Annotated in this window: 193 protein-coding genes (1 of these 193 running past the window's edge); 92 read left to right on the top strand and 101 right to left on the bottom strand. The window is 70.6% G+C overall.

All coding sequences use genetic code 11. The features are described 5' to 3' along the window. From ACIG36_RS27700 to ACIG36_RS27690, 3 genes are all read right to left on the bottom strand, one after another. The coding region (locus ACIG36_RS27700; RefSeq protein WP_158786612.1) for a biotin carboxylase N-terminal domain-containing protein at positions 1–101 on the bottom strand (101 nt) is incomplete at its 3' end. 293 nt (positions 102–394) lie between these two features. Further along, positions 395–1153, bottom strand: a complete 759-nt coding sequence (locus tag ACIG36_RS27695) for an IclR family transcriptional regulator (protein WP_399933352.1) — start codon at positions 1151–1153, stop codon at positions 395–397. 70 nt (positions 1154–1223) lie between these two features. Beyond that, positions 1224–1385 carry a hypothetical protein gene (locus tag ACIG36_RS27690; RefSeq protein WP_399933349.1) on the bottom strand — a complete coding sequence of 54 codons (162 nt, stop codon included), beginning with the start codon at positions 1383–1385 and terminating at the stop codon, positions 1224–1226. Between ACIG36_RS27690 and ACIG36_RS27685 the strand changes: the two genes are divergently transcribed. After that, positions 1384–1887 carry a hypothetical protein gene (locus ACIG36_RS27685; protein ID WP_399933346.1) on the top strand — a complete coding sequence of 168 codons (504 nt, stop codon included), beginning with the start codon at positions 1384–1386 and terminating at the stop codon, positions 1885–1887. The two genes, ACIG36_RS27690 and ACIG36_RS27685, sit on opposite strands and share 2 nt — an antisense overlap. Positions 1888–1942: 55 nt before the next feature. Here the strand turns inward: ACIG36_RS27685 and ACIG36_RS27680 are convergent, their stop codons facing one another. The 5 genes from ACIG36_RS27680 to ACIG36_RS27660 all read right to left on the bottom strand — a co-directional run bounded on the left by ACIG36_RS27680 (position 1943) and on the right by ACIG36_RS27660 (position 6183). Next, entirely contained in the window at positions 1943–2545 is a 603-nt protein-coding gene (locus ACIG36_RS27680; RefSeq protein ID WP_399933343.1) for a Maf family protein, read from the bottom strand. 18 nt (positions 2546–2563) lie between these two features. Next, positions 2564–4015: a peptidoglycan D,D-transpeptidase FtsI family protein gene (locus tag ACIG36_RS27675; protein WP_399933339.1), complete on the bottom strand. Its 1452-nt coding sequence runs from the start codon at positions 4013–4015 to the stop codon at positions 2564–2566. A gap of 123 nt (positions 4016–4138) precedes the next feature. Next, positions 4139–4267, bottom strand: coding sequence for a morphogenic membrane protein MmpB (gene mmpB / locus ACIG36_RS27670; protein ID WP_399933337.1), 129 nt, complete (start codon positions 4265–4267; stop codon positions 4139–4141). An 81-nt stretch (positions 4268–4348) separates the two neighbouring features. Further along, positions 4349–4555: an acyl-CoA carboxylase epsilon subunit gene (locus ACIG36_RS27665; protein ID WP_399933333.1), complete on the bottom strand. Its 207-nt coding sequence runs from the start codon at positions 4553–4555 to the stop codon at positions 4349–4351. 29 nt (positions 4556–4584) lie between these two features. Continuing rightward, the gene (locus tag ACIG36_RS27660; RefSeq protein WP_399933330.1) at positions 4585–6183 is read right to left on the bottom strand and encodes an acyl-CoA carboxylase subunit beta; all 1599 of its coding nucleotides are present in this window, start codon (positions 6181–6183) and stop codon (positions 4585–4587) included. A gap of 179 nt (positions 6184–6362) precedes the next feature. Here ACIG36_RS27660 and ACIG36_RS27655 point away from each other — a divergent pair, with 179 nt between their 5' ends. The 5 genes from ACIG36_RS27655 (at position 6363) to hutH (ending at position 12527) form a co-directional block, all read left to right on the top strand. After that, positions 6363–7214 carry a biotin--[acetyl-CoA-carboxylase] ligase gene (locus ACIG36_RS27655; protein WP_399933327.1) on the top strand — a complete coding sequence of 284 codons (852 nt, stop codon included), beginning with the start codon at positions 6363–6365 and terminating at the stop codon, positions 7212–7214. Between the two features lie 197 nt (positions 7215–7411). Then, positions 7412–8590, top strand: coding sequence for an adenylate/guanylate cyclase domain-containing protein (locus tag ACIG36_RS27650; RefSeq protein ID WP_399933324.1), 1179 nt, complete (start codon positions 7412–7414; stop codon positions 8588–8590). A 125-nt stretch (positions 8591–8715) separates the two neighbouring features. Then, a complete protein-coding gene (locus tag ACIG36_RS27645; protein ID WP_399933322.1) occupies positions 8716–9522 on the top strand; it encodes an enoyl-CoA hydratase/isomerase family protein in 807 nt (268 codons plus the stop codon). A gap of 240 nt (positions 9523–9762) precedes the next feature. Next, the gene (locus ACIG36_RS27640; RefSeq protein WP_399933389.1) at positions 9763–10866 is read left to right on the top strand and encodes a diguanylate cyclase domain-containing protein; all 1104 of its coding nucleotides are present in this window, start codon (positions 9763–9765) and stop codon (positions 10864–10866) included. A 116-nt stretch (positions 10867–10982) separates the two neighbouring features. Then, positions 10983–12527: a histidine ammonia-lyase gene (gene hutH, locus ACIG36_RS27635; protein WP_399933319.1), complete on the top strand. Its 1545-nt coding sequence runs from the start codon at positions 10983–10985 to the stop codon at positions 12525–12527. An 18-nt stretch (positions 12528–12545) separates the two neighbouring features. Here hutH and ACIG36_RS27630 read toward each other — a convergent pair whose 3' ends face one another. Continuing rightward, positions 12546–12806 (bottom strand): hypothetical protein, encoded by a 261-nt coding sequence (locus ACIG36_RS27630; protein WP_399933316.1) that lies wholly within the window; start codon positions 12804–12806, stop codon positions 12546–12548. A 328-nt stretch (positions 12807–13134) separates the two neighbouring features. On the opposite strand from ACIG36_RS27630, the gene ACIG36_RS27625 reads away from it, so the two are divergent. Continuing rightward, complete coding sequence (locus tag ACIG36_RS27625; RefSeq protein WP_399933314.1) at positions 13135–14406, top strand: Ig-like domain-containing protein; 1272 nt, start codon at positions 13135–13137, stop codon at positions 14404–14406. An 87-nt stretch (positions 14407–14493) separates the two neighbouring features. Here ACIG36_RS27625 and ACIG36_RS27620 read toward each other — a convergent pair whose 3' ends face one another. Further along, the gene (locus ACIG36_RS27620) at positions 14494–14841 is read right to left on the bottom strand and encodes a DUF6247 family protein (RefSeq protein ID WP_399933311.1); all 348 of its coding nucleotides are present in this window, start codon (positions 14839–14841) and stop codon (positions 14494–14496) included. A 219-nt stretch (positions 14842–15060) separates the two neighbouring features. Here ACIG36_RS27620 and ACIG36_RS27615 point away from each other — a divergent pair, with 219 nt between their 5' ends. Then, positions 15061–16278 (top strand): DUF2786 domain-containing protein, encoded by a 1218-nt coding sequence (locus ACIG36_RS27615; RefSeq protein WP_399933308.1) that lies wholly within the window; start codon positions 15061–15063, stop codon positions 16276–16278. On the opposite strand, the gene ACIG36_RS27610 is transcribed toward ACIG36_RS27615, so the two are convergent. After that, the gene (locus tag ACIG36_RS27610) at positions 16196–17098 is read right to left on the bottom strand and encodes a helix-turn-helix domain-containing protein (RefSeq protein WP_399933305.1); all 903 of its coding nucleotides are present in this window, start codon (positions 17096–17098) and stop codon (positions 16196–16198) included. The genes ACIG36_RS27615 and ACIG36_RS27610 overlap by 83 nt on opposite strands. A 55-nt stretch (positions 17099–17153) precedes the next feature. Between ACIG36_RS27610 and ACIG36_RS27605 the strand changes: the two genes are divergently transcribed. Both ACIG36_RS27605 and ACIG36_RS27600 read left to right on the top strand, forming a co-directional pair. After that, positions 17154–17723, top strand: coding sequence for a class I SAM-dependent methyltransferase (locus tag ACIG36_RS27605; RefSeq protein WP_399933302.1), 570 nt, complete (start codon positions 17154–17156; stop codon positions 17721–17723). A gap of 40 nt (positions 17724–17763) precedes the next feature. After that, positions 17764–18066: a hypothetical protein gene (locus tag ACIG36_RS27600; protein ID WP_399933299.1), complete on the top strand. Its 303-nt coding sequence runs from the start codon at positions 17764–17766 to the stop codon at positions 18064–18066. 36 nt (positions 18067–18102) lie between these two features. Here ACIG36_RS27600 and ACIG36_RS27595 read toward each other — a convergent pair whose 3' ends face one another. After that, positions 18103–18525, bottom strand: coding sequence for an acyl-CoA thioesterase (locus ACIG36_RS27595; RefSeq protein ID WP_399933296.1), 423 nt, complete (start codon positions 18523–18525; stop codon positions 18103–18105). Positions 18526–18601: 76 nt separating this feature from the next. Between ACIG36_RS27595 and ACIG36_RS27590 the strand changes: the two genes are divergently transcribed. After that, positions 18602–19114, top strand: a complete 513-nt coding sequence (locus ACIG36_RS27590; protein ID WP_399933295.1) for a hypothetical protein — start codon at positions 18602–18604, stop codon at positions 19112–19114. Positions 19115–19129: 15 nt separating this feature from the next. Here ACIG36_RS27590 and ACIG36_RS27585 read toward each other — a convergent pair whose 3' ends face one another. From ACIG36_RS27585 to ACIG36_RS27565, 5 genes are all read right to left on the bottom strand, one after another. After that, a complete protein-coding gene (locus ACIG36_RS27585; RefSeq protein WP_399933293.1) occupies positions 19130–20440 on the bottom strand; it encodes a nucleotidyl transferase AbiEii/AbiGii toxin family protein in 1311 nt (436 codons plus the stop codon). Then, positions 20437–21099, bottom strand: a complete 663-nt coding sequence (locus ACIG36_RS27580; protein ID WP_399933290.1) for a hypothetical protein — start codon at positions 21097–21099, stop codon at positions 20437–20439. Before ACIG36_RS27580 ends, ACIG36_RS27585 begins: the two co-directional genes overlap by 4 nt. Then, positions 21096–21560 (bottom strand): hypothetical protein, encoded by a 465-nt coding sequence (locus ACIG36_RS27575; RefSeq protein ID WP_399933288.1) that lies wholly within the window; start codon positions 21558–21560, stop codon positions 21096–21098. The genes ACIG36_RS27580 and ACIG36_RS27575 overlap by 4 nt, the downstream gene beginning before the upstream one ends. Positions 21561–21761: 201 nt before the next feature. Then, positions 21762–22478 carry a peptide-methionine (S)-S-oxide reductase MsrA gene (gene msrA, locus ACIG36_RS27570; protein WP_399933285.1) on the bottom strand — a complete coding sequence of 239 codons (717 nt, stop codon included), beginning with the start codon at positions 22476–22478 and terminating at the stop codon, positions 21762–21764. Between the two features lie 51 nt (positions 22479–22529). After that, positions 22530–23621 (bottom strand): hypothetical protein, encoded by a 1092-nt coding sequence (locus tag ACIG36_RS27565; protein WP_399933282.1) that lies wholly within the window; start codon positions 23619–23621, stop codon positions 22530–22532. Between the two features lie 146 nt (positions 23622–23767). Between ACIG36_RS27565 and ACIG36_RS27560 the strand changes: the two genes are divergently transcribed. Next, the gene (locus ACIG36_RS27560) at positions 23768–24913 is read left to right on the top strand and encodes a cystathionine gamma-synthase (protein WP_399933280.1); all 1146 of its coding nucleotides are present in this window, start codon (positions 23768–23770) and stop codon (positions 24911–24913) included. Positions 24914–24953: 40 nt separating this feature from the next. Here ACIG36_RS27560 and ACIG36_RS27555 read toward each other — a convergent pair whose 3' ends face one another. Genes ACIG36_RS27555 through ACIG36_RS27545 form a run of 3 tightly spaced genes read right to left on the bottom strand, consistent with a single transcriptional unit; the run spans position 24954 to position 26198 of the window. After that, the gene (locus ACIG36_RS27555) at positions 24954–25205 is read right to left on the bottom strand and encodes a hypothetical protein (protein WP_399933277.1); all 252 of its coding nucleotides are present in this window, start codon (positions 25203–25205) and stop codon (positions 24954–24956) included. Then, a complete protein-coding gene (locus ACIG36_RS27550) occupies positions 25202–25663 on the bottom strand; it encodes a sigma factor-like helix-turn-helix DNA-binding protein (RefSeq protein ID WP_399933274.1) in 462 nt (153 codons plus the stop codon). Before ACIG36_RS27550 ends, ACIG36_RS27555 begins: the two co-directional genes overlap by 4 nt. 31 nt (positions 25664–25694) lie before the next feature. Then, the gene (locus ACIG36_RS27545) at positions 25695–26198 is read right to left on the bottom strand and encodes a MarR family winged helix-turn-helix transcriptional regulator (protein WP_399933271.1); all 504 of its coding nucleotides are present in this window, start codon (positions 26196–26198) and stop codon (positions 25695–25697) included. 247 nt (positions 26199–26445) lie between these two features. Here ACIG36_RS27545 and ilvA point away from each other — a divergent pair, with 247 nt between their 5' ends. From ilvA to ACIG36_RS27530, 3 genes are all read left to right on the top strand, one after another. Then, complete coding sequence (gene ilvA, locus ACIG36_RS27540) at positions 26446–27660, top strand: threonine ammonia-lyase (protein WP_399933268.1); 1215 nt, start codon at positions 26446–26448, stop codon at positions 27658–27660. Positions 27661–27867: 207 nt separating this feature from the next. Beyond that, on the top strand, positions 27868–28848 hold the full coding sequence (locus ACIG36_RS27535) for an ATP-binding cassette domain-containing protein (protein WP_399933265.1): 981 nt from the start codon (positions 27868–27870) through the stop codon (positions 28846–28848). After that, positions 28845–29708, top strand: a complete 864-nt coding sequence (locus tag ACIG36_RS27530; protein WP_399933262.1) for an ABC transporter permease — start codon at positions 28845–28847, stop codon at positions 29706–29708. The genes ACIG36_RS27535 and ACIG36_RS27530 overlap by 4 nt, the downstream gene beginning before the upstream one ends. 92 nt (positions 29709–29800) lie before the next feature. Here the strand turns inward: ACIG36_RS27530 and greA are convergent, their stop codons facing one another. Continuing rightward, on the bottom strand, positions 29801–30298 hold the full coding sequence (greA, locus tag ACIG36_RS27525) for a transcription elongation factor GreA (protein ID WP_399933259.1): 498 nt from the start codon (positions 30296–30298) through the stop codon (positions 29801–29803). Between the two features lie 265 nt (positions 30299–30563). Then, positions 30564–30974: a DUF4307 domain-containing protein gene (locus ACIG36_RS27520; RefSeq protein ID WP_399933257.1), complete on the bottom strand. Its 411-nt coding sequence runs from the start codon at positions 30972–30974 to the stop codon at positions 30564–30566. Between the two features lie 161 nt (positions 30975–31135). Between ACIG36_RS27520 and mca the strand changes: the two genes are divergently transcribed. The 3 genes from mca (at position 31136) to ACIG36_RS27505 (ending at position 34462) form a co-directional block, all read left to right on the top strand. Then, positions 31136–32005: a mycothiol conjugate amidase Mca gene (gene mca / locus ACIG36_RS27515; protein WP_399933255.1), complete on the top strand. Its 870-nt coding sequence runs from the start codon at positions 31136–31138 to the stop codon at positions 32003–32005. A gap of 4 nt (positions 32006–32009) precedes the next feature. After that, positions 32010–32246 carry a hypothetical protein gene (locus ACIG36_RS27510; RefSeq protein WP_399933252.1) on the top strand — a complete coding sequence of 79 codons (237 nt, stop codon included), beginning with the start codon at positions 32010–32012 and terminating at the stop codon, positions 32244–32246. Positions 32247–32434: 188 nt separating this feature from the next. After that, complete coding sequence (locus ACIG36_RS27505; protein ID WP_399933249.1) at positions 32435–34462, top strand: thioredoxin domain-containing protein; 2028 nt, start codon at positions 32435–32437, stop codon at positions 34460–34462. Positions 34463–34522: 60 nt separating this feature from the next. Here ACIG36_RS27505 and ACIG36_RS27500 read toward each other — a convergent pair whose 3' ends face one another. Both ACIG36_RS27500 and ACIG36_RS27495 read right to left on the bottom strand, forming a co-directional pair. After that, positions 34523–35149: a TetR/AcrR family transcriptional regulator gene (locus ACIG36_RS27500; protein ID WP_399933247.1), complete on the bottom strand. Its 627-nt coding sequence runs from the start codon at positions 35147–35149 to the stop codon at positions 34523–34525. Positions 35150–35516: 367 nt separating this feature from the next. Next, positions 35517–36254 (bottom strand): hemolysin III family protein, encoded by a 738-nt coding sequence (locus tag ACIG36_RS27495; protein WP_399933244.1) that lies wholly within the window; start codon positions 36252–36254, stop codon positions 35517–35519. 265 nt (positions 36255–36519) lie between these two features. Here ACIG36_RS27495 and ACIG36_RS27490 point away from each other — a divergent pair, with 265 nt between their 5' ends. Then, positions 36520–38379: a phosphoenolpyruvate carboxykinase (GTP) gene (locus tag ACIG36_RS27490; protein WP_399933241.1), complete on the top strand. Its 1860-nt coding sequence runs from the start codon at positions 36520–36522 to the stop codon at positions 38377–38379. A gap of 57 nt (positions 38380–38436) precedes the next feature. Here the strand turns inward: ACIG36_RS27490 and ACIG36_RS27485 are convergent, their stop codons facing one another. The 4 genes from ACIG36_RS27485 to ACIG36_RS27470 all read right to left on the bottom strand — a co-directional run bounded on the left by ACIG36_RS27485 (position 38437) and on the right by ACIG36_RS27470 (position 43069). Then, entirely contained in the window at positions 38437–38832 is a 396-nt protein-coding gene (locus ACIG36_RS27485) for a hypothetical protein (protein ID WP_399933239.1), read from the bottom strand. Between the two features lie 48 nt (positions 38833–38880). Then, positions 38881–40092, bottom strand: coding sequence for a pyridoxal phosphate-dependent aminotransferase (locus tag ACIG36_RS27480; RefSeq protein WP_399933236.1), 1212 nt, complete (start codon positions 40090–40092; stop codon positions 38881–38883). A gap of 76 nt (positions 40093–40168) precedes the next feature. After that, entirely contained in the window at positions 40169–41773 is a 1605-nt protein-coding gene (locus ACIG36_RS27475; protein WP_399933233.1) for an amidohydrolase family protein, read from the bottom strand. 12 nt (positions 41774–41785) lie between these two features. Then, positions 41786–43069, bottom strand: a complete 1284-nt coding sequence (locus tag ACIG36_RS27470) for an amino acid deaminase (protein WP_399933230.1) — start codon at positions 43067–43069, stop codon at positions 41786–41788. A 160-nt stretch (positions 43070–43229) separates the two neighbouring features. Here ACIG36_RS27470 and ACIG36_RS27465 point away from each other — a divergent pair, with 160 nt between their 5' ends. The 3 genes from ACIG36_RS27465 to ACIG36_RS27455 are packed head-to-tail and all read left to right on the top strand — an operon-like array spanning position 43230 to position 45465. Further along, on the top strand, positions 43230–44303 hold the full coding sequence (locus tag ACIG36_RS27465) for a sugar kinase (protein ID WP_399933227.1): 1074 nt from the start codon (positions 43230–43232) through the stop codon (positions 44301–44303). After that, positions 44300–45064: an IclR family transcriptional regulator gene (locus ACIG36_RS27460; protein ID WP_399933224.1), complete on the top strand. Its 765-nt coding sequence runs from the start codon at positions 44300–44302 to the stop codon at positions 45062–45064. Before ACIG36_RS27465 ends, ACIG36_RS27460 begins: the two co-directional genes overlap by 4 nt. Next, entirely contained in the window at positions 45061–45465 is a 405-nt protein-coding gene (locus tag ACIG36_RS27455; protein WP_399933221.1) for a RidA family protein, read from the top strand. Before ACIG36_RS27460 ends, ACIG36_RS27455 begins: the two co-directional genes overlap by 4 nt. 100 nt (positions 45466–45565) lie before the next feature. Here the strand turns inward: ACIG36_RS27455 and ACIG36_RS27450 are convergent, their stop codons facing one another. After that, a complete protein-coding gene (locus ACIG36_RS27450) occupies positions 45566–46903 on the bottom strand; it encodes a M14 family metallopeptidase (RefSeq protein ID WP_399933218.1) in 1338 nt (445 codons plus the stop codon). A gap of 222 nt (positions 46904–47125) precedes the next feature. Here ACIG36_RS27450 and ACIG36_RS27445 point away from each other — a divergent pair, with 222 nt between their 5' ends. From ACIG36_RS27445 to ACIG36_RS27380, 14 genes are all read left to right on the top strand, one after another. Further along, positions 47126–48010, top strand: coding sequence for a trypsin-like serine peptidase (locus tag ACIG36_RS27445; protein ID WP_399933215.1), 885 nt, complete (start codon positions 47126–47128; stop codon positions 48008–48010). 223 nt (positions 48011–48233) lie between these two features. Further along, positions 48234–49115 (top strand): hypothetical protein, encoded by an 882-nt coding sequence (locus tag ACIG36_RS27440; protein ID WP_399933212.1) that lies wholly within the window; start codon positions 48234–48236, stop codon positions 49113–49115. 114 nt (positions 49116–49229) lie between these two features. Further along, positions 49230–49949 (top strand): Flp pilus assembly protein CpaB, encoded by a 720-nt coding sequence (gene cpaB / locus ACIG36_RS27435; protein WP_399933209.1) that lies wholly within the window; start codon positions 49230–49232, stop codon positions 49947–49949. Positions 49950–50021: 72 nt separating this feature from the next. Then, the gene (locus tag ACIG36_RS27430; RefSeq protein WP_399933205.1) at positions 50022–51686 is read left to right on the top strand and encodes a P-loop NTPase; all 1665 of its coding nucleotides are present in this window, start codon (positions 50022–50024) and stop codon (positions 51684–51686) included. Positions 51687–51689: 3 nt separating this feature from the next. Beyond that, complete coding sequence (locus tag ACIG36_RS27425; protein ID WP_399933203.1) at positions 51690–52244, top strand: TadE/TadG family type IV pilus assembly protein; 555 nt, start codon at positions 51690–51692, stop codon at positions 52242–52244. After that, the gene (locus tag ACIG36_RS27420; RefSeq protein ID WP_399933200.1) at positions 52241–53593 is read left to right on the top strand and encodes a CpaF family protein; all 1353 of its coding nucleotides are present in this window, start codon (positions 52241–52243) and stop codon (positions 53591–53593) included. Before ACIG36_RS27425 ends, ACIG36_RS27420 begins: the two co-directional genes overlap by 4 nt. Before the next feature lie 7 nt (positions 53594–53600). Further along, positions 53601–54539 carry a type II secretion system F family protein gene (locus tag ACIG36_RS27415; protein WP_399933197.1) on the top strand — a complete coding sequence of 313 codons (939 nt, stop codon included), beginning with the start codon at positions 53601–53603 and terminating at the stop codon, positions 54537–54539. 87 nt (positions 54540–54626) lie between these two features. Beyond that, entirely contained in the window at positions 54627–55514 is an 888-nt protein-coding gene (locus tag ACIG36_RS27410) for a DUF5936 domain-containing protein (protein WP_399933194.1), read from the top strand. 214 nt (positions 55515–55728) lie between these two features. Next, positions 55729–55902 carry a Flp family type IVb pilin gene (locus ACIG36_RS27405; RefSeq protein ID WP_399933191.1) on the top strand — a complete coding sequence of 58 codons (174 nt, stop codon included), beginning with the start codon at positions 55729–55731 and terminating at the stop codon, positions 55900–55902. After that, a complete protein-coding gene (locus ACIG36_RS27400) occupies positions 55899–56549 on the top strand; it encodes a pilus assembly protein TadG-related protein (protein ID WP_399933189.1) in 651 nt (216 codons plus the stop codon). The genes ACIG36_RS27405 and ACIG36_RS27400 overlap by 4 nt, the downstream gene beginning before the upstream one ends. Positions 56550–56616: 67 nt before the next feature. Continuing rightward, the gene (locus ACIG36_RS27395) at positions 56617–57180 is read left to right on the top strand and encodes a hypothetical protein (RefSeq protein ID WP_399933186.1); all 564 of its coding nucleotides are present in this window, start codon (positions 56617–56619) and stop codon (positions 57178–57180) included. A 7-nt stretch (positions 57181–57187) separates the two neighbouring features. Further along, on the top strand, positions 57188–57793 hold the full coding sequence (locus ACIG36_RS27390) for an OmpA family protein (RefSeq protein ID WP_399933183.1): 606 nt from the start codon (positions 57188–57190) through the stop codon (positions 57791–57793). 107 nt (positions 57794–57900) lie between these two features. Continuing rightward, positions 57901–59142 (top strand): hypothetical protein, encoded by a 1242-nt coding sequence (locus ACIG36_RS27385; protein WP_399933180.1) that lies wholly within the window; start codon positions 57901–57903, stop codon positions 59140–59142. A gap of 144 nt (positions 59143–59286) precedes the next feature. Continuing rightward, positions 59287–59982 carry a hypothetical protein gene (locus ACIG36_RS27380; protein WP_399933177.1) on the top strand — a complete coding sequence of 232 codons (696 nt, stop codon included), beginning with the start codon at positions 59287–59289 and terminating at the stop codon, positions 59980–59982. A 17-nt stretch (positions 59983–59999) separates the two neighbouring features. Here ACIG36_RS27380 and ACIG36_RS27375 read toward each other — a convergent pair whose 3' ends face one another. Continuing rightward, positions 60000–60386 (bottom strand): DUF192 domain-containing protein, encoded by a 387-nt coding sequence (locus ACIG36_RS27375; RefSeq protein ID WP_399933173.1) that lies wholly within the window; start codon positions 60384–60386, stop codon positions 60000–60002. 58 nt (positions 60387–60444) lie between these two features. Here ACIG36_RS27375 and ACIG36_RS27370 point away from each other — a divergent pair, with 58 nt between their 5' ends. Further along, positions 60445–61170 carry a prepilin peptidase gene (locus tag ACIG36_RS27370; RefSeq protein ID WP_399933170.1) on the top strand — a complete coding sequence of 242 codons (726 nt, stop codon included), beginning with the start codon at positions 60445–60447 and terminating at the stop codon, positions 61168–61170. Between the two features lie 520 nt (positions 61171–61690). Here ACIG36_RS27370 and mgrA read toward each other — a convergent pair. Next, positions 61691–62734 (bottom strand): L-glyceraldehyde 3-phosphate reductase, encoded by a 1044-nt coding sequence (mgrA, locus tag ACIG36_RS27365; RefSeq protein ID WP_399933167.1) that lies wholly within the window; start codon positions 62732–62734, stop codon positions 61691–61693. A gap of 111 nt (positions 62735–62845) precedes the next feature. Here mgrA and ACIG36_RS27360 point away from each other — a divergent pair, with 111 nt between their 5' ends. From ACIG36_RS27360 to ACIG36_RS27345, 4 genes are all read left to right on the top strand, one after another. Then, complete coding sequence (locus ACIG36_RS27360; protein ID WP_399933164.1) at positions 62846–63607, top strand: isoprenyl transferase; 762 nt, start codon at positions 62846–62848, stop codon at positions 63605–63607. A gap of 383 nt (positions 63608–63990) precedes the next feature. Further along, positions 63991–65313, top strand: coding sequence for a PhoH family protein (locus ACIG36_RS27355; protein ID WP_399933161.1), 1323 nt, complete (start codon positions 63991–63993; stop codon positions 65311–65313). A gap of 391 nt (positions 65314–65704) precedes the next feature. After that, positions 65705–66445, top strand: coding sequence for a transglycosylase SLT domain-containing protein (locus ACIG36_RS27350; RefSeq protein WP_399933159.1), 741 nt, complete (start codon positions 65705–65707; stop codon positions 66443–66445). Positions 66446–66571: 126 nt separating this feature from the next. Next, the gene (locus ACIG36_RS27345; protein ID WP_399933156.1) at positions 66572–67945 is read left to right on the top strand and encodes an AI-2E family transporter; all 1374 of its coding nucleotides are present in this window, start codon (positions 66572–66574) and stop codon (positions 67943–67945) included. Positions 67946–68025: 80 nt separating this feature from the next. Here the strand turns inward: ACIG36_RS27345 and ACIG36_RS27340 are convergent, their stop codons facing one another. Together ACIG36_RS27340 and ACIG36_RS27335 are read right to left on the bottom strand one after the other, a co-directional pair. Further along, a complete protein-coding gene (locus ACIG36_RS27340) occupies positions 68026–68559 on the bottom strand; it encodes an alkyl hydroperoxide reductase (protein ID WP_399933153.1) in 534 nt (177 codons plus the stop codon). An 11-nt stretch (positions 68560–68570) separates the two neighbouring features. After that, complete coding sequence (locus ACIG36_RS27335; RefSeq protein WP_399933150.1) at positions 68571–69125, bottom strand: peroxiredoxin; 555 nt, start codon at positions 69123–69125, stop codon at positions 68571–68573. Between the two features lie 134 nt (positions 69126–69259). Here ACIG36_RS27335 and ACIG36_RS27330 point away from each other — a divergent pair, with 134 nt between their 5' ends. Next, a complete protein-coding gene (locus ACIG36_RS27330; RefSeq protein ID WP_399933147.1) occupies positions 69260–70213 on the top strand; it encodes a LysR substrate-binding domain-containing protein in 954 nt (317 codons plus the stop codon). A gap of 70 nt (positions 70214–70283) precedes the next feature. On the opposite strand, the gene ACIG36_RS27325 is transcribed toward ACIG36_RS27330, so the two are convergent. The 5 genes from ACIG36_RS27325 to ACIG36_RS27305 form a co-directional block, all read right to left on the bottom strand. Continuing rightward, a complete protein-coding gene (locus ACIG36_RS27325) occupies positions 70284–72605 on the bottom strand; it encodes an FtsX-like permease family protein (protein WP_399933145.1) in 2322 nt (773 codons plus the stop codon). Then, a complete protein-coding gene (locus ACIG36_RS27320) occupies positions 72602–73288 on the bottom strand; it encodes an ABC transporter ATP-binding protein (protein ID WP_399933142.1) in 687 nt (228 codons plus the stop codon). Before ACIG36_RS27320 ends, ACIG36_RS27325 begins: the two co-directional genes overlap by 4 nt. After that, the gene (locus ACIG36_RS27315; RefSeq protein ID WP_399933139.1) at positions 73285–73812 is read right to left on the bottom strand and encodes a PadR family transcriptional regulator; all 528 of its coding nucleotides are present in this window, start codon (positions 73810–73812) and stop codon (positions 73285–73287) included. The genes ACIG36_RS27320 and ACIG36_RS27315 overlap by 4 nt, the downstream gene beginning before the upstream one ends. A 62-nt stretch (positions 73813–73874) precedes the next feature. Beyond that, positions 73875–74153: a hypothetical protein gene (locus tag ACIG36_RS27310; RefSeq protein WP_399933136.1), complete on the bottom strand. Its 279-nt coding sequence runs from the start codon at positions 74151–74153 to the stop codon at positions 73875–73877. Next, positions 74150–75085, bottom strand: a complete 936-nt coding sequence (locus ACIG36_RS27305; protein WP_399933134.1) for an SPFH domain-containing protein — start codon at positions 75083–75085, stop codon at positions 74150–74152. The genes ACIG36_RS27310 and ACIG36_RS27305 overlap by 4 nt, the downstream gene beginning before the upstream one ends. A 240-nt stretch (positions 75086–75325) precedes the next feature. Between ACIG36_RS27305 and ACIG36_RS27300 the strand changes: the two genes are divergently transcribed. Continuing rightward, positions 75326–77611, top strand: coding sequence for a transglycosylase domain-containing protein (locus ACIG36_RS27300; protein ID WP_399933131.1), 2286 nt, complete (start codon positions 75326–75328; stop codon positions 77609–77611). 84 nt (positions 77612–77695) lie between these two features. Here the strand turns inward: ACIG36_RS27300 and ACIG36_RS27295 are convergent, their stop codons facing one another. The 4 genes from ACIG36_RS27295 to ACIG36_RS27280 all read right to left on the bottom strand — a co-directional run bounded on the left by ACIG36_RS27295 (position 77696) and on the right by ACIG36_RS27280 (position 82770). Beyond that, a complete protein-coding gene (locus ACIG36_RS27295; RefSeq protein WP_399933128.1) occupies positions 77696–79702 on the bottom strand; it encodes a SpoIIE family protein phosphatase in 2007 nt (668 codons plus the stop codon). 57 nt (positions 79703–79759) lie between these two features. Further along, positions 79760–80470, bottom strand: coding sequence for a class I SAM-dependent DNA methyltransferase (locus ACIG36_RS27290; protein WP_399933125.1), 711 nt, complete (start codon positions 80468–80470; stop codon positions 79760–79762). Between the two features lie 93 nt (positions 80471–80563). Beyond that, positions 80564–81262, bottom strand: a complete 699-nt coding sequence (locus tag ACIG36_RS27285) for a DUF402 domain-containing protein (protein WP_399933122.1) — start codon at positions 81260–81262, stop codon at positions 80564–80566. A 113-nt stretch (positions 81263–81375) separates the two neighbouring features. Next, the gene (locus tag ACIG36_RS27280) at positions 81376–82770 is read right to left on the bottom strand and encodes a class II fumarate hydratase (RefSeq protein WP_399933119.1); all 1395 of its coding nucleotides are present in this window, start codon (positions 82768–82770) and stop codon (positions 81376–81378) included. A 107-nt stretch (positions 82771–82877) separates the two neighbouring features. Here ACIG36_RS27280 and ACIG36_RS27275 point away from each other — a divergent pair, with 107 nt between their 5' ends. Continuing rightward, positions 82878–84404 carry a ricin-type beta-trefoil lectin domain protein gene (locus tag ACIG36_RS27275; protein ID WP_399933116.1) on the top strand — a complete coding sequence of 509 codons (1527 nt, stop codon included), beginning with the start codon at positions 82878–82880 and terminating at the stop codon, positions 84402–84404. A gap of 146 nt (positions 84405–84550) precedes the next feature. Here ACIG36_RS27275 and ACIG36_RS27270 read toward each other — a convergent pair whose 3' ends face one another. After that, positions 84551–86233 (bottom strand): fumarate hydratase, encoded by a 1683-nt coding sequence (locus tag ACIG36_RS27270; RefSeq protein WP_399933114.1) that lies wholly within the window; start codon positions 86231–86233, stop codon positions 84551–84553. 459 nt (positions 86234–86692) lie between these two features. Between ACIG36_RS27270 and ACIG36_RS27265 the strand changes: the two genes are divergently transcribed. Next, a complete protein-coding gene (locus tag ACIG36_RS27265) occupies positions 86693–87049 on the top strand; it encodes a WhiB family transcriptional regulator (RefSeq protein ID WP_399933111.1) in 357 nt (118 codons plus the stop codon). An 84-nt stretch (positions 87050–87133) separates the two neighbouring features. Here ACIG36_RS27265 and glpX read toward each other — a convergent pair whose 3' ends face one another. After that, positions 87134–88165: a class II fructose-bisphosphatase gene (gene glpX, locus ACIG36_RS27260; RefSeq protein ID WP_399933108.1), complete on the bottom strand. Its 1032-nt coding sequence runs from the start codon at positions 88163–88165 to the stop codon at positions 87134–87136. A gap of 201 nt (positions 88166–88366) precedes the next feature. Between glpX and ACIG36_RS27255 the strand changes: the two genes are divergently transcribed. Beyond that, a complete protein-coding gene (locus ACIG36_RS27255) occupies positions 88367–88903 on the top strand; it encodes a DUF4245 domain-containing protein (RefSeq protein WP_399933105.1) in 537 nt (178 codons plus the stop codon). 63 nt (positions 88904–88966) lie between these two features. Here ACIG36_RS27255 and ACIG36_RS27250 read toward each other — a convergent pair whose 3' ends face one another. The 4 genes from ACIG36_RS27250 to ACIG36_RS27235 all read right to left on the bottom strand — a co-directional run bounded on the left by ACIG36_RS27250 (position 88967) and on the right by ACIG36_RS27235 (position 92634). Continuing rightward, positions 88967–89557, bottom strand: coding sequence for a malonic semialdehyde reductase (locus ACIG36_RS27250; RefSeq protein ID WP_399933102.1), 591 nt, complete (start codon positions 89555–89557; stop codon positions 88967–88969). Positions 89558–89663: 106 nt separating this feature from the next. Continuing rightward, the gene (locus ACIG36_RS27245; RefSeq protein ID WP_399933099.1) at positions 89664–89900 is read right to left on the bottom strand and encodes an exodeoxyribonuclease VII small subunit; all 237 of its coding nucleotides are present in this window, start codon (positions 89898–89900) and stop codon (positions 89664–89666) included. Between the two features lie 10 nt (positions 89901–89910). Further along, a complete protein-coding gene (gene xseA / locus ACIG36_RS27240) occupies positions 89911–91164 on the bottom strand; it encodes an exodeoxyribonuclease VII large subunit (protein WP_399933096.1) in 1254 nt (417 codons plus the stop codon). A 66-nt stretch (positions 91165–91230) separates the two neighbouring features. Beyond that, the gene (locus ACIG36_RS27235; RefSeq protein ID WP_399933093.1) at positions 91231–92634 is read right to left on the bottom strand and encodes an APC family permease; all 1404 of its coding nucleotides are present in this window, start codon (positions 92632–92634) and stop codon (positions 91231–91233) included. A gap of 76 nt (positions 92635–92710) precedes the next feature. Between ACIG36_RS27235 and ACIG36_RS27230 the strand changes: the two genes are divergently transcribed. After that, positions 92711–93691 (top strand): 4-hydroxy-3-methylbut-2-enyl diphosphate reductase, encoded by a 981-nt coding sequence (locus tag ACIG36_RS27230; protein WP_399933090.1) that lies wholly within the window; start codon positions 92711–92713, stop codon positions 93689–93691. 30 nt (positions 93692–93721) lie between these two features. Further along, positions 93722–94480 carry a polyphosphate--glucose phosphotransferase gene (gene ppgK / locus ACIG36_RS27225; protein WP_399933088.1) on the top strand — a complete coding sequence of 253 codons (759 nt, stop codon included), beginning with the start codon at positions 93722–93724 and terminating at the stop codon, positions 94478–94480. On the opposite strand, the gene ACIG36_RS27220 is transcribed toward ppgK, so the two are convergent. Continuing rightward, the gene (locus ACIG36_RS27220; RefSeq protein ID WP_399933085.1) at positions 94383–94982 is read right to left on the bottom strand and encodes a DUF6542 domain-containing protein; all 600 of its coding nucleotides are present in this window, start codon (positions 94980–94982) and stop codon (positions 94383–94385) included. The genes ppgK and ACIG36_RS27220 overlap by 98 nt on opposite strands. Positions 94983–95169: 187 nt before the next feature. Here ACIG36_RS27220 and ychF point away from each other — a divergent pair, with 187 nt between their 5' ends. Both ychF and ACIG36_RS27210 read left to right on the top strand, forming a co-directional pair. Then, complete coding sequence (ychF, locus tag ACIG36_RS27215) at positions 95170–96258, top strand: redox-regulated ATPase YchF (protein WP_399933082.1); 1089 nt, start codon at positions 95170–95172, stop codon at positions 96256–96258. A gap of 931 nt (positions 96259–97189) precedes the next feature. Further along, complete coding sequence (locus ACIG36_RS27210) at positions 97190–98446, top strand: hypothetical protein (RefSeq protein WP_399933080.1); 1257 nt, start codon at positions 97190–97192, stop codon at positions 98444–98446. A 262-nt stretch (positions 98447–98708) separates the two neighbouring features. On the opposite strand, the gene hemC (ACIG36_RS27205) is transcribed toward ACIG36_RS27210, so the two are convergent. Further along, complete coding sequence (gene hemC, locus ACIG36_RS27205) at positions 98709–99614, bottom strand: hydroxymethylbilane synthase (RefSeq protein WP_399933077.1); 906 nt, start codon at positions 99612–99614, stop codon at positions 98709–98711. Positions 99615–99712: 98 nt separating this feature from the next. Here hemC (ACIG36_RS27205) and hemC (ACIG36_RS27200) point away from each other — a divergent pair, with 98 nt between their 5' ends. Then, positions 99713–100645 (top strand): hydroxymethylbilane synthase, encoded by a 933-nt coding sequence (gene hemC, locus ACIG36_RS27200; protein ID WP_399933073.1) that lies wholly within the window; start codon positions 99713–99715, stop codon positions 100643–100645. On the opposite strand, the gene ACIG36_RS27195 is transcribed toward hemC (ACIG36_RS27200), so the two are convergent. The 24 genes from ACIG36_RS27195 to ACIG36_RS27080 all read right to left on the bottom strand — a co-directional run bounded on the left by ACIG36_RS27195 (position 100632) and on the right by ACIG36_RS27080 (position 113703). Beyond that, entirely contained in the window at positions 100632–101561 is a 930-nt protein-coding gene (locus ACIG36_RS27195; RefSeq protein WP_399933071.1) for a hypothetical protein, read from the bottom strand. The two genes, hemC (ACIG36_RS27200) and ACIG36_RS27195, sit on opposite strands and share 14 nt — an antisense overlap. A gap of 136 nt (positions 101562–101697) precedes the next feature. After that, entirely contained in the window at positions 101698–101865 is a 168-nt protein-coding gene (locus tag ACIG36_RS27190) for a hypothetical protein (protein ID WP_399933068.1), read from the bottom strand. A 232-nt stretch (positions 101866–102097) separates the two neighbouring features. Continuing rightward, on the bottom strand, positions 102098–102718 hold the full coding sequence (locus ACIG36_RS27185) for a hypothetical protein (RefSeq protein ID WP_399933065.1): 621 nt from the start codon (positions 102716–102718) through the stop codon (positions 102098–102100). Continuing rightward, positions 102711–103268 carry a DUF6415 family natural product biosynthesis protein gene (locus ACIG36_RS27180; RefSeq protein ID WP_399933062.1) on the bottom strand — a complete coding sequence of 186 codons (558 nt, stop codon included), beginning with the start codon at positions 103266–103268 and terminating at the stop codon, positions 102711–102713. The genes ACIG36_RS27185 and ACIG36_RS27180 overlap by 8 nt, the downstream gene beginning before the upstream one ends. Continuing rightward, positions 103268–103636, bottom strand: a complete 369-nt coding sequence (locus ACIG36_RS27175; RefSeq protein WP_399933386.1) for an ATP-binding protein — start codon at positions 103634–103636, stop codon at positions 103268–103270. Before ACIG36_RS27175 ends, ACIG36_RS27180 begins: the two co-directional genes overlap by 1 nt. Before the next feature lie 56 nt (positions 103637–103692). Then, complete coding sequence (locus tag ACIG36_RS27170) at positions 103693–104130, bottom strand: hypothetical protein (protein WP_399933060.1); 438 nt, start codon at positions 104128–104130, stop codon at positions 103693–103695. Between the two features lie 167 nt (positions 104131–104297). Further along, a complete protein-coding gene (locus ACIG36_RS27165; protein WP_399933058.1) occupies positions 104298–105542 on the bottom strand; it encodes a helix-turn-helix domain-containing protein in 1245 nt (414 codons plus the stop codon). 148 nt (positions 105543–105690) lie between these two features. After that, positions 105691–105972, bottom strand: a complete 282-nt coding sequence (locus tag ACIG36_RS27160) for a hypothetical protein (protein ID WP_399933055.1) — start codon at positions 105970–105972, stop codon at positions 105691–105693. A gap of 98 nt (positions 105973–106070) precedes the next feature. After that, positions 106071–106391, bottom strand: a complete 321-nt coding sequence (locus ACIG36_RS27155; RefSeq protein WP_399933052.1) for a hypothetical protein — start codon at positions 106389–106391, stop codon at positions 106071–106073. Continuing rightward, positions 106388–107581: a hypothetical protein gene (locus ACIG36_RS27150; protein ID WP_399933049.1), complete on the bottom strand. Its 1194-nt coding sequence runs from the start codon at positions 107579–107581 to the stop codon at positions 106388–106390. Before ACIG36_RS27150 ends, ACIG36_RS27155 begins: the two co-directional genes overlap by 4 nt. A 7-nt stretch (positions 107582–107588) precedes the next feature. Beyond that, entirely contained in the window at positions 107589–107792 is a 204-nt protein-coding gene (locus ACIG36_RS27145) for a hypothetical protein (RefSeq protein ID WP_399933046.1), read from the bottom strand. Continuing rightward, positions 107789–108121, bottom strand: a complete 333-nt coding sequence (locus ACIG36_RS27140; RefSeq protein ID WP_399933043.1) for a hypothetical protein — start codon at positions 108119–108121, stop codon at positions 107789–107791. Before ACIG36_RS27140 ends, ACIG36_RS27145 begins: the two co-directional genes overlap by 4 nt. Further along, positions 108118–108585 carry a toprim domain-containing protein gene (locus ACIG36_RS27135; RefSeq protein WP_399933040.1) on the bottom strand — a complete coding sequence of 156 codons (468 nt, stop codon included), beginning with the start codon at positions 108583–108585 and terminating at the stop codon, positions 108118–108120. Before ACIG36_RS27135 ends, ACIG36_RS27140 begins: the two co-directional genes overlap by 4 nt. A gap of 31 nt (positions 108586–108616) precedes the next feature. Next, a complete protein-coding gene (locus ACIG36_RS27130; protein ID WP_399933037.1) occupies positions 108617–109060 on the bottom strand; it encodes a CHC2 zinc finger domain-containing protein in 444 nt (147 codons plus the stop codon). Then, positions 109057–109200, bottom strand: coding sequence for a hypothetical protein (locus tag ACIG36_RS27125; protein ID WP_399933035.1), 144 nt, complete (start codon positions 109198–109200; stop codon positions 109057–109059). The genes ACIG36_RS27130 and ACIG36_RS27125 overlap by 4 nt, the downstream gene beginning before the upstream one ends. Continuing rightward, positions 109197–109343 (bottom strand): hypothetical protein, encoded by a 147-nt coding sequence (locus ACIG36_RS27120; protein WP_399933033.1) that lies wholly within the window; start codon positions 109341–109343, stop codon positions 109197–109199. Before ACIG36_RS27120 ends, ACIG36_RS27125 begins: the two co-directional genes overlap by 4 nt. Then, on the bottom strand, positions 109340–109714 hold the full coding sequence (locus tag ACIG36_RS27115) for a hypothetical protein (RefSeq protein ID WP_399933030.1): 375 nt from the start codon (positions 109712–109714) through the stop codon (positions 109340–109342). Before ACIG36_RS27115 ends, ACIG36_RS27120 begins: the two co-directional genes overlap by 4 nt. A gap of 60 nt (positions 109715–109774) precedes the next feature. After that, the gene (locus ACIG36_RS27110; RefSeq protein ID WP_399933027.1) at positions 109775–110620 is read right to left on the bottom strand and encodes an AAA family ATPase; all 846 of its coding nucleotides are present in this window, start codon (positions 110618–110620) and stop codon (positions 109775–109777) included. A 92-nt stretch (positions 110621–110712) separates the two neighbouring features. Then, entirely contained in the window at positions 110713–111150 is a 438-nt protein-coding gene (locus ACIG36_RS27105; RefSeq protein WP_399933025.1) for a hypothetical protein, read from the bottom strand. A 22-nt stretch (positions 111151–111172) separates the two neighbouring features. Continuing rightward, positions 111173–111313, bottom strand: coding sequence for a hypothetical protein (locus ACIG36_RS27100; RefSeq protein ID WP_399933022.1), 141 nt, complete (start codon positions 111311–111313; stop codon positions 111173–111175). Further along, positions 111310–111795 carry a hypothetical protein gene (locus ACIG36_RS27095; RefSeq protein ID WP_399933020.1) on the bottom strand — a complete coding sequence of 162 codons (486 nt, stop codon included), beginning with the start codon at positions 111793–111795 and terminating at the stop codon, positions 111310–111312. Before ACIG36_RS27095 ends, ACIG36_RS27100 begins: the two co-directional genes overlap by 4 nt. Before the next feature lie 28 nt (positions 111796–111823). Continuing rightward, positions 111824–112759, bottom strand: a complete 936-nt coding sequence (locus ACIG36_RS27090; protein ID WP_399933017.1) for a hypothetical protein — start codon at positions 112757–112759, stop codon at positions 111824–111826. After that, positions 112759–113019 carry a hypothetical protein gene (locus ACIG36_RS27085; RefSeq protein ID WP_399933014.1) on the bottom strand — a complete coding sequence of 87 codons (261 nt, stop codon included), beginning with the start codon at positions 113017–113019 and terminating at the stop codon, positions 112759–112761. Before ACIG36_RS27085 ends, ACIG36_RS27090 begins: the two co-directional genes overlap by 1 nt. 231 nt (positions 113020–113250) lie before the next feature. Further along, positions 113251–113703 carry a hypothetical protein gene (locus tag ACIG36_RS27080; RefSeq protein ID WP_399933011.1) on the bottom strand — a complete coding sequence of 151 codons (453 nt, stop codon included), beginning with the start codon at positions 113701–113703 and terminating at the stop codon, positions 113251–113253. A gap of 284 nt (positions 113704–113987) precedes the next feature. Between ACIG36_RS27080 and ACIG36_RS27075 the strand changes: the two genes are divergently transcribed. Genes ACIG36_RS27075 through ACIG36_RS27065 form a run of 3 tightly spaced genes read left to right on the top strand, consistent with a single transcriptional unit; the run spans position 113988 to position 116179 of the window. Then, the gene (locus tag ACIG36_RS27075; RefSeq protein WP_399933009.1) at positions 113988–114857 is read left to right on the top strand and encodes a hypothetical protein; all 870 of its coding nucleotides are present in this window, start codon (positions 113988–113990) and stop codon (positions 114855–114857) included. Positions 114858–114905: 48 nt separating this feature from the next. Beyond that, a complete protein-coding gene (locus tag ACIG36_RS27070) occupies positions 114906–115604 on the top strand; it encodes a hypothetical protein (RefSeq protein ID WP_399933006.1) in 699 nt (232 codons plus the stop codon). Then, the gene (locus ACIG36_RS27065; RefSeq protein ID WP_399933003.1) at positions 115601–116179 is read left to right on the top strand and encodes a hypothetical protein; all 579 of its coding nucleotides are present in this window, start codon (positions 115601–115603) and stop codon (positions 116177–116179) included. The genes ACIG36_RS27070 and ACIG36_RS27065 overlap by 4 nt, the downstream gene beginning before the upstream one ends. Positions 116180–116229: 50 nt before the next feature. Here the strand turns inward: ACIG36_RS27065 and ACIG36_RS27060 are convergent, their stop codons facing one another. Both ACIG36_RS27060 and ACIG36_RS27055 read right to left on the bottom strand, forming a co-directional pair. Then, positions 116230–116457: a hypothetical protein gene (locus ACIG36_RS27060; protein WP_399933001.1), complete on the bottom strand. Its 228-nt coding sequence runs from the start codon at positions 116455–116457 to the stop codon at positions 116230–116232. Next, a complete protein-coding gene (locus ACIG36_RS27055) occupies positions 116454–117233 on the bottom strand; it encodes a CHAP domain-containing protein (protein ID WP_399932999.1) in 780 nt (259 codons plus the stop codon). Before ACIG36_RS27055 ends, ACIG36_RS27060 begins: the two co-directional genes overlap by 4 nt. 98 nt (positions 117234–117331) lie before the next feature. On the opposite strand from ACIG36_RS27055, the gene ACIG36_RS27050 reads away from it, so the two are divergent. Further along, positions 117332–117640 carry a hypothetical protein gene (locus ACIG36_RS27050; protein WP_399932996.1) on the top strand — a complete coding sequence of 103 codons (309 nt, stop codon included), beginning with the start codon at positions 117332–117334 and terminating at the stop codon, positions 117638–117640. Positions 117641–117644: 4 nt separating this feature from the next. Here the strand turns inward: ACIG36_RS27050 and ACIG36_RS27045 are convergent, their stop codons facing one another. The 20 genes from ACIG36_RS27045 to ACIG36_RS26950 form a co-directional block, all read right to left on the bottom strand. Further along, a complete protein-coding gene (locus tag ACIG36_RS27045) occupies positions 117645–118898 on the bottom strand; it encodes a tail fiber domain-containing protein (protein WP_399932993.1) in 1254 nt (417 codons plus the stop codon). Between the two features lie 17 nt (positions 118899–118915). After that, complete coding sequence (locus ACIG36_RS27040; protein ID WP_399932990.1) at positions 118916–119146, bottom strand: hypothetical protein; 231 nt, start codon at positions 119144–119146, stop codon at positions 118916–118918. Positions 119147–119159: 13 nt separating this feature from the next. After that, entirely contained in the window at positions 119160–120251 is a 1092-nt protein-coding gene (locus ACIG36_RS27035) for a hypothetical protein (RefSeq protein ID WP_399932987.1), read from the bottom strand. Further along, positions 120251–120556: a hypothetical protein gene (locus ACIG36_RS27030; RefSeq protein WP_399932984.1), complete on the bottom strand. Its 306-nt coding sequence runs from the start codon at positions 120554–120556 to the stop codon at positions 120251–120253. Before ACIG36_RS27030 ends, ACIG36_RS27035 begins: the two co-directional genes overlap by 1 nt. A 3-nt stretch (positions 120557–120559) precedes the next feature. Further along, positions 120560–121738 (bottom strand): siphovirus ReqiPepy6 Gp37-like family protein, encoded by a 1179-nt coding sequence (locus ACIG36_RS27025; RefSeq protein ID WP_399932981.1) that lies wholly within the window; start codon positions 121736–121738, stop codon positions 120560–120562. A gap of 27 nt (positions 121739–121765) precedes the next feature. Then, the gene (locus ACIG36_RS27020; protein WP_399932978.1) at positions 121766–122419 is read right to left on the bottom strand and encodes a phage distal tail protein; all 654 of its coding nucleotides are present in this window, start codon (positions 122417–122419) and stop codon (positions 121766–121768) included. A 196-nt stretch (positions 122420–122615) separates the two neighbouring features. After that, positions 122616–126602, bottom strand: coding sequence for a hypothetical protein (locus ACIG36_RS27015; RefSeq protein ID WP_399932975.1), 3987 nt, complete (start codon positions 126600–126602; stop codon positions 122616–122618). Between the two features lie 374 nt (positions 126603–126976). Further along, positions 126977–127315 carry a phage tail assembly protein gene (locus ACIG36_RS27010; RefSeq protein WP_399932972.1) on the bottom strand — a complete coding sequence of 113 codons (339 nt, stop codon included), beginning with the start codon at positions 127313–127315 and terminating at the stop codon, positions 126977–126979. 106 nt (positions 127316–127421) lie between these two features. Continuing rightward, entirely contained in the window at positions 127422–128162 is a 741-nt protein-coding gene (locus ACIG36_RS27005) for a hypothetical protein (protein WP_399932969.1), read from the bottom strand. Between the two features lie 12 nt (positions 128163–128174). Beyond that, complete coding sequence (locus ACIG36_RS27000) at positions 128175–128684, bottom strand: hypothetical protein (RefSeq protein ID WP_399932966.1); 510 nt, start codon at positions 128682–128684, stop codon at positions 128175–128177. Continuing rightward, positions 128684–129067 (bottom strand): hypothetical protein, encoded by a 384-nt coding sequence (locus ACIG36_RS26995; protein ID WP_399932964.1) that lies wholly within the window; start codon positions 129065–129067, stop codon positions 128684–128686. The genes ACIG36_RS27000 and ACIG36_RS26995 overlap by 1 nt, the downstream gene beginning before the upstream one ends. Further along, complete coding sequence (locus ACIG36_RS26990) at positions 129067–129405, bottom strand: phage head-tail adapter protein (protein WP_399932961.1); 339 nt, start codon at positions 129403–129405, stop codon at positions 129067–129069. The genes ACIG36_RS26995 and ACIG36_RS26990 overlap by 1 nt, the downstream gene beginning before the upstream one ends. Continuing rightward, positions 129399–129857 carry a hypothetical protein gene (locus tag ACIG36_RS26985; RefSeq protein ID WP_399932958.1) on the bottom strand — a complete coding sequence of 153 codons (459 nt, stop codon included), beginning with the start codon at positions 129855–129857 and terminating at the stop codon, positions 129399–129401. The genes ACIG36_RS26990 and ACIG36_RS26985 overlap by 7 nt, the downstream gene beginning before the upstream one ends. Before the next feature lie 76 nt (positions 129858–129933). Beyond that, a complete protein-coding gene (locus ACIG36_RS26980) occupies positions 129934–131016 on the bottom strand; it encodes a hypothetical protein (protein ID WP_399932955.1) in 1083 nt (360 codons plus the stop codon). A gap of 71 nt (positions 131017–131087) precedes the next feature. Continuing rightward, positions 131088–131582 carry a hypothetical protein gene (locus ACIG36_RS26975; RefSeq protein WP_399932952.1) on the bottom strand — a complete coding sequence of 165 codons (495 nt, stop codon included), beginning with the start codon at positions 131580–131582 and terminating at the stop codon, positions 131088–131090. Between the two features lie 3 nt (positions 131583–131585). After that, positions 131586–132707, bottom strand: a complete 1122-nt coding sequence (locus ACIG36_RS26970; protein ID WP_399932949.1) for a hypothetical protein — start codon at positions 132705–132707, stop codon at positions 131586–131588. Continuing rightward, positions 132704–134128 carry a phage portal protein gene (locus ACIG36_RS26965; protein ID WP_399932946.1) on the bottom strand — a complete coding sequence of 475 codons (1425 nt, stop codon included), beginning with the start codon at positions 134126–134128 and terminating at the stop codon, positions 132704–132706. Before ACIG36_RS26965 ends, ACIG36_RS26970 begins: the two co-directional genes overlap by 4 nt. Before the next feature lie 35 nt (positions 134129–134163). Then, positions 134164–135165 carry a terminase gene (locus ACIG36_RS26960; RefSeq protein ID WP_399932943.1) on the bottom strand — a complete coding sequence of 334 codons (1002 nt, stop codon included), beginning with the start codon at positions 135163–135165 and terminating at the stop codon, positions 134164–134166. A 10-nt stretch (positions 135166–135175) separates the two neighbouring features. Then, positions 135176–135514, bottom strand: coding sequence for a hypothetical protein (locus ACIG36_RS26955; RefSeq protein ID WP_399932940.1), 339 nt, complete (start codon positions 135512–135514; stop codon positions 135176–135178). Between the two features lie 349 nt (positions 135515–135863). Then, on the bottom strand, positions 135864–136292 hold the full coding sequence (locus ACIG36_RS26950; protein ID WP_399932938.1) for a hypothetical protein: 429 nt from the start codon (positions 136290–136292) through the stop codon (positions 135864–135866). A gap of 742 nt (positions 136293–137034) precedes the next feature. Between ACIG36_RS26950 and ACIG36_RS26945 the strand changes: the two genes are divergently transcribed. From ACIG36_RS26945 to ACIG36_RS26795, 31 genes are all read left to right on the top strand, one after another. Beyond that, positions 137035–137340, top strand: a complete 306-nt coding sequence (locus ACIG36_RS26945; protein WP_399932936.1) for a hypothetical protein — start codon at positions 137035–137037, stop codon at positions 137338–137340. A 1322-nt stretch (positions 137341–138662) separates the two neighbouring features. Continuing rightward, entirely contained in the window at positions 138663–139016 is a 354-nt protein-coding gene (locus ACIG36_RS26940) for a hypothetical protein (protein ID WP_399932934.1), read from the top strand. 84 nt (positions 139017–139100) lie between these two features. Further along, a complete protein-coding gene (locus ACIG36_RS26935; RefSeq protein WP_399932931.1) occupies positions 139101–139907 on the top strand; it encodes a hypothetical protein in 807 nt (268 codons plus the stop codon). A 78-nt stretch (positions 139908–139985) separates the two neighbouring features. Beyond that, positions 139986–140297, top strand: a complete 312-nt coding sequence (locus tag ACIG36_RS26930) for a hypothetical protein (protein WP_399932928.1) — start codon at positions 139986–139988, stop codon at positions 140295–140297. A 26-nt stretch (positions 140298–140323) separates the two neighbouring features. Beyond that, positions 140324–140758, top strand: coding sequence for a hypothetical protein (locus ACIG36_RS26925; protein ID WP_399932925.1), 435 nt, complete (start codon positions 140324–140326; stop codon positions 140756–140758). An 18-nt stretch (positions 140759–140776) separates the two neighbouring features. Next, complete coding sequence (locus ACIG36_RS26920) at positions 140777–141097, top strand: hypothetical protein (RefSeq protein WP_399932922.1); 321 nt, start codon at positions 140777–140779, stop codon at positions 141095–141097. Positions 141098–141133: 36 nt separating this feature from the next. Continuing rightward, on the top strand, positions 141134–141481 hold the full coding sequence (locus ACIG36_RS26915; protein WP_399932919.1) for a hypothetical protein: 348 nt from the start codon (positions 141134–141136) through the stop codon (positions 141479–141481). 59 nt (positions 141482–141540) lie between these two features. Continuing rightward, positions 141541–142083, top strand: a complete 543-nt coding sequence (locus ACIG36_RS26910; protein WP_399932916.1) for an antirestriction protein ArdA — start codon at positions 141541–141543, stop codon at positions 142081–142083. Then, entirely contained in the window at positions 142077–142403 is a 327-nt protein-coding gene (locus tag ACIG36_RS26905; RefSeq protein WP_399932913.1) for a hypothetical protein, read from the top strand. The genes ACIG36_RS26910 and ACIG36_RS26905 overlap by 7 nt, the downstream gene beginning before the upstream one ends. Before the next feature lie 5 nt (positions 142404–142408). Beyond that, positions 142409–142699 carry a hypothetical protein gene (locus ACIG36_RS26900; RefSeq protein WP_399932910.1) on the top strand — a complete coding sequence of 97 codons (291 nt, stop codon included), beginning with the start codon at positions 142409–142411 and terminating at the stop codon, positions 142697–142699. A 72-nt stretch (positions 142700–142771) separates the two neighbouring features. Then, complete coding sequence (locus ACIG36_RS26895; RefSeq protein ID WP_399932908.1) at positions 142772–143098, top strand: hypothetical protein; 327 nt, start codon at positions 142772–142774, stop codon at positions 143096–143098. Then, on the top strand, positions 143095–143295 hold the full coding sequence (locus ACIG36_RS26890; protein ID WP_399932905.1) for a hypothetical protein: 201 nt from the start codon (positions 143095–143097) through the stop codon (positions 143293–143295). Before ACIG36_RS26895 ends, ACIG36_RS26890 begins: the two co-directional genes overlap by 4 nt. After that, the gene (locus ACIG36_RS26885) at positions 143295–144545 is read left to right on the top strand and encodes a hypothetical protein (RefSeq protein WP_399932903.1); all 1251 of its coding nucleotides are present in this window, start codon (positions 143295–143297) and stop codon (positions 144543–144545) included. The genes ACIG36_RS26890 and ACIG36_RS26885 overlap by 1 nt, the downstream gene beginning before the upstream one ends. 16 nt (positions 144546–144561) lie before the next feature. Further along, positions 144562–144975, top strand: coding sequence for a hypothetical protein (locus ACIG36_RS26880; RefSeq protein ID WP_399932900.1), 414 nt, complete (start codon positions 144562–144564; stop codon positions 144973–144975). Between the two features lie 17 nt (positions 144976–144992). Continuing rightward, positions 144993–145571: a hypothetical protein gene (locus ACIG36_RS26875; RefSeq protein ID WP_399932898.1), complete on the top strand. Its 579-nt coding sequence runs from the start codon at positions 144993–144995 to the stop codon at positions 145569–145571. A 213-nt stretch (positions 145572–145784) separates the two neighbouring features. Further along, a complete protein-coding gene (locus ACIG36_RS26870) occupies positions 145785–146108 on the top strand; it encodes a hypothetical protein (protein WP_399932895.1) in 324 nt (107 codons plus the stop codon). Between the two features lie 134 nt (positions 146109–146242). Then, positions 146243–146479 carry a hypothetical protein gene (locus tag ACIG36_RS26865; RefSeq protein WP_399932893.1) on the top strand — a complete coding sequence of 79 codons (237 nt, stop codon included), beginning with the start codon at positions 146243–146245 and terminating at the stop codon, positions 146477–146479. Between the two features lie 26 nt (positions 146480–146505). After that, positions 146506–147342, top strand: coding sequence for a hypothetical protein (locus ACIG36_RS26860; RefSeq protein WP_399932890.1), 837 nt, complete (start codon positions 146506–146508; stop codon positions 147340–147342). Between the two features lie 43 nt (positions 147343–147385). Continuing rightward, positions 147386–147700, top strand: coding sequence for a hypothetical protein (locus ACIG36_RS26855; protein WP_399932887.1), 315 nt, complete (start codon positions 147386–147388; stop codon positions 147698–147700). After that, the gene (locus tag ACIG36_RS26850; protein WP_399932885.1) at positions 147697–147936 is read left to right on the top strand and encodes a hypothetical protein; all 240 of its coding nucleotides are present in this window, start codon (positions 147697–147699) and stop codon (positions 147934–147936) included. Before ACIG36_RS26855 ends, ACIG36_RS26850 begins: the two co-directional genes overlap by 4 nt. Next, positions 147933–148364 (top strand): hypothetical protein, encoded by a 432-nt coding sequence (locus ACIG36_RS26845; RefSeq protein ID WP_399932883.1) that lies wholly within the window; start codon positions 147933–147935, stop codon positions 148362–148364. The genes ACIG36_RS26850 and ACIG36_RS26845 overlap by 4 nt, the downstream gene beginning before the upstream one ends. 20 nt (positions 148365–148384) lie before the next feature. Beyond that, a complete protein-coding gene (locus tag ACIG36_RS26840) occupies positions 148385–148615 on the top strand; it encodes a hypothetical protein (RefSeq protein ID WP_399932880.1) in 231 nt (76 codons plus the stop codon). Beyond that, entirely contained in the window at positions 148612–148875 is a 264-nt protein-coding gene (locus ACIG36_RS26835; protein ID WP_399932877.1) for a hypothetical protein, read from the top strand. Before ACIG36_RS26840 ends, ACIG36_RS26835 begins: the two co-directional genes overlap by 4 nt. Continuing rightward, positions 148872–149054 (top strand): helix-turn-helix domain-containing protein, encoded by a 183-nt coding sequence (locus ACIG36_RS26830; RefSeq protein WP_399932874.1) that lies wholly within the window; start codon positions 148872–148874, stop codon positions 149052–149054. The genes ACIG36_RS26835 and ACIG36_RS26830 overlap by 4 nt, the downstream gene beginning before the upstream one ends. 41 nt (positions 149055–149095) lie before the next feature. Beyond that, a complete protein-coding gene (locus ACIG36_RS26825; RefSeq protein ID WP_399932872.1) occupies positions 149096–150376 on the top strand; it encodes a tyrosine-type recombinase/integrase in 1281 nt (426 codons plus the stop codon). A gap of 355 nt (positions 150377–150731) precedes the next feature. After that, a complete protein-coding gene (locus tag ACIG36_RS26820; RefSeq protein ID WP_399933383.1) occupies positions 150732–151484 on the top strand; it encodes a GntR family transcriptional regulator in 753 nt (250 codons plus the stop codon). A gap of 227 nt (positions 151485–151711) precedes the next feature. Beyond that, positions 151712–153352, top strand: coding sequence for an APC family permease (locus ACIG36_RS26815; protein WP_399932869.1), 1641 nt, complete (start codon positions 151712–151714; stop codon positions 153350–153352). A 153-nt stretch (positions 153353–153505) separates the two neighbouring features. Next, positions 153506–153685: an SPOR domain-containing protein gene (locus tag ACIG36_RS26810; protein WP_399932866.1), complete on the top strand. Its 180-nt coding sequence runs from the start codon at positions 153506–153508 to the stop codon at positions 153683–153685. Between the two features lie 174 nt (positions 153686–153859). Continuing rightward, the gene (locus tag ACIG36_RS26805; protein WP_399932863.1) at positions 153860–154276 is read left to right on the top strand and encodes a (deoxy)nucleoside triphosphate pyrophosphohydrolase; all 417 of its coding nucleotides are present in this window, start codon (positions 153860–153862) and stop codon (positions 154274–154276) included. Between the two features lie 234 nt (positions 154277–154510). After that, a complete protein-coding gene (locus tag ACIG36_RS26800; protein ID WP_399932861.1) occupies positions 154511–154930 on the top strand; it encodes an ATP-binding protein in 420 nt (139 codons plus the stop codon). Between the two features lie 188 nt (positions 154931–155118). Next, complete coding sequence (locus tag ACIG36_RS26795; protein WP_399932858.1) at positions 155119–157632, top strand: SpoIIE family protein phosphatase; 2514 nt, start codon at positions 155119–155121, stop codon at positions 157630–157632. 49 nt (positions 157633–157681) lie between these two features. Here the strand turns inward: ACIG36_RS26795 and ACIG36_RS26790 are convergent, their stop codons facing one another. From ACIG36_RS26790 to ACIG36_RS26770, 5 genes are read right to left on the bottom strand one after another with little or no spacing between them, the layout of a single operon-like run. Further along, on the bottom strand, positions 157682–159433 hold the full coding sequence (locus ACIG36_RS26790; protein WP_399932855.1) for a TPM domain-containing protein: 1752 nt from the start codon (positions 159431–159433) through the stop codon (positions 157682–157684). A 54-nt stretch (positions 159434–159487) separates the two neighbouring features. Next, the gene (locus ACIG36_RS26785) at positions 159488–160267 is read right to left on the bottom strand and encodes a succinate dehydrogenase/fumarate reductase iron-sulfur subunit (protein WP_399932852.1); all 780 of its coding nucleotides are present in this window, start codon (positions 160265–160267) and stop codon (positions 159488–159490) included. Further along, positions 160264–162216: a fumarate reductase/succinate dehydrogenase flavoprotein subunit gene (locus ACIG36_RS26780; protein ID WP_399932849.1), complete on the bottom strand. Its 1953-nt coding sequence runs from the start codon at positions 162214–162216 to the stop codon at positions 160264–160266. Before ACIG36_RS26780 ends, ACIG36_RS26785 begins: the two co-directional genes overlap by 4 nt. Before the next feature lie 13 nt (positions 162217–162229). Further along, on the bottom strand, positions 162230–163072 hold the full coding sequence (locus ACIG36_RS26775; protein WP_399932846.1) for a hypothetical protein: 843 nt from the start codon (positions 163070–163072) through the stop codon (positions 162230–162232). Between the two features lie 52 nt (positions 163073–163124). After that, complete coding sequence (locus tag ACIG36_RS26770; protein ID WP_399932844.1) at positions 163125–163418, bottom strand: hypothetical protein; 294 nt, start codon at positions 163416–163418, stop codon at positions 163125–163127. A 279-nt stretch (positions 163419–163697) separates the two neighbouring features. On the opposite strand from ACIG36_RS26770, the gene ACIG36_RS26765 reads away from it, so the two are divergent. From ACIG36_RS26765 to ACIG36_RS26740, 6 genes are all read left to right on the top strand, one after another. After that, positions 163698–165728 carry an ABC transporter family substrate-binding protein gene (locus ACIG36_RS26765; protein ID WP_399932841.1) on the top strand — a complete coding sequence of 677 codons (2031 nt, stop codon included), beginning with the start codon at positions 163698–163700 and terminating at the stop codon, positions 165726–165728. 271 nt (positions 165729–165999) lie between these two features. Beyond that, positions 166000–167904, top strand: a complete 1905-nt coding sequence (gene typA / locus ACIG36_RS26760) for a translational GTPase TypA (RefSeq protein ID WP_399932838.1) — start codon at positions 166000–166002, stop codon at positions 167902–167904. 432 nt (positions 167905–168336) lie between these two features. Continuing rightward, on the top strand, positions 168337–169968 hold the full coding sequence (locus tag ACIG36_RS26755) for an ABC transporter substrate-binding protein (RefSeq protein ID WP_399932836.1): 1632 nt from the start codon (positions 168337–168339) through the stop codon (positions 169966–169968). 98 nt (positions 169969–170066) lie between these two features. Continuing rightward, positions 170067–170993 carry an ABC transporter permease gene (locus ACIG36_RS26750; RefSeq protein WP_399932833.1) on the top strand — a complete coding sequence of 309 codons (927 nt, stop codon included), beginning with the start codon at positions 170067–170069 and terminating at the stop codon, positions 170991–170993. Then, the gene (locus ACIG36_RS26745) at positions 170986–171924 is read left to right on the top strand and encodes an ABC transporter permease (RefSeq protein WP_399932830.1); all 939 of its coding nucleotides are present in this window, start codon (positions 170986–170988) and stop codon (positions 171922–171924) included. The genes ACIG36_RS26750 and ACIG36_RS26745 overlap by 8 nt, the downstream gene beginning before the upstream one ends. Positions 171925–171935: 11 nt before the next feature. Further along, positions 171936–172918, top strand: partial view of an ABC transporter ATP-binding protein gene (locus ACIG36_RS26740; RefSeq protein ID WP_399932827.1) — the 5' portion only. It continues 76 nt past the right edge of the window; only the first 983 of its 1059 coding nucleotides appear in the window; it begins with the start codon at positions 171936–171938; its stop codon lies beyond the right edge, outside the window.

Genomic DNA, 172918 nt, shown 5'->3' with positions numbered 1-172918 from the left:
GGATCAGCGTAGACCGCCACACTGGCGATCCCCGCGTCCCGGCACGCACGAGCGACACGGACAGCGATTTCGCCACGGTTGGCGATAAGCACCTTGCGCACGATGGCTCCCTCCTTGAAACAAGGTGAGTTTAGGTACTGGCGACACTCTGTGCCGACCCGACTTCCGGGGTGACCTTGCCCACACGGAGCGTGAAGGGGGAGCCGTTCGCGGGCCGAAGTCCCCAGGTCCTCCACGGTACGCCGGGGAATCCGGAGCGCCGGTCGCCTGAAGTTGTGGTCAAGATCTCGGCGGGCCACCGCGAGTGGCGGTGCCGATTCTTTGTGGAGTCCCTACGAACGGGTGACACAAAGTTTGCGTGCCGTCCCGGGCTGTGAGGCCCCTTTCCAAGGGTTTACCCGCCGGTAGCGCGCGTGATGTCGTGCGTCCCCCGGAACTTGGCCGCCCGCTCCGCCACCTGACGGATCGCCTCGGTCACCTGCCGCCCGCGCCGGTGGAACTCCTCGAGCGGCAGCGCCGCCGAGACGGCCGTCGGCGCGCCCGGCGCGGGCACCGGCACCGCTATGCAGGCCACGCCGGGGGCGCACTCCTCCACCTCCACGGCCACGCCTTCGCGCCGCACCGTGTGCAACTGCGCGTCCAGTCGTTCGGGCGAGGTGATCGTCCGCGGGGTGACGGCCCGCATTCCGGACGCCGCCAGGTGCCGCAGCCGCACCGCCCGGGGCAGGGCGGCCAGCAGGACCTTGCCGTGGGCGGTGGCATGCGGCGTCGTGTCCCGGCCGACGGTGAAGCCGCCGGTGGCCGGGTGGGCCTGGGCGGAGGCGGCGAGGACGGCGATGCCCCCGTCGCGGTAGGTGCTGAAGTAGGTGTCCACACCCGCCGCGCGGCGCCCCTCGAGCAGGAGCTCCTGCACCTCGTCGGTCATGCGCATCTGCCGCTGGAAGGCGTGGTGCAGGGACGGCACCCGGTAGCCGAGGAGGTAGCCGGAGGAGGTGCGGACCAGGTGGCCGCGTTCGGTGAGGGTGCCCAGCAGTTCGTACACCGTGGACAGCCCGCAGCCCAGCCGGCGGGCGAGGGCCTTGGCAGGTACGGGCCCGTCGGCCGCGGCGACGGCGTCCAGGACGTCCAGGGCGCGGTCCACGGACTGCGGCATGCGGGCGGGCTCCTTCGGGGCTGCACGAACGGGCCTCCCAGATTCGCACAGCCTCCCGGTGGCGGCGGGCTCAGCTCTGGGCGGGCGCCTGCTCGCGGAGCAGGCCGAGCGTCCGGTCGGGCGTCCGGTCGGGCGTCCGGTCGGGCGCGAAGTATGCCTGGGATGCCCGGAATTCCCTCGGGCGGCGGACGGCGACGTGACCGAAATAGCCGTACATCGTTGATGAAGTCATGATCAAGCGCATTGCTGCCGCTGCCGCTCTGGCCGGCGCCGCTCTGTCCATGTCCTCCGCCGCGACCGCCTCCGCCGCGCCGACGCCGGTGGCTCCGCCGCCGTCGTCGAACGCCGGTCCCGTCCACGTCACCGCCCCGGAGCAGGGTGCCCCCGCGAAGGAGGGCGCCCAGGCGAAGCAGGTGCCGGCGAAGCACGCCGCGGGGAAGCAGGCCGCAGGGAAGCATGCCGCGGGGAAGCAGGCTCCGGGGAAGCATGCCGCGGCGAAGGGCGCCCCGGCGAAGCAGGCTCCGGCGAAGGACGCCTCGGCGGAGGCCGACCGGGGCAAGGGCGGCAAGGTCAAGAGCGGCCACGACCAGCTCCAGCCGCCCGCCGGCATCCCGGCGCACCCGGACACCGCCCCGCCGCAGGACCAGAGCCTGCACCCCGGACTCATCAAGGGCCTCGGCAAGCTCGAGCAGCTGAAGGAAGTCGGCCAGGCCACGAAGGCGCTGCCGCTCTAGCCCCGGCGCCGTCCCGGCCCCGAGGCTTGCAGCGCGGGCCCCATGCCCACGGGCCTTACGCCCAGAGGTCGGTGATGCCGGTGCCGAGCTCGGCGAGCAGTTCGCGGAGCAGCGGGAGCGACAGGCCGATGACGTTGCCCGGGTCGCCGTCGATGCCCTCGATGAACGGCGCCGACCGGCCGTCGAGGGTGAAGGCGCCCGCGACATGCAGCGGTTCGCCGGAGGCCACGTAGGCGGCGATCTCGGCGTCGCTGGGCTCCCCGAAGCGGACCGTCGTGGAGGCGGTCGCCGAGGCCCGGCGGCCGGTGGCGGTGTCGATGACGCAGTGCCCGGTGCGCAGGACGCCGGCGCGGCCGCGCATGGACTTCCAGCGCGCCGTGGCCTCCTCGGCGTCGGCCGGCTTGCCGAGCGCCTGGCCGTCCAGTTCCAGCACCGAGTCGCAGCCCACGACCAGGGCCCCGGCCGCCGCGTCCTGTCCGGCCACGGCCGCCGCCTTCGCCTCGGCGAGCACCAGCGCCAGCTCGGCGGGCGTCGCGGCGTCGAGGGCGTCCTCGTCCACTCCGCTGACGATCACTTCGGGGGCCAGACCGGCCTGGCGCAGCAGGCCGAGGCGAGCAGGGGACTGGGAGGCCAGCACGAGACGGCGAGGGGTGGTCATGCGGGCCAGCCTACGTTCTCACTTGCCGAGGACGGCCCGCATGACCTTCTTGGCGATGGGGCCGGCCAGCTTGCCGCCGGAGATCTCGTCGTCCGGCACGTTCTCGTCGGGGTCGACCATGACGGCGACGGCGACGGGGGAGCCGTCGTCGGTCTTGGCGTAGGAGATGAACCAGGCCAGGTTCTTCTGGTCCTTGCCGCGCTCGGCGGTGCCGGTCTTGCCGCCGACGGTGACGCCGTCGATGAGGGCGGCCTTGCCGGTGCCCTTGGTCGCGGTGTCCTCCATCATCCGCTGGATCTTCTTGGCCACCTCCGGCGAGACGGCCTGCGACATCTGCTCCGGCTTGTGCTTCTCGATCGTCGACAGGTCCGGGCCGCGCAGTTCCTCGACCATGTAGGGCTTCATCAGCTTGCCGTCGTTGGCGATGGCCGCGGTCATCATCGCGACCTGCAGCGGGGTGGCGGTCAGGCTGCCCTGGCCGATGCCGGCCATGGCGGTCTGCGAGGTGTTGATGTTGTCGGGGAAGGTGCTCCTGCTGGCCCGGACAGGGGTGAAGTACTCCTGGTTGAAGCCGAACTTCTCCGCCGTCTTCCGCATCTTCTCCTTGCCCAGGTCGGAGCTGACCTTGCCGTAGACGGTGTTGCAGGAGTTCTGCATGGCGACGTTGAGCGAGGCGTTCTTGCAGGGGGCGTTGGGGTTCTGGTTGGGCAGCGTGGTCACCGTGCCGGGCATGGTCCACGGGTCCGGGGAGTCGGTGGCGGCGTTGACGTCCGTGTAGAGGCCGTTCTCCAGTGCGGCCGCCGCGGTCACGATCTTGAACGTGGAGCCGGGCGGGTAGGTCTCCCGCAACGCCCGGTTGTTCATCGGCTTGTCCTTGTCCTTCTGCAGCGCGTCCCAGGCCTGCTGGTCCTTCTTGCCGTTCCCGGCGAAGACGGACGGGTCGTACGAGGGAGTGGAGGCCAGGGCGAGGATCTTGCCGGTGCGCGGGTCGAGGGCGACGACGGCGCCCTTCCTGTCGCCGAGCCCCTCGTAGGCGGCCTTCTGGGCCTTGGGGTCGATGGTCGTCACCACGTCGCCGCCGCGCGGCTTCTCGCCCGCGAGCATGTCGGCGGTGCGCTGCAGGAACAGGCGGTTGTCGGTGCCGCTGAGCAGCTTGTTGTTGACGCCCTCGAGGTAGGAGCTGCCGTAGCTCTGCGAGGAGTAGCCGGTGATCGGGGCGTACATCTTTCCGTCGGTGAAGGTGCGCTTGTACTTCAGGTCGCCGTCCGTCACCACCGAGCCGGTGACCGGCCGGCCGCCGACGATGATGTTGCCGCGCGGCTGGGAGAAGCTCGCGATGGTCACGCGGCGGTTCTTCTCGTGGTTCGACAGCTCGTCGCTGCGGACGAACTGCACCCACGTCGCCCGCAGCAGCAGTGAGAGCACGAGCAGGCCGGTGAAGATCGCTATGTGGCGTACGGGCTTGTTCATGGTGGTACGGACTCCCCGGTTCGCGGCATATCGCAGGGCAAGACGCGAATCGGACGAATGCGGTTGCGGTCGGGGCAAACCTATGAGGCAGCTGTGACCTCAGTTGCTGTCTCGGCTGCCACCTCAGCTGAGTCCCAGCAGGAAGAACAGCACCACGACCCCCACAGCCAGCACAAAGCCCGCCCGCCGGAGCATGGCCTGCGCCTCGCGCAGTTCCTCGGGCGGTTCGTCGGAGGGGTCTGACCAGAGCATGACCTCCATGCTCCGGCCGGAAGGCCTGTGGCGCCTGAGTACGCGTACTCAGGCGCCACAGGCGATCGGCGGCCGCCGGGCTCAGGCGGGCCAGTACGTCGTGCGCCAGGCGCGCGGCCCCGGGTGCGGGACGCGGTGCGCCGCCGCCAGACGGGCCGGGTTCGACCACTCCGAGCGGGCCGGCGCGGCGGGCGGGGCGGCCGCGCCCGCCGCCGCGCGCGCCTGGACCACCGCCAGGGCGGCGGCCAGCTCCTCCGGGGTCGGATTGCCCCGTACGACCTTGATCACGTCAGCGTCCCTTCCTCGGTGACCGTTGCCTACAGGGGAATGTTGCCGTGCTTCTTGGGCGGCAACACCTCGCGCTTCTCGCGCAGGGTGCGCAGCCCGCGCACGATGTGGCCGCGGGTCTCCGACGGCATGATCACCGCGTCCACGTAGCCGCGCTCGGCCGCCGCGTACGGGTTGAGCAGCGCGTCCTCGTAGTCCGCGATCAGCTGCGCGCGCAGCTCCTCCCGCTCCTCGTCCGACGTCGCCGCCGCGAGGGAACGCCGGTGCAGGATGTTGACGGCGCCCTGCGCGCCCATGACCGCGATCTGGGCCGTGGGCCAGGCGAGGTTGAGGTCGGCGCCCAGGTGCTTGGAGCCCATGACGTCGTACGCACCGCCGAACGCCTTACGGGTGATCACCGTGATCAGCGGGACCGTCGCTTCCGCGTAGGCGTAGATCAGCTTGGCGCCGCGCCGGATGATGCCGTTGTACTCCTGGTCGGTGCCCGGCAGGAAGCCGGGGACGTCCACGAAGGTGAGCACCGGGACGTTGAAGGCGTCGCAGGTGCGCACGAAGCGGGCGGCCTTCTCGCTGGCGTTGATGTCCAGGCAGCCGGCGAACTGCAGCGGCTGGTTGGCGACGATGCCCACCGGGCGGCCCTCGACCCGGCCGAAGCCGGTGATGATGTTCGGCGCGAACAGCGCCTGCGTCTCCAGGAACTCGCCCTCGTCCAGCACGTGCTCGATCACGGTGTGCATGTCGTAGGGCTGGTTCGCCGAGTCCGGGATCAGCACGTCCAGCTCGCGGTCGGCGTCCGAGACGTCCAGGTCGGCCTCCTCGGGGAAGGCCGGCGGCTCGGAGAGGTTGTTGGACGGCAGATACGACAGCAGCGCCTTGACGAAGTCGATGGCGTCCTTCTCGTCGCCCGCCATGTGGTGCGCCACGCCCGAGGTGGTGTTGTGCGTCCGTGCGCCGCCCAGCTCCTCGAAGCCGACGTCCTCGCCGGTGACCGTCTTGATGACGTCCGGGCCGGTGATGAACATGTGCGACGTCCGGTCCACCATCACCGTGAAGTCGGTGATCGCCGGCGAGTACACCGCGCCGCCCGCGCAGGGGCCCACGATCAGGGAGATCTGCGGGATGACGCCGGAGCCGTGGACGTTGCGACGGAAGATCTCGGCGAACAGTCCGAGGGCCACCACGCCCTCCTGGATGCGGGCGCCGCCACCGTCGTTGATGCCGATGACCGGGCAGCCGGTCTTCAGCGCGAAGTCCATCACCTTGACGATCTTCTCGCCGTAGACCTCGCCGAGCGAGCCGCCGAAGATGGTGAAGTCCTGCGAGTAGACGCACACCGTGCGGCCGTCGACCGTGCCGTAGCCCGTGACCACACCGTCCCCGTACGGGCGGTTGGCGTCGATGCCGAAGTTCGTCGAGCGGTGCCGGGCGAATTCGTCCAGTTCGACGAACGAGCCCTCGTCCAGCAGCAGATCGATCCGCTCGCGCGCCGTCAGCTTGCCCTTGGCGTGCTGCTTCTCCACCGCCCGCGCGGAACCGGCGTGCGTCGCCTCCTCGATCCGGCGCTGCAGATCCGCGAGCTTGCCCGCGGTGGTGTGGATGTCGAATCCATTGGCTTCTGGCTCGGACACGGGATGCGGCTCCTGCTCGTCCAGAGGGGTGGGATCGGCCGTGCTCAAGGTGCCCGGAAGAGGTGCTGCCGGGTGCTACCGGTTCGTAGGGTAGCCGCGCGCATGCGGTGCGGCAGTGCGTCGTTGGCCACACCGTGGCCGTCCGGTTTCCCCCGCCCTCGCCTCCTATGGTGGGCCTTATGACGCCCTCCGACGCCTCTGGCAACCGCTGGTCCGACCTGGACCGGCCCCCGCTGAACGCCGCCGCCCTGCGGCGCGGGCTGGTCCGCCCCGGCGGCCTGTGGACCTCCTTCGAGGTGGTCCAGCGCACCGGCTCCACCAACACCGACCTCGTCGCCGCCGGTGGCGAGGAGGGCGCGGTCCTCGTCGCCGAGGAGCAGTCCGCGGGCCGCGGCCGGCTCGACCGCACCTGGTCGGCGCCGCCGCGCTCCGGGCTCTTCTTCTCCGTCCGCCTCACCCCCGGCCCCGGCGTGCCCGTCGAACGCTGGGGCTGGCTGCCGCTGCTCGCCGGCGTCGCCACCGCCACCGCGCTCTCCCGCGCCGCCGGCGTCGACACCGCCCTGAAGTGGCCCAACGACCTGCTGGTGACCATCGGCGGATTCGAGCGCAAGACCGGCGGCATCCTCGCCGAGCGGGCCGGCGACAGCGTCGTCGTGGGCATCGGGCTGAACGTCTCGCTGCGCGTCGACGAGCTTCCGGTGCCCGCCGCCGGTTCGCTCGCGCTGGCCGGCGCCAAGGTGCTCGACCGCGACCCGCTGCTGCGGGCCGTGCTGCGCTCGCTGGAGGAGTGGTACGGGCAGTGGCGGGCCGTCGGCGGCGACCCGGCCGCGTGCCGGCTGCAGGAGGCGTACGCGGCGGGCTGCGCCACGCTGGGCCGGTCGGTACGGGCCGAACTGCCCGGCGGGCGCGAGCTGGTCGGGGAGGCCGTCGCCGTGGACGGCGACGGGAGGCTGGTGCTGGCGACCGCCGACGGGGTGCAGGAGCCGGTGGGAGCGGGTGACGTCGTCCATCTGCGGCCCGCGGGGGCGTGACGGGTCGGGTCATCCGGGGGCGCGAACGGCACGTAGCAGTACATGGAGACGTAAAGAAGTGCCGCAAAGGTCGTAAAGAGTGAGTGCCACGCCGTCGGGAGAGTGAGCTACGGCACACCTGACGTATCGTTGTGCCCGGAACCTAGGCGAGCAGCGATCGGCAGGGCAGTGCGCACGGATCGGACAGGGGGCGGGCGGTGACCGCCGACGATGGGGGCACCTCCCGTGCCGTCAGGGCTACGGGGGAGGACGGCGCCGCGTCCGGGGCAGCCGCGTCCGGGGCAGCCGGGTCCGGAGCCGCCGCGGAGGACTTCGACCCGGAGGACTTCGGTGACGAGGGCGGAGACCCCCTCGCGCTCCGCCTCGAGGCGCTGATCCTGGGCGCCGAGCGGCGCTACACCCCGTTCCAGGCCGCCCGTGCGGCCGGAGTCTCCATGGACCTGGCCGCCCGCTTCTGGCGCGCCATGGGCTTCGCCGACATCGGCCAGGCCAGGGCGCTGACCGAGGCGGACGTCCTGGCGCTGCGGCGGCTGGCGGGCCTGGTGGAGGCGGGGCTGCTGAGCGAGCCCATGGCCGTACAGGTCGCCCGGTCCACCGGGCAGACCACGGCGCGGCTCGCCGACTGGCAGATCGACTCCTTCCTGGAGGGCCTGACCGAGCCTCAGGAGGGCATGACCCGCACGGAGATCACCTATCCGCTGGTCGAGCTGCTGCTGCCGGAGCTGGAGGAGTTCCTCGTCTACGTCTGGCGGCGGCAGCTGGCCGCCGCCACCGGACGTGTCGTACAGGCCGCCGACGACGCCGAGATGGTCGACCGGCGTCTGGCCGTCGGCTTCGCGGACCTCGTCGGTTTCACCCGGCTGACGCGCCGTCTGGAGGAGGAGGAGCTCGGCGAGCTGGTCGAGGCCTTCGAGACCACGGCGGCCGACCTGGTGGCCGCCCACGGCGGCCGGCTGATCAAGACGCTGGGCGACGAGGTGCTGTTCGCCGCCGACGACGCCGGCACGGCCGCCGAGATCGGGCTGCGGCTGATCGAGACGCTCACCCACGACGAGACGATGCCGGAGCTGCGGGTCGGGATCGCGTTCGGGACGGTCACGACGCGCATGGGCGACGTCTTCGGTACGACCGTCAATCTCGCGAGCCGGCTGACGTCGATAGCGCCGAAGGACGCCGTCCTCGTCGACGGCGCCCTCGCCGAGGAGCTCGCGCGCAGCGGCGACGCCCCCAAGTCCGAGGCGGAGGTCGCGGCGGCCGAACAGGCGGGCGAGGAGCACGGCACGTACCGGTTCGCCCTGCAGCCGATGTGGCAGCGGCCGGTGCGCGGGCTGGGCGTCGTCGAGCCCTGGCTGCTGACGCGGCGGGACGGGCGCTGAGGCGCCGGCCGGGGGCGGCCGGCCCGTGAGCCCGGCCCCTTTCGGCTGGGCCGCGCGGCTGCGATGATCGCCGGCAGGTTCACGATCGTTCACATCGATCGTCTCGACATCGCCGGAGGTCGTTCATGAGCACGGATGAGCAGCGGTTCGGGGAGTGGGTCGCCGTCCGGCGGCACGAGGACGGCCATGTCGCCGAGCTCGTGCTGGACCGGCCCAAGGCCATGAACGCCGTCTCCACCGAGATGGGGCGGCGCATCGCCGAGGCGACCGCCGCCCTGGCCGCGGACCGCGACGTACGCGTCGTCGTGCTCACCTCCACCCACGAGCGCGCCTTCTGCGTCGGCGCGGACCTCAAGGAGCGCAACTCCTTCACCGACGCCGACCTCGGGCGGCAGCGTCCGCACGCCCGCGCCGCCTATGCGGGCGTGCTCGAACTGCCCGTGCCGGCCATCGCCGCCGTGCACGGCTTCGCGCTGGGCGGCGGGTTCGAACTGGCGCTGTCGTGCGATGTGATCGTCGCGGACGCCACGGCCGTGGTGGGGCTGCCCGAGGTGTCCGTCGGGGTCATCCCCGGCGGTGGCGGCACGCAGTTGCTGCCGCGCCGGGTGGGGGCCGCGCGGGCCGCCGAGCTGATCTTCAGCGCGCGGCGGGTCGAGGCCGCCGAGGCCGGGGAGTTGGGGCTGGTCGACATGGTGGTCGAGGCCGGGCGCGACCGTGAGGAGGCCCTCGCCCTTGCCGCGCGGATGGCCGCCAACTCGCCGGTCGGGCTGCGCGCCGCCAAGCGGGCGCTGCGGCTGGGGCACGGGCTGGACCTGCGGGCCGGTCTGGAGGTCGAGGACGCGGCGTGGCGGTCCGTGGCCTTCTCCGGCGACCGGGCGGAGGGCGTGGCGGCCTTCAACGAGAAGCGGAAGCCGGACTGGCCGGGGGAGTGACGGGGCGGGGCGCCTGCCCGGCGTTTCGCCTGGTGTTGCGCCTCGCTTTCGCCCCCGCCTTTGTTCCGCGTTTGTTCCGATAAGGCGGAATGAGCCCGACGTTCTTACGCTGGAGTGCAGGATCTGCGCACGGTGGCTGAATGTGAGGCTCGGGTGGTGGCTGACGGGGTCGGCGAGGCCGGCGGGGCCGGCGGGGAGCGGGACGACCGGCTGCGCGCCGTCGTGGAGCTGGCGCAGGCCATGGCCGCCGCTCAGGGGCCCCTCGAGGCGGTGGAGGCCGCCGCGGAGGGTGCGCGGCGCGCGCTGGGCGGCACCTTCGCCGCCGTCTCGGTCTGGGAGCGGGAGCGGGGGCGCCTGCGGGTGCTGGTGAACGCCGGCGAGCTGGCGGCGGGGGAGGAGCGCTTTCCCGTCGACGAGTCCTATCCCGTGCACGACTACCCCGAGATCACCGAGTTCCTGCACGAGGCGTGGGTGGGCGGGGAGCCGCATGCCTGGGTCGAGGCCGTCGGGGAGGGTGGCGGTGCTGCCGACGGTGCCTACTGCCACCAGCGCGTCGCCGATCTCCGGCGGCGGGGACGGGGGTGTTGTGTCGTGGCGCCCGTCGTGCTGCACGGGCGGGCCTGGGGGGAGTTGTATGTGGCCCGGCCCGTGGGGGCTCCCGTTTTCGGGCCCACCGACGCCGACTTCGCGACTGTGCTGGCCGCCGTCACTGCCTCCGGGATCGCGCAGACCGAACGGCTCGAGGAGGTGCGGCGGCTCGCCTTCACCGATCCGCTCACCGGGCTCGCCAACCGGCGCGCGGTCGACGCCCGGCTCGACGAGGCCGTGGAGCGGCACATGTCGGAGGGCGTCGTCGTCAGCCTCGTCGTCTGCGACCTGAACGGGCTCAAGACCGTCAACGACACGCTCGGGCACGCCGTGGGGGACCGGCTGCTGGAACGTTTCGGGTCGGTGCTGTCGCTGTGCGGGGCGAAGCTGCCGGGCGCCCTGGCGGCGCGGCTGGGGGGCGACGAGTTCTGTCTGCTGACGGTGGGTCCGACGGCGGACGAGGTGGTGCGGGTCGCCGGCGAACTGTGTCGGCGGGCCGCGGAGTTGGAGCTGGGGGAGGGGGTCGCCTGCGGGATCGCCTCGACGGGGGATCCGATCGGGGAGGTGCGGTCGGCGCGGCGGCTGTTCCGGCTGGCGGACGCGGCGCAGTACCGGGCGAAGGGGGCGCGGTCCTCGAAGCCGGTCGTCGCGGGACGGGACGGGGGGCTGGAGGATCCGGTGGTGCGGATGGCGGACCGGCCGCCGGTGCCGGCCGCGGGGGCGGAGCGCCGGCGGTTCCGGGGGCGGCGGTCGTAGGGCGGGGCCGGGACGGGCTCTTCCGGGATCGCGCCCGGGACGCGTGCGGGCTGCGTTCGCGTTGTAACAAAGTGGGGTAGTGACAGCTCGCGATTCAGTCCCTAGGGTGCCTGAATATGGATATGCACACTGTGGTGGTGGGGACGTCCGGAACGACCGCGGAAGACGTGATCGCCGTCGCGCGCGGTGGTGCGCGGGTCGTCGTCTCCGAGGAAGCGCTGGCCGCCGTCGCCGCCGCGCGGCAGGTCATCGATGATCTGGCCGCGAAGCCCGACCCCGTCTACGGCGTCTCGACGGGCTTCGGTGCCCTCGCCGTGCGTCACATCAGCCCCGACCTGCGGGCGCAGCTGCAGCGCAACATCGTCCGGTCGCACGCCGCGGGCATGGGGCCGCGCGTGGAGCGCGAGGTCGTGCGGGCGCTGATGTTCCTGCGCCTGAAGACGCTGGCCTCCGGGCACACGGGCGTGCGGCCGCTCGTCGTGGAGACCATGGCCGCCATCCTCAACGCGGGGATCACGCCCGTCGTGCACGAGTACGGCTCGCTGGGGTGCTCGGGCGATCTCGCGCCGCTGTCGCACTGTGCGCTCACGCTGATGGGAGAGGGCGACGCCGAGGGGCCCGACGGGGTGGTGCGTCCGGCCGCGCAGCTGCTCGCCGAGCACCGGATCGAGCCCGTCGAGCTGCGGGAGAAGGAGGGGCTCGCCCTTCTCAACGGTACCGACGGCATGCTCGGCATGCTGGTCATGGCCTGTGCCGATCTTTCGCGGCTGATCACCTCCGCCGACATCACCGCCGCCCTGTCGCTCGAGGCGCTGCTGGGGTCCGAGAAGGTCCTCGCGCCCGAGCTGCACGCCATCCGGCCGCATCCGGGTCAGGGGTCCAGCGCCGCCAATATGCTGGCCGTCCTGTCGGGTTCGGGGCTCACCGGGCACCACCAGGACGACGCGCCGCGGGTGCAGGACGCGTACTCGGTCCGGTGCGCGCCGCAGGTCGCGGGCGCCGGGCGGGACACCCTCGCGCACGCCCGTCTGGTCGCCGACCGGGAGCTGGCCGCCGCCGTCGACAATCCGGTCGTCCTGGCCGACGGCCGGGTCGAGTCCAACGGCAACTTCCACGGGGCTCCCGTCGCCTATGTGCTGGACTTCCTCGCCATCGCCGCCGCCGACCTCGCGTCCATCGCCGAGCGGCGCACCGACCGGCTGCTCGACAAGAACCGCTCGCACGGCCTGCCGCCGTTCCTGGCCGGGGACGCGGGCGTCGACTCGGGGTTGATGATCGCCCAGTACACGCAGGCCGCGCTGGTCAGCGAGATGAAGCGGCTCGCCGTGCCGGCGTCCGTGGACTCCATCCCGTCCTCCGCGATGCAGGAGGACCACGTCTCCATGGGCTGGTCGGCCGCCCGCAAGCTGCGGACGGCCGTGGAGGCGCTGGGGCGGGTCATCGCGGTGGAGCTGGTGGCCGCCACGCGGGCCATCGAGCTGCGCGAGGGGCTGGAGCCCGGTCCGGCCGCGAAGGCCGTCGTCGCCGCCGTGCGGGCGGCGGGCGTCGAGGGGCCGGGCGAGGACCGCTTCCTCGCTCCGGACCTGGCGGCCGCCGAGGCCTTCGTGCGGAGCGGGGAGCTGGTCGCCGCGGTCGAGCCGGTCACCGGGCCGCTGGCCTGATTCCCCGGCCTGATTCCCTTACTCAGCCGCTGTGCGCGACCTGCGCACAGCGGCTGTGACCATTGCGCCACCGGCAGCTACGAACGCGATGCCGCCGAAGAAGTACGGGGTGGTGTCGACGCTGCCGCTGTCCGCGAGGGCCAGTTCCGTGCCGGCGGTCCTCGGCTGCTGCTTCGCCGTGCGGTGTTCGGGCGTCGCGTTGGCGCTCGGTACGAACCACATCGCACTCAGCAGCGTGCCGGCGGCGACGGCGGTGAGCAGCGGGCGGCGTGCGGTCACGGGATGAATCCCCCTTGCGGCGATGGAGATTGGGGGTCGTGGAGCTTCGGTGAGTCCCGACTGACACGATGTTAGTGATACCGGTGGCCCGGGGGGAAGTCGCGGGTGGCGTGCGGTCGTCGGCGCTGCTTGATGGAGCGTCGGTCTGTTGTCAAGACCCCGGTTGCGGAGGTTGTGTCCGGAGGGGCTTTACTGGGGTGGTCTTCCCCACAATCTCCCGAGGTGTGGAACGGACTGGAGGGTGCGGGCGTTCCCTTAAGTAGTAGCCGGGATGCGTGCAGCCCTATGAGCTCACGGTCGGCTCGGGGGATTCCGGGGTCCATGAGCAATGGAGAAGCGTGTGATGACGTACGGCAAGCGCCGCAAGGGCCTGGTGGCCGCGGCCGCTGTGCTCGGCGGTGTACTGACTCTGTCCGCCTGCGGTGGCGACGACGACGCCAAGAGCGGCGGCGACAGCAAGGGCAAGTCCCAGGGTCAGGTCGACGCCGCGGCGGCCAAGGACGCGTCCGAGGCGCACATCAAGATCACGCCCAAGGGCGGCGCCACCAACGCCGGCATCACCCCCGACGCCGTCAACGTCACCGTCAGTGACGGTGAGCTCACCAGCGTCAAGATGACGACGGAAAAGGGCACCCCCGTCGAGGGTTCAATATCTTCGGACAAGAAGACCTGGAAGCCGAACAAGCAGCTCGAGCGTTCGACCAAGTACAAGGTCGTGGCCGAGGCGAAGGACGCCAAGGGCCGCAAGGCCACCGAGAACTCCTCCTTCTCCACGGTCTCGCCCGACAACAGCTTCATCGGCTCCTTCACGCCGGAGGACGGCTCGACCGTCGGCGGCGGCATGCCGGTGTCGATCAACTTCGACAAGCCGATCAAGGACCGCAAGGCCGTCCAGTCCCACCTGGAGGTCACCTCCAGCAGCGGCCAGAAGGTCGTCGGTCACTGGTTCAACGACCAGCGCCTGGACTTCCGTCCGCAGGAGTACTGGAAGGCCGGCTCGGACGTCACGCTGAAGATGGACCTCGACGGCGTCGAGGGCGCCCCGGGCATCAAGGGCGTCCAGAAGAAGACGATCAAGTTCAAGGTGGGCCGGGTCCAGGTCTCGACGGTCGACGTCAAGACCCACCAGATGACAGTCGTGCGGGACGGCAAGACCATCAAGACCATCCCGATCTCGGCCGGCAGCCCGAAGAGCCCGACGTACAACGGCAAGATGGTGATCTCCGAGAAGTTCGTGGAGACCCGGATGGACGGCTCGACGGTCGGCTTCACCAAGAACGACGGCAAGGGCGAGTACGACATCAAGGACGTGCCGCACGCCATGCGCCTGTCCACGTCCGGCACGTTCATCCACGGCAACTACTGGGGCAGCGGCATCTTCGGTGTCGCCAACACCAGCCACGGCTGCATCGGCCTGGAGGACAAGCAGGGCGCGGACGACCCGAACACGGCGGGCGCCTGGTTCTACTCCAACTCGATGCTCGGTGACGTCGTCGAGGTCAAGAACTCCGACGACAAGACCATCGCCGCGGACAACGGCCTCAACGGCTGGAACATGGACTGGTCGAAGTGGGTCGCGGGCAGCGCCACCGGCTCGTGATGTCCTGAGCGGATCGGCGAAGGCCCCCACGGCGGAAACCGCCGTGGGGGCCTTCGCCGATCGGAAACGAGTCCCAGGTCCATTCGGTCACAGCCCGGCCTCTGCCTCCGCTGCTTCCCGGATCCGCCGGATCTCGTCGACCGCCTCGGTCGGGTCCTCGGTGCCCTCATCCACGATGCGCTCGAGTTCGCGCAGGCGGGCGGCGCGCTGGGGATGACGCTCGACCGCCACGAACGTCGCCCACGAGTGAACGAAGGCGCGCAGCGGGGCAAGACTCTGAGTCCGCTGCGCGTTCGTCGTCGCCTCGAAGAGGTGCCGGGTGAGCGCGGGGACTCTGCTCGGGGCGATCTGGGCCACGGCGGCGCGCAAGGCGTCGGGCGTGAGCTCCGGCATGGGGATCAACGGCCCGTACGGGCCGTCGGGCTGCGCACTCACGGTGACCTCCGGTGAGCGTGGGTCGGCTGTACGCAACGGTACCTCCGGCTCGGCCGGGCCGAGGGCGGGAGGCCGATATCGATATCGGGTTGCCGGAGCCACTCCTGCCGTTGTGTTCCGGGCCGGATGCGGACGCAGCAGCGGGTGGCGCGGGGTGTTCGACAGGCGTACGGGAAAATGGAGGCTTCCACTCCTGCCGACGGAAGAGAGCACCGAGCCGTGCAGAACACCGAGCCGCCCCTGGAGACCGTCTCCGCCGCCCTGCGCGGCCTGCGGGCGGTGCGCGGGGACGCGCTCGAGGACGCCCTCTACGCCGCCGCCTCCCTCGTGGCCGCCGCCCCCGCCGGGTGGGAGGCCGTCAGCGGCGCCGTGGTGCGGGTCGGCTCGGGGGTCGTGCGGCGGTGCTGGGAGTACGGATGGCAGCCCGCCGACGTCGTCCGGCTGGTGCGGCGGGAGGCGGGGCCGGTCGGGACGCGGTTCGCCATCGACGTCATCGCGGCCGAGGCCCGGCGGTACGCCCCGGAGACGCTGGGCCCGCGCTGGGCGGCGCAGCTGGCCGAGCTCGAGGCGCGGGAGTGGTGGCAGGGCGACGACACGTTCCTGGCGGGCTTCGCGCGGCGCGAGCGGCTGAGCCGGTTCGAGACGGCGGCCGCCGCGCTCGGCGCGCTGCGGGTGCTGGACGGACTGCCCCGGATCGGCGCCGTCGGGCCGCTGCCGGGAACCGCCCACGTACGGCTCGCCCCCGCCGGGGCCCCACCGCCCAAGATGCTCGGACGCATCCGGGCCCTGCTCGCGAAGGCGGAGTCGACCCACTTCCCCGAGGAGGCCGAGGCGCTGTCGGCCAAGGCGCAGGAGCTCATGGCCCGGCACTCCGTCGACGAGGCCCTGCTGGCCGTCGAGGCAGGCGCCTCCGCCGAGGGGCCGGGAGCCTGCCGGATCGGGATCGAGGGCCCGTACGAGTCCGCCAAGGCGCTGCTGCTGGACGCCGTGGCCTCCGCCAACCACTGCCAGGCCGTGTGGTCGGGCGAGTACGGCTTCTCCACCGTCGTCGGTTTCGACGCCGACCTCGAGCTGGTGGAACTCCTCTACACCTCGCTGCTCGTACAGGCCACCGCCGCCATGCGGCGCGCCGCCGACGATCACCACGCCCGCGGCCGCTCGCGCCGCACCCGCGACTTCCGCGAGTCCTTCCTGATCGCCTACGCCGGGCGCATCGGCGACCGGCTCTCGGCGGCGGTGCGGGAGGTGGCTGCCGAGGAGGCGCGGCCCGAGGTGCTGCCGGTGCTGGCCGCGCGGGACGTCGAGGTCGGGGAGACCGCCGGGCGGCTGTTCCCCGAGACCACCTCGCACCGGCTCAAGGGCCGGGACGCGGAGGGGTGGGAGCAGGGCCGTCAGGCCGCGGACGCGGCGCGGCTCTCCCGGCGGAAGGGCGCGTGAAGTACGCGCCCGGCGGCACCCCCACGCCCCTGCGGAACGCCGCCACGAACGCGCTCGGCGAGCCGTAGCCCACGCGCCGGGCCACCGCCGAGACCGTGGCACCCGCCGCCAGCAGCGGCATCGCCGCCTCCAGACGCAGCTGGGTGCGCCACTGCCCGTACGACATGCCGGTGCCGGCCGTGAAGGCGCGCGCCAGCGTGCGGGCGCTCGCGCCCACCTCCGCGCCCCACTGCGCGAGCGTGCGGTCGTCCGCCGGGTCCGCGCGCAACGCCTCGGCCACGCGCCGGGCGCGCGGGTCGCCGGGCAGGGGCGCCCGTACGGTCGTCACGGACACCGGCCTGAGCTGGTCGAGGACGACGTCCTCGGCGCGGCGGCGTGCGTCGGCCGACAGCCCGTCCTGCGAGAGGTAGCCGATGAGCTCGCGCAACAGGCCCGGGACGGGCACCACTTGCGGCGTCTCCCAGGTCAGCGGGCAGCGGTCCGGCCAGAAGTACAGGCTGCGCATCAGCGAGGCGCAGGTGGCCCCCGTGGCGTGCGGGACGCCCGCCGGTATCCACAGCGCCACGGTGGAGGGCAGCACCCAGGTGCGGCCGGCGGCGCGCACGGCCAGGACGCCGCGGGGCGCCCACGCGAGCTGGTGCGCCCCGTGCTCGTGGACGTCGAACCACTCGTCGCCGTCGAGGGCGAAGCTGCCGACGGCGATGGCGCTGCCGTGGGGGGAGACGACGTGGCCGGTGTGCTCGTGGCTGTTCCCCGCGTGGCCGATCCCGTCCTGGCCGTTCCCGTGCTGGCCGTTCCGCGCGTGTCCGTTCTGCGACATGGGTTGACTCCTTGGCCCGTATACGACACCTCTGCCAGGTTCCTAGCCTCGCTGTATGCCGATGAACCTGATTCACCGCCGTCTGTGCAGCTCTCAGCGATGGGCACGGGCGATCGAGGACGAGTTGTTGCCGTGGGCCCTGGAGGGCGTTCGCCTAGGGCCCGAGACGCTGGAGATCGGCCCCGGCTACGGGGCCACCACGCACGTCCTGCTGCGGCAGGTGCGCAGCCTGAGCGTGGTGGAGGTCGACGACGCCTCGGTGGACCTGCTGCGCCGGAGGTTCGGTGACCGCGCGGAGGTCGTCCACGGCGACGGCACCGCCCTGCCGTGGGACGACGGCCGTTTCGACTCCGTCGCCTGCTTCACGATGCTGCACCATGTGCCCTCGCGCTGGCGGCAGGACCAGCTCTTCGCGGAGGCGCGGCGGGTGCTGCGGCCGGGCGGGCTGTTCACCGGCTGCGACGCGCTGAGCAGTTGGGGATTCCGGCTGATCCACCTGGGTGACACGTGCGTGCCCGTGCCGCCGGAGACGCTGGAGGACCGGCTGCGGGCGGCGGGCTTCGGGGAGGTGGAGGTCGAGATCGGGAAGGGGAGTTTCCGTTTCAGGGCGGTATGCCCTGGTTAAGCCTCTGATCATGTTGATGACGTTGATGACCTTGATGTCGATGCTGAGACGTTCTGTGACGGCCGTCGTCGGTGCCCTCGCCCTCGTACTCGCCCTGCCGGGCCCCGCCCCGGCGGCGACGGGCGGCTTCCTCTACACCGCCGGCGGCCGCCCCGACTCCCTGCTGAACCCGGCCGGCGGCAAGTGCGTCGACGTCGCCAAGGGCGCCACCCTGCCGACCAACATGACCGACGCCCCGGCCACGCTGTTCGAGGAGCCGGGGTGCGAGAGTGACGTCCTGACCCTGACGCCGGGACAGACGGGGGGCCGGGTCTCCTTCAGGTCGGTGCGGTTCGCCGGCTGAGGGGGCGGCAGGTTCGCGACAGCGATGTGGCGGCCGTCAGAGGCCGAGGACGTCCATGTCGGCGGCCAGAGCCTCGAAGTGCGTCAGAGGGTCGGCCACCAGGCGGCGCGACTGCAGGTCCAGCAGCCCGCCCACGCTGTTCACCTCGGCCGCGAGCGTCCCGTCGGCCTTCGTCAGCCGCTGCTCGATCCGGAACGTCTTCCCTCCGCTCCACGAGAACGCGCAGCTGACCCGGACCTCGTCGCCCGCCCGCAGCTCCCGGTGGAACCGCATGTTCGTCTCCAGGTTCACCGGGCCCACCCCCTTCTCCAGCATCGCGCTCTGCCGGATCCCGGCGGCCTCCAGAGCCGCCCAGCGGGCGTGCTCGGCGTACTGCATGTAGACGCTGGTGTTCAGGTGACCCTGGGAGTCGGTCTCGTAGCCGCGCACGGTGATGGCCACGGTGAAGGGTTCGCTCATGGCGGTTCCAACCGCCGAGGCCGGTGGACGCATTCCTTCCGGTGGACGCATTCCCTCCGGTGGCTAGGGTCGCTTCATGAGCGCTGTCATAGCCGCCATGGTCACCGCGGTCGTCGGTGTCCTCGGCACCCTCTTCGCTCCGCTGCTGACCCACCGCGTCACCGCCCGGCAGCGTGCGGAGGAAGCCCGTGCCGAGGAGGCGCGACGGCGCTTCGAGGAGCGCCGCGCCGCCTACACGGCCATGAACCGGGCCTCGCGGCAGTTCCACACCCTCCTCAAGGACGCCTTGCACCGGCTGCGCGACGGCGTCTACACCGACCACGACCGCGAACAGCTCGAGGAGGCGCGCCTGGACCACCGCGACCGTTACGCCGAGGCGCAGATGATCGTCCCCGAGGCCGTCCTGGCGGCGTCCCGGCGCGTCAACGAGGTCCTGGCGGGGGCGGACGCCGCCGCCAAGCGCATCGACCGCGGCGTCGCACGCGAGGGAGAGAGCGCGGCCCGTGCGCTGCTCGACCTCAAGGAGGCCGAGCAGCGCCTGGCGGCGATGCGGCGGCTGATGCGGGCGGACCTGGGCATCACGGACTGACGACCTGACGGCTGGTCACTGAACAGTGGCCGCGGCCTCCGCCGCCTCCAGCCGCCGGGCCGTCTCGTGCGCGTTGCCGTGCCATCCGTCCAGGTACGGGTGGCTTTCGCGGCCCCAGCGGGTGTCCCGGAAGGTGACGAGCAGGTCGGCGGCCTCCTGAAGGGTGCACTGCGTACGGCCGAGGAGCTCGCGGGCGACGACGACCGCGCAGACGGACGGCAGGGTGCGGCGCGTGAACCAGGCCTCGACCGCCTCCGCCCCGCCCTCGTCGCGCTCCGCGCGCACCATCGACGTCAGCTCCGCGAAGACGGCGGCCAGCGGCGCGTACACGCCCTCCTCGTCGGGGGCGAAGACAGGGGCGAGGGCGATGGCCAGGCGCGACAGGTAGCCCATGCCGGTGTCCGAGAGCGCGGGGCGGTCCTTGTGGTACTCGTCCCAGTCCGCTTCCGCCGCTTGGACGAGGATGTAGTGCAGGTCGCAGGGCTCGCCCTCGGCCAGCAGGATCCGGTGCAGCAGCTCGTACGGCAGGTTCGTGCCCGGGTCCTCCGCGAGGAGCACCGCGTCGTAGAGGTCCTTGGCCTCGGGGTGGTGGTCCGTGACCAGCCAGAGGAGCTTCCAGGCGAGGGACAGCTCGCGGCTCGCCGTCATCAGGTCCGTGCCGTCGCCGCCCGGGACGGGAGGGTCGGGCAGCTTCTCGTTGAAGACGAAGTCCAGCTGGACGGTGCCCGCCGGTGTGTCGTCGTCCTCCGCCGTCCAGGGCAGCACGAGGCGGCGGCCCGGCACCCGGTCGTACGTCCAGATCTCGTCGCTGACCGCGCCGGCGGCGTCGATCCGGACCGGGCAGCCCGCCTCGCGGGTACGGGCCTCGGCGGCACGGGCGATTCCGTCGAGCATCGTGTCGGTGCGCTCGTCGTCGATCCGCCAGGTGTCGGGCACGACAACGAAGTCCAGGTCGCCGGGCTCACGGGCGGCGTCGCCGTACCAGGTGCGGAGCAGCATGCTGCCGCGCAGCATCAGATGCCCCGCCCACTCGGAGCCGGCGACCGCGGCGAGAACCTGCCACAGGGCCCGGTGCCGGGCCGTGTACCAGGCCTCGCCCTTGCGCGCGTCGGTGAACTGCGGCTCGCTCAGCCGCATGCCGAGCCGGCGGTGATTGACCGCCGGGTCGTACGCCGGGCGCTGCAGCACGCCCTCGCCGGTCACCGGGCGCAGCGTGCGCGGCAGGTCCCGGGCGGCGCGTGTCGCCTCGTCGGGTGGTGTCTGCGGGACGACCATGTCGTCGTCCCAGGGCCCGTAGTCGAACCTCTCCCACGGTGTCGCCGTCATTCCCCCGTACCTTCCTCGTCGATCCAGCCGGCGTCGAGCGCTTCGTCGCTGTCGTGGACGACGAACTCCCGCTCGACGGATGCGATCTCATCGCAGTGCGCCCGTACCGCCGCGACGAGTGCGTCCAGCCGTGCCCCGGCCGTGCGGCGGCCGACCAGCCGGCAGCGCTGGGTGACGAACCGCTCGGCGCGGCCGTCGGCCCGTACGCGGCGGGCGTTGCGGGAGAGGTGTGCGGTGTGGCGGCCGGAGACGTGCGCGAGGGCGGTGGTGTCCGCACCGGGCGGGAGCAGCAGCTTGATGTGGTGCTCGAAGTAGTACCGCCCGCCGAGCGCCACGGCCTCCTCGTCGCTGCCGGGCACGCCCTCGGCCCAGGGCGCCGCCTCGAGCTTCACCCGCACCACGTCGAACCCGACCGCCCGCAGCGCGTCCCCCTCAGCCTCGACCGCCGCGCGCACCTCGTCCACGTCCCCGGAGCGGCGCAGGGTGAGCATCGGCTGGCTGGGCGTACGGCCGCGCTCGAGCAGAATGTGCGTGAACTTCACGCCCCGCCCGGCGGCGTACCGCGCGAGCGCGTCCACGGCGCCCGGGTCGCCGTCGGCACGGACGGTCAGATGGGCCTCGAAGTCGCCGCGGAGGGGTGCTGTGGTGCTGGGTATCACCCGCAGATGATCTCAGGCGGCCGCGACGTGGTCCGTCGCCGGTAGTAGTGCACCGTGACCGCGCCCAGCAGCGGTCCCCACAGCAGCAACGGGGCGTAGACGACGTTGAGCAGCCCCATGCCCCACGCCGAGGCCTCGATGTCGGCATTGAGCGACGTGTGGACGAACATCACGCCGAAGACGGTCGTGGCCAGCGCACCGAACCCCGCCACGACGGTCACCGGCAGGACCGGCACGCGCCGCCCCCGCAGATACGGAATCCAGCGTGGCCAGATCTCGCCCCAGCCCTGTACGAGCCCCAGGGCGAGAACGGCGAAGGCCTCGGCGACCAGGCTGAGCCCGACAAGATAGACGGACCCCCAGCCGGGTGCCCGCAACTGCTCGTACTCGGACGGGCCCAGCCCCACGGGAATCCCCACGGCGATGGCCAGACGCCAGAGCCCCGAGGGGACGTTGGTCAAGGCAGCGCCCACAGCGGCCCGTTCCGCCCACCGCGGCACGTTCGGCAACACATTCACTCGCAGCATGTGATCCACACTGACGGCCGGGACCGCGCCCGCACGTCGCCCCGAGGTCCGGCCGGCCTCCGCCGAACGGCGGAGACGCACGTACGACCAGCGCGTGATCCCTGCCGGACCGCCCGGAAGCTGGATGCGGCAGCGTCAGCGGGACCGTTCGTCCGACGGCTCCGGTGCCGGCGCGAGTCCCGTCGGGCAGGAGGCGCCCCAGTTGGTTTCGAACGGGGCACTCAGCTCGACGCCCGTGCCACCGATGCCGCAGTAGCCCGACGGGTTCTTGTCGAGGTATTGCTGGTGGTACGCCTCTGCGTAGTGGAACGTGCCCGCCGGGAGGATTTCCGTGGTGATGGGGCCGTAGCCCGCGGAGTGCAGGACCTGCTGGTAGGCCTCGCGGGACGACTCCGCTGCCGACTGCTGGTGCGGTGAGTGGGTGTAGACCGCCGAGCGGTACTGGGTGCCGTGGTCGTTGCCCTGGCGGAAGCCCTGGGTGGGGTCGTGGGACTCCCAGAAGAGCTTCAGGAGTGCGGCGTAGGAGATCGCCGACGGGTCGTACACGACGCGGACGGCCTCCGTGTGGCCCGTCAGGCCGCTGCAGACCTCCTCGTACGTGGGGTTCGGGGTGTGGCCGCCCTGGTAGCCGACCAGGGTGGTCCACACGCCCTCCGCCTGCCAGAACTTTCGTTCCGCGCCCCAGAAGCAGCCCAGGCCGAAGTCCGCCACCTCCAGGCCCTCCGGGTAGGGGCCCGCCAGCGGGGTGCCCAGGACCGTGTGGCGTTCCTGCAGGGGGAACTCCGGCTCCGGGCGGCCCGGCAGTGCTTGCTCCGGGGCGGGCAGGTGGATCTCGCGGCGGCCGAAGAGCATGGCGGTCCCTCCAGGGGTTCTGACGGCTTCCGTCGTTACAACGGACCCGTTCTACCCGGCATTCCGGCCCGACTCCCAGCCCGCCACCGCCACCGCCCGGCACGTGGCGTACGCCGCCACCGGATCCGGCTCGTACGTCCACGGGACGGCCCCGATGTGGCCGTCCACCTTGCGGAACTGCTCCAGCGCCTCCCCGTGGCGCTCGGCGCGCACCAGGAACCACGCCAGCAGGTGGCGGACGTGCGGGGCCACCGGGTGGTCGTCCGGCGCGTGCGTCACCGCGTACTGCGCGGCCTCGATCGCGTCGCGGACCACCGTGCTCTGGAAGAGGCTGCGCACCAGCTGCACGTCCGGCAGGTGGTCGTGGACCGCGAAGAGCGGCAGCGCGGGCAGCAGGCTGCCCTGCGGCGCGCCCGCCGCCGCGCCGCGCGCGAAGGCCTCCGCCCGCTCCTGCGAGCCGTGCCACTTCGCGCTCCAGTAGCGCAGCGCCGCCAGATGCGCCCCCATGTGCTGCGGGGCGCGTGCGACGACCGCCTCCCACGCGGACTGGAACTCCGCCTCGCTCACGCCCTGCCCGCGCGCCACGCCGAGCCCGACGATGTCCGGGACCACGTCGTCCGGCGCCAGGCGGGCCGCCTCGGCGCAGACCGTACGGGCCTCCTCGAGGATCATCCGGTAGTCCTGCGAGGACGGGTCGCGCAGCGCCTGCTGGACCAGGAACTCGGCCTGCACCATCGCGCCGCCCGCGTCCTCCGGCGCCACCACCCGCCAGTGCCGCAGCCACATCCCGCCCGTGCCCGGCGCCTCGGCCAGCTCCCGGACCGCCGCCCCGGCCAGCGTCTGCACCCGCTGCCAGCGCAGCTCGGCGGCGGACCCGGCGTCCGTGCCCCGCAGCAGGGCGGAAGCGGGCTTCCAGTCCTGGGTGCGGCGCGCCTCGTCCACGGCCGCCAGCAGCTGCGGGTCCGGGCCGGGCAGTCGTACGTCCAGCTGCCCCGGGGGGACGAAGGCGTGCGCGCCGAACGGGTCCGTGGCTGGCCCGGCACCCGTCACGGCCGCCTGCGCGGCCCGCCTGCGGCGCAGCGCGGGCACCACCACGAGGCCGCACACCAGGGTGACGACGAGCAGGATGAGCAGAAACTCCATGATTGTCCCGAGAGCAGAGAACCGAGCGGAGAACGACGGCCGCTCCAGGGCCGACGAAGGTACAACGTGACAAAACGGCGGATCGTTCATCCGCACGTTACAAGTGAACAGGAGTGTTCGAGCGAACGGGCACTACCCTCGGGTAAATGAGCGACCAGCACAGCTTCGAGACCCTTGCGATTCACGCCGGGCAGGAGGCGGACCCGCTGACGGGTGCCGTCGTTCCGCCCATCTATCAGGTGTCCACCTACAAGCAGGACGGCGTCGGCGGGCTGCGCGGCGGCTACGAGTACAGCCGCAGCGCCAACCCCACCCGCACCGCTCTGGAAGAGAACCTGGCGGCCCTCGAGGGCGGTGTCCGCGGCCTCGCCTTCGCCTCGGGCCTGGCGGCCGAGGACTGCCTGCTGCGCACGCTGCTGGCACCGGGCGACCACGTGGTCATCCCGAACGACGCCTACGGCGGCACGTTCCGCCTCTTCGCCAAGGTCGTCGGCCGCTGGGGCGTGGAGTGGTCCGTCGCCGACACCTCCAGCCCGGACGTGGTGCGGGCGGCCATCCGGCCCGAGACCAAGGCGGTCTGGGTCGAGACGCCCTCCAACCCGCTGCTCGGCATCACCGACATCGCCGCCGTCGCGGGCGTCGCCCACGAGGCCGGCGCCAAGCTGGTCGTCGACAACACCTTCGCCAGCCCCTACCTGCAGCAGCCGCTGGCGCTGGGCGCGGACGTCGTCGTCCACTCCACCACCAAGTACATGGGCGGCCACTCGGACGTCGTCGGCGGCGCCCTGATCACCTCGGACGCGGGCCTGGGCGAGGAACTGGCCTACCACCAGAACGCGATGGGCGCCGTCGCCGGCCCCTTCGACTCCTGGCTGACGCTGCGCGGCATCAAGACGCTCGCCGTGCGCATGGACCGCCACACCGCCAACGCCGAGCGCATCGTGGAGATGCTGGTCGCGCACCCGAAGGTCACGCACGTGTACTACCCGGGCCTGCCCGAGCACCCGCTGCACGAGGTCGCGGCCAAGCAGATGCGCGCCTTCGGCGGCATGGTCTCCTTCCGCGTCGCCGGCGGCGAGGAGGCGGCGGTCGAGGTCTGCAACCGCGCCGAGCTGTTCACGCTGGGCGAGTCGCTGGGCGGCGTCGAGTCGCTGATCGAGCACCCGGGCCGGATGACGCACGCCTCGGTGGCCGGCTCCGCGCTGGAGGTCCCCGCGGACCTGGTGCGGGCCTCGGTCGGCATCGAGTCCGTCGACGACCTGCTGGCCGATCTGACGCGCGCCCTGGGTTAGCCCGCCCCCGGGCCACAGCCCTTACGCCGCTGCGGAGTCCTCACCAGTCCCGCAGCGGCGGGGCCTGGTGCGACGGGCGGGCCACCCAGGGCTCGGCGATCGCTGCCCACACGCAGAACGCCACCACCGCCGCCACCAGCAGCGCCCACCCCACCGCCCGTACGGCCCGGCGGCGCCGCAGCAGCCGCCGGCCGCGCCCGGCGGCCCGCGCGGCCAGGTCCGCCGGGACCGGCGCACGAGGGCCGTCCAGCATGCGGCGGATCGCATCCGCCCCGCGGTCGTGGGCGCTCACCGCGCCCTGCTCCCCCGCAGCCCCGACGGCACGGGAGGCGTCGTCGACGTCGTCGCCACGGCCCGCGCGCACAGGGTCCTCACCCGCTCCACGGACAGCCCCAGGCAGGCCGCGGTCTGCTCCTCGGCGACGCCCTCGTACAGCCGCAGGACCAGCACCAGGCGCTCGCGGGGTGGGAGGCGGCCGAGGATCGCGCCGTCGTGGTGCCGGTAGCGGCGGGCCGAGCGGACGAAGGCGGTGGCCAGGTCGCGGCGGGCGCGGTCGTAGGGGTCCTCGCCGCGCAGTCCGTCCCAGGCGGCGTACGTGCGGGCCAGTGCGCTCGTCAGCAGCCGCTCGGCCTCCCGGGGCTCGCCGGTCAGCAGCAGTGCGGCGTGCAGCAGCCTGCCTCCGGCGCCCCCGACGAATACCTCGAACTCCCGGGCGCGGCGGCGCTCCCTGGCGGCCTGCCGCTCTCGCATCCCTCAAGGACAGGGCAGGTACCGCGCCCGGTCAAGAGGTCGGCGGCACCTGCGGGCCCTGGGTGAAGTGGATCTCGGAGAGCGCGGTGTTGAAACGGGTCAGCAGCGTGCAGAAGATCTCGCGCTCGTTCTCCTCCCAGCCATCGGTCACCAGCGCCATCAGCTCGCGCCGCGAGGCACGCACCTCCTCCAGGCGGGCCTTGCCGCGCGGGGAGAGCTGCAGGACGACGGCACGGCCGTCCTCGGGGTGCGAGGTGCGCTTGACCAGGCCCGTGTCCACCAGCGGCGCCACCTGGCGGGTGACGGTAGAGGAGTCGATCCCCATGCCGGCGGCGAGCGCCTTGACGCCCATCGGGCCTTCCTGGTCGAGGCGGTTGAGCAGCAGGTAGGCGGCGCGGTCCATGGAGTTGTGGACCCGGCCGACGCCACCGAGCCGGGTCTGTTCGGCGCGGCGGGCGAAGACGGCCACCTGGTGCTGGAGGGCGTCGAGAACGCCGGGGGCGAGGTCGGTCGTCATGTCCTGAGGGGTGGGCATGGCCTGGGACTCACTTCTGACGGGAAGCTGGAACGGACTGGGAATTGCTGAGAATGGGGGACAGAGTACGCGGCCTCGCGCCCGTTCGTACCAACGCTCGGCAAACCGGTCGGTATGTTCGGTATGGGGTCGGGCGGTATGCCGGTGCGGGGGCCCGTCGTCCGGCGGCATTACGGTACGAGGTGCCCTCGTCCGCCGCTCCACGGCAGTCCACGCGGGGCGGGCGGCCCGGTCGCATACTGAGCCCATGGCCGCACGACCGGTGTCCCTGGACGACGTCCGGCGCGCCCGGCGGACGCTGGCGGGGGTCGCGCAGCGCACCGCCCTGGAGCGCAGCCGCCATCTGTCCCGGCTGGTCGGCGCGCCCGTCCACCTCAAGTGCGAGAACCTGCAGCGCACCGGCTCGTTCAAGGTGCGCGGCGCCTATGTGCGGATCGCTGGCCTGACGCCGGGGGAGCGGGCGGCGGGGGTGGTCGCGGCGAGCGCCGGCAACCACGGGCAAGGGGTGGCGCTGGCGGCCGCGTTGCTGGGCGTGCGGGCGACGGTGTTCATGCCGCGGGGCGCGCAGCTGCCGAAGGTGGCCGCCACCCGCGACTACGGCGCCGAGGTGCGGCTGCACGGGCAGGAGCTGGACGAGGCGCTGGACGCGGCGGTCGGGTACGCGCGCGAGACGGGGGCGGTCCTCATCCACCCGTTCGACCACCCGGACATCGTCGCCGGGCAGGGCACGGTGGGGCTGGAGATCCTCGAGCAGTGCCCGGACGCGGGCACGGTGGTGGTGGGTGTCGGCGGGGGCGGGCTGGTGGCCGGGATCGCGGTGGCCGTCAAGGCGCTGCGGCCCGATGTGCGGATCGTGGGGGTGCAGGCGGCGGGCGCGGCCGCGTACCCGCCGTCGCTGGCCGCCGGGCATCCGGTGACGCTCGAGGCGCCCGCCACGATGGCCAACGGGATCCGGGTGGGGCGCCCGGGGGACGTGCCGTTCCCGATCGTCGCGGAGCTGGTCGACGAGGTGCGCACGGTCTCCGAGGACGAGCTCTCCAGCGCGCTGCTGCTGTGCCTGGAGCGGGCCAAGCTCGTGGTGGAGCCGGCCGGGGCGAGCCCGGTGGCCGCGCTGCTGGCCGATCCGGCGGCGTTCGGCGAACGCCCGGTGGTGGCCGTGCTCTCCGGCGGCAACGTCGACGCGCTCGTGCTGCAGCGGGTGTTGCGGCACGGGATGGCGGCGGCAGGCCGATACCTGTCGCTGCGGCTGCGGCTGACGGACCGTCCGGGCGCGCTGGCGGCACTGCTGGAGGTGCTGTCCGCGGCCGGCGCCAACGTGGTGGACATCAGCCATGTCCGCACCGGCGCGGGGCTCGGGCTCACCGAGGCGGACGTCGAGGTGCACCTGGAGACGGCGGGGCCGGAGCACTGCGCGGCGGTACGGGCGGCGCTGGCCGGGGCCGGCTATCCCCTGATGCCCTGACGCCGTCCGATCCCCTGATGTCCTGACGCCGCCTGACGAAGCTCGGCCGCCGTCCGGTGAAGACCGGTGGGCTGAAGACCGGTCGGCTGAAGGCCGGTCGGCTCCCGCGGATTTCCGGTGAATATCCGGTGGGAATCATTCACGGGGCGCGACCGCGCTCGTGAACGTAAAATCATGTATTACGTCACCCAAACGGGGAGAACCTCCATGCCAGGCGCTATATATGCCGAAGGCCTGGTCAAGACCTTCGGCGACGTCACGGCTCTGGATGGCGTCGATCTCGACGTCCCGGAAGGAACCGTCCTAGGACTGCTCGGCCCCAATGGCGCCGGCAAGACCACCGCCGTGCGCGTGCTCACCACCCTCATCAAGCCCGATCGCGGCAAGGCCGTCGTGGCGGGCATCGACGTACTGAAGAAACCCAACGAGGTCCGCCACTCCATCGGCCTGTCCGGGCAATTCGCCGCCGTCGACGAATATCTGACGGGCCGTGAGAACCTGCGGATGGTCGGGCAGCTCTACCAGATGTCCGCCCGCGACGCCAAGGCGCGGGCGGGCGAGCTGCTGGAGCGCTTCAACCTCGCCGACGCCGCCGACCGCCCCGCCAAGACCTACTCCGGCGGCATGCGCCGCCGCCTCGACCTCGCCGCCGCCCTGGTCGTCAGCCCGCCGGTGATGTTCATGGACGAGCCCACCACCGGCCTGGACCCGCGCAACCGGCAGGCGTTGTGGGAGGTCATCCAGGAGCTCGTCGCCGGCGGTACCACCCTGCTGCTGACCACCCAGTACCTCGAGGAGGCCGACCACCTCGCGCACGACATCTGCGTCATCGACCACGGCAAGGTCATCGCGCGCGGCACCTCCGACCAGCTCAAGGCGCGCACCGGCGGGGAGCGCGTCGAGCTGGTCGTCCACGAACGCGCGCACATCCCGCTCGCCGTCGAGGTCATGCGCCCGTACGGCACGGGCGAGTTCACCGTCGAGGAGCACACCCGCAAGGTCATCGTCCCGGTCTCCGGCGGCGCCAAGCTGCTCGCCGAGGTCATCCGCGAACTCGACACCCGCGACATCGAGATCGACGACATCGGACTGCGCCGCCCCACCCTGGACGACGTGTTCATCTCGCTCACCGGACACGTCGCCGAGACCGGCGACGAGGGCCGGGAGCAGGAAGGAGCGGTGACATGAGCGCCGCCGGCGGCACCACCCTCTCGCGGCGGCCGATGCCCCGGGCGCGCGGCGGAGCCGTGCAGTCCGTGCGCGACTCGCTCGTCGTCGCCCAGCGCAACCTGATCCGCATGGCCCGGATACCCGAGGTGGTGATCTTCGGGCTGGTCCAGCCGATCATGTTCGTCGTGCTCTTCAGCTACGTCTTCGGCGGCTCGATCGCCGTGGACGGCAGCACGGATCCCGGCACCTACCGGCAGTTCCTGATGGCGGGCATCTTCGCGCAGACCGTCACCTTCGCCACGGCCGGCGCGGGCGCCGGCATCGCGGACGACATGCACAAGGGCCTGATCGACCGGTTCCGCTCGCTGCCCATGGCGCGCGGGGCCGTGCTCACCGGCCGGACGCTCGCCGACCTGGTGCAGACCGCGCTCACGCTCGTGGTGCTGGCCGTCGTCGCCGTGATCGTCGGCTGGCGCATCCACGAGGGCGTCCTCGAGGCGCTGGCCGGCTTCGCCCTGCTGCTCCTGCTCGGCTACGCCTTCTCGTGGATCGGCGCGCTGATCGGCCTGAGCGTCAGAACGCCGGAGGCTGCCACCTCGGGCGGGCTGATCTGGCTCTTCCCGCTCACCTTCATCTCCAACGCCTTCGTGCCGTCGGACAACATGCCCACGGTGCTGCGTCACATCGCGGAGTGGAACCCCTTCAGCGCCACCGTGCAGGCCGCGCGGCGGCTCTTCGGCAACCTGCCGCCGGACTATCCGGTACCGGCGGCGTGGCCCATGCAGCACCCGGTGTGGGCGTCGCTGATCTGGTCCGTGGTGATCATCGTGGTCTTCCGGACGCTGTCGGTGCGCAAGTACCGCTCGGCGACGGCCTGAGCCGGGCGCACGGCAGGAGAGCCGGACGCGCCGGAGCCCCGGACCCGAGGGCGGGTCCGGGGCTCCTCGCGTGCTGAGGGCGGCGGTGCGGCTCAGCCCTGGTAGGGCTTGGCCTCCAGGATGCGCACCATGGCCTTGCGGCCGTTGGGCAGCTCGTACTGGGCGTCCTCGCCGATCTTCTTGCCGTTGACGCCGGAGCCCAGCGGGGACTGGGGGGAGTACGTCTCGATGCCGGAGCTCGCGTACTCGCGGGAGGCCAGCAGGAACTCGAGCGTGTCGTCCGTGTCGCCGTCGAAGGCGATCGTCACGACCATGCCCGGCGCGACGACGCCGGTGGCCGCGGGGGCCTCGCCGACCTTCGCGTTCTCCAGCAGCTGCGTCAGCTGGCGGACCCGGAGCTCCTGCTTGCCCTGCTCCTCCTTGGCCGCGTGGTAACCGCCGTTCTCTCGCAGGTCACCTTCCTCGCGGGCCGCCGCGATCTTCGCCGCGATCTCGGTGCGAGCGGGACCAGACAGGTACTCCAGCTCGGCCTTGAGCTGGTCGTACGCCTCCTGAGTCAGCCAGGTGACGTTGTCGCTGGTCTGGGTCACAGGTGCTCCTCGTCGGTACTGGGGAATGCTGGGGGATGCATCTCGATACAAATGAACGCCCTACTCAGAAGGGTGCACCTTCAAAGGTGGGCGAAACCACGAGCCTAACAATTACGTCCGGAAAGGGGGAAGCAGTAAAGGGGAGAAACCGCGCAAGGGACGCGTCAACGCAGGTCAGAGCCTTGAGTCGACGCAGGTCACAGGCCTGGGCCGGCGCGGTTCGGCGGTGACCGCCGGAGCCGGGCAGGGCCCGGACGGGGCCGGGTCAGCCCTGCGACGAGGTCCGGCAGCCCTTGAGCTCGGTGGCCGCCGCGTGCGCGGTGGTACGGAGCGTGACGAGCTCGGTGAAGTGCGTCTCGTCGCGGTCGAAGGTGAAGTCCCTGCGGCCCACCTCGCCGCCGTCCGAGCCCAGCGAGCGCAGCGTGCAGATGGTGGTGGCGCCCTTCTCCTTGCGGATCTCCAGGACCGCCTGCACCGTGGAGTCGTCGATCGTCTTGGAACGGATCATCTGCGTTTCCGCGTCCGAGGTGGTGATGTAGTGCACAGCCGCCCAGCCGACGAAGGCCAGCAGCGCCGCCCCCAGCACGCCCCCGACGATCTTCAGCTTGCGGTCGGCGCGCTCGTCCGCCGAGCGGCCGTAGCGCCCCTCGGGCAGGGCTCCGGGCTCCGCAGCCATGATCGTTCCTCCTGGTAGGGCCGGTTCCGGGTGGTTCCCTTACCGGTCGGGGGCTTTGTCCCGGGAACCCGGAATGAAAACACGCCCGCTTCGGTCACTATAGGAGGCGCCCCAAGACACCGATGGAGGGGCCCACAAGACCAGTGACTGAGGATCGAGCCTTGACTGAGCAGTTGCGAATGATGGCCGTTCACGCCCACCCCGACGACGAGTCGAGCAAGGGCGCGGCCACGATGGCCAAGTACGTGTCCGAGGGGGTGGACGTGCTGGTCGCCACCTGCACGGGTGGTGAGCGTGGCTCCATCCTCAACCCCAAGCTCCAGGGCGATCCCTACATCGAGGAGCACATCCACGAGGTCCGTGCCAAGGAGATGGCCGAGGCCCGCGACATCCTCGGCGTCAAGCAGAAGTGGCTGGGCTTCGTCGACTCCGGCCTGCCCGAGGGCGACCCGCTGCCCCCGCTGCCGGAGGGCTGCTTCGCCCTGCAGGACGTGGATGAGGCGGCCGGCGCGCTGGTCAGGCTGATCCGTGAGTTCCGGCCGCACGTGATCACCACGTACGACGAGAACGGCGGCTACCCGCACCCCGACCACATCATGACCCACAAGATCTCGATGGTGGCCTTCGAGGCGGCGGGCGACCCCGAGCGCTACCCCGAGGCGGGCGAGCCCTGGCAGCCGCTGAAGCTCTACTACAACCAGGGCTTCAACCGGCCGCGCACCCAGGCCCTGCACGACGCCCTGATCGCGCGCGGCCTGGACTCCCCCTACGCCGAGTGGCTCGAGCGCTGGGACGAGATGGGCCGCGAGCGCACCCTGACCACCTATGTCCCCTGCTCCGACTTCTTCGAGATCCGCGACAAGGCCCTGATCGCCCACGCCACCCAGATCGACCCCGACGGCGGCTGGTTCAAGGTGCCGATGGACATCCAGCGCGAGGTCTGGCCGACCGAGGAGTACGAGCTGGCCAAGTCCCTCGTCGACACTTCCCTCCCCGAGGACGACCTCTTCGCGGGCATCCGCAACAATTGACCCCATGATGAGCGCGACTGCCACCCTCGCCGCCACCCACCTCGTGCCGTTCGCCGCCGAGGAACTGGACAAGAACAAGGTCACGCCCGGCGTGCTCGGCTTCATCGTCTTCGCCGTCATCGGCGGAGCCGTGTGGCTGCTGATGAAGAGCATGAACAAGCACATGAAGCGGGTCGACTTCGAGGAGGCCCCGGAACCGGGCGCCTCCACCGGGGGCGGCAAGGCCGACGCCACCGCCTGACGCCGACGCCCGGCGCCACCGCCTGACCCGGACACCTGGCGCCGAAGCCGACGCCCGGCGGCCGGTGTCCGGCGGCCGCGTGTGCGGGCTCCCGCCGGCCGGTCCGATCGGCCGGGCGGGGGCTCGTGGGCGGCCGTACCCGGCTGCGTAGCGCCGCCGGGGCGGTTCGGTGAGGAAGGATGGGCCGCATGCCCAATCGCCTGGCGCACGAGACGTCCCCGTACCTCCTCCAGCACGCCGACAACCCGGTCGACTGGTGGCCATGGTCCCCCGAGGCCTTCGCCGAGGCCCGGCGCCGCGGCGTGCCCGTGCTGCTCAGCGTGGGGTACTCGAGCTGCCACTGGTGCCATGTGATGGCCCACGAGTCGTTCGAGGACGAGCCGACCGCCGGCTACCTCAACGAGCACTTCGTCTCCGTCAAGGTCGACCGCGAGGAGCGGCCCGACATCGACGCGGTCTACATGGAGGCCGTCCAGGCCGCCACCGGTCAGGGCGGCTGGCCCATGACCGTCTTCCTCACCCCCGACGCCGAGCCCTTCTACTTCGGCACCTACTTCCCGCCCGCCCCGCGGCACGGCATGCCCGGCTTCCGGCAGGTGCTCGAGGGCGTGCGGGCCGCCTGGAACGACCGCCGCGAGGAGGTCGGGCAGGTGGCGCGGCGGATCGTGGGGGACCTGTCCGAGCGGACACTGGCCGTGGACACCTCCGCCCCGCCCGGCCCGCAGGAGCTGCACGCCGCGCTGCTGGGGCTGACCCGTGAGTTCGACGCGGTGCGCGGCGGCTTCGGCGGGGCGCCGAAGTTCCCGCCGTCGATGACGCTCGAGTTCCTGCTGCGCCACCAGGTGCGCACGGGGTCTGAGGCGGCCCTGGAGATGGCGGCCGCGACCTGCGAGGCCATGGCCCGCGGCGGCATCTACGACCAGCTCGGCGGCGGCTTCGCCCGCTACTCGGTGGACGCCACCTGGACCGTGCCCCACTTCGAGAAGATGCTCTACGACAACGCCCTGCTGTGCCGGGCCTACGCCCATCTGTGGCGGGCCACGGGCTCCGGGCTCGCCCGGCGCGTCGCCCTGGAGACGGCGGACTTCATGGTCCGCGAACTGCGCACCGCCCAGGGCGGTTTCGCCTCCGCGCTGGACGCCGACAGCGACGACGGCACCGGCCGGCACGTGGAGGGCGCCTACTACGTGTGGACGCCCCGGCAGCTGCGGGAGGTGCTGGGCGAGGAGGACGCGTCGATCGCCGCGCGGTACTTCGGCGTCACCGAGGAGGGCACCTTCGAGGAGGGGGCCTCCGTGCTCCAGCTGCCCGACACCGACGTGCTCGTCGACGCCGCGAGGATCGCGTCCGTGCGGGAGCGGCTGCTGGCGGCCCGCGACCTGCGGCCCCGCCCCGGACGCGACGACAAGATCGTGGCCGCCTGGAACGGGCTGGCCGTCGCCGCGCTCGCCGAGACCGGCGCCTACTTCGACCGCCCCGACCTCGTCCAGGCCGCCACGGACGCCGCCGACCTGCTCGTACGGACCCACATGGACTGGCACGCGCGGCTGTCGCGCACCTCCCTGGACGGCGTCGCCGGCGGCCACGCGGGCGTGCTGGAGGACTACGCGGACGTCGCCGAGGGCTTCCTCGCGCTGTCGGCGGTCACCGGCGAGGGCGTGTGGGTCGACTTCGCCGGGCTGCTGCTGGACACGGTGCTGGTCCACTTCACCGACGTGGACGGCGCGCTGTTCGACACCGCCGACGACGCCGAGATCCTCATCCGCCGTCCGCAGGACCCCACCGACAACGCCACCCCCTCCGGCTGGACGGCGGCGGCCGGCGCCCTGCTGACGTACGCCGCCTACACCGGCAGCAGCGCCCACCGGGAGGCGGCCGAGAAGGCGCTGGGCGTGGTGCGCACGCTGGGCCCGAGGGCGCCGCGCTTCATCAGCTGGGGGCTCGCGGTGGCCGAGGCGCTGCTCGACGGGCCGCGCGAGGTCGCGGTCGTGGGCCCCGCCGACCACCCCGTCACCCGCCAGCTGCACCACACCGCCCTGCTGTCGACCGCGCCCGGCCTGGCCGTCGCGTTCGGCGAACCGGGGTCGGAGGAGGTGCCGCTGCTGAAGGACCGGCCGCTGCTCGAGGGGCGCCCGGCGGCGTACGTCTGCCGCCGCTTCACATGCGACGCGCCGACGGCGGACCCGAAGGCGCTGGCGCGGCAGCTGGGCGGCTGAGGGAGGCCGACGGGCGGCCGGGGCGGGCAGCGTACCGGGGGCGGTCGGCCGGGGCGGGCCTCAGAGCGTGATGCCGTCGGCCAGGGTGCGCAGGGCGTGGTCGAGCGCCGGGACCAGCAGGTCCTCGGGCTGTCCCTGGTCGACCCAGTACATGAGCACCTCGTTGATCACGGCGAGGACGGCCGCGGCCGCGACGCGCGTCTCCAGGCCGCCGGGCGGGCGGCCGGTGCGCTCGGCCAGGGCGGCGGCCAGCAGGCGGCAGGTCTCGGTCCCGGCCTCCGCCGCCCTGCCGCGCAGCGCGGGCACGTCGTGGATGATCCGGGCGGACTGCTTCAGCTCGGCCGGGTCGCTCTCGAGGGCCTGGCGCACGGCCTCGACGACACCCTGCCGGACGGCCTCCATCGGCGACTCCCCCGCCGGGCGGGCCAGGACGGCCGTGGCCGGCAGCGGGTCGTGCTCGCGCCGGAGGACGAGGTCCTCCTTGGCGGGGAAGTAGCGGAAGACGGTGCTGGGGGAGACGTCGGCGGCCTCGGCGATCCGGTCGACGGGCGTGGCGTCGTATCCGTACTCCTCGAACAGCCGGTAGGCGGCGCGGCGGATCGCCCGGCGGGTCTGGATCTTCTTCCGCTCGCGCAGCCCCAGCGGGGGGCCGGACCGCGGGCCGGAGGACGTCTGTACTGGGGCCATGGACAGCATTCTCCGGCATCGGTCCACGGAGTCGATCTTGTGGTCCCGGCCGTCGGCCCGGCGGTCCGGGGCCGGCGGGGCTTGACGACTCCCTGATTGTCAGTGGGGTGTGTGACCCTGTGTGCGGGGCAGGGGACCGGTCGTAAGGACCGGAAAGGGGAGGGACATGACGATTGCCGCTGTGCTGACCGCCGTGCTCTGTGTCGGCGGGTACGTGCTGCTCGGAGAGCTGGCCGTGGTCGCGGTGGTGCTGGCCGGCGTGGGCGGGCTGACATGGCGGGTGGCCGCGGCCTCCAGGCCACGGCCACCGCGCGGGGCTCGTGCGAGAGCGGCCCTGGCGGGCCGGCGCATCGTGGGTGTGCGCGCCTCAGGCGTGCGAATAGGCCACCAGCGAGATGCCCACGTAGTGCGTGACGAAGGCGGCCAGGGTGAATGAGTGGAACACCTCGTGGAAGCCGAACCACCGGGGGGAGGGATTGGGGCGCTTGATCCCGTAGATCACGCCGCCCGCGGAGTAGAGCAGGCCGCCGACGATCACCAGCACGAGGACGGCGATGCCGCCCTTGCGCAGGAAGTCCGGCAGGAAGAAGACGGCGGCCCAGCCCATCGCGATGTAGCAGGGGGTGTAGAGCCAGCGCGGGGCGCCGACCCAGAAGACGCGGAAGGCGATGCCCGCGGCGGCGGCCGCCCACACGGCCCACAGCAGCAACTGCCCGCGGCCGCCCGGGACCAGCAGCATGGTCAGCGGGGTATAGGTGCCCGCGATGATCAGGAAGATGTTGGCGTGGTCCAGGCGGCGCAGCACGGCCGTCGCGCGCGGGCTCCAGTCGCCGCGGTGGTAGAGCGCGCTGACGCCGAACAGCAGGCAGGCGCTGAGGACGTAGACGGCACAGGCGATGCGGCCGCGGGTGCTGTCGGCCAGGGCGGTCAGGAAGACGCCGGCGATCAGTACGGCGGGGAACATCCCGGCGTGCAGCCAGCCGCGCAGCCGCGGCTTGACCGGTGCGGGGACGTCGGGGCGTGCGGGGGTCGCGGCCCCGGCGGGAGCGGCGGGCGCAGGGGGCGTGGAAGGCGCGACATGCGCTGCGTCGGGCGCGGGAGTCATGCCGGTCATGCTACCTACGGCACCGTAGGTTACGGACAGGTATCACGTGGTGATGCTCACGGGGGTGCCCCCTGGACAGATCGGATGAGTAGTCGGATGATCAAATGAGTGCGGGCGGCACCGGATGAGCGGGTCACGAAGCGTCTGGGTCGCAGCCCCCAAGGGGCATATATGTGCAGAGGCGGACCCCGAGATGAACAACGGGTTCGCTCCACCCTCAAACATCTGACGCCGGGCAAGCGGGCCCCGGCGGAACGGAGCGATCGTGGCGCGCAGTGCTGTGTCTTCTGGGGAAGAACCCCAGACACCCTTGGTCACCGGCACCCCCACCCACCACCAGGGGCTGATCTCCTGGGTCGACGAGATCGCCGCCCTCACCGAGCCGGACCGGGTGGTCTGGTGCGACGGGTCCGAGGCGGAGTACGAGCGCCTGTGCGAGGAGCTCGTCGCCAAGGGCACCTTCCGGAAGCTCGACCCGGTCAAGCGCCCCAACTCCTACTACGCCGCCTCCGACCCCAGCGACGTGGCGCGCGTCGAGGACCGTACGTTCATCTGCTCCGAGAAGGAGGAGGACGCGGGCCCGACCAACCACTGGAAGGCCCCCGCCGAGATGCGGGAGGTCTTCGCCGGCAAGGAGGGCAAGGGCGGCATCTTCCGCGGCTCCATGCGCGGCCGCACCATGTACGTCGTGCCCTTCTGCATGGGCCCGCTCGGCTCGTCGCTCTCCGCGATCGGCGTCGAGATCACCGACTCCGCCTACGTCGCCGTCTCGATGCGCACCATGACCCGCATGGGCCAGGCCGTCCTCGACGAGCTCGGCGGTGACGGCTTCTTCGTCAAGGCCGTCCACACCCTCGGCGCGCCGCTCGCCGAGGGCGAGGCCGACGTGCCCTGGCCGTGCAACTCCACCAAGTACATCTCGCACTTCCCCGAGGACCGCGAGATCTGGTCCTACGGCTCCGGCTACGGCGGCAACGCCCTGCTGGGCAAGAAGTGCTACGCCCTGCGCATCGCCTCGGTCATGGCGCGCGACGAGGGCTGGCTGGCCGAGCACATGCTCATCCTCAAGCTCACCCCGCCGCAGGGCGAGGCCAAGTACGTCGCCGCCGCCTTCCCCTCCGCGTGCGGCAAGACCAACCTCGCCATGCTGGAGCCCACGATCTCCGGCTGGACGGTGGAGACCATCGGCGACGACATCGCCTGGATGCGCTTCGGCGAGGACGGCCGCCTTTACGCCATCAACCCCGAGGCCGGCTTCTTCGGCGTCGCCCCCGGCACCGGCGAGAACACCAACGCCAACGCCATGAAGACCCTCTGGGGCAACTCGGTCTTCACCAACGTCGCCCTCACCGACGACAACGACGTCTGGTGGGAGGGCATGACCGAGGAGAAGCCCGCCCACCTGACCGACTGGCGCGGCAACGACTGGACGCCGGACAGCGGCACCCCCGCCGCCCACCCCAACGCCCGCTTCACGGTGCCCGCCTCGCAGTGCCCGATCATCGCGCCCGAGTGGGAGGACCCCAAGGGCGTGCCGATCTCGGCCATCCTCTTCGGCGGCCGCCGCGCCAGCGCCGTGCCCCTGGTGACGGAGTCCTTCTCCTGGCAGCACGGCGTCTTCCTCGGCGCCAACGTCGCCTCCGAGAAGACCGCCGCCGCCGAGGGCAAGGTCGGCGAGCTGCGCCGCGACCCCTTCGCCATGCTGCCGTTCTGCGGCTACAACATGGGCGACTACATGGGGCATTGGGTGAAGGTGGGCGCCGGCAAGGACCCGTCCAAGCTGCCCCGGATCTACTACGTCAACTGGTTCCGCAAGAACGAGGCGGGCGACTTCGTCTGGCCCGGCTTCGGCGAGAACGGCCGCGTGCTGAAGTGGATCGTCGAGCGCCTCAACGGCACGGCGGACGGCGTGGAGACCCCCATCGGCATCCTGCCGACGAAGGAGTCCCTCGACACGGACGGCCTGCGGCTGGCCGACGCCGACCTCGACCTGCTGCTCAGCGTCGACAAGGACGTCTGGCGCGAGGAGGCGGCGCTGGTGCCCGAGCACCTGAACACCTTCGGCGACCACACCCCGAAGGAGCTGTGGGACGAGTACCGGGCGCTGGTCCAGCGCCTGGGCTGAGCCCGCGCGCGGTCCGGTGAGTGCGCCGGGCGGGCCCTCGGGGCCCGCCCGGCGTCGTCATGCCGCGTCCGGGATGCCCAGCGCCCGCGCGTGCGCGTGCAGGCGTTCCGCCGCCAGGGCCACGCCCGGGGCGTCGCCGCGCTGGGTGGCGACGACCAGGGCCTGGCCGGCGAGGGTGTGGGCCCGCTGGTGCAGGGCCGCGACGCGCTCCGGGGTGGCGGACGCCCTCGTCGGGGCGGCCCGCAGCGGCGCGCCGCCGCCCTGGCGTTCCACCCGTTCGCTGAGCCGCCGGGCGGCGGCGTCCAGCGCGGGGGAGGGGTCCAGCACGCGGAGCTCGTCCGTCACGGTGAGCAGCGCCGTGAGGTGCCCGGCGAAGCGGATGTCCAGCTCCTCCTGGCGGGAGCGGTGTGGGCCGTGTGCGTGGACCGACTTGGTGCGGATCGGTTCGTACATGGATGGCCTCCTGAATACCTCTGAAGGCCATCCTAACTTAGACAGAGTCTAAACTTGGCTGTAGCCCTCGAGGAAGGTGCCGATCCGGGTGACCGCTTCGGCCAGATCCTTGGCGTTCGGCAGCGTGACCAGGCGGAAGTGGTCCGGCTCCGGCCAGTTGAAGCCCGTGCCGTGGACCACCATGATCTTTTCGGCGCGGAGCAGGTCCAGCACCATCTGCCGGTCGTCCTTGATCTTGTAGACCTTGGGGTCCAGGCGCGGGAAGGCGTACAGCGCGCCCTTGGGCTTGACGCACGTGACGCCCGGGATCTGTGTGAGCAGCTCGTGCGCGACGTCGCGCTGCTCCAGCAGCCGGCCGCCCGGGAGCACCAGGTCGTTGATCGACTGCCGGCCGCCGAGGGCCGTGGCCACCGCGTACTGCGCGGGCATGTTGGCGCACAGCCGCATGTTGGCCAGGATCGTCAGGCCCTCGATGTAGCTGTCGGCGTGCGCCTTGGGGCCGCAGACCGCCATCCAGCCGCTGCGGTAGCCGGCCACCCGGTAGGACTTGGACAGGCCGTTGAACGTCAGCGTCAGCAGGTCGGGGGCGATGGCGGCGGTCGGGGTGTGGGTGACGCCGTCGTAGAGGATCTTGTCGTAGATCTCGTCGGAGCAGACGATCAGGTTGTGGCGGCGGGCGATCTCCGTCAGGCCGCGCAGCATCTCGTCGTCGTAGACCGCACCCGTGGGGTTGTTGGGGTTGATGATGACGATGGCCTTGGTGCGGTCGGTGACCTTGCGCTCGATGTCGGCCAGGTCCGGCATCCAGTCCGACTGCTCGTCGCAGCGGTAGTGCACGGCCGTGCCGCCCGCCAGCGAGACGGAGGCGGTCCACAGGGGGTAGTCCGGGGCCGGGACCAGCACCTCGTCGCCGTCGTCGAGCAGCGCCTGCATCGACATCTGGATCAGCTCGGAGACGCCGTTGCCGAGGTAGACGTCCTCGACGGACAACTCGATGCCCTTGGTCTCGTAGTGCTGCACCACCGCGCGCCGGGCGGCGAGCAGCCCCTTGGCGTCGCCGTAGCCGTGCGCGTCGCCGACGTTGCGCAGCATGTCCTCGAGGATCTCCGGCGGGCACTCGAACCCGAAGATCGCGGGGTTGCCGGTGTTCAGCTTGAGGATGCGGTGACCTGCCGCTTCCAGCCGCATGGCCTCCTCGAGCACCGGGCCACGGATTTCGTAGCAGACGTTGGCGAGCTTCGTTGACTGGATCACCTGCATGACGGCCACCATACGGGGACGCCCCACGCCCCGCTCGCCCTTTCCACGCCCGTCGGCGGCGTCCGAGCGGCGCCGGTCAGCGCGTCGGAGCGCGCCGGACGGCGCGGCCCGCCAGGACGTCCGTCCGGCGCCCGTCTTCCATCACAAAGCGTCCGGCAATCAGGACATAAGGAATGCCGGTCGGAAGCGCCCGCGGGGCTTCGAAAGTGGAGCCGGAGGCTACGGATTCCGGATCGAAGAGCACCAGGTCGGCGATGTGTCCGGGCCGCACCAGACCCCGGTCGGGCAGCCGGAGCCGGCGCGCGGGCCGCGACGTGAGATGCGCCACGCACTCCTCGAGCGAGAGCAGTCCCAGCTCGCGCACATACCGGCCGAGGTAGTGCGGAAACGTGCCGTAGGCGCGCGGATGAGGCTTGGCGCCGTGCAGGATGCCGTCGCTCCCGCCCGTGTGCGCGGCATGACGCATGATCGCGCGGACGTTCTCCTCGTGGCCGACGTGCTGCAGGATCGTCGGCCCCAGCCGGTCGGCGATCAGCAGCCGGCGCGCGGTCTCCCACGGCCGCTCGCCCCGCGCGCGGGCGGTGCGGGCCACGGTGCGGCCCACATGCTCCTCGAGACGGGGGTCTGCCACGCCGGAGATCTCCACCGCGTCCCAGTCGACGGGCACCCCGTGACAGCCGTCGGACCCCTCCACCTCCAGCGCGTACCGGATGCGCTCGGCCGTCACGTCGTCCCGCAACCGGGCCAGTACGGCCGCCGGACCGCCCTCGCCCGCCCAGCTCGGCAGCAGGGCGGCGAGCGTGGTGCAGCCGGGGGTGTAGGGGTAGGTGTCGAGGGTGATGTCGGCGCCGGCCGCGAGGGCGGAGTCGAGGAGCGCGAGCAGTTCGGGCGCGCGCCCCTCGTTCACCCGGAAGTTCATGACGGCGTGCGCCAGGTGCAGGGCGCAGCCCGCCCGGCCGGCGACGGCGATCACCTCCTCGTACGCGGCCAGGGCCCCCGCCCCGTACGAGCGGTGATGCGGGCAGTAGTAGCCGCCGTACGCGGCCACCACCCGGCACAGCTCGGTCAGCTCCGCGTCGCTCGCGTACATGCCGGGGGTGTAGGTGAGCCCGGAGGACATCCCCATCGCGCCCTGCCCCAGCCCCTCGGCGACCAGGCGGCGCATGCGGTCCAGCTCGGCGGCGGTGGCGGGCCGGTCGTCCCAGCCGACGGCCAGGGCCCGCACCGTGCCCTGCGGCACGAGGTAGGCGGCGTTGACGGCGATGCCCTGCCGGTCGAGGCGGTCCAGGTACTCGCCGACCGTGCGCCAGTCGAACGTCACGTCCGAGCCGTCACCGTTCCAGCCGGTGATCGCCGTGCGCACCTCGGCGAGCGTGCGGTCGTCGACGGGCGCGTACGACAGGCCGTCCTGGCCGAGCACCTCCAGCGTCACGCCCTGCGCGGCCTTCGCCTCGTGGGCGGGGTCGCGCAGCAGGGCGAGGTCGCTGTGGGCGTGCATGTCGATGAACCCGGGCGCCAGCGCCAAACCGTGCGCGTCGAGCGTCCGGCGCCCCGAGGGCCGGGGCCCCTCGCCCTCGCGCCGGATCTCGGCGATCCGCCCGGCGGCCAGACCGACGTCCGCCCGGTAGGAGGGACCGCCGCTCCCGTCGACCACGCGCGCGTTACGGATGACGAGGTCCATGGGGCCGCCGCCTCAGAAGAACGTGCGGACGTAGTCCGTGACCGTGCCCTCCGCGGTGACCAGGGGGATCAGCGGCCACTTCTCGAAGACGGTGCAGGGATGCGAGACGCCCAGCCCCACCCAGTCCCCGACCTCCAGCCCGGCGCCCTCGGCGACCTCGACGAACGCGTGCTGATCGGCCAGCCCGATCACCGTCAGGCCCTCCGCAGGGCGCGTGGAGCCGTCCCGGGCGGACCGGACGAGCAGCGGCTCGGGCAGGCCCACGTCGTAGGAGACGTCGCGCTTGCCCGCGTTGAGGTAGGCCCGGCCCGGCTCCGGACGGGAGACGACCTGCGCCCACAGCCGCAGGGCGGGCCGCAGTTCGCCCTCCTCCGGGTGGCGGTTGAAGGGGGTCTTGTTCCGGTAGGTGCCGTCGTCGTGCGTGACGTACGCGCCGCTGCGCAGCAGCTTGAGCACCGGCGCCGACAGCGCCGGCAGCTCCGCGAAGACCTCGGCGACCGCGTCGAACCAGGCGCTGCCGCCCGCGCTCACCACGATCTCCTCGACGCCGGCGAAGCGGCCCGCCTTGTCGAAGGCGACCGTCAGCGCGGTGAGCCGGCGCAGCCAGGCCCGTACCAGCTCGCCGTCGGCGCCCGGGATCTCCGCCTCGTAGCCGGCGAAGCCCGCGAGGCGCAGGGTCGAGGTGGCCGCCACGGCGTCGGCGATCAGCTCGCAGTCGGCGTCGTCGCGCACGCCGGTGCGCCCGCCGGCCGCGCCGAGCTCGATGACGACCTCGAGCGGGCGGGCCACGGCGGCCTCGCGCAGGGCGGCGTCCATCAGCTCCACGCCGCGCACGGAGTCGACGTAGGTGACGAGCCGGAAGTCCGGGTCGGCGGCCAGCTCGGCGGCGAGCCAGCGCAGCGCGGCCGGGTCGACGACCTCGTTGGCGAGGAAGATCCGGCGCACGCCGAAGGCCCGGTAGACGCGGACCTGGGCGGGGACGGCGGCGGTGATGCCCCAGGCGCCGTGCTCGAGCTGGCGCTGGAAGAGGCGCGGGGCCATGGTGGTCTTGCCGTGCGGGGCGAAGGCCAGGCCGTGCCCGGCGGACCAGCGCTCCATGACGGCGAGGTTGTGGTCGAGCGCCTCGGCCGACAGGGTGAGCACCGGCGTGGTGAATCCGCCGGTGAACAGGGAACGGCGCTCGGCGGCCAGTTCGCCGACAGTGGTGCCTTCGGCGTCCGGGGGCAGCCCCTTGAAGCGGTGGTCGACCCGCTCCTCGGCGAGGCGGGCGACGGCGTCGTCGGCTATGGCGGCCATGGGGCCTCCCGTCGGATCGTGTTGCAACATCCGCAACGTTCATTGCGTGGGGCGCTCGCCGCTGTCTAACATCCCCGCAGGTAGCGGGTCAACGCCTCAACGGTACGCAACGTACGCAAAGGGCCGCGCTGACCGATCGGACACGACCCAGGGGGGTGCCATGGCCGGCGGGGACGTCGTGGCCGAGCGGGACGTGGTGGACGTCGTGTGCCTCGGCGAGTCCCTGGTCGCCTTCCGGCCCTCGACGGCCGGTCCCCTCGCCGGCGTGCCGTCGTTCACGCGCGGCATCGGCGGCGCCGAGTCGAACACCGCCTGCGCCCTGGCCGCTTGGGGACACCGCGTGCGCTGGATCGGCCGGGTCGGCGCGGACGGATTCGGCACGCACCTCCTGCGGACCATCGCCTCCCACGGCGTCGACACCTCCCTCGCGCAGCGCGACCCGGACCGGCCGACCGGCGTCTACTTCCGCACGGCCGGGGAGCGGGCCCCGACGGACGGCCGCGACGGCGTCCCCACCCCGTACGCCGAAGTCGCCTACTACCGCGCCGGTTCCGCCGCCTCGGCCATGGCACCGGACGTCATCGCCCGCGAGGCCGCCTGGTCGGGCCGCGTCCTGCATCTGAGTGGCATCACCGCCGCGCTCTCGGCCGGCTGCCTGGCGCTGCTGCGGCGGCTGACGGAACACGCCCCCGGCCGGCCGCTCGTCTCCTTCGACGTCAACTACCGGGCACAGCTGTGGCGGAACGCGCCGAAGGGCCCGGACGTCCTGGCCGAGCTGGCCCGCCGCTGCGACCTCGTCCTCGTCGGCGAGGACGAGGCGGAGGCGGCGTGGGGCCTGCGCGGCGCCGACGCCGTACGGGACGCGCTGCCCGAGCCCGCCGTGCTCGTCGTCAAAAGAGGCGCCGAAGGGGCCGTCGCGTACACCGGCGGCGAGGCCGTCGCCGTCCGCGCGCCCGCCGTCGACGTCGTCGCGCCCGTCGGCGCCGGCGACGCGTTCGCCGCCGGGTTCCTCTCCGCGACCCTGCGCGGACTGCCGCCGGCCGCCCGGCTGCGCCACGGGCACCTCGCGGCCGCCGCCGCCCTCACCGTCGCGGGCGACCTCGGGGCGCCGCCCACGCGCGCGTACGCCGACGCGCTGGCGGGACTGGACGCCGGCGCCTGGGGGAGACTGCGACTCGGGCCCGGCTGGACGGAGCCCGCACACGGAGGGGAACACGGGGAACACACCGCATGAGCCAGACCGTCGACCGCGCCCTGAGCATCCTGCCGCTCCTCGCCGAGGGCCCCGCCAACCTCGAACAGGTGGCGAACCGCCTCGGCGTGCACAAGTCCACCGCACTGCGCCTGCTGCGCACCCTGCACCGGCACGGCATCGTCCACCGGCAGCCGGACCAGCGCTACCGGCTGGGCGCCCGCCTCTTCGCCCTCGCCCAGCAGGCCGCCGAGAGCCTGGACGTCCGCGAGATCGCCCATCCCCACCTCGTCGCCCTCAACGAGAAGTGCGGCCACACCGTGCACCTGGCGGTGTACGAGGAGAACGAGGTGGTCTACATCGACAAGGTCGAGAGCCGCTACCCCGTGCGGATGTACTCCCGCATCGGCAAGCCCGTCGCGATCACCGTCGCCGCCGTCGCCAAGCTGCTGCTGGCCGACCTGCCCGAGCCCGAGCGCCGGGCCGTCGCCGAGCGGCTGGACTACCCCGCCTACACCTCCCGCTCGACCCCGGACGCCGCCGCGTTCCTCGAGGAGCTGGCGGCCGTGCGGGAGCGGGGCTGGGCCACCGACTTCGGCGGCCACGAGGAGTCGATCAACTGCGTCGGGGCACCGGTCCGCGGCGTGGACGGGCGGGTGGTCGCCGCCTGTTCGGTCTCCGCGCCGAACGTCGTCGTCACCGCCGACGAACTCCTCGCACTGCTCCCGCTGGTCCGCCGCACGGCGGACGCGATCAGCGCCGAGTACTCCGGAAGCACCCCACCCACGAAGGCGATGTCATGACCGAGAAGACAGCCGTCACCCCGGCCGGCCACACCACCCCGCCCGCCCGGTTCTCCCACGGCGTGCGCAAGGGGAACATCCTGCAGGTCGCCGGCCAGGTCGGCTTCCTCCCGGCGCAGGAGGGCAGGGCGCCGGTCGTGGCCGGGCCGGCCCTGCGCGAGCAGACCCTGCAGACCCTCGCCAATGTCCGGGCGGTGCTCGAGGCGGGCGGCGCGACCTGGGAGGACGTGCTGATGCTGCGCGTCTATCTCACCGACACCGCCCACTTCGCCGAGTTCAACGAGATCTGGGACGACTTCTTCGCCGGTCTGAAGGAGGCACCGGCGGCGCGCACGACCGTCTACGTCGGCCTGCCCGCGGGCCTGCTCGTCGAGATCGACGCGCTGGCCGTGCTGGGCTGACGCCGCGCACACGGGCGCACGCACGGACGCACGCACGGGCGCCGGGCGGGCCACGACCGGCCCGTCCGGCGCCACTGCGAAGGGGTTCACCCGAGGCGGTTCAGGCGCAGTACTGCGCCTCCTTGCCGATGGACCGGTACATGCAGTCCGCGTTCTCCAGCAGCTGCAGCACCGCGTCCCGGTTGCGGGCCGTCTCCCGGTCGATCACCTCGTCCGGCGGGTAGAAGCCGCCGTTGCCCGAGGACGGGTACATCTCGAACGTGTACCCGAAGATCTTCTGGTCGCCCCACAGCCAGTCGTCGATCGTGCCGTCCGTGATGTAGAGGTCGCTGGACTGCTCGGGCGTGTAGCCGTTGCTCGCGGCCATGGACTTGCCGACGGCCGCGAACGCGTCGCGCTCGTCCCGGGTCATGCCGGGCGCGGTGTCGTCGTACGTCCAGCCGAACGGCCAGAGCACCAGCTCGCTGTAGGTGTGGAAGTCGATGGCGGCCGTGATCCGCTGCTTGCCGCCCACGATCCGGCTGCGCACGAAGTCGGCGACGACCTTCACCTCGGGGGCGGACTCGGGCCCGGTGCCCCGGTAGGTCTCGGAGCCCGTACTGCCGGAGGAACCGCCGCAGCAGCCCCACTTGTAGTTCCAGTTGCGGTTGAGGTCGGTGCCGCGGGCGGTGGAGCCGGCGTTGGGCTGGCGGTTCTTGCGCCAGCTGCGGTAGCTGCCGGTGGCGATGTCGTATTCGCCACCGTCGGGGTTGACGTCGGGCACGACCCAGATGACCCGCTCGTCCACCATCTTCGTGACGCGCGCGTCCTTGCCGTACGTGCTGCCGAACTCCTTGATCAGGTAGAGCGCCATCTCCACCGTCAGGTGCTCACGGGCGTGCTGGTGGGCGGTGAAGAGCACCTCGGGCTTGGCCGCGGTCCTGCCCGGCGGCTTCTTCGCGCCGTTGGTGATCTTCACGGCGACGATGTCCCGGCCCTCGTAGGACCGGCCGATGACCTGCTTGCTCATGATGGAGGGGTGCGCGGCGACGTCGGCGTCGACCTCGGCCATCGCCTCCTTGTAGTTGTGGTACTTCGCGTCCGCGGGCGGGAAGTCGAACGGCACGGGCGCTCGGCCGTCGCGGCGGTCGGGCGGGCCGGGCAGCACGCGCAGCGCGTAGCCCATCCGGCGGATGCGCTCGGCCTGCCGGGCGTCGGCCGTGACGACGACGGAGCCGTGGCGCACGGCGTCGACGGACGCTCCGGTCGCGGCGACGGCGGTGCGCTCGGTGGGCGTCCGCGGGCCGGTGACCTCGTACTCGCGGGTGCGCTCGGCGTCGGGGGCGGCCACGCTGTCCGAGGACGCCGGCGTGGCCATGGCCAGAGCGAGCAGGCCGGTGACGACGGCGGTCGCCAGTCTGCCGTTCAGCCGGCGGGGGTGGGGGGTCCGGGGTCGCATGAGACCTCCTGAGGGGTCCGTTCGTGCGACGGATGCGGTGGGTGAGCCTTCCCAGTGTTCGATTGATGACATGCACGGGTCAAGACTCGCCGGATGGGTGAATCCGGCCAACTTCCCCATCACTTCAGAGCGGCTGATTGCCGCGCGGCCCCACCCGCCCCAACAATGCACACGTCAAAGCGTCAAAACTGATGGGCTTTTGATCGGAGAGGACCACCCCCCATGCGACGACCTCTCGTTGGTGCACTCACGACGCTGCTGCTCACCGGAACCGGTGTCGTGGGCGTCGGCGCAGGCTCCGCCACCGCCGCCCCGCAGAGCGAGCCGAAGGCCGCGAAGACCAAGGCCGTCGACTTCGCCGGCACGGTCGCGCTCAGCAACTGTTCCGGCTCGCTCATCCGCCTGCCCGGCTCCGCCGACAACGACCCCGCACTGGTGATGACCAACGGCCACTGCCTGGAGAGCGGCATGCCGGGCGCCGGCGAGGTCATCACCGACCAGCCCTCCGCGCGGACCTTCAGCCTGCTCAACGCGACCGCCGGCAAGGTCGCCACGCTGCGCGCCACCAAGATCTCGTACGCCACGATGACCGACACCGACGTCGCCCTGTACGAGCTCGACACCACCTACGCCAAGGTCAAGCAGCAGTACGGCATCAACGCGCTGAGCCTGTCGGGCGACCGCCCGGCGGCCGGGACACCCATAAAGGTCGTCTCCGGCTACTGGAAGCGGATCTACTCCTGCAACGTCGACGGCTTCGTCCACGAGCTCCGCGAGGGCGACTGGACCTGGAAGGACTCGCTGCGCTACACCCCCTCCTGCAAGACCATAGGCGGCACCTCCGGCTCGCCCGTCGTCGACGTGAACACCGGCAAGGTCGTCGCCGTCAACAACACCGGCAACGAGAGCGGCGAGCGCTGCACCGTCAACAACCCCTGCGAGGTCGACGAGAACGGCACCGTCACCGTCCGCCGCGGCACCAACTACGCCCAGCAGACCTACGGCATCGGCAAGTGCTTCGCCCCCGGCAACAAGCTCGACCTCGGGCTGCCGGGCTGCGCCCTGCCCAAGCCGACCGAGGAGGAGGCGGTGGCGGCGCTCCGCTGACGCACGTCCCCGCTGTACCGGACGGGCCGTACCCCGGCCCGTCCGGCGGCATTTCACCGGTCCGTCAAGGGGTTCCGGGCGGGGCCACCGGCTCGTGGGGCAAACATCGAGGAACGGTTCTCAGCCGCTCCATTCGTGGATAAAGTGCGGAGGCACCAGCACCGGGCAGTATCGATCTGCGACCGCCGGAGCCCCCGCGGCCGGAGTGAACGGGGAAGCCGACGTGCCGATTGCGATAGCGGTCACCAGCTCCGACCTGGTGCTGCCGCCGCCCGGCGGGCCCGTCCCCACCGCCGCCGTGCTCCAGCCGCCCGAGGAACAGCCGCTGGAGACCGCCGTGGCCCAGGCGGCCCACCTGCTCGAGCGGTGCGGCCATCTGGTCGTGCTCTACCCCGACTCCCTGCCGGTCACCTACGTGCGCCGCCTGCACACCGTGCGGTCCGTCCTGGAGAGCGACCGCGTCGCCCTCCTCCCGGTGGGGCTGCCACCGCTCGCGGTGGGCGTACTGGCCCGCCAGTTACGCCAGTTGTCCGTCTCCGACCTCAGCCCCGGCGTGCTCGCCTCCGCCGCCCGGCTGCTCGCCCACTACATCTACGCCGGCGCCGAGCTGGCCTCGGTCGCCCGGCTCGACAGGGTGGACGTGGGGCTCGGCGCGCACGTCGCCTCGCTGCTGCCCGGCGCCCACTTCGGGGTCGTGGTCAACCCGGCCGCCCGCCTGGTCCGCCCGGGTACCGGTGAACTGCCCGACGGCCCCGGCTTCGCCACCCGCATGACGGTCGCCCGCGGCAGGCCCCGCAAGGGCGAGGACTGGGTCACCGACGCCGTGGCCCCGCACTGGCGGGTCCAGGGCGTGCAGGAGATCTTCCCGCTGCCCGCCGAGTCCCGCCGCTGGTGGGGCACCCCCCGGGCCGTCGAGTTCGCCGCCGCCATCCCCGACCCCTCCGTGCTGTACCAGCTCGTGGCCTCCGTACGCCGGGAGGAGTGCCACTGGTGCGGCCTCGAACTCATCGGTGACCGCTGCGGGTTCTGCTCCGCGCCCGTGGCGCGCGGCGACCGCGCCATCGGCCCGCCCCGCACCGCCGGCCGGACGGCGATCGGCCACTGAGCCCGCCGCGCCGCCCTCCGGCACCCGCCCCCGCCGCTCCCGCCGTCCCCGATTCATGAAGCCCCCGACGATCACGAAGCCCCCCGACCGAGGCCCAACGAGGTTCGCCGCCCCATGAATTCACGTCAGCGCCGCGGGATCGTCCTGCTGGCCCTTTCGGCCCTCTGTGCCCTCGGCGCGTTCGCCGGGGTGTTCGCGGTGATCGAGGACGCCGAGTCGAAGGTCGGCCCCGAGGTCACCGCCTACCGGCTGAAGACCGACGTCCCCGCCTACCGGGACCTGGAACCCGGTGAGTTCGAGCAGATCTCCATGCCCCGGCGCTGGCTCCCCGCCACGGCCGTCACCGACCTCTCGGCCGTGCGCGGCAAGATCGCCGTGACGCCGCTGCGCAAGGGGTCCCTGCTGCAGCAGGACATGATCGTCGCCCGGCCCGCGCTGGCCGCGGGCCAGCAGGAGATCGCCATCATGATCGACGCGGCCACGGGCGTCGCCGGCAAGATCATGCCGGGCTCGAAGGTCAACATCTACGCCACCTTCGACGGCAAGGAGCAGGGCGCCAAACCCGTCTCCAAGGTCATCGTCACCGGCGCCCGGGTCATCGACGTCGGCAGGCTGACCCCCCTCAAGCGGGACGGCGACGGCCGCGGCGCCACCACCACCCGGCAGGCCGGCGAGGCGGTGCCGATCACGTTCGCCCTCGACACCAAGGACGCCCAGCGCGTCGCGTACGCCGAGTCGTTCGCCGCCCACGTCCGGCTCGCCCTCGTCGCGCCGGGCGGCGAGGCGGCGGTGGGCGGCGGCGACCGCACGTACACCCTCGACGGCGACAAGTAGCCCGGACGGCGAGAAGCGATCCGGACGGCGACAAGCAGTCCAACGGTTGTTGTGGATGGAGGCAGGCCCACGGTGACGATCAGAATCCTCCCGGCCGTCGGCGACCCGGACGCCGCCCGCGTCATCGCCGGGCTGCTCGACCGGCTCCCCGGCGTCGAGCCGCTGCGGACCGTCGGCGACTCGGCCCGCCTGCTGGACACGCTCGCCGTGCTGGCGGCCGCCTCGGTCGGGGAGCTGCCCGAGGTCGTGCTCGTCCACGAGCGCCTGGGGCCCGTCCCCGCCCTCGAGCTGATCCGCGAGATCGCCCTGCGCTTCCCCGCCACCGGCGTCATCCTGCTCAGCGCCGAGGCCGGGCCCGCGCTGTACGCCGCCGCCATGGACTGCGGCGCGCGCGGCCTGGCCGCGCTGCCGCTGTCGTACGAGGAGCTGGTCGCGCGCGTGCAGGCCGCCGCCCACTGGGCCACCGGCGTCCGCCGCCACCTGGGCGCGCCGGACGACGGCCTCGCGGGCGGTGGCAACGGGCCCGGCGGCAGGCTCGTCGCGGTCGCCGGAGCCAAGGGCGGGGTCGGCACGACCGTCACGGCCGTGCAGCTGGCCCTCGCCGCCCGCGCCGCCGGGCGCAGCGTCGCCCTGGCCGACCTCGACCTGCAGTCCGGAGACGTCGCCTCCTACCTGGACGTGCAGTTCCGCCGGTCGGTCGCCGACCTCGCGGGCATCAGCGACATCTCGCCGCGCGTCCTGCAGGACGCCGTCTTCCCGCACCCCACAGGCCTGGGCCTGCTGCTGGCCCCGGCGGAGGGCGAGCGCGGCGAGGAGGTCGGCGACCTCGCCTCCCGGCAGATCACCGCCGCCCTGCGCGGCCGGTACGACGTCGTGGTCGTCGACTGCGGCAGCCACATCACGGCGGCGGGCGCTGCGGTCATCGAGACGGCCGACGTGGCGTTACTGGTCACGACGCCGGACGTGGTGTCCGTACGGGCAGCCAAGCGCATGGTCCGGCTGTGGGAACGGCTGCAGATCCGCAAGGCCGAGGAGACGACGACCGTGGTCAACCGACACACCCGCAACGCCGAGATCCAGCCGCCCCTCGTCGCCCGCACCACGGGCACGCGCACCGCCCGCACCACGGTCCCGGCCGGCTACAAGGAGCTGCAGAGCGCGGTGGACTCCGGGCGCATGCAGGACCTGGACGCCAGATCGGGCGTGCGGCAGGCGCTGTGGGCGCTGGCGGGCGAGCTCGGGCTGGCCGCGCCGGCGGCCGGCGGCGGGCGGCTGCCGCGGGGCGGCGCGGCCCACGCCCACGCCGGGCGGCGGCGCGCCATAGGGGGTGGCGGCGGGGGCGGTACGGGCCCGGACCAGCTGGCGCCCGTGCCGGTGAGCCGCTTCCGCAGGCGCGGGGGCGGCGACCGGGGGCAGATGGCGGTGGAGTTCGCGGGTGTGCTGCCGCTGATCCTGGTCGCCCTGGCGGTGGTCTGGCAGTGCGTCCTGGTCGGCTACTCCTACTCGCTCGCCGGGCACGCGGCCGACAAGGGCGCGCGGGCGGGGGCGGTGGGCCGCGACTGCACGGCGGCGGCCGTCTCGGACCTGCCGGGCGCGTGGCGCGGCGAGCCGCGCTGCGGCCCGGACGGCGAGGTGTACCGGGCGAGCGTGCGCCTGCGGGTGCCGGTGCTCTTCCCGGGCGCGGTCAACTGGCCGTGGCCGGTGGAGAGTACGGCCGGTGTGGCGCGGGAGGACTGAGGGATGGGCCGCTCAGCCCGTCCGGGCGCCCGCACAGCCCGTCCGGGTACCCGCATAGCCCGTCGGGGCGACCACTCGGCCCGTCCGGCGTTCGATGACCGGGGTCCGGGGCGGAGCCCCGGCTACGGGAAGGGGCGGGGTGGGGGAGCAGACCACCCTCCGCGACCGGCGGACGACGGCTCCGCCTCCGTCGAATTCCTCGGCTTCCTCCCCCTGTTGCTGCTCGTCGCCCTCGGGGCCGTTCACCTCGGCCTCGCCGCGTTCGCCGCGCAGCAGGCCGGTACGGGCGCCCGCGCGGCGGCCCGTACCGCCACGCTGGACGAACCGCAGGCGGCCCCGGCCGTGGCGGGCAGCGCGGCGATGACGGACTGGGTGGCCGCCCGCGCGGCCGTCGACGCCCCCGCGTGCGCGGCCGGCGGCACCGCAGAGGTCACCGCCACCGTGACCGTGGACGTCCCCGCGATCATCCCCGGCACCGGCTTCGCCGTCACCCGGCACGCCACCATGCCCTGCCCGGCGCAGCCGGCGCCGGCGGGCGTCGGCGGTGGTGCGCCATGAGCCTGCGCTCCCGCATCCCCGCCCCGGAGGCACGGGCGGAAGGCCGCGAGTCCGGCCATCTGGTGCCCGTCTACCGCGCCAAGCTGCTCGAGGAGATCGACCTCGCCGAGATGTCCGCCCTGGCCGCCGGCGAGCGCCGCGGCCGCCTCGAGCGGGTACTGGGCCACATCATCAGCCGCGAGGGCCCGGTGCTGTCCACGGCCGAGCGCGACAACCTCATCCGCAGGGTCGTCGACGAGGCACTCGGGCTGGGCGTGCTCGAGCCGCTGCTGGAGGACCCCTCGATCACCGAGATCATGGTCAACGGCCCCGACCAGATCTTCGTCGAACGCGCGGGCAGGGTGGAGCTCGTCCCCGTGCGCTTCGCCTCCGACGAGCAGCTGATGCAGACCATCGAGCGCATCGTCTCGACCGTCAACCGCCGGGTGGACGAGTCGAATCCGATGGTCGACGCCCGCCTGCCGAGCGGCGAGCGCGTCAACGTGATCATTCCGCCGCTGGCGCTGAACGGCGCGACGCTCACCATCCGCCGCTTCCCCCGCGCCTACACCCTGCGCGAGCTGATCGGCACGGGGACGCTGGACGAGCACATGCTGATGCTGCTGGCCGCCCTGGTGCGGGCGAAGTTCAACGTGGTGGTCTCCGGGCCGACGGGCGCGGGCAAGACGACGCTGCTGAACGCCCTGTCCGGGCTGATCCCCGACGGCGAGCGCATCATCACCGTCGAGGACGCCGCCGAGCTGCAGCTGCAGCAGTCGCACGTCATCCGCCTGGAATCGCGGCCCCCCAACGTCGAGGGCAAGGGCCGCATCACCATCCGCGACCTCGTCCGCAACTCCCTGCGCATGCGCCCCGACCGCATCATCGTCGGCGAGGTGCGCGGCGGCGAGACCCTCGACATGCTCCAGGCCATGTCCACCGGCCACGACGGCTCCCTGGCCACCGTGCACGCCAACAGCGCGGAGGACGCGCTGATGCGGCTGCGGACGCTGGCGTCGATGTCGGAGGTGCGGATCCCCTACGAGGCCCTGCGCGACCAGATCGACAGCGCCGTGGACTGTCTGGTGCAGCTCGTGCGGCACGCGGACGGCTCGCGGCGCATCGCGGAGATCGCCCTGCTCGAGTCGGCACCGGACCGCGAGCACAGCGGGTACACGCTCGCCACCGTCGCCCGCTTCGACCCCGAGCCGATGGGCGCGGACCGCGTCGTGCGCGGCGCCTTCCGGCACTTCCCGCTCCCCGGGCGCGCCGCCGAGCGCCTGCGGCTGGCGAACGAGGCCGTGCCGGCCGCGTTCGGCGTCGCGGCGTTCCCCGGCGAGCTCACCACCCGCGAGACCAGGCAGAGGTAGCGGCACCATGGACGACCTGTCACTGCTGACCACCGGCGCCACCCTGCTGTGCGGGGCCCTGGCCGTCGCCGGCGTCCGCGCGTACGTCACCGGAAGGGACCGCCACCAGGCGCTCGTCGACCGGCTCTCCGACGCCCCCGCCCTGCCGCCCGCCGGGCGCACCCGCGCCTTCCGGCGGACCGACCGGTGGCTGCGCGCGACGGCCGCCGGGCGACGCCTGGAGCTGCGGATCGCCTCGACGGGGATCGACGTCACCGTGGGCGAGTTCACGGCCTGCACGGTGGGCGCGGCGGCGGGCCTGTGGCTGGTGGCGGCCGGGGCGCTCGCGCCGTTCTTCGGCCCGCTGGCGGGCGTGGTCGCCCTCTGGTCGGCGTCCGCGTTCCTGGCCTGGCAGCGGCGCAAACGGATCGAGAAGTTCATCAACCAGCTGCCGGAGCTGTCGCGCATCCTGGCCAACGCCACCCAGGCCGGGCTGGCGCTGCGGACGGCCCTGGGCATGGCGGCCGAGGAGATGGAGGCCCCGGCGGGCGAGGAGCTGGCCAAGGTCGCCGACCGGCTCGCGGTGGGCCACTCCATCGAGGAGGCCCTGGACGAGCTGGCCCAGCGGCTGCCGTCACGGGAACTGGTGGTGCTGGTGACCACCCTGGTCCTCTCCAACCGGGCGGGCGGCACGGTCGTCAGCTCGCTGCGCAACCTCACCGCGACGCTGGAGGAGCGCAAGGAGACCCGGCGCGAGGTGCGCACCCAGCTGTCGCAGGTGACGGTCACCGCCTATGTCGTCCCGCTGATGGGCATCGGCACGCTCCTGCTGATGGACCGGATCGCACCCGGTTCCATCGACCGGATGACGAGCGGCTGGCCGGGCCAACTGGCGGTGGTGGCCGCCTTCGGGCTCTACGGACTGGGGTTCTTCCTCATCCGCCGGATGTCGAAGATCGATGTGTGAGCGCGGTTCACGTGCGGCGGCGTGCAGTGACGGCGGCGCCGTGCGGTGAACCGCGGGGACGTGCAGCGACTGTGAGGAGGTGGGCGAGTGGGGCTCGTACTGGCCCTGCTGGCGGGGGCGTCGGCGGTGGGCATCTGCTACGGCGTCGTGCTCTACCGGAGCGAGGCCAGGCTGCCGCCGGACCTCGCGCTGGCGCTGGAGGTCGGCTCGACCCGCACGACGGCCGTCGGCTCGGCGGTCGACCGGCTCGGCATGCGCTACGCGCCGCTGGTGCTGCGCATGATGGGCGCCAAGCGGGTGGCGAAGGTGCGCCGCCGGATCGACCGGGCGGGCAACCCCGGCGGCCTGACCGTCGACCGCTACGCGGCCCGGCGGGCGGTGTACGGGGCACTGGGCTTCGGCGGGGCGCTGGTGATGCTGGCGAAGGGGCAGGGCGTGTGGGCGCTGCTGCTGGTGGGCTTCGGGCTGTTCTGGATCGAGGTCGGCATCTGGGCGGCGGTCCGCGAGCGGCGGGACGCCATCGAGCGGACGCTGCCGGACTTCCTGGACGTACTGGCGGTCGTGGTGAGCGCGGGGCTGGGCTTCCGGCAGGCGCTGGACCGGGTCTCCGAGCGCTACGAGGGGCCGTGGGCGGACGAACTGCGGATCACGCTGCGCCAGATGGACATGGGCGTCAGCCGCCGCCAGGCCTTCGACGAACTGCGCAGGCGCAACGACTCCGAGCAGGTCGCCCAGTTCGTCACGGCGCTGCAGCAGGGCGAGGAGCTGGGCACCCCGATCGTGGACACGCTCATCGACATCGCCACCGACATGCGCCGCACCGACGCCCAGCTGGCCCGGCGCAGGGCGGCGCGGGCGGTGCCCAAGGCCACGATGGTCATCACGACGTTCATGGTGCCGGGCACGATGATCCTGCTGATCGCCGGGTTCTTCCTGGGGTCCGGCATGGATTTCGGCTCCATCGCCGGGGAGTGACGGGCGGGGCGATGTGGGCGAACTGCGTGAAGACGCTTCGCGGACGCAATGGGCTGTGGGACAGTCGTCGGGGAATCGGGGGTGAGACGCGTGGTGTCCCAACTGCCGTGTGAGGGAAGGGAAAAGGGTCGGCATCGCACCACCCATGGAGGGGACCATGATGCGAAAGCGCATTCGGAAAACCGGGAAAGAACGTCGAATGGACGACCGGAGAATGAACGACGGACGCGTGAAGGACGGACGCCTGAACGACCGGGGGCAGACCTCGGTCGAGTACCTGGGCATCATCGCGGTGGTCGTGGCGATCATTCTCGTCCTGACGACCACGGACTTCGGCACGATGATCGCGACGGCCATCACCAACCAGATCCAGCGGATCACTGGTTGAACCGGGACGCCGGGCAGGCGTTCCCCCTGTACATCACGGCGGTGGCGGCCCTGCTCCTCCTCGCACTGGCCTTCTTCGCCGTCGGCCGGGCCGGGGCGGCGAAGAACGGCACCCAGACCGCCGCCGACGCCGCCGCGCTGGCGGCCGCCCAGGACTACCGGGACCAGCTGCGCACCGGATTCCTCACCACCGTCCTGCGAGCGGCCGGCCCCGACGGCAAGGGTGGCGACGGCAAGGGCGGCGACGGCAAGGGTGCGGACTGGGCGGGCTGGCTGGCGGGCCGGGGCGCCGACCGGGAGCGGGCCTGCCGGGCGGCCGCCGCGTACGCCGCGACCAACAGCGCACAGCCGGACGTCACCTGCGAGGAGGGCGAGGCACCCGGTTCGTTCCGGGTGCGTGTCACGTCCGCGCGGACGGTGGGCCCCTCGGTCGTGCCCGGCACCGAGAACCGGCACGCCACCGCCTCGGCCGAGGCGGTCGTCACCCCGCGCTGCGCGCCGCGCGCCGCCGCCCCCGCCGGTGACGCGGCCAAGCCGGCGCCACCCCTCACCCTGACCTGCGACGGCGAGGACGTGACCGTCGATCCCGCGCGCCCCGGCACGCTCGTACCGGCGGCGGAGCTGTTCACCGTACGACTGACGGACTGACGCCCACCACCACCCCCTCTTCCATGGCTTCCATCACTCCACAGGAACGGACGGACGGAACGCACCCATGAGCTCTCGGATCCCCGCCGCAGCGCTCGCGGTCGTCATAACCCTCGCCCTGGTCGGCTGCGGGGGCGAGGACGACGACGGCGAGAAGAGAAAGGAACCGAATTCCGCGAGAAATTCCGCCGCTCCGGGCGGCGGCAGCGTCGCGGACAAGCCCGCACCCCGGCCGACGGCGACGATCGGCGAGCTGAAGGGCGCCGACGGCATCGCGGTGATCCTGCATTCCGCCGTCCGCGACAAGGGCGGATTCCTCACCGTCAACGGCACGGTCGTCAACCGGGGCAACAAGCCCTACACGTCGCTGACGTGGAGGTCGAAGGAGACGCAAATGAAGTCCCAGTCCTCGGTGTCCGGAGCCTCCCTCATCGACCAGGCCGGCAGGAAGCGCTATCTCGTCCTGCGCGACACGGACGGGGAATGCCTGTGCTCGACGGGTCTGGTCAACATCCGGCCCGGTGAGAGCCGCGCCGTCTTCGCCCAGTTCCCGGCGCCCCCCGACGATGTCAAAGCCGTGGACTTCCAGCTGCCGACCATGCCGTCCGTCCGCATCCCGGTCTCCGGGTGAGCGCGCCATGTCGCCGGCCCAGCGGTCCCTGTGCGGCACGGTTCTGGCTGCCGCGGCAGTCCTGGTCGTGGTGGTCCCCGCTCACGCCGACGGTGGACCGGGCGGCTCCGCCCGTACCGCCCCGCCGGTGCGCATCGACGCGAGCGCACCGGGCCTGAAGCTGCGTCCCGGCGCGAAGCTCGCTCCGGGACGCGTCCTCGACATCAAGTCCGTCGTGGAGACGGGCGACGGCGAGGAGCGCCGCGAGGACACCAACGTCGACGTCACCTTCGCCCTGCAGACCGAGGTCCTCTTCGACAAGGACAGCTCCCGGCTCGGCGGCGCGGCGAACGCGCGCATCCGCGTCATCGCCGCGGAGGTCAGGAAGCAGCGCGCCACGGTCCTGCGCATCTTCGGCTTCACCGACAACCTCGGTTCCGCCGACCACGGCGTCGCCCTGTCGAAGGAGCGCGCCAACGCCGTCCAGCGCGAGCTCGCCGAGGAGCTCGGCTCGTCCTCGGTCCGCTACGAGATCCGCGGCTACGGCGAGCAGTACCCGATCGCCGACAACAGCACGGAGGACGGCCGCCGCAAGAACCGCCGGGTCGAGGTGAGCTTCCCGCGCGGCGGCTGAGCACCCGCCGGTCACGCCCGCGCGTCCCGAACGGTCGCGAACTCCTCGTCCACCAGGGCAGGATGGGCCCCGCCCGGAAGGCAGGGGAGTGCTGAGGGAGGCGGGACATGAGGGGCGGGCGGTTCGTCGGGACGGCGGTCGCGTTCGGGGCACTGGCGGCGGCGTCCGGAAGTCCGGCGGTGGCGGCCGACGGGCCGGCCGCGTACCGGACGGCCTCCGGCGCGACGGCGGTACGGGGCTCGGGCAGCAGCGCGGACGGGCCCGTGCTGAAGGCCGGCGGGACGTACACGGACAGCGTCAGGCCCGGCGAGAAGAAGTACTACACCGTGCAGCTGGACGGCCGGTCCAGCGCCTATGTGTCCGCGGTCGCCGTGCCGCATCCGGGCGGATCGATGGGGCTCAAGGACGGCATCGAGGTGGCGCTGCAGGCGGCGGACGGCACCCCGTGCGGAGCCGCGCGGAACAGGTCGTTCCTGTCGGTCGGCGGGGCCTATCCCGTCGCCGACTACGCGGAACGCGTCGTCCGCTCCGGTGGTCCCTGCGCGAGCGCCGGGACGTACCGGTTCGTCGTGCAGCGCGGGGACGCGACAGGCGGTGACGGCGCCGCCGTGCCGGTGGAGCTGAAGTACGTGGCCGAGGAGCCGCGGAAGAACGAGGCCGGCGGGCTGCCCGCCCCCGGTGCCTGGAGCTCGCGCGCGCCGTCGGGCCCTCCCCAGGGGGAGGGCGAGAACGTCACGGGCGGCACGGGCTTCAACGACGCCGCCGAACTGCGCCCGGGAGTGTGGAAGGACGAGCTCGAGCCGGGCGGGACCCGCTTCTACCGGGTCTCGGTCGACGCCGGTGAACAGCTCTTCGCCGATGCCGAGTTCGGGGCCTCGGCGACCGCCGGCCCGTATGTGGTGCGCGGGGTGCGGCTGGGGCTGAGCAATACCGCTCGCGGGTACGTCATGAACCGGACCGGCGGCTACCAGGGCAGGCCCGCCACCGTCTCCCTGGCCACGCCGCCGGCCGCGTACGGCGACGGCGGCGGCGAGGCGGCGCGGGGCATGCGCTTCGCGGGCTGGTACTACCTGCAGGTCAGCGTCAGCCCCAAGGTGCGCCGGGGCGAGCGGGGGAACGGTGTGCCCGTCACCCTCAAGGTCGATGTCGCGGGCGCGCGGAAGGCCGACCCGGCGGACGGCCCCGGGCGAGGCGGCGGTGCGGTCGGCGGCGAGCTGGTGGCGTCGGCGGGCGGCGCGGCCCGCGACGAGCGCCTGCGGTTCCTCGGCTACGCGGGCATCGGCACCGGTTCGGCCCTGCTGCTGGGGCTCGGCGCCTGGACGCTGGCCGTGCGGCGACGCGACGGATGAACGTGGCACGAGTCAACGAGTGTGGGTGAATGTCGTAAATCTTGCCTATCCGAATTACCCGCCACCTTCCGGATCGTCCGCAGTTAGCTCGATGTGTATGTACGCCGGTCCTATGGGCATCGGCGCCGACTGGAAGGAAGACCTGTGAGGAACGTTCAGCGGATTGCGGCTGCCGCCACGCTCGTGGTCAGCGCTTTCGGGGTCGGCTGCGGGACCGCGTCGGCTGCGGAGGGGCAGGACGGGGACGTCGTGTCCATCAACTGCAACAACCCCTACAACGCGAGCCTGGTCGACGCGTCCGGGGGGACCGCGGTCACGCGGCAGGCCCAGGACCTCCTGGGGGTCGGCCTGGGCGGCGACGGCACGGGCGGGTCGGGCGCGGGTGGCAACGGGGCGGGCGGCAACGCCACCAGCGGCAACGCCACGGGCGGTTCCGGTGCGGCCGGCGATGACGGTGGCTTCCTCAACGGCGGCGACCTCTTCGGTTCCGGCGACAGCAGCAGCTCGGCTCCCGGCGGCTCCGGTGCGAGCGGTCCCGCCTCGGGCGGTCCCGGTGCGGGCGGCGTCGGTGCCGGAGGCGCGGGCCATGGCGCGGCCGGCGCGGGTGGCGGGTCCCAGGACCAGGGGGCCACGGCCAACGGCGGGAAGGGCGGCAGCGCCGACCTCTCCAACGTCCAGCAGGCCAACGGCAACCGCTGCGGGCGGAGCGCGGACGTCGACGCGAGCCGTACGGTCGACAAGAGCTCCGCGATCGACTACAGCACGTCGATCGACAAGTCGGTCAAGACGAGCCACGCGCGGTACGAGCGTGGCGCCGGCGCCGGCGCCCGGCGGCCGTGACGGCGGCTGACGGTCCGTTAGGGGGTGTGGGGTCCTCCCGCCGCGCCGAGCGGCGGGAGGACCTCCACGCGCCCGCCCGGAACAACCCCCCACCGGGCCATCGCGCCCGCCGCCGACTCCAGGACATGGCGCGCCCCGAGACGGGGGGCTCCCAGGCGGCCGGGGGGCATGGTGTGCAGGGACAGGACGTTCAAGTCCCGGTCCAGGTGGGCCACATCGATGGGGAAGAGCATGCGCCAGGTGTGGACTCCGCTCGCTGGGGTGAGCAGCATCGCGCCGTCGAGCGCGGTACGGCCGAGGAGGCCGCGGGTGCGGGCGCGGAAGGAGGCGGCGATCTCCAGTGGGACGATGACGCCCGTTGCGGTGACGCGGAGTTGAGCGGTTCCGTCCTGGTGGTGGGGCATGCGGACAGGTTATCCACAGGTCCCGGCGGAGAGCGCCGATCATCCGTAACCTCGGGGCATGGACGCGCTGTTGATCGTTGTCGCCGCCGTGTACGGAGCCGTGGCCGGGGCCTTGGTGCCGCGCGTGCGGTACCGGCTGGCGGTGGAGCCGGGGGAGGAGTGGCGGTCCGCCGGGCCGTGCGGGCATCCCGTCGGCGGTTGGGTGGGTCCGGCGCGGTGCGCGGTGTGCGGGAGGAGGTACGGGCCGGGGGCGCTGTGGCCGGTGGGGGTGACGGCCCTGGCGTGCGCGGCGCCGGCGGCGGTGGCCGGGGCGCGGCCGGAGCTGGCGGTGTGGCTGCTCGCGGTGCCGGTGGGGGTGGTGCTGGCGGGGGTGGACCGGTCGGTGCGCCGGCTGCCGGACGTGCTGACCCTGCCGCTGGCGCTCGGCACGGCGGGGCTGCTGGGCGGGGCGGCGCTGATACCCGGCGCGGCGGGGTCCTGGCCGCGGGCCCTGCTGGGCGGGCTGGTGCTGGCGGGCGGCTACTTCGTCCTGTTCCTGCTGCACCCGGCCGGAATGGGCTTCGGGGACGTGAAGCTGGCGGCCGGGCTGGGGTGCGCGCTGGGCTGGTACGGATGGGGGGTGCTGCTGCTGGGGGCCTTCGCCGGCCTGCTGCTGGGGTCGCTCCACGGGCTGGCTCTGCTGGTGACGGGCAGGGCGCGGCGGGGCGACGCGCTGGCCCTGGGCCCGTTCATGATCGTGGGCGCCTGGGCGGGTGTGCTGGCCGGGGCCCTGAGGGGAGGGTAGAGGGTAGGGGACTCCCGTCGGACGCCCGCCACCGCCGACGCGCCCGCTGCGGATGTCACGATTCGTGCACGAAATCGGGCGTCCGCGCACATGTGACGGCCATGAGGTCGGGAATCACGTCAAGCCGATGATGACTTTGCAAGACCTTTTCCGAAGACGCGGCGAGGGGGCCGGAGGCCGGGCGCCGCATGGCCGGTTCCGCGTCGGGGCCCAGTATTGAAGGGATCCGCGAACTCCTAAGGAGCCCTGCCCGCCGACCCGTTCAAGATCAAATAGAAGGTCACAAGTCAGCACACCACGCACTGTCACCCCCGTCGGTGCGTGAAGCAGCCCCTCCGACCGGTTATGGTGGAAACCCCCCCTCGGGCCGGTCCGTATCCCCCCCACGGACCGGCCCGTTTTCCTTTTCCCCCGGTCACTGTGCGTGTCGAAGCATGTGGGACGCCGGAGTTGATCTTCAACTGATCTCCAGTTGATCTCCGGCCGGCCCGCAGGCCGGAGCGCTCCCTTCCGGGACGATCTAGGAATCGCCGCGGCGCGCCCAAATGTTGACGCCCTCCGTGCTCACCGCCAGGGCGTCGATTTCGGCCAGCTCCTCCTTGGTGAGCGCCGCCGCGCCAAGTGCGCCCACGTTCGCCTCGAGCTGCGCCACGCTGGACGCCCCGATCAGGGCGGAGGTCATCCGCTCGTCGCGCAGCACCCAGGTCAGCGCGAGCTGCGCCAGCGACTGGCCCCGGCGTCCGGCGATCTCGTTCAGGCCGCGCAGCCGGCCCACGACCTCCTCGCTCAGCAGGGCCGGGTCCAGGGACTTGCCCTGCGCCGCGCGCGAGCCCGCGGGGACGCCGTGCAGGTACTTGTCCGTGAGCATCCCCTGCGCCAGCGGCGCGAAGGCGATGCAGCCCATGCCCTCGTCCTCCAGGGTGTCGAGCAGCGCGTCGTCCTCCGTCCACCGGTTGATCATGGAGTAGGAGGGCTGGTGGATCAGGGCGGGCACTCCCATCTCCCGCAGCAGCCGCGCGGCCTCCCGCGTCTGCTGGGCGTTGTACGAGGAGACGCCCGCGTACAGGGCCTTGCCCTGCTGGACGGCGGACGCCAGCGCGCCCATCGTCTCCTCCAGCGGGGTGTGCGGGTCGAACCGGTGCGAATAGAAGATGTCGACGTAATCGACGCCCATCCGGCGCAATGACGCGTCCAGCGAGGACAGCAGGTACTTGCGCGAGCCCCACTCCCCGTAGGGGCCGGGGTGCATCAGGTAGCCGGCCTTGGTGGAAACGATGATTTCGTCCCGGTAGGGCCGGAAGTCCTGGGCGAAGATCTTGCCGAAGTTCTCCTCGGCCGAGCCGGGCGGCGGTCCGTAGTTGTTGGCCAGGTCGAAGTGGGTGACGCCCAGATCGAAGGCCCGGCGCAGGATGGCCCGCTGCGAGTCGAGGGTGCGGTCGTCGCCGAAGTTGTGCCACAGTCCCAGGGAGATGGCCGGCAGCTTGAGCCCGCTGCGGCCCGTGCGCCGGTACTCCATGGAGTCGTAGCGCGTTTCGGCCGCGCGGTAGAGCGAGGGATCGGTCATGTGCATCTGACTATCACGGTCCTGTGACGGGCCGAGTTGCGTTCTCGCGACACGCTGGCAGTACTGTGGCGCCTTCGGGGGCGACCACCGTGGCATGGAGGGGCAGGAAGAGTGAAGTTGCGCGACCTGGTGTACAGGCTTTACGCACGCCGGGTGGAAGGCCGCCTCGACCACGCCCAGGTGCCCAAGCACATCGGCGTCATCCTCGACGGCAACCGCCGCTGGGCCCGCGCCGACGGCCGGACCCTGGAGCAGGGCCACCAGGCCGGGGCCGACAAGATCTCGGAGCTGCTCGGCTGGTGCGCCGAGACCGACGTCGAGGTCGTCACCCTGTGGATGCTCTCGACGGACAACCTCGACCGTCCGGCCGACCAGCTGGGCCCGCTGCTGAACATCATCGAGAACACCGTGCGCGGCCTGGCCGCGGACGGCCGCTGGCGCGTCCACCACGTCGGCACCCTCGACCTGCTGCCCTCCCGGACCCAGACCGTCCTCAAGGAGGCCGAGCAGGACACGATCGGCGTCGACGGGATACTCGTCAACGTCGCCGTCGGCTACGGCGGCCGTCAGGAGATCGTCGACGCCGTGCGCTCGCTGGTCCTCGAGGCCGCGGACCACGGAGACTCCTTCGAGGAGCTGGCCGAGAAGGTCGACATCGACCACATCACCAAGCACCTCTACACCCGGGGCCAGCCCGACCCGGACCTGATCATCCGCACCAGCGGCGAGCAGCGCCTCTCCGGCTTCATGCTCTGGCAGAGCGCGCACTCCGAGTACTACTTCTGCGAGGTCTTCTGGCCCGCGTTCCGCAAGGTCGACTTCCTTCGCGCCCTTCGGGACTACGCCGCGCGCCACCGGCGCTACGGGAACTGAGGCGCCGCTACGGCAGCTGACGGCATGCCATCGCCGGGGGTGGCTGAACGCCAGTACGGATGACGGCCGGTCAATCGTTCACCTGCTCGTCGCATATGCCGTTGCATGGTCAAGCGGTCCAGCGGGAATATCCCCTGCAGGCCGACGGTCGGAACTGGGACCGTCGCTCTGCCAGCGGGCGGCATGGGGCCGCCCGCCCGGGAGGCCCTTTGCACCAGGACGACGACCGTGCGGACCGAGCGGCCCCGACAGGCCGCACGGCAGGCGCGGCGGGCCGGACGACCGGCAACCCTGGAAGGGCGCGGACCCGGACCGTTCCCCGCGCCACCGTTCCTCACAACGGCGGTGCGCCCTTACCTCTGCACGAGGGGGTTCGTCCACCCGTGGTGACCAGCAAGAAGCGCCGTGATGGCGACCGGCGCACCTATGTCCTCGACACCAGCGTCCTGCTGGCCGACCCAGGAGCCATGTCCCGCTTCGACGAGCACGAGGTCGTGCTCCCCGTCGTGGTGGTCACGGAGTTGGAGGCCAAGAGGCATCACCCGGAGCTCGGCTACTTCGCCCGCAAGGCCCTGCGCCTGCTGGACGAGTACCGGGTGCGGTACGGCCGGCTCGACTCGCCGCTCCCGATCGGCGAGCTCGGCGGCACGATCAGGGTCGAGCTCAACCACTCGGACCCGGGCATACTGCCCGCCGGCTTCCGCCTCGGCGACAACGACTCGCGCATCCTCGCCGTCGCCCGCAACCTCCAGGCCGAGGGGTACGACGTCACCGTCGTCTCCAAGGACCTGCCGCTGCGCATCAAGGCCTCGGCGGTGGGGCTGGTCGCCGAGGAGTACCGCGCCGAGTGGGCCATCACCGACTCCGGCTGGACCGGGATGGCGGAGCTCGCCGTCACCGCCGAGCAGGTCGACGAACTCTTCGCCACCGAGCGCGTCCACGTTCCCGGAGCCGCCGAACTGCCGGTGCACACCGGGCTGGTGCTGCTGTCCGAGCGCGGCAAGGCGCTGGGCCGGGTCACGGCGGACGGTTCGGTGCGGCTGGTGCGCGGGGACCGGGAGGCGTTCGGCATCCACGGGCGCAGCGCCGAGCAGCGCGTGGCGCTGGACATGCTGCTGGACCCGGACATCGGCATCGTCTCCATGGGCGGACGGGCCGGCACGGGCAAGTCGGCGCTGGCGCTGTGCGCCGGGCTGGAGGCCGTGCTGGAGCGGCGGCAGCACCGCAAGGTGATGGTCTTCCGGCCGCTGTACGCGGTGGGCGGCCAGGACTTGGGCTACCTGCCGGGCAGCGAGGCCGAGAAGATGAGCCCCTGGGCCCAGGCGGTCTTCGACACGCTCTCGGCCGTGACGACGTCCGAGGTGATCGAGGAGGTCGTGGGGCGCGGCATGCTGGAGGTGCTGCCGCTCACCCACATCCGCGGCCGCTCGCTGCACGACGCGTTCGTCATCGTGGACGAGGCACAGTCGCTGGAGCGCAACGTCCTGCTGACCGTGCTGTCGCGGATCGGCGCCAACTCGCGTGTCGTTCTCACCCATGACGTGGCACAACGGGACAATCTGCGGGTCGGGCGGTACGACGGTGTGGTGGCCGTGGTCGAGAGGCTGAAGGGGCATCCGCTCTTCTCGCACGTCACGCTGACGCGTTCGGAGCGTTCGCCCATCGCGGCGCTGGTGACCGAAATGCTGGAGGACGGCCGCATCTGAGGGGATGTATGAAGGTGCGCGGCGCGCGGCGGGCCGAGGAGCTTAGCCGCGCGCCGTCGCGCGGCGCCGCAGTTTCCGTGAAACCGCAGGAGTAAACAGGGTGTGAGCTTTCACACGTAACCAAGAATTGCCTAGGAGCGTGCCGTTCGGGCAGAGTCTGGGTCCTGTCAGGCCCCGCATACGGCACTTGGACCCCTCCGGGGGCGATGCGGAACACACAACTGAACAGCGTCGCCGTATGCCGCCCGAGCACTGAGCGGACCTCTTTCACCGGAGGGCCCACCGGGTCAGCGCCTCCAGTGACCAGAGTGGTCCCGTTTCTTCGGGGCCGTCCAATCGGAGGCCAGTGTCCAGGGGCACGATTGCGTCCGCGAGGTCACCTATGCGGGCGATGCTGGAAGGAAACCGTGTGAGCCGGATTTCGGTCCGGGGATTCGCCGTGGCTTCTGCCACCGCGGTCACCACCGTGGGCGCCGTCGTCGGCGTCGCCGCGGGCAACGATCAGGGCACGACCGATCGGTTCGAGGCCACCGCTGCCGACGCGACGCTCCTCGCGGACATCCCCGCCGGGCACAACGTCCGGGCCCAGACAGCTTCCCTCACTCAGCAGGCGGACACCCAGGCCGACGCCGCGGATGCCGCGGCGAAGAAGGACGCCGAGGAGTCCGCGCGCAAGCAGGCCGCCGAGGACGCCACCGCGAAGAAGGAAGCCGCGGAGGAAGAGGCCAAGAAGAAGGAGGCCGAGGAGAAGGCCAAGGAGCGCGAGAAGGAGGAAGGCAGCGAGGTCAGCAGCCGCTCGGCCACGCGCGACGCCTCCGACTTCGCGGTCAAGGGCTCGTACTCGGTCGCCGAGGTCCAGGCGATGGCCCGGCAGATGGTCCCCTCGGACCAGTACCAGTGCTTCAGCAACATCGTGAACAACGAGAGCACCTGGGACTACACGGCCACCAACCCCTCCTCCGGCGCCTACGGTCTTGTGCAGGCCCTGCCCGGCACCAAGATGGCCTCGGCCGGCGCCGACTGGCGCACCAACCCGGCCACCCAGATCAAGTGGGGCCTGAGCTACATGAACGAGCGCTACGGCAGCCCCTGCGGCGCCTGGTCGTTCTGGCAGGCCAACCAGTGGTACTAGGCACTCCCGCCTGACCCGCTGTCCGCCCGAAGCCCCCGACCCGAAGCGGCCGGGGGCTTCGGCGTGTCCGGATGAAGGTAACGTCGACACGGATGGCCACGGGGGAGTGGGGGTAGAGGAAGAGAAATGTCCAGATTGCCACGATGGGTTGGCGGCCTGGGGTCCGGGCTGACGCGGCTCGCGCAGCGGCTCGAGGCCCGCGGGACCGCCGACGGGCCCGAACCCGGGCCCGCGCCCGCATCCGAACCCACGCCCACCCCGTCCCACGACCACACACCGGATCCGGCCATCGCGCCCGGTGCCGGGCACCGGCCCGCACCGGCGCCGGCCGGCGGCGCGCCCGTCATGGCGCCCCGTCAGGACCCGGTCGCCGCCGTCCCCTGGGGCGTGCGGGTCGCCGCCGAGGTCAGCTGGCGGCTGCTGGTGCTGGCCGGAACGCTCTGGGTGCTGATGCGCGTCATCAGCGCCGTACGGCTGGTGGTGCTGGCCTTCGTCGCCGGCCTGCTCATCACCGCGCTGCTGCAGCCGACCGTCGCCCTGCTCAGGCGGCGCGGCGTGCCGCGCGGGCTCGCCACGGCCATGACCTTCATCTCCGGCTTCGTCGTCATGGGGCTGGTGGGGTGGTTCGTGGTCTGGCAGGTGACGGAGAACCTCGACGACCTCTCCCGGCAGGTCCAGCACGGCATCGCCGAGCTCAAGCACTGGCTGCTCACCAGCCCGTTCCATGTGACCGAGAGCCAGATCAACAACATCGCCGACAAGCTCAACGAGGCGATCGGCACCAACACCAAGGACATCACCTCGGCGGGCATCGAGGGCGTCCAGGTCATCATCGAGGTGCTGACGGGCATCCTGCTGGCGATGTTCAGCACGCTCTTCCTGCTCTACGACGGTCCGCGGATCTGGCAGTGGCTGCTGAAGCTGGTGCCGCAGGCGGCCCGCGAGGGCGTGGCGGGCGCGGGCCCGCGCGCGTGGGCGACGCTGACGGCCTATGTGCGCGGCACGGTGATAGTGGCGATGATCGACGCGATCTTCATCGGCATAGGGCTCTTCTTCCTGAAGGTCCCGATGTATGTGCCGCTGGCCGTGTTCATCTTCCTCTTCGCCTTCGTCCCGCTCGTCGGTGCGGTGGTCTCCGGCGCGCTGGCGGTCGTCGTCGCGCTGGTCACGCGCGACGTCTTCACGGCGATGATGGTGCTGGTGGTCGTCCTCGCGGTGCAGCAGATCGAGGGCCATGTGCTGCAGCCGTTCATCCTCGGGCGCGCGGTGCGCGTCCATCCGCTGGCGGTGGTCCTCTCCGTCGCCGCGGGCTCGCTGGTCGCCGGCATCGGCGGCGCGGTGGTCGCGGTCCCGCTGGTCGCGGTGACCAACACGGTGGTCGGCTATCTACGGGCGTACGCGAAGGAGCAGGCGGCGCGCTCGGTGCTCGAGGTGTCGCCGGAGGAGGCCGCCGCGGTGCACACGCCCCCGCCGACGCCTCCGCCGACGCCATCGGGATGACGCCGGCGGACATGACGGAAAAGGGCAAGGGCCCCGACCTTGAGAAGGTCGGGGCCCTTGCCTTGTCACGCGAGTGACGGTCAGCCGTTCAGCACGGCCTCGGCGTCCAGGGTGGCGCCGACGGCCTGCAGGACCGAGGCGATCTTGAAGGCTTCCTGGATCGTCTCGCGGTCCACGCCGGCCTTGCGCAGCACCTGCTCGTGCGAGTCGAGGCACATGCCGCAGCCGTTGATGGCGGAGACGGCCAGCGACCACAGCTCGAAGTCGACCTTCTCCACGCCCGGGTTGCCGATGACGTTCATCCGCAGGCCCGCGCGCAGGTTGCCGTACTCCGGGTCCGACAGCAGGTGCCGGGTGCGGTAGTAGACGTTGTTCATCGCCATGATGGCGGCGGCGGACTTGGCGGCCGTGTACGCCTCGGGGGAGAGGTTGGCCTTGGCCTCGGGCTCCAGCTCGCGCAGCACGATCGGCGAACGGGTCGCGATCGCGCAGGAGAGGACGGTGCCCCACAGCTGCTGCTGCGGCAGGTTGGAGTTGCCGATGACCGAGCCGAGGTTCAGCTTCAGGTCCTTGGCGTAGTCCGGTATCGCGGACTTCAGCTCATCGAGGGCCATGGGGGATCAGCTCACTCGCCCGCGAGGAGCTTGACCGCGTCGAGGGTGTCCTCGCCCTTGTTCCAGTTGCAGGGGCACAGCTCGTCCGTCTGCAGGGCGTCGAGGACCCGCAGGACCTCCTTGGGGTTACGGCCGACGGAGCCGGCGGTCACCATGACGAACTGGATCTCGTTGTTCGGGTCCACGATGAAGACGGCGCGCTGGGCGTAGCCGTCCTCGCCCTCGACGCCGCAGGCCTGCATCAGCTCGTGCTTGGCGTCGGCCAGCATCGGGAAGGGCAGGTCGCGCAGGTCCTTGTGGTCCTTGCGCCAGGCGTGGTGGACGAACTCGGAGTCGCCGGAGACGCCGAGGATCTGGGCGTCACGGTCGGCGAACTCGTCGTTCAGCTGGCCGAACGCGGCGATCTCGGTCGGGCAGACGAACGTGAAGTCCTTGGGCCAGAAAAAGACCACGCGCCACTTGCCCTCGTAGGACTTGTGGTCGATCTGAGCGAACGCCTTGTCCGCGTCGAGGTCCACACAGGCGGTCAGGTCGTACTGGGGGAACTGGTCACCGACAGTGAGCACGCGCTCTCCTTGCAGCGGAGGAAATCCCGGTGCGGGGGTTTCCTGCGGGTTGGACGACCACCACAGTGCCACAGGAGGCATTGATAGCGGAAATAGCTAGACTGGGAAGTGTTGATCGAAGGTGGTTATCAATGATGTCGTCCATACCCCCGCCGCGGACCCGCCAGCCCAGCCTCGCCCAGCTCCGCGCGTTCGTCTCCGTCGCCGAGCACCTGCACTTCCGTGACGCCGCCACGGCCATCGGCATGAGCCAGCCCGCCCTCTCGGGCGCCGTCGCCGCACTGGAGGAGTCCCTCGGCATCCAGCTCCTCGAGCGTACGACGCGCAAGGTACTGCTCTCGCCCGCCGGCGAGCGGCTCGCCGCACGCGCGCGTACCGTCCTCGACGCCGTCGGCGACTTCATGGAGGAGGCCGAGGCAGCCCGCGCGCCCTTCACCGGCGTCCTGCGGCTCGGCGTCATCCCGACCGTCGCGCCCTACCTGCTGCCCACCGTGCTGCGCCTGGTCCACGACCGCTACCCGGACCTCGACCTGCAGGTCCACGAGGAGCAGACCTCCTCGCTGCTGGACGGCCTCACCCAGGGCCGCCTGGACCTGCTGCTGCTCGCCGTGCCGCTGGGCGTTCCCGGGGTCACCGAACTCCCGCTCTTCGACGAGGACTTCGTCCTGGTCACCCCCTGCGACCACTGGCTCGCCGGGCGCGGCGACATCCCCCGCGAGGCGCTGCGCGAGCTGGAGCTGCTGCTGCTCGACGAGGGGCACTGCCTGCGCGACCAGGCCCTCGACGTCTGCCGCGAGGCCGGACGGGCCGAGGGTGCCGCGATGACCACGAGCGCCGCCGGGCTCTCCACGCTCGTCCAGCTGGTCGGCGGCGGCCTCGGGGTCACCCTGCTGCCCCGCACCGCCCTGCGCGTCGAGACCGGCCGCAGCGACCGGCTCGCCACCGGCTACTTCGCCGACCCCGCCCCCTCGCGGCGGATCGCGCTGGCGATGCGGACGGGCGCGGCGCGGCAGAACGAGTTCGAGGAGTTCGCGGCCGCGCTGCGCGGGGAGCTGGCGAAGCTGCCGGTGCGCATCGTGCAGCGGTAGGAAGCGGTAGGCAGGGCCGAGGTAAGGGGCGCCGTCCCCTGTGCGGCGCCCCTTACCGGTATCGGCGGGGCTATTCGGCGCGCAGCCCGTCCGGGCGCATCATCCGCCACAGCGGCGGCAGCGCGGCGAGCGTGACCAGGGCGATGACGCCGGCCCCCAGCCCCACGACCTGCAGGAACGCGAACCGGTCGCGCACCGGCGCGTCCACCACCGAGAGCATCACCCGGCCCAGCGCGAGCCCCCCGGCGACGGCCAGCAGCATGCCGAGCACCACCGGGATCACGGTCTGCCAGACCAGGGACCAGGCGACGGTCGACCGGCTCGTGCCGAACGCGGCGAGCGTGGCCACCGGGCGCCTGCGCTCGCGGAGTTGCTCCAGCGTGGCCAGCATCAGGCTCGTGCCGACCAGCCCCAGGGTCACGGCCGCCGCCCAGGGAAGGGCGCTCAGCATGACCGCGTACTCGGTGTCGTGGTCCGGCTCGGCCACCCACTCCGTGAAGTCGACCTCCGCGGCGGGGGCGAGGGCAGCGGCGGTGTTGCGGACGTGCTCGACGGCGTCCGGGGACGGCGAGCCGAGCCGGATCAGCACGCCGGCCGTGGCGTCCGGCAGACCGCGGACGTCGAGGGCGGAGGGCGTGGCCAGGACGCCGAGGTCGGCCGGGAGGAACTCGGGTGCCTGGCGCGGCATCACGACGGGAGCCGACGCCGGCACGTTCCAGCGCTCCGGTGCCTTTCCCTCCCGCTCGAGAGCGAGCGCTTCGCCGGGCCGGACCTCGCTCGGGCGGCGCGGGCTGTCGCCGGCGGCCACGAAGACGTCGCCGTCCTCGCAGGACTCCAGCCCGGCCATCCGTCGCAGGGTGGCGCAGTCGGCGACGTGGAGCGGGACGACGTCGTTGCCGCCGGCCGTGTGCGCGTGGGTGCTGACGAAGCCGGCCGCCGACCGCACGCCCGGCGCCCGGCCGAACCTTTCGGCGATCGCCTGTGCGTCGTCCTTGCCGCCCAGCGGCAGGACCACGCGCATCACGTCCCGGTCGGCGCCGCGGTACGGCGTGGCCGTCGTCGTTCCGGCGAGGAGCATCTGCACCGCGATCGCACCGGCCACGGCGATCGTGATCCCGGTGACCGCGCGGGAGGCGGGGCCGCTGTCGAGCTGCAGCCGCCGGGTGGCGAGCTGCCAGGACGGCGGCCCGCCGCGCAGCCGCCCCACGACGGCCTCGACGAGCCACGGCAGCAATGTGACCACGCCCAGGAGCAGCAGCCCCGCGCTGAGCGCCGCCCACAGGCTCGGTTGGCCGAGGACGATGCCGGTGGACGGGGGACGGCGCAGGACGTACGGCACCAGCATCGCCAGGCCCGCCGCGGGAAGGAGCAGCCGCCACCACAGCCGGCGCCTGCGGCGCGTCGCCTCGCGCACCACGCCCAGCGGCTCGATGGCCACGTGCCGCAGCGCGAACAGGGAGATGACGACGGCCGTCAGCGGCACCCCGAGCAGGATCACGACGAGGGCGGCGGTGCCCGGCGTGAGGTCGGCGGGGAAGAGGCCGACGCCGCGCAGGGACAGCCGTGGCGCGAACGGCCGCGCGCAGAGGAAGAGCCCCGCACCGATCGCGAGCCCGGCCAGCGAGGCGGCCATGGCCTCGCCCGCCGCGACCCGGCGGGTCGTGCGGTGGTCCGCGCCGACCAGCCGCAGTGCCGCGAGCCTGCGGTCGCGGCGCTCGCCGCCGAACCGCACGGCGGTGGCGACGAGCGCGCACACCGGCAGCAGCAGGGCGGCGGAGGCCAGGCCGGCCATCAGCGCCACCGCGGCGTCCGGCTGGGGTTCGCCGTAGTCCCTGCCGAAGGCGGTGATGCGCCGGGGGCCGTTGGCGGGCAGGGTGCGGACGACGAGCCGGTCGTCCCCCGCGTAGTAGAGGAGTTCGTCGGGGCCCATGAGGCCCCGGTCGCCGATGGTGCCGGTGACGTGGTGGGGCAGCCGTTCGCGCAGCAGCGCCCCGCGGTCGGAGGCGAGGAGGTCCCGCAGGGCGGGGGAGACCACCATCTCCCCGGGCGCGGGCAGCGCGGCGACGCCCGGCGGCCTGGGTGCGCGTGGCCCCTCGGGCCGCAGCAGCCGGCCGTGGACGGTCCGGTCCCGGTAGACGGTGTCGGCCTCCTGGGCCAGCAGGGTCGCCGCCCCGGGCCGGTCGGCGGTCCGGAAGCCGATCCCGCGCTCCATGGCACGGGTGTTCCGGGCGTCCAGCGCCTGCGGCAGCGCGGTCAGAAAGAGCAGGAGGGCCACGCCGATGCCGGTGCCCACCGCCGTCAGCGCGGTGCGCAGCAGGCCCGCGCGGCCGCCGGTGACGGCGAAGCGGGCGCCCATGGCCAGGTCGCGGGCCCAGGCACGTAAGGACGTCACCGGGCACCCGCCATGTCGCGGGTGCGGCCGTCGCGTACGACGACCTCGCGGTCGGAGTAGGCGGCGATCCGGGCGTCGTGCGTGACCAGCACGACCGCGGCCCGGGTCGCACGCGCGGCGTCCGTCAGGAGCTCCATCACGCGCTCGCTGTTGAGCGAGTCCAGGGCGCCGGTGGGCTCGTCCGCGAAGACGACGCGGGGTGTGGTGACGAGGGCGCGGGCCACGGCGACGCGCTGGCCCTGGCCGCCGGAGACCTCGCCGGGGCGCCGGCCGGCGGAGTCGGCCACCTCGAGGCGGTCCAGCCACTCCAGGGCGCGGGCCTCGGCCACCCTGCGCCGGGCGCCGCCCAGGCGCAGCGGGAGGGCGACGTTCTCGACGCAGGTCAGCTCGGGGATGAGCTGGCCGAACTGGAAGACGAAGCCGAAGTCGGAGCGGCGTAACGCGCTGCGCGCGGCGTCCGGCATCGCGGTCAGCTCGTGCCGGCCGTAGCGCACCGTGCCCGCGTCGGGGCGCACGATTCCGGCCAGGCAGTGCAGCAGGGTCGACTTGCCGGAGCCGGAGGGGCCCATGACGGCGACGACCTCACCGGGGTGGACGGAGAAGTCGGCGTCGTCGAGTGCGGTCGTCAGACCGTACGCCTTGCGTAAGCCCGTGGCGGCCAGGACCGATCCGGCGGGGGTCATGGGCGCACCACCGTCGTGGCGAGCTGGTCCAGCCGGGCGGCGGTCAGTTCCAGCCACCGCAGGTCGGCCTCGAGGTGGAAGAGCGCGTGGTCGCAGATGAGCTGGTCGGCGAGGTCCCCGTCGCGCTTGCGGCGGGTCAGCTCGCGCATCAGCCGCAGGTGCTCGGCGCGCTGGGCGTCGAGCAGGTCGGCCGCGTCGCGGCCGGTCAGCAGGGCGAGGACGACCTTGGTGTAGAGGGTCGACTGCAGGTACGGCTCGGGCTTCTCGGGCTGGGCGAGCCACTGCTCGACATCCGTGATCCCGGCGTCGGTGATGGCGTACCGCTTGCGTTCGGGGCCGCCGCCGGGCTCGATGCCCTCGACCTCGACGAGGCCGTTCCGCAGCAGGCGCGACATGGTCGAGTAGACCTGCCCGTAGTGCAGGGGGCGGTCCTGGCCGAAGCGTTCGTCGAAGGCGCGCTTGAGGTCGTAGCCGTGGCGGGGACCGCCCTCGAGCAGGCCGAGCAATGCGTGTCCGATTGACATGGCAGGACTGTACGCCGTGGGTATACATACTGTGTATACCCACGGCGTACAGTTGGCCGAAACTATTCGGCTTCCGGCTCCCGCTCCTCCCGCTCCGCCTGCTCGGCCTGCTCTGCCTGCTCGGCCTTTGACGGGCGGCCGCGTCTGCGCATCGCGCCCGCCTCCCTCGGCATCCGGCCGGCGTCCGTCAGGGCCTTGCGCAGCAGGAACTCGATCTGCGCGTTGGCGCTGCGCAGCTCGTCGTCGGCCCAGCGCGTCAGCGCGTCGTGGACAAGCGGGTCGAGCCGCAGCAGCACCTGCTTGCGCTGCTGCGGCCGTCCGCGACGGGGTGTGTCCGTCACTGGTAGAGGGAGCCGGTGTTCAGGACGGGCTGGGCGGCCCGGTCACCGCACAGCACCACCATCAGATTGCTGACCATGGCCGCCTTCCGCTCCTCGTCCAGCTCGACGATCTCATGCTCGCTGATGCGGTCCAGGGCCTGCTCGACCATGCCCACCGCGCCCTCGACGATCAGCTTGCGGGCGGCCACGACCGCGCCCGCCTGCTGCCGCTGGAGCATGGCCGAGGCGATCTCGGGCGCGTAGGCCAGATGCGTGAAGCGGGACTCGATGATGCGCACGCCGGCCGTCTCCACGCGCGCGTGGAGCTCGACGGCGAGCTTCTCGGTGATCTCCTCGGCGTTGCCGCGCAGCGACAGCGCGTCCTCGTCGTGCGCGTCATAGGGGTACTCGATGGCGATGTGCCGCACGGCCGCCTCGGTCTGCGTGGAGACGAACTCCTGGAAGTCCTCCACCTCGAACAGCGCCTGCGCGGTGTCCTCGACCTTCCATACGACGACGGCGGCCAGCTCGATCGGGTTGCCGTAGGCGTCGTTGACCTTCAGTACGGCCGTCTCGTGGTTGCGCACCCGCGTGGAGATCTCCTCGCGGCTGGTGAAGGGGTTGACCCAGCGCAGCCCCTCGGTGCGGATCGTGCCCCGGTAACGGCCGAAGAGCTGGACGACCTTGGCCTGGCCCGGGGCGATCGTGTTCAGCCCGCTCATCGCGATGATCGCGCCGAGGGCGATCAGGATGCCTGCGGCCACGAGCGCGGCCGTCACACCGCCCTTGACGTGCGAACTGGTGACGACACCCAGCGCGACGGTGCCCGCACCGGCGAGCAGCCCCACCAGGCCGAGCAGCAGCGCGAGTCCGCCGCCTATGTCGTTGGCGGGCAACTCGCGCACAGGTGGGCGGTTGGTGGTCGACGTGTTCCCGGTGCTGGTCGCGGACATGGTGCGCCCCCCGTTTTCTGGTCGGCGCGCGAGGTCCGTCGCGCGCTTTCGGCTGTCTATCAAAGTGATAGCACATTATCGCCCTGTACGGTTCTCCGCACTACGCCGTGCCCGGTTCCCGCCGGCCGGGGTGCTGTATGTCACGTCCGTTATTGCCGTGATCGATGGGCGTTTGATGGCAGTTGCGGTGTTAGCTTCGTGAGCTGGGTTGGGGGCGGACGGACTGGAGCTACGGGAGAGATGGGCCGAGGGCAAGCGCGACAGGCGCAGAACAAGGGCAGTCGCCCAGCGACGGGTGGCAAGAAGCCCAAGAAGAAGGGCATACGCCGGTTCTTCACCTGGAAGAAGCTGCTGGCCTACTGCATAGCCGTGGTCGCTCTGGGGGCGGGCGCGTTCTACGCGCTCTACCTCTACGTGGACGTGCCCAAGGGCAACTCCGCGGCCAAGCTGCAGAGCAATGTCTACAAGTCGAGCGACGGCAGGACCATCGCCCGCATCGGTGAGGTCAACCGCGAGGAAGTGCCGCTGGCCAAGGTGCCGGAGGTCATCCAGCGCGCCGTCGTCGCCGCGGAGAACAAGAACTTCTACAACGACCCGGGCGTCGACCTGAAGGGCACCGCCCGCGGCATCCTCAACACGGTCATGGGCCGTGGCAAGCAGGGTGGTTCGACCATCACCCAGCAGTACGTCAAGAACTACTACCTGGACCAGAGTCAGACCGTCACCCGCAAGGTGAAGGAGCTGATCATCTCGCTGAAGGTCCAGGACGAGAAGACCAAGCCCGAGATTCTCGAGGGCTACCTCAACACCAGCTACTACGGCCGGGGCGCCTACGGCATCCAGGCCGCGGCGCGGGCGTACTACAACAAGGACGTCGACAAGCTCAGCCTCGAGGAAGGCGCCTACCTGGCCGCCCTCCTGCAGGCCCCGAGCCAGTACGACTTCGGCCCCGCCTCCACCGAGGCCGGCAAGCTCAACGCCAAGAAGCGCTGGAACTACGTCCTGGACAAGATGGTCGAGCAGAACTGGCTCGACGCCGGCAAGCGTCAGAGCATGCAGTTCAAGGAGCCGGGCAAGCCCAAGTCCGCCGCCGGCCTGAAGGGCCAGAACGGCTACCTCATCGAGGCCGCGAAGAAGGAGATCATCCGCGACCTGATGCAGGAGGGCCGCAGCGCCAAGGACGCCGAGCAGATCTTCGCCGCCGGCGGCTGGACCGTCACGCTCAGCATCGACCCCAAGAAGCAGGCGGCGCTGGAGAAGGCCGTCCAGAAGCAGCTGCTCGACGACCTCGACCCCAAGCTCCGCGAGGTCGACAAGCACGTGCAGGCCGGCGCGGTCTCGGTGGACCCGAAGACCGGCAAGGTCGTGGCCCTCTACGGCGGCGCGGACTTCGCGAGCCACCAGATCAGCAACGCCACCCGCGCGGACTACCAGCCCGCCTCGACGTTCAAGCCGCTGATCCTGGCCTCGGCGCTGGAGAACGACTCCACGACCCAGGACAAGCAGCGCATCACGTCCTCCACGATCTACGACGGCACCAGCGAGCGGCCGGTCAAGGGCAGCCCGATTCCGTACGCGCCGCCGAACGAGGACGACCGGAGCTACGGGCCGGTGACGGTGCAGAAGGCGATGAACGACTCGATCAACTCGGTCTTCGCCCAGATGGTCGTCGACGTCGGCATGAGCAAGGTCAAGAAGACCGCCGTCGACCTGGGCATGAAGAGCGACTTCGAGGAGACCCCGGCCATGTCGCTGGGCTCCATGGGCGCCAGCCCGATGGAGATGGCCGGCGTCTACGCCACGCTGAACAACCACGGCAAGAAGACCACCCCGAGCATCGTCAAGGCGGCGACCCTGCGCGGCCAGGCCTTCAAGCTGCCCAACACCATCGGCGACCGCGTCGTCGAGCGGAACACCGCCGACGGCCTGACCTCCGTGATGACCGGCGTGGTGGACGACGGTACGGCGAGCGTCGTGGCCAACCCCGCCTACCAGGTGGCCGGCAAGACCGGTACCTCCGACGACAACAAGTCCGCGTGGTTCGCCGGTTACACCCCCGGCCTCGTCACCACCGTGGGTCTGTTCGGTGAGGGTCCGGGCGGTGCCCAGGTCACGATGAAGGGCACCGGCGGCAACGGCCGTGTCGACGGTGGCAAGTACCCGGCCAGGATCTGGGCCGAGTACACCTCGTCCGTCTACGGCGACGGCGAGGACGACGACGCCAAGTTCGACCTCGAGACCGACAGCGGCTTCACCTCGGTCCAGGGCCCGGCCCCGACCACGTCGGGCACGCCGTCCGCGCCCGCCTCGCCGACGCCGTCGCCGACCCCGTCGAAGAGCACGCAGTCGCCGTCGGGCACCCCGAAGCCGACGGGAACGGGCAAGCCCACGGGCAGGCCCACGGGCAAGCCCACGCCGCCCAAGCCGCCGTCCCCGCCGATCACGCCGTCCGTGCCGACGGGCGACGCGACCGACGGCACCCGGCCCAACGGCGGCAGGGAGCTCCAGCCCCCGGTCCAGCCGTAACCCGCACGAACGCCGACCGGCCGCTGTCCCCCACGGGGGAACAGCGGCCGGTCGGCTTTTCCGCGGCGGTCGGGCCCGTCGCCCTCAGCGCCCCTGCGAAGGCAGCGCCAGCTCGAACCAGACCACCTTCCCGGTGCTCAGCCGCGTCGCGCCCCACCGCCGCGCCAGCTTGTTGACCAGGTACAACCCACGCCCGCCCTCGTCCGAGGGCCGCGCCTGGCGCAGCCTGGGCAGCTGCGGGACGTCGTCGCCCACCTCGCAGCGCAGCACGTCCGTCCGCAGCAGGCGCAGCGTGATCGGCCGTTCCGCGTACCGCACGGCATTGGTGATCACCTCGCTGACCAGCAGCTCCACCCCGTCCGACAGCTCCTCCAGGCCCCAGCGGGTCAGCGCCCGGCGGGCCAGGCGGCGCGCCTGGCGGGCGGTCTGCGGGCGCGGGTCGAGGAACCAGTAGGCGACGTCGCTCGGCGCGATGCCCTCGAAGCGGGCCGCGAGCAGCGCGATGTCGTCGTCCCGGTCCCCGGGGCCGAGCATGCCCAGCACCTCGTCGCACAGCGGCTCCAGCGGCGGCGGGTTCGGGCCGGTCAGCCGCGCGGTGTCGATCAGCCGCTCGCGCAGCTGCTCTATGCCGGTCCACACGTCCCGTATCCGGGACTCCACCAGACCGTCCGTGTACAGCAGCAACGTCGCCCCGGCGGGCGCGTCCAGCTCCACCGCCTCGAAATCCACCCCGCCCACGCCGATCGGCGCGCCCGGCGGCACGCGCAGCACCTCCGCCCGGCCGCCGCGGTGCAGCAGGACGGGCGGCGGATGGCCGGCGTTGGCGATCACGATGCGGTGCGCCACCGGGTCGTACACCGCGTACAGGCAGGTGGCCATGCGGTCGCTGCCCAGGCGCTGGGCCTGCTCGTCGAGATGGTGCAGCACCTCCTGCGGCGGCAGGTCCAGACCCGCGAGGGTCTGCGCGGTGGTGCGCAGCTGGCCCATGATCGCGGCGGAGGTCATGGAGTGGCCCATGACGTCGCCGACGACCAGCGCCACCCGGTTGCCCGGCAGCGGGATCGCGTCGTACCAGTCGCCGCCGACCCGGGCGGTCTCGGCCGCCGGCAGATAGCGGCTGGCGAGCCGGACCCCGGTGGGCTGCGGCAGGGAGTCGGGCAGCATGGTGCGCTGCAGCTCGTCCGCGATGTAGACCTCGCGGCCGTAGAGCACCGCCTTGTCCACACCGAGCGCGGTGTGGGTCGCCAGCTGGGCCGCGACCAGCAGGTCGTCGCCCTCGAAGGCCGCCCGGTCCGCGCGGCGGACGAAGACGGCCGCGCCGATCACCCGCCGGCGGCCGCGCAGCGGCGCCAGGATGGTGCGGTGCTCCTGAGGGACATGCCGGCCTTCGCCGAGCAGCTCGGGCAGGGCCGCCCGCGCGGCTGAGGAGTCCCCGAAGACGGGTCTGACACCCCGCAGCACCTCCGCGAGCGGCCCGCCTATGCGCACCTCGCACCGCTCGGCGGCCGCCTCGGCCAGCTCCGGGCCGGGGTCGGGCCGCCGCTCCTGCGGGGCGCCGTCCTCGCGGTCCTCGCGCACGTACTCGGGCAGCCGGTCGGTGCGGCGCAGCCGCAGCACGACCGGGCCCACCGGCCGCTCGTCGCCGACCGGCAGCGGGTCGCGCAGATAGACCAGGATCGCGTCGGCGAAGGTCGGCACCGTCGCCCGGCACAGGCCCAGCACGATCTCGTCGAGGTCGATCCCGCGCGCGATGCGCCGGGTGGCCGCCCCGACGAACCGCAGCCGCTCCCCGCCGCCGGCGCCTCCCGCGGGCGTGCGGGCCGCGTCGGCGGGCCCGGTCCCGCCGCCGTCCGGCGGACCGTCGAGGGACGGCGCGCCGTCGCCGCCGGCGCGGGGCGCGGGGATCTGCTCGGTCTCGGCGCAGGCATGCGCCTCGCCCGGCTCCGGGCCGACCGGTTCGGGGTGCGTCTCGCCGCGGGCCGCGGCGTCGTGCGCCTCGGCGCGGCCGCGCGCCTGGGCGTCGTCGCCACGGCTGCCCTGGCCCGGCAGGGGCAAGGGGTGTCTTCCGTGGGAGTTGGAGTGCTCCGTCACGCGTGGGGTTCCATCCGTCGGGGCTGTGCGCCCGCCCGGGGGCGGCGCACACGTGGGTCAGGCGCGGCGCAGGTTGAGGAAGAGCTGGATCTCGGGTGGTACGTCCGTACTGGCCGGGGCGTAGGCCGGGGAGCTCTCCCCGGTGATCTCGAATCCCGCGTCGCGCACGACTTCGCGCAGTTCTTCCCGCAGGTAACCGGATACCCGGATCGTGTTGCCCAGGAACGGGATCGCGTAGTCGTCGACGTCCGCCTCGACCATCGACAGGGCCAGCAGCCCCCCGGGTCTCAGCAGCCCGTGCAGCATGCGCAGCGCGTACGGGATCTCGGGGCGCGGCAGCATCAGCAGTGCGAAGAAGGCGGCGATGCCGTCGAACGTGCCCAGCTGCCCGTCGCGCAGATCGGCGAGATCGCCCAAATGGAAGGTCGCGTCCGGCACATTGACGCGCGCGAGTTCGAGCATGCCCGGGGAGAGGTCGTTGCCGACCACCTTGTGGCCCGCAGCGACGAGCTGACGGGCCGTCGGCAGGCCGGTGCCGCAGCCGACGTCGAGGATCCGCGAGCCCGGCGGCAGGGAGGAGGCCAGCCAGGCACCGGCCTCGAGCTGGCCCTCCTTGTGCGGGAAGGCCTCGTCGTAACGGTCGCCGATGGCGTCGAACGCCTCGGCCTGTCCATTGCGGTCCAGCCCTAACCGGGCGTAGCCGTCGTAGTCCCGCCGGTCGTCACCGCTCACGGCGTCGCCCCTTCTGTGACTGTGACTGTCTTTCATCGTGCCGTGCTGTGCAGTATCGCGGAGGCCGATCCTACGGTTGTCGCGCGGGGAGTCGGCAAGCGGTTGGGGGAACACCCCCTGGGCTCCGGTTCACGCCCCGACGCGGGTGGGGGTGCGGTCCCAGTCGCCCGGGAGCGCCGGCACCTGCCACGCGGGGTCCGGGCGCCACCCCTCCCAGCCGGCGGTGAACGGGGCGCCCCAGGACTCGATCAGCTCGACCGCCGCGCCCCCGGCGGCCCGTACCCGCTCGGCCCGGTCGGCGGTCATCAGGCCGGCGCGCTGCGCCTGCGCGAACTCGTCCTCGTCCTTCCACTCCCAACTGCGGTCGGGATAGACGGCGATGTCCAGGAAGTGGTCCTCGGAGTCGACGCCGCCGGCCCAGCGCGCGAGCGGTTCCTCGAGATTCACGTACCAGTTCCGGAAGCGCCAGTCGAGGTCCCAGAAGAGCCAGACCGACCAGGGGTCGCCGGGCCGGGCCAGCTTGAGCACGCCGGGTCCGAACCAGCGGGTCACCGAGGTGGTGCGGGGCTTGGTGTAGCGGGTGGCCAGCGGCTCGCGGTGGACGGGCGTGCCGTCGGCGAGCACGGGCTTGACGCAGTCGGTGCCGGGCGCCATCCAGACGGCCAGCAGCTCGTCGGTGTCCTCGACGACGGTGACGGGACGGCAGATGTGGATGCCGCCCTCGGTGCCGGGTCTGGCGTTGCCGCGGTAGCGCCAGAGAATGTGGTCCCCCGGCGCCCAGCGGCCGCCGCCGCCCGCCCTGCCCGTGTCCGTCGTCTGCGCTGCCATGCGCAGATCTTAGGTGCCGCCGACACGCATGCGCCGTGACGTATACCGCAAAGGTACGGTCCACGGGCCCGGCGGTCGTTCCGTCCGGGCCCGGTGCGCGCGCGGGAGGGCCCCTACGGGCGGGTCATGCGCAGCACGTCGAGGGCCTCGTCGAGCTGCTCCGCCGTCAGCAGGCCGCGCTCGACGTAGCCCGATTCGAGGACGACCTCGCGGATGGTCTTCCGCTCGGCGAGGGACTTCTTCGCCACCTTCGCCGCCTCCTCGTACCCGATGTACCGGTTCAGCGGGGTCACCACCGACGGGGAGGACTCGGCGTACTCGCGGGCCCGCTCGACGTTGGCGGTGATGCCGTCCACCGCCCGGTCGGCCAGCAGGCGGGAGGCGTTCGCCAGCAGCCGGATGGACTCCAGGAGGTTCTTCGCCATGACCGGCAGCATCACGTTGAGCTCGAAGTTGCCGGCGGCGCCCGCCGTGGCGACGGTCGCGTCGTTGCCGGTCACCTGGGCGGCGACCATCAGGACGGCCTCGCAGATGACCGGGTTGACCTTGCCCGGCATGATCGAGGAGCCCGGCTGGAGGTCGGGCAGGTTGATCTCGGCGAGGCCGGTGCGCGGTCCCGAGCCCATCCAGCGGATGTCATTGGCGATCTTGGTGAGGCCGACGGCGACGGTGCGCAGCTGGCCGCTGGTCTCCACCAGGCCGTCGCGCGCGCCCTGCGCCTCGAAGTGGTCACGGGCCTCGGTCAGCGGCAGCCCGGTGGTCCGGGCGACCTCCGCGATGACGGCACCGGAGAAGCCGGCCGGGGTGTTGATGCCGGTGCCCACGGCCGTACCGCCCAGGGGGAGTTCGGCGAGGCGCGGCAGGGAGGCACGCAGCCGCTCGGCACCGTAGCGGATCTGGGCGGCGTAGCCGCCGAACTCCTGACCGAGCGTCACCGGCGTCGCGTCCATCAGGTGCGTCCGGCCGGACTTGACGACCTCGGCGAACTCCTCGGCCTTGCGCTCCAGCGCCGCCTCGAGGTGCTCGAGCGCCGGGATCAGGTCGCCGGTGACGGCCGCCGTGGCCGCGATGTGGATGGAGGACGGGAAGACGTCGTTGGACGACTGGCTGGCGTTGACGTGGTCGTTGGGGTGCACCGGCCGCCCCAGCCGCTCCCCGGCGAGCGTGGCGATGACCTCGTTCGCGTTCATGTTCGAGGACGTGCCGGAGCCCGTCTGGAAGACGTCGACGGGGAAGTGCTCGTCCCAGCGGCCCTCGGCGACCTCGGCGGCGGCGTCCGCGATGGCATCCGCGACGTCCTTGTCGAGCACGCCCAGCTCGGCGTTGACCTTCGCCGCCGCGGCCTTGACGCGGCCCAGCGCGGCGATGTGGGCCCGCTCCAGGCGCTGTCCGCTGACGGGAAAGTTCTCCACGGCCCGCTGGGTCTGGGCGCGCCACTTGGCGTGCGAGGGGACGCGCACCTCTCCCATCGAGTCGTGCTCGATCCGGTACTGCTCGCTGTCGGTCATGGTCACTTACCTCCTGACAAACACAGCGTCTGTCTCGTCCGTCCTGTTCCCAAAGCCACAACCGACTAGTAAATACCGCGAGTAACAACAGAAATCGGGGAGGCTCCATGACACGCAGACCCACCCTGCGATGTTCCCTCGCCGCGCTCGCGGCGCTCGCCGCCGCGTTCGGCGGACTGACCGTCACCGGGCCCGCCGCGGCCGCCCGGACCCCCACCGCCACCACCGCGGCCACCCCTCTGACGCCGGAACTGGAGAGGATCCGCGCCGCCGAGTCCGTCCGGCTCTACGGCGACGCCGCCGAGCGCCCCCTCGAGGCACGCAAGGCCTCACTGGTCTCCCTCGGCGACAGCGAGATCTCCGGCGAGGGCGTGGGCACGTACGAGCCGGGCACGAACGGCCCCACCAACTGGTGCCACCGCTCGCCCGACGCCGCTATCCACCGCACCGGGATACCCGCCGACGTCACCTACAACGTCGCCTGCTCCGGCGCGTCCACCGCCAACATCCGCATCGGCGGCAGCAAGCAGTACGCGGACGAGCTCGTCCAGAGCGACAACCTCGCGGTCAAGGCCCGCAATACGCGCGTCAAGCTGGTGCTGCTCGTCGCCGGCGCCAACGACGACCTGCAGTTCGGCCCCGTGATGACCGACTGCGTCACCCGCTACCTCACCCTCCAGGGCCCCTGCGAGCCGAAGTACGCCCCGGGATGGCAGTCCCGCGTCGACGGCCTCGTGCCCAAGGTCGAGCAGACCGTACGGGACCTGCGCAAGGTGATGACGGACGCCGGCTACGCGAACGGCGACTACAGGCTCGTCGTCATGGGCTACCCCAGCCCCATCGGCCCCGACTTCGAGGACAACCCCGGCTACCGCGGCAAGCTCCTCGACGGCTGCGTCGGCCACACCTCCGACGCCGCCTGGGGCCGCAACACCGCCGTCCCCGCCTTCGAGCGCGGCATGCGCAAGGCCGCCCGGAACACCGACGCCGTCTACCTCGACAACTCCCGCCTCTTCCACGGCCACGAGGTGTGCATGGAGGACACCTGGGCGCGCGGGCTCTACGTCGACGTGACGAACCCGTTCCCGCCGAACGAGAACTCCGTGCGCCAGTCCTTCCACCCCAACCAGCGGGGCCACGGGGCCTTCGCGTCCTGCCTGACGCAGCTCTACACGGCCGGCCACCGGGAGGCGAGCTGCGCCGACCCGGCGAGCACGGGCAAGCCGGTGCTGTACAAGGGCGCGTGGGACGACGCGTTCCGGCCACTGCGCGGCGAGGCCGCCGGTTCCTGCGTGGACGCCTACGGTGCGGCCTCCGCCAACGGCACGAAGGTCGGCGGCTGGCCCTGCTCCGGGAGCCGTAACCAGGAGTGGTGGTTCGACGGGGAGCGCGGCTCGCTGCACTCCGCGCTGACCCACGACCGGTGCGTGGACGTGCCGGGCGGCGCGTACCGCGCCGGGGCGGCCGTGACGCTGTGGAACTGCCACGGCGGGACGAACCAGCGGTTCAGCCGCTCGGGCGGGGCGCTGAGCCCCGTTGCGGCACCGGGCCTCTGCCTGACGCTCGCTTCGGCCAAGGATGCCTTGCGGCTGCAGAAGTGTGACGGGTCGGGGTCACAGCGCTTCGCGTCATAGTCCCCACCCCGCCCCTTCCCGAACCGGGGCTCCGCCCCGGACCCCGGTCCTCAAACGCCGGACGGGCTGGATTTTCTGCCGGTCCGGGGGTCCGGGGGCTTGCCCCCGGTTTCGGGAAGGGGCGGGTAGGGGAATGCCCCGCGGGGTTACTTCTGCCGCACCGGAATCGACGTGAAGGTCGGGGCCGGGGACGGGTCGACGAAGAAGTCGTTGCCCTTGTCGTCGACGACGATGAACGCCGGGAAGTCCTCGACCTCGATCTTCCAGACCGCCTCCATGCCGAGCTCCTCGTACTCCAGGACCTCGACCTTCTTGATGCAGTCCTGGGCCAGGCGCGCGGCCGGGCCGCCGATCGAGCCGAGGTAGAAGCCGCCGTGCGAGCCGCACGCGTCGGTGACCTGCTTGCTGCGGTTGCCCTTGGCGAGCATGACCTTCGAGCCGCCCGCGGCCTGGAACTGCTCGACGTAGGAGTCCATCCGGCCGGCCGTCGTCGGGCCGAAGGAGCCGGACGCGTAGCCCTCGGGGGTCTTGGCCGGGCCCGCGTAGTAGACCGGGTGGTCCTTGAGGTACTGCGGCATCTCCTCGCCCGCGTCCAGCCGCTCCTTGATCTTCGCGTGTGCGATGTCACGGGCGACGACCAGCGGACCGGTCAGCGAAAGCCGGGTCTTGACCGGGTACTTGGTGAGCTCGGCGAGGATCTCGTCCATCGGCCGGTTGAGGTCGATGCGCACGACGTCGCCGTCCGCTTCCAGGTGCTCGTCGGTGGTCTCCGGCAGGAAGCGCGCCGGGTCCGTCTCGAGCTGCTCGAGGAAGACGCCCTCAGCGGTGATCTTCGCGACGGCCTGGCGGTCGGCGGAGCAGGAGACGGCGATGGCGACCGGGCAGGACGCGCCATGCCGCGGCAGGCGGACGACGCGGACGTCGTGGCAGAAGTACTTGCCGCCGAACTGGGCGCCGATGCCGATCTTCTGCGTCAGCTCGAAGACCTTCTCCTCCAGCTCCTTGTCGCGGAAGCCGTGGCCCAGCGGCGAGCCCTCCTCGGGAAGCTCGTCCAGGTAGTGCGCGGAGGCGTACTTCGCGGTCTTCAGCGCGTACTCGGCGCTCGTGCCGCCGACGACGATCGCCAGGTGGTACGGCGGGCAGGCCGCGGTGCCCAGCGAGCGGATCTTCTCCTCCAGGAACTTCATCATGGAGGCCTCGTTGAGGACCGCCTTGGTCTCCTGGAAGAGGAACGACTTGTTGGCCGAGCCGCCGCCCTTGGCCATGAAGAGGAACTTGTACGCGCCGCCGTCGGTCGCGTAGAGCTCGATCTGCGCCGGCAGGTTGGAGCCGGTGTTCTTCTCGTCCCACATGGTCAGCGGGGCCATCTGGGAGTAGCGCAGGTTCAGCTTCGTGTACGCGTCGAAGATGCCGTGCGAGAGGGCCTTCTCGTCCTCGCCCCCGGTCAGCACGTTCTGGCCGCGCTTGCCCATGACGATGGCGGTGCCGGTGTCCTGGCACATGGGCAGGACGCCCGCCGCCGCGATGTTCGCGTTCTTCAGCAGGTCCAGGGCGACGAAGCGGTCGTTCGGGGACGCCTCGGGGTCGTCGAGGATCTTGCGCAGCTGGGCGAGGTGGGCCGGGCGCAGGTAGTGGGAGATGTCGTGCATCGCCTCGGCGGCCAGCTTGCGCAGCGCCTCCGGCTCGACCTTGAGGAAGGTCCGGCCGTCGGCCTCGAAGGTGGAGACACCCTCGGAGGTCACGAGGCGGTACGGAGTCTCGTGCTCGCCCAGGGGGAGCAGGTCGGTGTAGGCGAACGCAGGGTGGGTCGGGCGGGGGGCAGTCGACATCTCAGGTGTTCCTCGCTCGGCAGACGGCTGTGCGCTGACATCTTCGGCAGCACTGAAACAGCGTAGAACCCGGATGAAGGGTGGAGCAGGTGAGGTAAGACTCACTAGCTCGCCGCCCGGCCCTGGAATCCGCCCCCGTGCGCCCGTGCGGTGCTTCCGTGCGCCCCGGCGTGAGCACCGGCGAGAAGCTCGTCGGGTGAGGGCTTTTGCTGTTTTCGGTGGTGTCGAGGCGAAGCCCCGCCGGGGCCGGCGGCCGAAGAACCTCCTGGCGACGGCCGACCGCGGCCGACCGGTGACCGGCGGCATTCCGGTCATGGCAACGGTGTGAATAAGCTCGCGCACAGCGGGTAAAGCTTGGTGCATCGTCTCTCGTACGGCTGCGGGTGCGAATGGCCGTGCGCGTCGAGGCGGGCAAAGGTGACTCAATCGGCCAAGCAAAGCCGTCGTCAGGAGTAGACCGTGCTGCTACCGCATCAGCCCCTGCAGGAAGCCGCCGTACCGTCCCAGCGGATTTCCGCTCGGGAACAGGCCGGCCCCTGGCATTCGGAGGCGGTGTGCCGCCGGGATGAAGCCGGGCTCTTCTTCGCACCATCAAAGGAGCCGACGGCCGCCCGGCTTTCCCGCGAAGAGGCGGCGAAACGCGTCTGCGCCCGTTGCCCGGTCATGGTCGAATGCCGCGAGCACGCCCTGCTCCAGCCGGAGCCCTACGGCGTCTGGGGCGGGCTGACCGCGGCCGAGCGGCGGGTCGTGCTGGCCCGTCGGCGGCGGCGCGAGGCCGAGCTGCAGCGCACCACGCGCATCGCCGCCGCGGGCTGAGATCCGCCTTCTTATCCATACGGGCCGGGCCCTGCCGATCATCACGGCAGGGCCCGGCCCGTTGTATGCGGGGTGCTCGGCGCGTCAGCTGGGGCGCTCGAAGTCGACCGAGCTGTAGGCGCGCAGCTTCGACAGCCGGTGCTCGGAGTCGATCAGGCGGATGGTGCCCGACTTGGAGCGCATGACCAGCGACTGGGTCGTCGCCGTCTCGGCGCGGTAGCGGACGCCGCGCAGCAGCTCGCCGTCGGTGATGCCGGTGGCGACGAAGAACACGTTCTCGCCGCTGACCAGGTCCTCGGTGTGCAGGACGCGGTCCAGGTCGTGCCCGGCGGCCAGGGCGCGCTCGCGCTCCTCGTCGTCCTTGGGCCACAGCTTGGCCTGGATGGTGCCGCCGAGGCACTTCATCGCACAGGCCGCGATGATGCCCTCCGGCGTGCCGCCGACGCCCAGCAGCAGGTCCACGCCGGTGCCCTCGCGGGCGGCCATGATCGCGCCGGCCACGTCGCCGTCGGAGATGAACTTGATGCGGGCGCCGGCCTCGCGGATCTCCTTGACGAGACCGTTGTGACGCGGGCGGTCCAGGACGACGACCGTGACGTCCTCGACGGCGGAACGCTTCGCCTTGGCGATGCGGCGGATGTTGACCGCCACCGGGGCGTCGATGTCGACGAAGTCGGCGGCCTCGGGGCCGGTGACGAGCTTGTCCATGTAGAACACCGCGGACGGGTCGAACATGGTGCCGCGCTCGGCGACGGCCATCACGGAGACGGCGTTGGCCATGCCCTTGGCGGTCAGCGTCGTACCGTCCACCGGGTCCACGGCGACGTCGCACTCCGCGCCGGTCCCGTCGCCCACGCGCTCGCCGTTGTAGAGCATGGGGGCGTTGTCCTTCTCGCCCTCGCCGATGACCACCACGCCGTTCATCGAGACGGTGTGGATCAGTGCGCGCATGGCCCGTACGGCGGCGCCGTCGGCGCCGTTCTTGTCCCCACGGCCCACCCAGCGGCCCGACGCCATGGCGCCGGCCTCGGTGACGCGGACGAGCTCCAGCGCGAGGTTGCGGTCGGGCGCCTCGGGGCTGACCTCGAGCTGGGACGGCAGATGATGATCGGTCATCGGGGCGGACCTTTCTGTACGGCGGCGGCCGTGTGGTCCCCTCCGGTGCCCGGTGGGCCAGGAGGGTGAGGGTGTGATGACTTTATCGGTTCATTGCCAGAGTGAGCAGGGCACCCCACGCATGAGCGGCGTAAAGACCGCCGCCGTGGCGGTCCCCAGGTCGCCGTCAAGATCGAGTGGGGCATGGGGGACGATAGGGGCGTGGCAGGTAGGAACCCCAAGGCGCAGACGATTCGCAACATGCTGCTGGCGATGGCGGTGGTGATCCCCGTGGCGGGAGTCAGCTACGTCTTCATCCCGCACGACGAGAGCAAGGACCCGGTGCGGACGGTCAGCTACCGGGTGGAGCTCGACACCGCCCGGCGCGCGGCCCCGTACGCGGTGGCCGCCCCCGAGGGGCTGGGCGACGGCTGGCGGGCGACCTCGGTCTCGTACAAGCCCCAGGGCGCCGAGGGCTCGGTCTGGCACCTGGGCTTCCTCGACCCGCAGACGCAGTACGTCGCGGTCGAGCAGAGCGACGGGCCCGCCCGCCCCTTCATCGACAGTGCGAGCCAGCGCGCGGAGAAGACGGGCAGGACGCAGAAGGTGGGCGACGTCGTCTGGCAGCGCTACGAGGGGCCGAAGTACAACGCCCTGGTGCGTGAGGAGCGCGGGGTGACGACCGTGGTCACGGGCACCGCGTCGCACGAGCGGCTGACGGAGATGGCGGCGGCGCTCAAGGCCGAGAAGGCCAAGTAAGGACATCGGGATGTGCCGGAACCCGGGCCCACGGGCCCGGGTTCCGGCACATCCCGATGGTGTTCAGACGGTCTGCACGGCCTGCTCGAAGGACAGGCGCGGCGAGCGCGGGTAGAAGGCGTCCTCGCCCGGCTTGCCGATGTTGATGATCATCAGCGGGGTGTGGTCGTCGTCCAGGAACTCCTTCTGGACGCCCGCGAAGTCGAAGCCGGTCATCGGGCCGGCGGCCAGGCCGGCGGCGCGGATGCCGAGGATGAAGTAACCGGCCTGCAGGGCGCCGTTGAGCGTGGCGGACTGCTCGCGGACCGGGCGCTCGCTGAAGAAGAGGTCCTTCGCCTGCGGGAAGTGCGGGAGCAGCGCCGGCAGCTCCTCGTGGAACTCGTTGTCCGCGGCGAGGATGGCGACCAGCGGGGCGGCGGCGGTCTTGGCCTGGTTGCCCTCGGCCATCAGCGGGACCAGGCGCTCGCGGGCCTCGGCGGAGCGGACCAGCACGATGCGCAGCGGCGACTGGTTGAAGGCGGTCGGCGCGAACTTGATCAGGTCGTAGATCGCCTGGATCTGCTCCTCGGAGACCGGCTCGGCCGAGAAGGTGTTGGCGGTGTGGGCCTCGCGGAAGAGGAGGTCCTGGGCGGCGGAGTCAAGGGTGAAGGTCATGACGCCACTGTAGGAAGAAGATGGATGAATTTTCAACTAAATCAAGGGCGTCTGAGAGGGAGGTCACAGGGATGAAACGTTTGATGATCGCCGCCTCGAGGGCGACTCAGTCGGCGTTGGGCTCCTTGTCCCCCGACGCGCCTTCCTCCTGGGCCAGCGCCGCGTCGAGGCGCGCCCGCGCGCCCTCCAGCCAGCGGCGGCAGACGTTCGCCAGCTCCTCGCCGCGCTCCCACAGGGCCAGCGACTCCTCGAGCGTCGTACCGCCGGCCTCCAGCCGGCGCACCACGTCGATCAGCTCGTCACGAGCCTGCTCATAGCCCAGCGCGTCCGTTGTTGTCGCCATGGCCGACAGCCTAAGCGGGCGGTGTGACACCGGGCGGTGTGACAGGAGACGTGGGGGTGGCGACGGACCGCACCGAGAACTCGCCCTCCGCGACCCGCGCCCGCAGCTCCTCCTCCGGGGCCACCTCGCCGGCCGCCCGGACCACCCGGCCGTCCGCGTGCTGCAGCACCGCGTAGCCGCGGCGCAGCGTCGCCGCCGGAGACAGGGCGACCACGCGCGCGTGGGTGTGCGTCAGCTCGGACTGCGCCCGGTCCAGCAGGTGGCCCAGCGTGCGGCGGCCCCGGGCCGCCAGCGCCTCGATCTGCTCCTCCCGCTCGTCCACCATCCGGTGCGGCCGCTCCATGCAGGGGCGCGCCCGCGCCGCCGCCAGGCCGCGTTCCTCGCGGTCCAGGTGCGCGGTGACGCAGCGCAGGGCGCGTTCGCGCAGGTGACGCACGCGGGTGAGCTCCTCGCCGACGTCCGGTACGACCCGCTTGGCGGCGTCCGTGGGCGTGGACGCGCGCAGGTCGGCGACCAGGTCGAGCAGGGGGGTGTCCGGTTCGTGCCCGATCGCCGAGACGACGGGCGTCCGGCAGGCGGCCACCGTCCGTACGAGCTGCTCGTCCGAGAACGGCAGCAGGTCCTCCACGCTGCCGCCGCCGCGCGCCACGATGATCACGTCGACGTGGGGGTGCGCGTCCAGCTCCTGGACCGCCTCGATGACGTTCGGCACCGCGTGCACGCCCTGCACGGGGACGTTGCGCACCTCGAAGCGGACGGCGGGCCAGCGGTGCCGGGCGTTCTCCAGCACGTCGCGCTCGGCGGCGGAGGCACGGCCGCAGACCAGGCCGATGAGCTGGGGCAGGAAGGGCAGGGCGCGCTTGCGGTCCGCCGCGAAGAGGCCTTCGGCGGCGAGGGACTTCTTGAGCTGCTCGAGACGGGCCAGGAGCTCGCCGACGCCGACGGGTCGGATCTCGGCGGCCCGGAGGGAGAGCTGGCCGCGCGGGGCGTACCACTCGGGCCGGGCGTGGACGACAACGCGGGCGCCCTCGGAGACGACGTCGGCGACGCGGTCGAAGACGGCGCGGTAGCAGGTGACGGAGAGGGAGACGTCGTGGGAGGGGTCGCGGAGCGTCAGGAACACGACGCCGGCGCCGGGCCGACGGGAGAGCTGGGTGATCTGCCCTTCGACCCAGATGGCGCCGAGACGGTCGATCCAGCCGCCGATGAGGCGGGAGACCTGGCCGACGGGCAGCGGGGTGTCGGGGGAGGTGGTCACAGCCATGGGCCGAGCGTATCGGTGGGGACCGACAGTGGGGGGCGAGCACGGAACCTCAGCCACCAGCTGGGCTCAGCCCACACCCGCCCGCACCGGAAACCACCGCCGACCGACCAGCACCACCAGCCCCACCCCCAGCCACACCCCACCCACCACCAGCGCCGTCCAGGACGCAGAGACGATCACGGCCACCACCACCGCCAGCCCCACCAGCGGCACCACCACATGCCGGACGACCCCCACCCGGTCACCCCGCCCCCGCACCCCGAACCAGCCGATCACCGACATGTGCAGCAGCGCGAACGCGCACAGCGCCCCCACGTCCACCACCGACACCAGCCGGTCCAGGCCGTCGTCCCGCCGGGCCGCCCACACGGCGGCCAGCAGCGTCACGACGGCCGCCCCCAGCAGCGCGAGGCGCGGTACGCCCGAGCCCCGGTCGACCTTCGCCAGAAGGCCCGGCAGACGGCGGTCGCGCGCCATCGCGAACAGCAGGCGCCCCGCCGCCGCCTGCCCGGCCAGCGCGGCGAAGGCCGCGCCGATCGCCTTGCTGACCGCCACCAGGTCGTGCAGCCACGCTCCGGTCGCCGTGTCGACCGTGTCGTAGAACGCCGCCCCCTGCCTCGCCGGCTCCGCCGCCAGCTCCGCCGGGGACATCGGGGCGAGGAGCGCCGCCAGGTAGGTCTGGAGGACGAACAGCACGCCCGCCACGGCCAGGCAGGTGACGACAGCCCGCGCCACCTTCTCCGAGCCGCCGGCCGACTCCTCCGCGAACGACGCGATGGCGTCGAAGCCCAGGTACGACAGCACCGCCACCGACACGGCCGCCAGCACCGCGCCCAGGTCGAAGCCGCCCTCGCCGGTCAGCGGCGTCAGCCAGTCGCGGCGGGGGCCGTCCTGCGCGAGTGCCACCGCCGCCGCCACGACGAAGACGGCCAGCACCGCGATCTCCATGGCCAGGACGAGGAAGCCCACCAGCGCGGCGGCCCGCACCCCCGTCAGGTTCAGCGCGGTCGTCACGAGCACCGCGGCCGCCGTCCACACCCAGCCGGGGACGGACGGCACCAGCGCGTGCATGGCGATGCCGGAGAAGAGGTAGGCGACCGCCGGGATCAGCAGGTAGTCGAGCATCGCCATCCAGCCCGCGATGAACCCCGGACCCTCGCCGAGCCCCACGCGCGCGTACGTGTAGACCGAGCCCGCCCGTGGGGCGACCCGCACCATCTGCGCGTACGAGTAGGCCGTGAAGGCCATCGCGACGGTCGCCACGAGGTAGACGAGCGCGACCGCCCCGTGCGCCTTGGCGACGAGCGTGCCGAAGACGCCCACCGGCGCCATGGGGGCGATGAACAGCAGGCCGTAGACGACGAGGTCGCGGAAGGTGAGGGTGCGGCGCAGGGTGCCGGTGGCGGTGCCGTCGCCGGGTTTCGCCAGGGGATCGGGATGGGGACCGGGATCGGGATCGGGTGTCGCCATGGATGTCAGTATTCGTGCGCCGCACGGGCCGGTGGCCGGGCCACGCCGGTGGGGCCGGGCCCTTACGATGGACCGCATGACTGCCACTCCCGCCCGCAAGGTTCTGCTCGCCGCCCCCCGTGGCTACTGCGCGGGCGTGGACCGTGCCGTGCTCGCCGTCGAGAAGGCGCTGGAGCAGTACGGCGCCCCCGTCTACGTACGGCACGAGATCGTCCACAACAAGTACGTGGTCAAGACGCTGGAGAAGAAGGGCGCGATCTTCGTCGAGCGGACCGAGGAGGTCCCCGAGGGCAACATCGTGATGTTCTCCGCGCACGGCGTCGCCCCGGTCGTCCACGAGGAGGCCAAGCGCGGCAAGCTGGCCACCATCGACGCGACGTGCCCGCTGGTGACCAAGGTCCACAAGGAGGCCGTCCGCTTCGCCAAGGAGGACTACGACATCCTCCTGATCGGTCACGAGGGCCACGAGGAGGTCATCGGCACCAGCGGCGAGGCGCCCGACCACATCACGGTCGTCGACGGGCCGGAGGACGTGGCCAAGGTCGAGGTCCGCGACGAGAACAAGGTCGTCTGGCTCTCCCAGACCACCCTGTCGGTCGACGAGACCATGGAGACCGTCGACGCCCTCAAGGGCCGCTTCCCCAACCTGCTCTCGCCGCCCAGCGACGACATCTGCTACGCCACGCAGAACCGTCAGACCGCGGTGAAGCAGATGGGCGCCGAGGCCGATCTGGTGATCGTCGTCGGGTCGAAGAACTCGTCGAACTCCGTGCGGCTCGTCGAGGTGGCGCTGGGCGCCGGCGCGCGGGACGCCCATCTGGTCGACTACGCAGAGGAGATCGACGAGGCCTGGCTGGAGGGCGTCTCCACGGTCGGCGTGACCTCGGGCGCCTCGGTGCCGGAGGTCCTCGTGGACGGCGTGCTGGAGTGGCTCGCGCAGCGCGGCTACGGCGACGTCGAGGTCGTCACGGCCGCCGAGGAGAGCATCACCTTCTCGCTGCCGAAGGAGCTGCGCCGCGACCTGCGGGCCGAGGCGAAGGCCGCCACCGAGGGGTGATCCGGCCCGTCCGCGCCTACGCTGCTGGGCATGGACGTATTCGGCGTGGACATCGGCGGATCGGGCATCAAGGGCGCTCCGGTGGACCTGGGGCGCGGTGAGATCGCGCGGGAGCGCTTCAAGGTGCTCACCCCGCGTCCGTCCACCCCGGACGCGGTCGCCGGCTGCGTCCGGCAGGTCGTCGAGCACTTCGGCGCCCTGGGCGGCCCGGTCGGGGTGACGTTCCCGGGTGTGGTGACCGACGGGACGACCCGTACGGCCGCCAACGTCGACAAGAGCTGGATCGGGCGGGACGCCGCCGCTCTGCTCGGCGAGGAGCTCGGCGGGCCGGTGACGGTGCTGAACGACGCGGACGCCGCGGGACTCGCCGAGATGACGTTCGGTGCCGGGCGCGGGCGCATGGGCACCGTCGTGGTGCTGACGTTCGGCACGGGCATCGGCAGCGCGCTCTTCGTCGACGGACGGCTGGTGCCCAACACCGAGCTCGGCCATCTGGAGCTGCAGGGGCACGAGGCCGAGACGCGTGCCTCGACGCGGGCCAAGGACGAGGAGGACCTCAGCTGGGGCCGCTGGGCCAAGCGGGTCGGGCGTTATCTCGCGCACGTGGAGATGCTCTTCTCGCCCGAGCTGTTCGTGATCGGCGGCGGGGTCAGCCGCAAGGCGGCCAAGTTCCTGCCGCTGATCGAGGGGGTCAGCGCCGAGGTCGTGCCCGCTCAGCTGGAGAACAACGCGGGGATCGTGGGGGCCGCGATGGCCGCTGCCGCTTCCGCGCCCGCCTCCGCAGCCTGATCAGCACGATCCGCCGGACGAGCGCGATCAGCGCGGCCAGCAGGGTGCCGGAGTAGAGCCAGCCCGCGTTCAGGGACAGCATCGTCACCAGGCTCATCACCCGGCTGCCGAAGCCGCCGGTGCCGTCGCTGACGGGCACCGCGCCGATCGCGTAGGCGATGGGCACGCTCACCGGCGCCGTCATCAGCTCGGCCGGCCGCACCCACAGGGCGCAGGCCGCGCTGGCGAGCACGAAGAACACTCCGTAGACGCGGGCCGAGCCGCCCAGCGCCCACGCGTCCAGGGCGCCGACGCCCAGCATGGCCAGGGTGGTGAGCAGCCCGCTGCCGAGCCCGGTCAGCCGGGGCGCGGGCAGCCGCCGGACGAGCGGGGGAGCCGGGCGCCGGGGGCGCGGGCGCCGTGGCGCGTCCGCCCGGCGCTGGCCCACGGGAACGGCGGGGCGGGGCACGGGTGATCCGCGCCGGACCTTGCGCTGGGGGATACGCGTGCTGGGTTGCTCCACCCGACCAAACTAGGTGGGTACATACGAGGAATCCGGCGTTGGACACGCCGGTTGTTGCCGCCTGGCCGTGTGTTCGAGTCATCCTCCGTGCGGGCCCCGCGCGCGGCGCGGACCCGTAGACTGGATGACCGGGCGCGTCACGGGGCGCGGAACCCTCGCTACTACGGGAACTACGGGAAGTCGCCACGTGTCGCTCACGATCGGAATCGTCGGTCTGCCGAATGTCGGCAAGTCGACCCTGTTCAACGCCCTGACCAAGAACGACGTGCTGGCGGCCAACTACCCGTTCGCCACCATCGAGCCCAACGTGGGCGTCGTCGGCGTCCCGGACGCCCGGCTGACCAAGCTCGCGGAGATCTTCGGCTCGCAGCGGATCCTCCCCGCCACCGTCGACTTCGTGGACATCGCCGGCATCGTGCGCGGCGCCTCCGAGGGCGAGGGCCTGGGCAACAAGTTCCTGGCGAACATCCGTGAGTCGGATGCGATCTGCCAGGTCATCCGCGCGTTCAAGGACGAGAACGTCGTCCACGTCGACGGCAAGGTCTCGCCCAAGGACGACATCGAGACGATCAACACCGAGCTGATCCTCGCCGACCTGCAGTCGGTTGAGAAGGCGATCCCGCGTCTGACCAAGGAGTCGCGCCTCCAGAAGGAGAAGGTCGCCGTCCTCGCCGCCGTCGAGGAGGCGAAGGGGATCCTGGAGTCGGGCCAGACCCTGTTCTCCGCGGGCATCACCAAGGGCACCGAGCGCGGTGACCTGCTGCACGAGCTCCACCTGCTCACCACCAAGCCGTTCCTCTACGTCTTCAACGTGGACGAGGACGAGCTGGTCGACGAGGACTTCAAGAACGAGCAGCGCGCGCTGGTCGCCCCGGCCGAGGCCATCTTCCTCAACGCCAAGATCGAGTCCGAGCTCATCGAGCTGGACGACGAGGAGGCGCTGGAGCTGCTGCAGTCCATGGGCCAGGACGAGCCCGGCCTGGCCACCCTGGGCCGCGTCGGCTTCGACACCCTGGGCCTGCAGACCTACCTCACCGCCGGTCCCAAGGAGACCCGCGCCTGGACCATCAAGAAGGGCGCCACGGCCCCCGAGGCGGCCGGTGTGATCCACACCGACTTCCAGAAGGGCTTCATCAAGGCCGAGGTCATCTCCTTCGAGGACCTGGTCGCCTCCGGCTCCGTCGCCGAGGCCCGTGCCGCCGGCAAGGCGCGCATGGAGGGCAAGGAGTACGTGATGGCCGACGGTGACGTCGTGGAGTTCCGCTTCAACGTGTAGTGGGTCACATAGCACCACATCGCTGATCTGGCAAACGCGCAGGTCAGAGAGGGTCTGATCCTTCGGGGTCAGGCCCTCTTCTCGTTCCCGTGCTGACTTGGTGCTGACCTGGAAGCACCCCTCATCACCCCTCGGAACCCCTTCCGTGCTGACTTGGTGCTGACTTCGTGGGGGAGGGGTCCGGCGACGGTGCTGGATCTGGATCGGGGGACCGGTTCGACGTTCGCCAGACGGCCACAAGGGGCGGCGCTAACCTCCGGCCTATGGGTGACACGACCGAATCCAATGCCCCCGTGAATTACGCCAGCCCCCCTGCTCATTTCGCCCTCGTGTACGGCGAGCCCGTGAAGGTCGGAGAGGCGGCTATCAGGGTCGGCTGGAGGTGGGTCAGTGGCTGCCACGCAGGCGACCCGGCCCCCGAAGAACAGAGTCAGTAGGAAAGACCCGAACGGGCTTCTCGCGTTGGCAGGTAGGGCACAGATGAAAGCCGCCCTCGTCGGTCACGACACTCCCCCAGCCGCGACATTCCTCACACCCCCGAGCGCGTTCGACGATTACTCGCGGGCCAGGGGCGGGGTCGCTGCTGGCGTTTTTGATCACGCCGGCGCTCCTCGGTGAGAACTCCGCTGTGCCTTCGCTGTCAGTATCCGCCGCACGTCGCCCCACGTCGAAGGGCAGTTCCGGGTGATCACCGCTCGGCCCGGTTGGAAATTCAACCATCGAATGATCGAATTCGGTCCCGGTTGAGTGCTCACACACAGATTTCAACATCAACTTTCATCCCTCGGGTTAGATCCAATACGCCCCAAGGATGACTTTCAAGATCGAAAGCTACCCACGAGTTTCGAACGAGCGTTCCCGTGTTCTACTGAGCGGAAGCAGACGTTCCAGTTGATCGGGGGAGCTTGTTTTGTCCTGCCATCGAAACCTCGTGTCCCGCGCCCTTGCCCTGCCCGAGAAGGGGGAGCCGCAGAGACGCACCGCGATCACTGCTTGGGGACTACTGGCCAGCGTCGCCGTCTACACGGGCGGCATGGGCTTGACGCAGCATCATCCCCAATCCGCGGGAGGCAAGGGCCCTGCCAAGGCGGCGCCGGACCTGGAGCCGGACGCTCAGCCGCTCAAGGACCCGAAGGTCGGAGACGTGTACCGCCGCGACCCGAAGAAGGGGTACGTCCCCACGTACTTCGACGGGCGAGGCGGAATCGCCGGAGTACCGCTGACCGATGAACAGCGTCGGGCCGTCGTGAAGGAAGCCCTGCGGCGGGGTGTCTCGCCCGAGGACGCTCACGCCCTGGCATACGGAGAGGCGGAGGAGTCCGGCCCGATCGTTAAGCCGAACATCAAGCCGCCGTCGTTCGGCGGCTCGACCCTCCTGGCCTCCGGGCCGGTCTACCGCGAGGTTGCCCCTGCGGAGAAGAGCGAGGCCGAGGGTGGCGCCCCCGCTTCGGGGAGTGCCGCCCCTGGCGACGACCTGCCGGCCGCGCCGCAGAGCAAAGGCGGCGAGGGCAAGGGCAAGGAAAAGGCGGCCAAGGAGAAGAAGCAGCCGACCATGAAGGAGAGCTTGAAGAGGTCGGTGGAAGCCGTTATTCCCGACCCCATCGAAGAGCCCGTCGAAGACTTCCTGGGGCGGATGAGCCCGTTCCGCTCGTACATGTTCGCGATCAGCGCGCCCGGCACCGAGCCGACGTTCACGGTTGCCGAGCCCGAGGGCGGCATGGTTACCGTCACTGCCGAGTCGCAGGTGACCGACAACATGACCGTCACGGTCGACGTCACCGCGCCCGTCGAGGAGACCCCCGAGGCGCCGCCGAGCACGGTCTCGGTGACCGTGACGGACCCCCAGACGGACACGGTGACTGTTGCCACCGAGACGGAAACCGTCGAGGGCGGACACGACGACATTCCGCGGGTTGCAATAGGTGAGGTGGTTGAGGCAGTGGTCACTGCGGCCACCGACGACAGCGCACAGCCGGGCGACGTAGTCGCAGCGGGCGAGGCCATCGAGGACGCCCAGGAGGCCCTGGAGTCCCTCCCGGAACCCGAGCAGCCCCAGCCGTCCCCCGAGCCCGCTGTGACCGCGCCCGCTTCCGCGCCCGAGGAGTCTCAGCGACCCGTGCCCACTCCTGAAATGGTGGAGCCCCGGCCCTCCGAGACCCCAGAGGCCGACGTTTCCGGGCAGTCCTAGGGCTTCCTGTGCTTGCCGGTGCCCGGTGCGAGCGGCTGCGCCTAGCGGTCACGTCAGCGACGCTGGCGGGCGGCAAGGAGCAGCCGCTCAGGGTCGAGGCCGAGGGCGTCAAGGAGGTCAAGGCAGTCGGCCCACGAGCGGGCGTTGCTCGCGACCCGCATGGCCGCTCTATCCCGTTCCTCTTCGGACGCGCCCCGTGCCGTCGGCACACTGCTTTCGATGGGCCGCAACCGGTTGTTGTGGTAGCTGCTGGAGCGAGCCACTATGCCGCCTTGGCCAGATCCAGGGCGCCGTGCCGGGTGAGGTCCTGGCAGACAGCCAGCGCCGTCCTTGTGGCGTCCTCCCCGGTCTGGCGGACATCGACCGCCGTGCCGCTCAGCGAGAACGCGCGGGCCCGCACGGTGTAGGTGACGGTGTTGCCGTTGTCGTTCGTGGTGCAGTACCCGGCGAGCGGCGCGTTGCAGAACCCGCCCATGTGTCGCAGGATGGCGCGCTCCGCTTCGGCCTCGGTCTCCGTCTCCGGGTGATGGAGCTTCGAGATCTCCTTGCGGGTGTCCATGTCGTCCTCGCGCGTCTGGAGGGCGATGATCGCAGCCCCGAGCGGCGGGCAGATGATCTCGGTGCTGATCCGCTCGCCGATCCGGTGGCGAAGGCCGAGCCGCTCCATCGAGCAGGAGGCCACGATCAGGGCATCCACGGCGTGTGAGAACAGAGCCTCAAGGCGCTCGTGGACCGGTCCGCGCAGCGGGACGACTTCCAGGTCCGGGCGATAGGTCCGCAAGGCGGCGGTGCGTCGCACGGAGGCCGTGCCGACCGTAGCGCCGATGGGCAGCGTGTCGAGACGGAGCTCGGGATCGCGGGTGACGAGGCAGTCTCGGATGTCGTCTCGCCGCAGGTAGGTGGCCATCGTCAGGCCCTCGGTGTCGTGGGTCGGGGCGTCCTTGAGACAGTGGACGGCGACGTCGATCTCGCCATCCAGGAGTGCGGCCTCGATCTCCTCGGAGAAGACACCGTCCGACTCCAGGGGCGCGCGGTCCTGCTCGCGGTCGCCTCCGGCGCCATAGAACGGATGCAAGACGACGCGGGTCGGTGCGAGCTGCGCCAGGATGGGCGCGGTCTGCATCAGGGACATCTTCGACGCGCGAGCGCCGATGCGTACGGGACTCACCTGGTTCTCCTTTGGTGACAAACTGTCGGAAACTGCTTGGTTCTGGTGCAAGTACGATTGAGCGTCAACAGACCCGCGTCAGCGAGGAGTTGACCCGAATGAGCGACCTAGTCCGAATCGGTTCCAGGGCAAGCAAGCTGGCGAAGACGCAGGTCACCGAGTGGCTTACGCCTCTCGCGGCACAGTTCCCCGGCGTCCGGTTCAAGCGGGAGATCATCCTCGAAGGCGGCGACCAGGACCGCGTCACGCCCACACTCGCCGAGGTCGCCAAGACGGCCGGCGGGTCCGCCTTCTCCACCAACCAGGAAGCGGCCTTGGTCACCGGCCAGGTGGACGTGATCGTGCACTCGCTGAAGGACCTCCCCACCACCGTCACCGAGGGCACGACCCTGCTCACCACGCCCGGACCCCGCGAGGACGTACGGGATGTGCTGTGTGGCGCCACGCTCGACGACCTTCCGCAAGGGGCCAGCGTGGGGACCGGAGCTCCCCGACGTGTGGCCCAGCTCCTCGCGCTCCGGCCGGACCTGCGAGTCGTGCCAATCCGCGGCAACGTGCCGGGAAGGCTGGCACGGACCACCAAGGGCAGCCTCGACGCAGTCGTGCTCGCGGCGGCTGGACTGAATCGGCTCGGCCTGATGCCCGAGGTACACCAAGTGCTCGATCCCGTTGTCTTCCCGCCGTCTCCGGGGCAGGGTGCACTGGGTATCCAGGTCCGCGTCGATTCCCCCGCCGCTCGGCTCCTGGCTGGAACCGGAGACACGCAGGTCGATGCGTGCGTACGCGCTGAGCGCGCCTTGCTGGCCGAACTTCATGGCGGGTGCTCGGTTCCGGTCGGAGCGTGGGGGAGGGTCGAGTCAGACGGGCTGCTGCATCTGTCGGCCGCCGTCACCTCCCTGGACGGGGCGACGCAGGTGACCGGGGCAGGCTCCGGGCCGGTGGACGATCCGGAGAAGCTCGGTGCCTGCGTCGCCGCAGACCTGCTGGCTCAAGGAGCGGCCAGCATCCTGGCCGCGATCAGGAGGCCCTGAGCTCCCGCGCGATCTCCAGCGCGCCGTAGGTGATGATCCGGTCGGCACCCGCCCTCTTCAGGACGGTGTACGCCTCGATGAGCCCCCTCACGTCCCGCTCGCCGTCTGCTCGCCGGTCGGTCAGCCGCAGGTACTCGCCGCTCACGGAGAAGGGCATGACGGGAACGGGCAGCTTGTCCTTCAGGTGCACGACGGTGTCCACGGTGTGGAGCGCGGGCTCGGTGAGGATCATGTCGGCGCCCTCGTCGACCATCTGCCGAGCCAGGTGGACAGCCTGCTCGGGCTGTCGCGGATTGATCTGGAAGGCTCGCGCCCCCGAGCGGGGGACTGCCTCCATGGTGGCCCGGTACCCCTCGTAGAGCGAGGACTCGAAGATCAGGTGCGGCATGATCGCCACGTCCTTGTGCCCGGCGGTGTCGAGGGCCTCGCGGACCGCGCGCACGGAGCCGGGGATCATCGCGGCCGGGCCGACGATGTCCGCGCCGGCATCGGCCTGCATCACCGCCTGGGCCGCCATGACTTCGGTCGTCTCCTCCAGGTCCATGGCGCCACGCTCGTCCGCGAGCCAGCACTCGCCCGAGTCGTTGTGCGAGCACACGCACGTTTCCGTCATCACGGCGAGGCTTGGGGCGGCCTTCTTCGCCGCCCGGATCGCGCGGGCCATCAGGCCCGTGGGGGATGAGCCCTGGGAGGCGCGGCCGTCCCTGACGCGGGAGCCAGCGAAGATCTTCACCGACTTCAGGCCGAGGGACTCCATGGCCGCAACGGCACCGGGCACCTCGCGCACGGTGAGGGTCGGCATGGGGCGGGAGGCGTCGTCGTCGTCCTCACGCATGAGGAAGACCATGGTCAGGTCGGCCGGCGCGAGACTGGGGCCGCCGAGGTAGTTCCGTACGGCTAAGCGGTGGGTGGGCACGTGCTCCTCCTGCAAGGTCAAAGACGGTTGACTGCGTGGGGGGCCTGGGAAGCCCGCCCCGGCCGGATCACTCGCTCCGGGGGGAATGTCGAAGCGGGTGTCGCGCCACGGCCGGGGCGGGCGTCTGGGGGTGGTGCTACGCCATGAGCACCGCATAGGCGCCGAGCGGCTCGGCGGCGTCGGAGTCGCCCTGGTCGGCCTCGCCGCCAGCGGCCCCGCTCTCGCCCGGCTCCTCGGCGAGCTCGGTGTCGCTCTCGACGACCTTGGGCTTGTCCGTCTCGGTCGTTTCGATGATCGCGGGCATCGCGACCCTTTCTGTCGTCGGTCCCCGGCCCGGATGGGCTCGGGGGTGCCCGTCCGCCCCCTACGAGCGGAGTGGGCAGCCGTCATCGGTTGGGCTGCCGGCCGTGATGATTACCGGCGCCCTCGGGAAGTCCCCGCCGATGGCGGAAGTCTGGGTCAGGCAGCTCGGCCGCCGACGATCAGCGCGATGGTGGCCACCCACGCGAGGGCCGCTATCAGCACCAGGACCCTGCTCACGGAAGGTCCACGACCGTGACCTTGCACAGCTCCCGGATGAGCTGGGAGGCGAGCACAGCGTTCAGGCGCTCGTCCCCGTACCTCAACCACGGGATCGTGTCGTTGCTCAGCCAGCTCGCCCCAGTCCATGTGTAGGCAGTCCCGGACACGCCCCAGAGCCGAGGCAGTTTGACGCGGAGCGGGACGAAGCGGTCGGCGTTCGGGCACTGCTCGACCGCCACCCGCGCACATGCCACGCACAGCGGAGGCATGTTGGTCAGCGAGCCCTCCGGCCATGTCGGCGGGTCCTGCGGCATCCGCCAGTCCAGGAAGAGCCAGCCGTCCTCGTTGCGACTCGCAGGCTCTGCACACACCTGACAGAGCAGGTCATACATGCACTCGCGCTGGCGTTCGCTGTTCATGAAGGCGAAGATCGGCCGACCCTTGATGGGGCCGCGATCGACGCGAGCCCAGAGAACGCCGCGCCGATCGCGATCATCGGGCTGCATGACTTTGTAGGCGAGTCGGGGCTTGGGGGTGAGCTCGATCGTCAGGTCCGCCAGGGGCCCGCCTTGTTCATCGTCGTACGCGACGACGAACGGCTCCACTGTCGGCCTGCTCAGCGTCCTCTTAGACATGGGCCGGTTCCTTCGACTCCGCCGTGGAGGCGCCCCAGCCCTCGCGGGTCAGCAGAGCCAGGAGGCCGCGCGCCGTCTGGGCGGCGTTCCTGACGCTCCTCTTGGACGGCCGGCATCCCTCGTTGGCCACGGCCCGCGCTTGGCTGACCATCTGGCGCACCACGATTCGCCCTGTGTCCAGCTCCGCCTCGGCTTCATCCGCGAGGGCCGAGAGGTACCCCTGAAGAGTCAGGAGGGTGGCGTCGAGCTCGCCGTCCCGTGCCTCGTCCAGGTGGCTGCTGAGCACGTAGTCCGTCGTCTGGCGGATGGCCTCCGCCGTGATGGGCAACGGACCGTCGCCGCACTCCTCGACCTGCTGTCGCCGCATCGCATCGAGGAACCGTTGCAGAAGAGCGGTCTCCGGGGTGACCCCCTCCGCCACGGCGAACCCGGCATCGGCAAGGCCGTGCTCCCAGGCGGCCCCGGCCTTCCGTTGCTCGGTCGACCCACGTAACGCCAGGCCGCGGGGGACGAGGGAGAAGGACGCCCGACGCTTAGCGTGCCTGCCCATCAGGAGGCCACCTCCACCGTGCACCACGTGCGCGTGTCGACTCTGCCCCAGTCCTTGGCGAACGCGGCGACAAGGAGCATTCCTCGGCCGCTCTCGTCGGTCGGCCCAGGTCTCTGGATGTGCGGCTGTCCAGAGGCGTGGTCGTCGACGTCGATCCGCACTTCGCTGGGGGAGAGCCACGTGAGCAAGAGGTCCACATTGGTGCGCTGGTCACCGTGCTGGATCGCGTTGGTGACGACTTCACTGACGAGGAGCTGCACCGTATGAATCTTGTCGGGGGCGATTCGGCCGGTGAGCTTGAGGTGCGCGGTTGTGAGCCGTCGCATGTGCTCGACACGCCTCGTGTCCGGGGGGAAGGACACCTTCATGGGGGCGGGCATCGTGAGGGGCGAGAGGACGCCAGCGCTGAGGGCAGAGGGCGCTGTCATGCCTCTGCCCCTTCGACTTCAATGGCGGCCGGCATGGGGTTCTCGTCGCCTTCGTCCAGGTAGTTCGCGAACTTGGCGACGGATGCCAACCAGGCGCGGAAGTCCGCCTGGTCCTGGGGGGTGTCGGCGATGTGCCCGATGGCCGGGGCGACGAGACCCTCGGCGTGGTTCTCGCGGAGCAGGCGCGACACCTCGAACCATCCCGGCCGCTCACGGCGCGAGCGGGAGGTGAGGCCCGTGTCGAAGAGCACGGCCTCACTCGGAACGATCCAGTCACGAGCCTCGGCGTACGCGCGGAGCCGGTCCAGGACAGGAGCCGGGTTACTGCCCTCGTCGAGGTTGGCGTAGAGAACCACGCGAGTGCGGTCAGGGAAGCCGCTCGACGCGTCTGCGATGTTGCGGCGGCGCTGGGAACTGGCGGGGGTCCGGTTCATGCCCCAACCGTGGCGCAGCCCTTTGTGGTCGGGAAGTAACGAGCCGTATCACTAACAGAAGTTGCAAGGCCCCCAGTAACACGAGCCGTATCACCAGGGGGACTTGAGCGAGCAGTAGTGATACGCCGCGTATCACTTCACAGGCCCTCGAACTGGCATATGCCAGTCTACAGCGCGGTTTTGACCGTGGCTGGTGCGTAGCCATCCACCGGAATCGCCGGGACTCCGATGAGCTCGGAAACCCTGCGCAGGCGTGCCGTTGAGGCGTTTCCGATCTTCTGCACGATCACCGCGGGAAGGGCCTGGTGCCGGGACCACTGGGGGGCGTCGTGCAGGACTCCTTCCAGCGTGTCGAGCGCTGCGTCGAACAGCTTCGCGTCCGCCTGGGCCATCGCAACGTCGAGTTGGTAGCGGTTGCGGGCGGCGTCTGCCAGGCCGGTGAGGTGTGCCGGCTTCACGGACTCGATCAGCTTGAGGGCCTTGCCGGGCTTCCCGATGGTCACGTTGATGCCGACAGCCTGCGTGGTGGCCGTGTGGGGCCCGAATCGTGCTCCGTGGAAGTCACGCTCTCGGCCGAGGCGAGCTCCGACAGCATGGAGGCGAGAGAGGAAGTCCCCGGTCCGGTCGTCATCCTCCAAGCGCGCGGCCGTCACCGCACAATGGTTGAGGAGGTTGCCGTAGACGGTGAGCCGTTCGGCGCCTTGGTCGGAGTACCGGGGTTCGATCTCGCTGGCCGCAGCTTCGGCGACTTCCATGGACCGCTGGAGCCTTCCGTCCCGGAGGTAGACCCAGGATCGTGCCGAGTCGACCCTCGCAGTCCGCAGTGGGTCGCCTGCCGCGATGGCGGCGCTGCGCGAGTGGCCGATGGACGAGTAGGCCAAGTCTCGGGCGCCGAACAGGTTCGCGACGCACGCCGCGATCTGATAGCCGTCCGACAGGTATCCCAGGACAGGGTGTGCCGCGTCGCCATCGAGGGTCTGAGCCGTGACGGCGGCGTCGCGGAGCAGGGGGCCGAGGACGGCGCCGAGCTCCTGGTAGTCACCGGCCCAGTACAGCGACCATGCCTTCTCCGTCGCGCGGGAAAGATCCTCGGCGGCGACCGGTTCGGTGTCCCCAGGCAGGAAGCCGGCAGCCGTGTCGTGCACGCTGGATGAGATGTAGCGCAGCGTCGAGCGGTCGTCCTGCTCCATCGAACGGCGAGGGGCCTGCTGTCCCAGGATGACGCTGGTATCCACGCTCAGCGCGTTGGCGATCTTCAGTAGCGTCGGCAGGGAGAGACGACGGTTCTGCTCGGCGGCCCGGATGGTGGGAAGGGCCAGTTTGGTCTTATTGGCGAGTTGTTGCTGCGACATGTGCTTGCCGCGAAGGATCTTGATGCGCTCGCCAGTGCTGTAGTCACTCCAGTGGGGCATTCCCGACTCCAAGTCCGTTCAAGAACACGCGCCTATGCTTGAACGGTACCCGGCGCAAGGGGGCGAACGCGCAGTCCTGCCGGAACCCTTGTCTCATGCGCTATAGAGGTGTTGGCCCCGCCCCAATGCCTTTGGAGCGGGGCCGTTCTCACGCTGCGCGGTCCATGTCGTCGTACCCGTCCACGTAGTCGTGGCCGTTCAGGTGTGCGGCGAGTTTGCCGACTCCGCGTTCGAGGCGGTACCGCACCGCCCGGTCGGTCACGCCGTCGCGGGCGGCGATCAGGCTGTCTGGCCAGTCGAGGGAGTACCGCAGGAACAGCGCTCGCCGCTCGCCGAGGGACAGCTCGCACGCCTTCCATGCCTGGCGGATGTCGGCGAGGTGGGCGAACAGGACGCCCGCGGCTTTCTTGTCGACCGTGCCCTTCGGCATGTCCGCGTCCGGCGCGGTCGGGCATCGGATGCCGTATGCGGCTTCTACGTCCCAGACGGCCGGCAAGAGGTGCTCTACGAGGCGCCTGTCGTAGCCGCTCATCGTTCACCAGCGCTGACGCGGTCGCAGGCCGCCTCGTAGGACACGTGCCGCGTGCGGTGCCGGGCCTGCGTCTTGATCTGGTCGGTGAGGTCCAGCAGGAGCCGGTGATACAGCACGCCGAGCCCGAGCTCCTGGTTGCCGAGGCACTCGCGCACCATCTCGGGCTTCGTGGCGAGGATGAGCGCGGCCTCCTGGAACGCGTCGTCGTACTCCATGGTGAGCCGCTCCTCGTAGCCGTCTGCCATGCGCCGGGCGGCCCGGCCGGCAAGGGTCATCACCTCGGGAGTCAGGACGGACCAGTCCGCGGCTTGGCTCACCGGACCACCTCCTTCACCGGCACCTGGCCGTCCTTCGTGACCATGACCATCAGCCCCGGGGCGCCTCGAGTGCCGGTGCGGTGCCGCCACCACGTCGACTCCGACTCCATGGCCGGCACCTGAATGAAAGTCCTTGGCCCGTCCGTGTCGACGTGCTCGTGGTGCAGGTGGCCAGCCAGCAGGACATCGGCCTGATGCATGGCGGACGACTTGTCGAAACTCTGTCCCTTCCACCATTCGAAGTGTTTGCCGCCGCGCCACTGGTGCCCGTGAGCGTGTGCGACGACCGTTCCGCTGCACTCGACCACGACCGTCAGCTCGTCCGTGCCCGGCACGAAGACCTCGACGTGGGCGTACTCCTCGCCTGCCAGGCTCAGGGCCTCGGCGACCGAGATCAGGGCGTCAGTGTCGTGCGAGTCGTCGTAGCGGGTGACCCCCCGGCCGTTCGGGCGGACGGCTTCACCGTGGTTGCCGGGGACGGCGACGACCGTCAGCCGGGAGGTGAGGGGAGCGAGCTTGAGCACGGCGTGTGCCATCAGGCGCCGGGTCAGCCGGATCTGCTCGGTGAGGGTGAGCTGTGTTCTCCAGGTGTTCGCTCCGCCCTGGGAGACGAAACCTTCGACATGATCACCCAGCCAGGCCAGATGAACGTGGTCGATGGCGAAGCGCATTCGGTACTCGGACAGCAGGTCCGCAGCCTTGTCGATGCAGTCCATCGCTCGGCGGAGCGTGCCCTCGGGGCCGTCGCCGTCGAGCTTGCCGAGCTGCATGTCGCCCAGGGCGATGATGTAGGTCCACTCGCCCTCCGTGTCCTGCGTGACGCGCACGGGCGGGGGCTGCTGGTCGAACACGGCCAGCAGCTCGTCGAGGCTGGGGCGCTCGGCAGGCTGGCCCTTGCGGCGACTGAAGGAGAACCGCGCACTCACGCCCGGCTCCCCGTTGGGCATGGTCCACTCGCTCGCGCGGAAGCCGGTGACTTCCCATTCGGCGGGGTCGAGACGGTGGGCACGCAGAACGTCGGTGGCCGAGGAGTCGGGGTCCATCTCGGCGGGGCCGCGTACGGTGACCTCGGCCGCGTCGCCGGAGACCTCGATCTGCCGGGTGTAGTCGCGGTCGGGGTCGGTCTGGCGGGCGGGTGTGGGCGGTGCGGTGGGCGTGGCCAGCAGGTCAGCCAGCAGGGTGTCAGTCACAGGTTAACTAAGCCTCCAGAAGGGAACGCCGGTACGTACGGATGGTGGATGCGCTGACGCTGTGGCCGTGCTTGCGCAGGACCAGGGCGAGCCGCTCGGCCGAGGAGCCGTCCAGGAGCCGGATCATCACGGACTCGCGCTCGTCGGGCTCCAGCTCGTCGTAGATGCGCTGAAGGGTGGGGCCGGGGTTCCCGGGCAGTCCTTCGCTCACGCGGCCTCCCGGTCGATGGACTCCACCGCGGCCACGGCGAGGGCAGCCAGGCGGACGAGGCCGCCGCGCACGTGCCGGGGGTCCTCCTCGGCCAGGGCTCCGAACGTGGCGGCGAGCAGTGTGGAGTCCCAGCCCGGGACGCCGTCCAGGTCGCGGCTGATGTCGATCGATCGCCAGCGGTTCGCTTCCCGCTGGTGGTGCTCGCGGCCCTTGTTCGGGTGCCGGCCGCCAGCCATGGGCACGAGCCGCTCTCCGACCACCTTCCGGGCCGCACGGACCTCGGACAGGATCGCGGTCACGGATGCCGGCCGCTTCTTCGTGTCGGTCACTTCTCGTCCTCCTTGATCAGGTCCAGCAGGGCCTGGGCGCCTGCCTGCTTGTAGGTCTCGGTCACGTCGCCGAGCCGCAGCCTCATGCCGCGTGCGGAGCGGGGCAGGGAGCGGCAGACCTTCGCGGTGAACTCCGAGCCCGCGTCATCCGGGTCGCCCCACACACGCACGCGGTTGAAGCCCGCGAGCATCCGGCGGGGGCGGCCCAGCCAGAGGGCGGCGCCCGGGATGGCGACCGCGTGGAGACCAACCTTGCGCAAGATGATCCGGTCGAGCTCCCCCTCGGTCACGTCGATCGTGTCCCCGGCGACGTGCACCGAGTCCACGCCGTACATGCGCGGCGGGTCATCCTTCAGCGAGTTGTACTTGCCGTGAAAGTGGGCCCGGTGGTCGTGGTCTTCCAGGCACCGAAAGCGCATGGTCAGCGGCTGGCCAGTACGCCCCAGGTAGGGAATCGCGAGCATTCCGCGGAACCGCTCGTGCCCGGGGAAGGCATCATCCCCGACGACGCCAAGCCGGTACGTAGCCGCCTCGGCCTTTCCGATCCCGCGATTCAGCAGATACCTTGCGGCGTCCGCCGTAAGCGCTGCCTGATAGGCGCTCGTCGCCTCCTCCAGCATCTCGCGTTGCGAGGCCGAGAGAGGCTGCAAGGGACTTGGCTCCGACAAAAGCTATCTCGTTCCTGTTGACGGCTGTCTCGTAGTGGATGATGAATTCGTAACTGTCACCGCCTCGTTGGCATGAGTGGCATTTCCACACCTGCCGGTCGAGGTTGTAGGAGAAGCTCGGCGTCCTGTCTTCGTGCAGGGGGCAGGGGGCCATGCCGATGGCTCGCTCGGGGTTGTAGTCGAGGTCGTAGTGACCGAAGACCGCCTCCAGCATGGGCTTCTCGTCCTCGTGGCCGTCGTCGCGGCCCCGGTCGATGCGCTGGAATCTCACGGCAGCATCCACCTGTCCAGGTCGCCCATGGGCACCTCGTAGAACTCCTCGATTGCCATGATGAGTTGGCCGTCGAATTCGCAGTCGCCGAGGCAGTCGAGGAATGCCTCGAACCCGAGCACTTCCTCAGCAGGGATCACGCGATGCGCTCCCCCCGGAAGAAGCCGCCGCCCGTATCGAAGCCGAGGTCGCCGAGGCCCTGCGGCTCGGTGAATTCGGCGAACAGGTCGCCCAGCTCCTTCGCCAGGCGCGCCAGCTCGGCTTCCTCCTCGTACGTGATCACTCGGGGTCCAGGTCGAAATACTCTTCAACCGTGGTCAGCACGAACGCCTTCCGCCACGACTTCCCGCGCCGCTTCACCACCACAATGGAGTCGACCAGCTCGGAGTCGAGGCTGCGGTGCTTGGCGAAGTTCTCGCGCTCGCGCATTGCCTCGTCCAGGAAAGGACCGGGCTCGAATTTCGCGTTCTTGGCCTCGATGATCAGGAAGCGGCCGTCGCCCTCCCGGATGACCATGTCGCCCTCGTCCTCGATGCCAGCCAGGCGCAGGCTCTCCACGTCCTCGCCGATGGCCCGCAGGCCCTCGCGGAGATCCGTCTCCCACTGCGCTCCCTTGCGCCGGTTCGCACGGTTCCGCGTCGCTATTTCAGTCACAGGTAAACACCCCTCCTCAAAAGAATGCCCGCATCGGCGGGCTTGCTACAGGTTAACACGCTAGGCCGCGTTGAGGACCTGCGTCGGCGACCAGGGCTGCGACGGTGAGGCCACCGGGATACGCGTCTCGAGCTTGGAGAAACGGGTCACCTCCGGGTGACAGCGCATCGACGCGTACCGCTTCGCGGTGGGGTCACACGGGCCCATCCTCTGCTTGATCACCGCGACCCGGTACTCGTGCGAGGTCGGGTCGAGCGCCACACTCAGGCTGAGCTCGGGCTTCTCGCTCAACCCGCCCTTGACCTGGTCGCGGGACGGCGGGGCCCACGGGTCGCTCTTGGCCTCCCAGCTCTTGTCGCTGGCGTGGTGGAGCACGATCACGGTCGCGCCGGTCGCGCGGGCCAGCTCGGTGAGCCCGCTCATCACGGACATCTGCTCCGTGTAGTCGCTCTCCGCGCCCTCGAAATCCATGAGGTTGTCACACACGATGACCTGCGGGTATTCGTCCCACAGCTCGATGAACGCCTCCAGCTCCTCGTCCACCGACTTCCAGGTGATCGGACTACCGAAGGAGAAGGTGATGCGGGAGCCAGCGAGCGCGGACAGGTACTCTTGACGGTGCCGGCCACCGGCCGCCATACCGGCCTCGACCATCTCGGTCGTGTCGCCCGTCATCATGCTGGCGAGGCGGCTACTGGCGGTGAAGGCACTCATATCGGCGGAGAAATAGAGCGTCGGGAGATTCATCATCGCCGTCCAGTACAGGGCGAAACCGCTCTTCTGGGTGCCGCTTCGACCAGCCACCATCACGACTTCGCCGTGCCGGGGGCGGCAGCCGAGGGCATACAGCGCCTCGAAGGCCGGGACGCGCGGCAGCTCCTTACCGGACTCGGCATGAAGGGCCAACGACCTTGCAGGGGTGAGCAATCCGGGAGTCTCCTCTCACGGTGGGGCGAGGGGGGCCAGCCCGAAGGCCAGCCCCCTCATGTCACGTGGTGTCAGTCGAAGTCGGGTGCGTCAGCAACGGCTGCGGCCACCGCGGCTTCGCGCTTCGTGGCGTAGTCGATGACGGCCTGCCGGATCGAGGCATCAGCCACCGGCCGCCACACCCACGCCGGGTGGGCCCCGGGGCGCTTCGGGGGGACCTGGGTCACGGTGACGATCGTGGCGCCGCCGACGACGGTCTCAAGGTCTCGGGCGAGGAGCGTCTGCTCGACTCGTGTGCCCTTGTTGATCTCGGGGTTGTGGGCTTCGAGCTGCTCGCGGGACTTGAAGACCGAGATGTCGCAGAGCGCCGAGTCCTTCGGGCCGTTGGGCGTGGGGCGCTGCCGGTCGTAGCTGTTGACCTCGACGAGGATCGCGAGGGCGTCCACGTTGTCCTTGGGCTTGAACCAGCCGCCGCCCTGGGTGGGGATGTCGATGAAGTTAAGGGTCACTAAGTCTGTCTCCTGTGTTCGGTTACTCGTTGATGCAGCGGGCGGGTACGTCGCCCGCCTTCGCGAAGGTCCACAGCCCGCACGGGGCTGCGACCCAGGTCCAGATGGAGGCCGCCAGCAGTGCTGCGGCGACGGTCACGGCGAGGACGGGGCGGCGGCTCACCCGGCTGCCTTCAGCTCGCGGCCCTTGGCCTTGTACGCGGCCATGACGCCCTCGTCGGAGAAGAAGGACTGGTTGGCCGCCCAGAGCTTCTGGAGGTCGGCGATGGTGGCCTGCTTGGCGATCTCGCCGAGAATCCAGCCGTTCGGCTCCTCCTGCGGGGCAGGTGCCGGCGGGGCGCTCGCCGCCGCCCAGGGGTCCGACGCGACCGGAGTGCTCTCCGTGGCGACTATCCGGCCGCCGAGCAGTCCGGCGATGTTGCCGGAGCCGTGCGCGATGCTGGTGGCCTCGACTACCAGCTCGCTGAGGGTAAGGTTGGTTACAGGTTCACTATCGAGGCCGAAGTAGTCGATGATCTGGCTGCGGACGACCTGCGGGGGGCCGTTGAAGACAGCCCAGGTGTCGCTGAAGCCTTCGCCGTACTTGATGGTCACTTTGATGCCGTGCTCGTGCGAGTGAATCACTCCGTCGGTCTCTCTCGTCATCAGTTACAGGTTAACAGCTTGGGGAGAGTTAAGCGGCCTGGCGGTGCGTGAGGCGCGTCACCCAGGGGAGCATGGCGTTCCGCACGCCGCGCATCTGCCGGATGTCCCGCGCGAGCTTGGCGGCCCGCCACCCGATCTCCAAGTCCACCCAGTACAGGGTGCACTCGCCCGTCCCGGCGGGCAGGTGGATGATGACGCCCCACTGCTGGGAGACCTGGGGCAGGGGCGTGTACGCCTTCGCCGCCTCGTCGGCGGGCACGGACGCCTTCTTCCACGCGGCGAGCGCCTTCTTGTCCGTCGCGTCCACGGGGGATCGGGTGTGGTCGTAGAGCTCGCCCCGGCTGTAGACCGCGAGCTGCGAGGCCATCTTCAGGGCGCCGTACTCGACGCTGCCGGTCTTCAGGTCGCCGATGAAGCGTCCCTCGACGTGCTCGCCGTCAGGGCCGGGCCCGCTGTAGGACAGCAGCCGGTCGAACGTGCCGCCCGTACCCAGCTCGGGCACCACGACGAACTGCTCGACGGCCTGGACCTCGAAGTGCACGGTCGCGCCCACGTAGGCGGACATGTCCCGCAGGTCGAGCTGTGACGCGTTGGCCGGCAGGGGGTCGCCGCGGTCGACGTACTCGGACAGGGTGTGCAGGTGTGTGCCGCGCTCGCGCTTGGAGTGGGCGCCGGACAGATCCACCGCGCGGTCGGCCAAGGTGTTGAGTCGCCGCTTGTCGTCGGCCTTCTCCGGGTCCAGGTGCCGCACGGTATCGAGGATGGACGGCTGCCGGGCGGCGCCGACCAGGGTCATGCGCCTGCCCCACGCGGCGAGTGCCGACTTGTCCTCGATCGCGTCGATGAACGTCGTCGTCCTAGTGAGGGCCCGGGGTCTACCGCCCTCCTTGGGTATGACCAGCGGGCGGTCCCAGCCGTCGCGGGGTACACCCTGGATAGGTGCCGGAATGTGAACAAATCGCACTACGCAGCCTCTTCGGAGTCGAAAACGCGCCGGGCAAGCTCCATGCGGATGCGCCCGTCGTCAAGGAAGAACGGTTCACCTTCGTCCTCGTCCAGCGGTTCGAGCCCCATCGCTCGTATCGCATCGAGGGCTGAGCGCACCGTATTCGGTCTTACGTCCTGGTCGAGGGTCATGTGGTAGTCCCACTCGTCCTCGTTGACGTACAGCACGACGCCTTCGGCGACGCGCATGGTGTCCCCCAAGGACACAGTTGCGCTCATCAGGTAACGGTTCCTTCTGTAAACCTGTGACTAAACCAGTTCTATGCCTCGTTCAAACCTGTGTCAACTCACCGCGTACCCCCCGGCTCCCCTGAACCCCGCCCCTTACGGGTTCCCTACCGGTGCGTAAACATTATGTGGAACCTGTCCTTCCGGACTCAGTCTCAAGAAGGAGAAACCCCCGCCGGACGTCCGACGGGGGGATGATAGGAACAGGCGTTCGAGTCTGACTCAGTCCCGGGGCTTCCGCCCGGTCGCCTTCTTCGGTGGGTGGATCAGCTCGTGATCGCCCTCGGAGCGCGGCACGTAGAACCAGCCCTCCGTCGTCTCGGGGTCGTAGTGAACGACCACGCCGAGTTCCTTGAGTTCAGCCTTCCAGGAAGCCAGGCGCTTCTCGTCGGCCTTGGTCAGGTTCGCGTCGGGTGCCAGCCGTCGTGCCTCGGCGCGCAGCATCATCACCGGGTACTCGTAGCGGTGCTCTTCCTTCACCTTCCACGGGATGAGCTCTGCATCACGGACGTTGCGGCGAGGTAGCTTCTTGCGACTGCGGAAGGTTGACCACATGGCCCGCGTGGTCGTCTCGTTGTACTTCCGCTTGTACTCCTCGATCATCCAGTCGTACGTCTTGCCCTGGCGGAACCACTGCTTGACCTCGTCCTCGTCGCGGATCTTCTTGGCGCCCATCGTCCTCCCTCCGTCTCAGTCGTTGTCATGCTTGAGGATGATCACTGCTCTGCCATGGTTGCGTAAGGTTCACTGAGCTGTCAAACTGTGACCAGTCAAGATCGTCGGCGCTGGAACGCTGGCGACATATACAAGAGGGCCCCGACCTGCGCTGGAACGCCGGCCGGGGCCGAGCCCGGCTGGCGCTGGAACCGCTGACCGGGCCTGACACCAGGAGATGAACCCTCCCAGTGCGTATTCAGCGTACCCCTCGGCGTGCAAACTTCACGATCGTGGGCAATGACGTGCTCCGCAATCGCGAGCTGTCCTTCACGGCCCGGGGCATCCTCGGCTACCTGCTCAGCCTCCCCGACGGTGCCGACGAAGACGTGCGCAAGCTCGCCGACAAGAATCCGCGGATCGGGCGCAAGGGCATCCGTGACGCCGTGGACGAGCTGATCGCGAAGCGGTACTACTTCCGCCACACCTACCGGGACGACCGGGGCCGGGTTCGTACCGACACCTACGTCTTCGACACCCCGCAGGAAACCTTCTCTCCGCTTCCCCCCGTGCCGGGAACCGGCTCCGCGACGCCCGGGGCTGCGGGAAGGCTCCCTTCGGTCGTCAAGGATCTTGTCTCTAAGAACGAGACCAAGACCCCTCCCACCTCCCCTGACGCCGACGCCGCCTCGGCCGAGGAGAGGGAGGGCGACAACGAGCACACGACAGAGGCCGCGCGGTTGCTGTCCCGGCTCGGTGCAATCGACAGCCGCCTCAAGCTCTCCGCCCGGCAGGCCGCAGCCCTCGCCCCCCTCGCGGCTGAGTGGCTGCGTCGCGGCGCCACCGTCGCCGAGTTCACCGACGCCATGGTGCAGGGCCTCCCGCCGCGCGTGTACTCCGCCGCGAAGCTCGTCGGAGACCGCCTCCAGCGCAAGATGCCCGCCCCGCGTCGCCTGTGGAAGACCTACGTCGACTGCGCGGACGGCTGCGGCAACCTGCTGCCCGCAGGCCAGGAATCCGGCATCTGCAACGTCTGTGCCGGCATCGTCCCGCCGCCGCTCTTCGTCGAGCTCGCCCGCGAGGTCGAGTCCGGCCATGACCTCCTGGGCCACGTCACCGGAGCAGGGGCCGAGCTGATCGCCTCCATCCGCGCCCGCAAGGCCGCCCGCGCCTGACCGGCGCCCCGCACACCTCCTTCACCTGCGCAACCCGATAGGACACCCATGCCCAGCTCCCGCCTGCCCTGGTACGCCTACGTCCTCGGCGGCCTGGTCCTCGTCGTCGCCCTCGCTATGTCCGCCCCCGGCGAGTACCAGCTCGCCCGCGCCGCCGGATGGGGTGAGATCGTCGCGGCCGGAATGCCGGTCTGCATGTCCGTCTACACGGCCTTCGCTGTCTGGTTCGTCGAGACCCGGCGCAAGGGCGAGAAGGGTCGGGGCACGGCCATCGTCGGGGCGATCTGCGCCCTGGCCATGACTCTCTCCGGTCAGGTCGTCGCCCACTGGATAGCCGCCGGATACATGCAGTCCTCCATGGCACTGACCGCCGCCGTCTCCTCCGTGCCGGCCATCGTCGTCGGACACGTCGCCCACATGATCATCCGCGCTGCCCGACGGGAAGCCGTTGCCGAACCGGTCACTGCGCACGTGGACCAGGAGGAGAAGCCGGACGAGCCCGAGCAGGACGAGCCCGAGCAGCAGGCCCTCGACATCGACGTGCCCGTGGACGAGGTGGCCCAGGCCCGTGCCCGACGCCGCCCGGGTCGCCCCGGCCCCAGCCTCGACGAGCTCAAGGCTGCCGCGAAGGCGATCCGCGCCGAAGGGAAGAAGGTCACCGGCCCGGCCCTTGCGAAGGCCATGGGCCGTGACCGCCGTCAGGGCTCGCGCTACCTCGCTCGGCTCAACGAAGCGCCGACCGGATGAACAAGACCTCCTCATTCCTCGCCGTACGGGACAATCGCCGAGACGAGTCCCGTACGGCGAGGAGACACAACGAAGTGGAATTGCAGATCACCATGCTCGTCTGCGATGTCTGCGAGCGACGGGACGTGCCCGCCAAGAGGTACACGCTTGCCGTGGAGGACGGCGAGCCGATCAGGAAGGACCTGTGTCTCGATGACGCAACGCCTCTGATCAAGCTGTTCTACCCCGGAGCGTCTGTCGCGGCCTTCACCGAGGCAGAGGCAGAAGCCGCGCCCGAGACGCCCGCCGAAGAGGAGGCCCAGGCGGAAGAGGAGGAGCCGCAGGCAGCTCCGATGAAGAGGGCCGCTCCGAGGACGCGCCCCGCCGCGAAGAAGGCCACGGCCGCCAAGAGGACGACGGCGAAGAAGGCGGCGGCGAAGAAGACCACGGCCAAGAAGGCTGCGGCGAAGAAGACGGTGGCGAAGAAGACGGTGGCGAAGAAGACCACCGGCCGCGGCAGCCTCGGGGCGCGCGTGACGACCCTGGAGGAGATCGAAGCGGAGAAGGCCGCCAAGAAGGCCGCGCAAGGCTCCTGAAACGCAGCGAAGCCCCCCGCCGACCACACGGGCCAGCGGGGGACTTGGGGTTACTGCGGCTCCGCCGGGGAGTCGTCCTCGCTCGGGGCGACCACACCGAGCGCCGTGAGGATCTGCACGATGACGGCTACCTCCGGCGAGTCGGCGTAGACGATGGACGCGATGGAGACCACCACGCCCAGCGCGGCGAGGAACGCGCCGACGCGCGAGCGGTAGCGGACGGGCAGCAGGCTCACCAGCGAGATCGGCTTGAAGCCGGGCGTCTTCATCTTGCTCATCGGCGGCCCGCCAGCTTCTGAAGGGCGACGAACCCGGACGGCCCGATCTTCGGGTCGTGTGCCACGCCCACCGAGCGGTACCGCGGATTGGCGTCGTGGAAGCGGCCCACGGCCTTCTGCGTCTCCGTGCCGTACAGGTCGGTGACGGAGCCGGGGATCGGCCCGAAGCCCGCCTTGATCAGGAGCTGCTGAAGCTCGCGGACCTGGGCGTGCCGTGCGCCCGGCTTCACGCCGGAGGCGAGGGCGACGAGCTGCGAGGCGGGCTTGGCCGGCGCCTTGCCCTTCCAGGCCGGGTCCGCCGAGTCGATGCCCTCGATGTACGCGGGGTATCCGTACCCGTAGACGTACGAGCTGCGGCGCTCACGCTTCTTCAGGTACACGCCGTCGCCCTCGGCCGAGCCGCCCGCGTTCGTGTTGCCTTCGACGGTGTAGACGAAATCGTCGTCGTAGGCGTACACGAGGCCGGTGTGCGCGCCGCCGCCGGAGCCGAAGAAGACCTGGCTGCCGACGGCCGGGTACTCCGAGAAGCGCTTGCGCTGCTTGAACCAGGCCACGCCGGTCAGGCAGGACGCGGTGCGCGGGTAGAGGTCGGCGAGTCCGGCCTTCATGGCGCACCAGGAGACGAAGGTCGCGCACCACGCCTGATTCTGGCTCCACTCCAGGCCGGGGACGGCCGGGCTGTAGCGCTGGTGGTTGTTCCAGTGACCGTCGGACCGGCCCTCGTGGTAACCGACCTCGGCCTTAGCGATGTTGATTATGTTCTGGGCGTCGCCCATATATAGGGACTCCTTCGGGACATGCGAAAGGCCCCGCCCGTGGGGACAGGGCCTTGCGCGGGGAGGGGGACTTATGGGGTGGGGACAGAAGTCGTGATGTGCGAGTCGAGCCGTTCCGACACGGCGAGGCGCTCAACCCGCTCGTGGGCCAGGTCGGCGCGCAGGGCTGCGATGTCCCGGCTGTGCTGCGCCTGGCCGTCGAGGACGCGATCGAGTCCCCCGATGACGCGATCCAAGTCGTCCCGGAGGTTCGTCGAGTGGTCGTTGGAGACCTGATCCCGGGCTTCTTGGGTGTGCTCACGCACCTCGGCCAGCGCGGCGCCCTGGCGTCGCACAAGCTCTACGAGGACCCCGACCAGAGCCACCGTTACGGCCCCGCCGGCACTCACGAAAGCGACCTGCACTGAGGGCTCAAGAGGCACGCGCGAGCTCCTCGACGAGGGCCTCCAGCCGCTCGATGCGCGCGGCCTGCTCCTTGGCGACTGCCACGAGCCCTACGCCCAGGAGGTCATAACGCAGGCCGTCGACCTCGCCGTCCAGGTAGTTCACGAGCCAGGGGAGGGACTTCTCGACCTCCTCCGCAATGAGACCCACTTCGTTCTTGCGGGGCTCGGGCGTCTCCTCGGACGCCTTGCGGTCGTAGATGACGGGACGCAAGGCGAGAACGTCCTCGGGACGTATCTCGAAGTCCCTCACGTTCTCCTTGAACCGGATGCTCGACGTGTTGCGACAGAACCGCCCGTCGCCCTCGACCCACACCGCGTACCACGTCCCCGAGCCGCTGGCCGAGTTGTTGTGGGGCTGCTTCGAGCCGTTGGCCCACGCAATCGTGTCCCCCGCCTCGAGGTAGCCCGAGTGGGAGTGTCCCGAGGGCGGAAACGTGGACGGCTTGTCGGAGATGCTGCCCCACGAATGCGAATGCGTCGCTGGAGGGTACGTCGAGGGCGCCCCGGTGATGTCCCCCCACGGATGCTTGTGCGCAGTCGGGGGCAGCGATGCCGGCCGGTTGGTGATCTCTGACCACTCGTGTGAGTGCGCGGAGGGTGTGAAGGTGCTCGGCTTGCCGGTCAGGCTGGACCAGGAGACGGAGGAGACCAGAGGAGTCCAGGCCGAGCCGTCCCAGAACTCGAAGATGTCGGCGTCGTAGTTGTATCCGAGCTTGCCCAGGCGCGGGGCGGTGGGGCGAGTCGCGTTGATCCAGGCGCCGACCGAGTGGCCGACGAACGAGCGCTCCTTGCTCACCGCGGCCGACGTGACGGCGGTGATGTTCGCCCCGACGGTGATGGTGGCGAGCGACAGCTCGTAGATACCCGTGTCCGTCTGCGTGAGTGCTGGGACACTGCCGCCCGCAACACCCTGCAGAACGGCCAGAGTGATCTGGTTCACAGCGGGATCGAGCCGCAGGACGACGCGGTCGTACCGCGTGGACGTGCCAGCCGCCGCGATGGAGAGCGTCTCCACTGCGGTGGAGAGCACTGCGTGCCCCTGCACCACGGCGAAGCCGGGCTGGACCTTGACGTCCATGGACGCGCCGTCGGCGCTGACGCTGAAAGAGCTGGACCCGGCCGACGCGGCGACTCCGGAGTCCGCGAACTCGCGGAAGAGCTGGCTGTACTGGCTCTCAGTGACGGACTGGCCGTCGAAGGGGTAGGACGTGATCGCCACTTAGCGGCGGGCTCCTTTCAGAGGGTGCGGTCCTCGGCGACGCGCAGCGTGGGGAACATCGACTCCAGGTCGGCCGGCAGGGCACCGCGGATCGCGGTGACGGCGGCCTGGAGGAGTGCCTCGCGCTCCTGCGGGGTCAGGTCCGGGTACGAGGCGAACGGCTCGCCGATGGTGACTTCCACCGCGCCGTAGACCTTCTGGTACTCGCCGGTCCGGTGGAACGGGACGCGGGCGGAGATAGCTTTCACTCAGGGCCTTTCGTCATCCCAGGGCCACCCAGAATCGGTTGGCCCCGTTGAGCATTGAGGAGACAGCGATGGACGACGGGGACGAGGTGCCGCCGCTGGAGTAGTAGCCGAAACGCTTCAGCGTGTTCAGGCCGAACCAGTTCGGCGGGGCGCCCGCGCTCGACTCGGCGGCCAGGAGCATGGGGCCGTCACCGGTGCTCGTGTTGTACGTCATCCGCCAGGCGACGTAGTACACGCCTGCCGCCAGCGTCGCGGCGGCCGTCAGGGGCGAACTGATCGTCGCTCCGCCCGCGTTATGGACCTCGGCAGGTTCGTAGGGGGCCGCCGCCATGTCCCCCGTGGTGCCCACGCGCGTGCCGCTGGCGTTGTAGATCGCGGCCCAGCTCCCGGTGGTCAGGCCGCCCGCGTAGCCGGTCGCGTGCCAGACGATGCGGCTTACGGTCGTGGACTGCCGCAGCCGTACGGCTGTTACCCGGATCGGACCGGAGCCGGGATACAGGCCGGTGCTGTTGGCCACCGCAGGGTCAAAAGCCCAGGCGGCGAGCCCGTGATCCTCCGGCCACCACTCGTTCACCTCGGCGAGCTGGGCGGCCGGCACGCGACCGGAGGAGTCCAGCGAGGCGACACCGTTCGCAGCGCCACGGGTGGACACCTTGACGTACGTTGCTCCGAGGTCGGGAAGATTCGCGGTGGGCACGTTGCCGAACTCATTGAGCGGGGCGATGCCGTTGGCGGCGCCCTTGTCGGCCGTAGCGACCGCACCCAGGTCCGTCGCAGTGAGGGTGATGTCGGCCGCCGAGACGCCGTTGACGCTCCGTACAAGCCCGGGTGCCCCCGCCGGTCCTTGGGGCCCGGCTGCTCCCTGCGGTCCGGCGGGGCCGGTGTCGCCCTTGGGCCCTTGGGGACCAGTGGGGCCAGTGGCTCCTGTGGGGCCCGTTGCCCCTTGCGGACCTGCGGGACCTGTCGCTCCTGCGGGGCCGGTGTCTCCCTTGGCGCCCTGTGGTCCCGCAGGTCCCGTGTCGCCCTTCGGGCCCTGGGCCCCGGTCGCCCCGGTGGGGCCGACGACGCCCTTGTCCTCGGGTGCCGGCCAGACGCTCAGGCTCATCAGATCACCTCCACGCCGCTGACGTGCGTGTGGGCCTGTGCGCCCGATCCCTGGACTTCGATCGTGTCCCCAGCGGTGAGGACTTGCCGGAGGTCCAGGGTCAGGACGCCGCTCGGCGCGATGCCGACACCCGACAGGAGCGGAACGCCACCGAGGCGGACGGTGACGCTGGCGGCCGTGCTCGATGACGGATTGGTGGCGACGATGTTGGTGACGACCGCGACGCCGGATGCGGGGACGGTGTAGACGGTGGTGATGGCGGTCGGAAGTGCCGCCCGGAAGAAGGCTTTGGGCGTATGCGCCACTGCTTAGAAAACTCCCATAAGGCTCATGACGGGATCGGCCCCGCCTCCTTCTGCGTTGCGCTCCAGCGCGGAGACGCGACGTTCGGTGCTCTGCGAGCGCTGGGCGACTGCGGCCCGCGGATCGAAGCCGGTGGGGTCACCGAGGAGTGCTCCGGCCTGGAAGCCGCTGTCACCCGCCTTGAGGACCAGGCCGGTGACGGGGGCCGTCAGCTCCTGGCCGCCCGCGACGACGCAGACGCGATCCCCCAGGCCCCAGTCGACGCCGAACTCCATGGAGGAGTCCTCGACGGGGACGGCTTGTACGGCGGTCCTGGTGAAACCCTCGTCGGCCAGCAGCTCGTCGCCCGCCTGCTTGAGCTCGGTGGCGTCGTTGGTGTTGCGCTGGTCGACGAACTTCTCAATGCGCCTGGCCCAGTCGCCTTCGGCCTCCACGGAGGCGGCGTTGTCGACGGGGAGGAACGTACGGGCTTCCTGCTCGCCCTGGCCTGCGACGATGACGCGGGTCGCGCCCGGCGTGGAGACCGCAACGCGTTGTCCGGCGAGTGTGCCGGCCAGTACGTCGAGCCGGACCTCGCGCGAGCGGTCGGCGACCTGGAACGTCTCGAAGACGAGCTGGTTGCCGCGCTGCACGATCCGGAAGCCGAGGTCAGCCACGGCCGCGATGCCGGTCAGCAGCTCCCCCAAGGTGGGGAAGCGTGCGGACTTGGAGATGACCGGCCCCCGGGCGCCGTTCGAGCCCATGACCAGCCCCGCGCGGCGCCGTGCCGCAGGGGCGCTGGGCCCGCAGTTGGCGTTGACGTACGCGTGCATCAGGCTCTCAGCCGGGCCACTGCGCTCGTCGTGGCCGACCTTCTGGGTGGTCACGTCCGCGTTCGCGGGTTCGGGCCAGGCGAGCATGTCGAGGAGGATCACCGAGTCGGAGACGCCCTCGAAGACGATGGAGCCGTAGCGGTCCTCGGGGCTGGCTGCGTACTCGGAGCTGGTGACCGGTCCGGACATCAGCACGTCCCCGGGGCCGGTGATGATCAGGCCCGCGCCGGGCAGGCGCAGGGTGTCGGCGAGCGGGTGCTCGCTGGGCAGGGTCGCCTTCCAGGAGCCGACGTTGTTGAACTTGTCCTCCAGCTCCAGCGACAAGTCCTCGGGCCGAATCAGCCCGATGCGGGTCAGCGTTCGATCCCGCACTTCGACGGTGAGGTCTGTGAGTTTCAGTCAGATCACCATCCAGCGGCGCGGGCGCCAGGAGCAGACGATTCGGGAAGCGGCGGTGGTGTCGAGGAGTCGGACGGTCGCGGTCGAGACGCCGGGCGGCACGGTCCAGAACCGGGGCGCGGTGTCGAGCAGGGCGTAACGATTCGCCCCCGTGCCGTCCTTGACGGTGCCGTTGCGGGTGTCCACGACAAGCTTCTCCGTGGCCGACAGGGAGCCGGTCCAGCGCAGCGTCTCGCCGGTCGGGGATGTCACGGTGAGGTCCCGGCCGGGCCCGTAGACCTCCCACACGGGGTAGGCCGGCACGTCTCCGGTGTTGTCGAGCTGGATCTCACCGATGGCCTGAGATGCCGCGAGCGGCATCGACACCAGCGACGACAGGAACGGTGTCGTGCCGGGGTCGCCCCCGACCCGCTGCGTCGAGACGGTGCTCGCCGTGAAGTACGGGTCGGGGGCCCGGAACGAGATCGTGGTCTGCACGTCGTTCGTCGAGGCGAGTTCGATCTCGCCGCCGCCCGTCCGGTAGACGGGGGTCGACCAGCGCACCCCTTCATCGTCGACCAGGACGAGCGAACACTCCTGCGCTACGGCCCGCGCGAGGCGCGAGATCAGCGAGCGCAGGTGTGCCCGGTTCCGGCCGACGATGTCGAGGGGCATGTCGAGATCGCGGGACAGAACGCGCTGCCCGCGGAATCGGGAGCCGTCTCCGGCACCCTCCAGCCACTGTGCATTCACGGACGGCAGGCCGAAACCCGTTGCTCCAGCCGTAGCCTGGTATCCGAATCCGTCGGCTGCCACCCCGTTGAGGTCGAGCGAATCACGCTCTGTCTCCAACAGGAGTGCAGTCACTCAGTCACCACCCCACCATTCGTGCGCGGTGGGTCGCCGCGAACAGCTCCTCCTGGGAGCTGAGCGACGAGCCGCTGGCCGCGTAGTAGTTGAGAACCTTGGTCACCCCGCCGCTTCCGGCCGGGCCGAGACCGCTCGCGATGGCGGCCGATGCAGAGCGCGCTGCGCTGGCGTAGTCGGTGGCGCTGGGGCGGGCGGTGATGGCGTCGACTGCCTTGGCCACCCGGCCGGACTCGCCCTCAATGCCCTTGGCAAAGCCCTGGCCGACGAAGCCGCCGAGCTTGGCGAAGACCCGGCTGGGCGAGTGGATGCCAAGGCTCTTCTTGATCGCGTCCACCATGGCGTCGGCGATCTTGAGCATCTGGGCCTCGATCACCTTCTGCCGGGCCTCCAGGCCCTTGACGATCCCCTCGGCCACCGCGATGCCGTTGGCGTACATGGCATCCGAGGCGGTCTTGCCCGCCTGCTTGGCGTACTTGGCCAGCTCCTCCTGGAGGCGGTTGATCTCGTCGATGCCGTCCTTGCCGGCTGCCGCGATCGACTCGGCCGCCGCGAGCCCGGCCTCCGGCCCGGCAGAGGCGATCTGGTCGATCGCCGTCTGGGACAGGCCCTTCGACTTCAGGACTGCAAGGGCCTTGGCGAAACGCTTCGCCTGGTCCACGGCGGCCGTGAGGTCGGCGACGATGCCGCCGAAGGACGAGTCCTTCGCCTTCGTCACGTCGCCGGTGTCGATGATCCGGTCCGCGACGCGCGAGGCGTAGTCGTGGGCCTGGTCCCGGAGCCTGTCCAGCTTGTCGCGGGCCGCTTCGAGTTGCTTGGACCCGGCGTCCCACTGGGCGGCGAGCTTGAGGAGCTGGGTGCGGTCCCGGTTGATCCGGTCCTTCAGCCCCTTGCTGGCGTTCTTCGGGATCTTTGCCGTCAGATCGTTCAGCGACCGCTTGACGTTGTCGTACTCAGACTCGAGGCCCTTGATCAGACCCTTGATGATCAGCTTGCCCGCGTCGTACAGCAGGATCGCGTCCTTCTCGGGCGGGCCCTTCCACGAGGTGAGCTTGTCGGTGAGGTTGCCGAGGGTTTCCTTGACGCCACCGAACATGCTGGTGATGCCCTTGATGAAGCCCTTGATCAGCTCCTTACCGGCGGAGAGCAGCGTCGAGCCGAGGTTGCTGAGCGCCTCCTTGGCCTTGGACGGCAGTTCCTTGACGAACTTGATCGACTGCTCGACGCCGTCCTTGATGGCCTGCCACAGAGCCTTGGCGCCCTCGACTGCCTTGGTCTTGATGGCGTTCCAGGCGTCGATGAAGAACTGCTTGACCGTGTTCCAGCCGGACGACCAGATGGATCGGACGTTGCGCAGGCCGTCGTCGATGTAGCCCTTGATGGCAGTCCAGGCGACGCCGAGACCGCCGCGGATGGCGTTCCAGATGCCGATGAAGAAGGACTTGATCAGGCCCCAACCGCCGGTCCAGACGGCCTTGATGAGGGCCATGCCCTTCTTCAGGACGCCGAAGATGCCGATGTTGATGACGACCTTGAAGACGCCGACGATGATGTCCCAGATGCCGCCGAAGACCTGCTTGACGCCTTCCCAGGCGCGGGACCAGTCGCCGGTGAAGATGCCGGCGAAGATTTCCCAGACACCCATGATCGTGTCGAGGACGCCGGTGATCACGTCCACGATGCCGTCGAGCGCCATCGCGAGCGCGCCGATGATGAAGTCCGCGACGAACTGCAATGCCGGGACCAAGATCGGCATGATGAAGTTGACGACCTGGATCAGCGCCTGGAGGAAGGGCTGAAGCGCCTCGCTGACCCGCTGGAACGCCTCCGTCAGCGGCGGCAGGCACGCGGCGACGATGTACTCGAACAGCGGGATCAGCGGGGTGATGACCGCGCTGAAGAGCTGCATCAGCAGATCGACGACCGGCGTGACGGCCGTGACGATCGCCGAGAACGCCGTCGCGACGAGCGGCAGGATCGGGGCCAGGCCCTCGACCAGCGAGGCGACCAACGGCGCGACCGCCGCCATGATCGTCGTGAACAGCTCCGCGACCGGCGGCAGGATCGTCGCCAGCGCGCCGAAGGCGACGCCGAGCGCTTCACCGATGACCGGGACGAGCTGAGCGAAGACCGGCGCGAGCTGCTGGATGACGCTCGTCAGCTCGCTGCCCAGGAGCTGGATGATCGGGATGACCGCCGGGGCCAGCGCCGTGAAGGCGTTCGCCAGCGGGACGAGCGCGGCTGCGACGAGCGGGCCGAGCATCGCCGCGAACGCGCCGACGACCCGCATGAGGGCACCGAGCGCCTGGCCGAGCGGGGCCATCGCCGGGGCGAGGGCGGAGACAGCGGCCTCGAAGCCGCTGAACATCATCTGGACGCCGTCGGTGACGGCGGGCTGCGCGAGCGCCGAGGCGATGGCGGCCAGCGCGGTGCCGATGGTCCGGCCGACGATTGGCAGAATCGTTTCTGCAAGGTCGCCGAGCTCGATGAAGAAGTTCTTGACCGCCGGGCCCGAGAGGGTGGCGATCTGGTTCATCGCCGCGTGCGCGGCCATGAAGACGCCGGTCAGGCCCTGCTGGAACCCGGGCGAGTCCACCGTCTTGTGGATTCGCTCCAGGGTGCCGGCCAGCATCGCGAGCGTGGAGCCGCCCGCGGCCTCGGCCGCCCGTGCGACGCCCGCGAGGATGCCGCCGGTGTTGTAGAGGACCGAGCCGAGATCCTGAAGGGCATCGATCCCCTCGTTGATCTCCTTCTTGAGCCCGTCCTCGCCCTTCCGCTGGAGGAAGGCGTCGAACTTCTCGCTGATCTGGACGAACCAGTTCGCCAGCGAGGGGAGATAGCTGGTGCCGACCTTGCCGAGGGTGGCGATGATCGACGCGAAGGTGTCGGTGCCCTTGGTCGCGTTCTCGATGGACCCGGACAGGTCCTTGAACATCTGATCAAGGGCCGGATCGAGGGCCTTGTTCAGGTTGGTGGCGAAGGAGCCGAAGAAGCCACCCAGCGCGGTCGCGGTGCTCTCGACGCCCGCCCTGAACTTGGGCAGCAGGTCCTCGACGAGCTGCCTGATCGGCTCCTTGGCCTTGTCCCAGAAGTTCGCCGAGATGGCGTCCTGGAGGCCGCTGAGGGCGGCCTTGGCCTCGGGGATGACCTTGTTGAAGTCCTTGAAGGCCGCGACGGTCGTCCCAATGCCGACCGCCATGCCGCCGAGGAGGCCCGGCAGGAGCAGACCGGCGTAACCGATCTGCGCGAGGCTGGAGGAGAGGGCGGCGAGGTTGGAAGCCGCGGTGAGGCCCCACCCGGCCAGGCCGGCAATCGCAAGGGACAGGGAGCCGATGATCGGAACGCTCTTGTCGAGGTTCCGGATTGTGTTGCCCAGCTTCTCGAAGATCGAGTTCAGCACCCGTGCGCCGGACAGGGCGGCGAGCGTGCCCGCGACCTTCGCCACGGCCGTGTTGTCCAGCTCGGGAACGATCGGGACCGTACGCGGCCGGGTGAGGACTTGCAGGTGCGCGGAGAGCGCCGCCCCGGAGCCGTTCGCGAGGTCCGGCTCGACCTTCACCTTCAGCGGCGAGACATCGTCGGCCCAGTCTTTGAGCTTGCGCTTCGCCTTGTCGGCCGACTGCTGGTCGAGCTCCAGCTCGATCTTGCCGGTTGCCGTGAGGTCGTTGGCCTTGAAATCGATCCGCTCGCGGTTCGCCCGCTGCTGGAGCTCCCGGACGGCGTTGCGCACGGCGGTTGCCATGCCGTCGGTGCTGATCGTGGTGTAGAAGCGGATCTTGCGGGCGTCGATCTGACGGTTCCGCTTGTTGATCTTCCGTACGGCCTCGATGAACTCCGTCGAGACGCCGGACATGTCGATCTTCGTCGACACCTTGACCCTGTCGAGCTGCTGCTCGATGCGGTCGAGCTGGCGCTCCGCGTCCTGCTTGAAGTTCTTGGTGTCGGGGGAGACCTTGATGGAGACACGGCCGATGATCTGGCCCGCTGACAAGGGCTACCTCCGCTGAAAGTGCTTGTAAATCTCGGCCACGGTGGTGGGCCGCTTGCCGGCCTTCTTCTTGGCCTTGACCTGCGGGCGGGGGAACGGCGGGATCTTCGGGGCCTTGCCTCGGCCCCACTGGCCGGTGGCCCGGGTGTTGGAGTTGAGCGCGTCGTACAGATCGGCGCGCAGGTGCCGATCCTGGCCCCAGCCGAAGTGCTCCCTGCCGCCCGCCGCGAGGGCAGTGGTCAGGGATGTGTCGGGCAGCCTCGCGACGAGGAGCAGACAGAGCGCGGGCGAGGGCCCGCGGCCCGCGATTACCTCGGCGAGATCAACGCCGTAGTAGAAGTGCAGGTCCGCGTACAGGCCCTCGCCGTAGTCGTCGATCAGTCGCGCGAGGCCGAGGCTTCCCCCACCTGGGCGCCCCGGCCGTAGGCGTCGAAGATTTCGGCGAGCACAGCGAGATCGCCGCCCACGGCCGCTAGGAGCTTGTCCGCCGCCTTCGCGTGCTCGGCCACCAGCCGGATCGCCTGCGCGAGCAGTTCCTCCTGGTCAGCGTCCTCGCCGCCCATAAGGTCCTGGAGCTGCGCGAGCTTGGTGCGCGTCTCCTTCGGCAGGCGAAGCGGGTTGAGCAGACGGACCGTGTCGTCGCCCAGCTCGATGTCGGTCGAGCCGTACTTCGCCTCAGCGGCGGAGCGGATGTCGTCGAGGGAGAAAGAAGCCATGGGGGGTGCGGACCTCCGGAAGTTGAAGTGCAGGGGACGGACCAAGGAGGGGAGGAGCGCCCGGCGCGAGCGGGTCCGCGTGCGCTCGCGCCGGGAGTTGGGTGGATCAGGTGGCGATGCCGGCCGCCCAGGCGGTGCCGGTCCAGTGCGCCTTCGAGGAGTCGCCGAGCACGACGTGCTGGCCGGTGGCCCACTTCGCGGTGGGCGTGGCGATCACGGAGCCGAGCGCCGCGAGGTCAGCCGGGGCGACTGCGCCAGCAGGCGTGAAGGAACCGGGGCTGCCCGCGCTCGCGCCCGTGGCGACAGTGCCGCCCAGCGGGGTCACGGCGTACGTCCACGTGTTGTTGCCATGGATCATGGGCTTCACGCCGAGCGGCAGTCCGGCGAGGGACTCGGTGTCGGCAATCGCCATGTCGTCGGCCCGGTAGATTTCGGCCTTCGGCGCGTAGAAGGCGAAATGAGACTCGCCGTCGATGAAGATGGCGAGGAATGCCGACTGAGTCGGCTGAGGGTCGGCCGGCACGCCGACAGAACCGTCCGGGAGGATCGGGGCGTTGGCGCCGAAGTAGAGCCGCAGTGCAGCGGTATCAAACTGCTGCAAAGTGAAAGTCATGGTCTCGGTCCGGGCTGAATACTTGGTCCGAAGAGACTTGTTCTGAAGGGTGCCGATCGTGGTCGCCTCGCCACCCTCGGAAGTAATTCCGAAGACGTCTTCAAGGCTGGTGTGGCCGACGTTCTGCCACGGAGACACGGGCACGAGAAGGTCGTCAGGCATGGCGGTACCGACCGGGGCGGTCAAGTAATTGCCAGAGCCGACAACCAACGTCGCGTTGTCGTTCAGCGCCAAGGGGCGCACTCCTTAAGGGTGGTTCAGGGGGAGGGGAAAGGGGCGCGTCCGCGGCTTACGGATCTGAATGTCGAAGATCGACTCGTAGCGCCATACGCCAGTGGGGAGGTCCGCGTATTGGACCGGGCCCGTCGCCGTCGCCCAATCCGAAGCGCGGCGCGGAGAGGAGTTCATGTCGACGCGCGTGATGTGGCCTCGACCTGGGACGACTTCGTGCTTGAGCCAGGCGTCCCGCAGCACGACGCGCACGGCCTCGGAGAGGATCGCGGCGTCGGAGTCGCCGTCCGGGTCCTCGGCGAAGCAGTTCACGACCACGCGTGCCGAGTCGGTAAAGCGCGTGTCGGCACCCCATTCGCCGAAGGTTGGGTCACGGCGAACGAGGACGAGCGGGAATTGCTCGTGCCGGTCGATGAGGGACTTCACGCGGACGCCCGGAAGCCCCTTGCGCAGGATGGCGAGCAAGAGGTCTTCAACGGGCGAGAGCTCGGCGAGGGCCTTGATGTGATCGGGTATGCCGGCCACTAGTCGAGCCTCACCTTGCCCTTCCTCTTCTTGGGAAGGTTCGAGGCAGTGGCGAGGATGTAGAGGCCGTCCATCGCGGGGAGCACGTCCAGGTACTTCCTGCCGTGCTTGTCCTCGCGGACGATGACAGACTCCTCGCGTCCGTACTCGATGGACAGGGCGGCCTTTTGGCCTCGGTCGTCACTGAGGATGACGTAGCGGTTGTTTCCGCCTGCTTCGATATCGATCTCGGCGTGGCCGTCCGCGCGGTGACGAACCAGAATCTCTTCGGCTCGCACGGCAATCTCGAAGGCGCGGGCCGTCAGTTCAGCCTGTACGCCCTTGTGGACGGCGAGCCACTTTTCGAGCTTCCGGCCGCCGATTTCGTCTTCGATCTCTGCCATCAGGGCCGCTCCCGGATGTCGATGCTCCAGTGCCGGGTGCGGCGGTCGCCGTGGTGGTAGGCGGGCGGGGACACCACGTCCCACTGGCGGCCCGCGTACTCCACGCGGGACCACAAGGACACGCCGTCGAGGTGGGCGTCCACGATCATTCGCGTGACGTTGATCTGCTGCTGGCCCGGGACTTCGGCTCTGGCGCTGCGCTGGGGGATGAACGCGGCCCGGACCTCGACGGGCCCGGATGGGTCGGCCATGGTCACGGCGTTGCCGCGCGAGTCGGTGACCTCCACCGTCCGCCAGACCCGGGCCTTCTGCCCGCGCCTGCGCTGCACGCTCACCACGGCCCCCGATCGTCGGAGAACATCGGGAATGGGGCGCCTTCGTAGTCGACGGGCACCAGGCCGCCGACACCGGGCCGGATATGGGAGTCCCAGGAGCTGACGATCACGCTGGTCAGGCTGGGCCGAGTGCCGGCCAGCCCTTCCAGGAGCCGCTTCTCCTCGGCGGTGAAGTACACGGTGCCCGCGTCGCGGCCGTGCGCGTCCGACCAGGCGAGGGTCTCGTCGCCCGCCCTCGACTGGGTGTATCCGTTGGGGTTGGCCATGTAGCGGGACGTGGCCTTGAGGACGAGCGTCCGGACAAGGCGGGGGGCGTGGGTCTCCGGCCAGTCCCGGCCGTAGGCCGCGGCGAGCGTGGAGGCGTCTTCCAGCGCCCCGGCTGCGATGCGCAGCTCGTCGGCGTCCAGATCCCAGTCCAGGCGGCCCTTCAGGTCGTCGAGTGTGGCGTACGCCAAGGGTGCTCCTTCCGGCGAGGGACCGGCGGCCGTGCACCCCTGTTAGTTACAGGTTCACACGACCGCCAGAACAAGATCAGGCGTTGGCCGGGTCGGTCTCAGCCGCCGGGCCGGTGGGAGTGAAGACCTTCGCGGCGGAGATGCCGGTGATGGTCGCCAGCTCAGAGCCCACCTCGGGGTAGTCGCTCTTGCCGTCGAGGGTCAGCTTGATGCCGCGCACGAAGTGCTCCTGGGTGGAGATGACTTCCTTCTCCTTGGCCGCGTCCCAGCCGACAAGCACGTCCTTGACCGAGCGGAAGCCCTGGTAGCAGTTGACGATGCTGCGGTCCTGGAAGTATTCGCTGTCGTAGTCCCGGAGCCAACGCAGAGCCAGTCCCTCGAAGCTCGTGGTCGCGCCGTAGGGAACGGACTGCGGTACGGCCGGAGCCGCCGAGGCGAAGATGAAGCCGGACTGGGCGAAGGCGTACGCCGCGTCGGCCGGGATGGTCTGATCCACGATGAACCGGAACCCGTATCGGTGGCCGAGCGTGGCATTGGTCAGGGCGGACTCTGCCTGGGAGTCACCGACGTTCGAGGCCAGGTTCAGGTCCGGGTCGGACAGGAGCACGGTCTCGAAGTCCGAGCCGACGACCATGTACCGGTTGCCCTCGGGCACGTTGAACTTGTTCATCACGCGCCGGGCCTCGATGATCGCCTTGCGCATGGACTTCTCGGCGTTGCCGATGGTCACCGCGTACGGCTGGTCGACCAGGGTCTTCACCGCCCGGCGGGCCAGGCCGCGCGCCACCGCCTTCACCTGCGGGCGCAGGAGCTTGCTCCACTGATGGATGTCGAAATCGGCCTGTTCATCGGTGAGCTTGACACCGTTGTAGACGTTGCCGCCGAAGGTGACGGGGATGGTCCGCTCGGCGTACTCGTCGAACACGACGCGCTGACGGGTGCCCGGGGTGGAGCTGCCCGCCGAGCCCGAGCGCCACTCGTAGTCGTGGAAGGGCAGGACGCCTTCGACCGTCACATTGATCGTGTCGTTCTTGGCGCCCTTGAAGCGATCCACACCCTCCTTGGTGAAGAGACTCGGCACGAGGAGCTCCTGCTCCAGCATCCCGATCGCGGTGTTGATCAGCTTCTCGGGCTTGACTACCTGATGTTCAGCGGTCACTAAGCCTCCTGGGGGCATGAAAAAAGCCCCCGGGAACCGGAGGCGTAGCTAATGGGGGTAAGGACTGGAGGTCAGCGACGGGTGAGCCGCGCGAGCTTGCGCGGGTCCATCTCTCCGTCTCCGTCGTCGGGCGTCAGGCCGCCACCGAGCGACGGGGGGAGCGGGGCCGGGACGTACTTCGCCAGGACCTTCGCGTGCGCCTCAAGCGCAGCCTCGTCCTCGCCGCGCAAAGCGTCCGCGAGGTCGTCGGGCAGCTCATGCCGGCGAGCGACGCTGTTCCGCAGGAGAGAACGTTCCAGCTCGGCGTTCTGCGCCTTCAGCTCGGTGACTGCGGCCTCGATCTCCGCCGGGTCCTTGGCCTCGCTAAGCCTGGACTCGGCATCCCGCAGGCGGGTCCTGTAGTTCGCGGCTTCGCCGCGAACCTTGGCCAGCTCCTTGCGTGCCCACTCCGGAAGGGCGTCCTCGCCGGACGGCTCGGCCGTCTCGGTGGATGCCGGCTGCTCGGCCGGGGGCTGCTCCTGCTCGGGCGTGATCGCCTCGGCCTGGGGGTTGGTCTCTTCGGGCACGGGTCACGCCTCCTGGGTCGTGTTCGTGGACTGCCGCGCCTCCTGGGCTGCGGCTCGTTGCTTGCTGCGGATGAAGCGGCGCCACACGGTCACCGCGGCCTTTCCGCTGTGGCCCTTGGTGACCTCCGGCCACAGGGCCTCGTACCTCCGCGAAAGGGCGGTCAGCTCGCTCGACTGGTACTGATCCCGGCTCCAGACCGGCATCGCGTAGCAGTGGCATCCGTCGTGATACTTGTCGCCGTCCGCGAAGGTGGCGGACGACTCGCTCTTGTAGACCGGGCCTCGGCTGATGAGCATCGCGCACCATCCGCACGGGGTGCCGGTGCGCGACAGACGCACGTACCCGAGGGCTCGCCGGTCACGGCGCATGTGCGTCCAGTTCGAGGACCGGGCGCCGTTCATCGCCACACGCGAGGCCGCGGCTGCCTGCCGGGCGCCTGCCTGCCGATGCGCCTCCGCGCGTGCGGCGTCGGCGCCCTTCGCGGGTTGCTGGTCGTCGACCCCGGCCAGGCGCCGGTTCAAGTTCTGTGTGCCGAGGGCGTCAAGAACCGTGCGCAGCTCCTCTTCGGCCGCGCGCTCGAGACGCTCCTCTTCCTCGCGCAGCCCCTTCAGCTCCTCGACAAGGATCTTCTCCCAGTCGCCGTCCTCGAGCTCCTGGCGCTCGCCCTTCTCGGGGGCAGCCGGGTCGCCCTCCTCCACAGGCTGTGGATCTTCCTTGTGGGCGGTCGAGGCTTCCCCGGGCTCACCGGTCGCGGCCTTGTCCGCACCCGAAGAGGTGGGAGGGCTGTAGGTGCCGGCCAACGCGGCGAACTCCCTGCGCAGGTCCCCGAGCGTGACGTGAGTCGGCTCCGGGTGATACGGATCGGCGACGGTGCTCCCCGTCTGGAGAGCCCGCGCGAGCCGGTAGTAGGCGCGAGCCAGATCCCTCGCCTGCCGCCTGCGGCCCATGACGAGCGAGATCGCCCGCCGCAGCCAGCCGCCAGCGGTGGCGGCCCGCAGATCGGCCGGCACATCTGCCCACAGCGCCAGCGCCTCGGCCGTGGTCTGCACACCGATCTGCGTCAGCGCCACGTGGAACGCGGCCGAGACCTCGTCCGTCTCGGCCTGCCTGGTGGGGCGCGTCACGCCGCCGCCTTCTCGACCGGCGCCGCATCCTCGGGGGTCGCCCGGTTGAGAGCGCCCGCGAGCTGGGCCACCGAGTCGTCGTCCTCGCGCATCTGCTCCCAGTCCTCAAGTTCGGTCTGGGTGACGCCGGGGACGCGCCGCCACAGGCCGCGCTCGGGGATGCCGAGCTGCTGGCGCAGCTTTCCGAGGGCATCCGCGGCCTGGCCCAGGCTGCGCGACTCCATGTCGCGCCAGACGACCTCGCCGCGGTAGTCCTCGGAGGAGGAGTGGTTGCCGGCCAGTTCGGCGGCCAGCCTGAAGACCCTCTCCCAGCTCTCGCCGAAGCTCGTCCGGAACTCTGCGATCTTGCGGCTCAGTGCCACCTCGGCGGCCTGGAGAGCTTCGGCACTCAAGTTGGCGATCTGGCCAAGTAGATGGTGCGGAGGCACCTGCGCGAGAGCGCTAAGGTGCCGGATGCTCATGTCGATCGAGTCGATGAATCCGCCGAGCGGGGTCTCGTCCAGCGAGCCGAAGCGAACGTCCGGATCTTCCGCGAACAAGAACCTGCGACTGTTGTGGTTGATCCGCAGGGGGATGGGGTTGCCCAGCTCGTCGAGCACGGGCTCGCCCGTCTCCGGATTGCGCTGGATCGGGGGCGCCATGCCCGTCGCCGTCCTGACCTTCGTGCTGCCGTAGGTCTGCGCGATGAGCAAGTCGAACACGGTCTGATTGATCCGGTCCTGGAGGCAGATCATCGGCTCGATGACCCCGAGCGTCCTGCCCTCAAGGTCCACATAGGCGGAGAAGCGGGTCACAGGGCATTCACTGGCCCCGTGGATCGAACCCCCCTGCACCCGAACCGACCGCTCGTCACTGAGCGACCGGAAGGTGACCGCGTACTCACGCTTGGCGTCCCACAGCCGGGCGGAGCCCGGCTGGTCATCCTTCGGCCAGGCCGTCACCGTCAAGGCCGCGTACGGCACGTCATCGTTCGCCGGGTCTTCGTAGAGCGCGGCCGTCTTCAGGGCCGACAAGCCCTTCGTGACGATGGCGCCGGTGCGGTTCTTCTCGGTGACGGTGAAGCTGTGCCCATAGGCCAGGGCGCCGCGATACACAGCAGCCTGCCTCGCGTCGAGACGAGACCGCTGCCAGTGTTCCCACTCTGGGGTGCCGGAGTCCGGCTCGGTCGAGGTCTCGGTTCCCGAACCCGAGCGGTGGCCGTCCACGTAGAGGGCCTGCGCCGGGGTGCCCACCAGCAAGGGGCACCAGTTGGACACCGAGCGCTTGGCGAGGAGCCGGTACTCATCGTCGGCCGCAGCCGGCATGTACGGGTCGGCGTGCCTGCCGTGCAGGTAGTCGTCGATGTGCCGCAGCCGGTCGCCGTCCCGATGCAGGATGGCCAGGAGCTGTCGCGCAAGCGTCAGCGGGGAAGGGTCGGCCATGGATCACCGCCCTTAGTTACAGGTTAATAGCTTGGTCAAAGGAAGTAGCCGCGACCAGTGCGCTTGCGCACCTTCCGGCCGCGAGCCCGGAGATCGAAGAGAGCCTCATGGGCCAACATGAGCGCGGCGTACGCGTCCACCTTCCGAGGGGACTCGCGCGTCTCCTTACCGAAGCTCACGCCGTAGTTGTTCGTCCTGCGCCTGGTGTTCAGCACATGCCGGCGGAGCTTCCGATCGCCGTCGTGGCTGATCTTCCGGTCGAGGATCGACCTCATCAGCCGTTCGTTCGCCATGGTCGACGCCTTCAGGCTGGTCCGCATGTCCCAGCCGATCGCGTCCTTGCCCGGCGCCTTCACGGCCAGGCCCTCGCCGTACGCGGCGGACCACTCGGAAATGCGGCTCTCCCACAACGCCACGTCGGCGTAGAAGCCCTGCACGGTGAAGGTGGCGAAGGCTTCGTGCACGGCCGAGTCGACCTGATCGCGGGGGACTTCCCAGTCTTTCCCTTGCGGGCCGTCCGGCTTCTCCCACAGGCCGAGGATGACGGCGTGCATGTCGCTGACGCGGAGCGCCAGCAGGCAAGTCGAGTCGTCGCGGAGGCCGCCGTCGAAGCCGAGTACGACCTCGTCACCGGGCTGGAGAACCTTCGCCTCGTCCCGCAGGACATCCCACTCGGCCGGGCCGAAGAGGGCATCCTCGCTCGCGACGATCTGATTCAGCCACATCCTGCGCGAGCGCGACGGCGCGATCGTGGTGTCCAGGATGGACTGGAGGATCGTCTCGACCCTCAACCAAGTTGCGTCACCGCGGATCTTCGGCAGAACGATCCGAATCGCCTCGGGCGTCAGCGGAGTCGCAGGGTGGGCCTCGATCGAGTCGTACATGAAGCCCACGTCCGCCGCCCGGCCTTCGAGGATCTTCTCGTACGCGTCGCGCATCTTTTCGGCGACGGAATCCTCACCGGGGAGGAACGCATTCGTGATCGCCAGATAACGGCTGTCGCGTTTGGTCGCGTTGCCGTCGATCGTGGCGTACATCTTGTCGCCGTTATTGCCTTCGACCCAGTGGTGCGTTTCGTTGAGAACAACAAACGTGGACCGCTAAGGACCGCGCCCCTTCCAGGGCGCGGTAACTACTCGTCACCGCCTCAAGTCGCTGTCGGCCACCGTTAGCGCGGATCAGCTCGGCCCCTGCCTTGATGCCGTACGTCTCAATGAGCCTGTCGCTCATGAGGCTCGGCATCAGGGTCATCGTATTTCTGGTCTGGTCGCGGCTGACCGCTGCCACCTGAACCCACGCCTGCGGATGCGGAATACCGACCGGCTGCCCGTTCTCGTCCCAATGTGAGAAGCGGCTCGGCCCGACGAATTCGACGAGGCTGATCACGGCAAGGAGGGGGTCCTTGCCGTAAGCCCCAGCCCTTCAGGCGCTGAAGGACGCCTTTTCGGTAAGCGAAGCGGCCGTGTTCATCGACCGCGTACCACCAAAGCGTCCAGCGCAATTGCTCACGAGTGAACTTCCAAGGGCCGCCGTCCTCGGCGCGCAGGTACTCAGCGCACCATCCCGCGACTTGCCACCCAAGCGTGCGCTCGGGCAGCAGCCAGGACCCGTCCGGGGCCTTTTGCCACGTGGGGCCAAGGAAGGAGGGCTCAAGCGCCTCGATCTCTTCTGCTGTAAGGGCTGGAATGGGACTCACCTCCTCCCGGAAGTCGGGCCGCCCGGCGTCGGCTAGACCTCACTCGGCGAGCCCGAGGTCCTTCCGGTAGTCGGCGATGGCCAGTACGGCCGCGGACTGCACCTCCGGCTCGGGCTCGTGCAGCTCAATCCGCACCCGGCGCCGGTCGCCCTCGGCGACGAGGAGCCGCTCGAACGCGCTGTAGATGGTCTGGAGCATCTGCCCGCTCCGCTTGCCGGCCTTCTTGTAGTACGAGAGGTCCTCGCACAGGGAGTACGCCAGCGCCCAGTCGGACTGCTGATAGAAGTCGGCCTGGCCGCTCTGCTTCAGCGAGTCCCAAAGGCGCTTCGCGATCGGGTGCCAGTCGCGGTCCGCGTTCGGCACCTTCGTGGGCCGGGCGACGCCTCGAGTCACCGACTGTACGTCGCCGCCCTTGCGCTCGCGGGGGCGAGCGAGGTCCGACTCGCGATTGGGTACCGGTCCGGGCACGGCTCACCTCCTACTCGATCAGGCCGGGGTGAGCCTCCGTCCTGCGAAATCTCTGCGCATGTCGGCGCCGTGCACGATGCCGAGCCGCTGCCCCTTCACGGGAAGACTTGACCTGGTGATGCCACCCGCAGAGTGCTCTCAGGTTGGCTTCTCGATGGTCGTCACCAGGAAGAATGTGGTCAATATCCGTAGCGGCCTCGCCGCAGCGTTCCCCGTACTGGTTTCGCTCGGTGCAGCGATATCCGTCGCGTCGAAGAACTCGAAGACGAATCTTGGGCCAGTCAGACGGAAGGCGATCACGCCTGCTGGAGCCCTTCCAATTGGGAATGGCAAAACCTCAGCCTGCGAAGTACGTATGTACGTACTTGGTCTTCACCAGGTGGCCCCTTCGGGGCCAAGCCTGCACTTACGCGAGTACGTACTTCGTCTTCATCATGGCGAGCCCCGTCAGGGGCTCAAGCCTCGCGACTTACGCACTTACACTTATAAGTCGCTAAACGATCTTGCTTTCGGAAACGCCCAAGCACGTGATCGTGCTCACACGTACGTGAGGCGACGGCGAAGAAGCACAGGCACCCGAAGGGTGCTCAAGGCGACGGCGAAGAGCAGAGCCGCCCGGAGGGCGGACACCCGAAGACGGCAAGCTGCTGTGGCGGCCGAAAGGCCGCCCCTTGGCGAAGACGCCTTACGTACATACGTAATTGGGAGCACGGCGGCCTGACGGCGCCGCTAGCCTGAGCTCATGGCAAACGACGAGCAGCCCACGGTAAGGGCGGCGATGGACCCCCTGGACGACATGGTCCTGGCCGTACGAGGCGACGAGAACAGCGCGGCCCCCGACTACGAGCTGCCGCCCGCAGTCACGCTCGACAAGGCGTCCGAAGTCCTCGACCTGGACCCCGCGGACGGTCTGCGCATGGCGAAGGCCGGCACGTACCCCGTGCCCGTGATCGACCTGAGCGAGGCGGGCTATCGGGTCGGTACGGCGAACCTCATCAGGGCCGTCGGCCTGGACAAGGTTCGGGGAGTGCTCCGCGTTCAAGGCTGAGCCCCAAGTCGCGGCGGCCCTGCTGGCACGCATTCCTGAGCAGCCGCAGGGCCGATCTGAGCCTCCCTCTCGCCGCCGCTGACCTGCGCCGACGCCTAGATGCCGTGGAGCGCGCGAGGTCTTGATCGACCTCGGAACCGTGGCGCAATCCGAGCTGCTATGACAGGGCGGTCTCGCGCGCGATCGTACCGGGGTCATCCCCCACCCCACCCGGCCGCCACTGCGCACGCGTACACGCGCGACACGCGGTGCTGAGGAACGCGCGCGCACTCCGCCATTGCTAGGCAGGATCGGGCATCGAGAGGGCGGGGAAACCGCCTCTGACCTGCACGATTGGACATGCTGTGAACCTGTGACTAATGTTCTCCATGTCGCCAACGACGCCAGCCGCAAGGCAGGCAGCAAGGCGGCAGGCAGGCGCTAGTCACAGGTTGACAGAGCCAACGCCAACCGCCTAGAGTTGGACTCACCGCAAGGCCGCTGAGAACGGGGCTCACGAGAGCCGCCGCCGGAAGCCAAGCAGTGAACCCGCCTCGCAAGGGGCAATGATTCGACCGCAGGTGTTAACCTGTGACAGGATCGAACAGCAGGGCCGCAAGGTCCAGCACACACACTTTGTAGTACGCCACTCGGCCCCCTGTCCTTGCGGGGATGGGATGTCGGAATCCGGGCCTCTCCGGATGCGAGTGGTAGCGGGTGACTTAGAGCCACCTCGCCGGAAGCCTAGGTCTTCCCTGTGCGGATGCCCGTACAGGGGGGACTGTCTGAAAGCGGAAAGCGGGACCAGGAATTCGAGCGAACCGTGGGTACAGCTTCCGATGAATGCGGGAACCGGCCTGACCGGAATACCCCGCCCTGTTGGAGTCGGTGAACCGAGCGACCCGAATGCGCCTTGTGCGTGGTCGGTGAGCATGGGGAACGTATCGTGCCGGGCATCCGGCATGGCATGGTGATACCGGTGGCGACACGGAGTTGAAGGAGTCGAGGCCAGCCGTTTACGAACGGTCCGGAGAGATCCGGCCGAACGGACCGAACGGACCGGAGTAGCGATCCGGGAAGATCGGGACGGGTGAATACGAACGGCTGGCTGCGTCAGCGCCTTAGCGCCCTGACAGAACCCAAATTGAGAGTCACCCGAAATTGAACTACCGGCCCGCAAGGGCCGGGGTCGCCCGCCTTGAGCGGGTGGCCGCATAGCCCCCCACGACGGGTCAAGCCGGTGGGGGGTACGGACTCCTCCCGCCCTTCGGGCGGGGGTTGAGTCGGGCCGCAGGCCCATCGCATTACTAATCTGTTAACCTGTAACTGAAAGGTGAGGTCACATGACCGTCTCCCTGATCAAGAACAACCCGCTCCAGTTCTCCGGCCGCTCCTTGTTGGAGGTCGCCATGGAGTCGTCGTGCAACCTCAGCGAGCGCACGTTCCAGCTCGGCCGCGAGCTCGACGCCACCCGCCGCGCCCTGGCGGACGCCACGCTCATGCTCGACCTGTACCACGAGGTCGGCGTCGGCCTGGCGGAGGAGATCCTTACCCTCGACACCGAACTGAACGAGGCGAACGCGGTGATCGCGATCCTGCGCGACTCCCTGGAGGAGACCCGCCGACTGCGTGACCAGCGAGAGCGTGTCCTGCGCGACGAGCTGGCGCACTACAAGGCTCTCGCCGCCGCCAACTGACGCCCGGACTGTTAACCTGTGACTGGCCGCCCCTCCCGTGTTGGAGGCTGGGAGGGGCGCCGGTCCTGAGTGATCGCGAGGATCATGTACCACAGGCTCGACGCACCATCCGACGAGACGCTGGCCAAGTACGCCGCCCGGCTCGAGGACGACTACCGCGCTTGGCCCTCCTGGTATACGGGCCGGTCCTCGGTCGACGACCTGCCCACGCACGTGGAGATGTTCACGTGGAACGACAGCCGTGCGGGCTGGATCGGGGACAAGAGCAACTTCGAGGTTGCCCGTGACGCCATCCGCACCGCCGCCGACGAAGGGCGTACGGACACCGCAGTGTCCGACGAGCAGGTCTACGAGTGCGGGGAAGGATCGAGCGCCTGGGACGTTGCCCAGCTCTTCATCCAGGTCTATGAGGAGATCTGTCCCCTCGACTGCCTTGGCACCCACACCGAGGAGTGCAAGCCGAACTGCGACCCGTACGAGGACGAGTGCTACGGCTCCGAGTGTGAGGGCGACTGCAACGGGCGCCGGACGTACACCGCGGCCTTCCGTGAGGCCGTCGCCTTGGCGGAGTTCGTTAAGAACGACCACCCGTTCCTCGACGAGGACGACTACTACGAGCAGCGCCGCGAAGTGTTCGAGAAGAACCTCGACGAGGCCCTCGCAGATGTTGCGCTGCACTACCCGTACGACACCGACGCGGACCACCAGAGCATCGTCGAGCACGCCTCCGAGCAGCTCTGGGAGCTGTCCCACGACGACCCCGACGGGCACGCGGACTGGGACGACGTGCGTGACGCGTACGACTACGGCCGCACCGAGCACTTCCTTGCCCTCGGGCGCGAGTTCATGCGCAACGAGATCCCCGGTCAGCTCGCCCTCATGCCGGCCTGACCTCTCCCCCCGAACCGCCACCCCTCCCTGTGCTCCCCTCCCGGGGAGGGGTGGCTCCCCATGCGAATGCGAGGACACATGTCTGCCCGCCCCTACGAGGTCCGCGTTTGGAACGAGGTCGCAGACCTCCTCGGCCTCTGGACGATCGAGCCGGACAACCAGGGCCGGTACGTCGTCACCCATGACTACCGCGAGGAGACCACCTTCGAGGCCGAGGGTGACGCCTTGGACTTTGCCCGCTTCGGCGCCGAGGCGCTCGTCGAGACCTCCCGTCGCGACTGCCCGTGCGAAGGAGACCCCGAGTGCGGCGTCTGGGAGCCCCACGGCATCTCCGTTCAGGAGGTCGAGGGCGAGCTCTCCCTGATCACCCCGCCCCTGCTCTGCCTGTAGACACCCACCACCAGGAGCAACACATCATGCGTGCCTTCAAGCGTCTCGACACGGTATTCGCGACCACCAAGTCCCTGCTGAGCCACATGCCGGCCATCTGGTCACGGCTGAGCCGCGCCCTGAATCCATGGGGAGCTCTGCGTGCCGAGCGAGAGACGACCCGCACCCTCTTGACTCTGGCCACCGAAATCGTCGAGGAGGTGGCCGACGAGATCACCCGACTCCGTAGTGCGGGGTGCGACCTCGCCGCCCTGTTCAACGACGGGATGCTGGCTTCCCACATCGCGGACAAGCTCACGTGCTCGGAGGCCGAGGAGCTCGCCGAGTTCTTCCGGGCCATCGACCACCCGGGCGTCGCCGACCTGTGGCTGGAGTGCCACGCCGACGGTGACGACGACGAAGACGACCTGCACTACCGGGGCGAGCGCTCCGAGCCCGTCGAGCTCGCCCTCGCGTCCTGAACCGGAAGAGAGTCCCACATGTCCAACTGTGATTTCTGCGGCCTGCCCGCCGCCCGCTGGCTGTACGTCCCGCAGGACCGCGCCACCGTCGCCCTGATGTCCGACAACGGCGTGGTGACCCCGCTCCCGAACGACGGCCGCTGGCGGGCCTGCGACCTGTGCTCCGACCTCGTCGACACCGACGACATGGCACGCCTGGTCGAGCGCTCCCTGACCACCTTGCGCACCCTCGGCGCACCCGTCCCGGACGGGGGCCTGGAGCTTGAGCACATGGCCATGGTCGTCATGGCCAACTTCGCCACTGTGCTCGCCGGTCGGCCCACCAAGTCCCTTCTTTGACCAGATAGTTAACCTGTAACAAGGCTGGAGTGTCACATGAAGTACCCCCGCACCCCCGAGGCAGAGAAGGCTGCCCGCGAGGTCGTCAACCGCTTCGTCCGCCAGGGCGACATGCGCCGGGCCGAAGCCAACCGGATCATGCGCGACGGCCTGCCGATCATCCTGAACGGCTTCGCCCAGGCACGCATCCAGGGCAAGCCCGAGGAGGCCATCACCGCCGACCTCGAAGCCGCACTCGCCGAGGCGAAGCAGCGCCAGGCCGCCGCCAGGACTGCTACGGCCCGCCGTCTCGCCTTGCTGGACCTCACCACAGCCGAGTTCGCCATCGCGGCATGGGAGGGCGTGCGCCGCGACCTCGCCAACCACCTCGCCGCCAACGCCTGACCGAGCCCACCTGCCGCCGGGCCGGGCGATCGGTCCGGCGGCCCTCAGCAAGGAGAAACATGCCCACCCTGTCCACCGCCATCCGGCCGCGCGTCTGGATCGGCTGCCTGGCTTGCTACAACGGCGGTCGCCTGACCGGCGACTGGTACGACGCCGACATAGCCGGGCTCGTCACCCCGGAAGACCTGCACGGCCGGCCGACGAGCCACGAGGAGCTGTGGGTCTTCGACCACGAGAACTTCCACGGCGCGCTGGACGGCGAGTGCTCGCCGCACGAGGCCGCCGAGATCGCCGAGGCCCTGGCCGACTTGTCCGACGACGAGACCGGCGCCTTCTCCGCCTGGGTCGACGTGTTCGGCGAGCAGTCCGACCGGGCCGACTGGGTCGAGAAGTTCCGAGACGACTACCGCGGATTCCACGACAGCGAGGCCGACTTCGCCCGCGAGTGGTTCGAGGAGACCTCCGATCCGGAGGAGACGGCCCGCCTCACCGTGTGGCCCTTCCGCGACATCGACTGGGAGCAGGCCAGCCACGAGCTGTTCACGGGCGGCTTCCTCGCCGAGCGGGCACCCGGCGGCATCTACGTCTTCTGCGCGTGCTGAACACCGAGCCCTGTGTCGAGTGCGGCGACGTGCCCGAGCTGCTCGACGAAGACCTGACCTGCGGCCCCTGCCGCATCCGAATCCACCTGGGAGCAACCGTGCTTGAGATGCAGACCGTCACCGTCCGCTTCGAGATTGAGGAGGTCGTGAGCTGCGATGTCGTCGCCGAGCTGGAAGTGCCGGCCGACATGGTCGACGACGACGAAGCGCTGCTCGCCTGGCTTGAGGAGAACGACGACGCCTGGGTGGACGAGATTGACCCGCTGTCCCAGCAGGTCGCCGAGCGCACCATCACCGCCATGTACGGCGCGGACGTGTGACCGCGATGACGAATAGCCGCGACACCGAGAAGATCAAGGCCGCCGTCACGAAGCTCGACGAGGCCGTGCAGATCTGGCGCAAGGAGCCGGAGGACGGACACGCCTGGTCGTGCGATTCCGAGAGCCCCGGCCATCACCTCGCCGAAGCGGCCGAGGCCCTGATCCTCGCCCTCCCCACCGTCACGTGGCCCGACTCCTGGTTCCAGGCCAAGCCCGCCACGCAGCCCGGGGGCCGCCCCGTCAGCAAGTACGAGGAACGGCTCGTGGACGAGCTCCTCGAACAGCTCGGCCTCTGACCCACACACACGAAAACGGCGCCGCCCCTCCCGTTGGAGGAGGGAGGGACGGCGCCGCTCGAAAGGATACCCATGAGCACGATGACCTGCCGCGACTGTGGCATCGGCCCCTACGGAGCCCAGCCGTCCGGCCTCTTCCGCTGCGACGAATGCGGCCACCTCCTCGACCTCGACACGGCGTACTTCGACCCCGACGAGGTGGTGAGCGTGGACGCGGACGGCACCCTGCTCCACCACCTCACCCCCCACGCCTGCCTGAAGTGGCTGGACGAGCTCTGGGCCTACCCGACCGGCGACTGGAGCCGTGCACAGGAAGTGCTGATGCAGGCCCGACGCGCCACGAAGGAACTCAAAGCAGCCCTCCGTGCCGGCCTGCCCTACCAGGCGGCGAGCTCGTGACCGTCGCGGCCCCGCCCAGCAACACCGTTCAGTGCGTTGTCTGCACCGGGCCCATACGCCACATCGAGCGCAAGCCGTACGAGTGCGCCGACTGCGGCAGGCACATCTACATCAGCGACGGACTGATCCGTCCCGGCTACCACTGGGAGATCGTCACCGGCTGGCTGACCAGCGTCGAGACCGTGGACGTGGACTGATGTCGAACGTCACCCTCGCCACCGACGACTTCCCCTGGCTGACCGAGTCCTGGTCGCAGGAAGACCTCGAAGCCGTCGCCGCCCCCTGGCCCGTCCGCTGGCTCTTCCCGCCCGAGGAGGGCGACCCGGAACGCGTGGTCTACCCCTTCAGCGGTCCCGGCGGGCTCGAGGTCGGCATCCGCGATGTCCTCGGCCACAACCTCGACATCATCGGCATCGAGCTCAACAAGGACGCCGCCGCGACCGCCACCGCGGCCGGGTTCCAGCGCATCGTCGCCGACGTGCGCACCCTCGACCCGCACCACCCCGCCCTTCGGTGGACACGCGGCCTGCTGGTCACGGCCCCGTGCCAGTGCTGGACCCCGGCCGGCAAACGGGCCGGACTCGACCCCCGCAACCAGCAGATCTTCCTCGACATGCTCACCTGTGCGTGGGAGGCCACCATCGGCGTCTGGGAGGAAGACCAGTGCGCCGAGGACTGCCCGAGCGACTGCCCCGACTGCCCGTACGGCTGGTCCGGCCCCATCTACGGCCTCGACGAAGTCCGCGCCATGGCGAAGGACTTGACCGACGAACGGATCGGCCTCCTCGTGGAAGTCGTGATCTGGGGCCTGGCGCTGTCGGCCGTGGGGGAGGACTTCCGCTGGATCGCCATGGAGCAGTCCAGCGCCCTGCCAGAGGTCATCATCGACGGCATCCGCGACGAGTTCCGGTGCGCCGACTGGCTCTCGGTGGACTTCCAGGTCCTCGACGCGGTCGAGTACGGACTCGCCAGCCGCCGCAAGCGCACCTTCATGCTCGCCGCCCGGCACCGCTACCTCGACACCGCCCGCACGAAGCCCTTGAGCGAGATCCCCTCTACCACCACGGCCGAGGCCCTCGGCTGGCCCGAAGGCATCAGGGTCAACACGAGAGGCGTCCGTAAGACGGCGGGCGGGAACTGCTGGAGCGCCGACAAACCGGCCACGGCCATCACCTCGAAGATCCGCGGGTGGTACTGGGAGCACGACAAGGACCGGAAGTTCTCGCTCGACGAGGCCGCGCTCCTGGTCGGCTTCCGCCCCGGCTATCCGTGGACCGGCTCCCGGTCGAGCTGTACGCAGCAGATCGGCGATGTGGTCGCCCCACCGATGGGCGCCGTCGTGATCGGCAGCCTCCTGTCCCAGCCCTGGGAGGAGCGCCTGCGGCAGTACCTCGCCGAGATCTACAACCACGAACCCGCACGGCCCGAGCACGCGCTCGCCGCCTGATCACCGAAGAGAGAACATGCGCGCCAACCTCCTGCTGATGCACTACGCACGAAGCCCCCTGGACTGCCCCGCGTGCGAGGCGGACCGGCTCACGTCCATGGCCGACGCCCGCATAGCCATCTGCATCGCCTCCGGCGTGGCCATCGAGGACATCGACCCCGCCACCGGCTACGACCACTCCCGTCGCGGATACGAACGCGTCCGCGCCTCCTGGATCGACCTCATCCGCCAGCACGGCGCCAGCGAGTTCCACGAGCTCCGCGACATCGAAGAGGTCCGCGCCCTGTGGGCGGAGAACCGGCCCGAGTTCGTCGAGGACGACGACTGGGTGACCGAGGCGTTCGACGCCCACAAGGAGTTCATCGCCTCCCTCGGCCGGCCGTGCCGCCGATCGTCCTGCGTCGTCCACTTCCCCGCCCCGACCCTCTGAACCGCAAGGAGCCCCACATGACCGACCACGACATCATCGCCACCACGACCGACGGCCGCTTCCGCGTGCGCCTGGTCCCCGACGAGGACGCCCGCAACCCCCGCGAGGACTTCGACCACCTGGCCCACGTGATCACCATCGACACCCACCTCGGCCAGTACCACCCCGTCGACAAGGACGGCGGCCCGCTCGCCCAAGCCTGGGACCGCGTGAGCTGGAACCGCTGGCAGGGCATCGAGATCTTCACCCGCTGGGCGGCCATCTTCCACAACGCCATCGTCATCGAGTCCCGGCCGGCACGCGGCCCCGTCTCCCTGTGGTACCTGCTGCGCGAGGACGCCGAAGACCTCGGAATGCTGCCCGAGGCGTACCTCGACGCCGAGCGCGCCGAGTACGAGGCGTGGGCCGAGGGCGACGTGTACGGCTACATCGTCGAAGAGGCCGTCGACTGGCTGCGGGCGGACGCGGACGACACCATGTCCACCTGGGAAGAGGTCGACTCCTGCTGGGGGCACTACGGCCGCGAATGGGCCGCGCAGGCAGCCCGCCACGCCCTCACCTTCTACGTCGGAAAGCAGCAGGTGACGGCGGCGTGACCGCGCGTTCCCCCGACTACGCCTGGTGCGGGCCCTGCGGTCAGGGCCTCCTGTACGCCGCCCCGTGCCGAGAGTTCATCTGTTCGCGTTGCGGTGCGCACATTGATCCCGACATCGACCTTTGGTTGGACCCGGGACAGACATGGGCCGTTGATTCACACGGCCGCCTCTATGGGCGGCCGGTGCCGCCATCACCACGACCGTGAGGACAACATGAATACCCACACCGAGACCTTCTCCCTGTCCAACGGCGCGGCCCTCAGCGTCCGCATCGAGCGCGGCCCCGCAGGGGACGTGATGCTCCACGAGCAGAACACCATGAACCCGCACGGCGGCGGCCGGATCTACTGGCGGATCTCGCGCCTGTACCTGATGAACGGCGACGAGGCCATGCCCATGCGCAACCCGCGCTTCGAGTGTGCCGAGACGGTCGGCGAGGCCGCCGAGCTGGCCCTCGGGTTCTTCGTCGAGTGTGCGGAGTCCTGCATCCAGCACGCCAGGGCAGAGGGCATCCCCGTCGAACACTGCTACATCTGAGCTGTTAACCTGTGACCGCTCATCTTCTTCGTAAGCGCCCGGAAGGCCGCCTCCAGTGCACCCGGTGCCGGGCGGCCTTCACGGGCCAGGAAACCGCAGCTCGGTCCCGCTTCCCCTGTCCCGGCGAGCCGCTGGTGCACGGGTTCCTCGGGCAGCGCGAGCACATCGTCTACCCCACGTGGGCCAAGGACCGGTCCTGCGAGGCGTGGAACTGCCCGGACCCCGACCCCTCCCACGCCTGGCACGGGCCCGACCCCTACTGCGACGGGAGCCCCTGCCGGACCTGCCTGCACGACTGCGACTGCGACGTGTGCGAGGGCCACGTCCGGGCGCCCGGCCTGTACCGCCTCATCGACAGCCGCGAAGGCTGACCACCCAACGGACAAGGAGTAATCAGATGGCCACCACGACCGCCAAGCACCAGGTCTTCGCCGACTGGATCAATCTCAAGGCTGTCCATGCCGGCCTGCCTGTGAACATCCCCCGGGCCAGTGGCGCCGCCAAGGTCGCCGCAGCCGTGGGAACGACCCGCTCGTCCGTCGAGCGCATCCTCGCCGGAGACGGAATGCCGGCCTACCGATTCTGGCCCCGGTGGGCGAAGGCCCTGAACGTCGAGTACAGCGAGTTCGAGGAGCGGGCGAGCGCTGCCCTCAGCGAGAAGGCGGGACGCCCCGCAGGTGAGCCACGGCTCATCGGCGTCGCGGGCGGCGCCGGTCACGGCAAGGACGAACTCGGACAGGCACTCGTCGAGCGCGGCTGGCAGCGCAAGGCGTTCGCCGACAAGGTGAAGGACTTCCTCTACGCGATGAACCCACCCGCACCTCACGCGGACGGCGTGGAGGCGTACTCACTGGCCGTGGAAGTCGACTGCTTCGGCTGGGACGAGGTCAAGGCGTACCCCGGAGTGCGCGAGCTCCTCCAGCGCTGCGGCACCGAGGCCGGACGCGGTGTCCTCGGCCCGGACGTGTGGGTGGACGCACTCTTCCGCGACTACGAGGAGTGGGACGCCCCGGTCGTCATCACCGACGTGCGGTTCCCGAACGAAGCCCAGGCCATCAAGGACCGTGGCGGCCTCGTGGTCCAGGTGCGCCGCCCCAAGCAGATCCTCATCGACGGGGCGGCCCACATCAGCGAGAACGCGCTGAAGGACTGGGACTTCGACGCCACCGTGCTCAACGTCGGCACCGTGGCGGACCTGCACAAGTCTGCGGAGCGCCTACTCCGGCCAGTGTGAACCTGTGACCGATGTGTTAACCTGTTTCAAGAAGGGAGGGGCCGTGAAAGCGACCCTGAGCAAGGACGGTCGGTACCGCTTCGACCTGCGCGTCACCCACCGCGTCGGCCTGGGGGAGATGACCCAGATCCTCGCCGCCATACACGGCGACTACGGCGATGTGGACCTGGGCCCCCTGCCCGAGCGGCTTAGCCGGACGGCCATCGCCACAGAGGTGAGGCAGTACCTCGCCGAGTACGGCTGGGCCCGGCTCGACGGCTGGGCCGACCACCTCGACTACGAGGGGCAGGTCGCAGTGGAGACCTGGGCCAAGAGCGTCGTCGAGGCCGCATTCCCCGAACTGAAGGAAGACCAGTGATACAGACCATGGACCTGGCCGACGAGCTGCGGAACATCGTCGCTGACATCGAGAAGCTCTACGAGGAGCAGCGCAACACCCTCGTCGAGAGGTGGGGCGAGGACGGCGACGTACCCACCGAAGACCTCCCCGAGTACGACGAGATCGGCTACGACCAGCTCGTCGAGGACGCCGACCTGCTTCTGTCCATCCGGAACCGCTTGGTCGAGCTGATCGGGCCCAAGGCGGCTGCGTGAGGATCACCCCCCGCAAGGAGGAGATCGAGGCGATCAAGGCGCTCTTGGAGGACCCCACCTTCGAGAGCGCCGACCAGATGGCCAAGGTGATCTACAAGACGGCCGCCGAGCTCCTCCAGATGCGTGACCTGTTCGCCCTCGTCCACACGTGGAAGGACGGTTACCGCGGCCTCAACTTCGGCCCCTTCGGCAGCGAAGCCGAGATCAAGACCTTCGCCTCGAAGATGGCCTTCGGCGGAACCGGCCGGGTCGTCAAGCTCTACAGCCCCGGCGTGATGCTCGCCAACGTGGACGGCAAGAAGGGCTGGAAGGGCTACTGCTTCGACCCCGAGTGTGGCCACGCCCCCTTCACTCACTCCATCGCCAACGCCTCGCGAGGCGCCTGCCACATCCCCACCTGCCCCTGCACGAAGTTCAAGTCCACGTAGAACAGAAAGCCCCCGCCAGCATGAAGCCCGTCGAGTGGCAGACCTGCCAATGCAGCTCGAAGCGAGGCTTCGCCGATCGACGCTCCGCCGAGAAGGCCCTCGGCCGGGCACAGGCGAAGCGAGATCGCCACGCAGAGCGCCAAGGCATTCGCCGCGGAATCGCCCGCGAGAACCGCATCTACCAGTGCGACCACGACCTCTACCACCTCACCAAGCAGAGCCGACGCGACTACCAGGGAGCCGCCGAATGAAGCCCAGCCAGAAGGTCCTCGACAACGGCTGGGGGTGGGTGCTCGGCGTCTCCGGCGAGGAGTGTCGCGTCTACTCGCGCCCGGAGCCCGACCCCGCCAAGATCCTCCGGCAGGTTGCACAGCTCCTCGGGATCGACGACTTCACGAGCGTGCCGGCCGCCGTCCGCCAGCTCCAGCAGGACAAGAGGCAGGCCGTCGCGTCGGCGGCAACCGCCTGGGCCGCCGTGCACAACCTCACCCGCGTGGAGGGGCGGGCTTGACCCAGGGCGGGAGCAACCGGCTTCTGACGCCGGAAGAGGTGGCCTCGTGGCTCAAAGTCAGCGAGATCACCGTCAAGAACAAGTACCGGACGTGGGGACTGCGGCCCCAGAAGGTCGGCCGCCTCCTGCGCTTCCGCGAGCGCGACATCGTCGCCTATCTCGAAGATCACTACGGGTAACAGGCACAGCGTTGCCTTGCCCCAGTACGAAAGGGGGCCATATGGCAACCGTCTTCCAGAAGTGCAAGACAGATCCGCAGGACCGAAACTACCCCTGCGAGAAGAACCGCTGCGGTCACAACTGGACCGTCCGGTACCGCGAGCCCGGCGGCCGGACCGCGAGACAGCGGGAGAAGACCTTCGCGAAGAAGACCGGCCCAAACGGGGCCGATGCCTTTGCCTCGAAGGTCGAGAACGACAAGGGCATGGGTATCTACCTCGACCCGCAGCGGGGAGCGATCACCCTCCGGGCGTGGGTGAAGGACTGGCTCGAACGGCAGATCCTCGCCGAGGGAACCTTCAGGAACTACGAGGGCTTCATCCGGAACCACCTCGTGCCGCACCTCGGCCGTAAGACCCTTGCTGGCCTCGCGAAGCCCGACTTCGAGCGGTTCATCGCGGCCCTGCACCGCAAGGGCGAAGGCATGGCTGCCTCGACGATCAACGACCGTATGAACATCGTGACGGCGCTGCTCGATGCCGCCATAGTTGAAAAGCGAATATCCGAGAACCCGGCCAAGGGCGTCAAACTGCCTCGGACGAGCACGACGGCCGTGGACGAGGACGAGATCCCGACCCTCGAAGAAGTCGATCTCCTCGGAAAGCACATCTCACCTCAGTACCGCCTCACGATCTACCTGATGTCCGGCGCTGGTCTGCGGCCAAGCGAGGCCCTCGCCTTCGCGAGCGAATGCCGGCGGACCGAGTTCATCAGGGTTCGCTGGCAAGTGAGCGCTAAGGCGAACCGTGGCGACAGCCGGACGACATTCGTGCCACTGAAGCACCGAGCCGAGGGCGAGTACCGAGACATTCCGATTGCCCCCTTCTTGGATGAGGAGATCGAGGCCCACGAGGCACAGTGGGCTCCTATCCCCGTCGCTTTCAAGACGGCGTCCGGCAAAGATCGACAGCTCGACGTCTTCTTCGCTCCCCGCGACCGGGGCAAGGGGACCATGCCCACAGCAGGAACGTTTGGCTACCACTTCAAGAAGGCGTGCATAGCCGCCGGACTCGTTGACGCGAATGGCAAGCCGAAGTACACGCCTCATTCTCTGAGGCACTTCTTCGCCTCGACGGCGCTGGCGCACGGAATCCCGATCCACGAGGTCTCGCGCTGGCTGGGCCACAAGTCGATCAAGGTCACGGTCGACATCTACGGCCACCTCGTCCCGGGGGCCTGGCACCGCTGCCGAGAGGTCATGCAGAGCGCGATGCGGCCGGTACCGTTGGACGTGGAGAGCCCGGCCTCCGAGGTCGCTGGCGACTACGGCACGGCGGCGTGACGTGCTGACCTGCGCTGACCGTGCTGATACTGTGCTGACTCGGTCCCTCAGAGGGGGCGTTTCCGCAGGTCAGAGCGTTGTGGTAGACATTCCGCTTCAACGTCTGAGCCGGCTGTCAGGGGCCGTCCTGCCTGCGGAAACGCGGGGAGGGCGGCCTTTTGTCATCCCTTGTCCGGCCATCCCCGCATAGTTGCGGAATTGCCGCCGGAGAGTGCTCTTCGCATGTGCCTGTGGATCTCGGTTACGCACCGCTGAGCTGCAATTCACCACATCCGGTGATTCCTTGGCCTAGAGTTGCGGACCGCAACCTACGGTTGCCAAACTGTTGCGGACTGTCAACCCCTTGGGAGTGGACGTGGCCTTCGGTGACCAGCCCGCATACCTTCGCGTCGCCGGCGATCTCCGGCAGAAAATCGTCGCAGGCGAGCTGCCGCCGCACACACGCCTTCCCTCCCAGGCCCGGATCCGTGAGCAGTACGGCGTCTCCGACACCGTCGCCCTGGAGGCCCGCAAGGTCCTGATGGCCGAGGGGCTCGTCGAGGGGCGCTCCGGGTCCGGTACGTACGTCCGCGAGCAGCCCGTGCCGCGTGCCGTGGTGCGTACGGGCTACCGGGCCGTCGGGGAGTCCACGCCCTTCCGCCAGGAGCAGGCCGATGACCGGGTCAAGGGCACCTGGGAGTCGCGCAGCGAGCAGTGCGCGGCCGACACCGCCGTCGCCCGGCGGCTCCGGATCGGGCCGGGCGACCGGGTGATGCGCACCGACTACCTGTTCCGCTCCGGCGGCGAGCCCTGCATGCTCTCCACCTCCTGGGAGCCGCTCGCGCTCACCGGCCGGACGCCCGTGATGCTGCCCGAGGAGGGGCCGCTGGCGGGGCGCGGCGTGGTCGAGCGGATGGCTGCCATCGACCTGGTCGTGGACAACGTCACCGAGGAGGTGGGCGCGCGTCCCGGGCTCGCGGAGGAGACCCTCGCGCTCGGCGGGGTGCCCGGCCACTGCGTGCTGGTGGTCTCCCGGACGTACTTCGCGGGCGGCTGCCCGGTCGAGACCGCCGACGTGGTGATGCTCGCCGAGCGCTTCCGCGCCGCGTACCACCTGCCGGTGAAGTAGGCGTGAACCGCATGTGAACTGTCCTGCCCGCCGCTCGTACCGGCGGGTAGGAAGTGCGGCCTTTGTCCCGATTTCACCCGCCTTAAAGTCCCTCTCCTTACTGTTGTAAAACTCACATAGCCCCAGGTCAGAGCCCTTTCGCGGAATCAAGCAGGCCAAATCGCTCGTACGATGGCGCGGTTTGTGTCCTGCCGTGGGGGAGTTAGAAAGCAAAGGAGATCCGGGGCTTGAGTACCGAACAGGGTTCGAACTCCAATTACCGCCGGACCCTCGGCACGACGGCGCTGACCGCCGTCGGCCTCGGGTCGATCATCGGCTCCGGCTGGCTGTTCGGCGCCGAGCGCGCCGCGGTCCTGGCCGGCCCGGCCGCCATCTTTGCCTGGGTCATCGGCGCCATCGTGGCGCTGACCATCGCCCTGACGTACACCGAGCTCGGCTCGATGTTCCCCAAGGCGGGCGGCATGGTGCGGTACGGGCAGTTCTCGCACGGCTCGCTGGCCGGCTACATGGCCGCCTGGGCCAACTGGATCGCGATCGTCTCCGTCATCCCCGGCGAGGCGACGGCGTCGATCCAGTACATGAGCTCGTGGGACTTCGGCTGGGCGAAGAACCTGTTCGACGGCAAGGAGCTCACCGGCACCGGCCTCGCGGCCGCCAGCGTCCTGGTGGTCTTCTACTTCTTCCTGAACTGGTTCGCCATCACCCTGTTCGCCAAGACGAACAACGCGATCACGGTCTTCAAGGTCGTGGTGCCGGTGCTGACCGCGGGCGCGCTGATGTTCGCGCACTTCGACACCAGCAATGTCGTCGACCACGACGGGTTCGCGCCCAACGGCTGGAGCGCCGTCTTCAGCGCCGTCGCCGTCGCGGGCATCGTCTGGGCCTTCAACGGCTTCCAGTCGCCGCTGAACATGGCCGCCGAGGCCCGTAACCCCGGCAAGTCGCTGCCCAAGGCCGTCATCGGCTCCATCCTGATCGCGCTGGTCATCTACATCGCGCTGCAGGTCGCCTTCCTGATGGCCGTCCCCGCCGCGGACCTCTCCGGCGGCTGGAACAGCCTCGCCTACAAGTCGCCCCTGGCCGACCTCTCCATCGCCTGGGGCCTGAACTGGCTGGCGCTGCTGCTCTACGCGGACGCCTTCGTCTCGCCCTCCGGCACCGGCATGATCTACGCGGCCACCACCTCGCGCATGATCCACGGCGTCCAGGAGAACGGCCACCTGCCGAAGGTCTTCGGCAAGGTCGACCCCAAGACCGGTGTCCCGAAGCCGGCCCTGCTGCTCAACCTGGTGATCTCCTTCGTCTTCCTGGCCGTCTTCCGCGGCTGGGGCTCGATCGCCGAGATCGTCGGTGTCGCCACGGTCATCTCGTACATCACCGGCCCCGTCGCCGTGATGTCGCTGCGCCGCATCGCGCCGGACATGAAGCGCCCGGTCAAGCTGAAGGCCATGCCGGTCATCGCCCCCATCGCGATGATCTTCGGCTCGCTGGTCATGTACTGGGCCCGCTGGCCGCTGACGGGCAAGGTCATCTTCATCATGGCCATCGGCCTGCCGATCTGGGCCTGGTACGAACTGCGCAAGCCCTGGGCCGAGCTCAAGCCGCACCTGCAGGCCGGCGCCTGGATGGTGGCCTACCTGCTGGTCATGGCGTTCGTCTCGTGGGCCGGCGGCACCGAGTTCGGCGGCAAGGGCTACCTCGCCCCCGGCTGGGACATCGTCGTGGTTGTCCTGATCGCGCTCGCCTTCTACCTGTGGGGTGTGCGCAGCGCGTGGCGCAACCCGACGCTTGTTCAGGTCGAGCAGGAAATGAAGGACGTCCACGCGGCCGAGGAGCCGGAGGACGCGGAGCTCGCCCAGGCCAAGTAACCCTTACGGGTGGCCGAATGCGTACCTCTTCGTGAAAACCCGTATCCGCTGCGTAAAGGTCGGGCGTACGCTCGGGCATATGCGGACTGCGGTTTCTTCGGAAGTCACCGAAGGGCGTGCGCCGGTGCGCGCGGCGACGGGAGGGCAGGAGCGATGACTGACACCGGACCGGTCCTGCCCTGGCTGGTGATCCGCCAGGACGAGAACGGCAACCGCTACCGCGTCGGCCGCTACGCCACCAGAACGGAGGCGGAGCGCGTGGCCGACCGGCTGGACGCGGAGGGCCGTCGCCGGCTCTACATAGTCGAGCGGGTCGGGCGCGCCATCACCTAGTCGCCTCCCGGGGAGGCGGGGCGCGCCCGGCGCGCACCACCCTCCGTGAGTGCGCCCCCGGGGCGGCGCTTCCCAGGCCCGGCGCCGTCCCGGGCCCTCCCGGGCCCGGACAGCGGCCCCGGCCCCAGGCCCCAGGCCCGGCACGTCATGTGCCGGGCCTTACGCTTTCGTGCCATGGACGCGGTACGTGTGGTGGTCGGCGGAGCGGTGTTTCACCAGGGGCGGCTGCTGGCCGCGCGGCGCAGCGCCCCGCCCGAGCTGGCCGGCCGCTGGGAGCTGCCCGGCGGCAAGGTCGAGCCCGGTGAGACGGCCCGCCAGGCGCTCGTGCGCGAGCTGCGCGAGGAGCTGGGGATCGAGGCCGAGCCGCTGGAGCGCGTCGAGGGGGAGTGGCCGCTGGGGCCCGGTTACGTCCTGCACGTCTGGACGGCGCGGCTGGTGGCGGGCGAGGCCCGCCCGCTGCAGGACCACGACGAGCTGTGCTGGCTGGCCCCCGACCGGGTGGGCGACGTCGACTGGCTCGAGCAGGACCGTCCCGCCGTGGCCCTCGCCGCCCGGCTGCTGGCCGCGGCGGACGCCACCCCTCCGCGCTGACCTCCCGCTCTCAGCGCCGACCGCTCTCAGCGCCGACCGCTCTCCGCGCCGACCGCCCTCAGCGCCGGCCTCCTGGTCCGCCCCCGACCGGGCGCCCTACGCCGGTGTACGCCGAATGCGGCAACTCTCGCGGACGGAGCCGGACGAAGAAGATAGTCCGACCCCTATACCGGGTATGTGCTGATTATTAGCCCCAAAGCCGGACATGATGGTGGGGTCGCAGCGGTCTGGGAAGTGGTCGGCGTGAGCGACAGCGCAGGGACCTTGGAATGGACGCCCGGCTTCGCCGAATGGAGCTTCCCCGCCGAGGCCGGCGCGGTGCGCACCGCCCGCACCCTGGTCCGCGACACCCTGCGCGAGTGGGGCCTGGAGGTCGTCACCGACGTCACGGTCCTGCTGGTCAGCGAGCTCGTCACCAACTCGCTGCGGTACGCCAGCGGGCCCATCGGCGTCCGGATGTACTCCCACGCCGGCCCCAGCCTCCTCGTCGAGGTCTCCGACCCCCTGCCCGACCCGCCCCGCGAACGCGTGGCCGAACCCGACGACGAGGGCGGCCGCGGACTGCAACTGGTGGCACTGGCCTCCAGACGCTGGGGTACCCGACCCGGAACCACCGGAAAGACGGTGTGGTTCGAGCTCAGTCTGCCCGGTTAGTAACCCGGGGAGAAGACATAGCGGGTTGAGACCGTGCTGTGATCGTGAAGTCCGTGTTCCGAAGGGCCCCTGTGCTGGATACTCGGCCTTCTGATGCCGGTGCGAGCACATGAGCCGGAGGGGACGGGCACGTGAGCGAAAAGCCAGCGGGTACTGCGGGCAGGCCAGAGGGTACGGACGCCACATGGATGTGGCAGAGCAGCCCGCCCGGGTCTCTTTATGACTACATCCGCGTGGCGTCGTTCTCCCTCGGCTCCGACGGCCGGATCGAGCAATGGAGCGAACGGGCGACCGAACTCTTCGGGATAGCGGCCCGGCACGCCGTCGGCAAGAACCCCCTCGAGGTGTTCGCGCCCGTCGACGCACGCCACCACCCGCCCCGCCCGGCCGTGCCCTTTCTCGCCGAGGGCGGCCTCGACGGCAAGGCCTGGACCGGGCTCGTGCCCTATCAGCGCGACGACCGCCAACAGGGCCTCGCCGAGATCTATGTGATGCCCAGCCAGAACGGCGACGGCGAGCGCGCCGCCCTGTGTGTGGCCGTCGACGTCCGGGCGCTGCGCGGAATAGAGACCGACATCGCCGCGTCGGAAGCCGTTTTCGGCCAATCTCCGCTCGGCTTCTTCTTCTTCGGCACGGACCTGACCCTGCTGCGCGTCAACGAGAGTTTCGCCCAGACTTTCGGCCGCCCCGCCGCCTGGCACCGTGGCCGCACCCCGCACGACTTCCTGCCCCGCCACGAGGCCGAACGGCTGACCGCCGCCCTGCGCCAAGTCCTCGACAGCGGAAAGCCGGTGGCGGACATTCAGCTCGTCGGACCGGTGCCGGGCCACAGCGAGCGGCGCCGCTGGTCGGTCTCCCTGTACCGGCTGCACAGCGGCAGCGGACGGCCCATCGGCGTGGCCGCCATCGCCACCGACGTCACCGGACGCCGCCGAGCCGAGCGCGAGGCCGCCGGCGTACGGCGCAACCTGGCCCTGCTCAACGAGGCCGGCGCGCGCATCGGCAACTCCCTCGACCTGGAGACCACCGCCCGCGAGCTGCTGGACGTCGCCGTCCCGCAGTTCTGCGACCTGGCCTCCGTCGACCTCTACCAGGGCCTGCTCGTCGGCGACGAGGCCCCGCCCGGCCTCGCCGACGGCAGCGCCGAACTGCGCCGCGTGGCCTACTCCAGCGCGGTGTCCGGGGTGCCCGTCGACGACGGCCACAAGCCCATCCAGGTCGGCGAGGTGCACCGCTACCCCTTCCACTCGCCGTGCGCGCAGGCCCTGCGCACCGCGCACGTCCAGGTCGTCCCCGGCCGCGAGAGCGAGGAGGGCCCCGAGCTGGGCGCCGTCGTGCAGTCCACGCTCGCCGTGCCGATGGTCGCCCGCGACACCGTCGTGGGGCTCGCCCAGTTCTCCCGCACCAAGGGCAGCGAGCCCTTCGGCGAGCGGGACACCGCCCTGGCCGTCGAGCTGGCCGCCCGTGCGGCCGTCTGCATCGACAACGCCCGCCTCTACCGCCGCGAGCACGAGCGCGCCCTGATCCTCCAGCGCAGCCTGCTGCCCCCCGGCGACCCGGAGGCCGCCGGCGTCGAGATCGCCTGCCGCTACCTGCCGGGCAACGCCGCCACCGAGGTCGGCGGCGACTGGTTCGACGTCATCGAGCTGCCCGGCCACCGCACGGCGCTCGTCGTCGGCGACGTCATGGGCCGCGGGCTGCGTGCCGCCGTCGCCATGGGCGAGCTGCGCACCGCCGTGCGCACCCTGGCCATGCTCGACCTCGAGCCGGCCGAGGTGCTCTCCGCCCTCGACGAGATCGCCCACGGCCTGGGCCGGCCCGGCGGCAAGCAGTCCGCCTCGCGCGGCGTGCGCGGCAGCGTCCGCCCCGCCGACCTCTCCGAGGTCTACCTGGCCACCTGCGTCTACGCCGTCTACGACCCGGTCACCCGGCGCTGCACCGTCGCCAACGCCGGTCACCTGCCGCCGGTGCTGGTGGAGGCCGGGGAGCCGGCGGTGCTGCTGGAGGTCCCGCCGGGGATGCCGCTGGGCGTGGGCGGCGAGCCGTTCGAGGAGACCGAGATCGAGCTCCCCGACGGCGCGCTGCTCGCCCTGTACACCGACGGCCTCGTCGAGTCCCGCGACCACCCCCTGGACGAGGGCCTGCAGGCCTTCCGTGAGGCCCTGTCCGACCCCGAGCGCCCGCTGGAGGACGTCTGCGACCACGTCCTGAGCGCGCTGGACACCCACCACGGCGAGGACGACATCGCCCTGCTCATGGCCCGGCTGCGCGGCCTGCGCCCCGGCTGCGTGGGCGACTGGACGCTGCCGCCCGAGCCGCGCTCGGTCGCCCGTGCCCGCGAGCTGGCCCGCGACCAGCTGGAGGCCTGGGACCTGACCGACCTGGTGGACACCACCGAGCTGCTGGTCAGCGAGCTGGTCACGAACGCCCTGCGCTATGGCGAGGGCGAGATCAGGCTCCGGCTGCTGCTGGACCGCACCCTGGTCTGCGAGGTCTGGGACGGGGGCCACGTCCAGCCGCGGCGGCGGCGCGCCCGCGACACCGACGAGGGCGGCCGGGGCCTGCAGCTGGTGGGCCTGCTCAGCGCCGCCTGGGGCAGCCGCCGCATCCCGCACGGCAAGACGGTCTGGTTCGAGCTCGGCCTCCCCGACGGCGACTCCCCGGCACCGGACGCGGTGGAGGCGCTGCTCAGCCTGTACTAGGGCCCGTGCCGACCCATCGGACACGCCCTAGCCCTGATTCCGCGTGCCTTCAGTCACCCAGCCGCCCGCGCGTGCCCACGCCGCCGAACGTCGGCGGCAGCAGTTCCGTCGCCAGGACGACGCCGCCCAGCAGCGCGCCGCGCAGGGTCGGGTAGGGCAGGACGGGCGGGGCGTACGCGGCGACGTCGTCCTCGGCCAGGGAGCGGGCCGTGCGGGCCAGGTCCCTGGCGCGCGGGGCCGCAGTGAGGGCGGTGGCCTCCGTGGCGGCGGCGAGGAGGTGACGTGCCTCGGCGAGCAGGGTGCGGGCGCGGCAGCCGACCGCGCCGCGGTGGGTGGCGATGTAGTCCCGGGCGGCGGCCACCTCGCCGCGGGCGGCGCGCACCGCGCGGGCGGCCGGGCCGGGGGCCGGGCCGGCGGTCAGGCCGTGCGTGTGGCGCAGCACGGCTCCGGCGAGGACGTGGGCCTGGGAGAGGGCGGCCTCGGCGGTGCGCAGGGAGAGCGCGGCGCGCCGGGGGGAGCCCACGAGCAGGGCGGAGCGCGCCTCGGCGAGGGCGGCCTCGGCGACGGCCAGCCGGTCGCGGGCCTCGGCGGGGTGCGTGGCGACGGGCTCCAGGGCCGGGCCCGCGCGGCACTGGGCCAGGGCGGTGAGCACGGCCTCGGCGGCGCTCACGCGTGGCTCGAGGGCGCGGGCGACGGTCTCGGCGCCGTCGAGGATCAGCGCCGCGTTGACCTTCAGGCCGCGCAGCCGGTCGAAGGCCTCGGACTCCGCGTCCAGGCGCCGGTTGGCGCTGGTGCAGCGGGAGCAGATCTCGTCGAGGGCGTGGCGCCGGACGTCCTCGTCCTCGTACGCGGTCTCGTCCAGCCGCTGCCGCAGCCGGAAGGCGACGGCGAGCTCGTCGCGCGCGTAGGCGACGGCCTCGGCGAAGCGGCGGGTGGCGCGCTCGCCCAGCTGTGCGGTCGCGAAGAGTATCTCCTCGGTGCTGGTGTGCACGGCGTCGTCCGTCCCGACGAGGTCGCGCGCCGCTTCCTCCTCCAGGTCGGGCAGCGGGGTGAGGGGCTGGGCCAGCCTGGCCAGCCCGGGTTCGGTGGTGGTGGCGAGGACGGGGCGGTCGCGGGTGACGCCGGCCCGGCGGCGCCGGGCGGCCCGGCCGCGGCGGGTGCACAGGTACAGGGCGCCCAGGCACGCCGCGGCGCCCCCGGCCACCGGCAGCCAGGTGCTGCGCCGGCCGGGGACGAGGCCGTCGCCGCCGGGGTCGCTGCGGCCGGGCCGGATGACGGGCGGGCGTACGGGCTCGCCGCTCAGGACGGCGGCGTAGCCGTCGGCGGCGCCGATGGCGGCCCCCGCCCAGTCGTGCGCCTGTACGGCGGGCGCGATGGCGGTGCCTTCGACGAGGGCGAGCTGGTCCTTGCGGAAGCCGGACTCCGCGTCGGCGGAGACGGCGAACCGGCGCGGGTTGGTGGCGACGGCCAGCAGGATGTCGTGCGGGCCCAGGCCGTTGCGGTCGGCCGTGGCGTCCGCCCAGGTGCGTCCGGTGCGGCCGGAGAAGTCGTGGACGTAGGTGACGTAGAGCTGGACGTGGTGGGTGGTGCGCAGCCGGTCGATGGCGGCGTCGACCTGGACCCGGCGGCGCGCGAGGGCGCCGACGGTGTCGGTGACGCGGCCGGCGGCCTCCAGGTCCAGGGGCGTGTCGGCGCGTGCGGCGGGCGCGGGGGGCAGCAGCAGGGCGCACAGCGCGAGGACGGCGCTGACCAGGGCCCAGCTCCGCGCCTCCGGCCCGTACCGCCAGGAAAGCCGCGTCACATTTTGGAGCGTATGACCGGAATGGCCGACCCGCTACCGGGAGGGCCTGAGCTATCACGGAGAGTGTTCGGCCCCCCGGCGGCGGATCTTGTTTCCCAGCCAGACGAGCGGATCGTAGGACCGGTCGACCACCCGTTCCTTCAAGGGGATCAGCGCATTGTCGGTGATCTTGATGTGCTCGGGGCAGACCTCCGTGCAGCACTTGGTGATGTTGCAGTAGCCCAGCCCGTGCTCCTCGCGCGCCCCCCGCCTGCGGTCCACGCCCTCCTCGGACGCCGCGTCCAGCGGATGCATGTCCAGCTCGGCCACCCGCATCAGGAAGCGCGGCCCGGCGAAAGCGGCCTTGTTCTCCTCGTGGTCACGCACCACATGGCAGGTGTCCTGGCACAGGAAGCACTCGATGCACTTGCGGAACTCCTGGACCCGGCCCACGTCCTCCTGACGCATCCGGTACTCACCCGGCTTCAGACTCGCCGGCGGCACGAACGACGGCACCTCGCGCGCCTTGGCGTAGTTGTACGACACGTCCGTCACCAGGTCCCGCAGCACCGGGAAGGCCCGCATCGGGGTCACCGTGATCGTCTCGGCGGGGTCGAAGACCGACATCCGCGTCATGCACATCAGCCGCGGCCGCCCGTTGATCTCGGCGCTGCACGAGCCGCACTTGCCCGCCTTGCAGTTCCAGCGCACGGCCATGTCGGGCGCGGCCGTCGCCTGCAGCCGGTGGATGATGTCGAGGACGACCTCGCCCTCGTTGACGGCCACCTCGTAGTCGACGAGGCCGCCGCCGTCCGCATCACCCCGCCACACCTTGAAGCGGGCCTGATAACTCATGAGGTGAGCTCCTCGTCCGTCAGATACTTCGTCAGCTCTTCCTTCTCGAAGAGCGCCAGCAGATCCCCGCGGATCGGCTCGGTCTCCTGCTGCTCCAGCCGGATCAGGCCCAGGGCCGAATCGGCCGCCGCGGGCTCGGTGGAGTCCTCGGCCAGCCGGCACACCAGGTTCAGCCGCCGCCAGCGCCGGTCCATGCCCGGGTAGTCGTCGCGGGTGTGCCCGCCCCGGCTCTCGGTGCGCTCCAGGGCCGCCCGCGCCACGCACTCGCTGACCAGCAGCATGTTGCGCAGGTCCAGGGCCAGGTGCCAGCCGGGATTGAACTGCCGGTGCCCCTCCACGCCGGCCCGCCGGGCCCGCGCCCGCAGCCCGGCCAGGCGGTGCAGCGCCTCCTCCACCTCGCCGGCCCGCCGGATGATGCCGACCAGGTCGCCCATGGTCTGCTGCAGCTCCTGATGCAGGGTGTACGGATTCTCGGCCGTACCCTTCTCCGCCCCGGCTTCCCCGGGCTTCCCGCTCTCCGCCCCGAACGGGCGCAGCGCCTCCGCCTCCGCCAGCTCGATGTCGGCGGCCGAGACCTCGGGCGCGGCGCCCGTGGCGAAGGCGGCCGCGTAGCGGGCCGCGTGCAGCCCCGCGCGCCGCCCGAAGACCAGCAGGTCGGACAGCGAGTTGCCGCCCAGCCGGTTGGAGCCGTGCATGCCGCCCGCGACCTCGCCCGCGGCGAACAGGCCCGGCACACCGGTGGCCGCCGCGGTGTCCGGCTCGACCTCGATGCCACCCATCACGTAGTGACAGGTGGGGCCGACCTCCATCGGCTCGGCCGTGATGTCGACGTCCGCCAGCTCCTTGAACTGGTGGTGCATCGAGGGCAGCTTGCGCTGGATCACCTCGGCGGGCATCCGCGTGGAGACGTCCAGGAAGACCCCGCCGTGCGGGGAACCGCGCCCCGCCTTGACCTCGGCGTTGATGGCCCGCGCCACCTCGTCGCGGGGCAGCAGCTCCGGCGGGCGGCGGTTGGTGTCCGGGTCGGTGTACCAGCGGTCGCCCTCGGCCTCGGACTCCGCGTACTTCTCCTTGAAGACGTCCGGGACGTAGTCGAACATGAACCGCTTGCCGTCGCTGTTGCGCAGCACCCCGCCGTCGCCCCGCACCGACTCGGTGACCAGGATGCCCTTGACGGACGGCGGCCAGACCATGCCCGTGGGGTGGAACTGCACGAACTCCATATTGATCAGCCGCGCCCCGGCCAGCAGCGCCAGCGCATGTCCGTCGCCGGTGTACTCCCAGGAGTTCGAGGTCACCTTGAACGACTTGCCGATGCCGCCGGTGGCCAGCACCACCGCCGGGGCCTCCAGGACGAAGAACCGCCCCGACTCGCGCTCGTAGCCGAAGACACCGGAAACGCGCCTGCCGTCCTTGAGGATCCGCGTGACCGTGCACTCCTGAAAGACCTTCAGCCGCGACTCGTAGTCGCCGTACTGCCGCTCGTCCTCCTGCTGCAGCGAGACGATCTTCTGCTGGAGGGTGCGGATCAGCTCCAGGCCCGTGCGGTCGCCCACATGCGCCAGGCGCGGGTACTCATGGCCGCCGAAGTTGCGCTGCGAGATCTTCCCGTCCGGCGTGCGGTCGAAGACCGCGCCCCAGGTCTCCAGCTCCCAGACCCGCTCGGGCGCCTCCTGCGCGTGCAGCTCGGCCATCCGCCAGTTGTTGAGGAACTTCCCGCCGCGCATCGTGTCGCGGAAGTGCACCTGCCAGTTGTCGTTGTGGTTGACGTTGCCCATGGAGGCGGCGATGCCGCCCTCGGCCATCACCGTGTGGGCCTTGCCGAAGAGCGACTTGCAGATCACCGCGCAGCGCAGCCCCTGCTCGCGCGCCTCGATGGCCGCGCGCAGCCCGGCGCCTCCGGCGCCCACCACGACCACGTCCCAGGACTGCCGGTCCACCCGTGTCATCAGTTCGGATCTCCTAGAAGAAGCGCGGATCGTCGAAGGCGCCACTGGCGACCAGGTAGACGTACAGGTCGGCGACCGCCACGCTCACCAGCGAGGCCCAGGCCAGCTGCATGTGGCGGGCGTTGAGCCGGCTCACCCCCGTCCACATCCGGTAGCGCACCGGGTGCTTGGAGAAGGTCCGCAGCCGGCCGCCGACGATGTGCCGGCAGGAGTGGCAGGAGAGCGTGTACGCCCAGATCAGCGCGATGTTGGCGAGCAGGACGAGGGTGCCGAGGCCCATGTGGCCCCACGCGCCGTTCTCGTCGCGGAAGCCCAGCACGGCGTCGTAGGTGAGCACGCCCGCCACGAGCACCGCGAAGTAGAAGAAGTAGCGGTGGATGTTCTGCAGGACCAGCGGGAAGCGGCTCTCGCCGGAGTACTTCGCGTGCGGCTCGGGCACCGCGCAGGCCGGCGGCGAGGCCCAGAAGCCCCGGTAGTAGGCCTTGCGGTAGTAGTAGCAGGTCAGCCGGAAGCCCAGCGGGAAGATCAGGACGATCAGCGCGGGGGACAGGCCCCACCACGCGCCGAAGATCTCCCAGTCCGCGCCGCCCTTCATCTCCGCGCAGTTCTCCGCGAGACAGGGCGAGTAGAACGGCGACACGTAGGGCGCCGCGTAGTAGTCGTCACCGGCGAACGCGCGCCAGGTGGAGTAGACGATGAACGCCAGCAGACCGGCGGCGGTGGCGGCGGGCTGCAGCCACCAGCGGTCGCGACGCAGGTGGCGGGCCGGGATCGCGGCGCGCGAGGCGTGATGGACGCCGTGCGCGGCCCGGTCACCGGCCGTGGCTGAGGCTTCGGGTTCGGTTCCAGTGGCCAAGAGGGACTCCGGGGAGGAGTGGGACGGTGGGGACGCCGCTGCCTGGACGTGATCAGGGGGCGTGCCCGTTGCGGGAGCCGAGGCCCTCTTCCTCCGCGTCCGTCCACAGGGAGGCGTCGTACGGGGTGTCGGACACCAGCACCATCGCCTGGAGCGGCTTCTTCGCGGGCCTGCCGCCGCCGTTCCCCCGCAGCAGGGCGATGCTCTCCCGCAGGTGCCCGGCGTCGGTGCGGATCCGCCGCACCTCCAGGCCGCGCTTGCCCAGCTGCTGCTCCACTCGGCCGATCGCACGGTCCAGGTCGTCGAGACAGCGCTGAATGGTGGTCAGTTCATCGTCAACGGACATGATGTGGCCTTCCGCTCCGGCGATTGCGGGTGGCGCCCGGTCATGCGACTGAGAGTGTCGCGCGTCACACCCCTCAAGGGGAAGATAGCCGCCGGGATCAGGCTTTCGGGGGAACGCCTCGCGCGCCCGGCTCCGGCCGTGTCCGCGTTCGCCCAGGTGGGTGGCGTGGGCCGCGCGGGCGACGTGTCGGCACGTCTTCGCGCGGGCTCTCGCCTTCAGTGGGCGGCAGCACAGGCAGCAGACAGCACCGGCGCTCGACGCCCGGCGGAGGTGGCACCCATGTCGTCCATGCGCACGCGGCCCCCCGGGCGCCGCCCCGCCGTCCTCGCCGCCGCCGCGGTCCTGCTCCCGCTGCCCCTGCTGGCCGGCTGCTCCGGCGGCGGCACCGCCGAGGACGCCGACGACGGCCCGGCCGTCGCCCAGGACATCGCCGCCGCCCCCCGCTCCAAGGTCGCCGACAAGGGCACCCTGACCTGGGCCGTCGACGCGCTGCCCGCCACCTACAACACCTTCCAGGCCGACGCGGACGCCACCGCGCACCGGGTCGCCCAGGCCGTCCTGCCCACCCTGTTCACCCTGGACGCGCGCGGCCGCCCCCAACGCGACCCCGACTACCTCACGGCCGCCGAGCTCAAGCAGCGCGAACCCCGCCAGGTCGTGGTCTACCGCCTCAACCCCAAGGCCGTCTGGAGCGACGGCAGCGCCATCACGGCCGCCGACTTCGAGGCCCAGTGGAAGGCCCTGCGCGGCAAGGACAGCGGATTCTGGGCCGCCCACCACGCCGGCTACGACCGCATCGACCGCGTCGAGCGCGGCGCGAACGACCGCGAGGTCAAGGTCACCTTCGCCAAGAGCTACGCCGACTGGACCGCGCTGTTCACCCCCCTCTACCCCCGGTCCGTCATGGGCAGCCCCACCGCCTTCAACGACACCGCCCGCAAGGAGGCCGGGCTCGCCGCCGGCCCGTTCAAGGTCGGCACGCGCGACCAGAAACAGGGCACCCTCACCCTCGTCCGCAACCCCCGGTGGTGGGGCGACCGGGCCAAGCTCGACAGCCTCGTGCTGCGGGCCGTGCCCCGCGATCGCCGGATCGAGGCGCTGGCGGCCGGGCGCGTCGACCTCGCGGAGATCAGTCCCGGCGCCGCCGAACGCATCACCAAGGCGAACACCCCGCAGAAGTCGGACAAGGGCCGCCAGCCCGGCGCCGCTCCCTCCGCCGGTGGTGGCAACAAGGCGAACAAGCCCGCCGCCGCCGACGTGACGGCCCTGCGCGGCCTGGTCGTGCGCCGCTCCCTCGAGCCCGCCTACACCCAGCTCGCCCTCAACGGCGCCTCCGGCCCCCTCGCCGACGAACGGGTCCGGCGCGCCATCGCCCGCGCCGTGGACCGCCGGGCCATCGCCGAGTACGTCCTCAAGCCGCTCGGGCTGCCCGCCGACCCGCCCGGCAGCCACGTCCTGGTCGCCGGCCAGCCCGGCTACGAGGACACCAGCTCCGCCCTCGGCTCCCTCGACCCCAAGGCCGCCCAGGCCCTGCTCGCGGACGCCGGCTGGAAGGAGGGGCACGGCGCCGTCCCACAGCGCAAGGCGCTGCGCGACCTGCCGCTGCCGAGCCGGTCCGGCTCCGACGAGGACCGGGGACGCGACGACGACCCGGACCCCGACGGGAACGACCCGGACGGGCTGGAGGATCCGGACGGCCTGGACGGGGACGACCCCGACGGGCTGCCGGACGGCAAGGGCGCCCGGGACACCGGCGGCAAGGCGGCCGCCGCCCCCGCCCGCTACAAGGACGGCAAGAAGCTGGTCCTGCGCTTCGTCCTCCCCCAGGGCAGCGGCAGCGAGCCGCTGCGGGCCGTCGGCGAGCGGATCGCCCGCCAGCTGGACGCCATCGGCGTCCGCACCGAGATCACCAAGGTCGACGACGCGGCCTTCTTCAAGGACCACATCGCCTCCGGCGACTTCGACCTGGCCCTCTACGGCTGGCCCACCGGCGCCTACCCGGCGACCGACGCCCGCCCGATCTTCGCCAAGCCGCAGCCGGCCGCCGACGGCTCGCTGACCGTCGAGCAGAACTACACCCGCGTCGGCACCGACCAGATCGACCGGCTCCTGGACCAGGCCTCCGCCGAGCTCGACCCCGAGGTCTCCCGCGACCTGGTGACCAGGGCGGACGCCCGGATCTGGGCAGTGGCGGCGTCGATCCCGCTGTACCAGCGGCCGGAGCTGGTCGGCAGCCGCCGGACCGTGGTGAACGCCGGGGCCTTCGGGCTGGCGACCCCGCGGTACCAGGACCTGGGGTTCAAGCGGTGAGTTCTCCCCCACCCCGCCCCTTCCCGTAAGGCCTCAAGCGCCGGCCGGGCTTCTGTGCCCTGGCCTCAATCGCCGGCCGGGCTGAAAAGCCCGGCCGGCGATTGAGACCAGGAAAGAAACCGCAGGTCAGGGCACCCCCCAGCGGCCTGCGGCGGCCAAACGCGGCAGCGCCCCGTACCATGGAAGAGGCCGCGGCGTGATCTGCCCGGCAGGGCGCGCGTGCCGGACCGTACGCGCCGCCATCCACGATTCCGGGAGAAGCGCCGCAAGTATGCCCACGCGCCACGACATTCGTAACGTCGCCATCGTCGCCCACGTCGACCACGGCAAGACGACCATCGTCGACGCCATGCTCAAGCAGGCCGGCGCCTTCGCCGCCCACCAGCTCGACTCCGTCGACGACCGGGTCATGGACTCGAACGACCTGGAGCGTGAGAAGGGCATCACGATCCTGGCCAAGAACACGGCGGTGAAGTACCACCCCAAGGACGGCGGCGAGCCGATCACCATCAACATCATCGACACCCCCGGCCACGCCGACTTCGGTGGCGAGGTCGAGCGCGGTCTGTCGATGGTCGACGCCGTCGTGCTGCTGGTGGACGCCTCCGAGGGCCCGCTGCCGCAGACCCGCTTCGTGCTCCGCAAGGCGCTCCAGCAGCGGAAGCCGGTCATCCTCTGCATCAACAAGACGGACCGCCCGGACTCCCGCATCGACGAGGTCGTCAACGAGACCTACGACCTCTTCCTCGACCTGGACGCCGACGAGGACCAGATCGAGTTCCCGATCGTCTACGCCTGCGGCCGTGACGGCATCGCCTCGCTGACCAAGCCGGAGGACGGCACCGTCCCCGCGGACAGCACCAACCTGGAGCCGTTCTTCTCCACCATCCTGGAGCACGTCCCGGCCCCGGCCTTCGAGGAGGACGCGCCGCTCCAGGCCCACGTCACCAACCTCGACGCCGACAACTTCCTCGGCCGCATCGCGCTGCTCCGCGTCGAGCAGGGCGAGCTGCGCAAGGGCCAGACCGTCGCGTGGATCAAGCGTGACGGCACGGTCTCCAACGTCCGCATCACCGAGCTGATGATGACCGAGGCCCTCACCCGCAAGCCCGCCGAGGTGGCCGGCCCCGGTGACATCTGCGCCGTCGCCGGTATCCCCGACATCATGATCGGCGAGACGCTGGCCGACCCGGAGAACCCGGTCGCGCTGCCGCTGATCACGGTCGACGAGCCCGCGATCTCCATGACCATCGGCACCAACACCTCGCCGCTGGTCGGCCGTGGCGGCACCGGCAAGGGCGCGGACGCCAAGGCCGCGGTCAAGGACCGCAAGGTCACCGCCCGCCAGGTCAAGGACCGTCTGGACCGCGAGCTCGTCGGTAACGTCTCGCTGCGCGTCCTGGACACCGACCGCCCCGACGCCTGGGAGGTCCAGGGCCGTGGTGAGCTGGCGCTCGCCATCCTGGTCGAGCAGATGCGCCGCGAGGGCTTCGAGATGACCATCGGCAAGCCGCAGGTCGTCACCAAGCAGGTCGACGGCAAGACCTACGAGCCGGTCGAGCGCCTCACGGTGGACGTGCCCGAGGAGCACATGGGTGCCGTCACCCAGCTCATGGGCACCCGCAAGGGCCGCATGGACAACATGTCCAACCACGGCTCCGGCTGGGTCCGCATGGAGTTCGTCGTCCCGTCCCGCGGCCTGATCGGCTTCCGCACGGAGTTCCTGACGAACACCCGCGGCACCGGTATCGCCCACTCCATCCACGAGGGCCACGAGCCGTGGTTCGGCGAGCTGAAGACCCGTAACAACGGCTCCCTGGTCGCCGACCGCGCCGGTGCCGTCACCGCCTTCGCGATGACGAACCTCCAGGAGCGCGGCGTGCTCTTCACCGACCCGGGCACCGAGGTGTACGAGGGCATGATCGTCGGCGAGAACTCGCGCGCCGACGACATGGACGTCAACATCACCAAGGAGAAGAAGCTCACCAACATGCGCTCCTCCTCCGCTGACTCCTTCGAGGCGATCGTCCCGCCGCGCAAGCTGTCGCTGGAGCAGTCCCTGGAGTTCTGCCGCGACGACGAGTGCGTCGAGGTGACCCCGGAGGCGGTCCGCATCCGCAAGGTCGTCCTGGACCAGAAGGAGCGCGGCCGCACCGCGTCGCGCGCGAAGCGCTGAGCGCCAAGCGCTGAAGGACAGCGCCCAGCGCGTATTGGCTGACGCACTGTCACCTTTCCCGGCAGGCCCGGCACCCCGCATCACGCGGGGCGCCGGGCCTGTCGGCGTTTCTGTCCGGATAACGGGCCCACAGCGTCGGATGTCGTGTTAACAGTCCGTTTCGTAGGTGTCTGTCTGCGCTGTCTTTGTCCGGATTTCGAACGTCGCGCGATGATCGATGTGACCAAAGCGAGACCCTATAAGTGTGGTTTAAAGGGCGGTCGTACCCAATAGTTGGGTTCACTGAGCTCGGGTCAATGGGTCACGCGCTGTGGGGAGCGCCGACTCACGAGCACACTCGAGGTGCCGGTTCCGTCTCCGCTGTCAGGGGTGTCAGCGTGGGGCCGGCGCCTCATCTTGTAGTGATAGTGGACTCATGAGGAGGGCATTCCCATGCGCGGTGCCAAGAGCGCTACCTGGGTCGCGGGAGCCATTGCCGTTGCGTTGACAGCCACGGCCTGTGGTGGCGGTGGAAGCGGCAGCGACGACGACAACGCAGCCGTCAACCCCGACGGCACCTACACGTACTACAACGTCGAGCCGCAGAACCCGATCATCCCGAGCAACACCAACGAGGTCGGCGGCGGATACATCGTCAAGAACCTCTTCCGCAGCCTCGTCGACTTCGACGAGAAGTCCAAGCTGCGCATGGTGGCGGCCGAGAGCATCGAGACCACGGACAACCAGCACTTCAAGGTCAAGCTGAAGCCGGGCTGGAAGTTCCACAACGGCGAGCCGCAGACCTCCGCCTCCTTCGTCGACGCGTGGAACTGGGCCTCCAACGCCAAGAACGCCCAGCTGAACGCCTCCTGGTTCGAGCCCATCAAGGGTTACGAGGACGTCCACCCGGAGAAGGGCGACCCCAAGGCCGACAAGCTCGAAGGCCTGAAGATCGTCAACGACCTCGAGTTCACCATCGATCTGAAGAAGCCCGTCTCCACCTTCAAGGAGCAGCTCTTCTACGACGTCTTCTCCCCGCTGCCCAAGGCGTTCTACAAGGACACCAAGGCGTTCGGCGAGCACCCGATCGGCAACGGCCCGTACATGATGGACGGGGACTGGCAGCACAAGGTCGAGTTCAAGACCAAGAAGTTCGCCGACTACAAGGGTGACGACAAGCCGAAGAACGGCGGCGTCATCTTCAAGTTCTACAACAAGGACGACGCGGCCTACAACGACCTCGTCTCCGACAAGCTCGACATCATGTACCAGGTGCCCAACTCCATGGCGGGCCAGTTCAAGAACGACCTGGGCAAGCGCGCCATCAGCCAGATGTTCGGCGGCAACACCAACATCGCCTTCCCGCTGTACGAGGCCGAGTGGGCCAAGCCGGAGAAGGTGAAGGTCCGTCAGGGCCTGTCCATGGCGATCGACCGCGAGACCATCGCCAAGACCGCGCTCAAGGGCAGCAAGGACGCCGCCGACGGTCTGACCCCGAAGGTCGTCGAGGGCTACCAGGCCGGCGCCTGCGGTGAGTTCTGCAAGTTCGACCCGGCCAAGGCCAAGCAGCTCATCAAGGAGGGCGGCGGCGTTCCCGGCAACAAGGTCACCCTGACCTACAACGCCGACGGCGCCAACAAGGAGTGGGCCGACGCGGTCTGCAACGACATCCGCCAGAACGGCGGCGTCGAGTGCGTCACCGACCCCAAGCCGACCTTCCAGCAGTCCCGCACCGACATCACCGAGCGCCGCATGAAGAGCGCGTTCCGCATGGCCTGGGTGCAGGACTTCCCGAACATCCAGAACTTCATCTCCGCCCAGTACCGGACCAAGGCCGGTGCCAACGACATGGAGTTCAGCGTCAAGGAGATCGACGAGCTGATGGACAAGGCCGACGCGGCCAAGACCATCGAGGAGTCGAACAAGCTCTACGCGGAGGCCGAGAAGAAGATCCTCCAGGAGCACATGCCCTCCATCCCGCTCTTCTTCGACCACACCCTCGCCGGCCACTCCAAGAAGGTGCAGAACGTCAAGTTCGACTCCTTCCGCCAGGCGATCTGGACGGACGTCGAGGTCAAGAAGTAACCGGGACACGCTTGCAGTGACGTAAGGCCCGGCGGCCACCCTTCTCCCACAGGACAGCGGGGGTGTGCCGCCGGGCCCCGTCGGCGACAGGAGGAACCATGGGGCGCTTTGTCGCGAGGCGACTGCTCCAGATGATCCCGGTCTTCATCGGGACCACTTTGCTCATCTTCTTGATGGTGTATTCGCTGCCGGGCGACCCCATCAAATCGCTCTTCGGGCCCAAGGCGGCCGACCCGGCGACGGTCGCGAGACTGCGCCACGAGTACGGCCTCGACAAGCCACTGCTCGAGCAGTACTGGAACTACATCTCCGGCCTTTTCCAAGGTGACTTCGGGCAGAGCTTCACCGGCCGCCCCGTCGCCGACCTGATGGCCGAAGCCTTCCCGGTGACGATCCGGCTGGCACTGCTCGCCTTCGCCTTCGAGGTCGTCGTGGGCATCGCCCTCGGCGTGCTCACCGGCCTCAAGCGCGGCAAGTTCCTCGACCAGTTCGTTCTGGTGCTCACCCTGATCGTGATCTCGATCCCGGTGTTCGTCATCGGCTACGTCACGCAGTTCCTGCTGGGACTGAAGTGGAAGGTCATCACCCCCACCGTCCAGGACTCCATGAACCTCGGGCAGTTGATGATCCCGGCCATCGTGCTGGCCGCTCTGTCGCTGGCGTACGTCACCCGTCTGACCCGGACCACCATCGGGGAGAACCTCCGGGCCGACTACATGCGCACCGCCGTGGCCAAGGGCCTGCCGCGCAAGCGGGTCATCGGAGTGCACCTGATGCGCAACTCCCTCATTCCTGTCGTCACGTTCCTCGGCACCGACCTCGGCATGCTGATGGGCGGCGCCATCGTCACCGAGGGCATCTTCAACATCCAGGGCGTGGGCAACACGCTCTTCCGGTCCATCCAGACCAGTGAAGGCCCCACCGTGGTGGGCATCGTGACCGTGCTCGTTCTCGTCTACCTCGTGAGCAGCCTGGTCGTCGATCTGCTGTACGCCGTCCTGGACCCGAGGATCCGCTATGCCTGAGAAGACGTTGCCTCACGAGACCCAAACGCCCGAGGCCGTGACCACGGCGCTGAAGGAAGGGTCCAACAAGCCCCGCTCCCTCGGCCAGGACGCCTGGCGTTCGCTGCGCGGCAGCTGGCTGTTCTGGGCGTCCGGTGTGCTGCTGATCCTGTTCATCATCATGGCGGCGTTCCCGACGCTGTTCACCGACGTCGACCCCCGCCAGGCCGACCTGCGCGGTCACTACCTCGCCCCGCCGAACTGGTCCCACGTCTTCGAGGGCGACTGGTTCGGCTACAACGGCCAGGGTCAGAGCGTCTACGCGCGCACCGTCCACGGCGCCCGTGCCTCGATCATCGTCGGCGTCTGCGTCACCCTCGCGGTCACCGTCTTCGGTGGCCTCATCGGCATGCTCGCCGGCTACTTCGGCGGCTGGCTCGACGCCCTCCTGTCGCGCATCACCGACATCTTCTTCGGCATCCCGCTGCTGCTCGGTGCCCTGACGCTGCTGCAGGCGTTCACGCACCGCACCGAGTGGACCGTGACGCTCGGTCTCGCCACCTTCGGCTGGATGCAGATCGCCCGCGTCATGCGCGGTGCGGTCATCACCCAGAAGCAGGCGGACTTCGTGACCGCCGCCCGCGCCCTGGGCGCCGGCACCGGCCGGATCCTCTTCCGGCACATCCTGCCGAACGTCATCGGCCCGGTGATCGTCGTCGCCACCATCGCGCTCGGCGGCTACATCTCCACCGAGGCCACCCTGTCGTACCTGGGCATCGGCCTCCAGGACCCCGTGGTCTCCTGGGGCGTGGACATCTCCGCCGCCCAGAGCCAGCTGCGCGACGCCCCGCACGTCCTGCTCGTTCCGGCCACGTTCCTGAGCCTGACCGTGCTCGCGTTCATCCTGCTCGGCGACGCGGTGCGCGACGCCCTCGACCCCAAGCTGCGCTGAGGGAGGCGTACGTGACCACCACAACCGAGAAGACCGCGAACGTCCCCGAGCCGCGCGCCGGCGACGACAGCGCCCCGCTGCTCGAGGTCCGCGACCTGCACGTGGAGTTCCACACCCGTGACGGCGTCGCCAAGGCCGTCAACGGCGTCAACTACTCCGTCAGCGCGGGCGAGACGCTGGCCGTGCTGGGCGAGTCCGGTTCCGGCAAGTCCGTGACCGCGCAGGCCATCATGGGCATCCTCGACATGCCCCCGGGGAAGATCCCGCAGGGCGAGATCTTCTTCCGCGGCCAGGACATGCTGAAGATGTCCGGCGAGGAGCGCCGGAAGATCCGCGGCAGCAAGATCGCCATGATCTTCCAGGACGCGCTGTCCTCCCTGAACCCGGTGCTCAGCGTCGGCTACCAGCTCGGCGAGATGTTCCGGGTGCACCAGGGCCTGTCCAAGAAGGAGGCCCGGCTCAAGGCCATCGAGCTGATGGACCGGGTGCGCATCCCGGCCGCCAAGGAGCGGGTGGGGGATTACCCGCATCAGTTCTCGGGCGGTATGCGGCAGCGCATCATGATCGCGATGGCGCTGGCGCTGGAGCCGGACCTGATCATCGCGGACGAGCCGACGACCGCGCTGGACGTCACCGTCCAGGCGCAGGTGATGGACCTGCTCGCAGAGCTGCAGCGCGAGTTCAACATGGGTCTGATCCTGATCACCCACGACCTGGGCGTTGTCGCGGACGTCGCCGACAAGATCGCGGTGATGTACGCGGGACGCATCGTCGAGACCGCCCCCGTGCACGAGCTCTACAAGCGCCCGGCGCACCCCTACACCAAGGGCCTGCTGGACTCGATCCCGCGCCTGGACCAGAAGGGCCAGGAGCTCTACGCCATCAAGGGCCTGCCGCCCAACCTGCTGCGCATCCCCACCGGCTGCGCGTTCAACCCGCGCTGCCCCCAGGCGACCGACCTGTGCCGCACGGACATCCCGGCGCTGCAGCAGGT

It is taken from the genome of Streptomyces sp. NPDC053048 (assembly GCF_044547045.1).
In the GTDB taxonomy this organism is placed as follows: domain Bacteria; phylum Actinomycetota; class Actinomycetes; order Streptomycetales; family Streptomycetaceae; genus Streptomyces.
The sequence above is the reverse complement of the archived record's forward strand: the minus strand, read 5'-3'. Positions and strand labels throughout refer to the sequence as shown.

Bases quoted from the DNA above. Each gene is read 5' to 3' on its own strand.
- ACIG36_RS27175 (WP_399933386.1), bottom strand. From the start codon at position 103,636: ATGAAGGTGTCCTTCCCCCCGGACACGAGGCGTGTCGAGCACATGCGA.
- ACIG36_RS27385 (WP_399933180.1), top strand. From the start codon at position 57,901: ATGAGGGGCGGGCGGTTCGTCGGGACGGCGGTCGCGTTCGGGGCACTG.
- ACIG36_RS27625 (WP_399933314.1), top strand. From the start codon at position 13,135: ATGGAGAAGCGTGTGATGACGTACGGCAAGCGCCGCAAGGGCCTGGTG.
- ACIG36_RS27070 (WP_399933006.1), top strand. From the start codon at position 114,906: ATGCCCAGCTCCCGCCTGCCCTGGTACGCCTACGTCCTCGGCGGCCTG.
- ACIG36_RS26940 (WP_399932934.1), top strand. From the start codon at position 138,663: ATGACCGTCTCCCTGATCAAGAACAACCCGCTCCAGTTCTCCGGCCGC.
- ACIG36_RS26755 (WP_399932836.1), top strand. From the start codon at position 168,337: ATGCGCGGTGCCAAGAGCGCTACCTGGGTCGCGGGAGCCATTGCCGTT.
- ACIG36_RS27235 (WP_399933093.1), bottom strand. From the start codon at position 92,634: ATGGCGACACCCGATCCCGATCCCGGTCCCCATCCCGATCCCCTGGCG.
- ACIG36_RS27135 (WP_399933040.1), bottom strand. From the start codon at position 108,585: ATGCTCGCGATTCCCTACCTGGGGCGTACTGGCCAGCCGCTGACCATG.
- ACIG36_RS27170 (WP_399933060.1), bottom strand. From the start codon at position 104,130: ATGAACCGGACCCCCGCCAGTTCCCAGCGCCGCCGCAACATCGCAGAC.
- ACIG36_RS27535 (WP_399933265.1), top strand. From the start codon at position 27,868: ATGCCAGGCGCTATATATGCCGAAGGCCTGGTCAAGACCTTCGGCGAC.
- ACIG36_RS27065 (WP_399933003.1), top strand. From the start codon at position 115,601: ATGAACAAGACCTCCTCATTCCTCGCCGTACGGGACAATCGCCGAGAC.
- ACIG36_RS27305 (WP_399933134.1), bottom strand. From the start codon at position 75,085: ATGTCCGCGACCAGCACCGGGAACACGTCGACCACCAACCGCCCACCT.
- ACIG36_RS27600 (WP_399933299.1), top strand. From the start codon at position 17,764: ATGCTGAGACGTTCTGTGACGGCCGTCGTCGGTGCCCTCGCCCTCGTA.
- ACIG36_RS26925 (WP_399932925.1), top strand. From the start codon at position 140,324: ATGCGTGCCTTCAAGCGTCTCGACACGGTATTCGCGACCACCAAGTCC.
- ACIG36_RS27425 (WP_399933203.1), top strand. From the start codon at position 51,690: ATGGGCCGCTCAGCCCGTCCGGGCGCCCGCACAGCCCGTCCGGGTACC.
- ACIG36_RS27270 (WP_399933114.1), bottom strand. From the start codon at position 86,233: ATGTCGACTGCCCCCCGCCCGACCCACCCTGCGTTCGCCTACACCGAC.
- ACIG36_RS27330 (WP_399933147.1), top strand. From the start codon at position 69,260: ATGTCGTCCATACCCCCGCCGCGGACCCGCCAGCCCAGCCTCGCCCAG.
- ACIG36_RS27480 (WP_399933236.1), bottom strand. From the start codon at position 40,092: ATGCAGGTGATCCAGTCAACGAAGCTCGCCAACGTCTGCTACGAAATC.
- ACIG36_RS27085 (WP_399933014.1), bottom strand. From the start codon at position 113,019: ATGAGCGCAACTGTGTCCTTGGGGGACACCATGCGCGTCGCCGAAGGC.
- ACIG36_RS26935 (WP_399932931.1), top strand. From the start codon at position 139,101: ATGTACCACAGGCTCGACGCACCATCCGACGAGACGCTGGCCAAGTAC.
- ACIG36_RS26805 (WP_399932863.1), top strand. From the start codon at position 153,860: ATGGACGCGGTACGTGTGGTGGTCGGCGGAGCGGTGTTTCACCAGGGG.
- ACIG36_RS27340 (WP_399933153.1), bottom strand. From the start codon at position 68,559: ATGGCCCTCGATGAGCTGAAGTCCGCGATACCGGACTACGCCAAGGAC.
- ACIG36_RS27180 (WP_399933062.1), bottom strand. From the start codon at position 103,268: ATGGGCAGGCACGCTAAGCGTCGGGCGTCCTTCTCCCTCGTCCCCCGC.
- ACIG36_RS27505 (WP_399933249.1), top strand. From the start codon at position 32,435: ATGCCCAATCGCCTGGCGCACGAGACGTCCCCGTACCTCCTCCAGCAC.
- ACIG36_RS26885 (WP_399932903.1), top strand. From the start codon at position 143,295: ATGTCGAACGTCACCCTCGCCACCGACGACTTCCCCTGGCTGACCGAG.
- ACIG36_RS27470 (WP_399933230.1), bottom strand. From the start codon at position 43,069: ATGGCCGCCATAGCCGACGACGCCGTCGCCCGCCTCGCCGAGGAGCGG.
- msrA (WP_399933285.1), bottom strand. From the start codon at position 22,478: ATGCTCTTCGGCCGCCGCGAGATCCACCTGCCCGCCCCGGAGCAAGCA.
- ACIG36_RS26835 (WP_399932877.1), top strand. From the start codon at position 148,612: ATGAAGCCCAGCCAGAAGGTCCTCGACAACGGCTGGGGGTGGGTGCTC.
- ACIG36_RS27445 (WP_399933215.1), top strand. From the start codon at position 47,126: ATGCGACGACCTCTCGTTGGTGCACTCACGACGCTGCTGCTCACCGGA.
- ACIG36_RS26920 (WP_399932922.1), top strand. From the start codon at position 140,777: ATGTCCAACTGTGATTTCTGCGGCCTGCCCGCCGCCCGCTGGCTGTAC.
- ACIG36_RS27690 (WP_399933349.1), bottom strand. From the start codon at position 1,385: ATGACTTCATCAACGATGTACGGCTATTTCGGTCACGTCGCCGTCCGC.
- ACIG36_RS27680 (WP_399933343.1), bottom strand. From the start codon at position 2,545: ATGACCACCCCTCGCCGTCTCGTGCTGGCCTCCCAGTCCCCTGCTCGC.
- ACIG36_RS26900 (WP_399932910.1), top strand. From the start codon at position 142,409: ATGACGAATAGCCGCGACACCGAGAAGATCAAGGCCGCCGTCACGAAG.
- ACIG36_RS27500 (WP_399933247.1), bottom strand. From the start codon at position 35,149: ATGGCCCCAGTACAGACGTCCTCCGGCCCGCGGTCCGGCCCCCCGCTG.
- ACIG36_RS26810 (WP_399932866.1), top strand. From the start codon at position 153,506: ATGACTGACACCGGACCGGTCCTGCCCTGGCTGGTGATCCGCCAGGAC.
- ACIG36_RS27010 (WP_399932972.1), bottom strand. From the start codon at position 127,315: ATGGCTTCTTTCTCCCTCGACGACATCCGCTCCGCCGCTGAGGCGAAG.
- ACIG36_RS27495 (WP_399933244.1), bottom strand. From the start codon at position 36,254: ATGACTCCCGCGCCCGACGCAGCGCATGTCGCGCCTTCCACGCCCCCT.
- ACIG36_RS26965 (WP_399932946.1), bottom strand. From the start codon at position 134,128: ATGGCCGACCCTTCCCCGCTGACGCTTGCGCGACAGCTCCTGGCCATC.
- ACIG36_RS27655 (WP_399933327.1), top strand. From the start codon at position 6,363: ATGACGCCCTCCGACGCCTCTGGCAACCGCTGGTCCGACCTGGACCGG.
- ACIG36_RS27250 (WP_399933102.1), bottom strand. From the start codon at position 89,557: ATGACCTTCACCCTTGACTCCGCCGCCCAGGACCTCCTCTTCCGCGAG.
- ACIG36_RS26880 (WP_399932900.1), top strand. From the start codon at position 144,562: ATGCGCGCCAACCTCCTGCTGATGCACTACGCACGAAGCCCCCTGGAC.
- ACIG36_RS27275 (WP_399933116.1), top strand. From the start codon at position 82,878: ATGACACGCAGACCCACCCTGCGATGTTCCCTCGCCGCGCTCGCGGCG.
- ACIG36_RS26915 (WP_399932919.1), top strand. From the start codon at position 141,134: ATGAAGTACCCCCGCACCCCCGAGGCAGAGAAGGCTGCCCGCGAGGTC.
- ACIG36_RS27375 (WP_399933173.1), bottom strand. From the start codon at position 60,386: ATGCCCCACCACCAGGACGGAACCGCTCAACTCCGCGTCACCGCAACG.
- ACIG36_RS27055 (WP_399932999.1), bottom strand. From the start codon at position 117,233: ATGGGCGACGCCCAGAACATAATCAACATCGCTAAGGCCGAGGTCGGT.
- ACIG36_RS26945 (WP_399932936.1), top strand. From the start codon at position 137,035: ATGGCAAACGACGAGCAGCCCACGGTAAGGGCGGCGATGGACCCCCTG.
- ACIG36_RS27510 (WP_399933252.1), top strand. From the start codon at position 32,010: ATGATGAGCGCGACTGCCACCCTCGCCGCCACCCACCTCGTGCCGTTC.
- ACIG36_RS26995 (WP_399932964.1), bottom strand. From the start codon at position 129,067: ATGGCAGAGATCGAAGACGAAATCGGCGGCCGGAAGCTCGAAAAGTGG.
- hutH (WP_399933319.1), top strand. From the start codon at position 10,983: ATGGATATGCACACTGTGGTGGTGGGGACGTCCGGAACGACCGCGGAA.
- ACIG36_RS27640 (WP_399933389.1), top strand. From the start codon at position 9,763: ATGGCCGCCGCTCAGGGGCCCCTCGAGGCGGTGGAGGCCGCCGCGGAG.
- ACIG36_RS27060 (WP_399933001.1), bottom strand. From the start codon at position 116,457: ATGAGCAAGATGAAGACGCCCGGCTTCAAGCCGATCTCGCTGGTGAGC.
- ACIG36_RS26960 (WP_399932943.1), bottom strand. From the start codon at position 135,165: ATGTACGCCACGATCGACGGCAACGCGACCAAACGCGACAGCCGTTAT.
- ACIG36_RS27530 (WP_399933262.1), top strand. From the start codon at position 28,845: ATGAGCGCCGCCGGCGGCACCACCCTCTCGCGGCGGCCGATGCCCCGG.
- ACIG36_RS27590 (WP_399933295.1), top strand. From the start codon at position 18,602: ATGAGCGCTGTCATAGCCGCCATGGTCACCGCGGTCGTCGGTGTCCTC.
- ACIG36_RS26840 (WP_399932880.1), top strand. From the start codon at position 148,385: ATGAAGCCCGTCGAGTGGCAGACCTGCCAATGCAGCTCGAAGCGAGGC.
- ACIG36_RS26860 (WP_399932890.1), top strand. From the start codon at position 146,506: ATGGCCACCACGACCGCCAAGCACCAGGTCTTCGCCGACTGGATCAAT.
- ACIG36_RS27605 (WP_399933302.1), top strand. From the start codon at position 17,154: ATGCCGATGAACCTGATTCACCGCCGTCTGTGCAGCTCTCAGCGATGG.
- ppgK (WP_399933088.1), top strand. From the start codon at position 93,722: ATGGACGTATTCGGCGTGGACATCGGCGGATCGGGCATCAAGGGCGCT.
- ACIG36_RS27095 (WP_399933020.1), bottom strand. From the start codon at position 111,795: ATGACGAGAGAGACCGACGGAGTGATTCACTCGCACGAGCACGGCATC.
- ACIG36_RS27185 (WP_399933065.1), bottom strand. From the start codon at position 102,718: ATGTCTAAGAGGACGCTGAGCAGGCCGACAGTGGAGCCGTTCGTCGTC.
- ACIG36_RS27080 (WP_399933011.1), bottom strand. From the start codon at position 113,703: ATGGGCGCCAAGAAGATCCGCGACGAGGACGAGGTCAAGCAGTGGTTC.
- ACIG36_RS26785 (WP_399932852.1), bottom strand. From the start codon at position 160,267: ATGAGTTATCAGGCCCGCTTCAAGGTGTGGCGGGGTGATGCGGACGGC.
- ACIG36_RS27395 (WP_399933186.1), top strand. From the start codon at position 56,617: ATGAGCTCTCGGATCCCCGCCGCAGCGCTCGCGGTCGTCATAACCCTC.
- ACIG36_RS27300 (WP_399933131.1), top strand. From the start codon at position 75,326: ATGGGCCGAGGGCAAGCGCGACAGGCGCAGAACAAGGGCAGTCGCCCA.
- ACIG36_RS27420 (WP_399933200.1), top strand. From the start codon at position 52,241: ATGAGCCTGCGCTCCCGCATCCCCGCCCCGGAGGCACGGGCGGAAGGC.
- ACIG36_RS27245 (WP_399933099.1), bottom strand. From the start codon at position 89,900: ATGGCGACAACAACGGACGCGCTGGGCTATGAGCAGGCTCGTGACGAG.
- ACIG36_RS27020 (WP_399932978.1), bottom strand. From the start codon at position 122,419: ATGCCCCTCGACATCGTCGGCCGGAACCGGGCACACCTGCGCTCGCTG.
- ACIG36_RS27350 (WP_399933159.1), top strand. From the start codon at position 65,705: ATGCTGGAAGGAAACCGTGTGAGCCGGATTTCGGTCCGGGGATTCGCC.
- ACIG36_RS27035 (WP_399932987.1), bottom strand. From the start codon at position 120,251: ATGAGCCTGAGCGTCTGGCCGGCACCCGAGGACAAGGGCGTCGTCGGC.
- ACIG36_RS26910 (WP_399932916.1), top strand. From the start codon at position 141,541: ATGCCCACCCTGTCCACCGCCATCCGGCCGCGCGTCTGGATCGGCTGC.
- ACIG36_RS26825 (WP_399932872.1), top strand. From the start codon at position 149,096: ATGGCAACCGTCTTCCAGAAGTGCAAGACAGATCCGCAGGACCGAAAC.
- ACIG36_RS27190 (WP_399933068.1), bottom strand. From the start codon at position 101,865: ATGCCCGCGATCATCGAAACGACCGAGACGGACAAGCCCAAGGTCGTC.
- ACIG36_RS27450 (WP_399933218.1), bottom strand. From the start codon at position 46,903: ATGCGACCCCGGACCCCCCACCCCCGCCGGCTGAACGGCAGACTGGCG.
- ACIG36_RS27345 (WP_399933156.1), top strand. From the start codon at position 66,572: ATGTCCAGATTGCCACGATGGGTTGGCGGCCTGGGGTCCGGGCTGACG.
- ACIG36_RS26875 (WP_399932898.1), top strand. From the start codon at position 144,993: ATGACCGACCACGACATCATCGCCACCACGACCGACGGCCGCTTCCGC.
- typA (WP_399932838.1), top strand. From the start codon at position 166,000: ATGCCCACGCGCCACGACATTCGTAACGTCGCCATCGTCGCCCACGTC.
- ACIG36_RS27520 (WP_399933257.1), bottom strand. From the start codon at position 30,974: ATGGCTGCGGAGCCCGGAGCCCTGCCCGAGGGGCGCTACGGCCGCTCG.
- ACIG36_RS27475 (WP_399933233.1), bottom strand. From the start codon at position 41,773: ATGGACCTCGTCATCCGTAACGCGCGCGTGGTCGACGGGAGCGGCGGT.
- ACIG36_RS26770 (WP_399932844.1), bottom strand. From the start codon at position 163,418: ATGTCCGTTGACGATGAACTGACCACCATTCAGCGCTGTCTCGACGAC.
- ACIG36_RS27290 (WP_399933125.1), bottom strand. From the start codon at position 80,470: ATGAAAGACAGTCACAGTCACAGAAGGGGCGACGCCGTGAGCGGTGAC.
- ACIG36_RS27370 (WP_399933170.1), top strand. From the start codon at position 60,445: ATGGACGCGCTGTTGATCGTTGTCGCCGCCGTGTACGGAGCCGTGGCC.
- ACIG36_RS27545 (WP_399933271.1), bottom strand. From the start codon at position 26,198: ATGCCCACCCCTCAGGACATGACGACCGACCTCGCCCCCGGCGTTCTC.
- ACIG36_RS27610 (WP_399933305.1), bottom strand. From the start codon at position 17,098: ATGTCGCAGAACGGACACGCGCGGAACGGCCAGCACGGGAACGGCCAG.
- ilvA (WP_399933268.1), top strand. From the start codon at position 26,446: ATGGCCGCACGACCGGTGTCCCTGGACGACGTCCGGCGCGCCCGGCGG.
- ACIG36_RS27595 (WP_399933296.1), bottom strand. From the start codon at position 18,525: ATGAGCGAACCCTTCACCGTGGCCATCACCGTGCGCGGCTACGAGACC.
- ACIG36_RS27405 (WP_399933191.1), top strand. From the start codon at position 55,729: ATGAACGACGGACGCGTGAAGGACGGACGCCTGAACGACCGGGGGCAG.
- ACIG36_RS27675 (WP_399933339.1), bottom strand. From the start codon at position 4,015: ATGAACAAGCCCGTACGCCACATAGCGATCTTCACCGGCCTGCTCGTG.
- ACIG36_RS26750 (WP_399932833.1), top strand. From the start codon at position 170,067: ATGGGGCGCTTTGTCGCGAGGCGACTGCTCCAGATGATCCCGGTCTTC.
- ACIG36_RS27455 (WP_399933221.1), top strand. From the start codon at position 45,061: ATGACCGAGAAGACAGCCGTCACCCCGGCCGGCCACACCACCCCGCCC.
- ACIG36_RS26895 (WP_399932908.1), top strand. From the start codon at position 142,772: ATGAGCACGATGACCTGCCGCGACTGTGGCATCGGCCCCTACGGAGCC.
- xseA (WP_399933096.1), bottom strand. From the start codon at position 91,164: ATGGCTGTGACCACCTCCCCCGACACCCCGCTGCCCGTCGGCCAGGTC.
- ACIG36_RS27645 (WP_399933322.1), top strand. From the start codon at position 8,716: ATGAGCACGGATGAGCAGCGGTTCGGGGAGTGGGTCGCCGTCCGGCGG.
- ACIG36_RS27230 (WP_399933090.1), top strand. From the start codon at position 92,711: ATGACTGCCACTCCCGCCCGCAAGGTTCTGCTCGCCGCCCCCCGTGGC.
- ACIG36_RS26780 (WP_399932849.1), bottom strand. From the start codon at position 162,216: ATGACACGGGTGGACCGGCAGTCCTGGGACGTGGTCGTGGTGGGCGCC.
- ACIG36_RS26765 (WP_399932841.1), top strand. From the start codon at position 163,698: ATGTCGTCCATGCGCACGCGGCCCCCCGGGCGCCGCCCCGCCGTCCTC.
- ACIG36_RS27460 (WP_399933224.1), top strand. From the start codon at position 44,300: ATGAGCCAGACCGTCGACCGCGCCCTGAGCATCCTGCCGCTCCTCGCC.
- ACIG36_RS27390 (WP_399933183.1), top strand. From the start codon at position 57,188: ATGTCGCCGGCCCAGCGGTCCCTGTGCGGCACGGTTCTGGCTGCCGCG.
- ACIG36_RS27280 (WP_399933119.1), bottom strand. From the start codon at position 82,770: ATGACCGACAGCGAGCAGTACCGGATCGAGCACGACTCGATGGGAGAG.
- ACIG36_RS26745 (WP_399932830.1), top strand. From the start codon at position 170,986: ATGCCTGAGAAGACGTTGCCTCACGAGACCCAAACGCCCGAGGCCGTG.
- ACIG36_RS27685 (WP_399933346.1), top strand. From the start codon at position 1,384: ATGATCAAGCGCATTGCTGCCGCTGCCGCTCTGGCCGGCGCCGCTCTG.
- ACIG36_RS27320 (WP_399933142.1), bottom strand. From the start codon at position 73,288: ATGACCCCCGCCGGATCGGTCCTGGCCGCCACGGGCTTACGCAAGGCG.
- cpaB (WP_399933209.1), top strand. From the start codon at position 49,230: ATGAATTCACGTCAGCGCCGCGGGATCGTCCTGCTGGCCCTTTCGGCC.
- glpX (WP_399933108.1), bottom strand. From the start codon at position 88,165: ATGACCGATCATCATCTGCCGTCCCAGCTCGAGGTCAGCCCCGAGGCG.
- ACIG36_RS27565 (WP_399933282.1), bottom strand. From the start codon at position 23,621: ATGGAGTTTCTGCTCATCCTGCTCGTCGTCACCCTGGTGTGCGGCCTC.
- mgrA (WP_399933167.1), bottom strand. From the start codon at position 62,734: ATGACCGATCCCTCGCTCTACCGCGCGGCCGAAACGCGCTACGACTCC.
- ACIG36_RS27465 (WP_399933227.1), top strand. From the start codon at position 43,230: ATGGCCGGCGGGGACGTCGTGGCCGAGCGGGACGTGGTGGACGTCGTG.
- ACIG36_RS27585 (WP_399933293.1), bottom strand. From the start codon at position 20,440: ATGACGGCGACACCGTGGGAGAGGTTCGACTACGGGCCCTGGGACGAC.
- ACIG36_RS26795 (WP_399932858.1), top strand. From the start codon at position 155,119: ATGTGGCAGAGCAGCCCGCCCGGGTCTCTTTATGACTACATCCGCGTG.
- ACIG36_RS27315 (WP_399933139.1), bottom strand. From the start codon at position 73,812: ATGTCAATCGGACACGCATTGCTCGGCCTGCTCGAGGGCGGTCCCCGC.
- ACIG36_RS27415 (WP_399933197.1), top strand. From the start codon at position 53,601: ATGGACGACCTGTCACTGCTGACCACCGGCGCCACCCTGCTGTGCGGG.
- ACIG36_RS27560 (WP_399933280.1), top strand. From the start codon at position 23,768: ATGAGCGACCAGCACAGCTTCGAGACCCTTGCGATTCACGCCGGGCAG.
- ACIG36_RS27695 (WP_399933352.1), bottom strand. From the start codon at position 1,153: ATGCCGCAGTCCGTGGACCGCGCCCTGGACGTCCTGGACGCCGTCGCC.
- ACIG36_RS27285 (WP_399933122.1), bottom strand. From the start codon at position 81,262: ATGGCAGCGCAGACGACGGACACGGGCAGGGCGGGCGGCGGCGGCCGC.
- ACIG36_RS27165 (WP_399933058.1), bottom strand. From the start codon at position 105,542: ATGCCCCACTGGAGTGACTACAGCACTGGCGAGCGCATCAAGATCCTT.
- ACIG36_RS26930 (WP_399932928.1), top strand. From the start codon at position 139,986: ATGTCTGCCCGCCCCTACGAGGTCCGCGTTTGGAACGAGGTCGCAGAC.
- hemC (WP_399933073.1), top strand. From the start codon at position 99,713: ATGAGCGACCTAGTCCGAATCGGTTCCAGGGCAAGCAAGCTGGCGAAG.
- ACIG36_RS27550 (WP_399933274.1), bottom strand. From the start codon at position 25,663: ATGCGAGAGCGGCAGGCCGCCAGGGAGCGCCGCCGCGCCCGGGAGTTC.
- ACIG36_RS26870 (WP_399932895.1), top strand. From the start codon at position 145,785: ATGAATACCCACACCGAGACCTTCTCCCTGTCCAACGGCGCGGCCCTC.
- ACIG36_RS27485 (WP_399933239.1), bottom strand. From the start codon at position 38,832: ATGTACGAACCGATCCGCACCAAGTCGGTCCACGCACACGGCCCACAC.
- ACIG36_RS27160 (WP_399933055.1), bottom strand. From the start codon at position 105,972: ATGCCGAAGGGCACGGTCGACAAGAAAGCCGCGGGCGTCCTGTTCGCC.
- mmpB (WP_399933337.1), bottom strand. From the start codon at position 4,267: ATGCTCTGGTCAGACCCCTCCGACGAACCGCCCGAGGAACTGCGCGAG.